The 230,686-nt window shown below is 50.9% G+C and carries 217 protein-coding genes, 1 tRNA gene, 1 other RNA gene, 1 pseudogene and 1 riboswitch (2 of these 221 only partly in view); of the genes and pseudogenes, 91 read left to right on the top strand and 129 right to left on the bottom strand.

Annotated elements, in window-relative coordinates; translation table 11 throughout:
• The 4 genes from ACJHYD_RS09015 to ghxQ form a co-directional block, all read left to right on the top strand.
• Positions 1-1,714: the 3' portion of a molybdopterin-dependent oxidoreductase Mo/Fe-S-binding subunit gene (locus ACJHYD_RS09015; protein ID WP_000583656.1), read on the top strand. 1,157 nt of this gene lie to the left of the window's left edge; only the last 1,714 of its 2,871 coding nucleotides appear in the window; its start codon lies off the left edge, out of view; its stop codon occupies positions 1,712-1,714.
• A gap of 164 nt (positions 1,715-1,878) precedes the next feature.
• A complete protein-coding gene (gene xanQ, locus ACJHYD_RS09020) occupies positions 1,879-3,279 on the top strand; it encodes a xanthine/proton symporter XanQ (protein ID WP_001280192.1) in 1,401 nt (466 codons plus the stop codon).
• 17 nt (positions 3,280-3,296) lie between these two features.
• A complete protein-coding gene (guaD, locus tag ACJHYD_RS09025) occupies positions 3,297-4,613 on the top strand; it encodes a guanine deaminase (RefSeq protein ID WP_001564001.1) in 1,317 nt (438 codons plus the stop codon).
• A 35-nt stretch (positions 4,614-4,648) separates the two neighbouring features.
• The gene (gene ghxQ, locus ACJHYD_RS09030; RefSeq protein WP_000012163.1) at positions 4,649-6,016 is read left to right on the top strand and encodes a guanine/hypoxanthine transporter GhxQ; all 1,368 of its coding nucleotides are present in this window, start codon (positions 4,649-4,651) and stop codon (positions 6,014-6,016) included.
• Between the two features lie 35 nt (positions 6,017-6,051).
• Here the strand turns inward: ghxQ and ACJHYD_RS09035 are convergent, their stop codons facing one another.
• Positions 6,052-6,540: a 4Fe-4S dicluster domain-containing protein gene (locus tag ACJHYD_RS09035; RefSeq protein ID WP_000838428.1), complete on the bottom strand. Its 489-nt coding sequence runs from the start codon at positions 6,538-6,540 to the stop codon at positions 6,052-6,054.
• Entirely contained in the window at positions 6,540-8,459 is a 1,920-nt protein-coding gene (gene ygfT, locus ACJHYD_RS09040; protein WP_001564003.1) for a formate-dependent uric acid utilization protein YgfT, read from the bottom strand. Before ygfT ends, ACJHYD_RS09035 begins: the two co-directional genes overlap by 1 nt.
• A 435-nt stretch (positions 8,460-8,894) precedes the next feature.
• On the opposite strand from ygfT, the gene uacT reads away from it, so the two are divergent.
• On the top strand, positions 8,895-10,343 hold the full coding sequence (uacT, locus tag ACJHYD_RS09045; RefSeq protein WP_001295374.1) for a urate/proton symporter UacT: 1,449 nt from the start codon (positions 8,895-8,897) through the stop codon (positions 10,341-10,343).
• Between the two features lies 1 nt (position 10,344).
• Entirely contained in the window at positions 10,345-10,470 is a 126-nt protein-coding gene (yqfG, locus tag ACJHYD_RS09050; RefSeq protein ID WP_001050745.1) for a protein YqfG, read from the top strand.
• On the opposite strand, the gene ACJHYD_RS09055 is transcribed toward yqfG, so the two are convergent.
• Complete coding sequence (locus tag ACJHYD_RS09055; RefSeq protein ID WP_120795390.1) at positions 10,467-10,538, bottom strand: protein YqfH; 72 nt, start codon at positions 10,536-10,538, stop codon at positions 10,467-10,469. The genes yqfG and ACJHYD_RS09055 overlap by 4 nt on opposite strands.
• A 54-nt stretch (positions 10,539-10,592) precedes the next feature.
• Between ACJHYD_RS09055 and idi the strand changes: the two genes are divergently transcribed.
• The gene (gene idi / locus ACJHYD_RS09060; RefSeq protein WP_001192788.1) at positions 10,593-11,141 is read left to right on the top strand and encodes an isopentenyl-diphosphate Delta-isomerase; all 549 of its coding nucleotides are present in this window, start codon (positions 10,593-10,595) and stop codon (positions 11,139-11,141) included.
• 42 nt (positions 11,142-11,183) lie between these two features.
• Here idi and lysS read toward each other — a convergent pair whose 3' ends face one another.
• The 5 genes from lysS to xerD form a co-directional block, all read right to left on the bottom strand.
• Positions 11,184-12,701, bottom strand: a complete 1,518-nt coding sequence (lysS, locus tag ACJHYD_RS09065; RefSeq protein ID WP_000003071.1) for a lysine--tRNA ligase — start codon at positions 12,699-12,701, stop codon at positions 11,184-11,186.
• Between the two features lie 9 nt (positions 12,702-12,710).
• Positions 12,711-13,809 (bottom strand): peptide chain release factor 2 gene (gene prfB, locus ACJHYD_RS09070; RefSeq protein WP_001701073.1). Its coding sequence is split into 2 segments (ribosomal slippage): positions 12,711-13,733 and positions 13,735-13,809, totalling 1,098 coding nucleotides; the frame shifts between segments, so codons are not numbered across the junction.
• A gap of 90 nt (positions 13,810-13,899) precedes the next feature.
• Positions 13,900-15,633 (bottom strand): single-stranded-DNA-specific exonuclease RecJ, encoded by a 1,734-nt coding sequence (recJ, locus tag ACJHYD_RS09075; RefSeq protein ID WP_000813188.1) that lies wholly within the window; start codon positions 15,631-15,633, stop codon positions 13,900-13,902.
• Between the two features lie 5 nt (positions 15,634-15,638).
• On the bottom strand, positions 15,639-16,349 hold the full coding sequence (gene dsbC / locus ACJHYD_RS09080; RefSeq protein ID WP_000715213.1) for a bifunctional protein-disulfide isomerase/oxidoreductase DsbC: 711 nt from the start codon (positions 16,347-16,349) through the stop codon (positions 15,639-15,641).
• Between the two features lie 24 nt (positions 16,350-16,373).
• Positions 16,374-17,270, bottom strand: coding sequence for a site-specific tyrosine recombinase XerD (gene xerD / locus ACJHYD_RS09085; protein ID WP_000806638.1), 897 nt, complete (start codon positions 17,268-17,270; stop codon positions 16,374-16,376).
• A 111-nt stretch (positions 17,271-17,381) separates the two neighbouring features.
• On the opposite strand from xerD, the gene fldB reads away from it, so the two are divergent.
• Positions 17,382-17,903, top strand: coding sequence for a flavodoxin FldB (gene fldB, locus ACJHYD_RS09090; RefSeq protein ID WP_001055874.1), 522 nt, complete (start codon positions 17,382-17,384; stop codon positions 17,901-17,903).
• 39 nt (positions 17,904-17,942) lie between these two features.
• Here the strand turns inward: fldB and ACJHYD_RS09095 are convergent, their stop codons facing one another.
• Entirely contained in the window at positions 17,943-18,350 is a 408-nt protein-coding gene (locus ACJHYD_RS09095; protein ID WP_000244781.1) for a protein YgfX, read from the bottom strand.
• Entirely contained in the window at positions 18,331-18,597 is a 267-nt protein-coding gene (sdhE, locus tag ACJHYD_RS09100; RefSeq protein ID WP_001564007.1) for an FAD assembly factor SdhE, read from the bottom strand. Before sdhE ends, ACJHYD_RS09095 begins: the two co-directional genes overlap by 20 nt.
• Before the next feature lie 242 nt (positions 18,598-18,839).
• On the opposite strand from sdhE, the gene ygfZ reads away from it, so the two are divergent.
• Positions 18,840-19,820, top strand: a complete 981-nt coding sequence (ygfZ, locus tag ACJHYD_RS09105) for a tRNA-modifying protein YgfZ (protein WP_001564008.1) — start codon at positions 18,840-18,842, stop codon at positions 19,818-19,820.
• Positions 19,821-19,896: 76 nt separating this feature from the next.
• Here the strand turns inward: ygfZ and trhA are convergent, their stop codons facing one another.
• Both trhA and yqfB read right to left on the bottom strand, forming a co-directional pair.
• Positions 19,897-20,556, bottom strand: a complete 660-nt coding sequence (gene trhA, locus ACJHYD_RS09110) for a PAQR family membrane homeostasis protein TrhA (protein WP_000250274.1) — start codon at positions 20,554-20,556, stop codon at positions 19,897-19,899.
• A gap of 163 nt (positions 20,557-20,719) precedes the next feature.
• Positions 20,720-21,031 (bottom strand): N(4)-acetylcytidine aminohydrolase, encoded by a 312-nt coding sequence (gene yqfB, locus ACJHYD_RS09115; protein ID WP_001182951.1) that lies wholly within the window; start codon positions 21,029-21,031, stop codon positions 20,720-20,722.
• Between the two features lie 44 nt (positions 21,032-21,075).
• Here yqfB and bglA point away from each other — a divergent pair, with 44 nt between their 5' ends.
• On the top strand, positions 21,076-22,509 hold the full coding sequence (bglA, locus tag ACJHYD_RS09120; protein WP_001513393.1) for a 6-phospho-beta-glucosidase BglA: 1,434 nt from the start codon (positions 21,076-21,078) through the stop codon (positions 22,507-22,509).
• A gap of 165 nt (positions 22,510-22,674) precedes the next feature.
• Here the strand turns inward: bglA and gcvP are convergent, their stop codons facing one another.
• The 3 genes from gcvP to gcvT form a co-directional block, all read right to left on the bottom strand.
• Positions 22,675-25,548 (bottom strand): aminomethyl-transferring glycine dehydrogenase, encoded by a 2,874-nt coding sequence (gene gcvP, locus ACJHYD_RS09125; RefSeq protein WP_000195042.1) that lies wholly within the window; start codon positions 25,546-25,548, stop codon positions 22,675-22,677.
• Between the two features lie 118 nt (positions 25,549-25,666).
• Positions 25,667-26,056 (bottom strand): glycine cleavage system protein GcvH, encoded by a 390-nt coding sequence (gcvH, locus tag ACJHYD_RS09130; protein WP_001295377.1) that lies wholly within the window; start codon positions 26,054-26,056, stop codon positions 25,667-25,669.
• Positions 26,057-26,079: 23 nt separating this feature from the next.
• The gene (gene gcvT / locus ACJHYD_RS09135) at positions 26,080-27,174 is read right to left on the bottom strand and encodes a glycine cleavage system aminomethyltransferase GcvT (RefSeq protein WP_001544906.1); all 1,095 of its coding nucleotides are present in this window, start codon (positions 27,172-27,174) and stop codon (positions 26,080-26,082) included.
• A 290-nt stretch (positions 27,175-27,464) separates the two neighbouring features.
• Here gcvT and ACJHYD_RS09140 point away from each other — a divergent pair, with 290 nt between their 5' ends.
• Complete coding sequence (locus tag ACJHYD_RS09140; RefSeq protein WP_122633141.1) at positions 27,465-27,548, top strand: hypothetical protein; 84 nt, start codon at positions 27,465-27,467, stop codon at positions 27,546-27,548.
• 73 nt (positions 27,549-27,621) lie between these two features.
• Here ACJHYD_RS09140 and ubiI read toward each other — a convergent pair whose 3' ends face one another.
• Genes ubiI through ygfB form a run of 4 tightly spaced genes read right to left on the bottom strand, consistent with a single transcriptional unit; the run spans position 27,622 to position 31,951 of the window.
• A complete protein-coding gene (ubiI, locus tag ACJHYD_RS09145; RefSeq protein WP_021561364.1) occupies positions 27,622-28,824 on the bottom strand; it encodes an FAD-dependent 2-octaprenylphenol hydroxylase in 1,203 nt (400 codons plus the stop codon).
• 22 nt (positions 28,825-28,846) lie between these two features.
• Positions 28,847-30,025 (bottom strand): 2-octaprenyl-6-methoxyphenyl hydroxylase, encoded by a 1,179-nt coding sequence (gene ubiH / locus ACJHYD_RS09150; protein ID WP_021561365.1) that lies wholly within the window; start codon positions 30,023-30,025, stop codon positions 28,847-28,849.
• Positions 30,022-31,347: a Xaa-Pro aminopeptidase gene (pepP, locus tag ACJHYD_RS09155; RefSeq protein ID WP_001290143.1), complete on the bottom strand. Its 1,326-nt coding sequence runs from the start codon at positions 31,345-31,347 to the stop codon at positions 30,022-30,024. Before pepP ends, ubiH begins: the two co-directional genes overlap by 4 nt.
• Before the next feature lie 25 nt (positions 31,348-31,372).
• Entirely contained in the window at positions 31,373-31,951 is a 579-nt protein-coding gene (ygfB, locus tag ACJHYD_RS09160; RefSeq protein WP_001295378.1) for a UPF0149 family protein YgfB, read from the bottom strand.
• 167 nt (positions 31,952-32,118) lie between these two features.
• Between ygfB and zapA the strand changes: the two genes are divergently transcribed.
• The 3 genes from zapA to ACJHYD_RS09175 all read left to right on the top strand — a co-directional run bounded on the left by zapA (position 32,119) and on the right by ACJHYD_RS09175 (position 33,296).
• The gene (gene zapA / locus ACJHYD_RS09165; protein WP_001276008.1) at positions 32,119-32,448 is read left to right on the top strand and encodes a cell division protein ZapA; all 330 of its coding nucleotides are present in this window, start codon (positions 32,119-32,121) and stop codon (positions 32,446-32,448) included.
• Positions 32,449-32,489: 41 nt separating this feature from the next.
• Positions 32,490-32,673, top strand: a non-coding RNA gene (gene ssrS / locus ACJHYD_RS09170) — 6S RNA.
• 20 nt (positions 32,674-32,693) lie between these two features.
• Positions 32,694-33,296: a 5-formyltetrahydrofolate cyclo-ligase gene (locus ACJHYD_RS09175; protein WP_001298273.1), complete on the top strand. Its 603-nt coding sequence runs from the start codon at positions 32,694-32,696 to the stop codon at positions 33,294-33,296.
• A gap of 100 nt (positions 33,297-33,396) precedes the next feature.
• Here the strand turns inward: ACJHYD_RS09175 and ACJHYD_RS09180 are convergent, their stop codons facing one another.
• From ACJHYD_RS09180 to ACJHYD_RS09195, 4 genes are all read right to left on the bottom strand, one after another.
• Entirely contained in the window at positions 33,397-33,456 is a 60-nt protein-coding gene (locus tag ACJHYD_RS09180; RefSeq protein ID WP_100635201.1) for a type I toxin-antitoxin system Ibs family toxin, read from the bottom strand.
• A gap of 229 nt (positions 33,457-33,685) precedes the next feature.
• Positions 33,686-34,918 carry a phosphoglycerate dehydrogenase gene (serA, locus tag ACJHYD_RS09185; RefSeq protein ID WP_001151604.1) on the bottom strand — a complete coding sequence of 411 codons (1,233 nt, stop codon included), beginning with the start codon at positions 34,916-34,918 and terminating at the stop codon, positions 33,686-33,688.
• 255 nt (positions 34,919-35,173) lie between these two features.
• Complete coding sequence (gene rpiA, locus ACJHYD_RS09190) at positions 35,174-35,833, bottom strand: ribose-5-phosphate isomerase RpiA (protein ID WP_000189743.1); 660 nt, start codon at positions 35,831-35,833, stop codon at positions 35,174-35,176.
• A gap of 55 nt (positions 35,834-35,888) precedes the next feature.
• Positions 35,889-36,119: a hypothetical protein gene (locus ACJHYD_RS09195; RefSeq protein WP_001328908.1), complete on the bottom strand. Its 231-nt coding sequence runs from the start codon at positions 36,117-36,119 to the stop codon at positions 35,889-35,891.
• 141 nt (positions 36,120-36,260) lie between these two features.
• Here ACJHYD_RS09195 and argP point away from each other — a divergent pair, with 141 nt between their 5' ends.
• The 5 genes from argP (at position 36,261) to scpC (ending at position 42,788) form a co-directional block, all read left to right on the top strand.
• Positions 36,261-37,154: a DNA-binding transcriptional regulator ArgP gene (argP, locus tag ACJHYD_RS09200; RefSeq protein ID WP_000828351.1), complete on the top strand. Its 894-nt coding sequence runs from the start codon at positions 36,261-36,263 to the stop codon at positions 37,152-37,154.
• Positions 37,155-37,357: 203 nt separating this feature from the next.
• Positions 37,358-39,502, top strand: coding sequence for a methylmalonyl-CoA mutase (gene scpA, locus ACJHYD_RS09205; protein ID WP_001598602.1), 2,145 nt, complete (start codon positions 37,358-37,360; stop codon positions 39,500-39,502).
• Positions 39,495-40,490, top strand: a complete 996-nt coding sequence (meaB, locus tag ACJHYD_RS09210) for a methylmalonyl Co-A mutase-associated GTPase MeaB (protein ID WP_001598603.1) — start codon at positions 39,495-39,497, stop codon at positions 40,488-40,490. Before scpA ends, meaB begins: the two co-directional genes overlap by 8 nt.
• A gap of 10 nt (positions 40,491-40,500) precedes the next feature.
• Complete coding sequence (gene scpB, locus ACJHYD_RS09215; RefSeq protein ID WP_000122080.1) at positions 40,501-41,286, top strand: methylmalonyl-CoA decarboxylase; 786 nt, start codon at positions 40,501-40,503, stop codon at positions 41,284-41,286.
• 23 nt (positions 41,287-41,309) lie between these two features.
• The gene (gene scpC / locus ACJHYD_RS09220; RefSeq protein WP_000449950.1) at positions 41,310-42,788 is read left to right on the top strand and encodes a propionyl-CoA:succinate CoA transferase; all 1,479 of its coding nucleotides are present in this window, start codon (positions 41,310-41,312) and stop codon (positions 42,786-42,788) included.
• On the opposite strand, the gene srsR is transcribed toward scpC, so the two are convergent.
• The 13 genes from srsR to cmtB all read right to left on the bottom strand — a co-directional run bounded on the left by srsR (position 42,785) and on the right by cmtB (position 55,672).
• Positions 42,785-43,681, bottom strand: a complete 897-nt coding sequence (gene srsR, locus ACJHYD_RS09225; RefSeq protein WP_000350807.1) for a LysR family transcriptional regulator SrsR — start codon at positions 43,679-43,681, stop codon at positions 42,785-42,787. The genes scpC and srsR overlap by 4 nt on opposite strands.
• Before the next feature lie 167 nt (positions 43,682-43,848).
• The gene (locus ACJHYD_RS09230) at positions 43,849-44,589 is read right to left on the bottom strand and encodes an oxidative stress defense protein (RefSeq protein WP_000669834.1); all 741 of its coding nucleotides are present in this window, start codon (positions 44,587-44,589) and stop codon (positions 43,849-43,851) included.
• Between the two features lie 92 nt (positions 44,590-44,681).
• Positions 44,682-45,317 carry an arginine exporter ArgO gene (gene argO, locus ACJHYD_RS09235; RefSeq protein ID WP_000493346.1) on the bottom strand — a complete coding sequence of 212 codons (636 nt, stop codon included), beginning with the start codon at positions 45,315-45,317 and terminating at the stop codon, positions 44,682-44,684.
• A 138-nt stretch (positions 45,318-45,455) separates the two neighbouring features.
• On the bottom strand, positions 45,456-46,316 hold the full coding sequence (mscS, locus tag ACJHYD_RS09240; protein ID WP_000389818.1) for a small-conductance mechanosensitive channel MscS: 861 nt from the start codon (positions 46,314-46,316) through the stop codon (positions 45,456-45,458).
• 190 nt (positions 46,317-46,506) lie between these two features.
• On the bottom strand, positions 46,507-47,586 hold the full coding sequence (fbaA, locus tag ACJHYD_RS09245; protein WP_000034372.1) for a class II fructose-bisphosphate aldolase: 1,080 nt from the start codon (positions 47,584-47,586) through the stop codon (positions 46,507-46,509).
• A gap of 214 nt (positions 47,587-47,800) precedes the next feature.
• Complete coding sequence (pgk, locus tag ACJHYD_RS09250; RefSeq protein ID WP_000111269.1) at positions 47,801-48,964, bottom strand: phosphoglycerate kinase; 1,164 nt, start codon at positions 48,962-48,964, stop codon at positions 47,801-47,803.
• A gap of 49 nt (positions 48,965-49,013) precedes the next feature.
• Positions 49,014-50,033 carry an erythrose-4-phosphate dehydrogenase gene (gene epd, locus ACJHYD_RS09255; protein WP_000218480.1) on the bottom strand — a complete coding sequence of 340 codons (1,020 nt, stop codon included), beginning with the start codon at positions 50,031-50,033 and terminating at the stop codon, positions 49,014-49,016.
• Positions 50,034-50,317: 284 nt separating this feature from the next.
• The gene (locus tag ACJHYD_RS09260) at positions 50,318-51,031 is read right to left on the bottom strand and encodes a nucleoside/nucleotide kinase family protein (RefSeq protein ID WP_000687733.1); all 714 of its coding nucleotides are present in this window, start codon (positions 51,029-51,031) and stop codon (positions 50,318-50,320) included.
• Positions 51,028-51,537, bottom strand: a complete 510-nt coding sequence (fumE, locus tag ACJHYD_RS09265; protein WP_000224125.1) for a fumarase E — start codon at positions 51,535-51,537, stop codon at positions 51,028-51,030. Before fumE ends, ACJHYD_RS09260 begins: the two co-directional genes overlap by 4 nt.
• A gap of 21 nt (positions 51,538-51,558) precedes the next feature.
• Positions 51,559-52,524: a class II fructose-bisphosphatase gene (glpX, locus tag ACJHYD_RS09270; RefSeq protein WP_000987287.1), complete on the bottom strand. Its 966-nt coding sequence runs from the start codon at positions 52,522-52,524 to the stop codon at positions 51,559-51,561.
• Positions 52,521-53,798, bottom strand: coding sequence for a zinc-binding dehydrogenase (locus ACJHYD_RS09275; RefSeq protein ID WP_001578953.1), 1,278 nt, complete (start codon positions 53,796-53,798; stop codon positions 52,521-52,523). Before ACJHYD_RS09275 ends, glpX begins: the two co-directional genes overlap by 4 nt.
• A 14-nt stretch (positions 53,799-53,812) precedes the next feature.
• Entirely contained in the window at positions 53,813-55,201 is a 1,389-nt protein-coding gene (gene cmtA, locus ACJHYD_RS09280) for a PTS mannitol transporter subunit IICB (protein ID WP_001598605.1), read from the bottom strand.
• A 27-nt stretch (positions 55,202-55,228) separates the two neighbouring features.
• Positions 55,229-55,672, bottom strand: coding sequence for a PTS mannitol transporter subunit IIA (cmtB, locus tag ACJHYD_RS09285; protein WP_001598606.1), 444 nt, complete (start codon positions 55,670-55,672; stop codon positions 55,229-55,231).
• Positions 55,673-56,048: 376 nt separating this feature from the next.
• Between cmtB and ACJHYD_RS09290 the strand changes: the two genes are divergently transcribed.
• Positions 56,049-56,957: a prohibitin family protein gene (locus ACJHYD_RS09290; protein ID WP_000646928.1), complete on the top strand. Its 909-nt coding sequence runs from the start codon at positions 56,049-56,051 to the stop codon at positions 56,955-56,957.
• A gap of 44 nt (positions 56,958-57,001) precedes the next feature.
• On the opposite strand, the gene tkt is transcribed toward ACJHYD_RS09290, so the two are convergent.
• Positions 57,002-58,993 (bottom strand): transketolase, encoded by a 1,992-nt coding sequence (gene tkt / locus ACJHYD_RS09295; protein WP_000098615.1) that lies wholly within the window; start codon positions 58,991-58,993, stop codon positions 57,002-57,004.
• A 277-nt stretch (positions 58,994-59,270) separates the two neighbouring features.
• On the opposite strand from tkt, the gene loiP reads away from it, so the two are divergent.
• The gene (loiP, locus tag ACJHYD_RS09300; RefSeq protein ID WP_001297457.1) at positions 59,271-60,029 is read left to right on the top strand and encodes a metalloprotease LoiP; all 759 of its coding nucleotides are present in this window, start codon (positions 59,271-59,273) and stop codon (positions 60,027-60,029) included.
• Positions 60,030-60,076: 47 nt separating this feature from the next.
• Here loiP and speB read toward each other — a convergent pair whose 3' ends face one another.
• The 6 genes from speB to yqgD form a co-directional block, all read right to left on the bottom strand.
• Positions 60,077-60,997, bottom strand: a complete 921-nt coding sequence (speB, locus tag ACJHYD_RS09305) for an agmatinase (protein ID WP_000105566.1) — start codon at positions 60,995-60,997, stop codon at positions 60,077-60,079.
• Between the two features lie 135 nt (positions 60,998-61,132).
• On the bottom strand, positions 61,133-61,864 hold the full coding sequence (locus ACJHYD_RS09310) for a hypothetical protein (RefSeq protein ID WP_000758884.1): 732 nt from the start codon (positions 61,862-61,864) through the stop codon (positions 61,133-61,135).
• A gap of 145 nt (positions 61,865-62,009) precedes the next feature.
• Positions 62,010-63,986: a biosynthetic arginine decarboxylase gene (speA, locus tag ACJHYD_RS09315; RefSeq protein ID WP_001295380.1), complete on the bottom strand. Its 1,977-nt coding sequence runs from the start codon at positions 63,984-63,986 to the stop codon at positions 62,010-62,012.
• Between the two features lie 8 nt (positions 63,987-63,994).
• A complete protein-coding gene (gene yqgB, locus ACJHYD_RS09320; protein ID WP_001297406.1) occupies positions 63,995-64,126 on the bottom strand; it encodes an acid stress response protein YqgB in 132 nt (43 codons plus the stop codon).
• Between the two features lie 93 nt (positions 64,127-64,219).
• A complete protein-coding gene (yqgG, locus tag ACJHYD_RS09325) occupies positions 64,220-64,363 on the bottom strand; it encodes a protein YqgG (RefSeq protein WP_001297404.1) in 144 nt (47 codons plus the stop codon).
• Positions 64,364-64,473: 110 nt separating this feature from the next.
• Positions 64,474-64,725, bottom strand: coding sequence for a protein YqgD (yqgD, locus tag ACJHYD_RS09330; protein ID WP_001303651.1), 252 nt, complete (start codon positions 64,723-64,725; stop codon positions 64,474-64,476).
• A 55-nt stretch (positions 64,726-64,780) separates the two neighbouring features.
• Here yqgD and metK point away from each other — a divergent pair, with 55 nt between their 5' ends.
• From metK to ruvX, 8 genes are all read left to right on the top strand, one after another.
• Entirely contained in the window at positions 64,781-65,935 is a 1,155-nt protein-coding gene (gene metK / locus ACJHYD_RS09335) for a methionine adenosyltransferase (RefSeq protein WP_001062128.1), read from the top strand.
• Positions 65,936-66,370: 435 nt separating this feature from the next.
• On the top strand, positions 66,371-67,765 hold the full coding sequence (gene galP / locus ACJHYD_RS09340) for a galactose/proton symporter (protein WP_001112301.1): 1,395 nt from the start codon (positions 66,371-66,373) through the stop codon (positions 67,763-67,765).
• A gap of 76 nt (positions 67,766-67,841) precedes the next feature.
• Positions 67,842-68,339, top strand: a complete 498-nt coding sequence (locus ACJHYD_RS09345) for a SprT family zinc-dependent metalloprotease (protein WP_001300769.1) — start codon at positions 67,842-67,844, stop codon at positions 68,337-68,339.
• Positions 68,340-68,433: 94 nt separating this feature from the next.
• Entirely contained in the window at positions 68,434-69,141 is a 708-nt protein-coding gene (endA, locus tag ACJHYD_RS09350) for a deoxyribonuclease I (RefSeq protein ID WP_000286497.1), read from the top strand.
• 79 nt (positions 69,142-69,220) lie between these two features.
• Positions 69,221-69,952: a 16S rRNA (uracil(1498)-N(3))-methyltransferase gene (gene rsmE / locus ACJHYD_RS09355; protein WP_001222509.1), complete on the top strand. Its 732-nt coding sequence runs from the start codon at positions 69,221-69,223 to the stop codon at positions 69,950-69,952.
• A 12-nt stretch (positions 69,953-69,964) separates the two neighbouring features.
• A complete protein-coding gene (gene gshB, locus ACJHYD_RS09360) occupies positions 69,965-70,915 on the top strand; it encodes a glutathione synthase (RefSeq protein WP_000593273.1) in 951 nt (316 codons plus the stop codon).
• Between the two features lie 108 nt (positions 70,916-71,023).
• Entirely contained in the window at positions 71,024-71,587 is a 564-nt protein-coding gene (locus ACJHYD_RS09365) for a YqgE/AlgH family protein (protein ID WP_001053178.1), read from the top strand.
• On the top strand, positions 71,587-72,003 hold the full coding sequence (ruvX, locus tag ACJHYD_RS09370) for a Holliday junction resolvase RuvX (RefSeq protein ID WP_000017111.1): 417 nt from the start codon (positions 71,587-71,589) through the stop codon (positions 72,001-72,003). The genes ACJHYD_RS09365 and ruvX overlap by 1 nt, the downstream gene beginning before the upstream one ends.
• Before the next feature lie 114 nt (positions 72,004-72,117).
• On the opposite strand, the gene ACJHYD_RS09375 is transcribed toward ruvX, so the two are convergent.
• A complete protein-coding gene (locus tag ACJHYD_RS09375; protein WP_001598608.1) occupies positions 72,118-73,098 on the bottom strand; it encodes a PilT/PilU family type 4a pilus ATPase in 981 nt (326 codons plus the stop codon).
• A 17-nt stretch (positions 73,099-73,115) separates the two neighbouring features.
• Between ACJHYD_RS09375 and yggS the strand changes: the two genes are divergently transcribed.
• The 8 genes from yggS (at position 73,116) to ACJHYD_RS09415 (ending at position 79,570) form a co-directional block, all read left to right on the top strand.
• Positions 73,116-73,820 carry a pyridoxal phosphate homeostasis protein gene (gene yggS, locus ACJHYD_RS09380; RefSeq protein WP_001598609.1) on the top strand — a complete coding sequence of 235 codons (705 nt, stop codon included), beginning with the start codon at positions 73,116-73,118 and terminating at the stop codon, positions 73,818-73,820.
• 17 nt (positions 73,821-73,837) lie between these two features.
• Positions 73,838-74,404, top strand: coding sequence for an osmotic shock tolerance protein YggT (gene yggT / locus ACJHYD_RS09385; RefSeq protein ID WP_001094831.1), 567 nt, complete (start codon positions 73,838-73,840; stop codon positions 74,402-74,404).
• A complete protein-coding gene (yggU, locus tag ACJHYD_RS09390) occupies positions 74,401-74,691 on the top strand; it encodes a DUF167 family protein YggU (protein ID WP_001277222.1) in 291 nt (96 codons plus the stop codon). The genes yggT and yggU overlap by 4 nt, the downstream gene beginning before the upstream one ends.
• 7 nt (positions 74,692-74,698) lie before the next feature.
• A complete protein-coding gene (locus ACJHYD_RS09395) occupies positions 74,699-75,292 on the top strand; it encodes an XTP/dITP diphosphatase (protein ID WP_001174747.1) in 594 nt (197 codons plus the stop codon).
• A complete protein-coding gene (gene hemW / locus ACJHYD_RS09400) occupies positions 75,285-76,421 on the top strand; it encodes a radical SAM family heme chaperone HemW (protein WP_001521257.1) in 1,137 nt (378 codons plus the stop codon). Before ACJHYD_RS09395 ends, hemW begins: the two co-directional genes overlap by 8 nt.
• Before the next feature lie 313 nt (positions 76,422-76,734).
• The gene (locus ACJHYD_RS09405; protein ID WP_000784004.1) at positions 76,735-77,721 is read left to right on the top strand and encodes a TRAP transporter substrate-binding protein; all 987 of its coding nucleotides are present in this window, start codon (positions 76,735-76,737) and stop codon (positions 77,719-77,721) included.
• Between the two features lie 44 nt (positions 77,722-77,765).
• Positions 77,766-78,269 carry a TRAP transporter small permease gene (locus ACJHYD_RS09410; protein WP_000577034.1) on the top strand — a complete coding sequence of 168 codons (504 nt, stop codon included), beginning with the start codon at positions 77,766-77,768 and terminating at the stop codon, positions 78,267-78,269.
• Positions 78,269-79,570: a TRAP transporter large permease gene (locus tag ACJHYD_RS09415; RefSeq protein WP_001598610.1), complete on the top strand. Its 1,302-nt coding sequence runs from the start codon at positions 78,269-78,271 to the stop codon at positions 79,568-79,570. The genes ACJHYD_RS09410 and ACJHYD_RS09415 overlap by 1 nt, the downstream gene beginning before the upstream one ends.
• 55 nt (positions 79,571-79,625) lie before the next feature.
• Here ACJHYD_RS09415 and ACJHYD_RS09420 read toward each other — a convergent pair whose 3' ends face one another.
• The 5 genes from ACJHYD_RS09420 to trmB all read right to left on the bottom strand — a co-directional run bounded on the left by ACJHYD_RS09420 (position 79,626) and on the right by trmB (position 83,920).
• Positions 79,626-80,633: a DUF1202 family protein gene (locus ACJHYD_RS09420; RefSeq protein ID WP_001598611.1), complete on the bottom strand. Its 1,008-nt coding sequence runs from the start codon at positions 80,631-80,633 to the stop codon at positions 79,626-79,628.
• Between the two features lie 116 nt (positions 80,634-80,749).
• Complete coding sequence (ansB, locus tag ACJHYD_RS09425; protein ID WP_001578959.1) at positions 80,750-81,796, bottom strand: L-asparaginase 2; 1,047 nt, start codon at positions 81,794-81,796, stop codon at positions 80,750-80,752.
• 175 nt (positions 81,797-81,971) lie between these two features.
• Positions 81,972-82,691 carry a DUF2884 domain-containing protein gene (locus tag ACJHYD_RS09430; protein WP_000984796.1) on the bottom strand — a complete coding sequence of 240 codons (720 nt, stop codon included), beginning with the start codon at positions 82,689-82,691 and terminating at the stop codon, positions 81,972-81,974.
• Positions 82,692-82,874: 183 nt separating this feature from the next.
• Positions 82,875-83,201, bottom strand: a complete 327-nt coding sequence (locus ACJHYD_RS09435; protein ID WP_021561366.1) for a YggL family protein — start codon at positions 83,199-83,201, stop codon at positions 82,875-82,877.
• On the bottom strand, positions 83,201-83,920 hold the full coding sequence (gene trmB / locus ACJHYD_RS09440) for a tRNA (guanosine(46)-N7)-methyltransferase TrmB (protein WP_000786911.1): 720 nt from the start codon (positions 83,918-83,920) through the stop codon (positions 83,201-83,203). Before trmB ends, ACJHYD_RS09435 begins: the two co-directional genes overlap by 1 nt.
• Before the next feature lie 160 nt (positions 83,921-84,080).
• On the opposite strand from trmB, the gene mutY reads away from it, so the two are divergent.
• From mutY to nupG, 4 genes are all read left to right on the top strand, one after another.
• A complete protein-coding gene (gene mutY / locus ACJHYD_RS09445; RefSeq protein WP_021561367.1) occupies positions 84,081-85,133 on the top strand; it encodes an A/G-specific adenine glycosylase in 1,053 nt (350 codons plus the stop codon).
• 27 nt (positions 85,134-85,160) lie between these two features.
• Positions 85,161-85,436 carry an oxidative damage protection protein gene (locus ACJHYD_RS09450; RefSeq protein ID WP_000091700.1) on the top strand — a complete coding sequence of 92 codons (276 nt, stop codon included), beginning with the start codon at positions 85,161-85,163 and terminating at the stop codon, positions 85,434-85,436.
• Positions 85,437-85,500: 64 nt separating this feature from the next.
• Positions 85,501-86,580 (top strand): membrane-bound lytic murein transglycosylase MltC, encoded by a 1,080-nt coding sequence (mltC, locus tag ACJHYD_RS09455; RefSeq protein WP_000760323.1) that lies wholly within the window; start codon positions 85,501-85,503, stop codon positions 86,578-86,580.
• Positions 86,581-86,781: 201 nt separating this feature from the next.
• The gene (gene nupG / locus ACJHYD_RS09460; protein ID WP_001049791.1) at positions 86,782-88,038 is read left to right on the top strand and encodes a nucleoside permease NupG; all 1,257 of its coding nucleotides are present in this window, start codon (positions 86,782-86,784) and stop codon (positions 88,036-88,038) included.
• 45 nt (positions 88,039-88,083) lie between these two features.
• On the opposite strand, the gene speC is transcribed toward nupG, so the two are convergent.
• Both speC and ACJHYD_RS09470 read right to left on the bottom strand, forming a co-directional pair.
• Positions 88,084-90,219 carry an ornithine decarboxylase gene (speC, locus tag ACJHYD_RS09465; RefSeq protein ID WP_021561368.1) on the bottom strand — a complete coding sequence of 712 codons (2,136 nt, stop codon included), beginning with the start codon at positions 90,217-90,219 and terminating at the stop codon, positions 88,084-88,086.
• 162 nt (positions 90,220-90,381) lie between these two features.
• The gene (locus tag ACJHYD_RS09470) at positions 90,382-90,465 is read right to left on the bottom strand and encodes a hypothetical protein (RefSeq protein ID WP_212734243.1); all 84 of its coding nucleotides are present in this window, start codon (positions 90,463-90,465) and stop codon (positions 90,382-90,384) included.
• Positions 90,466-90,617: 152 nt separating this feature from the next.
• Between ACJHYD_RS09470 and ACJHYD_RS09475 the strand changes: the two genes are divergently transcribed.
• The 9 genes and pseudogenes from ACJHYD_RS09475 to ACJHYD_RS09515 all read left to right on the top strand — a co-directional run bounded on the left by ACJHYD_RS09475 (position 90,618) and on the right by ACJHYD_RS09515 (position 100,648).
• Positions 90,618-91,325, top strand: coding sequence for a DUF554 domain-containing protein (locus ACJHYD_RS09475; RefSeq protein ID WP_000234527.1), 708 nt, complete (start codon positions 90,618-90,620; stop codon positions 91,323-91,325).
• A 105-nt stretch (positions 91,326-91,430) separates the two neighbouring features.
• Positions 91,431-91,506, top strand: a tRNA-Phe gene (locus ACJHYD_RS09480).
• Between the two features lie 198 nt (positions 91,507-91,704).
• A pseudogene (locus ACJHYD_RS09485) lies at positions 91,705-91,887 on the top strand (IS110 family transposase); the annotation flags it as partial.
• 810 nt (positions 91,888-92,697) lie between these two features.
• Positions 92,698-93,681 (top strand): SIS domain-containing protein, encoded by a 984-nt coding sequence (locus ACJHYD_RS09490; RefSeq protein WP_001298261.1) that lies wholly within the window; start codon positions 92,698-92,700, stop codon positions 93,679-93,681.
• A gap of 71 nt (positions 93,682-93,752) precedes the next feature.
• Positions 93,753-94,901: a capsule polysaccharide export inner-membrane protein KpsE gene (locus tag ACJHYD_RS09495; RefSeq protein WP_000905920.1), complete on the top strand. Its 1,149-nt coding sequence runs from the start codon at positions 93,753-93,755 to the stop codon at positions 94,899-94,901.
• A gap of 23 nt (positions 94,902-94,924) precedes the next feature.
• Positions 94,925-96,601, top strand: a complete 1,677-nt coding sequence (locus ACJHYD_RS09500) for a polysaccharide biosynthesis/export family protein (protein WP_001305965.1) — start codon at positions 94,925-94,927, stop codon at positions 96,599-96,601.
• 9 nt (positions 96,602-96,610) lie between these two features.
• Positions 96,611-97,351: a 3-deoxy-manno-octulosonate cytidylyltransferase gene (kdsB, locus tag ACJHYD_RS09505; protein WP_001554265.1), complete on the top strand. Its 741-nt coding sequence runs from the start codon at positions 96,611-96,613 to the stop codon at positions 97,349-97,351.
• Positions 97,348-99,375, top strand: coding sequence for a capsular polysaccharide biosynthesis protein (locus tag ACJHYD_RS09510; protein ID WP_021561376.1), 2,028 nt, complete (start codon positions 97,348-97,350; stop codon positions 99,373-99,375). The genes kdsB and ACJHYD_RS09510 overlap by 4 nt, the downstream gene beginning before the upstream one ends.
• Positions 99,376-99,409: 34 nt before the next feature.
• The gene (locus tag ACJHYD_RS09515; protein ID WP_021561377.1) at positions 99,410-100,648 is read left to right on the top strand and encodes a capsule biosynthesis protein; all 1,239 of its coding nucleotides are present in this window, start codon (positions 99,410-99,412) and stop codon (positions 100,646-100,648) included.
• Positions 100,649-100,768: 120 nt separating this feature from the next.
• On the opposite strand, the gene ACJHYD_RS09520 is transcribed toward ACJHYD_RS09515, so the two are convergent.
• The 24 genes from ACJHYD_RS09520 to glcD all read right to left on the bottom strand — a co-directional run bounded on the left by ACJHYD_RS09520 (position 100,769) and on the right by glcD (position 133,078).
• Positions 100,769-101,368: an acyltransferase gene (locus ACJHYD_RS09520; protein WP_021561378.1), complete on the bottom strand. Its 600-nt coding sequence runs from the start codon at positions 101,366-101,368 to the stop codon at positions 100,769-100,771.
• Between the two features lie 129 nt (positions 101,369-101,497).
• Entirely contained in the window at positions 101,498-104,950 is a 3,453-nt protein-coding gene (locus tag ACJHYD_RS09525) for an HAD family hydrolase (protein ID WP_021561379.1), read from the bottom strand.
• A gap of 247 nt (positions 104,951-105,197) precedes the next feature.
• On the bottom strand, positions 105,198-105,866 hold the full coding sequence (locus tag ACJHYD_RS09530) for an ABC transporter ATP-binding protein (protein WP_021561380.1): 669 nt from the start codon (positions 105,864-105,866) through the stop codon (positions 105,198-105,200).
• Positions 105,863-106,639, bottom strand: coding sequence for an ABC transporter permease (locus ACJHYD_RS09535; RefSeq protein WP_016238548.1), 777 nt, complete (start codon positions 106,637-106,639; stop codon positions 105,863-105,865). Before ACJHYD_RS09535 ends, ACJHYD_RS09530 begins: the two co-directional genes overlap by 4 nt.
• 1,055 nt (positions 106,640-107,694) lie before the next feature.
• On the bottom strand, positions 107,695-108,231 hold the full coding sequence (gene yghD, locus ACJHYD_RS09540) for a GspM family type II secretion system protein YghD (RefSeq protein WP_021561381.1): 537 nt from the start codon (positions 108,229-108,231) through the stop codon (positions 107,695-107,697).
• 1 nt (position 108,232) lies between these two features.
• Positions 108,233-109,411: a type II secretion system protein GspL gene (gene gspL / locus ACJHYD_RS09545; RefSeq protein WP_021561382.1), complete on the bottom strand. Its 1,179-nt coding sequence runs from the start codon at positions 109,409-109,411 to the stop codon at positions 108,233-108,235.
• The gene (gene gspK, locus ACJHYD_RS09550; RefSeq protein ID WP_021561383.1) at positions 109,408-110,385 is read right to left on the bottom strand and encodes a type II secretion system minor pseudopilin GspK; all 978 of its coding nucleotides are present in this window, start codon (positions 110,383-110,385) and stop codon (positions 109,408-109,410) included. Before gspK ends, gspL begins: the two co-directional genes overlap by 4 nt.
• Positions 110,382-110,987 (bottom strand): type II secretion system minor pseudopilin GspJ, encoded by a 606-nt coding sequence (gene gspJ / locus ACJHYD_RS09555; protein WP_021561384.1) that lies wholly within the window; start codon positions 110,985-110,987, stop codon positions 110,382-110,384. The genes gspK and gspJ overlap by 4 nt, the downstream gene beginning before the upstream one ends.
• Positions 110,984-111,355 carry a type II secretion system minor pseudopilin GspI gene (gspI, locus tag ACJHYD_RS09560; protein ID WP_021561385.1) on the bottom strand — a complete coding sequence of 124 codons (372 nt, stop codon included), beginning with the start codon at positions 111,353-111,355 and terminating at the stop codon, positions 110,984-110,986. Before gspI ends, gspJ begins: the two co-directional genes overlap by 4 nt.
• Complete coding sequence (gspH, locus tag ACJHYD_RS09565) at positions 111,352-111,915, bottom strand: type II secretion system minor pseudopilin GspH (RefSeq protein ID WP_109553696.1); 564 nt, start codon at positions 111,913-111,915, stop codon at positions 111,352-111,354. The genes gspI and gspH overlap by 4 nt, the downstream gene beginning before the upstream one ends.
• A 3-nt stretch (positions 111,916-111,918) precedes the next feature.
• A complete protein-coding gene (gene gspG / locus ACJHYD_RS09570; RefSeq protein ID WP_001087296.1) occupies positions 111,919-112,374 on the bottom strand; it encodes a type II secretion system major pseudopilin GspG in 456 nt (151 codons plus the stop codon).
• Positions 112,375-112,390: 16 nt separating this feature from the next.
• Positions 112,391-113,614, bottom strand: coding sequence for a type II secretion system inner membrane protein GspF (gene gspF / locus ACJHYD_RS09575; RefSeq protein ID WP_021561387.1), 1,224 nt, complete (start codon positions 113,612-113,614; stop codon positions 112,391-112,393).
• A complete protein-coding gene (gene gspE, locus ACJHYD_RS09580; RefSeq protein WP_021561388.1) occupies positions 113,614-115,107 on the bottom strand; it encodes a type II secretion system ATPase GspE in 1,494 nt (497 codons plus the stop codon). Before gspE ends, gspF begins: the two co-directional genes overlap by 1 nt.
• Positions 115,107-117,167, bottom strand: coding sequence for a type II secretion system secretin GspD (gspD, locus tag ACJHYD_RS09585; RefSeq protein ID WP_000498829.1), 2,061 nt, complete (start codon positions 117,165-117,167; stop codon positions 115,107-115,109). Before gspD ends, gspE begins: the two co-directional genes overlap by 1 nt.
• A 29-nt stretch (positions 117,168-117,196) precedes the next feature.
• Entirely contained in the window at positions 117,197-118,156 is a 960-nt protein-coding gene (gspC, locus tag ACJHYD_RS09590; RefSeq protein ID WP_024211239.1) for a type II secretion system protein GspC, read from the bottom strand.
• A gap of 17 nt (positions 118,157-118,173) precedes the next feature.
• Positions 118,174-118,584, bottom strand: coding sequence for a type II secretion system pilot lipoprotein GspS-beta (gspS2, locus tag ACJHYD_RS09595; RefSeq protein ID WP_001305972.1), 411 nt, complete (start codon positions 118,582-118,584; stop codon positions 118,174-118,176).
• 65 nt (positions 118,585-118,649) lie between these two features.
• Complete coding sequence (gene pppA, locus ACJHYD_RS09600; RefSeq protein WP_021561389.1) at positions 118,650-119,459, bottom strand: prepilin peptidase PppA; 810 nt, start codon at positions 119,457-119,459, stop codon at positions 118,650-118,652.
• Between the two features lie 155 nt (positions 119,460-119,614).
• Positions 119,615-124,168, bottom strand: coding sequence for a lipoprotein metalloprotease SslE (gene sslE / locus ACJHYD_RS09605; RefSeq protein ID WP_021561390.1), 4,554 nt, complete (start codon positions 124,166-124,168; stop codon positions 119,615-119,617).
• 485 nt (positions 124,169-124,653) lie between these two features.
• Positions 124,654-126,336 carry a glycolate permease GlcA gene (gene glcA, locus ACJHYD_RS09610; protein ID WP_000259302.1) on the bottom strand — a complete coding sequence of 561 codons (1,683 nt, stop codon included), beginning with the start codon at positions 126,334-126,336 and terminating at the stop codon, positions 124,654-124,656.
• Positions 126,337-126,690: 354 nt separating this feature from the next.
• Complete coding sequence (glcB, locus tag ACJHYD_RS09615) at positions 126,691-128,862, bottom strand: malate synthase G (protein WP_109553695.1); 2,172 nt, start codon at positions 128,860-128,862, stop codon at positions 126,691-126,693.
• Positions 128,863-128,883: 21 nt separating this feature from the next.
• Positions 128,884-129,288, bottom strand: a complete 405-nt coding sequence (locus tag ACJHYD_RS09620) for a GlcG family protein (protein WP_000853256.1) — start codon at positions 129,286-129,288, stop codon at positions 128,884-128,886.
• A gap of 4 nt (positions 129,289-129,292) precedes the next feature.
• Complete coding sequence (gene glcF / locus ACJHYD_RS09625) at positions 129,293-130,516, bottom strand: glycolate oxidase subunit GlcF (protein WP_021561391.1); 1,224 nt, start codon at positions 130,514-130,516, stop codon at positions 129,293-129,295.
• A 10-nt stretch (positions 130,517-130,526) separates the two neighbouring features.
• A complete protein-coding gene (glcE, locus tag ACJHYD_RS09630; protein ID WP_021561392.1) occupies positions 130,527-131,579 on the bottom strand; it encodes a glycolate oxidase subunit GlcE in 1,053 nt (350 codons plus the stop codon).
• Positions 131,579-133,078 (bottom strand): glycolate oxidase subunit GlcD, encoded by a 1,500-nt coding sequence (gene glcD / locus ACJHYD_RS09635; protein ID WP_021561393.1) that lies wholly within the window; start codon positions 133,076-133,078, stop codon positions 131,579-131,581. The genes glcE and glcD overlap by 1 nt, the downstream gene beginning before the upstream one ends.
• Positions 133,079-133,329: 251 nt before the next feature.
• On the opposite strand from glcD, the gene glcC reads away from it, so the two are divergent.
• Positions 133,330-134,094 carry a transcriptional regulator GlcC gene (glcC, locus tag ACJHYD_RS09640; RefSeq protein WP_001297764.1) on the top strand — a complete coding sequence of 255 codons (765 nt, stop codon included), beginning with the start codon at positions 133,330-133,332 and terminating at the stop codon, positions 134,092-134,094.
• A gap of 5 nt (positions 134,095-134,099) precedes the next feature.
• Here the strand turns inward: glcC and yghO are convergent, their stop codons facing one another.
• Positions 134,100-135,242 (bottom strand): protein YghO, encoded by a 1,143-nt coding sequence (gene yghO / locus ACJHYD_RS09645; RefSeq protein ID WP_001551643.1) that lies wholly within the window; start codon positions 135,240-135,242, stop codon positions 134,100-134,102.
• 370 nt (positions 135,243-135,612) lie between these two features.
• On the opposite strand from yghO, the gene ACJHYD_RS09650 reads away from it, so the two are divergent.
• From ACJHYD_RS09650 to spt, 4 genes are read left to right on the top strand one after another with little or no spacing between them, the layout of a single operon-like run.
• A complete protein-coding gene (locus ACJHYD_RS09650) occupies positions 135,613-137,334 on the top strand; it encodes a fatty acyl-AMP ligase (RefSeq protein ID WP_155104772.1) in 1,722 nt (573 codons plus the stop codon).
• A complete protein-coding gene (locus ACJHYD_RS09655; RefSeq protein ID WP_001551645.1) occupies positions 137,331-138,245 on the top strand; it encodes an NAD-dependent epimerase/dehydratase family protein in 915 nt (304 codons plus the stop codon). The genes ACJHYD_RS09650 and ACJHYD_RS09655 overlap by 4 nt, the downstream gene beginning before the upstream one ends.
• 31 nt (positions 138,246-138,276) lie before the next feature.
• A complete protein-coding gene (locus ACJHYD_RS09660) occupies positions 138,277-138,525 on the top strand; it encodes an acyl carrier protein (protein WP_000248097.1) in 249 nt (82 codons plus the stop codon).
• Positions 138,525-139,697 (top strand): serine palmitoyltransferase, encoded by a 1,173-nt coding sequence (gene spt / locus ACJHYD_RS09665; RefSeq protein WP_000524940.1) that lies wholly within the window; start codon positions 138,525-138,527, stop codon positions 139,695-139,697. Before ACJHYD_RS09660 ends, spt begins: the two co-directional genes overlap by 1 nt.
• A gap of 34 nt (positions 139,698-139,731) precedes the next feature.
• On the opposite strand, the gene lptG is transcribed toward spt, so the two are convergent.
• The 7 genes from lptG to ACJHYD_RS09700 are packed head-to-tail and all read right to left on the bottom strand — an operon-like array spanning position 139,732 to position 146,203.
• Complete coding sequence (lptG, locus tag ACJHYD_RS09670; RefSeq protein WP_001315007.1) at positions 139,732-140,811, bottom strand: LPS export ABC transporter permease LptG; 1,080 nt, start codon at positions 140,809-140,811, stop codon at positions 139,732-139,734.
• Positions 140,808-141,878 (bottom strand): LPS export ABC transporter permease LptF, encoded by a 1,071-nt coding sequence (gene lptF / locus ACJHYD_RS09675; RefSeq protein ID WP_000779651.1) that lies wholly within the window; start codon positions 141,876-141,878, stop codon positions 140,808-140,810. Before lptF ends, lptG begins: the two co-directional genes overlap by 4 nt.
• Positions 141,879-141,908: 30 nt before the next feature.
• Positions 141,909-142,469, bottom strand: coding sequence for a YtfJ family protein (locus tag ACJHYD_RS09680; protein WP_001596204.1), 561 nt, complete (start codon positions 142,467-142,469; stop codon positions 141,909-141,911).
• Between the two features lie 11 nt (positions 142,470-142,480).
• Positions 142,481-143,305 (bottom strand): hypothetical protein, encoded by an 825-nt coding sequence (locus ACJHYD_RS09685; protein ID WP_000984992.1) that lies wholly within the window; start codon positions 143,303-143,305, stop codon positions 142,481-142,483.
• Positions 143,305-144,654 carry a lipopolysaccharide biosynthesis protein gene (locus ACJHYD_RS09690; RefSeq protein WP_000896871.1) on the bottom strand — a complete coding sequence of 450 codons (1,350 nt, stop codon included), beginning with the start codon at positions 144,652-144,654 and terminating at the stop codon, positions 143,305-143,307. Before ACJHYD_RS09690 ends, ACJHYD_RS09685 begins: the two co-directional genes overlap by 1 nt.
• Before the next feature lie 45 nt (positions 144,655-144,699).
• Entirely contained in the window at positions 144,700-145,458 is a 759-nt protein-coding gene (locus ACJHYD_RS09695) for an ATP-binding protein YghR (protein WP_001590707.1), read from the bottom strand.
• 31 nt (positions 145,459-145,489) lie between these two features.
• A complete protein-coding gene (locus ACJHYD_RS09700; RefSeq protein ID WP_001076241.1) occupies positions 145,490-146,203 on the bottom strand; it encodes a dTMP kinase in 714 nt (237 codons plus the stop codon).
• Between the two features lie 173 nt (positions 146,204-146,376).
• Between ACJHYD_RS09700 and ACJHYD_RS09705 the strand changes: the two genes are divergently transcribed.
• Complete coding sequence (locus tag ACJHYD_RS09705; RefSeq protein WP_001190772.1) at positions 146,377-147,069, top strand: dTMP kinase; 693 nt, start codon at positions 146,377-146,379, stop codon at positions 147,067-147,069.
• A 48-nt stretch (positions 147,070-147,117) separates the two neighbouring features.
• Here the strand turns inward: ACJHYD_RS09705 and pitB are convergent, their stop codons facing one another.
• Together pitB and gss are read right to left on the bottom strand one after the other, a co-directional pair.
• Positions 147,118-148,617, bottom strand: coding sequence for an inorganic phosphate transporter PitB (pitB, locus tag ACJHYD_RS09710; RefSeq protein ID WP_001527679.1), 1,500 nt, complete (start codon positions 148,615-148,617; stop codon positions 147,118-147,120).
• 291 nt (positions 148,618-148,908) lie between these two features.
• Positions 148,909-150,768, bottom strand: coding sequence for a bifunctional glutathionylspermidine amidase/synthase (gss, locus tag ACJHYD_RS09715; RefSeq protein ID WP_001295514.1), 1,860 nt, complete (start codon positions 150,766-150,768; stop codon positions 148,909-148,911).
• Positions 150,769-150,972: 204 nt separating this feature from the next.
• On the opposite strand from gss, the gene yghU reads away from it, so the two are divergent.
• Positions 150,973-151,839, top strand: a complete 867-nt coding sequence (yghU, locus tag ACJHYD_RS09720) for a glutathione-dependent disulfide-bond oxidoreductase (RefSeq protein ID WP_001400742.1) — start codon at positions 150,973-150,975, stop codon at positions 151,837-151,839.
• Between the two features lie 69 nt (positions 151,840-151,908).
• Here yghU and hybG read toward each other — a convergent pair whose 3' ends face one another.
• The 10 genes from hybG to yghX all read right to left on the bottom strand — a co-directional run bounded on the left by hybG (position 151,909) and on the right by yghX (position 159,936).
• A complete protein-coding gene (hybG, locus tag ACJHYD_RS09725) occupies positions 151,909-152,157 on the bottom strand; it encodes a hydrogenase maturation factor HybG (protein ID WP_000334896.1) in 249 nt (82 codons plus the stop codon).
• A 12-nt stretch (positions 152,158-152,169) separates the two neighbouring features.
• The gene (gene hypA / locus ACJHYD_RS09730) at positions 152,170-152,511 is read right to left on the bottom strand and encodes a hydrogenase maturation nickel metallochaperone HypA (RefSeq protein ID WP_001551651.1); all 342 of its coding nucleotides are present in this window, start codon (positions 152,509-152,511) and stop codon (positions 152,170-152,172) included.
• Positions 152,504-152,992, bottom strand: coding sequence for a hydrogenase-2 assembly chaperone (gene hybE, locus ACJHYD_RS09735; RefSeq protein WP_000134014.1), 489 nt, complete (start codon positions 152,990-152,992; stop codon positions 152,504-152,506). Before hybE ends, hypA begins: the two co-directional genes overlap by 8 nt.
• Positions 152,985-153,479, bottom strand: a complete 495-nt coding sequence (locus ACJHYD_RS09740; RefSeq protein WP_001221954.1) for a HyaD/HybD family hydrogenase maturation endopeptidase — start codon at positions 153,477-153,479, stop codon at positions 152,985-152,987. Before ACJHYD_RS09740 ends, hybE begins: the two co-directional genes overlap by 8 nt.
• Positions 153,479-155,182 carry a hydrogenase 2 large subunit gene (gene hybC / locus ACJHYD_RS09745; protein ID WP_000083065.1) on the bottom strand — a complete coding sequence of 568 codons (1,704 nt, stop codon included), beginning with the start codon at positions 155,180-155,182 and terminating at the stop codon, positions 153,479-153,481. Before hybC ends, ACJHYD_RS09740 begins: the two co-directional genes overlap by 1 nt.
• Positions 155,179-156,357: a Ni/Fe-hydrogenase cytochrome b subunit gene (gene hybB / locus ACJHYD_RS09750; protein ID WP_000017694.1), complete on the bottom strand. Its 1,179-nt coding sequence runs from the start codon at positions 156,355-156,357 to the stop codon at positions 155,179-155,181. The genes hybC and hybB overlap by 4 nt, the downstream gene beginning before the upstream one ends.
• Positions 156,347-157,333 (bottom strand): hydrogenase 2 operon protein HybA, encoded by a 987-nt coding sequence (gene hybA / locus ACJHYD_RS09755; RefSeq protein ID WP_001081870.1) that lies wholly within the window; start codon positions 157,331-157,333, stop codon positions 156,347-156,349. Before hybA ends, hybB begins: the two co-directional genes overlap by 11 nt.
• Positions 157,334-157,335: 2 nt before the next feature.
• Positions 157,336-158,454: a hydrogenase 2 small subunit gene (gene hybO, locus ACJHYD_RS09760; protein WP_000145410.1), complete on the bottom strand. Its 1,119-nt coding sequence runs from the start codon at positions 158,452-158,454 to the stop codon at positions 157,336-157,338.
• A gap of 188 nt (positions 158,455-158,642) precedes the next feature.
• A complete protein-coding gene (gene yghW / locus ACJHYD_RS09765) occupies positions 158,643-158,930 on the bottom strand; it encodes a DUF2623 family protein YghW (protein ID WP_001059139.1) in 288 nt (95 codons plus the stop codon).
• A gap of 118 nt (positions 158,931-159,048) precedes the next feature.
• Positions 159,049-159,936 carry a YghX family hydrolase gene (gene yghX, locus ACJHYD_RS09770; RefSeq protein WP_001551652.1) on the bottom strand — a complete coding sequence of 296 codons (888 nt, stop codon included), beginning with the start codon at positions 159,934-159,936 and terminating at the stop codon, positions 159,049-159,051.
• Positions 159,937-160,092: 156 nt separating this feature from the next.
• Here yghX and gpr point away from each other — a divergent pair, with 156 nt between their 5' ends.
• The gene (gpr, locus tag ACJHYD_RS09775; RefSeq protein ID WP_000262171.1) at positions 160,093-161,133 is read left to right on the top strand and encodes an L-glyceraldehyde 3-phosphate reductase; all 1,041 of its coding nucleotides are present in this window, start codon (positions 160,093-160,095) and stop codon (positions 161,131-161,133) included.
• 39 nt (positions 161,134-161,172) lie between these two features.
• On the opposite strand, the gene ACJHYD_RS09780 is transcribed toward gpr, so the two are convergent.
• Positions 161,173-161,667, bottom strand: a complete 495-nt coding sequence (locus ACJHYD_RS09780; RefSeq protein ID WP_000439331.1) for a TIGR00645 family protein — start codon at positions 161,665-161,667, stop codon at positions 161,173-161,175.
• Positions 161,668-161,857: 190 nt separating this feature from the next.
• Between ACJHYD_RS09780 and yghA the strand changes: the two genes are divergently transcribed.
• Positions 161,858-162,742 carry an NADP(+)-dependent aldehyde reductase gene (gene yghA, locus ACJHYD_RS09785; RefSeq protein WP_109553694.1) on the top strand — a complete coding sequence of 295 codons (885 nt, stop codon included), beginning with the start codon at positions 161,858-161,860 and terminating at the stop codon, positions 162,740-162,742.
• 38 nt (positions 162,743-162,780) lie between these two features.
• On the opposite strand, the gene exbD is transcribed toward yghA, so the two are convergent.
• Together exbD and exbB are read right to left on the bottom strand one after the other, a co-directional pair.
• Positions 162,781-163,206 (bottom strand): TonB system transport protein ExbD, encoded by a 426-nt coding sequence (gene exbD / locus ACJHYD_RS09790; RefSeq protein WP_001240712.1) that lies wholly within the window; start codon positions 163,204-163,206, stop codon positions 162,781-162,783.
• Positions 163,207-163,212: 6 nt separating this feature from the next.
• Complete coding sequence (gene exbB / locus ACJHYD_RS09795) at positions 163,213-163,947, bottom strand: tol-pal system-associated acyl-CoA thioesterase (protein WP_000527844.1); 735 nt, start codon at positions 163,945-163,947, stop codon at positions 163,213-163,215.
• 251 nt (positions 163,948-164,198) lie between these two features.
• Here exbB and metC point away from each other — a divergent pair, with 251 nt between their 5' ends.
• Entirely contained in the window at positions 164,199-165,386 is a 1,188-nt protein-coding gene (gene metC, locus ACJHYD_RS09800; RefSeq protein WP_001551653.1) for a cystathionine beta-lyase, read from the top strand.
• A gap of 139 nt (positions 165,387-165,525) precedes the next feature.
• Complete coding sequence (gene yghB, locus ACJHYD_RS09805; protein ID WP_000268426.1) at positions 165,526-166,185, top strand: DedA family general envelope maintenance protein YghB; 660 nt, start codon at positions 165,526-165,528, stop codon at positions 166,183-166,185.
• Positions 166,186-166,224: 39 nt separating this feature from the next.
• Here yghB and yqhC read toward each other — a convergent pair whose 3' ends face one another.
• Entirely contained in the window at positions 166,225-167,124 is a 900-nt protein-coding gene (yqhC, locus tag ACJHYD_RS09810; RefSeq protein WP_001329635.1) for a DNA-binding transcriptional regulator YqhC, read from the bottom strand.
• 193 nt (positions 167,125-167,317) lie between these two features.
• On the opposite strand from yqhC, the gene yqhD reads away from it, so the two are divergent.
• The 4 genes from yqhD (at position 167,318) to yqhH (ending at position 170,847) form a co-directional block, all read left to right on the top strand.
• Positions 167,318-168,481 (top strand): alcohol dehydrogenase, encoded by a 1,164-nt coding sequence (gene yqhD, locus ACJHYD_RS09815; protein WP_001058802.1) that lies wholly within the window; start codon positions 167,318-167,320, stop codon positions 168,479-168,481.
• A 104-nt stretch (positions 168,482-168,585) separates the two neighbouring features.
• Positions 168,586-169,413 carry a 2,5-didehydrogluconate reductase DkgA gene (dkgA, locus tag ACJHYD_RS09820; RefSeq protein ID WP_109553693.1) on the top strand — a complete coding sequence of 276 codons (828 nt, stop codon included), beginning with the start codon at positions 168,586-168,588 and terminating at the stop codon, positions 169,411-169,413.
• Positions 169,414-169,612: 199 nt separating this feature from the next.
• Positions 169,613-170,539 carry a YbjP/YqhG family protein gene (locus ACJHYD_RS09825; protein ID WP_001551654.1) on the top strand — a complete coding sequence of 309 codons (927 nt, stop codon included), beginning with the start codon at positions 169,613-169,615 and terminating at the stop codon, positions 170,537-170,539.
• A 50-nt stretch (positions 170,540-170,589) separates the two neighbouring features.
• Complete coding sequence (yqhH, locus tag ACJHYD_RS09830) at positions 170,590-170,847, top strand: lipoprotein YqhH (RefSeq protein WP_000848523.1); 258 nt, start codon at positions 170,590-170,592, stop codon at positions 170,845-170,847.
• A 41-nt stretch (positions 170,848-170,888) separates the two neighbouring features.
• Here the strand turns inward: yqhH and ACJHYD_RS09835 are convergent, their stop codons facing one another.
• The 7 genes from ACJHYD_RS09835 to ygiW all read right to left on the bottom strand — a co-directional run bounded on the left by ACJHYD_RS09835 (position 170,889) and on the right by ygiW (position 180,716).
• Positions 170,889-173,108 carry a YgiQ family radical SAM protein gene (locus tag ACJHYD_RS09835; RefSeq protein WP_001551655.1) on the bottom strand — a complete coding sequence of 740 codons (2,220 nt, stop codon included), beginning with the start codon at positions 173,106-173,108 and terminating at the stop codon, positions 170,889-170,891.
• A gap of 110 nt (positions 173,109-173,218) precedes the next feature.
• Positions 173,219-174,631 carry a cell division protein FtsP gene (ftsP, locus tag ACJHYD_RS09840; RefSeq protein ID WP_000059395.1) on the bottom strand — a complete coding sequence of 471 codons (1,413 nt, stop codon included), beginning with the start codon at positions 174,629-174,631 and terminating at the stop codon, positions 173,219-173,221.
• 74 nt (positions 174,632-174,705) lie between these two features.
• Positions 174,706-175,443: a 1-acylglycerol-3-phosphate O-acyltransferase gene (plsC, locus tag ACJHYD_RS09845; protein ID WP_000965711.1), complete on the bottom strand. Its 738-nt coding sequence runs from the start codon at positions 175,441-175,443 to the stop codon at positions 174,706-174,708.
• A 233-nt stretch (positions 175,444-175,676) separates the two neighbouring features.
• Positions 175,677-177,935, bottom strand: coding sequence for a DNA topoisomerase IV subunit A (gene parC, locus ACJHYD_RS09850; protein ID WP_001551656.1), 2,259 nt, complete (start codon positions 177,933-177,935; stop codon positions 175,677-175,679).
• Positions 177,936-178,072: 137 nt separating this feature from the next.
• On the bottom strand, positions 178,073-179,680 hold the full coding sequence (locus ACJHYD_RS09855; RefSeq protein ID WP_001551657.1) for an ABC transporter substrate-binding protein: 1,608 nt from the start codon (positions 179,678-179,680) through the stop codon (positions 178,073-178,075).
• Positions 179,681-179,788: 108 nt separating this feature from the next.
• The gene (locus tag ACJHYD_RS09860) at positions 179,789-180,271 is read right to left on the bottom strand and encodes a GyrI-like domain-containing protein (RefSeq protein WP_000183492.1); all 483 of its coding nucleotides are present in this window, start codon (positions 180,269-180,271) and stop codon (positions 179,789-179,791) included.
• 52 nt (positions 180,272-180,323) lie between these two features.
• Positions 180,324-180,716: an OB fold stress tolerance protein YgiW gene (gene ygiW / locus ACJHYD_RS09865; protein ID WP_000712658.1), complete on the bottom strand. Its 393-nt coding sequence runs from the start codon at positions 180,714-180,716 to the stop codon at positions 180,324-180,326.
• Between the two features lie 151 nt (positions 180,717-180,867).
• On the opposite strand from ygiW, the gene qseB reads away from it, so the two are divergent.
• Complete coding sequence (qseB, locus tag ACJHYD_RS09870) at positions 180,868-181,527, top strand: quorum sensing response regulator transcription factor QseB (RefSeq protein WP_001221493.1); 660 nt, start codon at positions 180,868-180,870, stop codon at positions 181,525-181,527.
• Positions 181,524-182,873, top strand: a complete 1,350-nt coding sequence (gene qseC / locus ACJHYD_RS09875; protein ID WP_001551658.1) for a quorum sensing histidine kinase QseC — start codon at positions 181,524-181,526, stop codon at positions 182,871-182,873. Before qseB ends, qseC begins: the two co-directional genes overlap by 4 nt.
• Positions 182,874-182,921: 48 nt before the next feature.
• Here qseC and ACJHYD_RS09880 read toward each other — a convergent pair whose 3' ends face one another.
• Positions 182,922-183,251, bottom strand: coding sequence for a DUF2645 family protein (locus ACJHYD_RS09880; protein ID WP_109553692.1), 330 nt, complete (start codon positions 183,249-183,251; stop codon positions 182,922-182,924).
• Between the two features lie 357 nt (positions 183,252-183,608).
• Between ACJHYD_RS09880 and mdaB the strand changes: the two genes are divergently transcribed.
• The gene (gene mdaB / locus ACJHYD_RS09885) at positions 183,609-184,190 is read left to right on the top strand and encodes an NADPH:quinone oxidoreductase MdaB (protein WP_000065430.1); all 582 of its coding nucleotides are present in this window, start codon (positions 183,609-183,611) and stop codon (positions 184,188-184,190) included.
• A gap of 30 nt (positions 184,191-184,220) precedes the next feature.
• Positions 184,221-184,535, top strand: a complete 315-nt coding sequence (locus ACJHYD_RS09890; protein WP_000958598.1) for a putative quinol monooxygenase — start codon at positions 184,221-184,223, stop codon at positions 184,533-184,535.
• Positions 184,536-184,579: 44 nt separating this feature from the next.
• Here ACJHYD_RS09890 and ACJHYD_RS09895 read toward each other — a convergent pair whose 3' ends face one another.
• Genes ACJHYD_RS09895 through ACJHYD_RS09915 form a run of 5 tightly spaced genes read right to left on the bottom strand, consistent with a single transcriptional unit; the run spans position 184,580 to position 189,257 of the window.
• Positions 184,580-185,467, bottom strand: a complete 888-nt coding sequence (locus ACJHYD_RS09895; RefSeq protein ID WP_000614953.1) for a MurR/RpiR family transcriptional regulator — start codon at positions 185,465-185,467, stop codon at positions 184,580-184,582.
• A complete protein-coding gene (locus ACJHYD_RS09900) occupies positions 185,464-186,411 on the bottom strand; it encodes an iron-siderophore ABC transporter substrate-binding protein (RefSeq protein WP_001305988.1) in 948 nt (315 codons plus the stop codon). The genes ACJHYD_RS09895 and ACJHYD_RS09900 overlap by 4 nt, the downstream gene beginning before the upstream one ends.
• A 10-nt stretch (positions 186,412-186,421) precedes the next feature.
• Positions 186,422-187,459, bottom strand: a complete 1,038-nt coding sequence (locus ACJHYD_RS09905; RefSeq protein ID WP_001490512.1) for a FecCD family ABC transporter permease — start codon at positions 187,457-187,459, stop codon at positions 186,422-186,424.
• An 8-nt stretch (positions 187,460-187,467) separates the two neighbouring features.
• A complete protein-coding gene (locus ACJHYD_RS09910; protein WP_001551660.1) occupies positions 187,468-188,451 on the bottom strand; it encodes a FecCD family ABC transporter permease in 984 nt (327 codons plus the stop codon).
• A complete protein-coding gene (locus ACJHYD_RS09915; protein WP_000940876.1) occupies positions 188,448-189,257 on the bottom strand; it encodes an ABC transporter ATP-binding protein in 810 nt (269 codons plus the stop codon). Before ACJHYD_RS09915 ends, ACJHYD_RS09910 begins: the two co-directional genes overlap by 4 nt.
• Before the next feature lie 373 nt (positions 189,258-189,630).
• On the opposite strand from ACJHYD_RS09915, the gene ACJHYD_RS09920 reads away from it, so the two are divergent.
• Positions 189,631-191,772 (top strand): TonB-dependent siderophore receptor, encoded by a 2,142-nt coding sequence (locus ACJHYD_RS09920; RefSeq protein WP_001551661.1) that lies wholly within the window; start codon positions 189,631-189,633, stop codon positions 191,770-191,772.
• 63 nt (positions 191,773-191,835) lie between these two features.
• On the opposite strand, the gene parE is transcribed toward ACJHYD_RS09920, so the two are convergent.
• The 5 genes from parE to nudF are packed head-to-tail and all read right to left on the bottom strand — an operon-like array spanning position 191,836 to position 196,242.
• A complete protein-coding gene (parE, locus tag ACJHYD_RS09925; RefSeq protein WP_000195296.1) occupies positions 191,836-193,728 on the bottom strand; it encodes a DNA topoisomerase IV subunit B in 1,893 nt (630 codons plus the stop codon).
• A 28-nt stretch (positions 193,729-193,756) separates the two neighbouring features.
• Positions 193,757-194,338 (bottom strand): esterase YqiA, encoded by a 582-nt coding sequence (gene yqiA / locus ACJHYD_RS09930; RefSeq protein ID WP_001551663.1) that lies wholly within the window; start codon positions 194,336-194,338, stop codon positions 193,757-193,759.
• Entirely contained in the window at positions 194,338-195,165 is an 828-nt protein-coding gene (cpdA, locus tag ACJHYD_RS09935; RefSeq protein WP_000444747.1) for a 3',5'-cyclic-AMP phosphodiesterase, read from the bottom strand. Before cpdA ends, yqiA begins: the two co-directional genes overlap by 1 nt.
• A 24-nt stretch (positions 195,166-195,189) precedes the next feature.
• On the bottom strand, positions 195,190-195,612 hold the full coding sequence (locus ACJHYD_RS09940; RefSeq protein WP_000833393.1) for a DUF1249 family protein: 423 nt from the start codon (positions 195,610-195,612) through the stop codon (positions 195,190-195,192).
• Positions 195,613-196,242 (bottom strand): ADP-ribose diphosphatase, encoded by a 630-nt coding sequence (gene nudF / locus ACJHYD_RS09945; RefSeq protein WP_000917117.1) that lies wholly within the window; start codon positions 196,240-196,242, stop codon positions 195,613-195,615.
• A 204-nt stretch (positions 196,243-196,446) separates the two neighbouring features.
• On the opposite strand from nudF, the gene tolC reads away from it, so the two are divergent.
• The 6 genes from tolC (at position 196,447) to dsbI (ending at position 203,566) form a co-directional block, all read left to right on the top strand.
• Positions 196,447-197,928, top strand: coding sequence for an outer membrane channel protein TolC (gene tolC / locus ACJHYD_RS09950; RefSeq protein ID WP_000735278.1), 1,482 nt, complete (start codon positions 196,447-196,449; stop codon positions 197,926-197,928).
• Positions 197,929-198,075: 147 nt separating this feature from the next.
• On the top strand, positions 198,076-198,747 hold the full coding sequence (locus ACJHYD_RS09955; protein ID WP_000831543.1) for a DUF1190 family protein: 672 nt from the start codon (positions 198,076-198,078) through the stop codon (positions 198,745-198,747).
• 5 nt (positions 198,748-198,752) lie between these two features.
• Entirely contained in the window at positions 198,753-199,913 is a 1,161-nt protein-coding gene (locus ACJHYD_RS09960) for a glutathionylspermidine synthase family protein (RefSeq protein ID WP_000442860.1), read from the top strand.
• 484 nt (positions 199,914-200,397) lie between these two features.
• Positions 200,398-202,194 (top strand): aryl-sulfate sulfotransferase, encoded by a 1,797-nt coding sequence (locus ACJHYD_RS09965; RefSeq protein WP_001551664.1) that lies wholly within the window; start codon positions 200,398-200,400, stop codon positions 202,192-202,194.
• Positions 202,195-202,211: 17 nt separating this feature from the next.
• Positions 202,212-202,880: a thiol:disulfide interchange protein DsbA/DsbL gene (locus tag ACJHYD_RS09970; RefSeq protein ID WP_000040021.1), complete on the top strand. Its 669-nt coding sequence runs from the start codon at positions 202,212-202,214 to the stop codon at positions 202,878-202,880.
• Positions 202,881-202,894: 14 nt separating this feature from the next.
• A complete protein-coding gene (gene dsbI, locus ACJHYD_RS09975; RefSeq protein WP_000511501.1) occupies positions 202,895-203,566 on the top strand; it encodes a protein-disulfide oxidoreductase DsbI in 672 nt (223 codons plus the stop codon).
• A 45-nt stretch (positions 203,567-203,611) separates the two neighbouring features.
• Here the strand turns inward: dsbI and ygiD are convergent, their stop codons facing one another.
• A complete protein-coding gene (gene ygiD, locus ACJHYD_RS09980; RefSeq protein WP_001445835.1) occupies positions 203,612-204,400 on the bottom strand; it encodes a 4,5-DOPA dioxygenase extradiol in 789 nt (262 codons plus the stop codon).
• A 142-nt stretch (positions 204,401-204,542) separates the two neighbouring features.
• Here ygiD and zupT point away from each other — a divergent pair, with 142 nt between their 5' ends.
• On the top strand, positions 204,543-205,316 hold the full coding sequence (zupT, locus tag ACJHYD_RS09985) for a zinc transporter ZupT (protein ID WP_001295627.1): 774 nt from the start codon (positions 204,543-204,545) through the stop codon (positions 205,314-205,316).
• A 57-nt stretch (positions 205,317-205,373) separates the two neighbouring features.
• On the opposite strand, the gene yqiD is transcribed toward zupT, so the two are convergent.
• Both yqiD and ribB read right to left on the bottom strand, forming a co-directional pair.
• Complete coding sequence (gene yqiD, locus ACJHYD_RS09990) at positions 205,374-205,544, bottom strand: protein YqiD (RefSeq protein ID WP_000469266.1); 171 nt, start codon at positions 205,542-205,544, stop codon at positions 205,374-205,376.
• 261 nt (positions 205,545-205,805) lie between these two features.
• Positions 205,806-206,459 (bottom strand): 3,4-dihydroxy-2-butanone-4-phosphate synthase, encoded by a 654-nt coding sequence (ribB, locus tag ACJHYD_RS09995; protein WP_001551665.1) that lies wholly within the window; start codon positions 206,457-206,459, stop codon positions 205,806-205,808.
• A gap of 103 nt (positions 206,460-206,562) precedes the next feature.
• Positions 206,563-206,711: riboswitch (FMN riboswitch) on the bottom strand.
• Positions 206,712-206,832: 121 nt separating this feature from the next.
• On the opposite strand from ribB, the gene ubiK reads away from it, so the two are divergent.
• Complete coding sequence (gene ubiK / locus ACJHYD_RS10000) at positions 206,833-207,132, top strand: ubiquinone biosynthesis accessory factor UbiK (protein ID WP_001298379.1); 300 nt, start codon at positions 206,833-206,835, stop codon at positions 207,130-207,132.
• A 34-nt stretch (positions 207,133-207,166) separates the two neighbouring features.
• Here ubiK and glgS read toward each other — a convergent pair whose 3' ends face one another.
• Complete coding sequence (gene glgS, locus ACJHYD_RS10005; RefSeq protein ID WP_001296424.1) at positions 207,167-207,367, bottom strand: cell surface composition regulator GlgS; 201 nt, start codon at positions 207,365-207,367, stop codon at positions 207,167-207,169.
• Positions 207,368-207,636: 269 nt separating this feature from the next.
• Here glgS and ACJHYD_RS10010 point away from each other — a divergent pair, with 269 nt between their 5' ends.
• From ACJHYD_RS10010 to ibsE, 4 genes are all read left to right on the top strand, one after another.
• Complete coding sequence (locus ACJHYD_RS10010; protein ID WP_001551667.1) at positions 207,637-208,266, top strand: OB-fold-containig protein; 630 nt, start codon at positions 207,637-207,639, stop codon at positions 208,264-208,266.
• Positions 208,267-208,292: 26 nt separating this feature from the next.
• Positions 208,293-209,954 (top strand): flotillin family protein, encoded by a 1,662-nt coding sequence (locus tag ACJHYD_RS10015; RefSeq protein ID WP_001551668.1) that lies wholly within the window; start codon positions 208,293-208,295, stop codon positions 209,952-209,954.
• A 238-nt stretch (positions 209,955-210,192) separates the two neighbouring features.
• Positions 210,193-210,252 (top strand): type I toxin-antitoxin system Ibs family toxin, encoded by a 60-nt coding sequence (locus ACJHYD_RS10020; protein ID WP_100249717.1) that lies wholly within the window; start codon positions 210,193-210,195, stop codon positions 210,250-210,252.
• A gap of 316 nt (positions 210,253-210,568) precedes the next feature.
• A complete protein-coding gene (ibsE, locus tag ACJHYD_RS10025) occupies positions 210,569-210,628 on the top strand; it encodes a type I toxin-antitoxin system Ibs family toxin (protein ID WP_001387082.1) in 60 nt (19 codons plus the stop codon).
• Between the two features lie 119 nt (positions 210,629-210,747).
• Here ibsE and hldE read toward each other — a convergent pair whose 3' ends face one another.
• From hldE to ygiF, 3 genes are read right to left on the bottom strand one after another with little or no spacing between them, the layout of a single operon-like run.
• Positions 210,748-212,181: a bifunctional D-glycero-beta-D-manno-heptose-7-phosphate kinase/D-glycero-beta-D-manno-heptose 1-phosphate adenylyltransferase HldE gene (gene hldE / locus ACJHYD_RS10030; RefSeq protein WP_000869178.1), complete on the bottom strand. Its 1,434-nt coding sequence runs from the start codon at positions 212,179-212,181 to the stop codon at positions 210,748-210,750.
• A gap of 47 nt (positions 212,182-212,228) precedes the next feature.
• On the bottom strand, positions 212,229-215,069 hold the full coding sequence (glnE, locus tag ACJHYD_RS10035) for a bifunctional [glutamate--ammonia ligase]-adenylyl-L-tyrosine phosphorylase/[glutamate--ammonia-ligase] adenylyltransferase (protein ID WP_001551669.1): 2,841 nt from the start codon (positions 215,067-215,069) through the stop codon (positions 212,229-212,231).
• A 22-nt stretch (positions 215,070-215,091) separates the two neighbouring features.
• Complete coding sequence (gene ygiF / locus ACJHYD_RS10040; RefSeq protein WP_001551670.1) at positions 215,092-216,393, bottom strand: inorganic triphosphatase; 1,302 nt, start codon at positions 216,391-216,393, stop codon at positions 215,092-215,094.
• Between the two features lie 241 nt (positions 216,394-216,634).
• Here ygiF and ACJHYD_RS10045 point away from each other — a divergent pair, with 241 nt between their 5' ends.
• Positions 216,635-217,255 (top strand): TIGR04211 family SH3 domain-containing protein, encoded by a 621-nt coding sequence (locus ACJHYD_RS10045; RefSeq protein WP_001125331.1) that lies wholly within the window; start codon positions 216,635-216,637, stop codon positions 217,253-217,255.
• Positions 217,256-217,318: 63 nt separating this feature from the next.
• The gene (gene cca, locus ACJHYD_RS10050) at positions 217,319-218,557 is read left to right on the top strand and encodes a fused tRNA nucleotidyltransferase/2',3'-cyclic phosphodiesterase/2' nucleotidase/phosphatase Cca (RefSeq protein ID WP_001551671.1); all 1,239 of its coding nucleotides are present in this window, start codon (positions 217,319-217,321) and stop codon (positions 218,555-218,557) included.
• A gap of 80 nt (positions 218,558-218,637) precedes the next feature.
• On the opposite strand, the gene bacA is transcribed toward cca, so the two are convergent.
• A complete protein-coding gene (gene bacA / locus ACJHYD_RS10055) occupies positions 218,638-219,459 on the bottom strand; it encodes an undecaprenyl-diphosphate phosphatase (protein ID WP_001551672.1) in 822 nt (273 codons plus the stop codon).
• A gap of 90 nt (positions 219,460-219,549) precedes the next feature.
• A complete protein-coding gene (folB, locus tag ACJHYD_RS10060) occupies positions 219,550-219,918 on the bottom strand; it encodes a bifunctional dihydroneopterin aldolase/7,8-dihydroneopterin epimerase (RefSeq protein WP_001295541.1) in 369 nt (122 codons plus the stop codon).
• Between the two features lie 104 nt (positions 219,919-220,022).
• On the opposite strand from folB, the gene plsY reads away from it, so the two are divergent.
• Positions 220,023-220,640: a glycerol-3-phosphate 1-O-acyltransferase PlsY gene (plsY, locus tag ACJHYD_RS10065; RefSeq protein WP_001272796.1), complete on the top strand. Its 618-nt coding sequence runs from the start codon at positions 220,023-220,025 to the stop codon at positions 220,638-220,640.
• 12 nt (positions 220,641-220,652) lie between these two features.
• On the opposite strand, the gene ttdR is transcribed toward plsY, so the two are convergent.
• A complete protein-coding gene (gene ttdR / locus ACJHYD_RS10070; protein ID WP_000935209.1) occupies positions 220,653-221,585 on the bottom strand; it encodes an L-tartrate utilization transcriptional activator TtdR in 933 nt (310 codons plus the stop codon).
• Between the two features lie 206 nt (positions 221,586-221,791).
• On the opposite strand from ttdR, the gene ttdA reads away from it, so the two are divergent.
• Genes ttdA through ttdT form a run of 3 tightly spaced genes read left to right on the top strand, consistent with a single transcriptional unit; the run spans position 221,792 to position 224,817 of the window.
• Positions 221,792-222,703, top strand: a complete 912-nt coding sequence (gene ttdA, locus ACJHYD_RS10075) for a L(+)-tartrate dehydratase subunit alpha (RefSeq protein ID WP_001551674.1) — start codon at positions 221,792-221,794, stop codon at positions 222,701-222,703.
• Positions 222,700-223,305: a L(+)-tartrate dehydratase subunit beta gene (gene ttdB / locus ACJHYD_RS10080; protein WP_000722957.1), complete on the top strand. Its 606-nt coding sequence runs from the start codon at positions 222,700-222,702 to the stop codon at positions 223,303-223,305. Before ttdA ends, ttdB begins: the two co-directional genes overlap by 4 nt.
• 48 nt (positions 223,306-223,353) lie before the next feature.
• On the top strand, positions 223,354-224,817 hold the full coding sequence (gene ttdT, locus ACJHYD_RS10085; RefSeq protein WP_001521359.1) for an L-tartrate/succinate antiporter: 1,464 nt from the start codon (positions 223,354-223,356) through the stop codon (positions 224,815-224,817).
• Positions 224,818-224,859: 42 nt separating this feature from the next.
• Here the strand turns inward: ttdT and tsaD are convergent, their stop codons facing one another.
• Positions 224,860-225,873, bottom strand: coding sequence for a tRNA (adenosine(37)-N6)-threonylcarbamoyltransferase complex transferase subunit TsaD (tsaD, locus tag ACJHYD_RS10090; RefSeq protein WP_001264352.1), 1,014 nt, complete (start codon positions 225,871-225,873; stop codon positions 224,860-224,862).
• 237 nt (positions 225,874-226,110) lie between these two features.
• On the opposite strand from tsaD, the gene rpsU reads away from it, so the two are divergent.
• The 3 genes from rpsU to rpoD all read left to right on the top strand — a co-directional run bounded on the left by rpsU (position 226,111) and on the right by rpoD (position 230,218).
• Positions 226,111-226,326, top strand: coding sequence for a 30S ribosomal protein S21 (rpsU, locus tag ACJHYD_RS10095; protein ID WP_001144069.1), 216 nt, complete (start codon positions 226,111-226,113; stop codon positions 226,324-226,326).
• 110 nt (positions 226,327-226,436) lie between these two features.
• A complete protein-coding gene (dnaG, locus tag ACJHYD_RS10100; protein ID WP_000918827.1) occupies positions 226,437-228,182 on the top strand; it encodes a DNA primase in 1,746 nt (581 codons plus the stop codon).
• Between the two features lie 194 nt (positions 228,183-228,376).
• The gene (rpoD, locus tag ACJHYD_RS10105; RefSeq protein WP_000437371.1) at positions 228,377-230,218 is read left to right on the top strand and encodes an RNA polymerase sigma factor RpoD; all 1,842 of its coding nucleotides are present in this window, start codon (positions 228,377-228,379) and stop codon (positions 230,216-230,218) included.
• Between the two features lie 78 nt (positions 230,219-230,296).
• On the opposite strand, the gene mug is transcribed toward rpoD, so the two are convergent.
• On the bottom strand, positions 230,297-230,686 hold the 3' portion of the coding sequence (mug, locus tag ACJHYD_RS10110) for a G/U mismatch-specific DNA glycosylase (RefSeq protein WP_042003623.1). The gene runs 117 nt beyond the window's last position; 390 of the gene's 507 nt are visible here — the last part of the coding sequence; its start codon lies off the right edge, out of view; it ends in the stop codon at positions 230,297-230,299.

The raw sequence follows: 230,686 nt of genomic DNA on the forward strand, positions 1-230,686 counted from the left end.
GCAGGCGCAGCAGTGCCCGACTGAAACACATATCTGCTTTACCCGTATGGACGGCGATCGTCTGGTTATCCACGCCTCCACCCAGGTACCATGGCACTTACGCCGCCAGGTCGCGCGCCTCGTGGGCATGAAACAACATAAAGTTCATGTCATTAAAGAGCGAGTTGGCGGCGGTTTTGGGTCTAAACAGGACATCCTGCTGGAAGAAGTGTGCGCCTGGGCAACCTGCGTGACCGGGCGTCCGGTACTGTTCCGCTACACCCGTGAAGAAGAGTTTATTGCTAACACCTCTCGTCACGTCGCGAAAGTCACCGTCAAACTGGGAGCGAAAAAAGATGGTCGCCTGACGGCAGTGAAGATGGATTTCCGCGCCAACACTGGCCCTTACGGCAACCACTCACTCACCGTACCGTGTAACGGACCGGCGCTGTCGCTGCCGTTATATCCGTGCGATAACGTCGATTTCCAGGTCACCACCTACTACAGCAACATTTGCCCAAATGGTGCTTATCAGGGTTATGGCGCACCGAAAGGTAACTTCGCTATCACCATGGCATTAGCGGAACTGGCTGAACAGTTACAGATCGACCAACTGGAAATTATCGAACGTAACCGGGTACACGAAGGGCAAGAGCTGAAAATTCTCGGTGCAATCGGTGAAGGTAAAGCGCCGACCTCCGTTCCTTCCGCCGCCAGCTGCGCACTGGAAGAGATCCTGCGTCAGGGTCGCGAGATGATCCAATGGTCTTCACCGAAACCGCAAAATGGTGACTGGCACATCGGTCGCGGCGTCGCCATTATCATGCAGAAATCGGGTATCCCGGATATCGATCAGGCTAACTGTATGATCAAACTGGAATCGGACGGCACCTTTATCGTTCATTCTGGCGGTGCGGATATTGGTACTGGTCTGGATACTGTAGTGACGAAACTGGCAGCAGAAGTGCTGCACTGCCCTCCGCAGGACGTGCATGTTATCTCCGGTGATACCGATCATGCGTTGTTTGATAAAGGCGCATATGCCTCGTCCGGTACTTGCTTCTCGGGTAACGCGGCGCGTTTGGCAGCGGAAAATCTGCGGGAGAAAATTCTGTTCCACGGCGCGCAAATGTTGGGTGAGCCAGTGGCAGATGTCCAACTAGCAACGCCGGGCGTCGTACGCGGCAAGAAAGGCGAAGTTAGTTTCGGGGATATTGCCCATAAAGGCGAAACCGGCACAGGCTTTGGTTCACTGGTGGGAACTGGCAGTTATATCACGCCTGATTTCGCCTTCCCGTATGGCGCAAACTTTGCTGAAGTTGCCGTCAACACGCGTACGGGTGAAATCCGCCTGGATAAATTCTACGCCTTGCTGGATTGCGGTACACCGGTCAATCCAGAGTTAGCGTTGGGACAAATCTACGGTGCCACCCTTCGTGCAATCGGCCACAGTATGAGCGAAGAAATCATTTATGACGCCGAAGGTCACCCGTTAACGCGTGATTTACGCAGTTACGGCGCACCGAAAATAGGCGATATTCCGCGTGATTTCCGCGCTGTGCTGGTGCCGAGCGACGATAAAGTCGGCCCGTTCGGGGCGAAATCGATCTCGGAAATCGGTGTAAATGGCGCAGCTCCGGCGATTGCTACCGCAATTCACGATGCATGCGGCATCTGGTTACGCGAATGGCATTTCACACCGGAGAAAATACTCACCGCGCTGGAAAAAATATAAATAATAAATGGCCGCTTCGGCGGCCTGTTTCTCTGTTTGAACGACGACTAAATAGTGACTGCGAAAATGAGATAAGCCGTTCTCAAGGCGTCCTGCGCCCCAAATTCGTGGGAATTTATTTTACTAATTCAGATGATCAAATTTACTTTAAAAGGAGTGAAGGGATGTCTGATATAAACCATGCAGGTTCTGACCTTATATTTGAACTGGAGGATCGCCCTCCCTTTCATCAGGCTCTCGTTGGTGCCATTACCCATCTGTTGGCAATTTTCGTTCCGATGGTAACCCCCGCGTTAATCGTGGGTGCGGCCTTACAGCTTTCCGCTGAAACAACCGCTTATCTGGTTTCTATGGCGATGATCGCCTCTGGTATTGGTACCTGGTTACAAGTAAACCGCTACGGCATCGTCGGTTCTGGTCTTCTCTCAATTCAGTCAGTCAATTTTTCATTTGTTACGGTCATGATTGCGCTGGGCAGCAGCATGAAAAGCGACGGTTTTCACGAAGAGTTAATCATGTCGTCGCTCCTCGGCGTCTCCTTCGTTGGCGCATTTCTGGTTGTCGGCTCTTCTTTTATCCTGCCCTATTTACGTCGGGTTATTACGCCTACTGTCAGCGGTATTGTGGTACTGATGATCGGCTTAAGCCTGATTAAAGTCGGCATTATCGATTTTGGTGGAGGATTTGCAGCCAAAAGCAGCGGTACGTTCGGCAATTACGAACATCTCGGCGTTGGTTTATTGGTTTTGATTGTGGTGATCGGCTTTAACTGCTGTCGCAGTCCGTTGCTACGCATGGGAGGGATCGCCATTGGGCTATGCGTCGGTTATATCGCGTCGTTATGCCTGGGTATGGTGGATTTCAGCAGTATGCGCAATTTGCCGTTAATCACCATCCCGCATCCATTCAAATACGGGTTTAGTTTCAGCTTCCATCAGTTCCTGGTGGTTGGCACGATTTATTTGCTTAGCGTGCTGGAAGCTGTCGGCGATATCACCGCCACGGCAATGGTTTCCCGCCGACCCATTCAGGGAGAAGAGTATCAGTCCCGACTGAAAGGCGGCGTGCTGGCAGACGGTCTGGTTTCTGTTATCGCCTCCGCTGTCGGTTCATTACCCTTAACCACGTTTGCGCAAAATAATGGGGTTATTCAGATGACTGGCGTCGCTTCACGTTATGTCGGGCGAACCATCGCGGTAATGCTGGTTATCCTCGGTTTGTTTCCGATGATTGGCGGCTTCTTCACGACCATTCCCTCGGCAGTTCTGGGAGGCGCAATGACGTTGATGTTTTCCATGATTGCCATCGCTGGGATTCGCATCATCATCACCAATGGTTTAAAGCGCCGTGAAACACTTATTGTCGCCACTTCTTTAGGTTTAGGGCTTGGCGTCTCCTACGATCCCGAAATTTTTAAAATATTGCCAGCCTCTATTTATGTACTAGTTGAAAACCCTATTTGTGCTGGCGGGTTAACTGCGATTTTATTAAATATTATCCTCCCTGGTGGCTACCGACAGGAAAACGTTCTGCCTGGTATTACCTCAGCGGAAGAGATGGATTAACAGTAAAGGAGTCAATGATGTCAGGAGAACACACGTTAAAAGCGGTACGAGGCAGTTTTATTGATGTCACCCGTACGGTCGATAACCCGGAAGAGATTGCCTCTGCGCTGCGGTTTATTGAGGATGGTTTATTACTCATTAAACAGGGAAAAGTGGAATGGTTTGGTGAATGGGAAGACGGAAAGCATCAAATTCCTGACACTATTCGCGTGCGCGACTATCGCGGCAAACTGATAGTACCGGGCTTTGTCGATACACATATCCATTATCCGCAAAGTGAAATGGTGGGGGCCTATGGTGAACAATTGCTGGAGTGGTTGAATAAACACACCTTCCCTACTGAACGTCGTTATGAGGATTTAGAGTACGCCCGCGAAATGTCGGCGTTCTTCATCAAGCAGCTTTTACGTAACGGAACCACCACGGCTCTGGTGTTTGGCACTGTTCATCCGCAATCCGTTGATGCGCTGTTTGAAGCCGCCAGCCATATCAATATGCGTATGATTGCCGGTAAGGTGATGATGGACCGCAACGCACCGGATTATCTGCTCGACACTGCCGAAAGCAGCTATCACCAAAGCAAAGAACTGATCGAGCGCTGGCACAAAAATGGTCGTCTGTTGTATGCGATTACGCCACGCTTCGCCCCTACCTCATCTCCTGAACAGATGACGATGGCGAAACGCCTGAAAGAAGAATATCCGGATACGTGGGTACATACCCATCTCTGTGAAAACAAAGATGAAATTGTCTGGGTGAAAGAACTTTATCCTGAACATGATGGCTATCTGGATGTTTACCATCAGTACGGCCTGACCGGTAAAAACTGTGTCTTTGCTCACTGCGTCCATCTCGAAGAAAAAGAGTGGGATCGTCTCAGCGAAACCAAATCCAGCATTGCTTTCTGTCCGACCTCCAACCTTTACCTCGGCAGCGGCTTATTCAACTTGAAAAAAGCATGGCAGAAGAAAGTCAAAGTGGGCATGGGAACAGATATCGGTGCCGGAACAACTTTTAACATGCTGCAAACGCTGAACGAAGCCTACAAGGTATTGCAATTACAAGGCTATCGCCTCTCGGCATATGAAGCGTTTTACCTGGCCACGCTCGGCGGAGCGAAATCTCTGGGCCTTGACGATTTGATTGGCAACTTTTTACCTGGCAAAGAGGCTGATTTCGTGGTGATGGAACCCACCGCCACTCCGCTACAGCAGCTGCGCTATGACAACTCTGTTTCTTTAGTCGACAAATTATTCGTGATGATGACGTTGGGCGATGACCGTTCGATCTACCGCACCTACGTTGATGGTCGTCTGGTGTACGAACGCAACTAATAATAAAACTTTAACATCCTCGTGAGGACATCATTATGTCTGGAGACATCCTACAAACACCGGACGCACCAAAGCCACAGGGCGCGCTGGATAATTATTTTAAAATTACCGCTCGTGGCAGTACCGTTCGTCAGGAAGTACTGGCTGGCTTAACGACCTTTCTGGCCATGGTTTATTCCGTTATCGTCGTTCCGGGAATGCTGGGCAAAGCAGGTTTTCCTCCCGCAGCTGTGTTTGTTGCCACCTGTCTGGTCGCGGGCTTCGGCTCGTTGCTGATGGGATTATGGGCCAATTTGCCAATGGCGATTGGTTGCGCGATTTCCTTGACGGCGTTTACCGCATTCAGTCTGGTTCTCGGGCAACAAATTAGCGTTCCTGTCGCACTGGGCGCGGTCTTTCTGATGGGCGTCATCTTCACCGCCATTTCCGTAACCGGTGTGCGTACCTGGATCTTACGTAATTTACCGATGGGGATAGCTCACGGTACAGGTATCGGTATCGGCCTGTTTCTGCTGCTGATTGCTGCTAACGGTGTGGGAATGGTTATCAAAAACCCGATTGAAGGCTTGCCAGTGGCGCTCGGTGCGTTTACCTCCTTCCCGGTGATGATGAGCTTGCTGGGGCTGGCGGTCATCTTCGGTCTGGAGAAGTGTCGCGTACCCGGCGGGATCTTGTTGGTGATTATTGCAATTTCGATCATCGGCTTAATCTTTGATCCAGCGGTGAAGTACCACGGTCTGGTGGCGATGCCAAGCCTGACTGGCGAAGATGGTAAGTCTCTGATTTTCAGCCTCGATATTATGGGCGCACTCCAGCCAACTGTACTTCCGAGTGTACTGGCATTGGTGATGACCGCAGTGTTCGACGCCACTGGCACCATCCGTGCCGTCGCCGGTCAGGCGAATTTGTTGGATAAAGACAACCAGATCATCAACGGCGGCAAAGCCCTGACCAGTGACTCAGTAAGTTCAATATTCTCCGGCCTGGTGGGCGCAGCGCCCGCAGCGGTTTATATCGAATCAGCGGCAGGAACCGCCGCCGGGGGTAAAACAGGGTTGACCGCAACCGTAGTGGGGGCGTTATTCCTGCTGATTTTGTTCTTATCACCGCTGTCATTTTTGATCCCTGGTTACGCCACTGCACCCGCTCTGATGTACGTAGGTTTGCTGATGTTAAGTAACGTCTCGAAGCTGGATTTCAATGATTTTATTGACGCAATGGCTGGCCTGGTGTGTGCCGTGTTCATCGTTCTGACTTGTAATATCGTTACCGGTATTATGCTGGGCTTTGTGACACTGGTCGTAGGCCGCGTTTTTGCACGCGAATGGCAAAAGCTGAATATTGGTACGGTGATCATTACTGCCGCACTGGTCGCATTTTACGCGGGTGGTTGGGCAATCTAATAGATTCTCCGCGCCTTTCAGCGCGGAGATTTCTTTCAGAGAGGATTCTCACCGCTGGCAACAATACGCTGCTGGCGGACTCGCCTGAGTTCTCTTTCAGTAAGCAACTGCAGCGCCTGTGTCGGGCAAGATTCAACGCAGGCAGGCCCCTCTTCCCGCTGTTCACAGAGATCGCATTTCACAATTTGTTGCCGGGTATCCCCCGGCAACGACTGAATGGTTATCATCCCAAATGGGCACGCACTGACGCAACTCTGACAGCCAATACAACGGGCAGAATTGGTCTGCACCACCTGCTCGCCCATCGTCAGCGCCCCCACGGGGCAAGCGCCAACACAAGGGGCGTTTTCACACTGATGGCACATCACCGGCGCACTGATGCTGTCCAGTCGCTGTACCTTCAGCCGGGGTAAAAAGACATCGGCATTCAACTCCTGTTCTGAAGGGTGAGCGACCACACAGGCTACTTCACAAGTACGGCAGCCAATACAGTCAGCCGGATTAACGATAATTAACGATTTCATCACGATGCCTTCGTATCAAACAGAGTTAACATATCGCGCGCCGCCTGCCTTCCTGCGGCCATTGCAGTGACAACCAGATCCGCGCCATGAACTGCATCACCACCAGCAAAGACTTTTTTCAGATGCGTCTGGGTAGGTAAATACCCGACGTCACCGGTTTGAATCAGGCCCCATTTATCGAGTTTAATTCCGCTGCCCTGCAACCACGGCATGGCATGCGCCTGGAAACCAAAGGCCATAATGAGAACATCGGCGGGCAATTCAAACTCTGAACCCGCTACCGGACGAGGACGACGGCGACCATCCGGCCCCGGCTCACCCATGGCGGTACGAATCAGGCCCACCGCAGTTAAACGCCCATCTTCGTCACAAGCGATATATTGCGGCTGAACATTGAATTGAAACTCGACACCTTCCTCGCGCGCATTGACCACCTCTTTGCGCGAGCCCGGCATACTGACTTCATCACGACGATACGCGCAGGTCACGCTGGCGGCATTGAGGCGGATGGAAGTTCGCAAACAATCCATTGTCGTATCGCCACCGCCCAATACCACGACTCGCTTACCTTCCACATCCGTCAGCGGATACTCTTCAGACTCCGGCAATCCCATGAGCTGGCGGGTATGGGCAGTCAGGAACGGTAGAGCCTGAATGACACCGGGCGCATCTTCATGCGGCAGATCTGCTCGCATCATCCCGTAAGTCCCCACGCCGATGAAAACTGCATCATATTCAGAAGTTAAATCGCTAAAGGTAATATCGCGGCCAATTTCACAGTTAAGATGAAAGTCGATTCCCATTGCGGTGAATATCTCTCGCCGCTGGCTTAATACCGTTTTATCGAGTTTGAAAGGAGGTATGCCAAAAGTCAGCATACCGCCAATTTCTGGATGGCGATCAAAGACATCAACCTGAACTCCTGCGCGCGCCAGAATATCAGCACACCCTAACCCTGCAGGCCCAGCGCCAATCACCGCCACTTTTTCGCTACGGGGAACAACTTTGCTGACATCGGGACGCCAGCCCATCGCCAGCGCGGTATCGGTGATGTAGCGTTCCAGATTACCGATAGTGACTGCGCCAGAGTGATCTTTCAAAGTACATGCGCCTTCACAAAGACGGTCCTGTGGGCAAACTCTGCCGCAAATTTCTGGTAAGGAACTGGTCTGGTGGCAAAGTTCTGCCGCTTCAATAATCTTTCCTTCCTGCACCAGACGGATGTAATCCGGAATAGCGTTATGCAGCGGGCAATGCCAGTTGCAGTTAGCTTTTTCGGCACAATAAACACAGCGGTCACTCTCATAAGTCGCTTGTTGTGGATCCAACCCGCAATAGATTTCGCCAAAGTGGGTTTTCCGTTCACTCGCTGAAATTTTATCTGCGCCTTTACGCGAGTTAACGGGGAGCAACGCTGCACTGCGAGATGGCTGAGCATCTGATGACGCTTTTCCTGCTGCCGTTTTGCGCTGGCGGGCCACCTTTATCTGCTGCAACCCTTTATCGTCCATCAGCCGTAACGCCTGTGTTGGGCATACGTCAATACAGGCTTGCGTGCCGGAACTGCGCTGGTTACAAAGGTCGCATTTCTGCGCAATCGTATCGACCATCTCAACGACGCCAAAGGGGCAAGCGATTGCGCATCTTTTACAACCAATACATTTTTGCTCGTCCAGTTGTACGCTATCGGGCTGGAAAGTCAGAGCATTAACCGGACAAGCCGTAACGCAAGGGGCATTGTTGCAGTGATGGCAGGCCACCGGATTCGCAGCTTGGCCTTTCCCTACAACGTGGATACGTGGTCGAAAGTCACTGTGACTCAGCGGCCAGTTTTCTTGATTATGTGCCACCGCACAGGCAATTTCACAAGCATGACAGCCTATACATTCCGCAGCTTCAGCAGCGATAAACTTATTCATTTGCATCCCTTTCATTTAATGAGTTATGTCTTCTCAAATTTCGCGATGCAATAAACGGGCATATATTAGGTAGCATGACCGTTTTAATTATAATTTTGCGACTGAGTTCAAATTATTGCCCCTCAATCTGTGCCGCTTTCATTATTTCAACATTGCCGACCAAAAGAGCGCTATCCAGATAAAAACGATTAAATGCGAGAGTGCGACATGCCAGAATGATTAATGAAATATCAATATGAGAAAATTACAGATAATTCCATTGTCAGGTTCTCTTCTCATTTTCGTGGTTTAACCACGATTATGTGATTGCCTCCGCAATTCCTGTCTCTAACTCCCCTTCCTCGCAAAAACTGGCACTCCACGAGCATGTGTTTAGACAGTTTCATTAACGTAAACGGTTGCTTTTTACTCTGGCGGGCGAAAGGAGAAACACTGATGAGCGCCATAGATTCCCAACTTCCCTCATCTTCAGGGCAAGATCGCCCAACTGATGAGGTTGACCGCATATTATCACCAGGAAAGCTGATCATACTCGGTCTGCAACACGTCCTTGTCATGTACGCAGGTGCAGTCGCTGTTCCACTTATGATTGGAGACCGACTGGGCCTCTCAAAAGAAGCTATTGCGATGCTCATTAGCTCGGATCTCTTTTGCTGCGGGATCGTCACATTATTGCAATGTATCGGTATCGGCCGCTTTATGGGGATCCGCCTGCCGGTGATTATGTCGGTGACCTTTGCTGCTGTAACACCAATGATAGCCATTGGGATGAACCCGGATATCGGCCTGCTGGGGATATTTGGTGCCACTATCGCCGCGGGTTTTATCACCACATTATTAGCGCCACTTATCGGTCGCTTGATGCCTTTATTCCCGCCACTGGTTACCGGTGTGGTTATTACTTCTATCGGACTTAGCATCATTCAGGTGGGTATTGACTGGGCCGCCGGAGGTAAAGGGAATCCGCAATATGGTAATCCCGTTTATTTGGGGATCTCCTTTGCCGTCTTAATTTTTATCTTGCTCATTACTCGCTATGCGAAAGGATTTATGTCCAACGTCGCCGTATTACTGGGGATTGTATTTGGCTTTTTACTTTCGTGGATGATGAATGAAGTCAATTTATCCGGGCTACATGATGCCTCGTGGTTTGCGATTGTTACGCCGATGTCGTTTGGTATGCCGATTTTCGATCCCGTTTCCATTCTGACCATGACTGCCGTGTTAATCATCGTGTTTATCGAGTCGATGGGGATGTTCCTGGCACTAGGTGAAATAGTCGGTCGTAAACTCTCTTCACACGATATTATTCGCGGGCTGCGTGTCGATGGCGTAGGGACAATGATAGGCGGAACGTTTAACAGCTTCCCCCACACGTCATTTTCTCAAAACGTTGGCCTGGTTAGCGTGACGCGCGTTCATAGCCGCTGGGTGTGTATTTCTTCGGGAATTATATTAATCCTGTTTGGCATGGTGCCAAAAATGGCGGTGCTGGTCGCCTCCATTCCGCAATTTGTGCTGGGCGGTGCTGGGCTGGTGATGTTCGGCATGGTACTGGCGACAGGGATTCGAATTCTGTCGCGCTGTAACTACACCACCAACCGTTACAACCTCTATATTGTGGCGATCAGTCTCGGCGTTGGCATGACTCCGACGCTCTCTCACGATTTCTTTTCTAAGTTACCGGCCGTACTGCAACCGCTGCTGCATAGCGGCATTATGCTCGCAACCCTTAGCGCCGTTGTGCTGAACGTCTTCTTTAATGGCTATCAGCATCATGCTGATCTGGTGAAGGAATCCGTCTCTGATAAAGATTTAAAAGTCAGGACAGTACGTATGTGGCTTCTGATGCGCAAGCTGAAGAAAAATGAGCATGGAGAATAATATGAATCTTTTAATGCGCGCTATATTCAGTCTGTTGTTGCTTTTTACTCTCTCTATTCCTGTCATTTCTGACTGTGTTGCAATGGCCATTGAAAGTCGCTTCAAATATATGATGCTGCTTTTTTAAATGGTTTTTACCTGTCGGCATCCGCTCAAAACGGGCGGTTGTCGATAAACGCTCACTTGGTTAATCATTTCACTCTTCAATTATCTATAATGATGAGTGATTAGAATTACATGTGAGAAATTATGCAAACGGAACACGTCATTTTATTGAATGCACAGGGAGTTCCCACGGGTACGCTGGAAAAGTATGCCGCACACACGGCAGACACCCTCTTACATCTCGCGTTCTCCAGTTGGCTGTTTAATGCCAAGGGGCAATTATTAGTTACCCGCCGCGCCCTTAGCAAAAAAGCATGGCCGGGCGTGTGGACTAACTCGGTTTGTGGGCACCCACAACTGGGCGAAAGCAACGAAGACGCGGTGATCCGCCGTTGCCGCTTTGAGCTGGGTGTGGAAATAACAGCACCAGAACCGGTCTATCCTGACTTTCGCTACCGCGCCACCGATCCGAATGGCATTGTGGAAAATGAAGTGTGTCCGGTATTTGCCGCACGCACGACCAGTGCGTTACAGATCAACGATGATGAAGTGATGGATTATCAATGGTGTGATTTAGCAGATGTATTACACGGTATTGATGCCACACCGTGGGCGTTCAGTCCGTGGATGGTGATGCAGGCGACAAATCGCGAAGCCAGAAAACGATTATCTGCATTTACCCAGCTTAAATAAAAAACCCCGACATTTGCCGGGGTTGTGAGCATAACGTAATGCTTATTTCACCGGACGCATCGCCGGGAACAGAATAACGTCGCGGATGGTATGGCTGTTGGTGAACAGCATTACCATACGGTCGATACCAATTCCCAGACCTGCTGTCGGCGGTAAGCCGTGTTCCAGTGCGGTGACATAATCTTCGTCGTAGAACATCGCTTCGTCGTCGCCTGCGTCTTTCGCGGCAACCTGATCCAGGAAGCGCTGCGCCTGATCTTCCGCGTCATTCAGCTCGCTAAAGCCGTTACCGATTTCACGACCACCGATAAAGAACTCAAAGCGGTCTGTGATTTCTGGGTTAACGTCGTTACGACGCGCCAGCGGAGAAACTTCTGCCGGATATTCAGTAATGAAGGTCGGCTGGATCAGATGTGCTTCTGCCACTTCTTCGAAGATCTCGGTAACGATACGGCCCAGACCCCAGCTCTTTTCAACGTGGATGCCGATAGATTCAGCAATCGCTTTCGCAGAGTCGAAGTTGTCCAGATCCGCCATGTCGGTTTCCGGGCGATATTTCTTGATCGCTTCACGCATGGTCAGTTTTTCGAACGGTTTACCGAAGTCCAGCGTTACGTCGCCATAGGTCACTTCCGTCTTACCGAGAATATCCTGTGCCAGAGTACGGAACAGCGATTCGGTCAGCTCGATAAGATCTTTGTAATCTGCGTAAGCCATATAGAGTTCCATCATGGTGAACTCTGGGTTATGACGTACGGAAATACCTTCGTTACGGAAGTTACGGTTGATTTCGAATACACGCTCGAAGCCACCGACCACCAGACGCTTGAGGTACAGTTCCGGCGCGATACGCAGGTACATGTCGAGATCCAGCGCATTATGGTGGGTGATAAACGGACGCGCAGCGGCACCGCCTGGGATCACCTGCATCATCGGCGTTTCAACTTCCATAAAGCCGCGGTTCACCATGAACTGGCGAATACCAGAGAGGATCTGCGAGCGCACTTTAAAGGTGTTGCGGGATTCATCGTTAGAGATGAGATCCAGATAACGCTGACGATAGCGCGCTTCCTGATCCTGCAAGCCGTGGAATTTATCCGGCAGCGGACGCAGTGCTTTGGTCAGCAGACGCAGCTCGGTACAGTGGATAGACAGTTCGCCGGTTTTGGTTTTGAACAGTTTACCTTTCGCGCCGAGGATGTCGCCGAGGTCCCATTTTTTGAACTGCTCGTTGTAAACGCCTTCCGGCAGATCGTCACGGGCAACGTACAGCTGAATGCGGCCACCCACATCCTGCAGGGTAACGAAAGACGCTTTACCCATAATACGGCGGGTCATCATGCGGCCAGCAACGGCAACTTCGATGTTCAGCGCTTCCAGTTCTTCGTTCTCTTTACCGTCGAATTCTGCGTGCAATTGGTCAGAGGTATGATCGCGACGGAAATCGTTCGGGAAGGCAATCCCCTGCTCGCGCAGGTTCGCCAGCTTCTCACGACGCGTTTTCAGTTCATTGTTAAGATCGACTACCGCGTCAGCGCCCTGTGCGTGTTGTTCAGACATGTTGGTTCCTCATAACCCTGCTTTCAAACTTGCTTCGATAAATTGATCCAGGCTGCCGTCCAGCACGGCCTGCGTGTTACGGGTTTCTACCCCGGTACGCAGATCTTTAATGCGGGAGTCATCAAGGACATAAGAACGAATCTGGCTGCCCCAGCCGATGTCGGATTTATTGTCTTCCATCGCCTGTTTCTCGGCATTTTTCTTCTGCATCTCCAGTTCATAAAGCTTCGCTTTCATCTGCTTCATGGCCTGGTCTTTGTTCTTGTGCTGGGAACGGTCGTTCTGGCACTGGGTCACGATCCCAGTTGGGATGTGAGTAATACGCACCGCAGATTCGGTACGGTTAACGTGCTGACCGCCCGCGCCGGACGCGCGATAAACGTCGATGCGCAGATCCGCCGGATTGATTTCGATATCGATATCGTCATCAACTTCCGGGTAAACAAACGCGGAGCTGAACGACGTGTGGCGACGACCGCCGGAGTCAAACGGGCTCTTACGCACCAGGCGGTGAACGCCAGTTTCTGTACGCAGCCAGCCGTAAGCGTAATCGCCGGAGATTTTGATCGTCACGGATTTAATACCCGCCACTTCACCTTCCGACTCTTCGATGATTTCAGTTTTGAAACCACGCGATTCTGCCCAGCGCAGATACATACGCTCAAGCATGCTCGCCCAGTCCTGTGCTTCCGTACCGCCAGACCCCGCCTGAATATCGAGGTAGCAGTCGGCGCTGTCATATTCGCCAGAGAACATACGGCGGAACTCAAGCTGCGCCAGTTTTTCTTCCAGAGCGTCGAGTTCAGCAACGGCTTCGTTAAAGGTTTCTTCGTCGTCAGCTTCTACAGCCAGTTCCAGCAGACCAGAAACATCTTCCAGCCCCTGTTTCATTTGGTCGAGGGTATCGACAACGGCTTCGAGGGAGGAACGCTCTTTACCCAGCGCCTGTGCGCGTTCGGGTTCGTTCCAGACATCCGGCTGTTCCAGCTCGGCGTTTACTTCTTCCAGACGCTCTTTCTTGGCGTCATAGTCAAAGATACCCCCTAAGAACGTCGGAGCGTTCCGTGAGGTCCTGAATGCGATTATTTACCGGATTAATTTCAAACATGGTCTGATTTCTTTTCTTGAGCTAGTCAAAATGCGGTGATAAGAGCGGGATTGTACCCAATCCACACTCTTTTTTATAGAGAAGATGACGCTAAATTGGCCAGATATTGTCGATGATAATTTGCAGGCTGCGATTGCCGCGAAACTCGTTGATATCAAGCTTATAAGCCAGTTGCACTTCGCGCACGCCGTTATCCGGCCAAAGGGCGGTATCAACGTTAAAGGCAATGCCGTCCAGCAGCGGGCCGCCGCCGACCGGTTCAACCATGACCTTCAAATGGCGCTCGCCCACCAGTCGTTGTTGCAGAAGGCGGAAATGACCGTCAAACAGCGGTTCCGGGAACATCTGTCCCCACGGGCCAGCATCGCGCAGTAACTGCGCCACTTCCATGGTCATTTCGGCCGGGCTTAACGGACCGTCTGACACCACTTCGCCTTGCAATAGTGAAGGGTCCAGCCACTCAGTCACCAGTTCGCCAAAGCGTTGCTGAAAGAGTTCGAATTTATCCTCTTCCAGTGACAGCCCGGCCGCCATTGCATGGCCGCCAAACTTAAGCATCATACCGGGGTAGAGCGTGTCCAGCCGCTCCAGCGCATCGCGCATATGCAGCCCCTGAATGGAACGACCAGAACCTTTCAGCGTACCGTCGCCCGCAGGGGCAAAGGCGATAACCGGACGGTGAAAACGCTCTTTGATACGCGATGCCAGAATGCCAACAACGCCCTGATGCCATTCAGGGTGATACATTGCCAGCCCGCCGGGTAGCGTGTCACGGCTGCGCTCCAGTTTCTCGCACAGGGTCAGGGCTTCAACCTGCATTCCTTGTTCGATCTCTTTTCGCGTCTGGTTTAGCGCATCGAGTTCATTTGCCAGCACGCGCGCTTCGCCGATGTTGTCGCACAGCAACAGCGCCACACCAACGGACATATCATCCAGTCGCCCGGCAGCATTGAGACGTGGCCCCAGCGCAAAACCTAAATCGCTGGCGGCGAGTTTTTGTGCATCACGGTTTGCCACTTCAAGCAGCGCTTTAATCCCCGGACGGCACTTTCCGGCACGGATGCGACTCATCCCCTGCCACGTCAGAATGCGATTATTAGCGTCCAGCGGCACGACGTCCGCCACTGTTCCCAGCGCGACCAGATCCAGCAGTTCTGCCAGATTAGGAATTGCGATGCCGCGCTCATCAAACCAGCCCTGATCGCGCAAAAAGGTGCGCAGCGCCAGCATCAGATAAAACGCCACCCCCACGCCTGCCAGTGATTTCGACGGGAAATTGCAGTCGCGCAAGTTAGGGTTAATGATCGCTTCCGCCGCGGGTAATGTGTCGCCTGGCAAATGGTGATCGGTAACAATAACCGGAATGCCCAACGAACGAGCGTGTTCAACCCCCGCATGGGAGGAAATACCGTTATCCACCGTGACAATTAACTGCGCGCCACGGGCATGAGCCTGATCGACTACTTCCGGGCTTAAGCCGTAACCGTCTTCGAAACGGTTTGGTACCAGGTAGTCGATATTGCTGCAACCAAGCGAGCGCATCGCCAGCACGCTTAGAGCCGTGCTGGTCGCGCCGTCGGCGTCGAAATCACCGACCACAATAATCCGCGTTCCTTCGCGAAAAGCGTTGTAAAGGATCTCAACGGCCTTTTCGACGCCGCTCAGTTGCTGCCAGGGCAGCATGCCTTTAACACTGCGTTCCAGTTCCTGCGCGCTACGCACACCCCGGCTGGCATATAAACGGCGCAGCAAGGGAGGCAATTCAGCGGGCAAGTCGGCCGTTTCATCGACTTCACGGCGACGAAGTTGTATCTGTTGTTTCACGCGAATTATTTACCGCTGGTCATTTTTTGGTGTTCGTCGAGGAATTCTTTCATGTCTTTCGGCGGCTGGTAACCCGGAACAAGTGTGCCATTGCTCAGCACAACTGCTGGAGTACCGCTAACGCCAAGCTGGACGCCAAGTGCGTAATGGTCGGCAATATCCACGTCGCAGCTGGCTGGTGCGACGCTTTTACCGGCCATCACATCATCAAACGCTTTGTTTTTATCTTTCGCACACCAGATAGCTTTCATTTCTTTCTCTGCATCGCTATCCAGCCCCTGGCGCGGGAAAGCAAGATAACGCACGGTGATCCCCAGCGCGTTATAGTCTGCCATTTGCTCATGCAGTTTGTGGCAGTAACCACAGGTAATATCAGTAAACACGGTGATGACGTGTTTTTCCTGCGGCGCTTTATAAACGATCATCTCTTTTTCAAGCGCATTCAACTGCTTTAACAGCATCTTATTGGTGACATTGACCGGAGCCGTGCCACTAACGTCATACATTGGCCCCTGAATGATATGTTTACCATCATCGGTGATGTACAACACACCGCTGTTAGTCAGAACTGTCTTCATGCCCGCTACGGGCGCAGGCTGAATATCGCTGCTTTTGATGCCCATTTTGGCTAACGTTTGTTGAATTGCCGCGTCATCAGCCTGAGCAAAGCCTGAAAACGCCGCTAACAAAGTAAACAACATAAAACCTTTCTTCATAAATCTTCCCGTTCTTTTCAGACATCACGCCCGCGGGTGATGCTGTTGATGAAGTTGCCGCAGACGCTCGGTAGCGACATGCGTATAAATTTGCGTGGTGGAGAGATCGCTGTGGCCCAGTAGCATCTGCACCACGCGTAAATCCGCACCATGATTTAATAAATGAGTGGCAAAAGCGTGACGCAACACATGCGGTGACAGCTTTTCGCTGTCGATACCCGCCAGCACGGCATAATGTTTAATGCGGTGCCAGAAGGTCTGTCGCGTCATCTGCTGCGCACGCTGGCTGGGGAACAACACATCAATAGAGACACCGTTCAACAACCACGGTCGCCCATGCTCGAGATACGTTTCCAGCCAGTAAACCGCCTCTTCACCTAACGGTACCAGGCGCTCTTTGTTGCCTTTACCAATGACCCGCACTACGCCCTGACGCAGGCTGATATCACTCATTGTCAGCCCGACCAGTTCAGAGACACGCAGCCCTGTAGCATACAACACTTCAAGCATGGCTTTATCGCGTAGCTCCAGTGGCTGATCAATTAATGGTGCCTGCAATAAACGTTCGACCTGCGCTTCGCTTAAATCTTTTGGCAAACGCTGGGGCAATTTCGGTGAAGCGAGATGCGCACTGGGATCGTCTTCACGAAACTTTTCGCGATAAAGATACTGGAACAATCGACGCACTGCACTCAGCAAACGCGCTGAGCTGGTGGCTTTATACCCGCCCTCCAGCCTTTCTGCCAGTAATGCCTGCAAATCGTCACTTTGCGCCGTCGCCAGCGTCAACCCGCGGTGATGCAACCACTCCACCATCATTGACAGATCGCGACGGTATGCGTTCAACGTATTTTCAGCCAGATTTTTTTCCAGCCACAGAGCATCAAGAAACTGCTCGATGCGTGCCAGATCCTGTTTCACTTGCGCCCCTTATGGTCACTCATTTGATCCATTATGCCTTATTGTGCCGTGACTAAAGCGATTCTGATACACTAGCCGCAAAAGCCACAGCAGAATCGAGAAGCTTACGTTATGAATATGGGTCTTTTTTACGGTTCCAGCACCTGTTACACCGAAATGGCGGCAGAAAAAATCCGCGATATTATCGGCCCAGAACTGGTGACCTTACATAACCTCAAGGACGACTCCCCGAAATTAATGGAGCAGTACGATGTGCTCATTCTGGGTATCCCGACCTGGGATTTTGGTGAAATCCAGGAAGACTGGGAAGCCGTCTGGGATCAGCTCGACGACCTGAACCTTGAAGGTAAAATTGTTGCGCTGTATGGGCTTGGCGATCAACTGGGATACGGCGAGTGGTTCCTCGATGCGCTCGGTATGCTGCATGACAAACTCTCGACCAAAGGCGTGAAGTTCGTCGGCTACTGGCCAACGGAAGGGTATGAATTTACCAGCCCGAAACCGGTGATTGCTGACGGGCAACTGTTCGTGGGGCTGGCGCTGGACGAAACTAACCAGTATGACCTTAGCGACGAGCGTATTCAGAGCTGGTGTGAACAAATCCTCAACGAAATGGCAGAGCATTACGCCTGATGTCACTGACGGCTTAGCGCATATGCTTTGCCGTCATCTTTATCTTTGCGTCTCTTGTTGCAACAAAATCCGCCGTAAATCCCGCCATTCGGCTTCGTCCATGCTGTCGGCTGCCAGCCATAAATGTTGCCGTTTACCGCTGTCAGAACGTAAACGCAGCATCATGCCGCTCTTAATCATCCACGGCGCTTTGACGATGCTCCACTCCTGCCCTTGCCAGCGCAAACGCCCGTCCATCAACAGGCGAATTTCCCCCTGGCGAGCATTAATGCGCCGCTGGCTGCGAACGCAATCAAACACCACCAGCGAAAGTAACACCATCCATAACGGGGTGTAACTGAGCGGCCAGGGCATGAGTAAAATAACAGCGGCAACCAGCCCATGAATCAGCAAGGAAAGCCACTGTGCGCGCCAGGAGACGCGCAAATCAGATTGCCACAGGACCACGTTCCCGGTTCCGTGTCTGGATGAGTCGGACCATCATTTCCAGTTCTGCATCGGCCGGTTTACCGTGATTCATCATCCAGTTAAACAGGTCCGGATCGTCACATTCCAGCAGACGAATAAAGATGCGTTTTTCGTCATCGCTTAAGCTGTCGTACTCATGTTCGAAAAACGGCATGATTGAAATATCGAGTTCGCGCATACCACGGCGGCATGCCCAATGAATGCGGGCTTTGTTGTTAATGTCCATCTTCTTCCTGTCTCACGAAAATCCAGTACCCCGCTATTGTAACGTGTTTTTCGACTTCTTTTACGGGAATATCAGTAAACACCATCGCGATCGCGAAATTAATTCACAACAATTCAAGGGCTTCATTTTTTTGGAAGTCGCCTCGCAGAAGGCACAGATCGCGTAGTGAAAGCACTTGCATTGCCTCATAGCTCTTTTACCATTAGTGATTAATACGCCGTTAAGCAACTCAGGACTCTATTATGGCTTTTACACCTTTTCCTCCCCGTCAGCCTACGGCTTCTGCCCGTTTACCGCTGACGCTGATGACGCTTGATGACTGGGCGCTTGCCACCATTACTGGCGCGGACAGCGAAAAATATATGCAGGGTCAGGTGACAGCAGATGTCAGCCAGATGACAGAAGATCAGCACCTGCTCGCCGCCCATTGCGACGCCAAAGGTAAAATGTGGAGCAATTTACGTCTGTTCCGCGACGGCGATGGCTTTGCATGGATTGAACGGCGCAGCGTGCGTGAATCGCAGCTGACTGAACTGAAAAAATATGCGGTATTCTCTAAAGTGACCATCGCGCCAGACGACGAGCGTGTGCTGCTTGGTGTTGCCGGTTTTCAGGCGCGCGCCGCGCTGGCAAATATCTTTAGTGAACTGCCTTCGAAAGAAAAACAGGTAGTTAAAGAAGGCGCGACCACTTTGCTATGGTTTGAACACCCTGCAGAACGTTTCCTGACCGTAACCGATGAAGCCACTGCCAATATGCTGACCGATAAACTGCGCGGTGAAGCGGAACTGAACAATAGCCAACAGTGGCTGGCATTAAACATTGAAGCGGGTTTCCCGGTGATTGATGCCGCCAACAGCGGGCAGTTTATCCCACAGGCGACCAACCTCCAGGCGCTGGGCGGCATTAGCTTTAAAAAAGGCTGCTATACCGGACAAGAGATGGTGGCGCGAGCTAAATTCCGTGGTGCCAACAAACGCGCGCTCTGGTTGCTGACGGGTAGCGCCAGCCGACTGCCGGAAGCCGGTGAAGACTTAGAGCTGAAAATGGGCGAGAACTGGCGTCGTACCGGAACCGTGCTGGCTGCGGTAAAACTGGAAGATGGTCAGGTCGTGGTACAGGTCGTCATGAATAACGATATGGAACCGGACAGCATCTTCCGCGTGCGTGACGATGCGAATACATTGCATATCGAGCCGCTGCCGTATTCGCTCGAAGAGTAAATCTCTGTGTCGCATCAGGCATTTATCGCCTGATGCGACGCTGACGCGTCTTATCATGCCTACAAAGGCATACCCATTACGCCTGCCCAATATACAAATAGATCGCCAGAAAGTGGCACACACTACCGCCGAGCACAAAGCCGTGCCAGATGGCATGGTTGTATGGGATGCGCTTGCAGACGTAGAAAATCACCCCGAGCGAGTAGACCACGCCGCCTACTGCCAATAAGGTAACGCTGCCCGCCGCGAGCTTAACTGCCATTTCATAAATCACCACCAGCGACAGCCAGCCCATCGCCAGATAGGTCACCAGAGATAAAATTTTAAATCGGTGCGCGATGGTCAGTTTGAACAGAATCCCCAGCAGCGCCAGGCTCCAGATAACAATCATCAACCCGCGCGCTAACGGAGAATCTAACCCCACCAGCAAAAACGGTGTGTAGGTTCCGGCAATCAACAGGTAAATGGCGCAATGGTCAAATTTCTTCAGCCACATTTTTGCCCGTTGATGGGGAATGGCGTGATAGAGCGTCGAAGCGAGGAACAGCAGGATCATACTGCCGCCATAGAGGCTGTAACTGGTTATCGCTGTGGCGCTGGCATTGAGATCCACCGCCTGAACCAGTAGCAACACCAGCCCAACGATACCAAACACCAACCCAATGCCGTGACTGACGCTGTTGGCAATTTCCTCTGCCAGCGAATATCCCTGCTTAATGAGGGGCTTCTGAACCATAACTTACTCCGGAGAAACGTACACGCACATGTATACCTCTCCAGCGTAACTGAGAATAGTTCCAGTGAACACCTGTTAGCTAAAATAAATTCTGATTTGGGACTAATCTCCTAAAAATCATGAAATTAAATGCGAAATTTCAACTAACAGGCGTGAGTTCAATTTAAAGGCATTTAAATTCAATCACATAAAACTGTGTCTGGCCGGGATAGATGTCGGCAATGACCTTTTTCAGTTCTGGCAGGGTCATATTTTCCTGCTCTGCATGTTTTTCCGTCAGTGTATCCAGCGTTACGGTTGAGGTTGCGGTGACTTCAATCGTGCAAAAATAACCGTCATCCTCAAAACGTCCGACACGAAGCACATCACCCGTTTTGAAGTGCGATTCAGACTCGTCGCGGATGGTGATGGTTTTACGCCCAGCCAGAATGTCATCCTGGAAACGTTGAAAAAAAGTGATGTCGTTTGGCTGCATGGTACTATTTCCTGTAAGAATTGACTCATCTGGAGCCTATGATAGTGAAAAAACTCACCTTACCGAAAGATTTCTTATGGGGCGGCGCAGTTGCCGCTCATCAGGTCGAAGGCGGCTGGAACAAAGGCGGCAAAGGGCCGAGCATTTGTGACGTTCTGACCGGTGGCGCACACGGCGTGCCGCGCGAAATCACCAAAGAAGTGTTGCCAGGAAAATACTATCCGAACCATGAAGCCGTTGATTTTTATGGTCATTACAAGGAAGACATCAAGCTATTTGCCGAAATGGGCTTCAAATGTTTTCGTACATCCATCGCCTGGACGCGCATTTTTCCAAAAGGCGATGAAGCTCAGCCAAACGAAGAAGGGCTGAAGTTCTACGATGATATGTTCGATGAACTGCTGAAATACAACATCGAACCGGTGATCACCCTCTCCCACTTTGAAATGCCGCTGCATCTGGTGCAGCAATACGGTAGCTGGACCAACCGTAAAGTGGTTGATTTCTTTGTCCGTTTCGCAGAAGTGGTATTTGAACGCTATAAGCATAAAGTCAAATACTGGATGACCTTCAACGAAATTAACAACCAGCGTAACTGGCGTGCACCGCTGTTCGGTTACTGCTGCTCCGGCGTGGTGTATACCGAGCATGAAAACCCGGAAGAGACGATGTACCAGGTGCTGCATCACCAGTTTGTCGCCAGCGCCCTGGCGGTGAAAGCCGCGCGTCGCATTAACCCGGAAATGAAAGTCGGCTGTATGCTGGCGATGGTGCCGCTTTACCCTTACTCCTGTAATCCGGACGATGTGATGTTCGCCCAGGAGTCGATGCGCGAACGCTACGTCTTTACCGATGTGCAACTGCGTGGCTATTACCCGTCCTATGTGTTGCACGAGTGGGAGCGTCGCGGATTTAACATCAAAATGGAAGACGGCGATCTCGATGTGCTGCGCGAAGGCACCTGCGATTATCTCGGTTTCAGCTATTACATGACCAACGCGGTGAAGGCCGAAGGCGGCACCGGCGATGCGATCTCTGGTTTTGAAGGCAGCGTACCAAACCCGTATGTTAAAGCATCTGACTGGGGCTGGCAGATTGATCCGGTGGGTCTGCGTTACGCACTTTGCGAACTGTATGAGCGTTACCAGAAGCCGCTGTTTATTGTCGAAAACGGTTTTGGCGCTTACGACAAAGTGGAAGAAGATGGCAGCATCAACGACGACTACCGCATTGACTACCTGCGCGCCCATATTGAAGAGATGAAAAAAGCGGTGACTTACGATGGTGTCGACCTGATGGGCTACACACCATGGGGCTGCATCGACTGCGTGTCGTTCACCACCGGGCAGTACAGCAAGCGCTACGGCTTTATCTATGTGAATAAACATGACGACGGTACTGGCGATATGTCGCGTTCACGTAAGAAGAGCTTTGACTGGTACAAAGAGGTGATTGCCAGCAACGGCGAGAATCTGTAATTAGCCGATGTGCCTGATGCGCTACGCTCATCAGGCCTGGCACTCTTTTAATATATTGAGCTCGCAATATTTTATATTACGCCTCAGTCGAAACACACAAAGCGCACTTTATTAACAAGCTAAAAAGGCGCCGAAGCGCCTTTAGAAGATAGTCGAATCAGTGAATTACTGGTATTCGCTAATCGGTACGCAGGAGCAGAACAGGTTACGGTCGCCGTAAACATCATCCAGACGTTTCACTGTCGGCCAGTATTTGTCTGCCACGCCTGCCGGGAATACCGCAACTTCACGGCTGTACGGATGCGCCCACTCGGCGACCAGTTCGCTCTGAATGTGCGGCGCGTTCACCAGCGGGTTATCTTCCAGCGGCCAGACACCGGCTTTAACCTGGTCGATTTCTGCGCGGATAGCCAGCATCGCGTCGATAAAGCGATCCAGTTCCACTTTGCTTTCAGATTCAGTCGGTTCAACCATCAGCGTACCCGCCACCGGGAACGACATGGTCGGCGCGTGGAAACCGTAGTCGATCAGACGCTTGGCAATATCCAGTTCGCTGATGCCGGTTTCTTCTTTCAGTGGGCGAATATCGAGAATACATTCGTGCGCCACGCGACCGTCGCGACCGGTATACAGCACCGGGAAGGCATCCTGCAGGCGGCTGGCAATATAGTTGGCGTTGAGGATTGCCACCTGGCTTGCTTTTTTCAGCCCTTCTGCGCCCATCATGCGGATGTACATCCAGCTGATTGGCAGAATGGATGCGCTACCGAACGGTGCCGCAGAAACCGCGCCCTGACGGGTTAACATGCCTTCTATTTGTACCACGCTATGACCTGGCACAAACGGTGCCAGATGCGCTTTCACGCCGATCGGTCCCATACCTGGGCCGCCGCCACCGTGCGGAATGCAGAAAGTTTTATGCAGGTTAAGGTGCGAGACGTCCGCGCCAATAAAGCCCGGTGAGGTGATGCCGACCTGGGCGTTCATGTTCGCGCCATCAAGGTAAACCTGACCGCCGAACTGATGCACGACTTCACACACTTCACGGATCGTTTCTTCGTACACGCCGTGGGTGGAAGGATAAGTCACCATGATGCAGGAGAGATTATCGCCCGCCTGTTCCGCTTTCGCGCGCAGGTCAGTCAGATCGATGTTGCCATTTTTATCACATGCCACAACCACCACCTGCATTCCTGCCATATGTGCAGAAGCGGGGTTAGTTCCGTGCGCAGAAGCCGGGATCAGGCAGATATCGCGATGCCCTTCGTTGCGGCTTTCATGATAATGACGAATCGCCAGCAGGCCCGCATATTCGCCCTGTGCGCCAGAGTTCGGCTGCATACAAACGGCGTCGTAACCGGTCAGTTTCACCAGCCAGTCAGCCAACTGCGCAATCATCTGCTGATAACCTTCTGCCTGTTCCGGCGGGCAGAACGGGTGCAGTTCGGCAAATTCCGGCCAGGTGATGGGGATCATCTCGGCGGCGGCGTTCAGTTTCATGGTGCAGGAACCCAGCGGGATCATCGCCTGATTCAGCGCCAGATCTTTACGCTCCAGCGAGTGCATATAGCGCATCATTTCGGTTTCGCTGTGGTAGCGATTAAACACCGGATGGGTGAGGATTTCGTCGTCGCGCAGCATCGCAGGCTGAATAGAGCGACTGTCGTGAGCCACGTCTTTGTCCAGCGTGTCGATGTCCAGCCCGTGGTTATCGCCCAACAGCACGCTGAAAAGCTGCATCACGTTTTCACGCGTGGTGGTTTCATCAAGGGTGATCCCAACCGCGTTCAGAATATCGCTACGCAGGTTGATTTCAGCCGCTTCGGCACGCGCCAGCACGCCCGCTTTGTCAGCCACTTCCACACACAAAGTATCGAAATAGTGCGCATGGCGCAGCTTCAGACCTTTTTGTTGCAGGCCTGCCGCCAGGATATCGGTCAGACGGTGAATGCGGTTAGCGATACGTTTCAGGCCAACCGGGCCGTGATAAACGGCATACAGGCTGGCGATGTTTGCCAGCAGCACCTGGGAAGTACAAATGTTGGAGTTCGCTTTCTCACGACGAATATGTTGCTCGCGAGTCTGCATCGCCATGCGCAGAGCGGTGTTGCCAGCTGCATCTTTCGATACACCGATAATACGGCCCGGCATTGAGCGTTTGTATTCGTCTTTCGCCGCAAAGAATGCCGCGTGTGGGCCACCGTAACCCATCGGTACGCCAAAGCGTTGCGCCGAACCAAAAACAATATCCGCGCCCTGTTTACCCGGCGCAGTTAACAGCACCAGCGCCATAATATCGGCGGCGACACTGACCACAATTTTGCGTGATTTCAGTTCGCTAATAAGCGCGGTGTAGTCGTGAATTTCACCAGTAGTGCCGACCTGCTGTAACAGCACGCCGAAGACGTCCTGGTGGTCGAGCACTTTTTGCGCATCATCGACAATCACTTCAAAACCAAAGGTTTCAGCACGAGTACGGACCACATCGAGCGTTTGCGGATGGACGTCAGAAGCAACAAAGAAGCGGTTGGCATTTTTCAGTTTGCTGACGCGTTTAGCCATCGCCATTGCTTCGGCGGCAGCGGTGGCCTCGTCCAGAAGAGAAGCAGAGGCCATATCCAGCCCGGTCAAATCCAGCGTTACCTGCTGGAAGTTGAGCAGTGCTTCAAGGCGGCCCTGGGAGACTTCAGGTTGATACGGAGTATACGCGGTATACCAGCCCGGATTTTCCAGCATGTTACGCAGGATAACCGGCGGTAGCTGCACGGCGGTGTAACCCATGCCGATGTAAGACGTGAAGCGTTTATTGCGACTGGCAATAGCCTTGAGTTCCGCCAGCGCGGCGTATTCGGTCGCCGGTGCGCCAACCTGCGGCGGGGTCGCAAGCTGAATATCTTTCGGCACAATCTGGCCGGTCAGCGCGTTTAACGATTGTGCGCCAACGGCATTCAGCATTTCTTGCTGTTGCGCGGCATCCGGTCCGATATGGCGTTCAATAAAAGCGCCGCTGTTTTCAAGCTGGCTTAACGTCTGTGTCATGAGCGATGGTTCCTGAAACGTGCAGTGAATTGTGAACCTCTCTCCTTGCGAAGAGAGTGAGGGTGAGGCGTAAAAGTTCCTCACCCTGATCCTCTCCCGCAGAAGAGGAATAAAGCCGTTACTCGTCTTCTAACAATGCTTCGTATGCGGTCGCATCCAGCAGTGATTCCAGTTCGCTTTCATCGCTGGCTTTGATTTTAAAGATCCAGCCGCCTGCATACGGTTCGCTGTTCACCAGTTCCGGGGAATCGCTCAGTGCGTCGTTTACCGCCACGATTTCACCGCTTACTGGCGCATAAATGTCTGACGCCGCTTTTACTGATTCGGCAACCGCGCAGTCATCGCCCGCGCTAACCGTTGCGCCTACTTCCGGCAGGTCAACAAACACCATATCGCCTAACAGCTCCTGAGCGTGTTCGGTGATGCCAACGGTGTAAGTGCCGTCGGCTTCTTTACGCAGCCATTCGTGTTCTTTGCTGTATTTCAGTTCTGCTGGTACGTTGCTCATCAATCAATCTCCAAAAAAGTAAATCACGCGACGGCTTTGCCGTTACGCACAAAAACAGGTTTCGTCACTTTAACCGGCATTTCACGGTTGCGAATTTGCACAATCGCCGTTTCGCCAATACCTTCCGGCACGCGCGCCAGCGCAATGCTGTAACCCAGCGTCGGGGAGAAAGTACCGCTAGTGATAATGCCTTCATGCTGGTTGCCCTGCGCATCGGTAAAACGTACCGGCAGTTCATTACGCAGCACGCCTTTTTCGGTCATCACCAGACCAACCAGTTTTTCTGTGCCATGCTCACGCTGCACTTCCAGGGCTTCACGACCGATGAAGTCACGATCTGCCGGTTCCCAGGCGATAGTCCAGCCCATGTTGGCGGCTAAAGGAGAGATGGTTTCGTCCATCTCCTGACTATAAAGATTCATACCCGCTTCCAGACGCAGCGTGTCACGCGCGCCCAGGCCGCATGGCTTAACGCCCGCTTCCACCAGCGCACGCCATAAATCGGCCGCTTTTTCATTGGGCAGCGCAATTTCATAGCCCGCTTCACCGGTATAACCAGTGGTGGCAATAAACAGATCGCCCGCCTGCACGCCAAAGAACGGTTTCATCCCTTCCACCGCCTGACGCTGGGCGTCATTAAACAGTGTGGCAGCTTTTGCCTGCGCATTCGGCCCTTGTACGGCGATCATGGAAAGGTCATCACGAACGGTAATTTCGATGCCGAAAGGTTCAGCGTGTTGGGTAATCCAGGAGAGGTCTTTTTCGCGGGTGGCGGAGTTAACAACGAGGCGGAAGAAATCTTCAGTAAAGTAGTAGACGATGAGGTCATCTATCACACCGCCAGAGGCATTCAACATCCCCGAGTAAAGGGCTTTGCCGCTTTTGGTGAGTTTCGCCACATCGTTCGCCAGCAGATAACGCAAAAACTCCCGGGTGCGGCTGCCGCGAAGATCGACGATGGTCATATGTGACACATCAAACATTCCGGCATCGGTACGTACCGCATGATGTTCGTCGATTTGCGAACCGTAATGCAGCGGCATCATCCAGCCGTGGAAATCCACCATGCGAGCGCCGCAAAGCGTGTGTTGTTCGTACAAAGGAGTCTGTTGTGCCATCTTGTCCTCATTGAATAAGCGGGGCTGACAACTTTTCCATGGCGAAATTATCACCACGAAACCCAGCATCGGAGCCACTCCCGGTCCCCAACGCAATCGTTCTCTTTTGCCTGAACTTACCACCGAAACAGACTGTTAACCATAAGGTAAAATTGATCATCACATTAGCTTATGGTTAAAAAACGCCAAAATCGCAACAGAATAAAAAACCAAAAAATGAACAAATCTCTATATAAAGATAAACAGATGAGAAACTTAATTTGAATAAAGCAATATTAAGAACTGAAAAAATGTCAAAAAACACTAAATCAAAAATTCGTGACATTAGAAAATATAATGCGAAAACGGAGGTGAAATTAGTTTATTTCAAATGAGGAAAATCTCCCGGCGAAAAAACCGGGAGATGAAAGTGTGATGGGTATCAAATAAACAACAGAGGAGAAATTTTTAACGCAGCCATTCAGGCAAATCGTTTAATCCCATTGCCTGGCGGATAAGTTGTGGTTTAACGCCAGGAAGCGTGTCGGCCAGTTTCAGACCAATATCACGCAGCAGTTTTTTCGCCGGATTAGCCCCGGAAAACAGATCGCGGAATCCCTGCATACCAGCCAGCATCAGCGCCGCACTGTGCTTACGGCTACGCTCATAGCGACGCAGGTAAATGTACTGCCCGATGTCTTTACCCTGACGATGCAACCGTTTCAGTTCGGCAATCAGCTCTGCGGCATCCATAAAGCCGAGATTAACGCCCTGCCCCGCGAGCGGGTGAATAGTATGCGCGGCGTCGCCCACCAACGCCAGACGGTGCGCGGCAAATTGGCGCGCATAACGCCCCGTCAGTGGGAACACAAGGCGCTCACTCTCAACCTTACATAAGCCCAGGCGATTATCAAAAGCGATATTTAACGCGCGATTAAATTCGTCTTCACTTGCCTGCTGCATCCGCTGCGCTTCCTCTGGCGACAGTGACCAGACAATCGAGCAAAGATGCGGATCGCTAAGCGGTAAAAAGGCCAGAATGCCTTCGCCATGGAAAACCTGCCGCGCCACCGCATCATGCGGTTCTTCCGTGCGAATGGTCGCTACCAGCGCGTGATGCTGATAATCCCAGAAAGTCAGCGGAATATCGGCTTTGTTGCGCAACCAGGAATTAGCGCCGTCCGCGCCAATCACCAGACGCGCCGTTAACATGCTGCCATCTTTCAGCGTCAGGAAGGTTTCATTTTCTCCCCAGGCGACCTGCTGTAATTCTGCGGGGGCCAACAGAGTGATATCTGACGACTGCTGCGCTTTGTTCCACAGCGCGTAGTGAATCACTGAGTTTTCAACGATATGCCCAAGATGGCTATAGCCCATGCTTTGATCGTCAAACGAAATGTGACCAAAGCTGTCTTTGTCCCACACTTCCATACCGTGATAACAACTGGCCCTACGAGAGAGAATGTCCTGCCAGACGCCAAGACGGGTGAGTAATTTTTCGCTGGCGGCATTGATAGCCGAAACGCGCAGTTGTGGTGGTGCATTCGCCGCCAGAGGTTCCGGTACGCGCTGCTCCAGTACGGCAACGCGTAAGCCGCTCCCCTGTAAGCCGCAGGCAACCGCCAGCCCCACCATGCCGCCGCCAACAATGGCTACATCAACACTTTGCATTGTTTATTCCTTAAAACCGCCTTCAACGCGCCACCCAACCGAGGGTGCGCTGCGCCAGCACATCGCGTGCCGGGGTAAATAATTCCATCGTCATCAGCCCGATGTTGCGCCCGACAACCAGCGGGGTCCAACGGTTGGCAAAAAGATGTACAAGGCTGTCCGTGACGCCGATGGTTGCTTCGCGATCGCGCTGTCGACGCTGCTGATAACGGCACAATACGCCGTAATCACCCATGTCTTCTCCGCGCTCCTGCGCCTGAGTCAGAGTTTCCGCAAGGCTCATGACATCTCGCATACCGAGGTTGAACCCTTGCCCGGCAATCGGGTGCAGAGTTTGCGCCGCATTGCCCACCAGCACGGTACGATGGGTAATCGGTCTGGCGGCGCGGGTTAATACCAGCGGATAAGCACTGCGTTTACCGGCGTGGGTAATTTGCCCCAGTCGCCAGCCAAAGGCAGACTGGAGTTCACGGCAAAACGTCTCGTCGCTCCACGACAGCACCTCTTCGCGCCGTTCCAGTGGATGACACCAGACCAGCGAACAGCGTCCGTCAGACATCGGCAACATCGCCAGCGGGCCATGTTGCGTAAAGCGTTCAAAAGCGCGCCCTTCGTGCGCAACGGAAGTCGCAACGTTAGCAATCACAGCCAGTTGTTCGTAAGGCTCCTGCTGCCAGTCAACACCACAGGTAGTCGCTAACGCTGAATGGGTGCCATCAGCGGCTACCAGCACGCGGCCCGTCAGCATCTCGCCGCTCTCCAGCGTCACTTCAACGTGACTCTGAGCACGGGCAACGTTAGCCACGCGATCAGGGCAATGCAGCGTTACGCCAGGTGCTTTGCGCAGCAATGCAAACAGCCGTTGCCCGACATTATGCAATTCGACAACCTGCCCCAGCGCCGCCAGTTGGTAATCTTCTGCGGCGAGGGTGACGAATCCGGCATGACCACGATCGCTGACATGCACGCTGGTGATGGCGGTTGCGCAATCAGCCAGAGATTGCCAGACGCCGATGCGCGCCAGTTGCTGACAGGTACCCGCCGCCAGCGCTATCGCTCGTCCATCAAAGCCCGGATGAGCATGTGACTCTGGCGCAGTCGCTTCAATCAAATGTACCGGCAGCGCCCCGTGACTTAACCGGGAAATAGCCAGCGCCAGCGTCGCGCCCGCCATGCCGCCACCGACGATGATTACGCTCATTGCTTTCTCGCAGCAGCCATCAACGCTTCGATTTCTTCCGGCTTTTTCACCACGCTGGCGGTGAGGTTTTCGTTGCCGGTTTCGGTAATCACAATGTCGTCTTCAATACGAATGCCGATACCGCGATATTGTTCTGGCACATCCGCATCCGGCGCGATATACAGACCAGGCTCTACGGTCAGTACCATCCCCGGTTCCAGAATGCGCGAGCGATCCTGACCATAAACGCCAACGTCATGGACATCCAGTCCTAACCAGTGGCTAAGGCCATGCATAAAGAAAGGACGATGGGCGTTCTGAGCGATCAGTTCATCAACATCACCTTTCAGGATGCCGAGTTTTACCAGGCCGCTAACCATGATACGCACCACTTCACTGGTGACTTCCAGAATGGAGGTTCCCGGACGATACAGGCGCAGGCTGGTTTCAAGAGACTCCAGCACAATGTCGTAGATTTCACGCTGGGCCTGGGTGAATTTGCCGTTGACCGGGAAGGTACGGGTAATATCGCCCGCATAACCTTTGTATTCACAGCCCGCGTCAATCAACACCAGGTCACCGTCACGCAGTTCACACTCGTTTTCGGTGTAGTGCAGAATACAGCCGTTTTCACCGCTGCCGACAATGGTGTTGTAGGAAGGATAGCGCGCACCGTGGCGGTTAAATTCGTGGTGAATTTCGCCTTCCAGATGGTACTCGAACATTCCCGGACGGCATTTTTCCATCGCCCGGGTATGCGCCAGAGCGGTGATTTCCCCCGCGCGGCGAAGTACGGCAATCTCTTCTGGTGATTTGAACAGGCGCATTTCATGTACCATGGGACGCCAGTCGATCATCGTTGCCGGGGCGGTGAGATTCTGTCGCGAGCCTTTACGCAGCTTTTCCAGCGCGCTGTTCACGATTTCATCAGCATAGGTATATTCGCCCTGAGCGTGATAAACCACATCCAGACCATTAAGCAGTTGATAAAGTTGCTGATTGATTTCGCTGAATGCCAGTGCGCGGTCAACGCCCAGTTTCTCTGGCGCGGCATCCTGGCCTAAGCGACGACCAAACCAGATCTCTGCCGTCAGGTCGCGAACGCGGTTAAACAAAACGCTGTGGTTATGAGTGTCATCGCTTTTAATCAGCACCAGCACCGCTTCCGGTTCGTTAAAGCCGGTGAAGTACCAGAAGTCACTGTTCTGACGATAGGGGTATTCGCTGTCGGCGCTACGTGTTACTTCTGGTGCAGCAAAAATCAGCGCGGCGCTGCCGGGTTGCATTTGCTCCACCAGGGCCTGACGGCGACGCTGAAACTCTTGCCGGGATATCTCACTCATAACACTCTCCTTACGTTTTTTGTTTTTAGTGTAGAGTCGGTTTTTGTACTTCTGGCGCGGTCGGTTGCGGATGAGTAAAGGTGTCGTGGCATAACAGCGCGGCAACACGAACGTATTCGATGATCTCTTCAAGCGACATTTCAAGCTCTTCCTGATCTTCGTCTTCGTCGTAGCCCAGCTGCGCGATGTTACGCAGATCGTCGATGGCTTCACCGGTTTCTCCGGTCACTTTGTCCAGCTTCGGTTGCGTAACGCCAAGACCAAGCAGGAAGTGATTGACCCAACCTGCCAGTGCATCAGCCCGATCAAAAACGCTGACATCATCGCCATCAGGCAGATAAAGCTGAAAAAGGAAGCCGTCATCCTGCAGGGCATCGCTGGTGGCAGAGTGCATTTTACGCAGTGCCTGTGCCAGCTCATGACCGAAAGCCATGCCTTCGTTCGTCAGGTCGTGAAGTAGCGGCAGCCATGAGCTGTCATCGTTACCGCCACATATCATCCCGCTGATTAAACCATGCATCTCAGCAGGGGTCAGACCCGTCCCTTGTTGGTTCAGATACTGGTTCATTTCGTTGTAACCAGGCATTTCGTTCTGTATAGACATAAGCATTCGTCGTCAAAGGGAGGAATATTCATGATATGCTACCACTTTGGGCCCTGGTGGACCAGAAAAGGGCTTGTCTCTTCTCATCAGGGTAGCTATAGTGTCGCCCCTTCGCAGACCATGGGTCTAAAGACGAAGGCAGCGCAGTCAATCAGCAGGAAGGTGGCATGTCTGCACAACCCGTCGATATCCAAATTTTTGGCCGTTCACTGCGTGTGAACTGCCCGCCTGACCAAAGGGATGCGTTGAATCAGGCAGCGGACGATCTGAACCAACGGTTGCAAGATCTGAAAGAACGCACTAGAGTCACAAATACTGAACAGTTGGTCTTCATTGCCGCATTGAATATCAGCTATGAGTTAGCGCAAGAAAAAGCGAAGACTCGTGACTACGCGGCAAGTATGGAACAGCGTATTCGGATGCTGCAGCAGACCATAGAACAAGCGTTACTTGAACAAGGTCGCATCACCGAAAAAACTAACCAAAACTTTGAATGACACTTTTCGGTTTACTGTGGTAGAGTAACCGTGAAGACAAAATTTCTCTGAGATGTTCGCAAGCGGGCCAGTCCCCTGAGCCGATATTTCATACCACAAGAATGTGGCGCTCCGCGGTTGGTGAGCATGCTCGGTCCGTCCGAGAAGCCTTAAAACTGCGACGACACATTCACCTTGAACCAAGGGTTCAAGGGTTACAGCCTGCGGCGGCATCTCGGAGATTCCCTTCTTATCTGGCACCAGCCATGACGCAACTACCAGAACTCCCACTGACATTATCCCGACAAGAAATCCGCAAAATGATTCGGCAACGTCGTCGTGCGTTAACGCCGGAACAACAGCAGGAAATGGGTCAACAAGCTGCTACCCGGATGATGACTTATCCCCCAGTGGTGATGGCGCATACGGTCGCTGTATTCCTCTCTTTTGATGGCGAACTCGACACCCAGCCACTTATAGAACAACTCTGGCGCGCCGGTAAGCGCGTATATCTTCCAGTTTTGCATCCCTTTAGTGCCGGTAATTTGCTGTTCCTGAATTACCATCCGCAAAGCGAACTGGTGATGAACAGGTTGAAGATCCATGAGCCAAAACTGGATGTGCGTGACGTGCTCCCCCTTTCCCGATTAGACGTGTTGATCACACCGCTGGTCGCCTTTGATGAGTACGGCCAGCGCCTGGGAATGGGCGGTGGTTTTTATGATCGGACCTTACAAAACTGGCAGCACTATAAAATGCAACCGGTGGGTTATGCGCATGATTGTCAGTTGGTGGAAAAACTCCCCGTTGAAGAGTGGGATATCCCTCTTCCTGCGGTGGTTACACCGTCGAAAGTCTGGGAGTGGTGAGGGCGACACACCTGCATCGCCCTGATTGACATCGTTGATTCTTTAACCTAATTTAGTGAGTAAGGGTAAGGGAGGATTACTCCTCCCCTGTGACTGACTGTTAATAAGCTGGCAAACTTATGAGTAACAGTACAATCAGTATGATGACAAGTCGCATCATAACCCTTCTCCTTTAAGCCCTCGCTTCGGTGAGGGCTTTACCGTTACAGCCCCATGCTGTCCTGCCATCGTAAATCCCCATTAAATAAACACAACGCATTGATCTGACTTTGATTTATTTTCTGGAGCAGACTCGCAAAGTAGAATGCGCAACGCGGCAACGGTGTGGAGAAGGGATAAAAAAAACGGGCAAGTCAGTGACCTGCCCGTTGATTTTCAGAGAAGGGGAATTAGTACAGCAGGCGGGCGCGAATGGTACCCGGAATAGCTTTCATTGCCTGCAGCGCTTTTTCGGCAACGTCTTCGTCGGCTTCAATATCAATAACTACATAACCCATCTGGGCGGAAGTTTGCAGATATTGCGCGGCGATGTTGACGCCCTGCTCGGCGAAGATTTTGTTCAGCGCAGTTAGCACGCCCGGACGGTTTTCGTGGATGTGCATCAGACGACGCCCACCGTGCAGTGGCAGCGAGACTTCCGGGAAGTTCACCGCAGAGAGCGTTGAGCCATTGTCAGAATACTTGATCAATTTACCCGCAACTTCCAGGCCGATATTCTCCTGCGCTTCCTGAGTCGAACCGCCAATGTGTGGCGTCAGAAGGACATTGTCAAATTCACACAGCGGAGAGGTAAATGGATCGCTGTTGGTCGCCGGTTCCGTCGGGAATACGTCGATTGCCGCCCCCGCCAGATGTTTGCTCGCCAGCGCGTCACACAGCGCCGGAATATCCACCACAGTACCGCGCGAAGCATTAATCAGCAGCGAGCCGGGCTTCATTAGTGAAATCTCTTTCGCACCCATCATATTTTTGGTGGACGGATTCTCTGGCACATGTAGACTCACCACATCGCTCATATTCAGCAGGTCAGAAAGATGCTGTACCTGAGTGGCGTTGCCCAGCGGCAGTTTGTTTTCAATATCATAAAAGTAAACATACATTCCCAGCGATTCAGCCAGAATGCCCAATTGCGTACCAATATGACCGTAGCCGATGATACCCAGCTTTTTGCCGCGCGCTTCAAAAGAACCCGCCGCCAGTTTGTTCCACACGCCACGGTGCGCTTTAGCATTGGCTTCCGGCACGCCGCGCAATAGCAGCAGCAGTTCGCCAATCACCAGCTCCGCAACAGAGCGCGTATTTGAGAACGGTGCGTTAAATACCGGGATACCGCGTTTTGCCGCCGCATCCAGATCAACCTGGTTTGTTCCGATACAGAAACAGCCAATAGCGACCAGTTTTTCTGCGGCGTTGATCACGTCTTCAGTCAGATGGGTACGGGATCGCAGGCCGATGAAGTGGGCATCGCGGATGGATTCTTTTAATTGTTCATCATCCAGCGCGCCTTTGTGAAATTCGATGTTGGTGTAACCCGCTGCACGAAGGCTTTCCAGCGCCTTTTGGTGCACGCCTTCTACCAGCAGAAACTTAATCTTGTCTTTCTCCAGCGATACCTTTGCCATTTACCCAATCCTGTCTTTTGAAATGTTGTGTGCGGATTTGCATCCGCCTTTCAACATATCAAAAAATAATATTGCGGCAATATGAACGTTTGCGTCGCGATGTTGAGGAAATATCACGCAAAGGTATTTCTTGGATGAATATGCTGGTTTAGAGGGTTTATTTAGAGCAATCGACAATATCCAGGTAAAAACGTGACACATGTCACCAAATTTAATGAAGAGAATTTTTTTAACGGGGGAGGTTCCCCCGTCAGATCATTTCACAATGGTTTTGACACCGTCAGGTGTACCAATCAGCGCAACGTCCGCGCCACGGTTAGCAAACAAGCCAACAGTCACCACGCCAGGAATCGCATTTATGGCGTTTTCCATCGCTATCGGGTCAAGGATTTCCATGCCGTGGACGTCGAGGATCACGTTGCCATTATCGGTCACCACGCCCTGACGGTATTCCGGACGACCGCCCAGTTTCACCAGCTGGCGCGCCACTGCACTACGTGCCATCGGGATAACTTCTACTGGCAGCGGGAATTTGCCCAGAATATCAACCTGCTTGGAGGCGTCGGCAATACAAATAAATTTTTCCGCAACCGAAGCAATGATTTTTTCACGGGTCAGCGCCGCGCCGCCGCCTTTGATCATTTGCATGTGGCCGTTGATTTCATCTGCGCCATCAACGTAGATGCCAAGGCTGTCGACTTCGTTGAGATCAAAAACGTGAATGCCGAGGCTTTTCAGTTTTTCAGTGGAAGCATCTGAACTGGAAACGGCCCCTTCAATCTGGCCTTTCATTGTACCGAGCGCGTCAATAAAGTGTGCGGCGGTGGAACCTGTACCTACACCAACAATGGTGCCGGGCTGAACATACTGAAGTGCCGCCCATCCTACTGCTTTTTTCAATTCATCCTGCGTCATGATCGTTTCGCCTGTGGTATGAAATTTCACACGCATTATATACAAAAAAAGCGATTCAGACCCCGTTGGCAAGCCGCGTGGTTAACTCATCCATAAAATATCGCGCAATGGCAGGCATCCCCTTTCGCCCCGCAAATAAGGCATACAACAATCTGGGTATGCCGCTCCACGGTGCAAACAGGCGCACCAGTTCACCGTTCGCAAGCCCCTGTTTACAGGCAAATTGGGGCAATAACGCCACGCCATTCAACACAACCAGGGCGCGAACTCGCTGAGCGAAATGCATTAGCGCAAATCCCTGATCTTTTAAGCTGCGCGTTTAACCACGAATACAAATGTTACCCGCCGACGGCTTCGGTATATGCAACCTGACACAAAATTGTGTCATAGTGCAGGAAAAAGCATTTACCAGGAGCAGACAACAGCAATGAAACGCCCGGACTACAGAACATTACAGGCACTGGATGCGGTGATACGTGAACGAGGATTTGAGCGCGCGGCACAAAAGCTGTGCATTACACAATCAGCCGTCTCACAGCGCATTAAGCAACTGGAAAATATGTTCGGGCAGCCGCTGTTGGTGCGTACCGTACCGCCGCGCCCGACAGAACAAGGGCAAAAACTGCTGGCACTGCTACGCCAGGTGGAGTTGCTGGAAGAAGAGTGGCTGGGCGATGAACAAACCGGTTCGACTCCGCTGCTGCTTTCACTGGCGGTCAACGCCGACAGTCTGGCGACGTGGTTGCTTCCGGCGCTGGCTCCTGTGTTGGCTGATTCGCCTATCCGCCTCAACTTGCAGGTAGAAGATGAAACCCGCACTCAGGAACGTCTGCGCCGCGGCGAAGTGGTCGGCGCGGTGAGTATTCAACATCAGGCGCTGCCGAGTTGTCTTGTCGATAAGCTCGGTGCGCTTGACTATCTGTTCGTCAGCTCAAAACCGTTTGCCGAAAAATATTTCCCTAACGGCGTAACGCGTTCGGCATTATTGAAAGCACCTGTGGTCGCCTTTGACCATCTTGACGATATGCACCAGGCCTTTTTGCAGCAAAACTTCGATCTGCCCCCAGGCAGCGTACCCTGCCATATCGTTAATTCTTCAGAAGCGTTCGTGCAACTTGCTCGCCAGGGCACCACCTGCTGTATGATCCCGCACCTGCAAATCGAGAAAGAGCTGGCCAGCGGTGAACTGATTGACTTAACGCCTGGGCTATTTCAACGACGGATGCTCTACTGGCACCGCTTTGCTCCTGAAAGCCGCATGATGCGTAAAGTCACTGATGCGTTACTCGATTATGGTCACAAAGTCCTTCGTCAGGATTAATCCATCAAATAATGCCTGGTAGCACATATCAGGCGTTATCCGCACGTCTTTTTGCATTCCTTGAATCACATCACAAAATAGACAAATCTCAGGCGGCAAAAAACGACGTCTGAATGCATTTTTTTTGCTGGCGACAAACCCACGTAAAAAGCTCACCGTAGGCGCAAATACCCTCATTTTGATTGCGTTTTACGGAGCAAATAATGTCTAACGTGCAGGAGTGGCAACAGCTTGCCAACAAGGAATTGAGCCGTCGGGAGAAAACTGTCGACTCGCTGGTTCAGCAAACCGCGGAAGGGATCGCCATCAAGCCGCTGTATACCGAAGCCGATCTCGATAATCTGGAGGTGACAGGTACCCTTCCTGGTTTGCCCCCCTACGTTCGTGGCCCGCGTGCCACTATGTATACCGCCCAACCGTGGACCATCCGTCAGTATGCTGGTTTTTCAACAGCAAAAGAGTCCAACGCTTTTTATCGCCGTAACCTGGCCGCCGGGCAAAAAGGTCTTTCCGTTGCGTTTGACCTTGCCACCCACCGAGGCTACGACTCCGATAACCCGCGCGTGGCGGGCGACGTCGGCAAAGCGGGCGTTGCTATCGACACCGTGGAAGATATGAAAGTCCTGTTCGACCAGATCCCGCTGGATAAAATGTCGGTTTCGATGACCATGAATGGCGCAGTACTACCAGTACTGGCGTTTTATATCGTCGCCGCAGAAGAGCAAGGTGTTACACCCGATAAACTGACCGGCACCATTCAGAACGATATCCTCAAAGAGTATCTTTGCCGCAACACCTATATTTACCCGCCAAAACCGTCAATGCGTATTATCGCAGACATCATCGCCTGGTGTTCCGGCAACATGCCGCGATTTAATACCATCAGTATCAGCGGTTACCATATGGGTGAAGCGGGTGCCAACTGCGTGCAGCAGGTAGCATTTACGCTCGCTGATGGGATTGAGTACATCAAAGCAGCAATCTCCGCCGGGCTGAAAATTGATGACTTCGCTCCTCGCCTGTCGTTCTTCTTCGGCATTGGCATGGATCTGTTTATGAACGTCGCCATGTTGCGTGCGGCACGTTATTTATGGAGCGAAGCGGTCAGTGGATTTGGCGCACAGGATCCGAAATCACTGGCGCTGCGTACCCACTGCCAGACCTCAGGCTGGAGCCTGACTGAACAGGATCCGTATAACAACGTTATCCGCACCACCATTGAAGCACTGGCTGCAACGCTGGGCGGCACTCAGTCACTGCATACCAACGCCTTTGACGAAGCGCTTGGTTTGCCTACCGATTTCTCAGCACGCATTGCCCGCAACACCCAGATCATCATTCAGGAAGAATCAGAACTCTGCCGCACCGTCGATCCACTGGCCGGATCCTATTACGTTGAATCGCTGACCGATCAAATCGTCAAACAAGCCAGAGCCATTATCCAACAGATCGACGAAGCCGGCGGCATGGCGAAAGCGATCGAAGCAGGTCTGCCAAAACGAATGATCGAAGAGGCTTCCGCGCGCGAACAGTCGTTGATCGACCAGGGCAAGCGTGTCATCGTTGGTGTCAACAAGTACAAACTGGATCACGAAGACGAAACCGACGTCCTTGAGATCGACAACGTGATGGTGCGTAACGAGCAAATTGCTTCGCTGGAACGCATTCGCGCCACCCGTGATGATGCCGCCGTAACCGCCGCGTTGAACGCCCTGACTCACGCCGCACAGCATAACGAAAACCTGCTGGCTGCCGCTGTTAATGCCGCTCGCGTTCGCGCCACCCTGGGTGAAATTTCCGATGCGCTGGAAGCCGCTTTCGACCGTTATCTGGTGCCAAGCCAGTGTGTTACCGGCGTGATTGCGCAAAGCTATCATCAGTCTGAGAAATCGGCCTCCGAGTTCGATGCCATTGTTGCGCAAACGGAGCTGTTCCTTGCCGACAATGGTCGTCGCCCGCGCATTCTGATCGCTAAAATGGGTCAGGATGGGCACGATCGCGGCGCAAAAGTGATCGCCAGCGCCTATTCCGACCTCGGTTTCGACGTAGATTTAAGCCCGATGTTCTCTACACCTGAAGAGATCGCCCGCCTGGCAGTAGAAAATGACGTTCACGTAGTGGGCGCATCCTCACTGGCTGCCGGTCATAAAACGCTGATCCCGGAACTGGTCGAAGCGCTGAAAAAATGGGGACGCAAAGATATCTGCGTGGTCGCGGGTGGCGTCATTCCGCCGCAGGATTACGCCTTCCTGCAAGAGCGCGGCGTGGCGGCGATTTATGGTCCAGGTACACCTATGCTCGACAGCGTGCGCGACGTACTGAATCTGATAAGCCAGCATCATGATTAATGAAGCCACGCTGGCAGAAAGTATTCGCCGCTTACGTCAGGGTGAGCGTGCCACGCTCGCCCAGGCCATGACGTTGGTGGAAAGCCGTCACCCGCGTCATCAGGCGCTAAGTACTCAGCTGCTTGACGCCATTATGCCGTTCTGTGGTAACGCCCTGCGACTGGGCGTTACCGGCACACCCGGCGCGGGGAAAAGTACCTTTCTTGAAGCCTTTGGCATGTTGTTGATTCGTGAGGGATTAAAGGTTGCGGTTATTGCGGTCGATCCCAGCAGCCCGGTCACTGGCGGTAGCATTCTCGGGGATAAAACCCGCATGAATGACCTTGCGCGTGCCGAGGCGGCGTTTATTCGCCCGGTACCCTCCTCCGGTCATCTGGGCGGTGCCAGTCAGCGAGCGCGGGAATTAATGCTTTTATGCGAAGCGGCGGGTTATGACGTAGTGATTGTCGAAACGGTTGGCGTCGGGCAGTCAGAAACGGAAGTCGCCCGCATGGTGGACTGTTTTATCTCGTTGCAAATTGCCGGTGGTGGCGATGATCTGCAGGGCATTAAAAAGGGGCTGATGGAAGTGGCAGATCTGATCGTTATCAACAAAGACGATGGCGATAACCATACCAATGTCGCCATTGCCCGGCATATGTACGAGAGTGCCCTGCATATTCTGCGACGTAAATACGACGAATGGCAGCCACGGGTTCTGACTTGTAGCGCACTGGAAAAACGTGGAATCAATGAGATCTGGCACGCCATCATCGACTTCAAAACCGCGCTAACTGCCAGTGGTCGTTTGCAACAAGTGCGGCAACAACAATCGGTGGAATGGCTGCGTAAACAAACCGAAGAAGAAGTACTGAATCACCTGTTCGCGAATGAAGATTTCGATCGCTATTACCGCCAGACGCTTTTAGCGGTCAAAAACAATACGCTCTCACCGCGCACCGGCCTGCGGCAGCTCAGTGAATTTATCCAGACGCAATATTTTGATTAAAGGAATTTTTATGTCTTATCAGTATGTGAACGTTGTCACTATCAACAAAGTGGCGGTCATTGAGTTTAACTATGGCCGAAAACTTAATGCCTTAAGTAAAGTCTTTATTGATGATCTTATGCAGGCGTTAAGCGATCTCAACCGGCCGGAAATTCGCTGTATCATTTTGCGCGCGCCGAGTGGATCCAAAGTCTTCTCCGCAGGTCACGATATTCACGAACTGCCGTCTGGCGGTCGCGATCCGCTCTCCTATGATGATCCGTTGCGTCAAATCACCCGCATGATCCAAAAATTCCCGAAACCGATCATTTCGATGGTGGAAGGTAGTGTTTGGGGTGGCGCATTTGAAATGATCATGAGTTCCGATCTGATTATCGCCGCCAGTACCTCAACCTTCTCAATGACACCTGTAAACCTCGGTGTCCCGTATAACCTGGTCGGCATTCACAACCTGACCCGCGACGCGGGCTTCCACATTGTCAAAGAGCTGATTTTTACCGCTTCGCCAATCACCGCCCAGCGCGCGCTGGCTGTCGGCATCCTCAACCATGTTGTGGAAGTGGAAGAACTGGAAGATTTCACCTTACAAATGGCGCACCACATCTCTGAGAAAGCGCCGTTAGCCATTGCCGTTATCAAAGAAGAGCTGCGTGTACTGGGCGAAGCACACACCATGAACTCCGATGAATTTGAACGTATTCAGGGGATGCGCCGCGCGGTTTATGACAGCGAAGATTACCAGGAAGGGATGAACGCTTTCCTCGAAAAACGTAAACCTAATTTCGTTGGTCATTAATCCCTACGAACGAAGGAGTAAAAATGGAAACTCAGTGGACAAGGATGACCGCCGATGAAGCGGCAGAAATTATCCAGCATAACGACATGGTGGCATTTAGCGGCTTTACCCCGGCGGGTTCGCCGAAAGCCCTTCCCACCGCGATTGCCCGCAGAGCTAACGAACAGCATGAGGCCAAAAAGCCGTATCAAATCCGCCTGCTAACGGGGGCGTCAATCAGCGCCGCCGCTGACGATGTACTTTCTGACGCCGATGCTGTTTCCTGGCGTGCGCCATATCAAACATCGTCTGGTTTACGTAAAAAGATCAATCAGGGCGCTGTGAGTTTCGTTGACCTGCATTTGAGCGAAGTGGCGCAAATGGTCAATTACGGTTTCTTCGGCGAAATTGATGTTGCCGTCATTGAAGCATCGGCACTGGCACCGGATGGTCGAGTCTGGTTAACCAGCGGGATCGGTAATGCGCCGACCTGGCTGCTGCGAGCGAAGAAAGTAATCATTGAACTTAATCACTATCACGATCCGCGCGTTGCAGAACTGGCAGATATTGTGATTCCTGGCGCGCCACCGCGGCGCAATAGCGTGTCGATCTTCCATGCAATGGATCGCGTCGGTACCCGCTATGTGCAAATCGATCCGAAAAAGATTGTCGCCGTCGTAGAAACCAACTTGCCTGACGCCGGTAATATGCTGGATAAGCAAAATCCCATGTGCCAGCAGATTGCCGATAACGTGGTCACGTTCTTGTTGCAGGAAATGGCGCATGGGCGTATTCCGCCGGAATTTCTGCCGCTGCAAAGTGGCGTGGGCAATATCAATAATGCAGTCATGGCGCGACTAGGGGAAAACCCGGAAATTCCTCCGTTCATGATGTATTCGGAAGTGCTACAGGAATCGGTGGTGCATTTACTGGAAACGGGCAAAATCAGCGGGGCCAGCGCCTCCAGCCTGACTATCTCGGCCGATTCCCTGCGCAAGATTTACGACAATATGGATTACTTTGCCAGCCGCATTGTGTTGCGTCCGCAGGAGATTTCCAATAACCCGGAAATCATCCGTCGTCTGGGCGTCATCGCTCTGAACGTCGGCCTGGAGTTTGATATTTACGGGCATGCCAACTCAACGCACGTAGCCGGGGTCGATCTGATGAACGGCATCGGTGGCAGCGGTGATTTTGAACGCAACGCGTATCTGTCGATCTTTATGGCCCCGTCGATTGCTAAAGAAGGCAAGATCTCAACCGTCGTGCCAATGTGCAGCCATGTTGATCACAGCGAACACAGCGTCAAAGTGATCATCACCGAACAAGGGATCGCCGATCTGCGTGGTCTTTCCCCGCTTCAACGCGCCCGCACCATCATTGATAATTGTGCACATCCTATGTATCGGGATTATCTGCATCGCTATCTGGAAAATGCGCCCGGCGGACATATTCACCACGATCTTAGCCACGTCTTCGATTTACACCGTAATTTAATTGCAACCGGCTCGATGCTGGGTTAATGACTCGTCCCGTCACGATCTTCAGCAATATGCTGAAGCATCGTGGCGGTATAACGATGATTTCTGATTGAATAAAGATATTCCTGCATATACATCGGCCTGTGCGGCGCATCAAAATATTTCAGCGTTGCCGGATTCACCAGTCGCCAGGCAAAATGCGGGATCACCGTCAGAAAATGTCCGCGCTCCACGGCGCTGATTTTGGCCATAAAACTGTAGGGACGATAAATAATGGTTGGATTGATCCCACAAGGTCGCATATTCGCATCAATCATTGCTTCGAAGTTGGCCCGGTTCTGAAAGCGCATTTGCAGCCAGGGTAGCTCCTGAAGCAGCTCTTGCTCTTGTCGCTCTTCATAACGGCGAGAAACGAGAAAGCCCAATCGCAGCGGTGGTAGTTCACTGATAGTCAGGTTTTCCAGTTCCTGAACTCGTGCAGATACATGCTGTGGGGAGATAATAAAATCTAACTGACGGTCAAAAAGATTATCGATAACGCCGTTTTCGCTGAACTCAACTGGCTGGGCGGTCACGCCTTCATACTTATCTCCGAGACTAATCAACTGATCGAAAATAATTGTCGGATAAGTATTATCTATGCCAATCACAATTTCTCGTGAACGACGCCCTGAGTTATGGATTTCATTATCAATCGCAGAAAGCCGTTGATAAACCGGGAACAGTTTTTGATACAGTTCCTGTCCGGCTTTATTGAGGCTGATATTATTATCTTTGCGGGTAAATAGCGTATAGCCAATTTGTTCTTCCAGCGCGGCAATGCTTTTACCAAATGGCGAAGCCGTCATATGGATTTTTTCTGCCGCCCGGGCAATATTATTGGTTTGCGCTAATAAAATGAAATTGCGCATCTTTTTCGAAATAAAAATGTCCATCCCCGCTCCCCCGCATCCTTGTCCGCTTAACCGTTTCAGTCAGCCTATCCTTGATGAAACCGCGAGCAAAGATAGGTGATTACGTCATGGTTTTACAGAAAATTACAGAAAAAGGAGGCAATATCGGGTAAAGGCATTAGCCCGACGAATACGTCGGGCTATAAATATTATTGTGCTGCAGGTGTTTTAGCGGGTTGTTGATCCACAGGTTCTAACTGGAAGACCACATCGACCTGATCATCAAACTGAATAGCGGCCTGCTCGTAAGTTTCCTGGGCGGACACCGGCGCGGCATCGGCTTTCATCATCCGCACCATTGGGCTGGGCTGATAGTTGGAAACATGGTAGCGCACGCTATATACCGGCCCCAGTTTACGATGAAAGCCGTTCGCCAGTTCCTGCGCCTGATGAATCGCGTTATCAATCGCTGCCTTACGCGCTTTGTCTTTATAGGCATCCGGCTGCGCCACGCCCAGCGACACAGAACGAATTTCGTTAAGACCCGCCTTCAGCGCGCCATCCAGCAAGGAATTCAGTTTGTCTAACTGACGGAGCGTGACTTCCACCGTTCTCACAGCACGGTAGCCTTTCAGGATACTTTTACCATCCTGATAATCATAATCTGGCTGGGTGCGTAAGTTCGCTGAGCTGATATCTTTTTTCGCGATCTGATTGAGTTCAAGGAAGGAAATGTATTGTGCGACGCGCTCATCCGCCTGTTTCTTGGCAGTAGCGGCATCCTTCGCGGCCACGTTGACTTCAATCGCAAGAGTGGCAATGTCTGGCACCGCATCCACGCTTGCCGTACCGGAGGTGACAATATGCGGTCCATCCGGCAATTCGTTAGCCTGCGCTGCCATCCCGCTAATACCCATTAATGCCGCCAGGGCGATAACTTTGAACTTCACGTTAGTCTCTCCGTGTTAATTGACTTGCCTAAAATTCAGGACCTCTGGAGGCAAGCTTAGCGCCTCTGTTTTATTTTTCCATCAGATAGCGCCTAACTGAACAAGGCTTGTGCATGAGCAATACCGTCTCTCGCCAGCTGCAAGGCAATAAACCACATAACACATCCCACAACCAGATTGATAATGCGTTGTGATTTTGCCGTGCGCAGGCGCGGTGCCAGCCAGGCTGCGAGAATAGCCAGACCAAAGAACCACAGGAAAGAGGCGCTAATTGTCCCGAGCGCAAACCAACGTTTTGGTTCCACATCAAGTTGCCCGCCAAGGCTGCCCAGTACAACAAAAGTATCCAGGTAAACATGCGGATTCAGCCAGGTCACTGCCAGCATGGTGGCGATAATTTTCCATCTGCCTTGCTTCAGGACTTCGGCACTGGCTAACTCAATATTACTGCTCATCGCTGTTTTAAAAGCGCCAAAACCATACCACAGCAAGAAGGCTACGCCGCCCCAGGTGACCAGCGCCAGCAACCACGGCGACTGCATCAATAACGCGCTGCCACCAAAAATCCCCGCGCAAATCAGGACCAAATCGCTGATAGCGCAAAGTAAGGCAATCATAATGTGGTACTGACGACGAATGCCCTGATTCATCACAAAAGCATTTTGTGGGCCGAGCGGCAGAATCATAGCTGCCCCAAGAGCAAGACCTTGAAAGTAATAAGAAAACACGTTGGATATTCCGAATTAAGTATCTGATGCAGAGACTATATCGCGGGATTGTTATTAGCGGAAATTGATAATATTAATTGGCAATCAGAAAAACTAATAAGAGAGAGGCCAGAGAGTATTATCTGGCCTCAGCGTTGATTACGCAGCTTTGTCTTCTTTCACCCGCTTAAAGTTCACATCCATTTGCGGGTACGGGAAGCTGATACCGGCGGCATCAAATTCACGTTTAATACGCTCCAGCACATCCCAGTACACGTTTTGCAGATCGCCGCTGTTGCTCCAGACGCGGACCACGAAATTAATCGACGATGCGCCAAGTTCATTCAGGCGCACAGTCATTTCGCGATCTTTCAAAATGCGATCTTCAGACTGGATAATATTGGTCAGGATCTGCTTAACCTGATCGATATCGGAATCATACGCCACGCCAATAATAAATTCGTTACGGCGAACTGGCTCGCGAGAGAAGTTAATAATATTTCCGGCAATAATTTTACCGTTCGGAATAACGATAATTTTACCGTCTGCAGTACGCATGGTGGTGGAGAAAATCTGCACACTCAGCACAGTACCGGCTACGCCGCCGAGGTCAACATATTCTCCGGCACGGAACGGGCGGAACATGACAAGTAACACGCCAGCGGCCAGGTTAGAAAGTGACCCCTGCAAAGCCAGACCAACAGCTAAGCCTGCGGCACCGAGTACAGCAATGACGGACGCGGTTTGTACACCCACGCGCCCCAGTGCAGCGATTAGCGTAAAGGCGATAATACCGTAACGGACTAATGCAGAGAGAAAATCAGCAACAGTGGCATCGATTTTACGGGAGATCATCAGGCGATTCACCGCGTTGGAAATCATCCGCGCGATAATCAAACCAACGATGATGATCGCGAGTGCCGCCACGATGTTTACTGCATAACTTAGCAGCAGCGCCTGGTTAGCCACCAGCCAGCTTCCCGCGCCGTTTATGCTATCGACAACATTCAAATCTTCCATTCAATATTCCTTTTCAACTGACTCAAAATGGAGAAATACACTCCGCCGCCTTATGACGGGCAGTCTGACAAGGGTAAACAATAAAGCATAATTTTGCCAAATAGATCACAGATTTCTCATCTGTATCACCTTGCTTTTGGCGAAAAAAAGACCCGCAGAGCGGGCCTTGAGATAAGCAGAAAAGAATGACTTACAGAACGTCGATCGCGTTCAGTTCCTGGAATGCTTTTTCCAGACGAGCGATCATCGAAGTCTGACCGGCACGCAGCCATACGCGCGGATCGTAGTATTTCTTGTTCGGCTGATCTTCGCCTTTCGGGTTACCCAGCTGACCCTGCAGGTAAGCTTCGTTCGCTTTATAGTAGTTCAGAACGCCTTCCCAGGTTGCCCATTGGGTATCGGTATCGATGTTCATTTTCACTACGCCGTAGCTTACGGAGTCTTTGATTTCCTGAGCAGTAGAACCGGAACCACCGTGGAATACGAAGTTCAGGCTGTTGTGCGGCAGGTTGTGTTTCTTAGAAACATATTCCTGAGAATCACGCAGGATGGTCGGAGTCAGAACCACGTTACCCGGCTTGTAAACACCGTGTACGTTACCGAAGGACGCTGCGATGGTGAAACGTGGGCTGATTTTGCTCAGCTCGGTGTATGCGTAATCAACGTCTTCCGGCTGGGTGTACAGTGCAGAAGCGTCCATGTGGCTGTTGTCCACGCCGTCTTCTTCACCACCGGTGCAACCCAGTTCGATTTCCAGAGTCATGCCGATTTTGGACATGCGCTCCAGGTATTTAGAGCAGATTTCGATGTTCTCTTGCAGAGATTCTTCAGACAGGTCGATCATGTGAGAAGAGAACAGCGGCTTACCGGTAGCAGCGAAGTGTTTCTCACCCGCGTCCAGCAGACCGTCGATCCACGGCAGCAGTTTCTTCGCGCAGTGGTCGGTGTGCAGGATAACCGGAACACCATAATGTTCAGCCATCTGGTGAACGTGATGCGCACCAGAGATCGCGCCCAGGATAGCAGCGCCCTGCGGAACATCAGATTTCACGCCTTTACCAGCGATAAAGGAAGCACCACCGTTGGAGAACTGAACGATAACCGGCGCTTTAACTTTAGCAGCGGTTTCCAGTACGGCGTTGATGGAGTCAGTACCGACGCAGTTTACTGCTGGCAGTGCGAAGTTGTTTTCTTTTGCTACCTGGAAAACTTTCTGTACGTCATCACCAGTGATTACGCCAGGTTTTACGAAATCAAAAATCTTAGACATGTCTCTTGTCCTGTATCGTCGGGCCTTATACTCGTCATACTTCAAGTTGCATGTGCTGCGTCTGCGTTCGCTCACCCCAGTCACTTACTTATGTAAGCTCCTGGGGATTCACTCTCTTGTCGCCTTCCTGCAACTCGAATTATTTAGAGTATGAAAAAGTGCGTGCTTTAAAAGCGCGCTGAAACAAGGGCAGGTTTCCCTGCCCTGTGATTTTTTACTTCTTAGCGCGCTCTTCGAGCATCGCTACTGCAGGCAGTACTTTACCTTCCACGAATTCGAGGAATGCGCCGCCGCCAGTGGAGATGTAGGAGATTTTGTCAGCAATGCCGAACAGGTCGATTGCTGCCAGAGTGTCGCCGCCGCCAGCGATGGAGAACGCTTCGCTGTCTGCGATAGCGTTAGCCACGATTTCAGTACCTTTGCGGAAGTTCGGGAATTCGAACACGCCAACCGGACCGTTCCACAGAATGGTTTTCGCATTCTTCAGGATTTCAGCCAGTTCCTGAGCGGAAGCATCACCGATATCCAGGATCTGCTCGTCAGCTTTCACATCGTTAACAGATTTCAGGGTAGCCGGTGCAGTTTCAGAGAACTCAGTTGCTACGCGAACATCAGACGGAACCGGGATGTTGCAGGTGGTCAGCAGACGTTTTGCTTCGTCAACCAGATCAGCTTCGTACAGGGATTTACCCACATCGTGGCCTTGTGCCGCGATAAAGGTGTTAGCGATACCACCACCAACAATCAGCTGGTCAGCGATTTTAGACAGGGAATCCAGAACGGTCAGTTTGGTAGAAACTTTAGAACCACCAACGATAGCCACCATCGGGCGAGCAGGTTCTTTCAGTGCTTTACCCAGCGCGTCCAGTTCAGCTGCCAGCAGCGGACCTGCGCACGCAACGTCAGCGAATTTACCGATACCGTGAGTAGAAGCCTGCGCGCGGTGAGCAGTACCGAATGCGTCCATTACGAACACGTCACACAGTGCAGCGTATTTTTTGGACAGGGTTTCGTCGTCTTTCTTCTCGCCTTTGTTGAAGCGAACGTTTTCCAGAACAACCAGTTCACCTTCAGCAACGTCAACGCCGTCGAGGTAATCTTTAACCAGACGAACCGGGTTAGACAGTTTGTCTTTCAGGTAGTTAACAACCGGCAGCAGAGAGAATTCTTCGTTGTACTCGCCTTCGGTAGGACGACCCAGGTGGGAAGTTACCATCACTTTTGCGCCTTGTTTCAGGGCAAGTTCGATGGTCGGCAGAGAAGCACGGATACGCGCGTCGCTGGTTACTTTCCCGTCTTTTACTGGTACGTTCAGATCCGCACGGATAAATACACGTTTCCCAGCAAGATCCAGATCGGTCATCTTAATTACAGACATGGTGAATCCTCTCGTTGATTCTAAAAGTTTTGCAGACGCTGCTTGCGTCTTACCTGAAAGCAACAGTAGCCATAGCTAACGTCGTGTCGAGCATTCGGTTAGCAAAGCCCCATTCGTTATCGCACCAGACCAACGTTTTGATCAGGTGTGCGCCACTGACCCGGGTTTGGGTGCCATCGACAATGGCACTGTGCGGATCGTGGTTAAAATCTACAGAGACCAACGGCAATTCCGTATAGTCAACTATACCATGAAATGCACCTTGTGCTGCTTTTTGCAGCAACAGGTTGACTTCATTGGCTTTTACAGGTTTCTTCACCGTCACGCTTAAATCGATTGCCGTCACATTTATGGTTGGCACACGTACCGCAATCGCTTCAAAGCGATCGTTAAATTGCGGAAAAAATCGTGTGATACCGGCGGCCAGTTTAGTATCGACCGGAATGATCGACTGGCTGGCTGCCCGGGTGCGACGCAGGTCAGGATGGTATGCATCAATAACCTGTTGATCGTGCATGGCGGAGTGAATTGTGGTCACAGTGCCGGACTCAATACCGTACGCATCATCTAACAATTTGATGACGGGAATTATGCAATTCGTGGTACAGGAAGCGTTAGAAACGATGCGGTGTTCCGCACGAAGTTGATCCTGATTGACGCCGTAAACAACGGTCGCGTCGAGATCGTTACTGCCAGGATGTGAAAAGAGCACTTTTTTGGCCCCGGCGGCAATATGCGCTTCGCCATGCTCGCGGGAGCCATATACGCCGGTGCAGTCGAGGACTACATCAACGCCAAGTTCACGCCAGGGGAGCGATTGCAGTGAACGTTCATGCAATACGCGGATGGCGTCATCACCAACAAAAAGTTGATCGCGTTCCTGTCGTACTTCCCATGCAAAACGGCCATGGCTGGTGTCATATTTCAACAAATGCGCCATGCCCGCAGCATCCGCCAGTTCGTTGATTGCCACCACGGTAATTTCCGCCCGGCGTCCGGATTCATACAAGGCACGAACCACATTACGCCCGATGCGACCGAAGCCATTTATCGCTACGCGTACGGTCATAGATCTCCTGCAAGGTTTTCCCTGAGCAAATTTGCCAGACAGAGTAATCCAGCAAATCGTCCGGGGAAACCTTACCTGTCGCAAACTGCGACTGATTGGTTAATTGTCGAACATTTAATCGACTGAAACGCTTCAGCTAGGATAAGCGAAACGTGGAATAAAAGGAATGATTGTCCAGTCAAAGAAGACATTTATCTGACTTACATCACACTTTTATCCCCTTTTGTAGGGGGCTTTATTCCAGGCTGGCGTAATAATACCCCTGCAATAACTGGAATAAATTGTCAGCTTTTGAAGTGATATCTGCCTTCTTCGGTCATCTCTACTATCAGATTGGCCTGACAACTATTCATCAGCACACGCTCGACATTGGGGCCATCGGTTCGGGCATAAAAAGCTTCGGCTTCTTGCCGCGATAATCCTCCCGCAATTTTACGACTAATCAAGCGCTCCCGCAGAATTTGAGCAGGTGCATGAATAAAAATAGAAAAATCGCAGAAAGATGCCAACTCCTGCCACTTTTCATCATCCAGTAATAGCCAGTTTCCTTCGACGATGACGAGTGGTGCGGTAACGTGCAACGCATCTTCAACAGGATCATGCTTTTGTCGATCGTACTGCGGCCACGTACAATCCCCTTCCACGACCTGGCGCAGATTTTCCGCCAGTTTCGCAACGTCAAATGTCTCTGGTGCGCCTTTGAAGGGGCGCAATTGATGCGCATCCAGCCAGCTATTGTAATGATGAAAACCATCCATCGGCAGCGTCTGAATAGCGGGTAGTTCCGGGTCTTGTTGCGCGAGATATTCCAAGAAGGTGGTTAGGGTAGATTTACCCGTCCCCGGCGGAGCGCAAAGAAAAACTACCGTACGCCGCTGCGGATTTACCGTCTGTAAGGCCGCCAGCATACGCAGTAGCGGTTTATGAACATTTTCAATTTCATCATCAGAGTACTGCGCCTGTACCTTTAGTCCATTCACCGTCAGTTCGATTTTCACGGCGTTAATTCCTTTAAGGTGGTCGTTACTGCCAGCGTCAGCGCCGTTTTGACCATCCCGCTAAAACGCGCCTCTGACCAGACGGCGAAATCGGCGAATTTCATCGCTTTCAACGCGTCATAGAGACTCGCATTGCGGATTATGCTATTGACGTTGCTGATAAAATCCCAGGTTATATCATCGGCAAATCCGGGCGTTTCATCCTGTTCGTTCAGGTAATGCCAAAACTGGGAAAAATGCGTGATATCGGCGTACAACCATTTATCCATTTTCCCCAGCGCGTAAATCAAACGCAGTGCAACATCAATATCGTCAAGCGGGCCGCTTTGGGCGAGTAACGGCTTCACTGCATATTCGACGATCTCTTCATCATTATCGACAAACAGCGACGGCAGAAACTGGCGTATCCCCTGGAGCAAAATAGAATGCGCAGTTTTCATAAATGAAAATAAATTGTCCTGTGCATCCAGTTGCTCAAGCACATCATCTTCTGTCAGCGTCGCCATTGGTCTTCCGATAGATCACCATCAATGCAGGGAGTCTATTATATTACACGTTTGGTCCGCGCCGCCGATCAGTAATGTCTGCGTCCGCACCCCATTCGCCGTCTGTTGGATACCGTTCACTAGCTCGCCGCCCGTCACGCCCGTAGCGCTAAAGAGGATATCGTTCCCCCTCACCAGTTCATCGAGCGAGTACACACGGTTAACGTCAACGCCCATTTCCTTGCAACGCTTGCGCTCCTGCTCTGCAATCTGCCGATTTTCCGTGTAATCCCCTTTAGCCTGACAAAAGTCAATCAGCTCGGCCTGCATATCCCCGCCTAATGCTTTAACGGCACAGGCAGAAATCACGCCTTCTGGCGCACCGCCGATGGTGTACATCACATCGTAAGGATTATCCTGCCAGCAGGTCAGCACGCTGGCGGCGACATCGCCATCCGGCAGGGCAAAAACCTTCACGCCCAGCTGTGTTGCTTCCTCAATTGCGGCACTCAGGCGCGGTTTATCCAGCGTAACCATACGCAGCTTGTCCAGCGGTTTGCCTAACGCTTTCGCCACGTTGCGCAAGTTGTCCGCCAGAGGCATGGACAGATCAATCGCGCCCGCCGCCAGCCGATTAACAACCAGTTTTTTCATATACATATCGGGCGCGTGTAACAGGCTATCTCGAGGGGCGAAAGCCATGACCGCCAGCGCATTGCTCTGCCCCATCGCCACCATCCGCGTACCTTCAATCGGGTCAACCGCGATATCGACTTCTGGCCCATCGCCTTTGCCCACCTCTTCGCCAATCCACAGCATCGGCGCATGGTCAATCTCTCCCTCGCCGATAACCACTCGCCCACGAAAAGCGACGTCGTTTAATGCCTGGCGCATCGCGGTGACCGCCAGGCCATCAATTTTATTTTTGTCGCCACATCCGGTTTGCGGCCAGGCAGCCAACGCTGCCTGTTCCGTAACGCGAAATAATGGCCACGCCAGGGACATCATTGTGCGGCCTCCCCGATATCAACGCCAAATTGCGCCAGCAGATATTTCTCGGCCTGCTCATTCCAGATGCCGTGCGTTTCCTCAACCAGCCGCGCCAGCTCTTTAAACAGCGGATCGGTTTTGCCTTTTTCGGCAAAATCGGCAATGGCAGTCAGCGGCATGGTCACGCCGTTATAAATGAGTTTTTTACCGCCGGGGATATCCGGCAGATTGAGCACGGTATCAGGCACCGCATCCAGCCCACCGATATGGGTCACCATAAACGACGGCTGCAACTGCCCTGTGGCGCTAAGCGCAATCGCCTCTTTCATGTCGTCCGTTGAACCGCCGGACGTACCGACGACATGCGTGCTGTTGTAATGGACGTTGTAGAAATTAAACGGCACTTTGAAGTTTTTATCCGTCGGCCCGGCAAAGAAGTTCAGGCAGCCATCTTCCGCCAGTAATTCATCAGCCATCTCGACGACTGAAGGCACCGCTGCATAGACAAATACGTCATCAAATCCGGCATCATCCGTCAGCGCCCGCAGCGTCTGGACCGGATCGCTCATCCCTTTGGTATTCACATACACCAGCTCAATGCCTTTACTGGCCGCCAGTTCCACCGGCAGCAGCTTCTCTACCTGCGCCAGGCGTTTGTCGTCGATATCGACCACCACCACCCGCGACGGTTGTATGCCGCCGTTAATGGCGTAATCGATAGCGCCAATGCCCATCGGACCAGCACATGCCAGCAGCGCAATATTGCCGCCAGGTTTAACGCCCATGCGATGCTCATAAACATATTGCGTGGTGTGATAATTGGCATGATAAGCGCCAATAATGCAGCACATAGGCTCTGCCAGCGACGCCGCAGCAAAATAAGAGCCGTGATACGGTAATACGCAGCCCAAATTAATGGCGATTTCGGGAATAATCATATAGGTGGCGTTACCGCCAAAATATTCGTAGCTGTAGCCCGCTGAATATCCGCTTGGTAACCCCATCGCCGGTTGCAATACAAAACGCTGGCCTTTTTTATATTTGCCAGCGAGATTTTTACCCACTTCAACAATAACCCCGGCACATTCATGCCCGGTAATGACCGGATGATTTTCTAAATCGTCGGGTACGCGTTTATGTTCACTACCGAGTAACGCCGCTTTCCAGGTCGATAAACAGACGCTGTCAGAAATCACACTCACTAACAGTTCATTATCGGTAATTTCTGGCAGTTCAAATTCGCGCAGACGGACATCCCGCTTGCCATAAATAGCAGCAACTTTGGTTTTCATTTTTACCTCGGCAATCAGTTTTTATGTTCGGCGGTTAATTGATTAAATAAAGTGTCGAGTTTTGGATCGCCAATATAGTTATTAATCAGTATCAGCGGTTTATCCGTCACACGTTTCACGCGCCCTTCCAGACTGGCATGAGTAACAACGATATCCGCATCCGCAGGCACGTTTTCTATCGCGTAATGTTTTACTTCAATTGCCAGCCCCGCTTTTTCCAGACGTTTACGGAAGGTGGTTGCGCCCATCGCGCTGGAGCCCATCCCCGCATCGCAAACAAAGGCGATACGCTTAACCCGGCTTAACGAGAATGCACCCTCTTGTTTCATCGCCTTAACCGCATTGGCTGACTGAGCAAACTCATCTTCGTTCTCCGTTTCCACCGTTTTTTCCATCTTCAGTATCAGCGAAGTGATAGCAAAGGACACCAGGGTACCTACCGTAACACCAGCAATTGTCGCCAGGAATGAGCCTTTCGGCGTCAGCGCCAGGTAAGCAAAGATAGACCCCGGACTTGGGCCAGCCACCAGACCACCGTCCAGTAAGTTAAACATCCAGGTGCCAGACATACCGCCCGCAATCATGGCAATAATGGTCAGTGGCTTCATCAGCACATACGGGAAATACAGTTCGTGGATACCGCCGAGGAAGTGAATAATCATCGCACCAGGTGCGGAGCGCTTACTCATCCCTTTACCAAACAGAGTGAATGCCAGCAACAGTCCTAAGCCAGGCCCTGGATTGGATGCCACCATAAAGAAGATGGATTTGCCGTTAACTGATGCCTGTTGCATTCCCAGCGGATAATAGACGCCCTGATCGATCGCATTATTAAGGAAAAGCACTTTCGCCGGTTCATTGATGACTGACAGCAAAGGCAGATAACCCGCATGTACCAGCGCCTCAATACACTCTTTGACGAAAGTATTGGCAATTAACACCGCAGGGCCGATCACTTCAAAACCCAGCAGACAAAGGAGCATCCCCGCGATACCTAATGAGAAGTTATTGATAACCATCTCAAAACCAGCAGGTATGCGTTTTTCCAGCGACTTGTCGATATATTTAATCACCAGACCACCGAGCGGCCCCATAATCATCGAGCCAAGGAACATCGGGATTTCAGCGCCGACGATCACACCAATCGTACCAATTCCGCCCATGACCGCGCCGCGTTTACCGCCGACCAGATGACCACCGGTAGAACCAATCATCACTGGCAATAAATAGGTAATCATCGGACCGACAATTTTGGCGAAATGCTCATTCGGCAGCCAGCCGGTGGGAATAAATAACGCCGTTATAAAACCCCAGGCTATGAAAGCGCCGATATTGGGGATGACCATTGCAGTCAAAAAGCCCCCAAAAGCCTGGACCTTTGCACGAGCAGACTTGTTTTCCATAATATTATCCTGTAGATGAGAGAGTCATTATCCGCGGCTGATAATGTCCGCTAATTGTTTTTCTGATGATGCTGTTAAGAGTTGTTCGAGTATTTCTTCTTCGCACAGTAATTCACTTAACGCCTGAATAGCGCCAATGTGCGAATCGGCATCGGCAGCAGAAAGGCCGATGAGTAATTTTATCGGTTCGTCATTCCCCGGAAAATAAACACCTTGTTTAAGTAACGTTAAAGACATCCCGGTTTTAAGCGCCCCACATTCCGGTCGCGCATGAGGCATTGCCACACCTGGTGCGAGAGTATAATAAGGGCCATTGTTAATGGTGGAATCTTTAATTGCCTGAATGTAATTCTCGCTGATATAGTTTTTATCCAGCAATGATGCCATCGAGAAATCGATAGCTTCCTGCCAGTCTTTTGCTGAATGTATAACTGAGATTGATGATTTTGGAAAATAATCAATAAACCGCATAAATTATCCTTATTTTATTTTTAGGGTACCGTCCGGCGGTAAAAATAAAATACTCGTGCGGTTTAATGAAAGCAATTGGGTACGCGAGAAGAAAAACCCCATGAACAAAAATAATAAAACCTTAAATAACAACAAAATGAAATTGATATTTTTAAAGTCAACTTTGTATTTGTTATGTTTATCACAAAATCAACATTTTGATTGTTGTTGTATTTGTGATGCATATCGCCATTTATTTATTGAATGTCCGAAAACATACTTTTTTAATGCAATGTTTTTTCGCTATACCCCTTTATAGATTCTGAATTCTCACCTGTCGGCTATTTTCTCCTCACCTCATGTGACATATTCCCCACTTTACTCAAGGAAGATTCATATGAAAGCACCTGTTTCAATAACCTCATTTCGCCCACAAAAATCTATTGCTATCGTCATTGGCGTGCTTGCCGTGGTTGTGCTGCCATTTCTCTCGTATTACACCGTTAATGAAGGTGAACGCGGCATTTTGCTGCGCTACGGAAAAATCGTAAAAGTTGCCGAGCCGGGTCTGGGTTTTAAGATCCCTTTTATGGAAAGCGTGGAGAAAATTTCCACGCGTAATCAGGCTGTGGTTTATCAGGGATTACAGGCCTACAGCCGCGACCAGCAACCGGCACAAATGACAGTATCAGTCAGCTTCCACATTAAACCTTCAGAAGCTGGCGCAGTTTATACAACCTACAACACCATTGAATCTTTAAAAGAGCGTCTGATCGTCCGCCAGCTGCCAACCCAACTGGAGAACGTTTTCGGGCAATATACAGCCATCAGCGCGGTACAGGATCGTACAAAACTGGTTCAGGATCTGCAAAATGCAATGCGTAAAGCCGTTGTTGGCCCGGTGGTGATTGATGGTGTTCAGATTGAAAATATTGATTTTTCTGACGCTTATGAAAAATCGATTGAAGATCGAATGAAAGCAGAAGTCGCCATTGCCACACGTAAGCAAAATCTGGAAACAGAGAAAATCCAGGCGCAAATAGCGGTAACTCAGGCCCAGGCAGAAGCAGACAGTAAACTGGCGGCAGCCAAAGCAGAAGCTGAGACTATTCGCGTAAGAGGCGCGGCAGAGGCTGAAACTATTCGTTTAAAAAGTGCGGCTGAAGCAGAAGCGATCCGCCTGCGCGGTGAAGCTCTGCGGGATAATCCCGGACTTGTTGCCCTCACCACTGCTGAGCGTTGGGACGGTAAGCTACCCGATACCATGATCCCCGGCAGTACAGTTCCGTTTATCTCCACCAAGTAAAAAAGGGCCGCTTTCGCGGCCCTTCTCACAAAGCATCTTACCGATTACAGCAGCGCTTTCGCTTTCGCAACAACGTTGTCAACGGTGAAACCGAACTCTTCAAACAGTTGCTCTGCAGGAGCAGATTCACCGAAGGTGGTCATGCCGACGATAGCACCGTTCAGGCCAACATACTTGTACCAGTAGTCAGCAATGCCAGCTTCCACCGCAACACGAGCGGTAACCGCTTTCGGCAGTACGGATTCACGGTAAGCCGCATCCTGCTTGTCGAATGCATCGGTAGACGGCATGGAAACCACGCGCGCTTTCACGCCTTCGGCAGTCAGTTTTTCGTAGGCAGCAACCGCCAGTTCAACTTCAGAACCGGTCGCGATGAAGATCAGTTCCGGCTGACCGGCACAGTCTTTCAGCACATAACCACCGCGCGCGATGTTTGCCAGCTGCTCTTCAGTACGTTCCTGCTGCGCCAGGTTCTGACGGGAGAGGATAAGCGCAGTCGGGCCGTCCTGACGCTCAACGCCGTATTTCCACGCGACCGCGGATTCAACCTGGTCACATGGACGCCATGTGGACATGTTCGGGGTCACGCGCAGTGAAGCGACCTGCTCTACCGGCTGGTGAGTCGGGCCATCTTCGCCCAGACCGATGGAGTCGTGGGTGTAAACCATCACCTGACGCTGTTTCATCAGCGCAGCCATACGTACGGCGTTACGTGCGTATTCCACGAACATCAGGAAGGTGGAGGTGTACGGCAGGAAACCACCGTGCAGGGAGATACCGTTAGCAATCGCGGTCATACCGAACTCGCGAACACCGTAGTGGATGTAGTTACCCGCAGCATCTTCGTTGATTGCTTTAGAACCAGACCACAGGGTCAGGTTAGACGGTGCCAGGTCAGCAGAGCCGCCGAGGAATTCCGGCAACAGCGGACCGAACGCTTCAATCGCATTCTGAGACGCTTTACGGCTGGCGATTTTCGCCGGATTAGCCTGCAGTTTAGCGATGAACTCTTTCGCTTTGGCGTCGAAGTCAGACGGCATTTCGCCTTTCATACGGCGGGTAAATTCAGCGGCTTCCTGCGGATAAGCTTTCGCGTAAGCAGCGAATTTCTCGTTCCATGCGGATTCTTTCGCCTGGCCTGCTTCTTTCGCATCCCACTGAGCATAGATTTCAGACGGGATTTCGAACGGTGCATATTTCCAGCCCAGCTGTTCGCGGGTCAGGGCGATTTCAGCATCGCCCAGCGGCGCACCGTGGGAGTCGTGCGTACCGGCTTTGTTCGGGGAACCGAAACCGATGATGGTTTTGCACATCAGCAGGGACGGTTTGTCAGTCACTGCGCGCGCTTCTTCTACTGCGCGTTTGATGGATGCCGCGTCATGACCGTCGATGTCGCGAATAACGTGCCAGCCGTAAGCTTCGAAACGCATTGCGGTGTCGTCGGTGAACCAGCCTTCAACGTGACCATCGATAGAGATACCGTTGTCATCGTAGAACGCAATCAGTTTACCCAGCTTCAGCGTACCCGCCAGAGAACAAACTTCGTGGGAGATGCCTTCCATCATGCAGCCGTCGCCCATGAAGGCGTAGGTGTAGTGGTCGACGATGTCGTGGCCCGGACGGTTAAACTGCGCCGCCAGCGTTTTTTCTGCAATCGCCATACCGACTGCGTTGGCAATACCCTGACCCAGCGGACCTGTAGTGGTTTCCACACCAGCGGTGTAACCCACTTCCGGGTGGCCCGGAGTTTTAGAGTGCAGCTGACGGAAGTTTTTCAGTTCTTCCATCGGCAGATCGTAACCGGTGAGGTGCAGCAGGCTGTAGATCAGCATGGAGCCGTGGCCGTTGGACAGCACGAAGCGGTCACGGTCAGCCCAGGACGGATTCTGCGGGTTGTGTTTCAGGAAATCACGCCACAGGACTTCGGCAATGTCAGCCATACCCATAGGGGCACCCGGGTGACCGGATTTGGCTTTCTGTACTGCGTCCATGCTCAGCGCACGAATAGCATTGGCAAGCTCTTTACGTGAGGACATTTTGACTCCAGATCGGATGATGAAGGGCACGCCCTTAACGACTTGACGACAGCGCGTTTTGGGCTACGCCGGAAAATTTGCCAACAATTTACCGCAAGCCGCGCGTCATGTACATGGAACATCCTTTTGCCGCTTCAGAAATCTCTGGATCATGCTCGCATGTTGCGCAATCTACTCGCCCGTCCGCTGCGCTTTTCCTTATACTGAGACTAAGCGTCGATTCACCTGCAAACGGCGCATTTTTAGAATAATCCTGACCTTGTGCGGAAGAGAAAACATGAAAATTCGCGCCTTATTGGTAGCAATGAGCGTGGCAACGGTACTGACCGGTTGCCAGAATATGGACTCCAACGGACTGCTCTCATCAGGAGCGGAAGCTTTTCAGGCTTACAGTTTGAGTGATGCGCAGGTGAAAACCCTGAGCGATCAGGCATGTCAGGAGATGGACAGCAAGGCGACGATTGCGCCAGCCAATAGCGAATACGCTAAACGTCTGACAACTATTGCCAATGCGCTAGGCAACAATATCAACGGTCAGCCGGTGAATTACAAAGTGTATATGGCGAAGGATGTGAACGCCTTTGCAATGGCTAACGGTTGTATCCGCGTCTATAGCGGGCTGATGGATATGATGACGGATAACGAAGTCGAAGCGGTGATCGGTCACGAGATGGGGCACGTGGCGTTAGGCCATGTGAAGAAAGGGATGCAGGTGGCACTTGGTACAAATGCCGTGCGAGTAGCTGCGGCCTCTGCGGGCGGGATTGTCGGCAGTTTATCTCAATCACAACTCGGTGATCTGGGCGAGAAATTAGTTAATTCGCAATTCTCCCAGCGCCAGGAAGCAGAAGCCGATGATTATTCTTACGATCTTCTGCGCCAACGCGGCATCAGCCCGGCAGGTCTTGCCACCAGCTTTGAAAAACTGGCGAAGCTGGAAGAAGGCCGTCAAAGCTCAATGTTTGACGACCATCCAGCATCCGCCGAACGCGCCCAGCATATTCGCGATCGTATGAGCGCGGATGGAGTTAAGTAAGCATTTTATTACGCCGGATTTGACGCATAACGCATCTTATCCGGCGCTTACTCGCCCTTTTTCGCTGCCTGAATATACAGCATCTCCAGCGCCAGCGTCGCCGCAGCCAGAGCGGTGATTTCCGACTGATCGTATGCCGGAGCCACTTCCACTACGTCCATCCCAACAATGTTGAGATCTTTCAGGCCGCGTACCAGTTTAATGGCGCGATCAGAGGTCAGGCCGCCAATCACCGGCGTACCAGTTCCCGGCGCGAAAGCAGGATCCAGACAGTCGATATCAAAAGTCAGGTAAACCGGCATATCACCTACAATCTGTTTCACCTGAGCGATAACGTCATCCACGCTGCGATCGTTCACCTGGCAGGCGTCCAGCACGGTAAAGCCGTTGTCTTTATCGAACTCAGTACGAATACCAATCTGCACGGAATGATTCGGGTCGATCAGACCTTCTTTCGGCGCGGTATAGAACATGGTCCCGTGGTCAAATTCACAACCGTTCGCATAGGTGTCGGTGTGGGCGTCAAAGTGTACCAGCGCCATTTTGCCGAAATGCTTCGCATGAGCACGCAGCAGCGGCAGCGTAACAAAGTGGTCACCACCGAAGGAGAGCATACGCTTACCGGCAGCCAGCAGCTTCTCGGCGTGCGCCTGCAGCTTCTCGCTCATCTCACGGGCATCTCCGAAGGCATATACCAGATCGCCGCAGTCCACGACGTTCAGGCGCTCACGCATGTCGAAATTCCACGGGAAGCGATTGTGTTCCCAGGCCAGATTCGTCGAAACCTGACGGATCGCTGCCGGACCGTGGCGTCCCCCCGCACGACCAGAAGTGGCCATATCGAACGGCACGCCAGTAATCACCCAGTCAGCATCGCTGTCATATGGCTGGAAGTTCATCGGCAGGCGTAAAAAACCAAAGGCGTTGGAAACCAGTGAGTTATCGTATTGATGACCTAAGGTGCTCATGGATGGACTCCTATTACAAAGTCGATATAAAAAAACCCTTCCGCGTCGTTAGGCCCGACGAGGAAGGGTTGGATTTGCGAAACACAAGTTTGCGCTAATTATCGCCTTAAATGGACGAGGCATCAAGCGAGGTTGCTATTTCCGACACGGTGGCGGCGCATAGCCATTGTTATCTGCCGGAAAGGCTTGTCCAGAGCACGGTGGCATCGCGTTTTGCGCCGGGCCTTGTAATTCAAAGGCGGCAAAGCCGATTACCCCGGTATTACGCACATCGCCTTGCGCCGAATTGGCTGCGTAGGAATCAGCAACGTTGGCGAACTGAAAAGCCGCTTCGGTATGTTTATCTTTGCGGAATCCTTTAATCGCTAACGAATCTCCGGCATTCACAATATAGCCTTTGTTATTCAGCGAACCTTGCTTGCCGTTCAGCACATCCAGGCCATCAACCGTAGCAACGATCTCGTAGTTGGTGTTACGACTGTAATTGCGGACATATAATTGATAATTCATTCCGACTCTGGCATGGACAATATAGCGTGGTTCATTATTTGACGAATCATAAACCCGCGTAATAGGTAGAGAATTAAAATTACCATCGCGAATAGCATATTCAAGTTCGTTAATACGAATGCTATAAACGCGGTCGTAGCCCGAAGGAACAGTAGTCGAATAACTAATAACGATCATCTCTGCCGGATCGCGCCAGACTCGTTCAGCAGATACGCCCTGAACCGATGAGTGTACATCCCCACCCCAGGCGGTGCCGACATTGCCTGATGCACTGCTATTATACTGCGCATTACTGGAACAACCGGCCAGCAGCACGGCTAATGCTATCAACGCGCTACGTACTTTCCATTTTTTCATAACCGTTCCCTCTGCATTTAATTAATGCAGCGATTGTAGGGAGATTATTTAATAAGAAAAGCAGCTAAATTATTTTTAAGAATATATAAAAAGAAAGCGGGCCGATTTACGTAAATAAATCGACCCGCCAGCGGAATAATCTTAATTATTCATCTTCAAGATAAGTATAACCGTACAAACCTGCCTCGAACTCTTCAAGGAACTGTTGTTGCAGTTCAGCATCAAGATCGGTTTTCTTCACTTGATCGCGGAACTGGGTTAACAGCGTTTTCGGATCGAGCTGTACATATTGCAGCATGTCCGCCACGGTATCGCCTTCGTCAGACAGTTCTACTTCTACGCTACCGTCAGGGAACACGAACACGTCAACCGCTTCGGTATCACCGAACAGGTTGTGCATATTGCCGAGGATCTCCTGATATGCGCCGACCATAAAGAAACCGAGCATCGGCGGATTCTCTGGATCGTACTCCGGCATTGGCATTGTCGTGGCAATACCATCACCATCAATATAGTGGTCGATAGCACCGTCAGAGTCACAGGTAATATCCAGCAGCACAGCGCGACGTTCCGGCACTTGATCCAACCCTTCCAGCGGCAGAACCGGGAACAACTGGTCGATCCCCCACGCATCCGGCATCGACTGGAACAGCGAGAAGTTTACGTACATTTTGTCAGCCATACGTTCCTGCAATTCATCGATAATCGGACGATGCGCACGGTTTTGCGGATCCAGTTGCTTCTGCACTTCATGGCACATGCTCAGATAGAGTTGTTCTGCCCATGCACGTTCTTGCAGGCTAAAGGTGCCGGAAGAGTAGCCGATATGAATATCGTGCAGATCCATCTGGCTGTCGTGTAACCATTCACGCAGAGAACGGCGAGTTCCCGGTTCGTGCATCTCCTGCCAGGTTTCCCACATGCTTTGCAGGGCGCGCGGTGCGTCTTCTGCAGGTGCGGTCGGCACCGTGTATTCGTTACGTTCCACGCCGATGATATTTGACACCAGCACGGTGTGATGCGCAGTCACCGCACGACCCGACTCGGTGATTACCGTCGGATGCGGCAGACCATTTTCTTCACACGCATCACCAATCGCCCAGATGATGTTGTTAGCGTATTCATTGAGGCCGTAGTTCACCGAACAGTCGGACTGCGAACGGGTGCCTTCATAGTCCACGCCCAGACCGCCGCCGACGTCGAAGCACTGAATATTGACGCCCAGCTTGTGCAGCTCAACATAGAAACGCGCGGATTCACGAACGCCTGTCGCGATATCGCGAATATTCGCCATCTGCGAACCGAGGTGGAAGTGCAGCAGTTGCAGGCTGTCGAGACGCCCGGCTTCACGCAGGGTTTCAACCAGTTGCAGTACCTGAGTCGCCGCCAGGCCGAACTTCGATTTTTCCCCGCCGGAGGACTGCCATTTACCGGAGCCCTGCGAAGCCAGACGTGCACGCACGCCCAGACGAGGAACGACATTCAGACGTTCTGCTTCATCCAGCACAATGGCAATTTCTGACATCTTCTCAATGACCAGATAGACCTTGTGGCCCATCTTCTCGCCAATTAATGCCAGGCGGATATATTCGCGGTCCTTATAACCGTTGCAGACGATGACGCTACGGGTCATGCCAGCATGTGCCAGCACCGCCATCAACTCCGCTTTGGAACCGGCTTCCAGGCCCAGCGGTTCGCCCGAATGAATCAGGGACTCAATCACGCGGCGGTGCTGGTTAACTTTGATCGGATAAACGAGGAAGTAATCGCCGTTATAGCCGTAGGATTCCCGCGCACGTTTGAACGCGGCGTTAATAGAACGCAAACGGTGCTGCAGGATCTGTGGGAAACAGAACAGTGCAGGCAGACGCTGGCCCTGTGCTTCACGAGTTTTCACTAACTGCGCGAGATCGACGCGAGCTTCCGGGACGTCCGGGTCCGGGCACACGCTAATGTGGCCCAGCTCGTTAACGTCATAGTAGTTATTGCCCCACCAGGCAATATTGTAAGTACGCAGCATCTTGCTGGCTTCCTGGGAGCTCATTGCAACCTCCTGCATGGAGCGTAGTACACCGTGTTCGCCCGCTGACGAAGGCAAACCCATAGACATGTCGTCAGACATAGCGAACCTCAAATTATTTTATTAAGTGTAAAACAGTTAACGACTATCGCAGCCTGGAACTGCGATAACAACCCATAAGCACATGGATTTTCCAGCAGTGAATGCTGACGCTCCAACTGCGCAACCGGTTTCTTTTTCATAACATTATTAAGCACATAACCGAACGTAAGTGTGACAGTTCGGCGAAACCACGAGAAAACTCTTGTTTTTACAAGAGCGCCCTTGTTCAGTCCTCAGTAACTGTAACCAGCTCTTGAATCCTGAGAAGCGCCGAGATGGGTATAACATCGGCAGGTATGCAAAGCAGAGATGCAGAGTGCGGGGAACGAATCTTCACCAGAACGGTGAGACAGGTTAAGCAGCAGACAACGGTTCATTATTTCGTATCACCTCCACGGCCGCCTGTTAAGACGAACCCACAAGCCAAAACTCTGATTTCAACCCGGCTGGAAGTGGCAACACGAAAGAAACGTCGTGTGCTTTTTATTTAAGCCGCGCGCCGCGTTTTATACCCCACAATGGCAGAAAATTGCAAAAGATAAATACGCAGAATGCCAGCATTGTCAGGAAAAATTTCCAGCCACGTTTTTAACAGAATGAGACACGATTCAAAAAAAAGTGGAAATCGGGTGAAGAATTGACCTAAAATAGCCATCCAGATGTTAATCCATCCATACCGATTAACACTCAGACTGCCAGTGTTTTTAACCTGCAGAGTCGTGGTAGGATCCGCTACCACAGAAAATCCACACAACAGTTTGAGCTAACCAAATTCTCTTTAGGTGATATTAAATATGGCAAAACACCTTTTTACGTCCGAGTCCGTCTCTGAAGGGCATCCTGACAAAATTGCTGACCAAATCTCTGATGCCGTTTTAGACGCGATCCTCGAACAGGATCCGAAAGCACGCGTTGCTTGCGAAACCTACGTAAAAACCGGCATGGTTTTAGTTGGCGGCGAAATCACCACCAGCGCCTGGGTAGACATCGAAGAGATCACCCGTAACACCGTTCGCGAAATTGGCTATGTGCATTCCGACATGGGCTTTGACGCTAATTCCTGTGCGGTTCTGAGCGCTATCGGCAAACAGTCTCCTGACATCAACCAGGGCGTTGACCGTGCCGATCCGCTGGAACAGGGCGCGGGTGACCAGGGTCTGATGTTTGGCTACGCAACCAATGAAACCGACGTGCTGATGCCAGCACCTATCACCTATGCACACCGTCTGGTACAGCGTCAGGCTGAAGTGCGTAAAAACGGCACTCTGCCGTGGCTGCGCCCGGACGCGAAAAGCCAGGTGACTTTCCAGTATGACGACGGCAAAATCGTTGGCATTGATGCTGTCGTGCTTTCCACTCAGCACTCTGAAGAGATCGACCAGAAATCGCTGCAAGAAGCGGTAATGGAAGAGATCATCAAGCCGATTCTGCCCGCTGAATGGCTGACTTCTGCCACCAAATTCTTCATCAACCCGACCGGTCGTTTCGTTATCGGTGGCCCGATGGGTGACTGCGGTCTGACTGGTCGTAAAATTATCGTTGATACCTACGGCGGCATGGCGCGTCACGGTGGCGGTGCATTCTCTGGTAAAGATCCATCAAAAGTGGACCGTTCCGCAGCCTACGCTGCACGTTATGTCGCGAAAAACATCGTTGCTGCTGGCCTGGCCGATCGTTGTGAAATTCAGGTTTCCTACGCAATCGGCGTGGCTGAACCGACCTCTATCATGGTGGAAACTTTCGGTACTGAGAAAGTGCCTTCTGAACAACTGACTCTGCTGGTACGTGAGTTCTTCGACCTGCGCCCATACGGTCTGATTCAGATGCTGGATCTGCTGCACCCGATCTACAAAGAAACCGCAGCATACGGTCACTTTGGTCGTGAACATTTCCCGTGGGAAAAAACCGACAAAGCGCAGCTGCTGCGCGATGCTGCCGGTCTGAAGTAATTTTTCTTCACCTGCTTTCAAAGGCCAGCCTCGCGCTGGCCTTTTTCTTTTACCTCACCGCGGTGGATAGGCGTTCACGCCGCATCCGGCAAAAAGCTGCCCGCACAATAACATCATTCTTCCTGAACACGTTTTACCGCAAATTATCATCGCTACTGAAACCGATTACACCAACCACGCCAGACAAAGATTTGTAATATTTTCATATTATTATTCGGATTTCATAGTTGTTACATTTCTTTTCAGTAAAGTCTTAATTGCAGATAACAGCGTTTAATCTATGATGATATAACTCAATTATTTTCATGCACTTAAATCATAACCAAGATAAATGTTAGTGTAAGCGATTACACTGATGTGATTTGCTTCACATCTTTTTACGTCGTACTCACCTATCTTAATTCACAATAAAAAATAACCATATTGGAGGGCATCATGCCTGACGCTAAAAAACAGGGGCGGTCAAACAAGGCAATGACGTTTTTCGTCTGCTTCCTTGCCGCTCTGGCGGGATTACTCTTTGGCCTGGATATCGGTGTAATTGCTGGCGCACTGCCGTTTATTGCAGATGAATTCCAGATTACTTCGCACACGCAAGAATGGGTCGTAAGCTCCATGATGTTCGGTGCGGCAGTCGGTGCGGTGGGCAGCGGCTGGCTCTCCTTTAAACTCGGGCGCAAAAAGAGCCTGATGATCGGCGCAATCTTGTTTGTTGCCGGTTCACTGTTCTCTGCGGCTGCGCCAAACGTTGAAGTACTGATTCTTTCCCGCGTTCTGCTGGGGCTGGCGGTGGGTGTGGCCTCTTATACCGCACCGCTGTACCTCTCTGAAATTGCGCCGGAAAAAATTCGCGGCAGTATGATCTCGATGTATCAGTTGATGATCACTATCGGGATCCTCGGCGCTTATCTTTCTGATACCGCCTTCAGCTACACCGGTGCATGGCGCTGGATGCTGGGTGTGATTATCATCCCGGCAATTTTGCTGCTGATTGGTGTCTTCTTCCTGCCAGACAGCCCACGTTGGTTTGCCGCCAAACGCCGTTTTGTTGATGCCGAACGCGTGCTGCTACGCCTGCGTGACACCAGCGCGGAAGCGAAACGCGAACTGGATGAAATCCGTGAAAGTTTGCAGGTTAAACAGAGTGGCTGGGCGCTGTTTAAAGAGAATAGCAACTTCCGCCGCGCGGTGTTCCTTGGCGTACTATTGCAGGTAATGCAGCAATTCACCGGGATGAACGTCATCATGTATTACGCGCCGAAAATCTTCGAACTGGCGGGTTATACCAACACTACCGAGCAAATGTGGGGGACGGTGATTGTCGGCCTGACCAACGTACTTGCCACCTTTATCGCAATCGGCCTTGTTGACCGCTGGGGACGCAAACCAACGCTAACGCTGGGCTTCCTGGTGATGGCTGCTGGCATGGGCGTACTCGGTACAATGATGCATATCGGTATCCACTCTCCGTCGGCGCAGTATTTCGCTATCGCCATGCTGCTGATGTTTATTGTTGGCTTTGCCATGAGTGCCGGTCCGCTGATTTGGGTACTGTGCTCCGAAATTCAGCCGCTGAAAGGCCGCGATTTTGGCATCACCTGCTCCACCGCCACCAACTGGATTGCCAACATGATCGTTGGCGCAACGTTCCTGACCATGCTCAACACGCTGGGTAACGCCAACACCTTCTGGGTGTATGCGGCTCTGAACGTACTGTTTATCCTGCTGACATTGTGGCTGGTGCCGGAAACCAAACACGTTTCGCTGGAACATATTGAACGTAATCTGATGAAAGGTCGTAAACTGCGCGAAATCGGCGCTCACGATTAATCTCCTCAGGCTTCCTCCCGTCGCGGAGGAAGCCACCTCTTGCAGTCATCTTTTCTTCGCTCTATCCTCTGCCGCTATGAAAACATCCCGTCTCCCTATCGCCATCCAACAGGCCGTTATGCGTCGCCTGCGGGAAAAACTCGCCCAGGCCAACCTGAAGCTAGGGCGTAACTACCCGGAGCCAAAACTCTCTTACACCCAGCGCGGCACCTCCGCCGGAACAGCCTGGCTGGAAAGCTATGAAATCCGCCTCAATCCCGTTTTGCTGTTGGAAAACAGTGAAGCCTTTATTGAAGAAGTGGTGCCGCACGAACTGGCACATTTGCTGGTATGGAAACATTTCGGCCGCGTAGCGCCACATGGCAAAGAGTGGAAGTGGATGATGGAAAACGTGCTGGGCGTTCCCGCCCGTCGTACGCATCAATTTGAACTGCAATCCGTGCGTCGCAACACCTTCCCCTACCGCTGCAAGTGCCAGGAGCATCAGCTTACCGTACGCCGCCATAATCGCGTAGTTCGTGGCGAAGCCGTCTATCGCTGTGTTCACTGCGGCGAACAACTGGTCGCAAAATAACCATCTGAACTATCAGGAACTTTCCTGATCTGGCTGATTGCATACCAAAACAACTTTCGCTACGTTGCTGGCTCGTTTTAACACGGAGTAAGTGATGTACCGTTATTTGTCTATTGCTGCGGTGGTACTGAGCGCAGCATTTTCCGGCCCGGCGTTGGCCGAAGGTATCAATAGTTTTTCTCAGGCGAAAGCCGCGGCGGTAAAAGTCCACGCTGACGCGCCCGGTACGTTTTATTGCGGATGTAAAATTAACTGGCAGGGCAAAAAAGGCGTTGTTGATCTGCAATCGTGCGGCTATCAGGTGCGCAAAAATGAAAACCGCGCCAGCCGCGTAGAGTGGGAACACGTCGTTCCCGCCTGGCAATTCGGTCACCAGCGCCAGTGCTGGCAGGACGGTGGACGTAAAAACTGCGCCAAAGATCCGGTCTATCGCAAGATGGAAAGCGATATGCATAACCTGCAACCGTCAGTCGGCGAGGTGAATGGCGATCGCGGCAACTTTATGTACAGCCAGTGGAATGGCGGCGAAGGCCAGTACGGTCAATGCGCCATGAAGGTCGATTTCAAAGAAAAAGCCGCCGAACCACCAGCGCGTGCACGCGGTGCCATTGCGCGCACCTACTTCTATATGCGTGACCAATACAACCTGACACTCTCTCGCCAGCAAACGCAACTGTTCAACGCATGGGACAAGATGTATCCGGTTACCGACTGGGAGTGCGAGCGCGATGAACGCATCGCGAAGGTGCAGGGCAATCATAACCCGTATGTGCAACGCGCTTGCCAGGCGCGAAAGAGCTAACCTACACTAGCGGGATTCTTTTTGTTAACCCCTACCCCACGCGTACAACCGCGTGGGGAGACGACGCGGATTTTTAACTATGCGTATCCCCCGCATTTATCATCCTGAACCACTGACCAGCCATTCTCACATCGCGCTTTGCGAAGATGCCGCCAACCATATCGGGCGCGTACTGCGTATGGGGCCGGGACAGGCGTTGCAATTGTTTGACGGTAGCAACCAGGTCTTTGACGCCGAAATTACCAGCGCCAGCAAAAAAAGCGTGGAAGTGAAGGTGCTGGAAGGCCAGATCGACGATCGCGAATCTCCGCTGCATATTCACCTCGGTCAGGTGATGTCGCGTGGTGAAAAAATGGAATTTACGATCCAGAAATCGATCGAACTCGGTGTAAGCCTCATTACGCCACTTTTTTCTGAGCGCTGCGGCGTTAAACTGGATAGTGAACGTCTGAACAAGAAGCTCCAGCAGTGGCAGAAGATTGCAATTGCTGCCTGTGAGCAGTGTGGTCGTAACCGGGTGCCGGAAATCCGTCCAGCGATGGATCTGGAAGCCTGGTGTGCAGAGCAGGATGAAGGACTGAAACTGAATCTTCACCCGCGCGCCAGTAACAGCATCAATACGTTGCCGTTACCGGTTGAACGCGTCCGCCTGCTGATTGGCCCGGAAGGCGGTTTATCGGCAGATGAAATTGCCATGACTGCCCGCTATCAATTTACTGATATCCTGTTGGGACCTCGCGTTTTGCGTACAGAGACAACTGCGCTCACCGCCATTACCGCGCTACAAGTACGATTTGGCGATTTGGGCTAACGGAGAAGAATAATGATCAAGCTCGGCATCGTGATGGACCCCATCGCAAACATCAACATCAAGAAAGATTCCAGTTTCGCTATGTTGCTGGAAGCACAGCGTCGTGGTTACGAACTTCACTATATGGAGATGGGCGATCTGTATCTGATCAATGGCGAAGCCCGCGCCCATACCCGCACGCTGAACGTGAAGCAGAACTACGAAGAGTGGTTTTCGTTCGTCGGTGAACAGGATCTGCCGCTGGCCGATCTCGACGTGATCCTGATGCGTAAAGACCCGCCGTTTGATACCGAGTTTATCTACGCGACCTATATTCTGGAACGTGCCGAAGAGAAAGGGACGCTGATCGTTAACAAGCCTCAGAGCCTGCGCGACTGTAACGAGAAACTGTTTACCGCCTGGTTCTCTGACTTAACGCCAGAAACGCTGGTTACGCGCAATAAAGCACAGCTGAAAGCGTTCTGGGAGAAACACAGCGACATCATTCTTAAGCCGCTTGACGGTATGGGCGGCGCGTCGATTTTCCGCGTGAAAGAAGGCGATCCAAACCTCGGCGTGATTGCCGAAACCCTGACTGAGCATGGCACTCGCTACTGCATGGCGCAAAATTACCTGCCAGCCATTAAAGATGGCGACAAACGCGTGTTGGTGGTGGATGGCGAGCCGGTGCCGTACTGCCTGGCGCGTATTCCGCAGGGGGGCGAAACCCGTGGCAATCTGGCTGCCGGTGGTCGCGGTGAACCTCGTCCGCTGACGGAAAGTGACTGGAAAATCGCCCGTCAGATCGGGCCGACACTGAAAGAAAAAGGGCTGATTTTTGTTGGTCTGGATATCATTGGCGACCGTCTGACTGAAATTAACGTCACCAGCCCAACCTGTATTCGTGAGATTGAAGCAGAGTTTCCGGTGTCGATCACCGGAATGTTAATGGATGCCATCGAAGCACGTTTACAGCAGCAGTAACCCACCTTAGCGAGAAGGATCTCGTTGAGACTCTGAGTGACAGCGCCCTTCTTTCCACGCATACTGGGCGCTGTTGCTTTTTTGAACCAGGAAACAGAACCTCTGACAATGAATTTACAGCATCACTTTCTTATTGCCATGCCTGCTCTCCAGGATCCGATTTTCCGTCGTTCCGTGGTCTACATTTGCGAACATAATACCAATGGTGCAATGGGGATCATCGTCAACAAGCCGCTGGAAAATCTCAAAATTGAAGGGATTCTGGAAAAGCTGAAGATCACGCCGGAGCCGCGTGATGAATCAATCCGTCTGGATAAACCGGTTATGCTCGGCGGTCCGCTGGCTGAAGATCGCGGGTTTATTTTGCATACTCCGCCCTCCAATTTTGCTTCCAGCATTCGCATTTCAGACAACACGGTGATGACCACTTCCCGCGATGTGCTGGAAACGCTCGGCACCGATAAACAACCGTCTGACGTGTTGGTGGCTCTGGGCTATGCCTCCTGGGAGAAAGGTCAACTGGAACAAGAAATTCTCGATAACGCGTGGCTAACGGCCCCGGCGGATCTGAATATTCTGTTCAAAACACCGATTGCCGACCGCTGGCGCGAGGCGGCAAAACTGATTGGTGTGGATATTCTCACCATGCCTGGTGTGGCAGGGCACGCCTGATGAGTGGAACCTTACTCGCCTTCGACTTCGGCACCAAAAGCATTGGCGTAGCGGTCGGCCAACGCATTACCGGCACCGCTCGCCCTTTGCCTGCAATTAAAGCGCAGGACGGTACGCCGGACTGGAACCTCATCGAACGTTTACTGAAAGAGTGGCAGCCTGACGAAATCATCGTCGGTTTGCCGCTGAATATGGACGGCACCGAACAGCCGTTAACCGCCAGAGCGCGCAAATTTGCCAACCGTATTCATGGTCGTTTCGGTGTTGAAGTAAAGCTCCATGACGAGCGTCTTAGCACTGTGGAAGCCCGTTCCGGTCTGTTTGAACAGGGCGGCTATCGGGCGCTCAACAAAGGCAAAGTTGACTCTGCCTCTGCGGTTATCATTCTCGAAAGTTATTTCGAGCAGGGATATTAAGGCGATTTACGTCATCGCTCCTTATTGCCGGATGCGGCGTGAATGACTACATTTGTAAGCCTGATAAGCGTAGCGCATCAGGCATATTTACGAAGCTAATCAATCACTTTAGCCTCACAAACGTCCTTCCCCCACCCGCTGCTGATAACTCTGCTGAAACGTTAACATCCCCACCTGCTGCCCGGTTTGAATAACATGCGGTAACTGGTGGGTTTTCCCTTCGCGAATCAAATTCCCCACCGCGGGTGTGTTAACCAGCAATTCAAACAGCGCCACGCGTCCTTCCTGTTTATCCACTTCCAGCTTTTGTGACAACACCGCCCGTAAACTACCTGCCAGTTGATTACGCACGGGATCTTTTTCCTGCGCCGGAAATGAATCCACCAACCGCTCAACTGCCTGCGCCGCACCACGCGTATGTAAAGTTGCCAGCACCAGGTGTCCGGTTTCTGCTGCCGTCAGCGCCAGACGGATTGTCTCGCTGTCACGCAGCTCTCCGAGCAAAATCACATCGGGATCTTCCCGCAATGCGGCCCGCAATCCCGATGCGAACGTCATACAGTGCAAACCAATTTCCCGCTGCTGGATCAAACATCGCTGGCTGGCATAGAGATATTCAACAGGATCTTCCAGCGTCAGAATATGCGCATCGGCATGTTGATTGAGATAGCCAACCATCGCCGCCAGCGTGGTAGATTTGCCGCTCCCCGTCGCTCCCGTCACCAGAATCAGGCCATTCTCGCTCTTGAGTAATTCCGGCAATACCGGTGGCGCACCAAGCTGTTCGAGCTGTGGACAGTGCGAAGGTAACAACCGTAATGCCAGAGAAATACCTTGCCGTTGCGCGAACGCACTGCCACGCAACCGCTGGTTTTCCGCCAGCGACACAGCAAAATCCAGCTGACCATTCTCCAGCAATATTGCCCGCTGATCGTCATCCAGCCACTCCCGCAGTAGCTCTTCGACGTCCGGCGCATCAAACGGCGCAGCTTCCATTCGCCCGCGAATACGCCATCGTGCGGGCCAGGCGCTGCACAGGTGTAGATCCGAGACGTTATGCTTTACACTAAGGGCCACAATTTCTTCCATATTCATACTAAGATCCTCGGAAAATGAACGATATTGCGCATAACCTGGCACAGGTCCGGGACAAAATCTCAGCGGCTGCAACGCGTTGCGGCCGTTCTCCAGAAGAAATTACGCTGCTTGCAGTCAGTAAAACAAAACCTGCGAGCGCCATCGCAGAAGCCATTGATGCCGGGCAGCGTCAATTTGGTGAAAACTACGTTCAGGAAGGGGTAGATAAAATTCGCCACTTTCAGGAACTGGGCGTAACAGGATTAGAATGGCATTTTATTGGCCCGTTGCAGTCTAATAAAAGCCGCCTGGTGGCAGAGCATTTCGACTGGTGTCATACCATCGACCGTTTGCGCATCGCTACCCGCCTGAACGACCAGCGCCCGGCAGAACTTCCCCCTCTTAACGTACTGATTCAAATTAACATTAGTGATGAAAACAGTAAGTCCGGGATTCAACTGGCAGAACTGGACGAGCTGGCAGCTGCGGTCGCTGAACTACCGAGTTTACGTCTGCGCGGGCTGATGGCAATCCCTGCGCCTGAGTCAGAATATGTAAGGCAGTTTGAAGTTGCACGCCAAATGGCTGTAGCATTTGCCGGACTGAAAACGCGCTACCCGCATATCGACACGCTCTCTCTGGGAATGTCGGACGATATGGAAGCCGCCATTGCGGCAGGTAGCACGATGGTTCGTATCGGCACTGCAATTTTTGGTGCGCGTGATTACTCTAAAAAATAAGGAATTAAAGGAACGCCATGAATACGTTGACTTTCCTGCTTTCAACGGTCATTGAGCTGTATACCATGGTGCTGTTATTACGCATCTGGATGCAGTGGGCTCATTGTGATTTTTACAACCCCTTCTCACAGTTTGTAGTGAAGGTAACGCAGCCAATTATCGGGCCACTGCGCCGCGTTATTCCGGCAATGGGGCCAATTGACAGCGCCTCACTGCTGGTTGCGTACATTCTCAGTTTCATCAAAGCCATCGTGCTGTTTAAAGTGGTGACCTTTCTGCCAATCATTTGGATTGCCGGTTTACTGATTCTGCTGAAAACCATCGGCCTGCTGATTTTCTGGGTCCTGCTGGTGATGGCGATTATGAGCTGGGTAAGCCAGGGGCGTAGCCCGATTGAATACGTGCTGATTCAGCTGGCCGATCCGCTGCTGCGCCCGATTCGCCGCCTGCTACCGGCAATGGGTGGGATTGATTTCTCGCCGATGATCCTCGTTCTGTTGCTGTATGTCATCAATATGGGTGTCGCAGAAGTATTACAGGCAACCGGAAACATGCTGCTGCCGGGGCTGTGGATGGCGTTATGAGTGCCGTAACAGTTAATGATGACGGTCTGGTTTTACGGCTCTATATTCAGCCGAAAGCCAGCCGTGATTCTATTGTCGGTTTACATGGCGACGAAGTTAAAGTCGCCATTACCGCGCCGCCGGTTGACGGCCAGGCCAACAGCCATCTGGTGAAGTTTCTCGGTAAGCAATTCCGGGTAGCCAAAAGCCAGGTGGTAATTGAAAAAGGCGAACTTGGCCGCCACAAACAAATTAAAATCATTAATCCGCAACAAATCCCGCCAGAAATCGCGGCGTTAATTAATTAGGTATCCTATGCAAAAAGTTGTCCTCGCAACCGGCAATGCCGGTAAAGTGCGTGAGCTGGCGTCGCTGCTTAGCGACTTCGGTCTTGATATCGTGGCCCAAACAGATCTCGGCGTAGATTCCGCTGAAGAAACTGGCCTGACCTTTATCGAAAACGCGATTCTGAAAGCGCGCCATGCGGCAAAAGTGACCGGTTTACCGGCAATTGCCGACGACTCTGGTCTGGCGGTAGATGTGCTGGGTGGTGCGCCGGGCATTTACTCCGCGCGTTATTCCGGGGAAGACGCGACCGATCAAAAGAATCTGCAAAAATTGCTGGAAACACTGAAAGACGTACCGGACGACCAACGTCAGGCGCGTTTCCACTGCGTGCTGGTATATCTGCGTCACGCGGAAGATCCCACTCCGCTGGTGTGCCACGGCAGCTGGCCGGGTGTGATTACTCGTGAACCAGCGGGCACTGGTGGCTTTGGTTATGATCCAATTTTCTTCGTTCCTTCCGAAGGGAAAACCGCTGCCGAACTGACCCGCGAAGAAAAGAGCGCCATTTCCCACCGTGGTCAGGCATTGAAACTGCTGCTGGACGCTTTACGTAATGGTTAAATTACCGCCGCTGAGTCTCTACATTCACATCCCGTGGTGCGTGCAGAAATGCCCGTACTGCGATTTCAACTCTCACGCGTTGAAAGGAGAAGTGCCGCACGACGATTATGTTCAGCATCTGCTTAACGATCTGGACAACGATGTGGCTTACGCTCAGGGCCGTGAAGTGCAGACAATCTTTATTGGCGGTGGTACGCCGAGCCTGCTTTCCGGCCCGGCGATGCAAACGCTGCTGGACGGCGTGCGTGCGCGTTTGCCGCTGGCAGCGGATGCAGAAATTACTATGGAAGCGAACCCTGGTACGGTAGAAGCCAATCGCTTTGTTGATTATCAGCGTGCTGGTGTGAACCGCATCTCTATTGGTGTGCAGAGTTTTAGCGAAGAAAAGCTGAAACGACTTGGGCGCATTCATGGCCCGCAAGAAGCGAAACGAGCGGCAAAACTTGCAAGCGGGCTGGGGCTGCGTAGTTTTAACCTTGATTTGATGCATGGGCTGCCGGATCAATCACTGGAAGAGGCGCTTGGCGATCTGCGCCAGGCTATTGAACTGAATCCGCCGCATCTTTCCTGGTATCAACTGACCATCGAACCTAATACGCTGTTTGGCTCTCGCCCGCCGGTACTGCCGGACGACGATGCGTTGTGGGATATATTCGAACAGGGGCATCAGTTATTAACCGCAGCGGGCTATCAGCAGTATGAAACATCCGCTTACGCCAAACCAGGTTATCAGTGCCAGCACAATCTCAACTACTGGCGATTTGGCGACTACATTGGTATTGGCTGCGGCGCGCACGGCAAAGTCACCTTCCCGGATGGTCGCATTCTGCGTACCACCAAAACGCGTCATCCGCGTGGTTTTATGCAGGGAAGATATCTGGAAAGCCAGCGTGATGTCGAAGCTGCAGATAAACCGTTTGAGTTCTTTATGAATCGCTTCCGTCTGCTTGAGGCCGCGCCGCGCGTGGAGTTTAGCCAATATACTGGCCTTTCTGAAGAAGTTATTCGCTCTCAGTTAGACGAGGCTATCGCTCAAGGTTATCTCACAGAATGTGCGGATTACTGGCAGATAACCGAGCATGGTAAATTATTCTTAAACTCACTTCTTGAATTATTCCTCGCTGAGTAATCATTAATGCGCCTGCGGGCGCATTAATCACTTCTCATAACCCCCCGTTAATTAACTTCGGAAAAAATATATTTCTTACTGAATAAATATCGACGATATTTATTATATATATTTAGTGAATATTTACTCATCATTTATTGATTATAAACATGTACAACCTGGCGCACAAAATTAATATTTAATTTCTGACTTTATTTCAAGTTGTGATAAACATAGACAAGTTGTCAGACAGGTTAACCAATTTGTCGCACAAAGCACTGATAAGCACAATTAGATATCAACCAATTTCCATTCTTCAACAGGGAGTTTTTTTATGAAAATGAGGTCATTTACCCGCTCATTAGTCTGCGCATCCTTGCTGGCTCTGGTTAGCACTGGCGTAAACGCCGCAGAAAAAGTGACGTTAAAGTTAGCACACAACCTGGAAAGAAGTCATGTTGTACATCAGAGTTTTGAAGAGCTGGCGAAAGAAGTAAAACAGCTGTCAAAAGGTAATATGGTGATCCGTATTTACCCCAGCAGCCAGATGGGTAATGCGCGAGAAACTATGGAGTTGTTGCAAAATGGTGCACTGGATATGACCAAAGGTTCCGCCAGTGATCTGGAGTCTTTTGATAATATTTATGCTATCTATAATTTGCCGTTCTTATTTAAAGATCAGGCGCACTTCAACAAAGTGGTTTTTGGTGAAGTTGGTAAAGAAATTATGGATTCAACAAAAGATAAAGGCTTTTTTGCTTTATCAGCTTATGTAGCGGGTACACGCAGTTTCTATGCGAAAAAACCGATTACTAAGCCAGAAGATCTTAAAGGGCTGAAAATTCGTGTTCAGCCAAGCCCGACCACCATCAAAATGATTGAACTGATGGGTGGCTCACCCACTCCAATTTCATTTGGCGAAGTTTATACTGCGATGCAGCAAGGTGTAGTAGATGGCGCAGAAAATAACGTGCCTTCCTGGGTGCAGACTCGACATATCGAAATTGCCAAAGTCTTTTCTGAAGATGAACATGCCTCAATTCCTGACTTTTTGGTTATCTCCACCAAAACATGGAATAAATTAACCCCAGAACAGCAACAAATCCTCGAAACAGCGGCGAAGAAATCCGAAGCTTATCAACAAAAATTGTGGGAAAAAATTGACGCTGACACACGTGCTCAGGCGAAAGCTATGGGTGGTGAAATCGTTAAGGTTGATAAAGCCCCATTCCGTGCCGCAGTTCAACCTCTGTTTGACGACTTCAAAAAAGATCCAAAACAAGCTGCTTTGTTAGAGAAATTCGACAACGCTGCTCAATAATATTTCGGGCCAGTCTCTGGCCCTGATTTTCCAGGATGCTTACAATGATATTTAACCGCCTGAAACTTGCGGTAGACCGCGTCATTGCCGCGTTTTCTGTCGCCGTAATGCTTGCTCTGGTTGTATGCGTAGTCTGGCAAGTATTTAGCCGCTACGTACTTAACCAGCCAAGTACATTAACCGATGAGCTGGCACGCTTTTTGATGATCTGGGTAGGATTATTAGGTGCTGCATATACCGTCGGCGCGCAGAGACATCTCTCTATCGATTTATTTGCTCTCGCCCTGAATAAGCGCAAGCAATTACTTCTTAGTATAGTCATTAACGTTCTTATTTTAGGTTTTGCCGGTTCGGTCATTGTGACTGGTGGCCTGAAATTAATTGATAAAACACTGGCAACATCACAGGTATCTGCCGCGATGCAAATACCGATGGGATACGTATATATCATTCTGCCATTAAGTGGATTGGTGATGATGTTTTATGCCTTGTGTTTTATTAATCAAAGCATTCAACAACTGAAACAACCTGCGCAGGAGGCCAGTTAATGGATAGTTATATCGCGATTACACTGTTTGGCTGTTTTTTTGTGCTGGTCTTTATTGGTGTGCCCATTTCGTTCTCAATCGGTATTGCCACTGTAGCTTCAATGCTTTTGATGTTTCCCTGGGATATCGCGGCAATCACTGTTTCGCAACGACTGGCTAATGGACTGGATAACTTTGCCCTGTTGGCAATCCCCTTTTTCATCTTTGCCGGAACGCTGATGAACAGCGGCGGTATTGCGATACGTTTGATTAACCTCGCCCAGGTAATGGTTGGCCGCGTTCCTGGTTCGCTTGGTCATGTGAACGTCCTGGCGAATATGATGTTTGGTTCCATTTCTGGTTCAGCCGTTGCGGCAGCTGCTGCCGTTGGTGGCACACTGAATCCCATTCAGACCAAAGAAGGTTATGATCCGGCATTTTCTACCGCTGTAAACGTCTCATCCTGTATTACTGGATTACTGATACCGCCCTCAAACGTGTTAATTGTGTTTTCCCTGACAGCTGGTGGCGTTTCTGTAGCATCGTTATTTATGGCGGGATATTTGCCAGGGATCTTAATGGGTCTTGCGGTAATGATAGTCTGCGGCATTATTGCTAAACGCCGTGGCTACCCACTTTCAGAAAGAGCAACCTTTGCTCAGGCATGTAAAGCGTTTCTGGATGCCTTACCAAGTTTGCTTCTGGTGTTCATTGTAATGGGCGGCATTCTGGGCGGCATTTTTACCGCAACTGAAGCGTCAGCAATTGCCGTTGTCTACACATTTATTCTCTCGGTGCTGATTTACCGGGAAGTAAAATGGCGCGATTTACCCAAACTGATTCTGGAATCGGTTGTTACCACTTCGATTGTATTACTGTTGATCGGTTTTTCCGTGGGCATGTCCTGGGCAATGACCAATGCTGATATTCCTTATATGATCAGCGACGCATTGATGGGGATTTCTGATAACCCACTGATCATATTGCTGCTGATTAATATCGTCTTATTAATTGTCGGCATCTTTATGGACATGACACCGGCTGTACTAATCTTCACACCAATCTTCTTGCCGATTGCACAAGAGCTGGGAATGGATCCGGTACATTTCGGTATTATGATGGTGGCCAACCTTTGTATTGGGCTGTTAACACCGCCGGTGGGTAGTGCGCTATTTGTTGGTTGTTCTATTTCAGGTGTGAAGATTCAACATTTGATCAAACCATTGCTGCCATTTTATGCCGTATTGTTAATCACGTTGATGATGATCACTTACATCCCGCAAATATCCTTGTTCATTCCACAGCTACTAGGGCTAATGTAAAAAATAATTTGCCGGATAACTTTTTATATTATCCGGCAAAGGTACTTAACATGAGTTACTTAATCACTCCATTGCGCCGCAATTGTTCGGTATCTTTTTTCCAGCGTTCATTAGCCTGATTGATATCGTCAATTTTCATCAAAATCGCGACTTTTTTACTGTTTATTTCTGAAACTTTCATCGTTAACGGATATTGCCCTTTCTCGAGCGTTATCCAGTCATCCTGCAATTTACGGCTAAGTTTTTGTGATTGCAGAAAAGTCTGTCGCCGTTGTTCGTTGATATCGAAATCTCGCTTCTGCTGAATCGACACTTCATAACACTCTTCACTCTGTTTATGACATGCCGCAATCGCCGGTTGATAAACCTCTTTGTCATATTTAACCGCGAACGCCTCGCTATCATTCTGTTTATTAAACTCATCACGCTGTTGGTGAATTTTTTTAAAGGCGTCTTCGCGGGTCATTTGCTTACCGTTTGCATCTTTTCCCCAATATGCATCCGCTGCTTTCTGCGCCGCCACCATTTGCTTATCAAGCGCTTTCACTTCCTTTTCCAGCGCAGGAATCGAGTTCTTCTGGTTATTCAACGCAGACTCAAGCTGACTAAAGCGATAATTGAAATCTTCGCTATTCACGATCAGATATTTATTATTCGTTTTGATATCGTCGACCACCCGCCCACGATCGCTGGCTGCCGCCTGAAAAGAGTAAAAGTTCACCGACCAGCCAGACGCGGGCGTTCCTTTACTGGTTAACATCGCCGAGAATTTTACCGGTTTATCTTTCGTCCAGGTCTGTTCGAGCAGTTCGTAATCTGCCAACTGACCGACCCAGGTATAGAGATCGTCACTGGAAGAGACATCGCCTTCCGCTGACCAGGTGGCCTGATTACCCTTAGCATCAAGATTTTTTAAGCTGATAGCATCAAGCTTGAGAATGCCGTGATACTGCTTTTTGAATTGATCTTTTAAGATATTTTCAGTTGGCGGTTCGCCATCTGCCCAGACATTACCAGTCATCAACATAAGCAGCGCCGTGCCAACAATCCATTGCTTTTTCACCCGAAAACCCTCGCGCGGAATAATTTATTCTGGTGATTATCATTAGGGTGATGAAAATTGGCAATGGACGTAAGTCTGAAGTGAAAAAGCCCCGGCACGTTACCGGGGCGAGGTGATTAGTACTGATTGAAGATCTGCTGGATCTGCTGCGGATCTTTGGTTTGCGTCAGAGCCAGCTGCAGCAGGACGCGCGCTTTTTGCGGGTTCAGCGTGCCAGAGGCGACGAAGCCGTATTTCGCATCATCCACTTCGGCATCCTGAGTGGTAGCGCCCGTCGGTACGCGGGAAGAACGCACTACTGCAGTGCCGTTTTTCGCGGCGGTTGCAAGGGTGTCGAACACGGATTTATACAGGTTACCATTACCCACACCAGCGCTAACGATGCCATCATAGCCCGCATCTACCAGTGCTTTAGCCGGAAGATCGGATGCGTTAGCGTAGTTATAAACGATGCCGACTTTCGGCAGCTCATTCAGCTTAGAGATATCGAACGGCGTATCGCTGGTGTGCTTACGTGCCGGGGTACGTTGGTAGTCAATCTTACCGTTGTGAATGTATCCCAGAGGACCGTAGTTAACAGACTTGAAGGTCGCTACGTCGGTGGTATTGGTTTTGGTGACATCGCGACCGTCCAGTACGGTGTCGTTCATTACCACCAGCACGCCACGATTAGCGGAGGCTTTATCAGCTGCGGTCACTACCGCGTTATACAGGTTGAATGGACCGTCTGCGCTCATGGACGTGGACGGGCGCATTGCGCCGACCATCACCACCGGTTTGTCGCATTTCACCGTCAGGTCGAGGAAGTAAGCGGTTTCTTCCATCGTGTCGGTACCGTGGGTAATGACGAAGCCGTCGGTTTTATCGCAGTCGGTGTTAATTTTTTTCGCCAGTGTCAGCCAGACATTATCGTTCATGTCCTGGGAGCCGATATTCACTACCTGCTCGCCTTTAACGTTCGCAATGTCCTTCAGTTGCGGCACCGCATTAACCAGATTTTCTACGCCAACTTTACCCGCTGTGTAGTTAGATTTGGTTGCGGAGTCACCACCACCGGCAATGGTCCCGCCGGTTGCTAAAATGGTGATATTGGGTAATGCCAATGCTGCACCACTAAAACCCATAACCAGTGCGGCAAGTGCCGTCTTTTTGAAAAACTCCATTTCATTCCTCCAGTTACGTGAACGCTACGCATTATCCCTTAGCTTTGTATGGGAAATTTGACGTTAAACAATTTACAACGTGAATATATTTTGGAGATCTACAAAGTTAGAGGCAGGTAACAAAACGAAGAATTAAACGGCATAAAAAAGTATTATGCCGTCTTAAAATAGAGGATTATTTTAAATTCCCGACCAGGGCTTTGCGACTATCTTCCAGAGTCACAACGCGGCTACAAACATCTTTGCCAAACTGCTGGAAATCTTTTTCCTGCTTTTTCCATTCGGTTTGGATTGAGGATTGCAGACCGCCCAGGCTTCCCAGCACATTCTGTAATGGGTTACCGCCGCTTTTCAGCACCGCTTTCGCGCCCATTTCATTAATGCTGTCCTGTAAAATTCCGCCCATTGCCTGATTCACTAATTGCTGGCCTTCGGCGCGAACCTGATCAATGGCTTTATAGTGGAACGTCAGGCCATCGCTGCGCGTTTCGATAATGCGGTTCATCTGCTCTTTCAGCTGCGCATCAAGTTTGGTCAGACGGCTGCGCATTTTGCTGCTTTCGCCCATCTCCTGAACGATAATTTTATCCAGCGCAATACGGGCTTTTTCGACGCGGCTTTTCGCGCCTTCATCAATCCACGGCAGCGTGCTACGTAGTTCAGCCTGATAATCCTTCGCCTGCTCGCGCTGGGCGGCGTTCAGGGAATATTGCTTACCGTTATACATCACGTTGCCGTCTGGCGTGATCACCAGATTGCCGTTTTCGCCCTTCACCTGCACGGTTTGCGGGCTGACAATCACATCGTCACGCGGCGTGACGCTGCACTGGTAGTCGGCGTGAGCGGTCATTGCCGTCACTGAAAGTGCTGCCGCCAGCAGCATTTTGCGCATCATAGTCTTCCCTCAAGAACAAATCAGGCCAGCATTTGCTGGCCCCAGATTGATAACAAAGTACATGTCATCCATGCCGGATGCGGCGTAAACGCCTTATCCGGCCTACTCGATTGTGCATCTTTCCAGGCCTGATAAGCGTAGCGCATCAGACAGTTTTGCATTTGTCATCGCCCGTATGTTTTCTTAGTCCCACCAAACGTCGAAAAGTTCGCTGGTGCGTACCTCGCCCAGTTTGCGCTCTTCCAGCCACTTACGCACAATCGCCTGATGTTCTTCGGTGCATTTGCCGATATCCTGCATGCAGATCAGACCTTCCCAGGCCAGATAACCGCTGCCGTCAAAGGCCAGTTTGTTCGGTTCGATAACCTCGTTAATAAAGTCATCAACGGTTTTATCAATCTGTTCTTCCGATGTACCTTCCGGGAATCGCCATGCCACCGAAAATCCTAATTCCTGGAATTCGTCGATGTGCATTTTTTTACGCAGACGACGGCTACGGTTCTTTGCCATTATTTCACCCTCTCGAACATTAAGTCCCATACTCCGTGACCAAGACGATGACCACGTTGTTCAAATTTCGTCACCGGACGTGATGCCGGACGCGGTACGTAATCATTGCTCTCTGACAGGTTTTTATAACCGTCAATAGAAGACATCACTTCAAGCATATGTTCCGCATAAGGTTCCCAGTCGGTCGCCATATGGAATACGCCCCCCAGTTGTAGTTTGCTTTTTACCAGTTCGGCAAACGGCACCTGAACGATACGGCGTTTATTATGGCGCGCTTTGTGCCACGGGTCAGGGAAAAAGAGCTGCACCATGCGCAATGAATTGTCAGGAATCATTTTATGCAGCACTTCAACCGCATCGTGACACATCACGCGCAGGTTGCTTAAGCCCTCTTCATGCGCAGAAGCCAGGCACGCACCAACGCCCGGTGAATGCACTTCAATGCCGAGGAAGTCCTGCTCGGGGCGATCTTTAGCCATTGCCACCAGCGACGCCCCCATGCCGAAACCAATCTCAAGCGTCACCGGCGCTTCACGGCCAAAAAGCGCAGGGAAATCCAGCATATCTTCGCTGAACTCAACGCCCATCACCGGCCAGTAGTTTTCCAGCGCATGTTCCTGGCCTTTGGTCAGTCGCCCCTGGCGGCGCACAAAACTACGGATACGGCGCAGTGGGCGGCCGTTTTCATCAAATTCCGGTGAGATGACGTCGTTTTTCATAAAGATTTAGTCGCTTGTGAAAGTGTTCTGAAAACGGGCATTATCCAAAGTTAGTTGCCGGATGCAAGCATGATAAGGCCGTGGCTGCGGAAAGTTCCGGTTTACACCCTGCCGTCGCTGTGCTGCAATCTTGCCCCCAACAACAGTGAATTCGGTGACCATGCAAGCGTCGCAATTTTCAGCCCAGGTTCTGGACTGGTACGATAAATACGGGCGGAAAACGCTGCCCTGGCAAATTGACAAGACGCCCTACAAAGTATGGCTCTCAGAAGTGATGTTGCAACAAACTCAGGTTGCGACCGTTATCCCCTATTTTGAACGCTTTATGGCGCGCTTCCCGACGGTGACCGATCTCGCCAATGCACCGCTGGATGAAGTTCTCCACTTGTGGACCGGGCTTGGCTATTACGCCCGCGCGCGCAATCTGCATAAAGCGGCACAGCAAGTGGCCACCTTACACAGCGGTAAATTCCCGGAAACCTTTGAAGAAGTCGCGGCGTTACCGGGCGTCGGGCGTTCCACCGCCGGCGCGATTCTCTCGCTTTCTCTGGGTAAGCACTTTCCGATTCTCGACGGTAACGTCAAACGGGTGCTGGCGCGCTGCTATGCTGTAAGCGGCTGGCCTGGGAAAAAAGAGGTCGAGAATAAACTGTGGAGTTTGAGCGAGCAGGTGACGCCCGCGGTCGGCGTGGATCGGTTTAATCAGGCGATGATGGATTTGGGCGCGATGATTTGCACGCGCTCGAAGCCGAAATGTTCGCTCTGTCCGCTACAAAACGGGTGTATTGCCGCCGCCAACAATAGCTGGTCGCTTTATCCGGGCAAAAAACCAAAGCAGACGCTACCGGAGCGCACGGGTTACTTTTTACTGTTACAGCATGATGATGAGGTATTGCTGGCGCAGCGCCCGCCGAGTGGATTGTGGGGCGGTTTATACTGTTTCCCGCAGTTTGCCGATGAAGAAAGTTTGCGACTATGGCTGGCGCAACGGCAGATTGCTGCCGATAACCTGACGCAGCTGACCGCGTTTCGGCATACCTTCAGCCATTTCCACTTAGATATTGTGCCTATGTGGCTTCCCGTGTCGTCATTCACCGGCTGCATGGATGAAGGCAATGCGCTCTGGTATAACTTAGCGCAACCGCCGTCAGTTGGCCTGGCGGCTCCCGTGGAGCGTTTGTTACAGCAGTTACGCACTGGCGCGCCGGTTTAGCGCGTGAGTCGATAAAGAGGATGATTTATGAGCAGAACGATTTTTTGTACTTTCCTGCAACGTGAAGCAGAAGGTCAGGATTTTCAGCTGTACCCCGGCGAGCTGGGAAAACGCATCTATAACGAGATCTCCAAAGAAGCCTGGGCGCAGTGGCAGCACAAACAAACCATGCTGATTAATGAAAAGAAACTCAACATGATGAATGCCGAGCACCGCAAGCTGCTGGAGCAGGAGATGGTCAACTTCCTGTTCGAGGGTAAAGAGGTGCATATCGAGGGCTATACGCCGGAAGATAAAAAATAAAAACAGTGCCGGAGCACGCCTCCGGCAACTTGCATAAAAACAAACACAACACGCACCCGGAATGATGAAAAAATATCTCGCGCTGGCTTTGATTGCGCCGTTGCTCATCTCCTGTTCGACGACCAAAAAAGGCGATACCTATAACGAAGCCTGGGTCAAAGATACCAACGGTTTTGATATTCTGATGGGGCAATTTGCCCACAATATTGAGAACATCTGGGGCTTCAAAGAGGTGGTGATCGCCGGTCCTAAGGACTACGTGAAATACACCGATCAATATCAGACCCGCAGCCACATCAACTTCGATGACGGTACGATCACTATCGAAACCATCGCCGGGACAGAACCTGCCGCGCATCTGCGTCGGGCAATTATCAAAACGTTGCTGATGGGCGACGATCCGAGTTCGGTCGATCTCTATTCCGACGTTGATGATATTACGATTTCGAAAGAACCTTTCCTTTACGGTCAGGTGGTGGACAACACCGGGCAGCCGATTCGCTGGGAAGGTCGCGCAAGCAACTTCGCGGATTATCTGCTGAAAAACCGTCTGAAGAGCCGCAGCAACGGGCTGCGTATCATCTACAGCGTCACCATTAACATGGTGCCGAACCACCTTGATAAACGTGCGCACAAATATCTCGGCATGGTCCGCCAGGCGTCACGGAAATATGGCGTTGATGAGTCGCTGATACTGGCAATTATGCAGACTGAATCTTCCTTTAACCCGTATGCGGTCAGCCGTTCCGATGCGCTGGGGTTAATGCAGGTGGTACAACATACTGCCGGGAAAGATGTGTTCCGTTCGCAGGGGAAATCCGGCACGCCGAGCCGCAGTTTCTTGTTTGATCCTGCCAGCAATATTGACACCGGCACCGCGTATCTGGCGATGCTGAACAACGTTTATCTCGGCGGAATTGATAACCCAACATCGCGGCGTTATGCCGTCATCACCGCCTATAACGGCGGCGCAGGCAGCGTGCTGCGAGTCTTTTCGAATGACAAGATTCAGGCTGCCAATATTATTAACACCATGACGCCGGGCGATGTTTATCAGACGCTGACGACCCGCCATCCTTCTGCGGAATCTCGCCGTTATCTTTATAAAGTGAATACCGCGCAAAAATCCTACCGCCGCCGATAATTCCACTAACCGCCCCTGACGATGCTCAGGGGTAAAAATGTTATCCACATCACAATTTCGTTTTGCAAATTGGGAATGTTTGCAATTATTTGCCACAGGTAACAAAAAACCAGTCCGCGAAGTTGATAGAATCCCATCATCTCGCACGGTCAAATGTGCTTTTTCAAACACTCATCCGCATCACGATGTGAGGAAATTAACATGAATCTTAAGCTGCAGCTGAAAATCCTCTCTTTTCTGCAGTTCTGTCTGTGGGGAAGTTGGCTGACGACCCTCGGCTCCTATATGTTTGTTACCCTGAAGTTTGACGGTGCTTCTATCGGCGCAGTTTATAGCTCACTGGGTATCGCCGCGGTATTTATGCCTGCGCTGCTGGGGATTGTGGCCGACAAATGGTTAAGTGCGAAATGGGTATATGCCATTTGCCACACCATTGGCGCTATCACGCTGTTCATGGCGGCACAGGTCACGACGCCGGAAGCGATGTTCCTTGTGATATTGATTAACTCGTTTGCTTATATGCCAACGCTTGGGTTAATCAACACCATCTCTTACTATCGCCTGCAAAATGCCGGGATGGATATCGTTACTGACTTCCCGCCAATCCGTATCTGGGGCACCATCGGCTTTATCATGGCAATGTGGGTGGTGAGCCTGTCTGGCTTCGAATTAAGCCACATGCAGCTGTATATTGGCGCAGCACTTTCCGCCATTCTGGTTCTGTTTACCCTGACTCTGCCGCATATTCCGGTTGCTAAACAGCAAGCGAATCAGAGCTGGACAACCCTGCTGGGCCTCGATGCATTCGCGCTGTTTAAAAACAAGCGTATGGCAATCTTCTTCATCTTCTCAATGCTGCTGGGCGCGGAACTGCAGATTACCAACATGTTCGGTAACACCTTCCTGCACAGCTTCGACAAAGATCCGATGTTTGCCAGCAGCTTTATTGTGCAGCATGCGTCAATCATCATGTCGATTTCGCAGATCTCTGAAACCCTGTTCATTCTGACCATCCCGTTCTTCTTAAGCCGCTACGGCATTAAGAACGTAATGATGATCAGTATCGTGGCGTGGATCCTGCGTTTTGCGCTGTTTGCTTACGGTGACCCGACTCCGTTCGGCACCGTACTGCTGGTTCTGTCGATGATTGTTTACGGCTGCGCATTCGACTTCTTCAACATCTCTGGTTCGGTGTTTGTCGAAAAAGAAGTTAGCCCGGCAATTCGCGCCAGTGCGCAGGGGATGTTCCTGATGATGACTAACGGCTTCGGCTGTATCCTCGGCGGCATCGTGAGCGGTAAAGTGGTTGAGATGTACACCCAAAACGGCATTACCGACTGGCAGACCGTATGGCTGATTTTCGCAGGTTACTCCGTGGTTCTGGCCTTCGCGTTCATGGCGATGTTCAAATATAAACACGTTCGTGTCCCGACAGGCACACAGACGGTGAGCCACTAATTACGCAAAGAAAAACGGGTCGCCAGAAGGTGACCCGTTTTTTTCTTACTTCAACACATAACCGTACAATCGTTTCATGCCATCTGCATCGGTTTCGCTATAGACACCTTGCAGCTCCGGCGAAAATCCCGGCAACAAATTCACCCCTTCTTCCAGCGCAAGGAAATAACGTTGAACCGCCCCACCCCAGACTTCTCCGGGTACCACGCAAAGCACGCCTGGTGGATAAGGCAACGCCCCTTCTGCCGCAATTCGCCCTTCGGCATCACGAATCCGCACCAACTCCACTTCACCGCGAATATAAGCACTATGTGCATCCTGGGGGTTCATCACCACTGACGGGAAACTCTGCTGGCGGAACATCGCTTTTTGTAGGTCTTTGACGTCGAAACTGACATACAGATCGTGCATCTCCTGACACAACTGGCGCAGGGTGTAGTCGCGATAGCGCACCGGATATTTGTTATAAACGCTCGGCAACACCTCAGCCAGCGGTGAGTCATCCTCAATATGCTGTTCAAACTGCGCCAGCATCGCCACCAGTTGCGCCAGCTTCTCGTGGCTTTCCGCCGGAGTTAATAAGAACAGAATGGAGTTGAGATCGCACTTCTCCGGCACAATGCCGTTCTCACGCAGATAGTGCGCCAGAATCGTCGCCGGAACGCCAAAGTCGCTATATTCGCCAGTTTCGGCATTAATACCTGGTGTAGTGAGTAACAGCTTGCACGGATCAACAAAATACTGATCCGCGGCATATCCTTCAAAGCCGTGCCACTTCGCCCCCGGCTCAAAACTGAAAAAACGACGGTCACTGGCTAACACTGATGTCGGATAACCCTGCCACAATTTGCCATCAACAACGGGCGGGATAAACGGGCGGAACAGCTTACAGTGCGCAAGAATAGCCTTGCGCGCTTCAATCCCTATCTCAACACACTCAGCCCACAGCCGACGCCCACTCTCTCCTTCATGAATTTTGGCGTTAACGTCCAGCGCGGCAAACAGCGGATAGAACGGGCTGGTAGAAGCATGGAGCATAAAGGCATTATTCAACCGCTTATGCGGGCAAAAACGCGCCTGTCCGCGGATATGGTTATCTTTTTTATGGATCTGCGACGTCTGTGAGAATCCCGCCTGCTGTTTGTGCACTGACTGGGTCACAAAGATCCCCGGATCGTTTTCGTTAAGTTCTAACAGCAGCGGCGAGCTATCCGCCATCATCGGGATAAACTGTTCGTAACCGACCCACGCGGAATCAAACAGAATGTAATCACACAGATGCCCAACGGTATCGATCACCTGGCGGGCGTTATAGACAGTGCCGTCATAGGTTCCCAGCTGAATAATCGCCAGGCGAAACGGGCGCGGCAACTCAGCTTTTTCTGGCGCAACGTCGCGAATTTGCTGGCGCAGATACTCTTCATTAAAACAGTGCGCATCAATACCGCCAATGAAACCAAACGGGTTACGTGAAGCTTCCAGATAGACCGGCGTCGCCCCCGCCTGAATCAGCGCGCCGTGATGATTCGACTTATGGTTGTTACGGTCGAAGAGCACCAGATCGCCACGCGTTAACAGCGCATTCGTCACCACTTTATTCGCTGCCGATGTGCCGTTCAGGACAAAATAGGTTTTATCGGCATGAAAGACTTTGGCTGCGAATTTCTGCGCATCTTTCGCCGATCCTTCATGAATAAGCAGATCGCCCAATTTTACGTCAGCGTTACACATATCGGCGCGAAAGATGTTCTCACCAAAGAAATCGTAAAAATGGCGTCCGGCAGGATGCTTTTTAAAGAACGCACCATGTTGATGTCCAGGGCAAGCAAAAGTGCTGTTGCCCATCTCAACGTACTGCGTCAGCGTGTCATAAAACGGTGGCAGCAAATTCTCTTCATACTGACAGGCTGCGGATTCCAGCTCCAGCCACTGCTGCTCGTTGCCGTTGATTACCGCCGTAACGCCCGCAGGTAATTCAACAACATGTTCGGAATACAAAAACACCGGTAGATGAAAACCGGTGCGCTTAAGCAACGCAAGAATGCCACTGCGGCTATCCGCAGCGGTAATGACGACTGCCGCGACGTCCGTAAAATCAGTATCTCCCAACGCCACCACGCGGCGATGAGTAGAAAGTCGGGATACCAGTTCACAACTGGCGGCAATATTCATTGATTTCATAAGCGCAAAACCCGTTTCGGGGAAGTAAGAATACCGGACAAGGTGAAAAACCCTGCCCCACGAGATATGGGTCAAACTGGTCACCAGCTCCGACCGCCAGACATCAGTAAAAGCAGAAACGCTCTGATTTTACTGTTGTCCTGCAGTGAGCGTGCGTTAACTTCACCGCATGAGCAGTAGCATGAAAAGAGAAGAGTTTCGCGCGAAACGGCGATAAGCGAGAGAATGTAAGGAGGTGGCGTGCATCGGGCAAACTCCGTACAGAGAGGAGAAAATTCGCGCAATCATGGCACCTTTCACCAGAACGTGCAAGCCAGGACTTTGCGAACAAACAAGCCATCGAAGGTGCCAAACGGTCATAATAAGAAAATCAGACAATGCAGCTAACAGGAACTCTTGTGGTCATCGGTCCTTTTATCAACGCAAGTGCAGTATTACTGGGTGGCGTTCTCGGTGCACTCCTTAGCCAACGCTTACCGGAACGTATCCGCGTCTCCATGACATCAATTTTTGGTCTGGCATCGCTGGGGATTGGTATTTTACTGGTGGTGAAATGCGCCAACCTTCCGGCGATGGTTTTAGCAACCTTACTCGGTGCATTAATCGGCGAAATTTGTCTGCTGGAAAAAGGCGTCAATACCGCGGTCACCAAAGCACAAAATCTGTTTCGCCACTCACGTAAGAAGCCAGCGCATGAATCTTTTATTCAGAATTATGTCGCGATTATTGTCCTGTTTTGCGCCAGCGGCACCGGGATCTTCGGGGCGATGAACGAAGGGATGACCGGCGATCCGAGTATTTTAATCGCCAAGTCATTTCTTGATTTCTTTACGGCGATGATCTTCGCCTGCTCGCTGGGTATTGCGGTGTCGGTAATTAGTATCCCATTACTGATCATCCAGCTAACGCTGGCGTGGGCTGCCGCGCTGATATTACCGCTGACCACACCGTCGATGATGGCAGACTTCAGCGCCGTAGGCGGTTTATTGCTGCTGGCAACCGGATTACGCATCTGTGGCATTAAAATGTTCCCGGTGGTCAACATGCTTCCAGCACTCCTTCTGGCAATGCCGCTTTCCGCCGCCTGGACCACCTGGTTTGCCTGACAATGCGTGCATTAGCGGCAAAGTGATGATAGATTGTGCAGTCTGCAGTAAATTGAAGAAATTTGATTGACGAGACGAGGCGAATCAGGTTTAATGCGCCCCGTTGCCCGGATAGCTCAGTCGGTAGAGCAGGGGATTGAAAATCCCCGTGTCCTTGGTTCGATTCCGAGTCCGGGCACCACTAATTCTTAAGAACCCGCCCACAAGGCGGGTTTTTGCTTTTGGATCTTTATATAAAATAAACTTGGGAGCATAACGCCATCAGGTCTTAAACACTCCCGAATCATCAATAAACATCCCCCGCTAACAAAACACAGTTCAGTTCACATAACATCCCTGTTATCCCACACATATCTGCTGGCCGAACGACGCCAGTGCGCGTACGGAGGCAAGAGCAGCCCTGCACATGGCAGCGCTTGTGGTAACCTGGTTTAATCCGGTGAAAGAGGCGTTTTACATGCATCTGCCAGCAGCCGGAAAAACCAAAAAAGTGGCGCTGGTTGACTGTATGCGTAAATTGCTGACCATCCTGAACGCAATGCTCAGAAAGAACGAAGAGTGAAATGAATCGTAGCATCATGTTGCTCCATAATTTTTACGTTCAAGACAGTTGATTATCGGCGCATATGACTCAAAAAGAGCCTGATGATTGCCTCTTTTCCATAGGCTCTTTCTCTGAAGTGAAGGAAGGCCCGGAAGAAAGCACTCGCTGGCATACGTGACTCCAGCTCAACCGGAGATAATCACCATTGTTATTTTTCTATTTAATAATAATCTCCTGAAAAATAGATATAGCAAAAATACAATCCGGCCAGATTTAATTCCGCATTCATTACCAGAAATAATCAACACCACAACTATCATATCATTCAATAGTCACCGCTAAAATTTTATTATTTTTCTCTTCTTTACATAGAAATTGTCAACCTGTTTATTATGCCGAACTTAAATAGTTAATCACAAAACAACATCACCATTATTTGCGTGTTTTATTTATTAATAACATAGTCATACGTTCTTTTTTTACAAGGAAATAATCAATTGATAAATTGTTTTTGGTCTTAATAGTCAAGTAGGAAACATTTTAATAAATGATAAAAATCCTAAATTCCTTGTTCATAATGTAGGGGTGTGTTAAATAGGTGGGCAAAATTTGGTTCCCCTTCTCGCCTGTAATATTGCAGCATCTTCGCACCTCCATGAGACATTGCGACTTAATAAGAAGGTGATAAGTCCTGCATATAAGCATGGACTGACCATGGTTTTATATTCATTAAAAATTTTGTTACAACCCATTGATTTAGCATAAATAAATTATAGTGGGTTCGGGTTTGTTGTGACTGTGGCATTATTTCCGTGCAAAGGAGCTGATATGTCTGAAAGACATTTACCTGATGACCAGAGCAGTACTATCGATCCATATCTAATTACCTCTGTTCGCCAGACTCTGGCAGAACAAGGCGCAGCATTACAAAACTTGTCTAAACAACTGGATTCCGGGCAGTACCAGCGTGTCCTTAATTTGATAATGAACTGTAAAGGTCACGTTATTCTTTCGGGAATGGGTAAATCAGGGCATGTCGGTCGTAAAATGTCAGCGACGCTGGCCTCTACGGGTACGCCTAGTTTCTTTATTCATCCTGCAGAAGCTTTCCATGGCGATCTGGGCATGATTACGCCTTACGATCTTCTGATCCTTATTTCTGCCAGCGGTGAAACGGATGAAATCCTCAAGCTAGTTCCTTCACTGAAAAATTTCGGCAACCGAATTATCGCCATTACCAATAATGGAAATTCCACGCTGGCGAAAAATGCTGATGCCGTGCTGGAACTCCACATGGCGAATGAAACCTGCCCGAATAATCTTGCACCAACAACGTCTACCACGCTGACGATGGCGATCGGCGATGCGCTGGCGATTGCCATGATCCACCAACGCAAATTTATGCCGAATGATTTTGCGCGCTATCACCCGGGCGGTTCATTAGGTCGTCGCCTGCTGACCCGCGTTGCTGATGTCATGCAGCATGATGTTCCTGCGGTACAGCTGGATGCGTCATTTAAAACCGTGATTCAACGTATCACCAGCGGATGCCAGGGAATGGTGATGGTAGAAGACGCAGAAGGTGGGCTAGCGGGCATTATCACCGACGGTGACCTGCGTCGCTTTATGGAAAAAGAGGATTCTCTGACATCCGCCACGGCTGCGCAGATGATGACACGTGAACCGCTGACGCTACCGGAAGACACCATGATCATTGAAGCGGAAGAAAAAATGCAAAAGCACCGCGTCTCAACGTTATTGGTGACCAACAAGGCAAATAAAGTCACTGGCCTTGTGCGCATTTTCGACTAATTAAGCAACGGGGTGCGAGAGGTTAGTCTCTCATTGAGTTTGCGCCCCACTGAAACTTTGATAATCGTTACATGTTGATAAAAGTGAAGTCTGCCGTATCCTGGATGCGTGCTCGTCTGTCTGCCATCTCACTGGCAGATATCCAAAAACACCTGGCGAAAATCATCATTCTGGCACCGATGGCGGTGCTGCTGATCTATCTGGCTATCTTCAGCCAGCCTCGCTATATGAGCGAGTCGAAAGTCGCCATTAAACGCTCGGATGATTTAAACAGCGGCAGCCTGAATTTTGGTCTGCTTCTGGGTGCCTCTAACCCCAGTTCCGCAGAAGATGCGTTGTATCTGAAAGAGTACATCAACTCGCCGGATATGCTGGCGGCGCTGGATAAGCAACTAAATTTTCGTGAAGCGTTTAGCCACAGCGGGCTCGATTTTCTTAATCATCTTAGCAAGGATGAAACCGCAGAAGGCTTCCTGAAGTACTACAAGGACCGTATCAACGTCTCGTATGACGATAAAACCGGATTACTGAATATTCAGACGCAGGGCTTTAGCCCGGAATTTGCGCTTAAGTTTAACCAAACCGTGCTGAAAGAGTCAGAGCGCTTTATCAATGAGATGTCACATCGCATCGCGCGTGACCAGCTTGCCTTTGCAGAAACGGAGATGGAAAAGGCACGCCAGCGTCTGGACGCCAGCAAAGCGGAATTGCTCTCTTATCAAGACAACAACAACGTTCTGGATCCACAGGCACAGGCACAGGCGGCGAGCACGTTAGTGAATACGCTGATGGGCCAGAAGATCCAGATGGAAGCGGACCTGCGGAACTTGCTGACGTATCTGCGTGAGGACGCCCCGCAAGTTGTGAGTGCGCGTAATGCGATTCAGTCATTGCAGGCACAAATTGACGAAGAAAAAAGCAAAATCACAGCGCCGCAGGGTGACAAGCTAAACCGTATGGCGGTGGATTTTGAAGAAATCAAATCAAAAGTAGAGTTCAACACCGAGCTGTACAAACTGACCCTGACCTCCATTGAAAAGACCCGTGTAGAAGCGGCTCGTAAGCTCAAGGTGCTGTCAGTGATCAGTTCGCCACAGTTGCCGCAGGAATCGTCTTTTCCAAATATCCCTTATTTGATCGCCTGCTGGTTACTGGTGTGCTGCCTGCTGTTCGGCACCCTGAAACTGTTGCTGGCTGTTATTGAAGATCACCGAGACTAACGCTGTCGCTGAATGAGTTTGTGATGAAATTATTTAAATCAATTTTACTGATTGCCGCCTGTCACGCGGCGCAGGCCAGCGCGGCCATTGATATTAACGCTGACCCAAACCTGACAGGAGCCGCGCCGCTTACCGGTATTCTGAACGGGCAACAGTCGGATACGCAAAACATGAGCGGCTTCGACAATACTCCACCCCCCGCACCGCCGGTGGTAATGAGCCGTATGTTTGGTGCTCAACTTTTCAACGGCACCAGCGCGGATAGCGGTGCGACGGTAGGATTCAACCCTGACTATATTCTGAATCCGGGTGATAGCATTCAGGTTCGCTTGTGGGGTGCGTTCACCTTTGATGGTGCATTACAGATTGATCCCAAAGGTAATATTTTTCTGCCAAACGTTGGTCCGGTGAAAGTTGCCGGGGTTAGCAATAGTCAGTTGAACACTCTGGTTACATCAAAAGTGAAGGAAGTGTACCAGTCCAACGTCAACGTCTACGCCTCCTTATTACAGGCGCAGCCAGTAAAAGTGTACGTGACCGGATTTGTGCGTAATCCTGGTCTGTATGGCGGTGTGACGTCTGATTCGTTACTCAATTATCTGATCAAGGCTGGCGGCGTTGATCCAGAGCGCGGAAGTTACGTTGATATTGTGGTCAAGCGCGGTAACCGCGTGCGCTCCAACGTCAACCTGTACGACTTCCTGCTGAACGGCAAACTGGGGCTTTCGCAGTTCGCCGATGGTGACACCATCATCGTCGGGCCGCGTCAGCATACTTTCAGCGTTCAGGGCGATGTCTTTAACAGCTACGACTTTGAGTTCCGCGAAAGCAGCATTCCCGTAACGGAAGCGTTGAGCTGGGCGCGCCCTAAGCCTGGCGCGACTCACATTACGATTATGCGTAAACAGGGGCTGCAAAAACGCAGCGAATACTATCCGATCAGTTCTGCACCAGGCCGTATGTTGCAAAATGGCGATACCTTAATCGTGAGCACTGACCGCTATGCCGGCACCATTCAGGTGCGGGTTGAAGGCGCGCACTCCGGTGAACATGCCATGGTACTGCCTTATGGTTCCACTATGCGTGCGGTTCTGGAAAAAGTCCGCCCGAACAGCATGTCGCAGATGAACGCGGTTCAGCTTTATCGCCCATCAGTAGCTCAGCGTCAGAAAGAGATGCTGAATCTCTCGCTGCAAAAACTGGAGGAAGCCTCACTTTCTGCCCAGTCATCCACCAAAGAAGAAGCCAGCCTGCGAATGCAGGAAGCACAACTGATCAGCCGCTTTGTGGCGAAAGCACGCACCGTGGTTCCGAAAGGTGAAGTGATCCTCAACGAATCCAATATTGATTCTGTTCTGCTTGAAGATGGCGACGTCATCAATATTCCGGAGAAAACATCGCTGGTTATGGTTCATGGCGAAGTGCTGTTCCCGAACGCGGTGAGCTGGCAGAAGGGTATGACCACCGAGGATTACATCGAGAAATGTGGTGGCCTGACGCAGAAATCGGGTAACGCCAGAATTATCGTCATTCGTCAGAACGGTGCAGCCGTCAACGCAGAAGATGTGGATTCACTCAAACCGGGCGATGAGATTATGGTTCTGCCGAAATATGAATCGAAAAACATTGAAGTTACCCGTGGTATTTCCACCATCCTCTATCAGCTGGCGGTGGGTGCAAAAGTGATTCTGTCTTTGTAAGGAGTTGAAATGAGCAAAGCTGTTATTGTCATCCCGGCTCGTTATGGCTCATCGCGTCTGCCGGGTAAGCCACTGCTCGATATTGTTGGTAAACCGATGATCCAGCATGTTTACGAGCGTGCGTTACAGGTGGCGGGCGTTGCGGAAGTTTGGGTGGCAACAGACGATCCGCGTGTTGAACAGGCCGTGCAGGCATTTGGCGGGAAAGCCATCATGACGCGCAACGATCATGAATCCGGCACCGATCGGCTGGTCGAGGTGATGCATAAAGTCGAGGCAGATATCTACATTAACCTGCAGGGCGACGAACCAATGATTCGCCCGCGGGATGTAGAAACGCTGTTACAAGGAATGCGTGATGACCCCGCGTTGCCAGTGGCAACGCTATGCCACGCGATTTCTGCCGAAGAAGCGACCGAGCCAAGCACGGTAAAAGTGGTGGTAAATACCCGCCAGGATGCGCTTTATTTCAGCCGTTCGCCTATTCCGTATCCGCGTAATGCTGAAAAAGCGCGCTACCTGAAACACGTTGGTATTTACGCTTATCGTCGCGATGTGCTGCAAAACTACAGCCAGTTACCGGAGTCCATGCAGGAGCAGGCAGAATCACTGGAGCAGCTGCGGTTGATGAGCGCGGGGATCAACATCCGCACATTTGAGGTTGCCGCAACCGGTCCGGGCGTCGACACCCCAGCATGCCTGGAAAAAGTGCGCGCCCTGATGGCACAGGAACTGGCTGAAAACGCATGATTGGCATTTTCTCGTCCGGTATCTGGCGTATTCCGCATCTGGAGAAATTTCTGGCGCAACCGTGCCAGAAACTTTCTCTGCTGCGCCCTGTTCCGCAAGAAGTTGATGCTATCGCCGTGTGGGGACATCGTCCCAGCGCGGCGAAACCAGTCGCCATCGCCAAAGCAGTGGGAAAACCCGTCATTCGTCTGGAAGATGGATTTGTGCGTTCGCTGGATCTTGGCGTCAATGGCGAGCCGCCGCTTTCTCTGGTGGTGGATGATTGTGGCATTTACTACGATGCCAGCAAGCCTTCAGCACTGGAGAAACTGGTACAGGATAAAGCCGGAAATACAGCTCTGATAAGCCTGGCCAGAGAAGCGATGCACACCATCGTGACCGGGGATTTGTCGAAATATAACCTAGCACCTGCGTTTGTGGCTGATGAGTCAGAACGTTCAGACATCGTTCTGGTTGTCGATCAGACATTTAATGATATGTCAGTGACGTATGGCAATGCTGGCCCGCATGAGTTTGCTGCCATGCTGGAAGCCGCGATGGCGGAAAATCCTCAAGCCGAAATTTGGGTGAAGGTGCATCCGGATGTCCTGGAAGGAAAGAAAACAGGTTATTTCGCTGATCTGCGCGCCACGCAACGAGTACGTTTGATTGCCGAGAATGTCAGCCCGCAGTCGCTGTTGCGACACGTTTCCCGGGTTTACGTCGTGACATCCCAATACGGCTTTGAAGCCTTGCTGGCAGGAAAACCAGTAACATGTTTCGGCCAGCCCTGGTATGCAGGCTGGGGCTTAACCGACGATCGCCATCCGCAGTCCGCTTTGTTATCTGCCCGACGCGGTTCTGCCACGCTGGAAGAACTTTTTGCCGCTGCATACCTGCGTTACTGTCGCTATATCGACCCGCTCACGGGGGCCGCAAGCGATCTATTTACCGTGCTGCAATGGCTGCAATTACAGCGCAACCATCAGCAACAGCGTAATGGCTATTTATGGTCGCCAGGCTTAACGCTGTGGAAGTCGGCAATCCTGAAACCTTTCTTGCGTACCGCAACAAACAGACTGAGTTATTCACGCCGTTGTACTGCGGCGACGGCTTGCGTGGTATGGGGTGTAAAGGGAGAACAGCAATGGCTAGCCGAAGCGCAACAAAAATCACTGCCGTTATGGCGAATGGAAGATGGTTTTCTGCGTTCATCCGGACTTGGCTCTGACCTGCTGCCGCCGCTATCGTTGGTACTGGATAAACGCGGGATCTACTATGACGCCACGCGCCCCAGCGACCTGGAAGTCCTGCTTAATCACAGCCAGTTAACGCTGGCGCAGCAGATGCGAGCTGAAAAATTACGCCAGCGACTGGTTGAAAGCAAACTGAGTAAGTACAACCTGGGAGCCGATTTCTCTCTACCAGCCGAAGCCAAAGATAAAAAAGTTATCCTGGTGCCGGGTCAGGTAGAGGACGATGCCTCTATTAAAACAGGCACTGTCTCGATTAAGAGCAACCTTGAGTTATTACGCACAGTACGCGAGCGTAATCCGCACGCCTACATTGTTTATAAACCGCACCCGGATGTACTGGTGGGGAATCGCAAGGGCGATATTCCGGCAGAACTAATTGCTGAACTCGCTGATTATCAGGCACTGGACGCAGATATTATTCAATGCATTCAGCGCGCAGATGAAGTGCACACCATGACATCATTGTCCGGGTTTGAAGCGTTATTACATGGCAAGCAAGTTCATTGTTACGGCCTGCCCTTCTATGCCGGTTGGGGTTTAACCGTTGATGAACATCACTGCCCGCGCCGCGAGCAAAAATTAACGTTAGCAGATTTGATCTATCAGGCGTTGATTGTTTATCCAACCTATATCCACCCAACACGGCTACAACCTATTACGGTAGAAGAAGCTGCGGAATATTTAATCAAGACGCCGCGCAAGCCGATGTTTATTACCCGAAAAAAAGCGGGGCGGGTAATACGCTATTACCGCAAATTAATTATGTTCTGCAAGGTCAGATTTGGCTAAACAATTTCATAGTTGACTATTACGCAAATTATTTATGCAAGGTAATGCACTAACCGTTTTATTATCCGGTAAAAAATATCTGCTATTGCAGGGGCCGATGGGACCTTTTTTCAATGACGTCGCCGAATGGTTAGAGTCATTAGGACGTAACGCTGTGAATGTTGTATTCAACGGTGGGGATCGTTTTTACTGCCGCCATCGACAATACCTGGCTTACTACCAAACGCCGAAAGAGTTCCCCGGATGGTTACGGGATCTCCACCGGCAATATGACTTTGATACCATCCTCTGCTTTGGTGACTGCCGCCCATTGCACAAAGAAGCAAAACGTTGGGCAAAGTCGAAAGGGATCCGCTTTCTGGCATTTGAAGAAGGATATTTACGTCCGCAGTTTATTACTGTTGAAGAAGGCGGAGTGAACGCATATTCATCGCTACCGCGCGATCCGGATTTTTATCGTAAGTTACCAGATATGCCTGCGCCGCACGTTGAGAACTTAAAACCTTCAACGATGAAACGTATAGGTCATGCGATGTGGTATTACCTGATGGGTTGGCATTACCGTCATGAGTTCCCTCGCTACCGCCACCACAAATCGTTTTCCCCCTGGTATGAGGCTCGTTGCTGGGTTCGTGCATACTGGCGCAAGCAACTTTACAAGGTAACACAGCGTAAGGTATTGCCGAGGTTAATGAATGAGCTGGATCAGCGTTATTATCTTGCCGTTTTGCAGGTGTATAACGATAGCCAGATTCGTAACCACAGCAATTATAACGATGTGCGTGACTATATTAATGAAGTCATGTACTCATTTTCACGTAAAGCGCCGAAAGAAAGTTATTTGGTGATCAAACATCATCCGATGGATCGTGGTCACAGACTCTATCGACCATTAATTAAACGGTTGAGTAAGGAATATGGCTTAGGTGAGCGCGTCATTTATGTGCACGATCTCCCGATGCCGGAATTGTTACGCCACGCAAAAGCGGTGGTGACAATTAACAGTACGGCGGGGATATCTGCGCTGATTCACAACAAACCACTCAAAGTGATGGGCAATGCCCTGTACGACATCAAAGGCTTGACGTATCAAGGGCATTTGCACCAGTTCTGGCAGGCCGATTTTAAACCGGATATGAAACTGTTTAAGAAGTTTCGGGGGTATTTATTGGTGAAGACGCAGGTTAATGCGGTTTATTATGGGGAGTGGATGTTTGAACATGAAATTAAGGTAGATACGGAAACCAATGTTATCTCAAGTTCGCGCCTATGATGACCTGAATTTAATTATGTTTTTATCAACCATATTTTTATAAAATGATCCCTCAACAGTGATTTTACATATTTTTTTATTATAATTGTAGACAAATTAATTGTTTTTGTTCAGTTTTCATTATTTAAAAGTCCTGTCCCACTTTATATTCTCTCTTATTAACTGGGCCGGGACACCAGAATAAATTGAGTTTTTCCTTTTTAGTTCTTTTGAAACAAATGATTTTGCTCCAATTACACATCCATCTGGAATGATGCTGCCTTTATTAACAGTAACACCTTCACATAACCAAACGTTATTACCAATGAATACTGGTTTTGCATGATTTATTCGCTCATTACTTTCAAGATCATAAATAGGATGCTCATCAGAGTTTCGTATATACACAGAACTAGATAACATGCAATTTGAACCAATATTAATCTCTGAGCCTTCCATTGAAAATATATTAGCAGACACAGATGTGGTATAAGAATCAATGATAATGACCGAGTTGTTCTGCCTCAAATGAATAGCCCCACGTATACTACAGTTATTCTTTATAATCAACTTACAATTATTACCCAATATATTTATGTTTAATCGCCTCAATATAACCGAGTCACCTACATCGATAACATTATCAGTACCAATTATATTTACATTAACATCAGATGATATTTTTGCATTAGAATGAATAATAATATTATTGTTATATTTAAAACTATCAAATTTATTCACGATTAAAATCCTCACAAGCTCCTGCACATATAAAAAACGCATGTATTTTTATTAAAAAATAACAAAAGCACACCACTGTCATTCACGAAGAGTTTAATACCCCTTCGTGAATGAATATTCAACGCATTTTTATTTCCAGGAGGCCATTTTTTTTATGATTTTGTATTTTGAGTCTTTAAAAAAACCATCCCTATTATTTTTATACTTAAGGAATTTCTTTTGAGATACGAGTGACTTTATTATTTTAGCCTCAACAGCCCTTTTCCAGTTATATTTTATAGTTTCCTTGGAAGTAATATTAGTCGGCGTTTTAACAGACTCTTTCAATTGTGGAGATGGTTTTGAAGACTTGTTCGCCACTGCTTTTTTTGAATATAAAACAGCAGCCCCCTGACGCCATACAGAGTCTTTTGAAAAATCTTTATCCGTAGGTGAAATTATATATTTCCGTTTCACACCAGCAAGAGCATCTTCAAATGTGTGTCCGATAAATAACTGTGCATCTGTAAAATCAGGTGTTTGTAAAAAAGAGCTAAGCGTACGTTCAGCAAGGAAGGGATCAATCCAGATTTGATCAATAGAATCCCTAAAATTATTCATCATGTCAGTTGCAAATTGAATTGCCCCCTGATGAACTAACTCTAACAAAATACGTCGATGGCCAATACTACTTTCTGGACGGAAGATTGGTTTAAAACCATCATCATCAGATATTGTGATCAGGCTAGGTTCTGTATGACATATTAAATATTCTATTAGAGGCCTATTTTGGACAACATAGCTTGGATGATTAGCAGATAGTAAATCCCCCATAAAACCATTGCATTTCAGCCCCTTGTCAAACCAAATCTCTGTTCCTTGTAAGGTTGCATAATAATAACCATCTAATGGTTTATTTATTAGAGATGAAAGAGCACCTTGCATATTAGCTCGCCACCCTATATCAACAATTGCTGGTTTTTTTTCTGTGCTAAGACCAGTGCTATTGACATAATTAAGATAGCTTTTTCTTTCATTTTTTGCATGAGTTAGTATTATATCACTAATAATAGTGCATAAATTTAATAACTTTTTACGCTCTACAATGTCAGTAGTTAATTTATCTTCAGGACCTATAAAACCAGCCTCTTCCCATTGTTCCTGCGTTATCTTCGTTACATTAATACCAAACCTGTCTTCTAAAAGAGTACCAACGGTAATATTGCCTTGGTATGGATGGCTGGATAAAGATATTACATCACTAAGTGTTCTCAAACTAGCAACACGAGTTGCTCTTCTTGAAGCATACAAATATGTTGTCGATGGTACATCTTTATCATCTTTATGTATAACATCATAAACTTGTTTTAAAAGCCACCCTTCACGTGACAAGAAATATAAGTGAGAAATATTATCTTGTTTAGCTTTGCGTCCTAGCCATAACATGAAAGCAGAGACGAAAGGACCAATCCCTGCATATCCTAAATTAACAGGATCACCATAGAAATGGCTCTTTTTAGCACCCGGATCAATTTCGCTATCAAAAATCTTTTGTGCTGTTAATCCGGCTAATAAAGAGCGAGACAATTCATTATTACCTATTTTTTCTGGATATATTTTTGAGTAGACCTCACTACTACGCAAACGGTCGATAGAACGTATAAGTCTATATGTTTTAATACCTCTAGCCTTAGGCTCTTTATTATCAGAGATATTATTATCACCAATATGCAAAATATTATTAGGAGATACTCCGGACTCATTAATAACAAGATCAAAAAGCCCCCCTTCTTTTTTACTGACACCGTATTCATTTGAAATATATACTTTCTCAAAGCCATCATATCCATTAATTTTAAGGATGTTAAGAATAGCATCCTTAGGTAAATACATATCAGATATGATGTAAATAGGTTTACCTGTTTTTTTTGCTATATCCCACAGCTTTTTACCAGCAGGGCGAGGTTTAATTATTTTTGTTTCATACTCAACCTCCGCCCATTTCATGTTATTAATTGTTTCTCTATCCAGCTTGTAAAACTCTTTTATCTTATCGTAAATTTCATCTAATGTTACCTCTTTTGAGTCTTTCTCATTCCTAGCTTCGACCTCTGAGACGTGTCTAATTCGAGAAAAGTTTTCTGCCACCCCATTACTAATGTGTAGCATTTTTGTTTCTAAGAACTTAAAAACATCAATTGGCACTTCTGTTGGGCGATAAACTAATGTATCAAAAATATCAAAGGAAATTATTTTAATAGCTGAGTCATTTACAAATTTACTAAATCGTTTTAATTCATTTATTTTATTACTAATTGGTTTATTTATTTGACTTAGGTCTTTGATTACTCGTTCTGTTCGGAATGAGTTGAATAGCTTGTCTTCATATTTTTCATCAATAGATAAAAATGAAGGTAAGTCATATATATTATTTATACCACTACGCTTGACATTTAATAAATCTTTAAGAAGTCTGGACAAAAACTTCCCATCTTTGGTGACAGAGTGTGCAAGAGGTTGGTTTCTTGTTAATATAAATGACAGAATGTTTAGCGATTCTTTCCTCAAAGTCTGGTAATGTAATGGAGAACTGTTATTGGAATAAGGAGTTAGATATGTATTTCCATAAACTTTAAGTTGTCGTCCCCAAGAAATCCCTTGTAACCCAAGAGATGACGAACATGTTACAACCTCATCTACTAATGGTAATAAAAATTGAGATATGCTGCTAATTTTATCGAAACTTGGATGGTATATGAGATTTGGCCACTTAGCTTTAAGACTGCTAACCACATCATTAGTTAATATTGTATCCGCAACTCTAGGTGTTATATATTGAGTAACTACAATACCTGTTTTTTCATCGGAATCCTTAAGGACATCAAGTAAAAACTCCATCTGATTAGAGTATGGTGTATCCGATTGAAAAGAGTAATGAGCACTAACTTGTAAGGGAAGAAGAATTAACTTCTCATACTTTTCTGTAGGATCAAGGTCTTTTCTTTTAAATGGTGTAAGTGTGTTTATCTCATATTTTGATCTATCTATAAATAAGTTAGCTAAACTTATTTCATTCTCTTGAAAATTACATTTTTTAATATCTTCGCTATAAATTGAAAGAGTGCTACTCTTATAAAGCCCATTAATATCGAATGTTATAAAATGTGGATATGGAGGTCTACTGAATACTCCAGGCATTTGATTTACTATCAATGCATCAGGGAACATTTTTTCTAAAAATGGAACTGGCGTCTCCCAAAGTAAAATAACATCATAATGATCATCCAAATAGTTTGATAGGGTACTAGAAATATTTTCAATTTTCTTTTTAACATTATCCTTTTGCTTGTAAAGCTCAATCGACAAATCATTGAGCGAACCAAAGCAATTTATTTGATCATTTATATTAAAGTTTATTATCTTTATATTTTTACATGCAAAAGAGCGCAGAATATCAAGATTCGAAGGAAGAAATAATGTGACATCCCAACCTTCTTCAGAAAGAATATTACCTTGTGGGATTAGATGATTTTGAACAGCATTTTTATAAAAATTCAAATCACCATGTGCGGACCAAGGCGGAACCCAAAGTAATAATTTCATATCTACCTCTAACTTAATCTATAAATTTTTACTTACTGCTACTTAGCATATTTTCACAATATAAATGGCATATAGTAGATGGTACAAAATATTTAATCACTCGTAGTATTCAGCTTTACCAAATTAAACATGCCCTTTGCAATTATTTTTATCGATACAATAAACAATTTACTTTTCGATATATTCTAATTATATAAACTATTAAAATTTAGTTATTGTTAAATAATGTCACGTAGAATCCAGATATCTAACTTGTGAGCAATAAATTCCGATACTCATCAACCCCCTCCTGAACATCCTCATGAAAACTAACCGCATTATCATCCTTAAACACAATCGCCACATCACAAAACTCTTTCAATGAATTCAAACTATGTGAAACCATTAAAAAGCTAGATTCTTTATGCCTTTCTTTAAACAATTGAGCGCATTTTTCTTTAAACCTGGCATCACCGACTGCGGTTACTTCATCGACGATATAATAATCAAACTTAAATGCCATGCTTAAACCAAAGCCTAAACGCGATCGCATACCAGATGAGTAAGTTTTAATCGGCATATCGAAGTACTTACCGAGTTCGGCAAATTCTTCAACAAACTCAATTTTCTCTTTCAGCTCTTCTTGCTTCGCGTATAACCGCGCAACAAATTTTACGTTTTCGCGTCCGGTTAAACTTCCCTGAAATCCACCTGCAAGGCCGACTGGCCATGATATTGTTTTATTAGTGATGATCTTTCCACTGTCGGGGCGGTCAATGCCGCCAATCATTCTCAGTAACGTTGATTTACCCGCTCCGTTGCGACCAATAAAGGCGACACTTTTTCCTGAAGGGATTTCGATGTTTAAATCCTTAAAGACATAATGTCGACCCGTTGGCGTGCGATAGGACTTCGTCAAATTCTCAATCTTAATCATGATGTCAGCATTGCCTCTTCACGCGTTCGGTATAACGCCAGACTGATGAACAGGGTGACCAGAGTAAACATTGCCAGGTAGTTCAGACTCACGCCTTCGCTGATATAGCCAGGCATAACTGCCTCGCGGCTTAACTCTACGACATGCACTAATGGATTCCAGAGTAGATATGACCAGTATTGCTTCGGAATCGAGTGTAGAGGGAACATGATGCAGGAGATGAAATACAGCGGCTTAAGCAGTATCGGCAGGACCTTTTGCATTTCAGGGAAGGTTTTACCAACGACCATGAATATTAAGCCAACGCCACATGAAAGAATGATTAACAAACTCCAGGTAAGCACAAGTTGTAAAAAGTTTGTTATTTCGAAATATTCGCCTGCCATCCAGACGATAAGCATAAGCAATATATAAACAGCAACGTAAATCAGTGTCTCAAGCAGTGCGCGTGCAATGATCGTATCGATGGGTTTTACTGGTCGATAATTAAACAGCCCCTGATTCGCTTCAATAGCACCTACAGAACGATTGCTGATACTGCTAAAGATAAAAAAGGGAATCAGGCCATTAAGTAAAAACACCGGGAATGAGATGTCTGGCATCGTGCGGTGCATAATGTAACCAAAAATGCCCAACAGTATCAGCAAATGCGCAGAGGGTTCGAGAATCGCCCACAAATATCCCAGACGGAACTTACCAAAGCGTGTTCGTATTTCTCGTAGAAATAATGCCTCTACGGTGACTTTCTGGACTTCAAATCCACTTCTTGCCATTTGATGATGTGATCCTAATCTCTTCAGGTACGCTACCGCCCCTGGCTTAACAGCTACCAATACACTGGAGGTAATGCTTATTTGTAACTGGATAAAATTTACTCAGACGGTTTGACCTTTTTAATAGCCGCAAAAAATTTCAGCAGAAATCATTTCCGCAGGGATAAATAGATCTATTTCCGTCTCGTTTCTTCTAATCCATTCTTCAGGCATGAATGTATTCGGTCTTCTGGTAATTTCAGAAAACTGGCCGTTTTAGAATGTAGAGTTAATTTCCCAGGAAATTATTTTTTGTTATTACTGTTAACTACTTGATTATAATACCCCCATGGATTTTATGCGTAACAATACCTGCAATCTGTTTCAAACCAGAACGCACGCGATTGATTACCAATAAATTGTTCACCGAGAAACTATTTCCCTATTTAAAATTCACTCGTGTACTTCTTATTTATATCTACAGCCCCCTCTTTACAGCCATATTTGTGATTCATATCACATTTAAATGGTGTTATTTAAGTCGCATCAATAATCCCGAAGGTAATTATTTTCGTCGATTAAAATATACATCTTGATTATTATGTGTGTTTATTTTAACCAGTGTTACAACCAACACCATCCCTCAGTAGATATACCTGAGCAGACATTTCTTAAAATCAATGAATAGTTTCACTGGAAATTATTATGCTTATTTGAAATTCCCTTTCTGATTATCTCCAGGAATTTTACTAATTTCCAGGCTACACAAAATACAGATCACACAAGAATTATCCTATATGTTTTGGCCTATCAATTGTTACTCAATGATTTATTGCAACTATTAATAATCATAATGTGTCAAAACACTTAAGCAACTTTACAGTCTGAGAAAGGTGTCGATTAACGAAGGCTACATGGTGAAAAACAGGTTCCTTCAGTGTTACCGAATATTCCGTGGTGGTCTGGAGGGAGATAATTCTTGCTACATCGAAACTCAGCCCGGTAAGCGGGTTTGACAGTTCCGCACTCACCATTGGGCTAAGGGTTATCAGGTGGGGTTAAGGAAATGGCAATACCTACCCCCGTCCAAATTCCAGTCGCTGCACATTCACCATCCCAGGCTTCTCACCCGCACTGACATCAATTTGTGTCACCCGCAGCGCATATTTTTCATCCAGTGCTTTTAACCAGTTCAGCAGGTCATTAAACACCACCGGATCTATCCAGACTTGAATATTCTCCCCACGCTCGGCAATCCGTTTGATGACCACAGAGTGCACGGAAGCACTATCGCTGATGACCCGCGATACCTGCGCAGGCGTTGTTGTGGCAGATTTTCGCGCTGCAATAATATCCGGCGCGGCGTTCTTCAGTCGGGTGTTCATCGCCACCAACTGCTGCAACATCGTCTCCTGTTGTTCTATCCGTTCGCTCAACGGCTGCCAGAAGAGAACGTAATATCCGGCGCTAAACAGGAACACCACCGCTGCCAGTAACATGCCCTTTTCACGCGGAGAACGCCCCGCCAGGTGTTGTGTCAGCCAGTGTTCGCCACGGCTTAACTGGCGTTCACGCCATTGCTGAAAATAGTGAATAAATTTATCGCGTAACATGTTATTTCCTCCGCAACGTTACGCCGCCGGAAACCGCATCACCCTCTTTCTGTAACGCGTCCTGTTGCACAACATAATCTGCCGCCAGTGCGCTACGCAGTTTGTCGAAGCTGGCAAAGTTCGCAGCCCGTAGCTGGAGGTGAAGCGTCTGGCGTTTTTGATCAAAGGTGAAACCACGCATTTCGATGTCGGTAAGTGACGCTGATTTCAGGGTACTGGCGATCGCTGACAATTCTGCGAGCAACCGGGTATCGTCGGCCTGTGGGCGATATTTTTTCAGCGCCATCGTCACCTGAGAGCGTAAATTCACAATCCGCTTCTGCTCCGGGAACAACGTTAAGAACTTTTTTTCCGCCTGGGTGCGGCTTTGCGCCACCTGTTCGCTGACGCTCCATAACGTCACGCCCCGTTCCACTGCCAGCGCAACCAGAATCAGCAATATCGGCAGAATCATCACCCGCCAGCGCGCCCACTGTTTTCGGTAGCTGACGCGAGGCTGCCACGGCCCTGTTAGCAGGTTCCCTTCCGATTCGCCATAAGTGGTAATGGCGGGCAGAGCCGTCACTGTCAGGCGTTCGGCGTCTGCACCAGCCCATGCAGACAGTTCTTCCGGTGCAATGCCGACCACGGTTAGTGAAAGCGGTAAATCCTGCTCATTGAGCTGTGCGCGGAACATGACCGGAGCCAGCGCCCGCCCGGCGCTCCATCCCCGGCATTCATCGATGCGGCAGATAACCCGTTGCGCATCGCCAGCCATAAACCCACAAGGAATGGACATCCAGTCTGGCGCGACGGTAGCGCGGGTGATGCCGTTTGCCTGCAACCACTGCGCAATGTTGCGCATATGCTGCTGGTGAATCACAGCTACGGTTGCCAGTTGCTGGTCGATTTTCAACGGGGCGAAATGCAGTTCATCGATATCCTGGTTCAGCTCTTCTTCCAGCAAGGCGGGCAGAATCGTCGGTATCTGCTTGCGAGGCACATCAGGCAGTTCAACCTGCCAGACGCTGATCCATTCGCCGGGAATGTAGAGTCGAATCGCATCGGTTTGCAGCCATTGCTGGAGACGTTCGTCAGCAACGTCAGGCCAGATACCGTGTTCCACATCGGGTGTACGGCGCTGCCAGCGGATGGTGTCGGAGGCGCAAAGCGGGAAAAAAATCTCAAGTATGGAACTCACTCACTTTCTCCTGTCTGATGCCAGAGAACCGAAAAGTGTTGTGGGCCCATGCGGACAATTAACGAGTTCATCGTCAGTTCAATCTCATTCACGGTGATATCTGAACGCAGCCAGAAGTAATTGCTGTCCACGCTCAGGACGGTTTTTAGCTGTTTTTTAGTACGCTCATCGACGTCAGCAAGTAGCGGCTGCGCAAGAAACTGATCGACATCTTCCCAGCCCTTCGCCGGACGTTGTTGTAATAACGCCCGCGCCTGAACAGGGCTTAACCACGGGTCAAACAGCGCCTCAAGAATCACACTTTGCGCGACGTCCAGGGTATTGATGTTGATTTGCTGGCGGGTCATCGGCAGCGCACAGACCAGCGGTTTCAGTTTTTGATAAAGCCCGGCGTCCATTCCCTGTACCACGCGCATCTCACTGATATCGGCCAGCGGTTGATTGGCGGCGTAGAACGGCACCGAGCGGGCGAGATACTCGCTGTCTTCACGCCCCAGACGCGTCTGCACGCTGCGGTCCTCGTCAATAAACTCCCACAGGCTTTCGGCTATCAGTTCGGCCCGATAAGCAGGCACATCCAGGCGCGAGATCAGGGCAATCAGTTGTTGTACCGCGATAGGACGCGACGCCGTCGTCGGCTGAGCGAGGGCATTCAGGTTAAAGCAGGCCTGTGCGTCACGCAGAGTGACGGCAATTTGCCCCTGCGGCAGTGGGAAAAAACGAGGGCCAGAAGCCCACGGCTGTGCCAGATGCACACGCTTTTCATTTTTCAGGCTCAGACTGAGTGCGCTCAACGCCAGGCTTTCTGCACTGGCGCTGTACCACAGCGCCTGCTGGTACTCCTGCTGGCTGCGCGTTCGCCCAAGTTGTTGCTGCATCCGCCCGGAAAGCGTGATGGTCACCAGCATCATAACCGCCAGCAATACCAGCACCACGACCAGTGCCATTCCGCGTTTTGGTGGTAAGGTGATCATGATAATTGCGGCCCGCGTAACAACCAGATGCGTTCAATTTCGCCCCATTGCGGCGAATGCAGGGTTATGCGTACTGCCACAGGAATCGCCTGCACTGATGACCAGCTCTCCTGCCAGCGGGTGCCGTCGTAGAACTGCAAACGGAGCGAATCCGCCGGGATTAATTTTTGCGTTGTTGGCTTCACGCTGCCTGCCGCATCGGTCAGTGGCCAGGCTAACCGTTCGAGATAGCCGTCATGAATGCGGTAACCAACGGTGAGCAGATTGCTGCGTGGCAGACGCATCAACGGGTTAACCACACCGCCGCGCACAAAACGCATTCCTCCACTCTCAGACGCCAGCACGCCAGGGCCAGCCAGTAACGCAGGTTCACGCTGGCCCTGATCGCCTCTTACCGGACGCGGCATCATTTGTGTCAGATCGTGGGTCAGAAAACTCATCGTTTGCTGCATGAGGTTTAGTTTTTGATCGTGTCCGGCGACGGCGCTATTCACGCGTGTGACGCCGTTAGTCACCTGCTGCGCCATCAGTGCCAGCGAGGCAAAAATGGCAATTGCCACCAGCATTTCCAGTAACGTGAAACCAGCGCAAGTCCTTCTCACTGTTGGCCTCCCACGGCGCTAAACCAGGCGCGTCGTGACTGAATAACCGGCGAAAAATCTTCGTGACGGCTGACTTCAATATCCACCGCCTGAAGTAGCGCGTTACCTGTATTCAGCGGTGTGGTTCGCCAGTACCAGCGGCTTCCTGCCATATCGCTCTCGCCCTGGTGGCTGACCGCCCGCTGCTCGCGGGTCATCAGGTAGAGCAGCGCAGTCTGGTTTTCAGCCACCCAGCACGCTACCGTTTTTTCCTCAAGAACGTGCTGATTACTCAGCGCACCGCTGGCAATCTGTAACACCGCCGTGGCAGCCAGCGCAAAAATCGCCAGCGCGAGCATCACTTCCAGCAAGGTAAATCCGCGCTTCATCGCATCCTCTCATCACATTGATTGAGGGATAACGCGCCATCGTGTGCCAGTTTTACCGCCCAACATGCGTTTTGCGCCGCCGAGTAGAAGCGCAGCGTAAACGGCGTGGCGGGTTCAAAAGGCGAAAAACGGATCTGCGGCGTCTTCTTTTTCGCCTCTTTTTGCAGCTCCAGTTCAATATCGTGCAGCGTCAGGCGACGACGCTGCAGCTCCAGCGCATACTCCTTCTGCCAGATATCACTTCCGGGTTGTAACAGCATCTGCACCTGTTTCTGCACCGTAACCTGTGCCGATAACCGGGTCGCAGAAACAGGCAACCACTGCCCCTGACGACGCTGCATAAACTGGTATCCCGGCGGGTCGATTAGTACACCGAGTGTCTGCCCTTCGATCACTGCCCTGTCTTTAAACTGCGCAAAGCGAGTCAGAAAATCCTGCGCCGCTTTTTTCGCGGGCGATTCAGAATCGGTCGCAAAAGTCTGCACCACGCCCGCACTGGCAAGGCCGATAAGGAAAATCACCAGCATGATTTCCAGAAGAGTGAATCCGCGTCCAGGCACTGATTACTGAAACTCCTGCAAATTCCAGTTACCGATATCTGCGCCAGCGCCTTCCCCGTTTTCCTGACCATCTGCCCCCAGGGTATAAACATCAAACAGTCCTTTTTCACCCGGGCTGAGATACTGATAATCATTGCCCCACGGATCTTTTGGCAGTCGTTTAATGTATCCACCGGTACGGTAGTTGCGGGAGTCCGCCATATTGGCCGGTTGCTGGATCAGTGCCTCAAGCCCCTGTTCTGTGGTCGGATAACGCCCGTTATCCAGTCGGTACATATCCAGCGCATTCTCCAGCGCCACGATATCGCTGATGGCTTTTTGCCGATCCGCTTTCTCTTTATTGCCCAACAGGTTAGGCACCACCAGACTTGCCAGGACGCCAAGAATAACAATCACCACCATCACTTCCAGCAGGGTAAAACCTGCCCGTGGTTTTTGTGTGCGGGATAACGAATTCATGTGATAACTCCGTAAATTACATTCCAACCATATTGTTCAGTTGCAGCATCGGTTCGAGGATGGCGATGACGATAAACAGCACCACGCCCGCCATCATCACCACCAGCGCCGGTTCAAACAGCCCTAACGCCAGCCCCACCTGGGTATCAAATTCCCGTTCCTGGTTGACTGCGGCCTGCTCAAGCATGGTTTCCAGTTCGCCGCTCTGTTCGCCGGAGGCGATCATGTACAGCATCATCGGCGGGAACAGGCGCAACTCCGCCAGCGCAGCGCGCAGACTGCTTCCTTCGCGGACGCGATCTGCCGCCAGCAGCAGTTGTTGTTCGACATAGCGATTTGCCGACACGGCGGCAGCGGTCTGAATGCCTTCCAGTAGCGGAACACTGCTGGCGGTGAGGATGCTTAACGTGCGGGAAAAACGCGCCGTATTCAGCCCGCGCGCAACACGCCCCGTCACGGGCAAACGCAGCAAGGTTTTATCCCAGCGCAGGCGCATAGCAGGATTTTTAAGTAGCCGTTGCCCCAGCACCAGAAGCGCCAGCAAACCCGCCAGCCAGTAAACGCCGCTGGTCTGTAACGTGTCGCTCATGGCGATGAGCATTCGGGTGGAGGCAGGCAGCGCGTGTCCGAGATGATCAAACTGTTCGATAATTTTCGGCACTACTGCCGTCAGCAAAATAGTGACCACGCCCGTTGCCACCACCAGCAGTACCAGCGGGTAGAGCATGGCCTGCAGCAGGCGTGATTTCAGACGCTGCCGCTGTTCGGTGTAATCCGCCAGGCGATTAAGCACCACGTCGAGATGTCCGGATTTTTCTCCGGCAGCGACCATCGAGCAAAACAGGGAGTCAAAGACGCGGGGATGTTCACGCAGGCTGTCCGACAGGGTATAACCTTCCTGAATCCGGCTGCGCAGTGCCATTCCGAGGCTTTTTACATGCAGTTTTTCACTTTGCTCACTGACCGCCTGTAAGCAGGTTTCCAGCGGCATTGCTGCCTGCACCAGCGTTGCCAGTTGGCGGGTGAACAGCGCCAGATCTGCCGCCGCCACGCGACGATGTGCGTGCCGCCGACGCTGCAACATTCCCCCTGCCGATGCATTCATCCGTGCTTCAATGTGCACGGGAATGAGATCTTTACCTCGCAACAACTGGCGGGCATGACGCGCGGAATCCGCCTCAATCATACCTTTGGTTTTGCGACCATTACGCTCCAGCGCCTGATAGTAAAACAGTGCCATTACGCCTCCATGGTTACCCGCAGAACTTCATCGAGAGAGGTTTCTCCGGCGAGCACTTTCTCAATGCCGTTGCTGCGGATACCCGCAGAGTGTTGCCGGACATAACGTTCCAGCTCCAGTTCCCCGGCCTGACGGTGGATCAAATCACGCAATGTGGCGTCCACCACAATCAGTTCATGGATAGCGGTACGTCCGCGAAAACCTTTGTGATTACAGGCGGGGCAGCCCTGCGGATGGTACAGCGTGACGGTACGCGCATCGGTAATCCCCAGCAGGCGTTTTTCTTCGTCAGTGGCAGGCGCGGACTGGCGGCAATCGGGACACAGCGTGCGAACCAGTCGCTGCGCCATCACGCCCGTCAGACTGGAAGAGAGCAGGAAAGGCTCCACGCCCATATCCTGCAAACGCGTGATCGCCCCCACCGCTGTGTTGGTATGCAGCGTGGAAAGTACCAGGTGTCCGGTCAGTGAAGCCTGAACAGCGATTTCTGCGGTTTCGGTATCGCGGATTTCACCGACCATCACCACATCCGGGTCCTGACGCAAAATCGCGCGCAGGCCACGGGCAAAGGTCATGCCGACGCGGGTGTTAACCTGTGTCTGACCGATCCCTTCAATCATGTATTCGATGGGGTCTTCAACCGTGAGAATGTTACGCGAATGGTTGTTCAGCTCCTGCAATCCGGCGTACAGCGTGGTGCTTTTGCCGGAACCCGTCGGCCCCGTCACCAGAAAGATGCCGTGCGGTTTGTGTAACAGCTGGCGTAACTGCGCGGTCAGTTCATGGTTCAGCCCCAGACGCTCCAGCGTCAGGCGGGCCTGGTTTTTGTCCAGCAGTCGCAGCACCACGCGCTCGCCCCAGGCGGAGGGCATGGTGGAGACACGCACGTCAATCGCCCGACCGCCCAGCAGCAGCGCAATGCGTCCATCCTGCGGTACGCGCTTTTCGGCAATATCCAGCCGCGCCATCACCTTGATACGCGATACCAGCAGCGAGGCCAGTTTGCGCCCCGGGCGCAGCATTTCATGTAATGTGCCGTCAACGCGAAAACGGATCACCAGACTCTTTTCAAATGTCTCAATGTGGATATCCGAAGCGCCTTCTTTAATCGCCTCTGCCAGCATAGCGTTGATCAGTTTGATGATTGGCGCGTCGTCGTCGCTTTCCAGCAGATCTTCCGTTTCCGGCAGTTCTTCAGCGAGAGTAAAAAAGTCCTCAGCAGAACCGAGATCTTCCATCAGCTGGCGGGCCTCGGAAGAGTCACGCTGCCAGACCGCATTCAGCCGCTGTTCAAATTCGGCTTCGTCGATTTGCCGCAGCGTAAAGGGCGCGTTCAGCCCCCGCTGCAGCTCCTGCAAAACAGAGAGCGACAACGGATGAACGTGGAGGATCTCCAACGATGCTTCGCACCATGCCACCAGGCTAAACCGACGGCTGAAACTGTAGGGCAGACGCACGGTGTTAGCAGTGGTTTCCTGTGCTACAGGCACCATTAACGCGTTCTCCCGGCATTAAGGAACGCACGTACTTCCGGCGGTAAGGCCTGGTTTTGCGCTGGCAGTACCGGCTGCGCGGTGTGCGGCATCAGGCTTAAGCCTTGCTCATCACGATAGATCTGTTCGGCGCGCATGTAGTTATATTTGCGCTGCGACACGCCGTCTGCCGCCATACCGTCACGCAGAATGGTCGGGCGGATAAACACCATCAGGTTACGTTTTTCTTTTTTATCCGCCGTCGATTTAAACAGGTTACCAATCAATGGGATATCGCCCAGCAGCGGCACTTTCGCCACGCTTTCTCCCGCCTGATCGTCCATCAGACCGCCAAGCACAATTAGCTCACCATCGTTAGCCAACACGGTGGTTTTCAGTTTGCGCTCACCAAACACCACGTCGAGGCTGGTCTGTCCTTCCACCTTCGACACTTCCTGCTCAATCACCATCTGTACCGCGTTTCCTTCGTTAATCTGCGGCGTGACTTTCAGCATGATGCCGACTTTTTTCCTCTCTACTGTATTGAAAGGATTGCTGTTATTGGAGCCAACGGTAGAGCCGGTTAATACCGGAACATCCTGGCCCACCATGAAGAAGGCTTCCTGGTTGTCCAGCGTGGTGATGCTCGGCGTGGAGAGCACGTTCGAGCTGGAGTCGTTTTTGACCGCCTGTACCAGCGCCATCCAGTCACCTTTCACCACGCCAACCGCCGTACCGCTAAAGCCGGAAAGTAGCTGAGCAAGCGTGGAGAGATCGCCGTTAGTATCCGGATTTATGGTGGTAGCGCCGTTTTCACTGATTACCGTCGAGCCTTTCTGCGGTTTCGCCTGAGAAATCGCTGCGCCCAGCGTACCGATAGGGATCTGCGTACCGTTAGCAAACTGCATTAATCCGGCATCTTTCGACGCCCACTGCACGCCGAAGTTGATATTGCTGCCTTCAGCAACTTCCACGATCAACGCCTCGACATGCACCTGAGCACGGCGAATATCCAGTTGTTCAATCACGCTTTGCAGCGACTGCATGATGTCCTGCGGCGCGGTAACAATCAGGGCATTACTGTGTTTGCTGGCGGCGATGGAGACAACCTCACGCCCGCTACCGACGGTGCCTTCCGCCTCTTCTTTAGCCGCCGTGAGCGTGCCGCTGACCTGCTTCAGCACATCGACCAGATCTTCCGCTTTGCTGTATTTGAGATAGAAAACCTGGCTGTTGCCGCTGCGCTCCATTTCTGAGTCCAGCCGACGGATCAGGCGGCGCATTTTGTCCCGCGTGGCCGGGTCACCACTGACAATCACACTGTTGGTGCGTTCGTCGGCGACAATCTGTGATTTCAGCGTCGCAGGCTGGTTCTCGCCGCTGTTTTTCGTCAGGCTTTCCAGCACGCGGGCGATTTCCGAAGCCGAGGCGTTATCCAGCGGGATCACCTCTTCAGTGCGATTACCCGCGTGATCCACACGCTGGATCACTTCCGTCAGGCGCTCCACAACGGAGGCGCGTCCGGTGAGCATAATCACGTTGGAGGGATCGTAATTAACAACGTTGCCTGAGCCTGCGCTGTCGATCATCTGGCGCAGAATCGGTGCCAATTCGCGGACCGACACATTACGTACCGGCACTACTTTGGTGACCATTTCATCGCCCGCGTAGTTGTCGCTGCCTTCACCGACCAGCGGCAGTGGCTCGACTTTCGCGGCGCTGGATTTCACCACCTTCAGCACGTCGTTTTCCATCGGTACGACGGCATACCCCTGTGCTTCCAGCAGGTTAAGGAATAGCTGGTAATACTGGCGTTCATTGAGCGGAGTCATGGTACGAATACTCACTTTCCCCTGTACGCCCGGCCCCATAATGATGGTTTTATTAAGGTTAGCGCCGACGGTTTCGATGAACGATTTCAGGTCGGTATCTTTAAAATTGGCGGTGAAAGTGGCTTCTTCCGCCCAGACCGGTGAACTGCATAATGCCGCTGCCAACACCAGCGGCAGTAAACGCTTTTTTGTTTTGAGGCCAGTTGTCTTCTTACGCCAGACCGACAACGTAATATCACGCCAAAACACGATGAATGATTCTCCTGGATTAAATGCGGTTAGCGCAGCGCGATGGAAATGTCGTGGCGCGCACCCTTGCGTAAAACCGTAAGTTGAATGGAATCCATTGAAGGTAACTGCCGCATCAGAGCAATCATTGCTCGTGGATCAGTGAAATCCTGCTGATTTAGCGCAATGGCGATATCGCCTTCCTTAAAACCGCTGGCATCGAACAGAGAACGATCTGCCCCCGGCTTCACTGCATAACCGACAATCCCCTCCTTACGCACAGGCGTAAGCTGGATATAGTTAAAAATTTTCTGCGGATCTTTCGCCAGTGCCTGACGCACGGCTGCCGGGATCTCAACTGGCGCACTGGCAGCAGGCTCAGCAACAGCTTGCTTTGCTTCGTCACTGATGGCTTTTTTGTTGGTCACGGCTACGGTGGAACGCTCCTCTTCTGCCAGGCTCAGGCGCTCTATTTTTCCCTGATAGCGCAGCATCACATGGTCGCGGTTGATTTCCTCAATCACCGCGTTGTGAGAACCAAGCCGTTCCCCCTGCAAATAGACCTGCTGTTTGCCACCTTCTTCAATAACCGCGCCAGGTCTGGCACCAAAGGCGATCCCGCGCAGCACCACATTAAGACGAGTTTCTGCCACAGGCACAGGTTCAGGTTGTTTTACCGGTGCGGCGACGGGCTGATATTTGCCAAACCAGTTTTGCTGGCTGATTAATTGCACGTCATTTTTATCGAACGTTTTTGCATCTGCACGGGGCGGTTTATTCGCCGATGGGGAAACCGCCGTATATTCCGCAGAAAAGGAGAAATAGCGCCAGAGTGAATGCGCCACTTTTGCAGAAATAATAAGCAGCATGAGCCAGAACATCCCGCGTGCAATTTTTCGCAGATGCTCTTTGTCTGTATTAAGAGATTGTCTCTGGTTAAGAGTGTGACGAATTTTTGTCAGCCATTGAATGAGATAAATTCGTGCGTCACGAAAAACAACCCGCGCCAATTTATATCTACCCGACGTTATGCTTTGACTATTCCACAGGTGGTACGATCCAGTTTCCGCTGATACTGGTTACCTGTACGTGTATCATTAATCATTATGCTGTAATTAATTCCCTCGGTTATCATTAATTTCACCGTCGGGTCAGCGCACATTTGTCGTTGATAGCTGGTTAAAAAGGCATCAGGCGTCTGCGTGGTCTGAGCACCCGCTTCGCTGATAATGGTCATTTTTACCGTCGTGCCGCTACTTTGCGCCAGCACTAAGGTATATCCCGCAGATTTAATCGGCAGGTTTTGGCTGATATTTTGCGCCTGTTTTTTCGCCAGTAAACTGGCATTTTCATTATGGCTGGCACAGCCACTTAATAATCCTGTAACGCTCAACAATAGCGATATTAATACCCTCCCTGGCATTTGTTTTATCGACATGGTAAATAATCTCTAAGGTTATTAATAAGAGTTAAAATGTCACTTTGATAATGACGTTGTTATCATTAAAACAATGCCTGTAGATAAAGTGTTGCTATACCGCCCAGACTTAAACACGGTCCAAAAGGCAGTGTGGTTGATCCTCTTTTTGTAATAACGGCATATATCAGGCCGCAGCATGAGGCGATTAAAGCAACGTTGGGCAGTGATAACGCCCCCACCCAGCCACCTAAAGCGGCGAAGAGTAATACATCGCCCATGCCTAATGCTTCTTTACGCAGAACTATTCCGGCTATCCAGCGCAGGGAGTAAAAAGTGATAAATCCCACCAGTACGCCGGTGACTGCATCTTGTAGTGTTAACGGACTCTGTTGCGCCCATGCCGCAATCAGCCCGGTCCACAATACGCCCTGAGTAAAAACATCGGGCAGCCATTGGTTGTCGAGGTCAATGATGCTCGCGGCAATCAGCCAGGCGGATAATATCATCACCGCCAGCCCCCATCCACTTTCTGGCCACACCAGACTCGCCAGCAAAAAAGCGAGTGCCGTCAATAACTCCACCAGCGGATAACGCTTGCTGATTTTCGCCTGACAGTCGCGGCAGCGCCCTTTGAGCATCAGCCAGGAGAGCAGCGGTATATTGTCACGTATCCGGATGGTCTGCTGACAATGTGGGCAGTGCGAACGCGGTAGCGCAAGGCTTATTTTTGACTGCGTACTCGGCATTTCACCGTGAAACTCCGCCATTTGTTGGCGCAGCATGATAGGGTAACGCCAAATCACCACATTCAAAAAACTGCCGATAATCAATCCTCCGACGGTAGCCAGGACGGGCATCGCCGCGGGGTATTGCTGAAAAACATCAAAAAGCATGGTTAAAGGTTGTTTGTTGTAATTTGCCGGATGCGGGCCTGCGGGTGTATGCCATATGGCTTTCCTCCAGGCCCGATAAGCTGGCGCATCGGGCATATGTGTTGACCCGATGCGCCTTATTTCATGCCGGATGCGGCGCGAGCGCCTTATCCGGGTTATTCAGCAGGCATCGAATATTCGGTAACCTTATTAATGGTTTCCGGCCCTTGCTTCGGTTTCGGCAGATCGAGTGACGCGAGCGTGTTGTAAGCCGACTGGCTCACACCGCCTTCGAAGCTCATCTCCGTCGCTCCCGGCAACTGGTAAGCATTCGCGCCCGGATTCCATTTCTTAAAGAACTCCGAAAGATCCGTCTGGGCGACCCAGGAGGCACACAGCATCAGCGTGTCGGCAGCGTTACCGTTAGATTCAGCACAGTAGTTCTTACTGCCGAACTTGTTATTGCCAACCTCATCGCCGCGCGCTTTACGGTGCATCAACTGGAACAGGTTCCAGCCTTTCATCCCTTCACGCTCGCTGTAGAACTCTGGCAGAGAGCCTTCTGGATACCACTGTTTGATATCAAAGTTTTTCTCTGCCCACTCCTTCAGCTGCGCGTACATCAGCAGACGGTCGCCCGCACCGCCGCGCGCCCATGCCTGACCGTTGCTCTCGTCCAGATATTCCGGCGCGACAGTAATATCGTCAGCGACACGGTTCATCTTGCCGAGATAGCGATCCTGCATGTACAGCGCCAGCACGTTGTTCGCTACTTCAGTTGCGCCAGGAACAGTCAGCGGCGTTTCGGCGGCGTTGTGACCAACTTCGTGCCAGATCAGCCAGTCGTTCAGCGGCGTCGTCGGCAGCGTGGTGCTGTTCGTCGAGAAGCTGCTGTTCATTACCGGATAACCAGAGTGCGCATCACCGATGGAGATCTGCACATCGTTGGTGAAACGATGCTTGTGGCCCGTCAATGCTTTATAGGTAAACATCCGGTGCTTACCGTCTTCATCATTACGACCGTAGAAGTCATTCATCGAGCTGGCAAAGGTATCCAGATCGTTAGCGAATTGCTCCAGTCCGCCCGTGTAATTGCTGGCATTCAGGTTCTTCTTCGGTGTGGTATAGACGAAAGCGTCTGATTCCAGCTCACCCAGCGGAGCCGGTGAGTTCAGATCGTTTTTCCATGCGCCGTCTTTATAGAACGGTGCTTTTACCACGCCAGTAAAGGTGAAACTGGCTGATTCATTGGTAGAGCTATTGCCCTTGATATAAATCAGGCCACCGTAAGGCACCTTGAACTTCACCGTACCGCTAGCGTCCAGAGAGTACGTTTTAGTCACTCTTGGCGGACGGTTCAGCGCAACTTCATGCTTCTCACGTCCGGTCAGGTCGTCAGCCAGCGCCACGGTGACGGTCACAGGAACGTTCGCATTGGACTTAATGGTGACCTCTTTCTGAGCCGGTGCCCACAGGCCAGTTGACTGCATGTTACCTGCAAACCATTTGGTCGGATTCGAGTACAGGCTGATGGTTTCAGTAACCTCTTCTCCCCCCACAGATACCGCTCCAGGGTACTTCTCCACATCAACCTTAATGTTCAGATCCCACCAGGAACGGCCCAGCATCAGGCGCGTCAGCGGTTTTTCCATATAGTTGAGTGGATAGCTCGGGTTCATCATGCCCGCTTTGCTGCTACCGTCACCGTAGATCATGTTGTTATCGACCAGCGATTTTTTCAGATCTGCGGAGCACTGTGTGCCATCGGTATAGGCATCGTTGGTATAGCAGTTCAGGAACTCGGTGAACGTTTTAAAGCCCAGCTCGTCATTTTTGCCTTCTTCATAACGATAGCTCGTATCGTTCCACAGCCAGACCGACATGTTCTGGTACAGACGTTCCAGATCGACGCTGCTCAGACGCTCACCTTTGCGACCATTGGTCCGGAAGTAGAGCTCATGCTGATACAGACGCTGAATGTTGGTGCCTAAATCCGCAGCCTGCACCATCGCTTTTGCCGTGTCGGCGTTAAGGCTTAGTTGCGTATACTGTGGAACATACATGCCACCAGTAACCGGAACCCCCGTGCCAGGACGGTATTCCAGACAGTTGACCTCGTAGTGATATGCCTGATTAGTACACTCTTTCAGCCCCGGGAACGCGGCGAAAATTTTCTCCTTCGCAGCCTTCAGAGAATCCTCTGTTTTATGATCGGCCTCATCAATAAAGGCATAACGCGTTTCCTGTTTGCCATCTACATCTTCCAGCCAGCTGGCAACTTCCAGCTTCGGTTTGTCATCAGGTTTGTTTTCTACCTGATATTTCCACTTAACTTCCCCTGTCTTACTATCGATGGTGTACGGCAGCGCACCGTCTACGGCAGGATAACGTTCATAGACCCAAATGCCCGTTGCGCGCTGCTGACGAACGCGGTTCGGATACCCTTGAGGATCGTTATTCACCACCGACTTGTTCAGTGCCATTGACAGACCTGCAGCATCCAACAGACGCACAAAACCAGACGCGCTCTCTTCCTTAAGATTGCTCATCACGTTTTCCATGATCAGCACCGATCCACCTTTGTTCAGATAGGCGATCAGATCGGTCACATCCTGCTGAGTCAGCTTCGGTTTGCTGGTATCTGCACGCAGCGGGATTGCATAAGGATCGTTACCAACCTGAGTCACATACTCAAAGCCGTTGAGGATCAGCAGCGGCATTTCCTGCGGGTCGAGATCGCCATAGCTACTTAAATGCTCAACAGAGATACCCGCAAAATCCGGATGAAAGCCGAACTCAGCGCTGTTTCCTGTAACCTGACCATGACGTTTGAAATAGACAGTATCCAGGTTGGTGCCTACGGTCATGCTGGCTTTCGCGTCCGGCGTCCATTTATCGTCGGACAGATAGCGCAGTACGTTCTGCATGAAGTGCTTCATGTCATCTGAATCACCGCTGAGCGTACACTGCCCGTCTTTATTAACGCCCCCGTTCCAGCTGTAACCGTTCGGACAACGCAAAATGCTGTTGTAGTGCGGGTTACCGATAACCATCAGTTTGCCCTCACCGACTTGCCCCAGCGAAATAAACGGCAGGTTAAAGGTGGCGGTATCGCGCGTAACGTTTTCCGGCTCAACAAGAGAAGGCGCTTCCGTAATGTACGCCAGCTCGTTTTTATCCCAGGCGCGTTTCTCGCCGAAGGCCAGCCAGTAGTTTTTATCATTACGCGCCATCAGAATCGGGAAGGCCGCGTTAGAGATATTCACCACCGCCTGACCGCGCGCATTACCGGTGCTGCCATAGAAGTTGGTGGAGTCATGGAATACATGGAACTTGCTGACAGATTTGTAACTTGTATCCACACCCCACAGCTTGTTAATAACGCCCTGAATCTGGCCGTCATTAACATTGCGCGTCGTCAGCGAGAACCAGCGAGCCTCGTTACAACCGTCGGTTTTCGCACAAATCGCGGTATCGATCTCTTTGGCTTGACCCGTCTTAAACTGCTCAATAAATTCGTTTGGCAGATTAACAACTTGCTCACCTTCCCCCAGCGTCGCACCGTTGGATAACGAGAGATTGATAATCTCGTTGATCACGTTGGGATATTCGGCAAAGACCTTGCGTACATCGTCCGGAACAACACGGGTATTATTTTGCCCGGTCGTCGAATAGCGATGAATAAGCTGATCAATATTCGCCCCGCGAACTTCATCACCCAGTTCAGTCAGCGCAATGGTCGACTTATTGCCGCGCACTGAACCCAGTTCAAAGGTATCGATACCAAAGGAGATGGTTTCGCCCCAGCTAAAGGAAAATTCACCATTTTCCCCTGTCACGCCACGGCCTGAATTGGTGTAGTAGTTGACGCCAGCAACACCATATCCCTGGCTATCGACCAGTCGGCCTTCGGAGAGAATGATTTCCGAAGGTTGATACTGATAAAACTGTTCCGCGTTAGCCGACACGAAGGAAGCGTTCAGATCCGGTTTTGTTCCCGGCGTGGTGACAGGCACGACCGGTGAGGTATGAGTGGATGGCGCTTTATCGGTCGCAGCATTGTTTTCCACCTCTTCATTGACCAGCTTTTTGAACTCTTCCGGTGCCAGATCGATTTGCTTATACAGCGAGTCGAAGCGTTTACTCTCGATCACTGAGGAGAACTCCAGGCACACCTGTTCTGTATCCGCCGGGCAACTGTTCATGGAGGTGACTAGCGAGAGCGCATTGCTTTTCTTGTTGTCGGAAGCCGCCAGTTCTTGCGCGTCCTCAAGACTAAACGACACTTTTTCAACCGCACGCAGGCTACGCGCAGCTTCTGACTGGGTGTCGAAGGTAGCAATTGTCGTGTTACCCGCCACGCAAGTAACGTCCTCACCAGGTGTAAATGTAAAGCCATCGCTGGATTCACCATTACAGGTAGCACCAGTTACCCGCTGGCTTCCGCCCAGGGTCAGATAACCCGTTTTCGTAGGAACAGGTTCTGGCTCCGGTTCTGGCTCTGGATCAGGTGTCGGTTCCGGCGTAGGTTCTGGGTCCGGCGTTGGCTCAGGCGTCGGCTCCGGGTTTGGTGTTGGATCAGGTTTCACTTCCGGCAAAGACCCTGTTCCAGAATCTACAGGCGGCGTATCGGAGGAAGATCCGGAGCCACCGCCATCACAACCGGCTAACAGGGTTGCACTCAAAATAGCCGCTAAAAGCGATTTCTTATATTTAAATTTCTTATTCATTAATAACGCAAGTGACAAAACAATGTTAAAAAATTCGTAACTGGGAGAAATAGTTTTATGTTTTATCTTCTCTAATAACTTCCTCCATTCTTAAGAAAACGGCATCACTGATAGAAAAACAGGTGAAATTTATAAGAATAACCCCTATTTGATGTCTGTCTGGTTATTTTTACGGAATTTCAATAAACAAAAAATTAACAATCTTTCACAACGTAACTATATAAATTTGTTGGTAGTTTTAACGATTAAGATTGCAAAAGCAACAGATAGAACGGTGTTTGCTCATCAAGCGAACATAATTAATACAGGCTTGTTTTGCGTGATAAAAAAACAGATGTTCTCACGCTCTTAATTATTTAGCAGGTTATCTGAACGCAAAACATTATTGCCGCATGGATAATAAAGCGAGAAATAATTTTTAATTAATAAGACAGAATAATGTAAATGTAGCCGGATGATATTAACGATCATCCGGCATTATTGACTTACGAAACTAACATCCCGGTAAACACATACGCCTGCAACAGCGTGATAATGCCGATAACGCTGGCAAAAATCAGACTGTGCTTCACGGTGTAGCGGAACAGTTCAGATTCTCGGCCCACCATGCCCGTCGCGGCGCAGGCCACGGCGATAGATTGCGGGGAGATCATCTTGCCAGTTACGCCGCCGCTGGTATTTGCTGCCACCAGCAGGGTGTCAGAGACGTTGATTTGCTGCGCCGTGGTCGATTGCAGTGAACCAAACAGGGCGTTAGAGGAGGTGTCCGAGCCGGTAAGGAATACGCCCAGCCAGCCGAGAAACGGTGAGAAAAACGGGAACATTACGCCTGTACCTGCCAGTACCAGCGCCAGCGTGGTGGACATGCCGGAATAGTTGGTGACGAAGGCGAACGCCAGCACCATGCCAATCGACAATATCGGCCACTTCAGACTAATTAGCGTTTCGGCAAAGACGCCAATCCCTTTCTTGATGCCCACGCCGAGGATGAAGATAGAGATAATCGCCGCAATAAAAATAGCGGTGCCGCCAGCTGAGAGAGGGTCGAATTTAAACACCGCATCCATTGGCGTTGGTTGGGCGACAATGGGTGCCGCTTTCAACACTTGTTGATGCAAATGAGGGATCTGGAAATTAATCACCAGTGAATAAAACGCGCCGCCCGGAGCAAATAACGCTTTAAACGGCTTCATGGTCCAGATGGTGACCAGCACCGTTAAGATTAAAAACGGTGACCACGCACGAATGATTTGCCCCAGACTATATTCTGAAGGCACGGGACCGCCAGAAGATGGTTTATTCACCACCATCGCACCTGCGGATTGTCCCATGCTGATTGCCGTTTCGGTATTTTTCGGCCGCCAGACTTTAAGGAATAAAGCGAGTGAGACGATACTCACCAGCGCCGAAGTAATATCGGGCAGTTCGGGACCAATATAGTTAGAGGTAAAGAACTGAGTGACAGCGAAGCTTCCCCCAGCAACCAGCGCCGCTGGCCACGTCTCTTTCACCCCTTTCCAGCCGTCCATCATTGCTACCAGCCAGAACGGCACAAGAACCGACAGGAACGGTAACTGACGTCCCGCCATTGCGCCAATGTGGAACGGATCGATTCCCGTTACCTGACCGGCGACCAGAATCGGCACGCCCAACGCACCAAACGCCACCGGCGCAGTATTGGCAATCAGACACAGCCCCGCCGCGTATAACGGTTTGAAGCCCAGGCCCACCAGCAGCGCACCGGTAATCGCCACCGGCGCACCAAAGCCAGCCGCTCCTTCCAGCAACGCACCAAAGGAGAAACCAATCAGTAACACCTGCAAACGCTGATCGTCGGTGATGGAGATAACCGAGCTGCGGATAATATCGAACTGCCCGCTGGCAACGGTTAATTTATACAGGAACACCGCCGCGACAATAATCCACGCAATTGGCCATAATCCATAAATAAAGCCATAGCCCGCAGCAGCAAATGCCATATCAATCGGCATTTTAAAGGCGAATATTGCAATCAGGATAGATAATATAAGGGTTATTGCTCCAGCGACATGTCCTTTCAGACGTAATACCGCGAGTGCAACGAAGAAGAATATTATCGGGATCAGGGCGACCAGAGCGGATAGCCCCAGTCCTCCCATCGGCATATACATTTGGGTCCAGGTAACCATATTGTTCAGTCTCTTATTATCTTTATATGCTTGATATACTTAAGGTTGTAATAAGCAAAAGAGGACTGAACTGTAAAATATAGGCGTTATACTTTACAGCAACAGTACGCTGCTAACGCAATTGCTACCTCTGGCATAACAAGTATATCGGGTAAGTGTTTCTGTTCCGCACACGCAGGCGCAGAATATCGTTAAGATGTCCATATTGTTGTTTTAGGCCCGCTAGTAATGCGCTACGGGTATTTAATATTGTTAAACCCTGATAATCGCTCCGGTTATTTCCGGGATAAATGTACTACCGCAGTTACTATCATAGCCCCGACAATAAAACTTGCCGGGGCTTTTTTGACGCTATTAATGACTTTCTTTTTCGCGTAAACGCCAGGCGTGTAATAACGGTTCGGTATAGCCGTTTGGCTGTTTCACGCCGAGGAAGATTAAATCGCTGGCAGCTTTAAAAGCACACGAGTTAGCGAAATTCCCCGCCATCGGACGATAAGCCGGATCGCCAGCGTTTTGCTGATCAACCACTTTCGCCATATTCTCCAGCGACGCCTGCACCTGTTCTTTGGTCAGAATACCGTGACGTAACCAGTTGGCGATATGCTGGCTGGAGATACGCAGCGTTGCGCGGTCTTCCATCAGCGCCACGTTATGAATATCCGGCACTTTTGAACAACCAATCCCCTGCTCCACCCAACGCACCACGTACCCCAGAATCCCCTGCACGTTGTTATCCAGCTCTTGTTGGATCTCTTCCACCGACCAGTTAGCGTTTTCAGCCACCGGAATAGTCAGCAGATCGTCCAGCAACGGTTCAAATTCAGCATTGAACTCGCTCTGGGCAATGTTGGCCTGCACGCTCTGTACGTTGGTTTGGTGGTAGTGCAGCGCATGGAGCGTAGCAGCGGTTGGTGACGGAACCCAGGCTGTGTTTGCCCCGGCACGCAGTTGGTCGCCCTTCTGGCTGTACATGTCTGCCATCAGGTCCGGCATTGCCCACATGCCTTTACCAATTTGCGCTTTACCGCGCAGCCCACAGAACAGACCGGAAAGCACGTTATTACGCTCGTAGGCTTTGATCCACGGCGTCGATTTCATCTGGTTTTTACGCAGCATCGGGCCAGCTTCCATCACCGAATGCATCTCATCGCCGGTACGGTCGAGGAAACCGGTATTGATGAACGCCACGCGGTTGCGCGCCTGAGCAATACAGCTACGCAAGTTCAGCGAGGTTCGGCGTTCTTCATCCATAATGCCCATTTTCAGGGTATTCGGTGCCATACCGAGCATTGTCTCAATGCGGGTAAACAGTTTGTTGGCGAACGCCACTTCCTGCGGACCGTGCATTTTCGGTTTCACAATATAGACGCTGCCAGTGCGCGAGTTTTTCTGCACTTTTAAATCATAGAGGGCAATCGCGCCAGTCATGACGCCATCAAGAATGCCTTCCGGGATTTCATTGCCTTCGCTGTCCCAAATCACAGGAATGGTCATCAAATGACCCACGTTGCGGATAAACAGCAGCGAGCGTCCGTGCAGAGAAATTTCAGAGCCATCGGCGGCGGTGTAATGACGATCGTCATTCAGTTTACGCACGATTTGCCGACCGTTTTTTTCCATTTTCTCTTGCAGAGTCCCCTGCATCAGGCCCAGCAGGTTGCGGTACAGCAGGATTTTATCTTCCGCATCAACCGCCGCGACCGAATCTTCGCAGTCGAGAATGGTACTGATGGCCGCTTCGACGATAACATCGTTGATATGCGCCGGATCGTCTTTGCCAATCCGCCCGTTGGCATCGATTTGCAGCTCAATATGCAGGCCGTTATTTTTCAGCAAAATGCAGGACGGCGCAGCGGCATTGCCACGGTAACCGACAAACTGCGCCGGGGTGCGTAACGTGGTTTCTTTACCATTTTTCAACTGGATGTGTAATTGTTTATCAACCACCTTAAACGCCACCACATCCTGATAGCTGCCGTTTTCCAGCGGTAGTGATTCATCGAGGAAACGCCGAACCCAGGCGATAACCTGCTCACCGCGCTGCGGATCGTAGCCGCTGACCATCGCCCCTTCCTGCGGGATGATGTCGCTGCCGTATAACGCATCGTACAGTGAGCCCCAGCGAGCGTTCGCCGCGTTCAGCGCGTAGCGGGCGTTCATTGCCGGAACCACCAGCTGTGGCCCCGCCTGGCTGGTGATTTCGCTGTCAATGCCCGTGGTTTCCACCGTCACGCGCTCCGGTTGTGGCACCAGGTAGCCCAGTTCACGCAGGAAAGATTTATAGGCCGTTTTATCTTTAACCGGCCCCGGATTGCTGCGATGCCACTCATCAAGCGCCGCCTGAATGCGATCGCGTTCTGCCAGCAACTGACGATTTTCTGGTGCCAGATCGTGAACGATCTCATCAACATTGCGCCAGAACACCGCAGCATCCAGTTCTACGCCCGGCAAAACTTCTTCATCCACAAAACGTTTAAAGTCGGCGTCAATGCGTAAACGGCCCTGGGTTATGGTTTCACTCATTATTTATCTCCTCGTTTTCGCTTATTTCGCCAACACCGCTGCTGCCGCTTTCGCGACCTGCGCATCCTGTGCTCCGGTTAAACCAGAAACGCCCACGGCACCAATAATTTGCCCATCCACAACAACCGGTACGCCGCCTTCCAGCGACGTCAGTAACGGCGCAGTCACGAACGCGGTACGTCCGTTGTTCACCATCTCTTCATAGCCCTTAGTTTCACGACGTCCCAGTGCGGCGGTACGCGCTTTCTCCTGGGAGATGTAAGCCGCAATTGGCGCGCAATCATCCATGCGACTTAACGCCAGCAGATGACCGCCGTCATCGGCAACAGCAATGGAAACTGACCAGTTGTTTTTCTGAGCCTCTTCCTGACCTGCGGCAATAATTGCACTCGCCATTTGCTGGCTAAGAATGACTTTAGTTTTCATTTTGTTATTCCTTTTCAAGGGCTTGTTCTACAATTTCAATCCAGTGACGCACAGAGGTACGACCGGCGCTCGCCAGATGCGTCTGGCAACCAATGTTGGCGGTGACGATCATTTCCGGTTTGCCGCTTTCCAGCGCATTCATTTTGTTATCCCGCAGCTGGCGCGCCAGATCGGGATGCGTTAACGCATATGTTCCCGCTGAACCGCAGCACAGATGGCTGTCGGGAACGTCCGTTAAGGTAAATCCAAGACGAAGTAACACTTTTTCCACTTCGCCGTTCAGCTTTTGCGCATGTTGCAGGGTACACGGGCAGTGGAAGGCCAGTTTTTTATCGCCGCGAATTGCCAGTTTTTCCAGCGGTTCCTCGCGCAGAAGTTCGACTAAATCGACCGCCAGCTCACTGACCTGACGCGCTTTATCGGCATACAACGCATCGTTTTTCAGCATCTGCCCATACTCTTTGACAAACGCGCCGCAGCCGCTGGCAGTCTGCAAAATAGCCTCGGCACCTGCTTCAATCGCGGGCCACCAGGCATCAATATTATTGCGCACCCGCGCTAACCCTTTCTCTTGCGCATTAAGATGATAGTCCACCGCGCCACAACAGCCTGCTTCGTTAGCTGGCGTCACGCTGATCCCCAGACGATCCAGCACTCGCGCAGTTGCCGCGTTGGTGTTGGGCGAAAGCGTAGGCTGGGCGCAGCCTTCCAGCATTAAAACCCGACGCTTATGGCGCAGCGGCGGACGCGGTTTAGCTTTCACCGTTTCGGCAGGCAATTTTGCTCTGACCTGCTCCGGTAAAAACGGTCGCAGCACCAGCCCTACCTGCGTCAGCGCACGAAACACCGCCGGACGCGGCACTACCTGGCGCAATCCTTCGCGCAGCATTCGCTCCGGCAGTGGGCGTTTCACTTTCTGCTCGACAATATCACGCCCGATATCCAGCAAATTGTGATAGCGCACACCAGAAGGACAGGTGGTTTCACAATTGCGGCAAGTGAGGCAGCGATCGAGATGCTCCTGTGTTTTAAGCGTGACTTCGTTGCCTTCCAGCACCTGTTTAATCAGATAGATGCGCCCGCGCGGCCCGTCCAGTTCATCGCCCAGAAGCTGATAGGTTGGGCAGGTTGCGGTACAAAATCCGCAGTGAACACAGGCGCGCAGGATGCTGTCGGCTTCCAGCGCCCGCGCGTTCTGCCGCATCTCTTCGGTTAATTGGGTTTGCATAGCCTGCTCCTCAAAGTTCCGCGTACATGCGACCGGGGTTAAACACGCCGCAAGGGTCGAGCTGCTGTTTAAGCTGCTGGTGATAGCGGAATAAAGGAGCCGGTAGCGGGGCAAAGCCACCATCTCCGGCACTAAAGCGGGTCGCATGACCGCCAGCGTTGCGGGCGATGCGATGGATTTGATTGTCCTCGGCTGTCGATTTCAGCCAGCGTAACGCCCCGCCCCAGTCGATCAGTTGCTCGCCGGGTAAATCCATCATCGGCGCATCGCAGGGTAAGGAAATGCGCCATAAGGTACCTGGTAACGAGAAGAACGGCAGTTGTTGTTCACGCAATTTCTGCCAGAACTGACCCGCAACCTCTTCGCCCCCCAGCAGTTCACGCGCTGCTTTTACCGATCCTTCGCCGCCCTCAAGGCGGATCCACAACGCATTGTCGAAGTAACATAAGCCACTAATGGGTAATGGCTGGAGTTGCCACTGGGCGATTTCGTTCATAGCTTCTTGCAGGCTGATTTCCCGACGCAGGCTCAGGGTGGCGCGTGGTCGCGGTAACACTTTCATCGAGATTTCAGTGAGCACACCCAGACAACCGTAGCTTCCGGCCATTAACCGTGAGAGATCGTATCCGGCAACGTTTTTCATCACTTCGCCACCAAAACGCAGATGTTTTCCAGTGCCGGTAATGATGCGCGTGCCGAGGACAAAATCGCGGACCGAACCGCTCCACGGGCGACGCGGCCCCGCCAGCCCGCAGGCGACCATCCCGCCCCAGGTGGCTTCTTCACCATAATGCGGCGGCTCGCAGGGAAGCATTTGCCCGGCGCTCTCCAGCGCCGCTTCAATCGCCACCAGCGGCGTTCCGGCACGAGCGGTTATCACCAGCTCGGTCGGGTCGTAATTAACAATGCCGCGATGACAACGCACATCCAGCGTTTGCCCGGTGACAGGGCGACCTAAAAAGGCTTTGCTATTGCTGCCCTGAATCACCAGCGGCGTTTTATCGCTAATTGCCTGATTCACCTGCTCCAGCAGCGCCTGACTGTAATCACACTCGCGTAGCATCAGAAACGCTCCAGTTCAGGAAAAGGTAAATGACCGTGATGCACATGCATGGCACCAAATTCAGCACAGCGGTGTAGCGTGGGAATGTTTTTCCCAGGGTTCAGCAAACCATCGGGGTCAAACGCCGCCTTGACCGCATGGAAGGTCGTGATTTCACCGCTGTTGAACTGGGCGCACATTTGATTGATTTTTTCTCGCCCGATGCCATGTTCCCCACTGATGCTGCCGCCAACTTCAACGCAGAGTTCGAGGATCTTCCCGCCCAGCTCTTCCGCGCGGGCAAATTCACCGGGTTCGTTGGCATCGAAAAGGATTAACGGGTGCATGTTGCCATCTCCGGCATGAAAGACGTTGGCAACACGTAAATCATATTGCTGCGATAAACGGGCAATGCCTTCCAGTACGCCAGGCAGGGCGCGACGCGGGATGGTGCCATCCATGCAGTAGTAATCCGGGGAGATACGTCCTACCGCCGGGAACGCATTTTTGCGACCGGCCCAGAAACGTACGCGCTCTGCTTCGTCCTGTGCCAGACGGACGTCAGTCGCGCCCGCTTTCAACAAGATGTCGTTGACCCGCTCGCAGTCTTCCTGTACGTCAGACTCCACGCCGTCCAGCTCGCATAACAAAATCGCTTCGGCGTCGACGGGATAACCGGCATGAATAAAATCTTCCGCCGCGCGGATCGACAGGTTATCCATCATCTCCAGCCCGCCGGGGATAATGCCATTGGCGATGATGTCACCAACTGCAAGTCCGGCTTTTTCTACCGAGTCAAAGCTGGCTAACAGAACCCGCGCCACGGGCGGCTTCGGCAACAGCTTCACCGTTACTTCGGTGGTCACGCCGAGCATACCTTCCGATCCGGTGAACAGCGCCAGCAGGTCAAAACCAGGCGAATCCAGCGCATCCGATCCCAGCGTCAGTGCCTCGCCATCCAGCGTTTGCACTTCAATTTTCAGCAGGTTATGTACGGTCAGACCATATTTCAGGCAGTGGACGCCGCCGGCATTTTCTGCCACGTTGCCGCCAATGGAACAGGCGATTTGTGAGGAAGGGTCCGGTGCGTAGTAGAGATTATGCGGTGCAACGGCCTGGGAGATCGCCAGGTTACGCACGCCTGGCTGCACGCGCGCGCGGCGACCAACGGGGTTAATGTCGAGGATCTCTTTAAAGCGCGCCATCACCAACAACACACCTTTTTCCAGCGGCAGCGCGCCACCAGAAAGCCCGGTGCCTGCACCACGGGTCACCACCGGTACACGCAGGCGGTGGCAGACAGCCAGAATCGCTGTCACCTGTTCCATCTGCTTAGGCAGAACAACCAGTAATGGACGCGTGCGATACGCGCTCAACCCGTCACACTCGTAAGGAATGATCTCCTCATCGGTATGCAGGATCTCAAGTCCAGGGACATGCTCACGCAGTGCCATCAGTACCGATGTGCGGTCGACATCGGGTAAAGCGCCATCAAGACGCTCTTCGTACAAGATGCTCATGAGTAGGCTTCGCTTTGTTATGTTGTGTGGCAGCTGATTTTTGCGCGCTGCTTCTGTGAACAGTTATTAAGCGGGCTTTTCGTTTTCGTCTATCTCTTTAGCTACCGGTCAGACCATTTTTTTTTCCAGCTCTGTGACCTTGTCTTGGTTAACTCAATGTTAAATTGATGTAACATAATCACTTACGTGATGTGCGTGTTTTGCGAGTCAAGAACAGAAAAATTGGTCCTACCTGTGCACGAGGTCCGGGAATGAAAGATGAACGTCGCCCTATTTGCGAAGTGGTTGCAGAGAGTATCGAACGGTTAATTATCGACGGCGTACTGAAGGTCGGTCAGCCGCTTCCCTCGGAACGTCGACTGTGTGAAAAGCTCGGCTTCTCACGCTCCGCACTGCGTGAAGGGCTGACCGTGCTGCGCGGGCGCGGGATTATTGAAACGGCGCAGGGTCGCGATTCTCGTGTCGCACGGCTTAATCGGGTGCAGGACACCAGCCCGCTGATCCATCTGTTCAGTACGCAGCCGCGAACGCTGTACGATCTGCTCGACGTTCGCGCATTGCTGGAGGGCGAATCGGCAAGGCTGGCGGCAACGCTGGGAACGCAGGCTGATTTTGTTGTGATAACCCGCTGTTATGAAAAAATGCTCGCCGCCAGTGAGAACAACAAAGAGATTTCGCTGATCGAACATGCGCAGTTGGATCACGCTTTCCATCTCGCCATTTGTCAGGCTTCTCACAATCAGGTGCTGGTGTTTACGCTGCAATCATTGACCGACCTGATGTTTAATTCAGTGTTTGCCAGCGTAAATAATCTCTACCATCGACCACAGCAAAAAAAGCAGATCGATCGCCAGCATGCGCGGATCTACAACGCGGTGTTGCAGCGGCTGCCGCACGTCGCCCAGCGCGCAGCACGCGATCATGTGCGGACCGTGAAAAAGAATCTCCACGATATCGAGCTGGAAGGCCACCATTTGATTCGCTCGGCGGTGCCGCTGGAGATGAACCTGAGTTAGCTGTATTAAATCTGCTTTTCATACAATCGGTAACGCTTGTACGGCTCCGCCCCAATGCGTTCCAGCATGTTATTCATGCCTGTATTGGTTTCGAGGATCCATGACATCTCCAGCGCATCGATCTTCCGGCGGGCAAACGGATCGCGTAAGGCTTCAATCAATAACAGCGCAATCACCGGGCCGATGCGGCTGAACTGATACTCGTCCCGCACGCCCATCAGCGGCACTCGCGCAGTTCGCACACCGCTGACTTTCAAACGCCACAGCAATTTTGCCCAGCCGAAGGGAAAGAGCGATCCGTTCAGATCGGCAATCGCCTCGTTGATGTTCGGCAAGCCGACAATAAACGCGCAGGGTGCAGAATCAATCTCAGCGATGTAGATCATATCGTCCGGCACCAGATATTTAAGTTGGTCGCCCATGGTCGCGAATTCATGTTCGGTAAACGGCACAAATCCCCAGTTGTGCTGCCAGCCAGAGTTGAAAATCTCACGCAGGATCTGCATCTCTTCGGCAAACCGCTGGCGATTGATGCAGCGAATGGTCACCTTTTTGCGCACCTGATCCATCAGTTTTTTTAGCGCCGGAGAGAAAGTGAGATCGGTTCGCTGCATCCACCACGCCAGTAAATCAATGCCTTTGTGATAACCCAATTGTTCAATATGCGCGGCATACCACGGTTTACCGTGCGGCATCATCGCACAGGGTGGTGTATCGAAACCTTCAATCAGTAATCCGCTTTCCTGATTGATATTCAGGCTGAAAGGACCGCTGATCTTACTTGCACCTTGTGACTTCAACCACGCTTCCGCTGCGCCAAACAACGCGGCAAAAACCTGCGGATCATCAATGGCGTCAATCATGCCGAAATGACCGGTATCTTTGCCGTAACGCTCGCGGTGCAAGGTATCTATTTGCGCGGTAATACGCCCAACTATCTGCCCCGCTTTTTTTGCCACCCACGCCTGCCAGATGATATGGTCCGTCCCCGGATTTTTCGCAGACAAATGCTCGTTGCGTTCAATGAATAAAGGGGGTATCCAGTTTGGATCGTCGGGATAAAGTAATGACGGAAAAGCGATAAATGCCTTAAGGTCATTTTTATTAATTACTTTTTCAATTTTAATCATCAGCAGATCGCATTCCATAGTTCTGTGGGTAACAAATAATTAACGGTGACAAACAGGTTGCAACAGCAACGAATGGCACCTTAATAATCAACCCAATGAATACAAACGACGAATAAATAGTATTTATTAATGATTACGATAAGGTCAAAGACTACACAGAAGCGCCACAATGCCTTTTGTCGATTTAAGGCGACCGGACAAGGCTTCTTCTTAATATATTCATAAATTAAATATCATTCACAATAAAAACAAAAAACTCAAACTCATTATTTAAATCAATGTTCATTTTCACACTGATGAAAATACTATCTCATTTATCTTTTATGCCTATATAATCCACCGCATTATTGTCATTTTATTTTGGATATCCAATTTTTTCGTGGTGTATATGTCTAATAAAATCTTTACGCATTCCCTACCTATGCGCTATGCCGATTTTCCAACGCTGGTTGATGCTTTGGACTACGCCGCTCTGAGTAGCGCTGGAATGAATTTTTATGACAGACGTTGCCAACTTGAAGATCAACTGGAATATCAGACGTTAAAAGCGCGTGCCGAAGCTGGTGCGAAGCGGTTGTTATCGCTAAACCTGAAAAAAGGCGATCGCGTGGCGCTGATTGCCGAAACCAGTAGCGGGTTCGTAGAGGCTTTTTTTTCCTGCCAGTATGCCGGCTTAGTCGCCGTCCCGTTGGCGATTCCAATGGGCGTCGGTCAGCGGGATTCCTGGAGCGCCAAACTGCAGGGTTTACTGGCAAGTTGCCAGCCCGCTGCCATTATCACTGGTGATGAGTGGTTGCCGCTGGTCAATGCCGCCACGCATAACAACCCCGAATTGCATGTATTAAGCCACGCCTGGTATAAGGCATTACCGGAAGCTGATGTTGTGCTCCAGCGCCCAGTTCCGAACGATATCGCCTACCTCCAGTACACCTCCGGCAGCACCCGTTTTCCCCGTGGCGTCATTATCACCCATCGCGAAGTGATGGCTAATCTACGTGCTATAAGCCACGATGGCATTAAATTACGCCCTGGCGACCGCTGCGTCTCCTGGCTGCCTTTCTACCATGATATGGGACTGGTCGGCTTTCTCCTGACCCCCGTCGCCACGCAGCTCTCAGTAGATTATTTGCGCACTCAGGATTTTGCCATGCGTCCTCTGCAATGGCTTAAATTGATCAGTAAAAATCGCGGCACCGTTTCCGTTGCGCCGCCGTTTGGCTATGAATTGTGCCAGCGCCGCGTGAATGAAAAAGATCTCGCTGAACTGGATCTTTCCTGCTGGCGCGTCGCTGGTATTGGCGCAGAACCGATCTCCGCAGAACAACTCCATCAATTCGCTGAATGTTTTCGTCAGGTTAACTTTGACGATAAAACGTTCATGCCGTGCTACGGACTGGCAGAAAATGCGCTGGCTGTCAGCTTCTCTGATGAAGCTTCCGGGGTTGTGGTTAACGAAGTGGATCGCGACATCCTCGAATATCAGGGCAAAGCCGTCGCGCCGGATGCTGAAACACGCGCCGTATCGACTTTCGTCAACTGCGGTAAAGCGTTGCCGGAACATGGCATTGAAATCCGCAATGAAGCAGGTATACCTGTCGCGGAACGTGTGGTAGGCCATATTTGCATCTCCGGCCCTAGCCTGATGAGCGGTTACTTTGGCGACCAGATTTCACAAGACGAGATTGCCGCGACGGGCTGGTTAGACACCGGCGACCTCGGTTATCTGCTGGACGGTTATCTGTATGTCACCGGACGCATTAAAGATCTGATTATTATTCGTGGCCGCAATATCTGGCCGCAGGATATTGAATATATTGCGGAACAGGAACCGGAAATTCATTCTGGCGATGCGATTGCTTTTGTTACCGCCCAGGAAAAAATCATTTTGCAGATCCAGTGTCGGATCAGCGATGAAGAACGTCGCGGGCAGCTTATCCACGCGCTGGCAGCACGGATCCAAAGCGAATTTGGCGTGACCGCGGCTATCGATCTGTTGCCGCCCCACAGTATTCCCCGAACGTCCTCCGGCAAGCCTGCCCGTGCGGAAGCGAAAAAACGTTATCAGAAGGCTTATGCTGCAAGCCTTCATGTGCAGGAATCCCTGGCATGAATCAAACTGTCGCGGTGACGGGCGCTACCGGGTTTATCGGTAAATATATTATCGATAACCTGCTCGCCCGCGGCTTTCACGTTCGCGCATTGACGCGTACTGCCCGCGCTCACGTCAATGATAATCTCATCTGGGTGCGCGGTTCGCTGGAAGATACACATTCGCTTAGCGAACTGGTTGCCGGAGCCAGCGCGGTGGTCCATTGCGCCGGACAAGTGCGCGGACACAAAGAAGAGATTTTTACCCGCTGTAACGTTGACGGCAGCCTGCGCCTGATGCAAGCGGCAAAAGAGAGCGGCTTTTGCCAACGTTTTCTGTTTATCTCTTCGCTGGCGGCGCGTCATCCCGAACTCTCCTGGTATGCAAACTCCAAACACGTCGCCGAACAACGACTGACCGCAATGGCTGACGAAATTACGCTGGGCATTTTTCGCCCGACAGCCGTGTATGGTCCCGGCGATAAAGAGTTAAAACCGCTGTTTGACTGGATGCTGCGCGGCCTGCTGCCACGACTTGGTGCGCCAGATACACAGCTCTCTTTCCTGCACGTCACCGATTTCGCGCAAGCCGTGGGGCAGTGGTTAAGCGCCGAAACTGTACAGACGCAAACCTATGAATTATGCGATGGCGTCGCCGGCGGCTATGACTGGCAACGCGTAAGACAGCTTGCCGCCGACGCCCGTTGTGGTTCCGTTCGAATGGTTGGTATTCCTCTGTCGGTACTCACCTGCCTTGCGGATATCAGTACCACGTTGAGTCGCCTGGCAGGTAAAGAACCTATGCTGACCCGCTCGAAAATCCGTGAATTAACCCACGCCGACTGGTCAGCAAGTAATAACCGTATTTCTGAAGATATTAATTGGTTTCCCGGGATTAGCCTGGAACACGCATTACGCAACGGGCTATTTTGATTGTCTTGTTTAAAGGTGTGTTAACGTTTCTATGGTAAATCGTGAAATAGTAATGGATTACATCCTTTCCTGTTTACAGGATTTGGTCGAAAACGGTGTGGAAATTAAGCCCGACAGCGATCTCGTCAACGATCTTGGCCTGGAGTCGATCAAAGTGATGGATCTCTTAATGATGCTGGAAGACAGATTCGATATTTCCATTCCTATTAATATTCTGCTGGATGTCAAAACCCCTGCGCAATTAATGGAAACACTACTTCCATGGCTGGAGAATAAATAATGGGGCTATACGATAAATATGCGCGTCTTGCTGGCGAGCGACTGCAATTTAGTGACAACGGGTTAACGCCGTTTGGTACCTGTATTGATGAAGTGTATTCCGCCACCGAAGGCCGGATCGGCAATAAAAAAGTGATTCTGGCCGGGACCAATAATTATCTCGGATTAACCTTCAATCATGATGCCATCGCCGAAGGTCAGGCAGCGTTAGCGGCCCAAGGCACCGGCACCACCGGTTCTCGTATGGCAAACGGCAGTTATGCGCCGCATCTGGCGTTAGAGAAAGAGATCGCCGAGTTTTTTAATCGCCCTACCGCTATCGTTTTTTCAACCGGTTATACCGCTAATTTAGGCGTCATCAGCGCACTTGCCGACCATAACGCCGTGGTGTTACTGGATGCCGACAGCCACGCCAGTATTTATGACGCCTGTTCTCTCGGTGGCGCGGAAATTATTCGTTTCCGCCATAACGATGCTAAAGATCTGGAACGGCGCATGGTTCGCCTCGGTGAACGGGCAAAAGAGGCGATTATCATCGTTGAAGGCATCTACAGTATGCTCGGTGACGTTGCGCCGCTGGCGGAAATTGTTGATATCAAACGTCGTCTCGGTGGTTATTTGATTGTCGATGAAGCGCATTCGTTTGGCGTGTTAGGCGCAACGGGGCGCGGACTGGCTGAAGCCGTTGGCGTTGAAGATGATGTGGATATTATCGTTGGTACTTTCAGTAAAAGTCTGGCCTCGATTGGCGGTTTTGCTGTCGGTTCGGAAGCGATGGAAGTGCTGCGCTACGGCAGCCGCCCGTATATTTTTACCGCCTCTCCTTCTCCGTCCTGCATTGCGACCGTGCGCTCGTCGTTAAGAACCATTGCTACACAACCAGAGTTGCGGCAAAAGCTGATGGATAATGCCAACCATCTGTATGACGGTCTGCAAAAACTGGGTTACGAGTTAAGTTCACATATTAGCCCGGTAGTGCCAGTAATAATCGGTTCGAAAGAGGACGGTTTACGCATCTGGCGCGAGCTTATTTCGCTGGGCGTTTATGTGAATCTTATCCTGCCACCTGCCGCGCCTGCAGGCATCACGCTGCTGCGCTGTAGCGTAAACGCTGCCCACAGTCGTGAGCAAATTGATGCCATCATTCAAGCGTTCGCTACTCTGAAGCAGTAATGTGAGCCCGCTGTGGCGCTGCGCCACGGCGGGTTTAATGTTGTCTGTCATACCAATACACCAGGCTCAACGCCACCAGCACAAACGCTACCGGTAAACCGAGCGCGGTAACAGGTGCGCTCAACGCAAATAGCAACCCCAGATTGACCATGATTTGATAGCTGATCCAGGTGAGTAAGCCAACGATGACGCCTACAGCGAGACGGCTACCCATCCCTGGCGAACGCGGGGCACTAAAGGTAAACGGCACAGCCAGCAAAATCATCGCCAGGGTCAGGATGGGTTGTCCCAGTTTTTCCCACAGTGCAAGGCGGTATTCGCTGCTGGGTTGCCCAGTTTCCTGCAAATAATGGATGTAATGATTAAGTTGACGGACAGAAAAAGTATTTCCCGGCATCGATAACTCTTCAAGATTCATACTGGTGAAGGCCGATTGCCAGGCAAGATTATCTGATGTTTCCAGCGTTTCTTTGCCATTCAACCATTTTTTATGATTCACACCATGCAGGATCCATGTTTTGTCGTCTTCAATGGAGGCACTGCGTGCAAAAATGTAGGATTCGAGCGAGAGATCGTCGCGATAATGAAATATCTCCACGCCCACAGGCTGGCCCTGCTCGTTCAGCGATTTCACCGTCACAAATTCATTACCGCGCCTGGCCCAAAGCATATTGCCGGTAATGTCATCGTCCTCCCCCAACGCGGTGGCAGTCGATTTGATTTGCAGCGCCTGTTGCTGCAATGGCGACGCCACCCACTCATCTATCGCGCCTAACGAAACAGTCCACAATATCCCGGCAACCAGCGCCACCAGTGCAATACGGAAGATAGAAAACCCAGTGCTGCGAATGGCGGTAAGCTCACTGTTTTTCGATAACTGCCCCAGGCCAACAATCCCTCCCAATAAGGCGATAAACGGCGAAAGTTCGACCAGTGTACGCGGTAAGGTCATCAGCACCACCAGCACCGCCTGAGTCCAGCGATAACCGCCCGGGCTGACATCATCCAGTTCGTTAATCAGGTTGAAGGTAGTAAAAAGCGGCAGCAATAGCCCTGCGGCGGCGGCAAAACCGAGAAAGAGATGACGGATTAAATAGCGACTGAAAACATTCATCGGGAAAATTTCTGCAGCAAAGAGAAGTCGCGTGCGACCAGCATCAGCAGGCCCATTAGCATGAGTCCGGGTACTAACCACAAACCAGGAATGAGGGGAATCGCGCCGTTAGCCACCAGCGTACGGCAGACGTCGCCGCCATAAAAAATGGCAACAAACAGCAACGTCAGTGGCAATAACGTTGAAAATCGCCCTTGCCGCGGTTTTACCCGACTTAATGAAATGGCCAGCAGCGCCATCAACAACGCTGTCAGGCCACGGCTTTGTCGCCATTGCAGTTCGGCATGATCGGCTGGAAAGACGGAGCGCGCCAGCTCCGTGACCGATTTTGCTTTGCGTTTGACGTTAGGGCTTTGATCCAGCGGATTCAGATGTAATTGCAGATTACGGTAGATCTGTTCGTTGTCGTCACGCCCCTGATGATCGAGAAGATAGGCGGTCCCGTTATGCAACATAACGGTCGGTTTCTCAGGTGATGGGTCAACCACATCAACCGAACGGGCGCGGAAAATGCGGGTTCGATTGGCAGTAGAAGTATAAATCAGCGCGTCAGTCAGGCGATTATTATCCTGATCAACCGTCTGCGAAAGGATCATTCGTCCGTTATCGTTAGTGTTAAATTTCTTTGCCCGCAACTGGCGAACATCCAGCTCCGACTGTGACTGTTGCTCCAGTTGATAAATCTGCGCATAAGCCCACGGACGACCATACATCGACAGAAGGGTGACAAAAATACTTAGCGGTATCGCCAGATAAAGAACGGCTTTGTACAAGCGTCCCGGACTGCCCCCCGCCGCAGAGATAGCGGTAATTTCCGAGTCGGTATACATCTGCCCTAGCGTCACGCCAACTGACACATACAGTCCAACAGGTAACAACATCTCCAGTGCAATCAGCACCTTGTAGAAAACGATATCCAGCACAACATCAAGAGCTAATGTCCCATTTGCCGCTTCGGTCAGATAACGCTGTGCGGAGTAGCTGGCGAAAATAAAGATCAGAAAACCGACGATAATCAGCACCAGACGGCGCGTACCACGCATGATGTAGTGTTCAACCAGCTTCATCTCACTAACGCCCTCAATCCTTTGAATTTTTTATTCATTGATCAGTTTCTGCGCCAGCGCAATGACATGATCTACCTCTTCCGGCGTCAGACTGCCGTCCTTTGCCCACTGAATTTGCCCGGTTTTATTCAGCACCAGAATGGTTGAACTCTGCTCCTGCAAGTGCCAGGCAACGCGTCCCTGTCCATTGCCGTCAATAACGAATTGCGCCCATGGATAGCGGCGTTTATTTTTTTCGATTTTGCCAACGACAAAATAGTCGGTACCAAAGATGGCATCATCAGTGTTCACAATGGTGGTGGGCTGAAAACGATCCTGCGGAAAGTTTGCCGCTTCAACCGCTTTAATTAACAGTGAGTTCTTTTTCTTCGCCGACTTACGCCCGGCGATATACTGAATAATGCGGACTTTTCCCGCCAGCTGTGTGCTGTTCCACTTTTGGTAGTGAATTTCGTCTTCGCTATTCAGAAGCAGCTCGCCGCCTTCCTGGATATAAACAGGGGTAACCGTTTTACCAGTGACGAAATTGTGCGCCTGCACACCCGGGGCTAAGAGCATGATAACCAGCGCAATAATCAAACGAGATGACATCATTGCTCCGGTTATAGCGGAAAACGCGAAATCAGCAGTTCTAAGCGCTGACGAATATCGCTATCCAGCGCCATCGGTGCATCATACGACTGGCGGTTTTCCATATCATCCGCCACCATGTCGTCGTGTTTATCCCCCATCAGGCCATTAATGGCGGCGAGGAAGCGGGAAATCTGTAACGCCTCTTTATTTTCAGGATCAAGCGATCTTAGGGTGTCGTAATAAGAAACCTGCTGGCTGATGATTTTTCGCACATCATGAAATTCCCTGCCAGTTAGTCGCGATTTGGCAATTATCTCTTTCAGGGTATGCATTTGCTTTTGCCGATAGGCAATAAAACCGCTTACGCTTTCTAACTGGCTATGGCGTAATGAATAGTTCACCAACGACCAGACCGGAGAGCTTAAATAAACCCGTAACAGGTTGCCGTAATACGACACAATATTTTTCTTACCGTTACGAAAGCCGTCCTGAAAACGCCCCAAAAAAACGGTCGTTTTGCCGAATAAAAATCCGGCCTGATGCTTTTTTAAATACAGCCGTTGCGCAAAACGCAGGTGCTTGTAGCGCGCTCGCATGTATTTAAATTGTTTGCGCTCATCAGCAGTCAGCTCATCGCCTTTGGCCTGTTTGCATATTAAACGCAGTAACTCCTGGCGATTGACGCCATTGAGCCAGAATTGCAGGCATAACGCGTAATTATCATGGATGATTTCGGTGGTACAACTTAGTGCGATAGTCGGCGGCAAACTGACCTGTGCATCAACAACATCATCTTCTTCAATCGCAACAAATAGACGCTCGCTCGCCTCAAGCGGGAAATATTTTCTCATCATCAGGATTTCTCTCCGGCTGAGTTATAAAGCAAGGAATGGCGCTGAAAAAATGCCTTTAAGGTCGGAATTAGCGAGAACACCACATCCAGACATTGCCCACCGAAGTAAGCAAATGCAGCCCCCAGCACGCCAAACAGATGACAGAACATGAACAGCAATACGATGTAGCCGATTGAGGCGATGGTTTGCGCCACGAGAAAAGCGCGCTGTTTTCCCGCCATCAATAGCAATGACTCCTGAGGGAAGCCCAGCATCGAGATCACAATTGCGCCCAGCATCACCTGAATCAGGTCATACGCTTCGAGATACTTAACGCCAAACACCAGCGAAATGAGCGGCTTGCCGACGATCAACACCGCGAGCGCCACCAGAATACCGATTCCGCCCGCCAGTAAACCGGACTTCACGCCTAACAACCACGGTCTGGTGGTGCGCGGATCTAAACGCATCACCTCTGGGTAAAAACTTTTACCCAGTAAACCCGCTGGCGTTCCGGCGGCGTCGAAGAATGTCATGGCGATTTTAAATAACCCGGCGGCAGCGGGTCCTAACACGATCCCCACCAACACTGTGCTGCACGAATTACGCGCCGACCAGATGGAATGGGCAATGTTGGTTGACCAGACAAAACTCCACGCGCCTTTGATGTGTCGGGCAGACTCAAACAGATTCAATTTGAACGCGTTATGGATATTTCTGCGGCGTAATTCACGTGCGGCAAACCACCAGTACATGGTGCCGCCAACAAGATTCGAGGCGTACCAGGCAATAACAAAACCCGCAAAACCAAAGTCAAAATACCAGGCAACGACGCTCCCCGCTGCGCGCAGAAAAGGTTTCGTCGCCTGCTGTACAGCAATTAAGTCGAAGCGATCTACCGCACGCAGAATGCCGGTCGGCGTGGAGGAAGCCATTGAAGGAATGAGCGTGCAATACAGCGCTGCCAGCCAAAAGCTTTGGTCATCCAGACCTAATGAATGGGAAAGAAAAGGGAGTAAGGCAATGCCGCCGACAATCGCCACCGCGCCGCTGACGATATCCAACGAGAAGGAAAATGAGACGACATTGCGAAATTGCTGCGGATTATTGTTGGTCAAGGCTGGCGTTCCGTACTGCACCACCAACTGCCATGTCTGAAACTTAATAAAATCGCTGATCGACTTGGCGTACGATTGCACAATCACCAGTACGCCAAACATGGCGGGCGTCATCCCTTTACCGGCACACGAGAGCGCCAACAGACCCAGCAAAGCGCTCACGACATTACTGGAGCCTAACCAGGCGCTATTGCGAATAATGGTGCGAAACGCGCCATCTGCAAACCAATGTTTGATGTTAAAACCCGCCAATTCAGCCTGACCTTATCGTTGATAGTAAAAAGTATCCCGCCAGCCTTAAGTTAAACTTCGGCGGTCAGAAACGATGGCAACCAGAGAAACCGCCTTCTGTGCCTGTTCCAGCACTTCGCTGTAGGGCGCTCTGGAATCAATCTCAAGAATTTTTGAGCCGTTATAGCCAATCGTCGACATGACGCCGATTTTGTCCTGCAGCTCGGCATAGTCATGGTCAGGCTTGCGGGAGATGGCAGTATCAATATCAATCCCCAAACGAATGATTAATTCAGGACGATACTGCGCCATTTGTTGGTATAACTGTCGCTCGCGCTGCGCCAGAAATTGGTTGATTTTCCCGGTCGCGCGCTCGACGCCAATCCCCGGTCCGTCATAATAAAAGCCCGAAATTTCAGCCTGCGGGAAGCGATCGCTGACCACCAGAACGCCACTTTGCGCCAGTCGCTGAACCTTGCGTAGATTCGCCATTCTTCGCAGCGAGAAGCAGTACATAATCACCGCCGCCCATAGCGCTGGAGATTTGGTTTTCATGCTTTGGGTTTTCGAGGATTTGGCCGCCAGTCGCCGTTCCAGCCAGACGCCAACCAACGGCAATCGTTTGATTTTGTCGCCGTCTTCGCCGGAGAGCAGCCCCAAATAGCGGCGCTCGGTTTGCCAGTGTTGTTGCAGCGATTTCACCAGGTCGGTGGTCAGCGTGGATTTACCGGTGCCATCACACCCGACCACCGCAATCAGCCCCGGAATGTAGTTGGGCTGCGGCGCGGTTGTACTATTAACAGTTTGTGTTTGTAGTGCATCCATTCGTTAAATCATCCCCTATCCATTTTGGTGATCAGGAAAGCGCGGCGTGAATTGCGCGTAGTGACGCTTGCATAATTTCATCGGCTGGTTGCCGACCATCCAGTTCAAGGATCTTTGCGCCATTGAATGTCAGTTGCGGCGTAACGGCGATTTTTTCCTGTAACGCCGCCAGTTGATGGTCAGGTTTACGCGAAAACGCGGTTTGTTCATCAATGCCAAGACGAATCAACAATACGGGCAAATAAGACGCCATCCATTGGTACAGCTTCAGCTCGCGCTGCCTTAACATTTTTATCCAGCCGTTACCGCCCGTGGTTTTTGCCAATTGCGGGCCATCAAAGCGAAAACCCGGCACTTCAACCTGCGGGTAGCGGTCGGTGATGAGCAGATAGCCTTGCTGGCTTTTACACAACATTTTGCGAAACTTGTACGCCCGCCAGCAGGAAAGCAGATAGATAACCAGCGCAGTAATATTGCCAGGCGGTGTTAAGGGCTTTTCGTGCACATGTGCCGCTTTACTTCGCAAATAACGCCCAAAAGGTGCGCCAATAACAGGGAGCTGTGAAATCCATTCGCCAATTCGCCCGGACGATTGCCCGAGATAAATGTGTTCTGTTGGCATTCTTGCTGCCAGTTCATTTACCAGGCTTGCCGTGAGGGTCGATTTACCTGAACCATCACATCCTACAATGGCAATAACACGCACTGGCGTGGAATTAATTATTGACATATTACGTTGATTCACGAAAAACCCGGCAGCAAATAATGTATTGAATATTACGTGGTCCGTGCTCAGAATATCCGTTCAACCTTATTGTGACAATGGTTAATTGTGACATTGACCTGAATTACGCTTTCATAAAAACATATTAACCAAATAAATATTTTTAATGGATATTTAAATTAAAGGATATATTCATGCAGTCAATAACACCTCCATTAATTGCCGTTATTGGTAGCGATGGTTCAGGCAAGTCAACGGTGTGTGAACATCTCATTACCGTTGTCGAAAAATATGGTGCAGCCGAAAGAGTTCATTTAGGAAAACAGGCCGGAAATGTCGGTCGTGCAGTGACAAAATTACCGTTGATGGGAAAATCCTTACATAAAACAATTGAACGAAATCAGGTGAAAACAGCAAAAAAATTGCCTGGCCCTGTTCCGGCGCTGGTAATTACAGCGTTTGTCGCCCGTCGCTTACTGCGCTTTCGTCATATGCTTGCCTGTCGTCGTCGCGGGTTAATTGTTCTAACCGACCGTTATCCTCAGGACCAAATTCCTGGCGCTTACGATGGTACAGTGTTCCCACCTAACGTTGAAGGCGGTCGTTTTGTCTCATGGCTGGCAAGCCAGGAACGTAAAGCGTTTCACTGGATGGCGAGCCATAAACCTGATCTGGTCATCAAACTCAATGTCGATCTAGATGTGGCCTGCGCGCGTAAGCCTGACCACAAAAGGGAATCGCTGGCAAGAAAGATAGCCATAACGCCACAGTTAACCTTTGGTGGTGCACAACTGGTTGATATCGACGCCAATCAGCCACTGGAAAAGGTACTGGTTGATGCAGAAAAAGCGATTACGGATTTTATGACCGCGCGTGGTTATCACTAGTCAAAAATGGAAATGCCCGATCGCCAGGACCGGGCATTTTCAGGAAGATTAAATCAACTGCAATGCTATCCAGTACAACCCACCAGAAAGAAAAATCGCCGCCGGTAAAGTAAACACCCACGCCATCAGGATGCTGGTTACCGTTTTACGCTGTAACCCACCGCCGTCCACCACCATCGTCCCTGCTACCGCAGACGAGAGGACGTGTGTTGTGGAGACGGGCATCCCAATATAACTGGCAAGGCCGATAGATACCGCCGCCGTCATCTGCGCCGCCATCCCTTGCGCATACGTCATGCCGCGCTTACCAATCTTCTCACCGATGGTCATCGCTACACGACGCCAGCCAATCATGGTACCAATGCCGAGCGCCAGTGCTACCGCCATGATGATCCACACCGGAGCGTACTCAATGGTGCTTAACATATCGCTGCGCAATTTTTTCAGCAGGTTCTGATCTTCTTTACTGACACCTGGCAGTTTCGCCAGCTTCGCAGAGGTATCAGAGATGCACAGCATAATGCGGCGCAGCTGGCTGCGCTGACTCACGCTTAACGGCTCGTAGCTTTCCATATTGCCTGGCAGCATCGTTTTAACGCGCGCAATCGCATCAAAGGTATTTGCCGGATGACAGTGAAACTCTGTTACTTGCGTGCCATCAGTCGATGTCGCAGGCAATGGAGGTTCCATCGTAATCAACTTCTGCGGCAGTTCAGGATGCTGTTGCAGGTAGTGTTCGAAGTTGGTGACGGCATCGCGGGTACGGGTAATTTCATAGCCGGACGCGTTCATATTGACGACGAAGCCAGCAGGGGCAATCCCCACCAGTACCAGCATCACCAGGCCGATCCCTTTCTGCCCGTCGTTAGCACCGTGCGAAAACGCCACGCCCGCAGCGGAAACAATCAGCGCAATACGCGTCCAGAATGGTGGCTTACGTTTGCCTTTTTTCTTTTTGCGATCTTCCGGAATGCGGTGAATACGGTCACGCTTTTTCGTCCCGCTCCAGTAGCGGCGCAGCAGGAATATCAGGCCTCCCGCAATGACCAGGCCGACGATAGGGGAAACAATCAGCGAGGAGAAAATTTTGGTCACTTCACGCAGGTTTAACGCATCCATCACCGATGAGCCGGTTAACAGCGCGTTGGTTAAACCGATGCCGATAATCGCACCAATCAAGGTATGCGAACTGGAGGCCGGTAAACCAAAGAACCACGTTCCCAGGTTCCAGATAATCGCCGCCAGCAGCATGGAAAAGACCATCGCCAGGCCGTGAGTTGACCCCATATTCAGCAACAAATCGGTTGGCAACATATGGACAATGGCATAGGCAACGCTAAGTCCGCCTAGCAATACGCCAAAAAAGTTAAAAAATGCCGCCATCACCACAGCAAGTTGTGGTTGCATGGCACGAGTATAAATAACGGTTGCCACCGCATTCGCCGTATCATGAAAACCATTGATTGCTTCGTAGAACAACACAAATGCCAGAGCAAGTAATAACAAAAGCCCCGTGTATATATCAAGGCCAACAAATAAATTTAGCATATATTAGATTACGCCATTTTGAATTTACGAACGGACGCATTATCAGTGACTTTAACGGCGTGGGCAAAGTGAAATATCATTTTTTAACGATAAAAAGAGTGTTATTTCTTGTGTATCAGATAATAAGCATTCATTCAAAACCTTTAGAAATAATCAAAACACAGGTATTCCACTGGTTAATATATTCATATATTAAATAAATAAATATTGGAATATATAAATGTTGAATGTTTTGATTAATCCCCGTACTGATTATTCTTCATAATCAGTACGGGGTTGCTACAACATGTATTACTCTTTCACCACAATTAGCGGTTCAATATCACTCTCTTTTTTGATGACCAGTGATTCATCACCGCGCAAACACGTCCCACCGTAGTTGCCGCCAACGGTGAAGGTACATACCTGAATGTATTTACCGTCCACTTTCGGCAAACACCACAGTTGCTGATAGATGTTTTTCTGCTCGGCAAATTTACCGCTGGTTTTGTCCAGCACCTCTTCATGATGGCTGACGAGGTCGATGTTACTGCCACAGCGACCGGCGATCGGTTTCACTGCGTAACCTGTTTTTACCAGTTCATCATTAACAGTGAAATCGGTATCCAGTAGGTAACGATGGTGCGGGAACAGCGACCAGAGGATCGGCAGAATCGCTTTGTTGCCGGGGATCACTGTCCACAGAGGTTCAAAGACCAGCACTTCCGGGCGCAGCAATACGTCGATAAGACGCACTTCATTTTGCGGATGACCGGTACGGATCGGCACCGCAGCAAACTCACGGTCGCTAACTTCACGAATCTGATCAAACGCGGTTTCCCACGCCCAGGTTTTCCACACGCAGTTAACCAGTCGCCCTTCCCCATCAATCAGTTGCCCGGCAGCATCCCAGCCCAGTTCATCCAGCCCGCGCAAGATACGCGTTTCAAAGCCCGCCTGGTGCAGCGCCTGCTCCATAAACTGCGCGTGATAGTTTTCCTCGATATCTTTGTCTTGCATGATATGGACAAACGGACGTGCACGACTGTGTTTCCAGGCACCGGCCAGTTCGTTAATCAGCCCTTCCGCCGGATTGAAGCCGTTGCCTTTATAGCCCTGCTCCGCCCAACGTTCGAGGATCAAGCCCGCTTCGGTATGACAGGAGGCGGAATCGGCGTTGTATTCGTAGACCTTCAGGCCACGTTCGTCCATACAGAAATCCATACGACCGGTGATCATATGGTGACGGCGACGCTGCCAGGAGAGACGCAAACGTGGCCAGAGGATTTTTGGGATGTCGAACAGCGCCAGCAGGTTGTCATCTTTCAGCACCTTGTCGGTGGCGTGAAGATACATCAGGTGCAGCTCGTTGGTGGCTTTAATCAGCTCCTGCTCGGCACTCTCGGTAATGGTGTAGTAATGATACGGATCCTGATTGATCACCTGACCGTTGGCCTGCACATAGGCGTTTTGTAGCGGATCTTTTTCATCCAGCCATTTACCGTCAAACTGGCCTTTGTTTTCCAGGCGCGCTCCGCTGATTTTCAGCAACTCGCCTGCAATTTCCGGCTGCGGTAAGCTGTATTCAGTATCTTCCGTCTGGATCATCCAGCCGAGAATGGTGGTGTCATCAAACGTGTCTTTAAGGGTATAGCAGCCGTTTTCAACCACCATCTCCAGCTCGCGCGTCCACTGTTGCCCTTGCGGTAACGGGGAATGAATCACGTTCTGTTCCGCAATACGGACTTTGTTGCCATGCAATTGGGTAATGATGGCGACATGGCCAGTGTCTTTAAATTCACCGCCTTTATCCCAGATAAGAAGCGCGCCCGCGACCGGTGCACGCGGCGAGCCATTAGGAAATGCCTGCAATGGCAGGATGTTGTCATTAACCACTTCACGCAGGAAGCGCAGCGAGAAAATCTCCCACGCCATACCCACGTCAGTAAAGACCACACCGTAATTCAGAAAGAGAAAACGGCGAGCAAATTCAACGCATTGCCATTTGTGGCCCATATATTCGTCGTCGATATAGCTACGGAATACGGCGTCATCTTCGTATTCCTGCGGATCGAGAGAACTGTAATCTGAAGAGTAGATTGCTACACCACCTGGGGCGTAGCCCAATAATGTCCCGAACGGGGCATCCTGGCTGGTCGTTCCTTTGCTCATCACTTTACCTTTAACAATACAACCTAAGCAGTTGGCGTAATTGTTGTGCTCTGATTACCTGCTCAGCGACATTAACCGGACAGAGGTCAGACTAATCATACACCTCATCGCAGCGGCTGGCGCAAAGGGTTAAAAAATTCACATTCTGTACAGCAAGTGACCTGCTACACTGCTTCAACACTACCACTCAGAAGGCAACTCACTATGACAGACAATACTTATCAGCCCGCGAAAGTCTGGACGTGGGATAAATCCGCTGGCGGCGCGTTCGCCAATATCAATCGCCCGGTTTCTGGTCCGACGCATGAAAAAACGCTGCCCGTTGGCAAACATCCATTGCAACTTTATTCACTGGGAACGCCGAACGGTCAGAAAGTAACGATTATGCTTGAGGAGCTGCTGGCGCTGGGCGTTACGGGTGCAGAGTACGACGCCTGGCTGATACGCATAGGCGATGGCGATCAATTCTCCAGCGGTTTTGTCGAAGTAAACCCAAACTCGAAGATCCCGGCGCTGCGCGATCATACGCATAATCCGCCGATCCGCGTGTTTGAGTCTGGATCGATTCTGCTTTATCTGGCGGAGAAATTTGGCTACTTCCTGCCGCAGGATCTGGCAAAGCGTACTGAAGCAATGAACTGGTTGTTCTGGTTACAGGGTGCTGCGCCGTTTCTCGGCGGTGGTTTTGGTCACTTTTACCATTACGCGCCGGTGAAAATTGAGTACGCCATCAATCGCTTTACCATGGAAGCCAAGCGCCTGCTCGACGTGCTGGATAAGCAACTGGCGCAGCATAAGTTTGTTGCGGGCGATGAGTACACCATTGCGGATATGGCGATTTGGCCGTGGTTTGGCAACGTGGTGTTAGGCGGCGTGTATGATGCCGCAGAGTTTCTTGATGCAGGTAGTTATAAACACGTACAACGCTGGGCGAAAGAAGTGGGCGAACGTCCGGCGGTGAAGCGTGGGCGTATTGTTAACCGCACCAACGGACCGCTGAACGAGCAGTTGCATGAACGCCATGACGCCAGTGATTTCGAGACGAATACGGAAGATAAGCGTCAGGGGTAAGTCGCAACATTGGCAGGCTTATCGCTATGTAGCCGGATAAAGCATTTACGCCGCATCCGGCTTTAATCATCACGCGCTGGTAATGTCGTAATCCATTTGGCGCAGCGCGTCTAATGTGGCTTTGGCTTCATCTTCGTCGATGATGCTCATGGCAAATCCGACGTGTACCAGCACCCACTGGCCCAGCAGATCGGCAGGGTTACCTTCACAAATCAGGGCGATATTCACGTCGCGCTTGATACCACATACTTCAACCTGCGCAAGCTGGTGAATATCCTCACCGACAGCCAGCACCTGGCCTGGAACGCCAATACACATTGTTAACTCCGGTTATTCAACTTCAATACTTTTGACGATCAGCGAATCGCCGGTATCGACACGCAACCGCTCGCCATGACAGAGCGGACACTGCGCATCGTGCTGATGAATCTCCACCACCTGGCTGCAATCCCAGCACCAGGCCTGGGCGGGTTTATAGACGATATGTAAATCGCACCCTTGCGCCACCGTTCCGTGGCAGACAATTTCAAAACTAAAACGGACGGCGTTCTCCTCAACGCAGGAGAGCGCGCCAATTTCCAGCCACACGGCGGTGACGCGCTTAACATCGTGCTGCTCCGCCTGCCGTTGGATAATTTCAACGGCGCTCTGGCAAAGCGACAACTCATGCATTTTCGCCACTCCTGCGGCCAAACAGCAGGGCGCGACGCCCTGCGTGTGGTACATCCGGATTCGTGACTGGCAGCGAAAGGATCATTCGTGCGCAGTCATCCGTCAGGCGTTGGCCCTCTTCAATCGACATGCTGTGCGAAAGCGGCGACATCAGCGAGCAGGAGAGGTATTGCGAAACACCGTCCAGTTCGCCAACGGTAAAGGTCATGGTGCCATACGGCAGTTGCAGACCAATTTTTTCACTCACTTTGCGCAGCGGCCAGAGTTGATCCGGGCCGGGGAAGATAACTGCACTCAGCATCCACGGGGTGATCACACACCCCGTCCACTGACCTTCGAACAGCGTAAAGTCAGAAACATACACCGGCATTGAAGGATGCAGAAAAGAGAGATCATGCATCGAACGCCGGGCAATTTCTTCAAAAGCTGCCTGTACTTGCGCCTTCGGGGAGGTCTGGAAACCTGCTATCTCTTCAGTCATGAGTCGCCTCCCGTGGGATGGCTTCCACGCCTGATTCGCGCAGCGCAGCCAGAACCTGCTCAAGCGCAGGTTCAATCATTGCTTCAACCGTCGGCGTTAAGCCGATGTGTGGCTCCAGCGATTCCGGGATCACGCCGACCAGGGTCAGCTTTTTCGGAAACTCACCGGTGAAGCGCAGGGCCGACAATACGTCGGCCAGGCCAAGCTGATGCGGAGAGATTTTGTTGGTAAACAACGCCGGAACTTCTTCATCCCGCAGGATCATCATCGTTCCCGGCGCGCTCTTCTTCGACACAATGGCATCCGCAATGATCAGATGATCGCGATTTGCCATGTCGCCAAGCAGCTCCATTCCCGCCGTGCCGCCATCGAGGATCTCAACATAATCCGGCAGAATGTATCGTTGCTCTAACGCTTCGACAATCCGCACACCGATGGCTTCATCGGTCAGCAAAATATTGCCAACCCCTAAGACTAAAATACGCATTACAGAACCTTCACTGAAACCACTTCGTTGCCGTCGGCATCCACTACGTGTACCGCACAGGCCATGCACGGGTCGAAGGAGTGAATGGTACGCACCACTTCCAGCGGTTTATTCGGATCGGCAACCGGTGTACCCACCAGCGACTGCTCGTAAGGACCGACGTCATCATTGAAGTTACGTGGGCCAGAGTTCCAGGTTGATGGAACAACTGCCTGGTAGTTGCTGATGATACCGTCTTTAATAACCATCCAGTGAGAGAGCATACCGCGCGGTGCTTCGAGGAAGCCAACACCTTTGAACTCACCCGTTGCCGGAATGTTCGGCTTCACAAAGGTGGTGTGATCGCCTTTGCCGATATTGGTGATCAGTGCACTGTATTGATTTTGCAGGATATCCTGCAATTCGCAGCAGTGAACGGTACGACCAATAATACGGCCCAGCGTGGAGTGCAGCTGCGCCACTTCCAGCGTGTTGCCAGTCAGTTTCTGATAAATCGCAACGATTTCATTCAGTTTATTCTGGGTAGATTCGCGACCTGCCGCCAGTTTCACCAGCATATTAGCCAGCGGACCCACTTCTACCGTTTTGCCGTAGAAAGTCGGTGATTTCACCCAGGAATATTTCCCGTCGTCAGACCAACCATCATAAGCCGGAATGGTGGTGCCTTCCCACGGTGCCTGCGGCGCTTCGTCTTTATACCAGGAGTGCTTCGCGCTTTCCTGAATGCCTTTGATCAGGTATTCATCGGAATGAGAAGTGATCGGACGATACGAGGACAGATCCGCATTCTCAATGTAGCCGCCCGGGAACAGGAAGCTGCCGTTTTTACTGTCGGTCGGGAATTCCGGCACGCTCAGGTAGTTCACCGCACCTTTACCGCGCGTCAGCCATTCCGGATAGAACGCGGCGATAACCGCGGTATCAACCTTATAAACCTGCTCAACAAAGTCGCTCAGCTTGTCGATGAAGGACTTGATGTACATCAGACGCTCAAGATTCAGCACGCCCAGACCGTCGAGGTTGATCGGGTTAGCGACCCCACCTACTGCCAGGTTCTGAATGTGCGGCGTTTTACCGCCCAGCAGCGCCACGACGCGGTTAGCGTCACGCTGGCACTCCAGCGCCTGCAGGTAGTGCGCTACCGCAATCAGGTTCACTTCCGGCGGCAGTTTCATCGCCGGGTGACCCCAGTAGCCATTGGCGAAAATACCCAACTGACCGCTGGCAACCAGATCTTTGATCTTGTTCTGAACTTTAGTGAACTCTTCCGGACTGTTCAGATGCCAGGTCGAAACGCCTTTCAGCATTTCGGAGGCTTTGGTTGGGTCAGCTTGCAGTGCAGAAGTGATATCCACCCAGTCCAGCGCCGAAAGTTGATAGAAATGAACGATATGGTCATGCGTGGTGTGCGCAGCCAGAATGATGTTACGGATGTATTGCGCGTTAACCGGAACGTCGATATTCAGCGCACTCTCTGCCGCACGAACGGAAGACAGCGCGTGAGTGGTAGTACATACGCCACAGATACGTTGCACAATCATCCATGCATCGCGCGGATCGCGGTTTTTCACGATCTCTTCCATGCCGCGCCACATGGTACCGGAAGCCCATGCTTTCGAAACGACACCATTTTCGATTTCGCAATCGATGCGTAAATGCCCCTCAATACGGGTTACCGGATCAATAGTAATTCTCTGGCTCATGCTTTGCTCGCCTCATGACGATTATGATCGTTTTGTTTTAAAGGAGGAAGTATCGGCAGTAGACGAATGAGTACGATGTAAGCGCAAATCTCAATAGCCACAAAACCAATAGAAATCAACAGTTCTTCCCAGGTCGGGAAGTAGGCGTAACCGCCGCCCGGGTTGAATGCCACCAGCGAATAGGTCAGACGCCAGGTTGCACAACCTAACAGTGCGCTCAGTGCTGACAGGAACAGCATGCGGGAATCATTACGCAGCTTCGCCACACGCAGAACGACCAGCGGGAAGAGCATCAGCAGGACTTCAATCCAGAACATCACGGAGTAGAAGTCACCGGCAAACGCTAACGACAGCTTGTCGCGATAGATAAGCTCGCCAAAGCGCAGCACGATGAAAATCGCCAGCAACACACTGATGGTGTTGGTCAGCTTAACGAACAGACTCTTTTCATCCGGACCGTTGCCACGCAGACCCGCCTGCACCAGCGAACCTTCAAAGATGACAATCGAGAAGCCCATGATGAACGCCGTCAGCAGTGAGAACAGCGGCAACATTTCATAGCTCTGCCACAGCGGATGCACTTTGTAGCCCGCCGAGATCATCAGCGACCCCATTGAAGACTGGTGCATAGTTGGCAGCAGCGCACCGAGCGCGATGATGAAGAACATCACCTTGTTCAGCCGTTTGAGCGACACTTTCCAGCCCAGACGTTCAAACAGTGCCGGAGCAAACTCCAGTGCCATCACGCCGATGTAGATGGTCATACAGACCGCCGTCTCGAACAGTACCGAGTTCACGTTGAAGTGACCCGGAATGTAGAAGTACGGCAGGTTCCAGTAGCGACCGACGTCGATAGTGATCGACAAGCCACCCAGTGAGTAACCGAACAGACTCGCCAACAGCGCCGGACGCACTAGCGGATGGTATTGTCCACGGTTAAAGACGTATACCGCCCACGCCAGCGCCCAGCCGCCACAGGCGAAGCCGGTGCCGATCAGCAGGTCAAACGCGATCCATACGCCCCACGGGAAACCGCCGTTCAGGTCAGAGACAGAGCCCAGACCGAACACCAGACGCTTCACAATCAGGAGCATACAGATGACGATTAACGGTCCAAAAATCATGACCGGTTTACTGATGATTTTGCCGCCCAGCGGTTGTGGATCATGACTCATGATCGTCTCCTCCGTCGTGATGGTCGTTTTTGGTGTTGCGACGAACCAGCACGGTTAAGCCCGCCAGCACGGCCAGTGGTAGCATCATGCCTTTATACAGGGTGTGTTGAATATTTTCGGAACGCGCACCGGTAGAAAGATCGTCCAGCTTCGGCAGGTCGAGATTTTCATAAGGCACACCCGTCAGTACCAGAACCTGAGTACCGCCGCCCTCTTTCTCGCCGTACAGATGCGGATAATATTTCGGCACCGTGTGCAGGTAAGTGTCGCCAGATTTCAGCGTCTGACGCGGATAGTGGTATTCGCTGCCAGGCTTCAGCGCCAGGCGTTTTTTCGCCTCCGCCATCAGCTCTTCACGCGTACCAAAAATCACCGCGCCCGCCGGGCACACTTCTACGCAGCCAGGCAGACCGCCTTTATCAAGACGTTCCACACCTTTCTGGTTGCACAGTTCACACTTATGCAGCGCACCAAATGGGTTGTTGTAGTCGTACTTCGGCACGTTGTATGGGCAGGCGACCATGCAGTAACGGCAGCCAGTGCACACATCTTTGTCGTAATGGACAATGCCGGTTTTCGGATCTTTTTTCAGCGCAGAGACCGGACACACGGAGACACAGTTCGGATCGACGCAGTGCATACACTGTTTCTTAATGTACGCGTAGCCGTTCTCTTCCTGGTCTTTGTTGACACCCGTGCCACTGGTCCACACCTGAATGATGTTATTGGTATACGGCGACAGTTTGTCGTTGTTCGACCAGGTCTGTTCCCCTTGCGGGTTACGTTCAGGGAAGTTGATATCCTGACACTTGGTGACGCAAGCCTGGCAGCCTACGCACAAGGTCGAGTCATACAACATCCCCAGCGATCCCGGAATTGGCGGGCGGTTTTCAGCAGCCGCATGACTGACAGACGGCAACGCGCCCGTCAGCAATGCCCCGCAGGAGGCTGCTTTAATAAAATTACGTCTGTTCACGGTTATTCTCCCCGTGAGTCAGCGTTATCTTTCTTTTGCTGACGCCCCAGTTCACGCACCGCCATCACGCTGACACCGGCAACCAGCCCAACCACGCCGCCGAGCAAACCAATAGCGCCCGCAGAGACGTTGCCGCCTTCTTTAGCGTTGACGTCCGGTTTTTGTGAACGCGGCGTCTGGTTTTCGACGTTGGCAAGCTGATGGATGCCTTTATGGAAGCCGATACCTTCTTCGTTACAGCCATAGCATGGGTGACCAATTGCCACCGGCCACACACCGCCAACGTCGCAGAATTGCAGCGTTGAGCAGTTGCCGTAAGTTTCTGGCCCTTTACAGCCGAGGTGGTACAGGCACCAACCTTCGCGGTGGCCTTCATCGCCGAACTCTTTGGCAAAACGACCAGCATCGAAGTGCGGACGACGTTCACAGTGTTCGTGAATCAGACGACCATAGGCGAAGGTCGGACGGTTTTTATCATCCAGCTTCGGCGGTTTGCCGTAAGTGATGATGTGCGCAACGGTCGCGAGGAAGTTGTGCGGGTTTGGCGGGCAGCCTGGAATGTTAATAACGGTTTTGCCTGGCAGAACTTCTTGCAGGCTGACCGCGCCGGTAGGGTTAACCCCAGCCGCGGCAACACCGCCCCACGCAGAGCAGGAACCGATAGCGATAATGGCTGCTGCGCCTTCCGCCGCTTTGCGGATGTGATCCACAATCGGCTCACCGGCAACCATGCAATAAATACCATTATCTTTTAATGGGATGGAACCATCCACCACTAACACATACTGCCCTTTGTACTTCTCGAGAGCGTTATGTTTGTTCTCTTCGACCTGATGACCGAAGGCGGCGGAAAGCACTTCGTGATACTCCAGAGAGATAGTCTCCAGCACGAGGTTTTCTACCGTTGGATGCGTTGCACGAAGCAGAGATTCCGTACAACCGGTACACTCCTGCGCGCCAATCCAGATAACTGGCGGACGCTGCGGGTTAGTAACCGATTCGGCCATCTCTGCAGCGGCTTTGCTACTTAACCCCATGGTGGCGGCTAATGCTGCACAAAGCTTCATGAAATCACGACGGTTAATGCCGTGAGAATGGATGAGGGTGTTATCTCCAGTCATTTATAGTTATTCCGTTGCGAAGACCTGGCATATATTTTGCCTCAATCGCAAAATCAATAATGCGATCGATGCGCCATTTACCACACATTTATTATGGTTATCGATATCATGATACTGCGGCGGGGCGCTAAAACGAAGGGAAGAAGCATTAGTGTAATTAATTAAAGCAAGATAATACGTATGTTTGATCAATTTTCGAGGCGATAACCGGCCATAAAAAAGCGCAACGTAGAACAGGAATTATTCTCACGAAAGAAATCCATTACCATCTCTTTATCCAGTCCATAGCGGCGCGTCAGAATACCCGCTTCCCAGGCGCTAAGCTGGCGATCTCCGGTCTTTTCGTACATCCGGTGTGAGTAGCCTAATACAAAACCGCGTTTATAATCGGCACAGTATTTTGTCACATTAACCGCACTGTCGGCATGCGTTGCTTTTAATCCCGCCATTAAGCCTTTACCAAAATGGTTATTCATCGTTCACCTCATTCGCTATATATTGCCATATATAGCGATATTTTAGGCAAAGAACGACTTTTGCGCACGCTATTTTTTCATGCTTGTTTAAGACGTAATCCCGTAAGAGATAAACCTATCAGGAGAGATATTTATCGAACCATTTCAGCGTCCTTTGCCAGGCAAGATCGGCGGCAGATTTGTCATAACGGGGCGTGGAATCATTATGGAATCCGTGATTAACCCCCGGATAGATATACGCCTCATAGACCTTATTATTGGCTTTCAACGCCGCCTCGTAAGCAGGCCAGCCCTCGTTGATTCGGGTGTCCAGTTCCGCGTAGTGGAGTAGTAAAGGCGCTTCAATCTTCGCCACATCGGCGGTGGGTGCCTGTCGACCATAAAACGGCACCGCGCAGGCCAGTTCCGGATACGCGACAGCCGCCGCGTTCGATACGCCACCGCCATAGCAAAATCCGGTAATACCCACTTTGCCTGTCGCTTGCGGATAGCGTTGCATAAACTCAATTGCGGCAAAGAAATCATTCATCAGTTTGGTTGGATCAACCTGCTGTTGCAGCTCACGACCTTTATCATCATTTCCCGGATAACCTCCAACGGAACTTAAGCCGTCAGGTGCCAGGGCGATATACCCCGCCTTCGCCACTCGCCGTGCCACATCTTCGATATACGGATTCAGTCCACGATTCTCATGCACCACCACCACGGCTGGCGTTTTGCCGCTCATCTTTGCGGGCTTCACCAGATAACCCCGTACCTCGCCGTGACCATTTGGTGAAGGATACGTGATGTACTCAGCAACAATTTCCGGGTCGGTAAACTCTACCTGAGTCGCCAGCGCATAATTTGGCTTGAGCAAATCAAACAACGCTAATGCCGTCATCCCGCCTACCGCATACTTCGCCGCAAGGTTGAGGAACTCACGTTTCGAGATTTTCCCGTGAGCGTAATAGTCATAGTAATCCAGCAACTCTTGTAGGAAATCTTTGGCGGTTAAACGCGGCATCATTGCACTCCTCAGTTGGTGTTTTTTTAAGCAAAGCATAAGCACGTGTTTTTGCCCAGTTTTTCGTCACTCTGTGAGCCAGACTACGGGATACGCGCTGATGAATCGCTAAACTAGAAACATTGTTTCGAAATTGAATGGTGGAAAGGAGAGGTCATGGTCTGGTTAGCGAATCCCGAGCGTTACGGGCAGATGCAGTACCGTTATTGCGGAAAAAGCGGTTTACGCCTGCCCGCGTTATCGCTCGGTTTATGGCACAATTTCGGTCACGTTAACGCGCTGGAATCACAGCGTGCGATCCTGCGTAAAGCGTTTGATTTAGGCATTACGCACTTTGATTTAGCCAACAATTACGGGCCGCCTCCAGGAAGCGCAGAAGAGAACTTTGGTCGCCTGCTGCGGGAGGATTTTGCCGCTTATCGCGATGAACTGATTATCTCTACCAAGGCTGGATACGATATGTGGCCCGGCCCTTACGGCTCTGGCGGTTCACGTAAATATCTGCTCGCCAGCCTCGACCAAAGCCTGAAGCGTATGGGGCTTGAGTATGTCGATATCTTTTACTCTCATCGCGTCGATGAAAATACGCCGATGGAAGAAACCGCCTCTGCGCTGGCTCATGCGGTACAAAGCGGTAAGGCGCTGTATGTCGGGATCTCCTCTTACTCGCCAGAGCGGACGCAAAAAATGGTCGAGTTACTGCGCGAGTGGAAAATTCCGCTGTTAATTCATCAACCTTCGTACAATTTACTGAACCGCTGGGTGGATAAAAGCGGCCTGCTGGATACCCTGCAAAATAACGGCGTGGGCTGCATTGCCTTTACTCCTCTGGCTCAGGGATTGCTGACCGGAAAATATCTCAACGGCATTCCGCAAGATTCACGGATGCATCGTGAAGGGAATAAAGTTCGTGGTCTGACGCCGAAAATGCTCACCGAAGCCAACCTCAACAGCCTGCGGTTATTGAATGAAATGGCACAGCAGCGTGGACAATCAATGGCGCAAATGGCGTTAAGCTGGTTGCTGAAAGATGATCGCGTGACGTCGGTATTGATTGGTGCCAGCCGCGCGGAGCAACTTGAGGAGAACGTGCAGGCGCTGAATAATCTGACATTTAGCACCGAGGAGCTGGCGCAGATTGATCAGCATATCGCCGATGGCGAGCTGAATCTGTGGCAGGCGTCTTCCGATAAATGACCTGTTAATAACGGGCGCGAGAACCGCGCCCGAATCAGATCAGTGATTATGACGAGTCAGTCGGTCAAGATAGCCCATCACAAATGCAGAGAGCACAAACGTCAGATGGATAATGACGTACCACATCAGTTTGTTATCAGGGACATTTTTCGCATCCATAAAGACGCGCAGTAAGTGAATGGAAGAAATTGCCACAATCGACGCTGCTACTTTGTTTTTCAGCGACGTTGCGTCCATTTTCCCCAGCCAGTTCAGCTTCTCTTTGTTCTCGGAGATATCCAGTTGTGAGACGAAATTCTCATAACCGGAAAACATCACCATCACCAGCAAACCGCCAACCAGCGTCATATCCACCAGCGACAGCAACACGAGGATCAAATCTGATTCCGCCATCGAGAAGATATTCGGCAGTACGTGAATAATCTCCTGGAAGAACTTCAGCGCCAGGGCAACTAACGCCAGCGAAAGGCCAAAGTACACGGGGGCAAGCAGCCAGCGAGAAGCATACATTGCATTTTCAAGAAAACGTTCCATACATTCCTGTCGTGTAGTTAAAACGGGCAACAGTATATCGCAATTGAGTAAACAGCGCGCAACAGCAAATCAACATATCCGTTAAACCTTTGTCGCATAAATCCGAGGTTTAGGGATCTTCCTGGTTCCCTTATCAACGCATCGAGAGCGTCTACCCTTAAAGGACGTTGAACCTGAAGGGAGAAAAACGATGTCTCATTTAAAAGACCCGACCACGCAGTATTACACTGGTGAATATCCCAAACAGAAACAACCGACGCCAGGCATCCAGGTGAAAATGACACCGGTGCCGGATTGCGGCGAGAAAACCTATGTTGGTAGCGGTCGCCTGAAAGATCGTAAAGCACTGGTGACAGGGGGCGATTCCGGAATCGGTCGCGCTGCCGCCATTGCTTACGCGCGTGAAGGGGCTGACGTGGCGATCAGTTATCTTCCCGTAGAAGAACAAGACGCTCAGGATGTGAAAAAGATCATTGAAGAATGCGGACGCAAAGCCGTCCTGCTGCCAGGCGATTTAAGCGATGAGAAATTCGCCCGTTCGCTGGTTCACGAAGCGCATAAGGCGTTAGGCGGGCTGGATATTATGGCGCTGGTCGCCGGGAAACAGGTTGCCATTCCTGATATTGCAGACCTCACCAGCGAACAGTTTCAAAAGACCTTTGCCATTAACGTTTTCGCGCTGTTCTGGCTAACCCAGGAAGCGATCCCCCTGCTACCGAAAGGTGCCAGTATCATCACCACTTCGTCAATCCAGGCATACCAGCCAAGCCCGCATTTACTGGACTATGCGGCTACGAAGGCGGCGATTCTGAACTACAGCCGTGGCCTGGCAACACAGGTCGCAGAGAAAGGTATTCGGGTGAATATTGTTGCGCCAGGCCCGATCTGGACAGCACTGCAAATTTCCGGCGGGCAAACGCAGGATAAGCTCCCGCAGTTTGGTCAGCAAACGCCGATGAAACGTGCGGGGCAACCGGCGGAACTGGCCCCTGTATATGTTTATCTGGCAAGTCAGGAGTCGAGCTACGTCACCGCAGAAGTGCACGGCGTGTGCGGCGGCGAGCATTTAGGTTAAAAAAATGCCCGGTTGTGAAAAGCAACCGGGCATCATTTTTATTTCGCTTTGGCGGTTTCTTCGCCGACCAGACCTATCTTCAGATAACCCGCCTGATGCAGCGTATCCATTACCTTCATCAACGTCTCGTAATCGACGGTTTTGTCCGCTCGGAAGAAGATGGTGGTGTCTTTCTTGCCTTCGGTTAACGCATTCAACGCCGTAATCATTGTTTCATCGGTGACCGGATCGTTACCGATAAACATCGAGTTGTCTGCCTTCACCGACAGATAAACCGGTTTTTCCGGGCGCGGCTGCGGCGTGCTGGTAGAAGCAGGCAAGTTCACCTTCACATCTACCGTCGCTAACGGTGCCGCCACCATAAAGATAATCAGCAGAACCAACATCACGTCGATAAACGGCGTCACGTTGATATCATGCATTTCGCCGTTATCGTCGAGGTTTTCGTTAAGATGCATTGCCATCGGACATTATCCTGCGCGTAATTTTTGTGCGACACGAACCGGATGCGCAGCGGCGCTGGCTTCCAGATCCAGGTCACGGCTTTGCAGCAACAATACCTGCGCTGCGACATCACCCAGCATCGCTTTAAAGCCGCCAATCTGACGTGCAAATACGTTATAGATAACGACCGCCGGAATCGCTGCCACGAGGCCGATTGCCGTTGCTAACAGAGCTTCTGCAATACCCGGCGCAACGACTGCCAGGTTAGTGGTCTGCGTTTGCGCGATACCAATAAAGCTGTTCATGATGCCCCAGACCGTACCAAACAGACCAACGAACGGCGAAATCGCGCCGATGGTTGCCAGATAGCCGTTACCGCGGCCCATTTGACGACCTACTGCGGCGACCCGACGCTCCAGACGGAAGCTGGTACGTTCTTTAATACCTTCGTTATCGTCGCTGCCTTCTGACAGTTCCAGCTCATTCTGCGCTTCATTGAGCAAATGCAGGCTTAAGCTTTTGCTACCAAAATCAGCGGCAATATCGTTGGCCTGGTTTAAGGAACGCGCTTCAGCCAGCAGTTGCTGCTCGCGCTTAAGGCGACGCTTCTGATTGAAGAACTCTACGCTCTTACTGAAGAAGATTGCCCAGGTGACTACGGAGGCCAAAATAAGCCCAATCATCACGCACTTAACGACAATATCGGCGTGCTGATACATACCCCAGACGGAAAGGTCCGTCTGCATTAAATTATTACCCACTGTGTATCTCCAGGACGCAAGTCACAAAATCTGCGCATAATAATATCAAAACGACGTCGAATTGATAGTCGTTCTCATTACTATTTGCATACTGCCGTACCTTTGCTTTCTTTTCCTTGCGTTTACGCAGTAAAAAAGTCACCAGCACGCCATTTGCGAAAATTTTCTGCTTTATGCCAATTCTTCAGGATGCGCCCGCGAATATTCATGCTAGTTTAGACATCCAGACGTATAAAAACAGGAATCCCGAGATGGCGGACAAAAAGCTTGATACTCAACTGGTGAATGCAGGACGCAGCAAAAAATACACTCTCGGCGCGGTAAATAGCGTGATTCAGCGCGCTTCTTCGCTGGTCTTTGACAGTGTGGAAGCCAAAAAACACGCAACGCGCAATCGCGCCAATGGCGAGTTGTTCTATGGACGGCGCGGAACGTTAACCCATTTCTCCTTACAAGAAGCGATGTGCGAACTGGAAGGTGGCGCAGGCTGCGTGCTATTTCCCTGCGGGGCGGCGGCGGTTGCTAATTCCATTCTTGCTTTTGTCGAACAGGGCGATCATGTGTTGATGACCAACACCGCCTATGAACCGAGTCAGGATTTCTGTAGCAAAATCCTCAGCAAACTGGGCGTAACGACATCGTGGTTTGATCCGCTGATTGGCGCAGATATCGTTAAACATCTGCAGCCAAACACTAAAATCGTATTTCTGGAATCGCCGGGTTCCATCACCATGGAAGTCCACGACGTTCCGGCGATTGTTGCCGCAGTGCGCAGTGTGGTGCCGGATGCCATCATTATGGTCGATAACACCTGGGCGGCCGGTGTGCTGTTTAAGGCGCTGGATTTTGGCATTGATGTTTCCATTCAGGCCGCTACCAAATATCTGGTGGGGCATTCAGATGCGATGATTGGTACTGCCGTATGCAATGCCCGTTGCTGGGAGCAGCTGCGGGAGAATGCCTATCTGATGGGCCAGATGGTCGATGCCGATACCGCCTATATAACCAGCCGTGGCCTGCGCACTTTGGGTGTTCGCCTGCGTCAACATCATGAAAGCAGTCTGAAAGTGGCTGAATGGCTGGCAGAACATCCGCAAGTAGCGCGAGTTAACCACCCTGCTCTGCCTGGCAGTAAAGGCCACGAATTCTGGAAACGAGACTTTACAGGTAGCAGCGGGCTATTTTCCTTTGTGCTTAAGAAAAAGCTCAATGATGAAGAGCTGGCGAACTATCTGGATAACTTCAGTTTATTCAGCATGGCCTACTCGTGGGGCGGTTATGAGTCGTTGATCCTGGCAAATCAACCAGAACATATCGCCGCCATTCGCCCGCAAGGCGAGATCGATTTTAGCGGGACCTTGATTCGCCTGCATATTGGTCTGGAAGATGTCAACGATCTGATTGCCGATCTGGATGCCGGTTTTGCGCGAATTGTATAACATTGCCACTTTTGGACAATTTTGCAGACATTTTATTGTGAAAAGTCTTAAATTGTTGCGTCCGGGATCAAGGCGTCCCGGACGAATCAGGAGTACAATAGGCAGATAAAGGCTTAAACGCTGTTCCACAGGAAAGTCCATGGCTGTTATTCAAGATATCATCGCTGCGCTCTGGCAACACGACTTTGCCGCGCTGGCGGATCCTCATATTGTTAGCGTTGTTTACTTTGTCATGTTTGCCACGCTGTTTTTAGAAAACGGCCTGCTGCCCGCCTCATTTTTGCCAGGCGACAGCTTGTTGATATTGGCTGGCGCATTGATTGCCCAGGGGGTTATGGATTTTCTGCCTACGATTGCGATTCTGACCGCCGCAGCAAGTCTGGGCTGCTGGTTAAGTTATATTCAGGGGCGCTGGTTAGGGAATACCAAAACGGTGAAAGGCTGGCTGGCACAGCTTCCTGCTAAATATCACCAGCGCGCCACCTGCATGTTTGACCGCCACGGTCTGCTGGCGCTGCTGGCTGGACGTTTTCTTGCATTTGTCCGTACGCTGCTGCCAACCATGGCAGGAATTTCCGGTTTGCCAAACCGCCGTTTCCAGTTTTTCAACTGGTTAAGCGGATTGCTGTGGGTCAGCGTGGTAACCAGTTTCGGCTATGCCTTAAGTATGATTCCGTTCGTTAAACGCCATGAAGATCAGGTAATGACGATCCTGATGATCCTGCCAATTGCCTTGTTAACCGCTGGCTTGTTAGGCACGCTGTTTGTGGTGATTAAAAAAAAATACTGTAACGCCTGACGATTTTCCCCGTTCCCGGTTGCTGTACCGGGAACGTATTTAATTCCCCTGCATCGCCCGCATTCTTGCCGCATCTTCCCCCGGCGTCACACCGAAGTAACGTTTAAACTCACGGCTAAATTGCGATGCGCTTTCATAGCCGACGCGCATCGCCGCCGCGCTGGCTTTCATGCCGTCGTGGATGATCATCATCCGCGCCTTATGCAGACGGTAATTCTTCAAATACTGCAACGGCGAGGTGCTAGTGACAGACTTAAAATTATGGTGGAACGCCGATACGCTCATGTTGGCTTCTGCCGCCAGTTGCTCGACGCTCAGGTTTTCGGTGTATTTATTCTCAATCCGTTTCAGCACGCGGCTAATCAGGCTGAAGTGAGTCTGGCGACTGACCAGCGCCAGTAACGCACCGCCGCAAGGTCCGGTCAGCACGTAGTACAGAATTTCGCGGATGATCTGTTTGCCGAGAATACGCGCATCCAGCGGTCGCTCCATCACGTCGAGTAACCGCTCCGCCGCGCATAAAATCTCTTCTGATAACGTGGCAGAGTTAATCCCGCTGGCTGCCATCGACGGCTGGAAATGCTCATCTTCGCCAATGTCCATCAACAGTTCCTGTAACTGCAAAATATCGACATTGAGACGCAACCCTGCCAGCGGCACCTCTGACGTGGCATAGGTTTCGCACTCAAACGGCAACGGCACCGTCAGCAGCAGGTATTCATTGGCATCATAACGAAACACGCGTTCATTGATATAACCGATTTTATGCCCGGAAAAGAGAATTATGATGCCAGGCTCGTACATTACCGGTGTACGTGCGAAAGGCGTCTCGCCATACAACAAACGCACATCGGGCAACAGCTCTGACAAACCATTTTCTTTATTTTTCAGTTTATTAACTTTATCCGCCAGCAAGCGGCAAATCTCTTCACGTTTCATATCGCGTAATTTCTTAGGAATAATGCGGCAATTTGATTGTGCGCAATTTTGTAGCATTTCTCCAGCACTCTGGAGAAATAGGCAAGACATTGGCAGAAATGAGCATTGAGAGGTACAGCGCTGGCGACCACAATGAAAAACATCAGGCAGATCGTTCTCTGCCCTCATATTGACCCAGCAAAGGGAGCAAGTAATGAACAACTTTAATCTGCACACCCCAACCCGCATTCTGTTTGGTAAAGGCGCAATCGCTGGTTTACGCGAACAAATTCCTCACGATGCTCGCGTATTGATTACCTACGGCGGCGGCAGCGTGAAAAAAACCGGCGTTCTCGATCAAGTTCTGGATGCCCTGAAAGGCATGGACGTGCTGGAATTTGGCGGTATTGAGCCAAACCCGGCTTATGAAACGCTGATGAACGCCGTGAAACTGGTTCGCGAACAAAAAGTGACTTTCCTGCTGGCGGTTGGCGGCGGTTCTGTACTGGACGGCACCAAATTTATCGCCGCAGCGGCTAACTATCCGGAAAATATCGATCCGTGGCACATTCTACAAACGGGCGGTAAAGAGATTAAAAGCGCCATCCCGATGGGCTGTGTGCTGACGCTGCCAGCAACCGGTTCAGAATCCAACGCAGGCGCGGTGATCTCCCGTAAAACCACAGGCGACAAGCAGGCATTCCATTCTGCCCATGTTCAACCCGTATTTGCCGTGCTCGATCCGGTTTATACCTACACCCTGCCGCCGCGTCAGGTGGCTAACGGTGTAGTGGACGCTTTTGTACACACCGTGGAACAGTATGTTACTAAACCGGTTGATGCCAAAATTCAGGACCGTTTCGCAGAAGGCATTTTGTTGACGCTGATCGAAGATGGTCCGAAAGCCCTGAAAGAGCCAGAAAACTACGATGTGCGCGCCAACGTTATGTGGGCGGCGACTCAGGCGCTGAACGGTTTGATCGGCGCTGGCGTACCGCAGGACTGGGCAACGCATATGCTAGGCCACGAACTGACTGCGATGCACGGTCTGGATCACGCGCAAACACTGGCTATCGTCCTGCCTGCACTGTGGAATGAAAAACGCGATACTAAGCGCGCTAAGCTGCTGCAATATGCTGAACGCGTCTGGAACATCACAGAAGGTTCCGACGATGAGCGTATTGACGCCGCGATTGCCGCAACCCGCAATTTCTTTGAGCAATTAGGCGTGCCTACCCACCTCTCCGACTACGGTCTGGACGGCAGCTCCATCCCGGCTTTGCTGAAAAAACTGGAAGAGCACGGCATGACCCAACTGGGCGAAAATCATGACATTACGCTGGATGTCAGCCGCCGTATATACGAAGCCGCCCGCTAAGCTTTTTACGCCTCAAACTTTCGTTTTCGGGCATTTCGTCCAGACTTAAGTTCACAACACCTCACCGGAGCCTGCTCCGGTGAGTTCATATAAAGGAGGAACGTATGGCTAATCCAACCGTTATTAAGCTACAGGATGGCAATGTCATGCCCCAGTTGGGACTGGGCGTCTGGCAAGCAAGTAATGAGGAAGTAATCACCGCCATTCAAAAAGCGTTAGAAGTGGGTTATCGCTCGATTGATACCGCCGCGGCCTATAAGAACGAAGAAGGTGTCGGCAAAGCCCTGAAAAATGCCTCAGTCAACAGAGAAGAACTGTTCATCACCACTAAGCTGTGGAACGACGACCACAAGCGCCCCCGCGAAGCCCTGCTCGACAGCCTGAAAAAACTCCAGCTTGATTATATCGACCTCTACTTAATGCACTGGCCCGTTCCCGCTATCGACCATTATGTCGAAGCATGGAAAGGCATGATCGAATTGCAAAAAGAGGGATTAATCAAAAGCATCGGCGCGTGCAACTTCCAGATCCATCACCTGCAACGCCTGATTGATGAAACTGGCGTGACGCCTGTTATTAATCAGATCGAACTTCACCCGCTGATGCAACAACGCCAGCTACATGCCTGGAACGCGACACACAAAATCCAGACCGAATCCTGGAGCCCATTAGCGCAAGGAGGGAAAGGCGTTTTCGATCAGAAAGTCATTCGCGATCTGGCAGATAAATACGGCAAAACCCCGGCGCAGATTGTTATCCGCTGGCATCTGGATAGCGGCCTGGTGGTGATCCCGAAATCGGTCACACCTTCACGTATTGCCGAAAACTTTGATGTCTGGGATTTCCGTCTCGACAAAGACGAACTCGGCGAAATTGCAAAACTCGATCAGGGCAAGCGTCTCGGTCCCGATCCTGACCAGTTTGGCGGCTAACGAGCAAATTCTCCCGGTGGCGGTAATGTTCCGCTACCGGACTTTTCAGAAATCATTTATTCCCCTCGCGTCCTGCCCATTGTTACTCTTCCTTGTTCAGGAATGCCAAATATAAGGACATCATCATGCAGAGCCGGAAGCTCTTAAAGGAACAACTCATCTACACCCGGGATAAACGCAACGGAGAGGTGAAAAACAGATGAAAATAATACTTCTGTTTTTAGCAGCCCTGGCAAGTTTTACCGTACACGCGCAGCCTCCTTCACAGACCGTAGAACAAACAGTCCGGCAGATTTATCAGAACTATAAATCAGATGCCAGTACGCCTTATTTCGGTGAAACCGGAGAGCGGGCGATAACTTCAGCGCGTATTCAACAGGCGCTTACCCTGAACGACAATCTTACACTACCGGGCAATATTGGCTGGCTGGATTATGATCCGGTTTGTGATTGTCAGGATTTTGGCGATCTGGTGTTAGAAAGCGTAGCGATAACCCAACCTGACGCCGATCATGCCGATGCCGTTGTGCGCTTTCGTATCTTTAAAGACGATAAAGAAAAGACCATGCAGACACTGAAAATGGTGGCGGAAAATGGTCGTTGGGTCATTGACGATATTGTCAGCAATCATGGCAGCGTCTTACAAGCAGTTAATAGCGAGAATGAAAAAACGCTGGCCGCTATAGCTTCGTTGCAAAAAGAACAGCCGGAAGCCTTTGTTGCCGAACTCTTTGAACATATTGCTGATTATAGCTGGCCGTGGACGTGGGTGGTTTCCGACTCTTACCGCCAGGCGGTCAATGCCTTCTATAAAACCACCTTCATGACTGCCAACAATCCCGATGAAGATATGCAAATAGAACGGCAATTTATTTACGACAATCCGATCTGTTTTGGCGAAGAGTCGTTATTTTCCCGCGTTGATGAAATTCGAGTCCTGGAGAAAACCACCGATTCCGCCCGCATTCATGTTCGTTTTACGCTGACCAATGGCAACAACGAAGAGCAAGAACTGATTTTACAGCGGCGCGAAGGTAAGTGGGAAATCGCTGATTTTATCCGCCCGAACAGCGGCAGCCTACTTAAGCAGATTGAGGCAAAAACCGCCGCCAGATTAAAACAATGAGCTGAATTAAATAACAATTAGCCGGAACAATAAATAAAAGGGAACACTATATGAAAACGATTTTCACCGTGGGAGCTGTTGTTCTGGCAACCTGCTTGCTCAGTGGCTGCGTCAATGAGCAAAAGGTCAATCAGCTGGCGAGCAATGTGCAAACATTAAATGCCAAAATCGCCCGGCTTGAGCAGGATATGAAAGCATTACGCCCACAAATCTATGCTGCCAAATCCGACGCTAACAGAGCCAATACGCGTCTTGATGCACAGGACTATTTTGATTGCCTGCGCTGCTTGCGTATGTACGCAGAATGATAAAAAAATTCCCGGCAGCATTCTGTTACCGGGGATATTTTTTAACGTCCAACCGCCGCTTTAGGGCGTTTCTTCGCACCAGCATTCACCGGACGAGATTGCGTAGACGACGCTTTTTTTGCCGTAGCAGGCGTCTGACGCTGGGTCGCCATCGGCGTATGTTTAGTCAACGCCGGACGGGTATTGCGGTTCTGGCGACGAGCCTCACGCATCTCTTCAATGGTTGGCGCAGGCACTAAGCAATCGCGACGGCTGCCAATCAGATGCTTTTTGCCCATCGCTTCCAGCGCCTGACGGATTAACGGCCAGTTTGCCGGATCGTGGTAACGCAACAACGCTTTATGCAAACGACGCTGCTTGTCGCCCTTCGGTACGAAGACGTCTTCGCTCTTATAACCAATCTTCGCCAGCGGGTTTTTGCCGGTGTAATACATGGTGGTTGAGTTCGCCAGCGGCGACGGATAGAAGTTCTGCACCTGGTCGAGGCGGAAGCGGTGCTTTTTCAGCCACAGCGCCAGATTCACCATATCTTCATCACGCGTACCGGGGTGCGCGGAGATGAAATACGGGATCAGATACTGCTCTTTACCTGCCTGTTTCGAGTAGGTATCGAACAACTCTTTAAAGCGGTCATAGCTGCCCATGCCCGGCTTCATCATCTTCGACAACGGCCCTTCTTCGGTATGTTCCGGGGCAATCTTCAGATAACCGCCGACGTGATGGGTCGCCAGCTCTTTGATATAGCGCGGATCTTCCACGGCGATGTCATAACGTACGCCGGAAGCGATCAGGATCTTTTTAATGCCTTTCAGATCACGCGCACGGCGATAGAGGTTGATCGTCGGTTCGTGGTTAGTGTCCATATGCGGACAAATATCCGGGTAAACACACGACAAGCGGCGGCAGGTCTGTTCAGCGCGTGGCGATTTGCAGCGCAACATATACATGTTGGCAGTTGGCCCACCGAGATCGGAAATTACGCCCGTAAAACCTGGAACGGTGTCGCGGATCGCTTCGATCTCATTGATGATCGACTCTTCCGAACGGCTCTGAATAATGCGCCCTTCATGCTCGGTAATAGAACAGAAAGAACAGCCACCAAAGCAGCCACGCATAATGTTGACCGAGAAACGGATCATTTCGTAAGCCGGAATACGAGCATTGCCATAGGCCGGATGCGGCACGCGCTTGTACGGCAGCGCAAAAACGCTGTCCATCTCTTCGGTAGAGAGCGGAATAGCAGGCGGGTTGATCCACACATAGCGGTCGCCATGTTTTTGCATCAATGCGCGGGCGCAGCCTGGGTTAGTTTCGTGGTGCAGAATACGCGAAGCATGGGCGTACAGCACTTTATCGCCCTTCACTTTCTCGAAAGAAGGCAGCAATACGTAGGTTTTTTCCCACGGTTTCGGGCGCGGCGGCTGCACGGTTACGGCTTTCGCTTCCTGCTTTTTCGGCGCAACAGGTTTGTTATCCGCGCACGGCAGATCTTCGCCATACGGATGCGGGATCGGGTCGATTTTCCCTGGGGTATCGAGACGGGTGGAATCCACGCCGCTCCAGCCTGGCAACGCCTCTTTTACGATAATCGCAGTATTACGCACATCGCGGATTTCACTAATCGGCTCGCCCATCGCCAGACGGTGCGCCACCTCCACCAACGGACGCTCACCGTTACCGAACATCAGCATGTCGGCTTTGGAATCCACCAGCACGGAACGGCGCACGGTATCCGACCAGTAATCATAGTGCGCGGTACGGCGCAGACTAGCCTCAATACCGCCGAGGATCACCGGCACATCTTTCCACGCCTCTTTACAACGCTGGGTATAAACCAGTGTGGCGCGATCCGGTCGCTTACCCGCGACGTTATCCGGCGTGTAGGCATCGTCATGACGTAAACGGCGATCGGCGGTATAGCGGTTGATCATCGAGTCCATGTTGCCAGCAGTAACACCGAAAAATAGATTCGGTTTACCCAGACGCATAAAGTCGTCTTTGCTGCTCCAGTCCGGCTGGGCGATGATCCCGACGCGAAAGCCCTGCGCTTCCAGCATACGACCGCAAATCGCCATCCCGAAGCTTGGGTGATCGACATACGCGTCGCCAGTAACCAAAATGATGTCGCAGCTATCCCAGCCAAGTTGATCCATCTCTTCACGAGACATCGGCAAAAACGGTGCCGGTCCAAAACAGGCGGCCCAGTACTGCGGCCAGGAGAACAGGTCGCGATCCGGTTGGATCAGGGAGATAGAGCTCATTTTGCTTCCAGAAATGATAAAAAAATAATCAAAGGCCGGGGATTATAAGCCGGAACGAAAGAGAAATCGAAAGGTATTCCATACTCGCCCTCCTCGGGCGAGTATGAAGATTACGGTACCGGGTTGACTAACAGTTGCCCAATCGAGCCACGGTCCGCCATTTCCAGCGTCTGACTGTTGAAGTAGAACGGGAAGTGCGCCCAGGAAGGCTGACCGAAATAAACAAGCAGCTCCACTTGTCCGTCAACCCAAACGGTATCTTTCCAGCCTCTGTCTTCCGGGAACGGCATCGCGCCATTCACGTTACGGATCTGGAACATCACGCCTTCAATATGGAACGCTTGCGGCTCGTCCGCGCGTACCGTCCAGCGTTCCCACGTTCCTTGCTGCGCGGTGACATCAATACGGTTGACGTCCCACAGCTGCCCATTAATACCCGGGTCATCACCCAGACTGATATCGCGACTGCGAATCGGCGAACCGGCCATGATTTCAGTTGGCAGCAAGCGCATCGGAAGACTGTCTGTGACCAGCGGCAGAAGGCCGGTTGGGCGCAGCGTTAGCACCAGGGTAGAAACCAGAATGCTGGATGGCTCAAAGAAGCCACGAATACGATCAACAATGCTCGCCGCTTCGCCACAGGTGATCGACACTTCATCACCGTTGCTCATATCCACCAGAATCTCACGACGCTCGCCCGGTGCCAGCGAAAGTTGCTTCACCGATACAGGAGCGGGCAGGAATCCCTGATCGCCAGAAATCACATGTAACGGGCGACCATCGCTCATCTGTAGTTGATAGCGACGAGAGTTCGACGCGTTCAACAGACGCAAGCGCACCCAGCCACGCGAGACTTCAACGTACGGGCTTTGTACACCGTTAACCAGCAGCGTATCACCAACAAAGCCGCCGCTTCCCGGTTCGTTGTATTCTGGCGTACCAAAGTTGTCCAGCCGTTTATCCTGGATAATGACCGGAAAATCATCCACACCATAATGGTTGGGGATAGGCAGCGACTTGCTGACTTCATCTTCCACCAGCCACATTCCGGCAAGGCCGTTATAGACCTGCTGAGCCGTGCGGTTGGGAGTATTGGCGTGATACCACAGAGTAGCTGCGTTCTGGCGAATAGGCAGTACGGGTGCCCAGTCAGCGTTTGGCGACATCATCCGTGCCGGACCGCCCATCAGCGGGCCAGGTACCTGTAGCCCGGCCACCGTCATTGAGACATTTTCTGTCAGGCGGTTGCTGTAAATAAGCTTAACATCGTCGCCCTTCCAGACGCGGATAGTCGGCCCCAGGTAACGACCATTGATTCCCCAAACCGACGCGCGTGTCCCTGGCGTAAATGACCAGTGCGCACGTTGTACAGTCATAAACAGCGGTTGCCCACGGCGAGATTCAAGCAGCGGCGGAACGGGTAGCGGTTGCTGTTGCCCGGCTGCGCTGGCCTTCAGGGGAACAGCGCCTGCACAAAGTGCAATCCCCGATGCCTGAATGAACTGACGCCGACTGAGTGACATATTTGCTCCATGTAAAACTGGCTAAAGTAATACCGTGCAGGAAAGTGTTCCCCGCAAAAATACAGATTGCCGACTTAAACTTTTCCGGCGGCTTCGCGCTCTGCGACTTCTTTATCGAGATCAGCGATTTTTTGTTCCATTATCGAACGACAATGGGCAGCCAACTCGCGAACCTGATCTTTGCCATACTGACTGACGTCAATTGGCGGCAGCATTTCGACAATCACCAGACCGTTGTGTAGCCGATTAAGATTAATCTTATTCGAAGTTGTAGAGACGCACACGGGAATAATCGGGACGCCCGCCGCAATTGCCGCGTGAAATGCCCCGGTCTTGAACGGTAGCAGGCCGCGACCACGGCTGCGGGTTCCTTCCGGGAACATCCAGATGGAAATACGGCGTTTTTTGAAGTGATTCACGACTTCCGCAATAGTGCCGTGAGCTTTAGTGCGATTGTTTCTGTCGATCAATAGGTTGCCGGTTAACCAGTACAACTGCCCGAAGAAGGGGATCCACAGCAAGCTCTTTTTACCTACCGTCACCGTCGGCGGTTGCACAATGTTCGATGCTGTCACCATGTCATAGTTGTTCTGGTGGTTAGCGATATAGATAGCATTGCCGTAGCTTTCAGCATCTGCAGGTTTGCGGCACTCAACTTTCAGGCCGAACAGCGGCGCAAGACGACCAAACATATGCCCAAAGGTGGCCACATGTTTCGGGTTACGCGGGCTGAAAAGGCAGTAAATGGAGCCGAATACACAGACTAAGATGCTGTAAATCACGGTAATAATAAGACGAAAGATATATAGCATAACACCCTCTGAAGGTCTGAGAGACTGGCATTGTACGTCACCTGAAATCAGGTTAGGGCATTGTTAAAAGCCGCTCTCTGGAAAAGCGTATTGTTAATCGCAACGCATGAATAAACAACGGTTTCAAGGGAATTTTTATCGTTTCCGGGGGTTGAATACGCTGCCGGATGACGACTTAACGTTTCATCCGGCGTTCCTTGCAAGCGGGAGGAAACAGCGCCCTCCCCGGCATATTACTCTTCGCTATCACCGCTGCTGGCACGGCGAGGAGAGTCGATCTCAACACGATCGATACGCTGCAAACCGCGCATCAACGTACCGCGGCGTCCACGTTCGCCAGTGACTTTCTGTAGCTCTTCCGGACGCAGTTTAATTTTGCGTTTCCCAACATGAATGGTCAGCGTGCTTAGCGGCGGCAGAACGTACAGTTGCGCCAGACCATCTTCTCCACGCGCGGCTTCTGCCGATGGAATGTTGATAATCTTGTTGCCTTTGCCCTTCGACAGCTGCGGCAGATCGCTTACCGGGAACATCAACATACGGCCTGCCTGAGTGATTGCCAGCAGCATATCAGAAGCATCTTCAATCACCACCGGCGGCATAACATGGGCATTTTCCGGTAAGGTGATCAAAGCTTTACCTGCACGGTTACGCGCCACCAGATCGTTAAAAGTGCAGACGAAACCGTAACCCGCATCGGAAGCCATCAGCAGTTTCTGATCGTCGCTTTCCATCAGCATATGGTCAACGGTCGCTCCAGGCGGCAACGTTAATTTGCCGGTGAGCGGCTCGCCCTGACCACGCGCCGACGGCAGCGTAATCGGGTCGATGGCATAGCTACGACCGGTGGAATCAACAAACACTACCGGTTGGTTGCTCTTACCTTTCACCGCCGCTTTGAAGCTATCGCCCGCTTTATAATTCAGGCCCGGCGCGTCGATATCATGGCCTTTAGCGCTGCGTACCCAGCCCATCTGCGACAGCACAATGGTGACAGGTTCAGACGGCAGCATGTCGTGCTCGCTCATCGCTTTCGCTTCTTCGCGTTCCTGCAACGGCGAACGACGTTCGTCACCGTAGGCTTGCGCGTCTGCCTGCAGTTCTTTCTTCAGCAGGTTATTCATTTTACGCTCGGAAGCCAAAATGCCCTGCAACTGGTCGCGCTCTTTTTCCAGCTCACTCTGCTCACCGCGAATCTTCATCTCTTCCAGTTTGGCAAGATGACGCAGTTTCAGTTCGAGGATCGCTTCCGCCTGGGTTTCCGTAAGGCCAAACCGCGACATCAGCGCCGGTTTCGGTTCATCTTCATTACGAATGATCTCAATCACTTCGTCGATATTGAGAAACGCCACCAGCAAACCTTCGAGGATATGCAGGCGCTTGAGGACTTTCTCCAGACGATAGTTCAGTCGGCGGCGCACGGTATCGCGGCGGAACACCAGCCATTCGGAGAGAATTTCCAGCAGGTTTTTCACCGCCGGACGACCATCCAGACCGATCATATTGAGGTTAATACGATAGCTCTTTTCCAGATCGGTGGTTGCGAAGAGGTGGTTCATCACCTGATCCATATCCACGCGGTTGGAACGCGGCACAATCACCAGACGAGTCGGGTTCTCGTGGTCAGATTCATCGCGCAGATCGTCAACCATCGGCAGCTTTTTGTTGCGCATTTGCGCAGCAATTTGCTCCAGTACGCGCGCACCTGAAACCTGATGCGGCAATGCGCTGATAACCACCGCGCCATCTTCTTTCTTCCACACCGCGCGCATACGCACTGAACCACGTCCGTTCTCGTAGATTTTACGGATCTCGGCGCGCGAAGTGATAATTTCCGCTTCAGTCGGATAATCCGGCCCCTGCACGATATCCAGCAGCTGGTCGAGCGTGGTTTTCGGCTGGTCGATTAATGCGATTGCCGCCTGAGCCACTTCACGCAGGTTATGCGGTGGAATATCGGTCGCCATGCCGACGGCAATACCGGTGGTGCCGTTAAGCAAAATGTTTGGCAGACGGGCAGGTAGCATTTTCGGCTCCTGCAAAGTGCCGTCGAAGTTTGGTACCCAGTCAGCCGTCCCCTGCCCCAGCTCGCTCAATAGCAGCTCGGAATATTTCGACAACCGGGATTCGGTGTAACGCATTGCCGCGAACGATTTCGGATCGTCCGGCGCGCCCCAGTTCCCCTGACCATCAACCAGCGGATAACGGTAAGAGAACGGCTGCGCCATCAGGACCATCGCTTCATAACAGGCGCTATCGCCGTGCGGATGGTATTTACCCAGTACGTCACCGACGGTACGGGCCGATTTTTTAAATTTGGCGCTGGCATTCAGGCCCAGCTCAGACATCGCATACACAATGCGGCGCTGAACAGGTTTCAGACCATCACCAATAAACGGCAACGCGCGGTCCATGATCACGTACATGGAGTAGTTTAAATAGGCGTTTTCCGTAAATTCATGTAGCGCAAGGCGCTCTGCCATATCGCTCATTAATTCTGATTCCTCAACTTATTCGCCAGCCTTCAAAGGGGCAATATTGCCGGAGATACTACATTATCTGCCGCGTCGAGTCACAGGAGATCAGCGTGAATAGCGCCGCCGGACGTGCTCCGACGGCGATAAAGGAATCAATGTGCCTTGATATACAACTCTTTGCTGTAGACATAATCCTGGGGATTATGCAGCGGAAAACCGCCAACGTAGGGTTTAAGCAGTTTGATTAACGGCTGATAGTAGATAGGAATCAGCGGTGCCTGTTGGTTGATGATCACTTCTGCCTGCTGATACAACGCATTACGCTTTGTCGCATCAGTGATCTGCGTGGCCTGGTTTAGTAAGGCGTCATACTGCGCATTTTTCCAGTGACCGACGTTTTCTTCACTATCGCTTTTGAGCGTGTTCAGGAAGCTGGAAGCATCATTGTACGTCGCATCCCACGACTGCCGCGACAACATGAAATCACCGGCTCGTCGGGCATCAAGATAAGTTTTCCACTCCATTGTGCGCAGCGTCACCTGTGCACCCAGCCATTTTTTCCATTCGGAAGACAACGCTATCGCGGTTTTTTCATGCAGATCGTACTTGTTGTAGAACAGCTCAAAGCGTAGCGGATGAGAGGCGTCGTATCCCGCCTGTTTCAGCAAGGCTTTTGCCATCGCGACACGCTCACTCATTGGCTTTTGCAGTTCATCGAACGTCGTCGCGCTAAAGCCTTTTACCTCTGGCGGCGTCAGCGTGGTTGCGGGCGTTCTCAACCCCAGTACCTTTTGCGCAATAAGCTGTCGATCAACCGTAAGATATAGCGCCCGACGCACCCGCACATCGTTAAATGGCGGTTTCTCAAGGTTAAAGTTGTAATATTCGCTGTTCAGCCGCGGGATAATTCGTAGCTCGCCAGGCAGTGATTTTTCAATGGCGGGAATTTGCTGCGCCGGAACCCAGGTGAGATCGACCTCTCCCGCGCGATAGCGGTTATAGCCGGTGACCGAATTACCCAGCGCCAGATACTCAACCTGTTGCAATACTGTATGTTGCGCATCGCGGTACTTTGGATTTTTGCGTGCAGTAATCTTTTCGTTAACTACCCACTGATCGAGCACAAAGGCACCGTTGTAAACCATGTTCTCTGGCTTACTCCAGCTATCGCCATGTTTAGCGATGACATGATGAGGAACCGGGAACAGCGTCGGCCAGGCGAGCATCGTCGTGAACCAAGGAACCGGCTGCTCAAGCGTAACTTCAAGAGTACGATCATCCATCGCTTTGACACCCAGCGATGTAACATCTGCTTTACCCGCAACAATAGCTGCGGCATTGTTAATGTGCGCCTGTGCCAGATAGCCAGCAAAAGGGCTTGCCGTTTTCGGGTCAACCGCGCGCTGCCAGCCGAGGACAAAATCCTCTGCCGTCAGAGGCTGACCGTCTGACCACTGCAAACCGCTACGCAGATGGAAAATATAGCGCTTGCCGCCGTCCAGTATCTCCCAGCGTTCAGCCTGAGCGGGCTGCACCTGACCTTCACCGTCCATCCATACCAGACCTTCAAACAGATCCAGCACAATCTGCGCGGCAGTATTCTCCTCTACCTTTTGCGGGTCGAGCGTGCCTGGGTCGCTATGATTGTTGTAACGAAAAACTTGTTGCGGGGCGAGCGGTGTGTTGGCGGGAACGTCAGCAGCGTAGAGAGGAGCCGCACTTACCAGGCTGACCAGCCATAATAAATTTCGCGTATACATGGTATTCCTTACCGGAGAAATTATAAGCCCAACAACAATACGCCTGTGGCATTGTTCGCTCAAACTTATCGCGAGTGATTTGGCTCACACTCCGGTAAAGATTCTTCATCACGCCAACGGCACATAAACATCTGTTTCCAGTCGCTGCTCTGTCATCCCTTCGGCAAGATTGGTGTAGTGAAACAGAATCGGTGCTTTACGCATTTTCTCGCCGCTTGCAGGTAGCCAGTGGCGAATGATGCCCCATATCGTGTGTGAAATATCGTCCAGCTCGCCAACATGGCGGGCCACAGCATAACGTCCACCGGTAAGTTCACCATTACTCACACCATAACGATTATCGGGGATCGGTTCGCTAACGCTGCCGCAGATATCAAAGCGAAACGCTTCCGGTGCGGTGGTGGCAGGGTCATCCCAGGCGACGCCAAAAGTCTGGCTTTGGTTAACAGGAGAAAGCCCCGTCTCTTTACGCCACATGATAAATTTCGCCACGCTGTAGTTGAGCAACTCAGGGCTACAGCGGTGCGGCAACATCGCCACAGGGATTGATGGGAAATCGATAATATTTACATCCAGTGTCAGGTTTGTCATTTTGCCTCCCTGCGAAATTATTCCCGGGAATGTGTCCCGGGAGCGGTAACAATTACGGATTTACTTTGCGGATCTGTTTGACGTCAATTTCAACAGAATTCCAGTCTTTATCGACTTCACCCTGAATCTCAACCGTATCTTTCGGCGTCACCGTCACGCCGTTCCAGCGTTTGTGGTCGATATCAACATTGATAGTACCGCTGGCATCTTTGAACACGTAGAGATCGTCAGAGATGCGTTCAACGATATTGCCGCGCAGGGTTACCCAGGTGTCGTCACGCAGGGATTTTGCGCTTTCTACGGTCGTTACGCTGCCGTTCGGCCCCTGGAATCCTCCGGCCTGACTTTGCGTTGCCGATGGGCCAGAAAAACCGCCCTGCTCTGCTGCCATCACCGGTGCGCTGCACAGGGCCATTACTGCGATTACTGCTGCGAATTTTTTCATGTTTATTACTCCCTTTAATGTCTGTTTCCGAGCATTTAACAAGATAGTCCTTAACAACTTCTTAAGGGAAAAAAATAAAATTTAATGCTGTACAGAGCGCGTTACAACACGGTTTACTGGCAGCAAATACGGTTATCGCAGGGATGAAAAAATGCGAATTTTACTGATAGAAGATGACATGCTGATTGGCGACGGCATCAAAACGGGCCTTAGTAAAATGGGTTTTAGCGTCGACTGGTTTACACAAGGTCGTCAGGGAAAAGAGGCGCTATATAGTGCGCCTTATGATGCGGTGATCCTGGATTTAACCTTACCAGGCATGGATGGTCGCGATATTTTGCGCGAATGGCGAGAAAAAGGTCAGCGTGAGCCGGTACTGATCCTGACCGCGCGCGATGCGTTAGCGGAACGTGTAGAGGGGCTGCGTCTGGGAGCTGACGATTATCTGTGTAAACCTTTTGCGTTGATAGAAGTCGCCGCCAGGCTGGAAGCTCTGATGCGCCGAACCAACGGCCAGGCCAGCAACGAACTGCGCCACGGTAACGTCATGCTCGACCCCGGCAAACGTATCGCCACGCTGGCTGGCGAACCCTTAACTCTGAAACCAAAAGAATTTGCCCTGCTGGAATTACTGATGCGTAACGCTGGTCGGGTACTGCCGCGCAAACTGATTGAAGAGAAACTGTATACCTGGGACGAAGAGGTCACCAGTAATGCCGTTGAAGTGCATGTGCATCATCTGCGACGCAAACTCGGCAGTGATTTTATTCGTACCGTTCATGGTATTGGCTACACATTAGGTGAGAAATGAAATTTACCCAACGTCTTAGTCTGCGAGTCAGGCTGACGCTAATCTTTTTAATTCTGGCCTCAGTGACCTGGCTGCTTTCCAGCTTTGTCGCCTGGAAACAAACAACGGATAACGTCGATGAGTTGTTCGACACCCAACTGATGCTGTTTGCCAAGCGGTTAAGTACGCTCGATCTCAACGAAATCAACGCGGCAGATCGCATGGCACAGACGCCAAATAAATTAAAACACGGTCATGTTGATGACGATGCGCTAACCTTTGCCATCTTTACCCACGACGGCAGAATGGTCCTTAACGATGGCGATAACGGAGAAGATATTCCCTATAGCTATCAACGGGAAGGTTTTGCTGACGGGCAACTGGTCGGTGAAGACGATCCCTGGCGTTTTGTCTGGATGACCTCACCTGATGGCAAATATCGCATCGTTGTTGGTCAGGAATGGGAATACCGCGAAGACATGGCGCTGGCGATTGTTGCAGGGCAATTGATCCCGTGGCTTGTCGCACTGCCGATTATGTTAATCATCATGATGGTACTACTGGGTCGTGAACTCGCGCCGCTGAACAAACTGGCGCTGGCACTACGTATGCGTGACCCTGACTCGGAAAAACCACTAAACGCGACGGGCGTACCCAGCGAAGTGCGTCCACTGGTTGAGTCGTTGAATCAACTGTTCGCCCGCACACATGCGATGATGGTTCGAGAACGACGCTTTACCTCCGACGCAGCTCACGAACTTCGTAGCCCGTTAACGGCGCTGAAAGTGCAAACCGAAGTTGCGCAGCTCTCTGACGATGATCCGCAGGCGCGGAAAAAAGCGCTGCTTCAATTACATTCCGGAATCGATCGTGCTACTCGTCTGGTTGATCAACTGCTCACGCTATCGCGGCTGGACTCACTGGATAACCTTCAGGACGTCGCGGAGATCCCGCTTGAAGATCTCCTGCAATCATCGGTGATGGATATTTACCACACGGCGCAGCAGGCGAAAATTGACGTGCGACTGACACTCAATGCCCACGGCATCAAACGCACCGGACAACCGCTGTTGCTAAGTTTGTTGGTACGAAACCTTCTGGATAACGCCGTGCGCTACAGTCCACAGGGCTGCGTGGTGGACGTCACGCTGAATGCCGATAGTTTCATCGTGAGGGATAACGGCCCCGGTGTGACGCCAGAGGCACTGGCGAGAATTGGCGAACGCTTCTATCGCCCACCCGGACAAACCGCTACCGGCAGTGGACTTGGGCTATCGATTGTCCAGCGAATCGCCAAATTGCATGGCATGAATGTTGAGTTTGGGAATGCGGAACAAGGTGGATTTGAGGCGAAGGTGAGCTGGTAACTTCTCTGTCTATGAGAGCCGTTAAAACGACTCTCATAGATTTTACTATTAGCAAAATATAAACCGTCCCCAAAAAAGCCACCAACCACAAACCAAACAAATAACGAGCGTGAATACATGTAGCCAAAACTCGAACATTTCCCGCATAAAGAGTTTTCTTAAGATAAGAATAATAAGTGGCGTCAGAAGAAAAAATGCTGCAATCATTGCTTGCAATATACGATCTTCGCCTGAAACGGAAGGTATACTGCAAATATTGTCTCCCGACTCAAGCATCCAGTCATACTTATTGAAAGCAAAAAAAGCATCTATTAACCAATAAGTAAGCATTATATATAACAGAGCTTCAAATATTGTTTGAATTTTATGCTTTAACATATGTTAGCACTCTCTAAAAAAGTCCAGTCGGAGATCTGGTTTTCGATACCCTCCAGTAAATCTATTTAAAATAATCTGCGTAACACGCTGATATTTTCATTTTTAGTTATTCAACACCACAATTATCAACTCGCAGAAAGTCCACACCAACGTTGTAAATTAACCCTGTGCTAGTTGGAATGATGAGAAATTGCTATCAGTATTGTCATTTTCAGAAAATATTTATCCTGCATCGGTGAGTCAGAGCAAGATCAGACTTTTGCTAAATTAGCAAAAGACTTTGCACATTTTGCTAATTTCACCGTACCGCTCTGTGACGTACTATAGTCGACAAACGTCTCACCTTGAGGTTAAAAAATGAGCAACATCCTGATTATCAACGGCGCGAAAAAATTCGCCCACTCCAATGGTCAACTGAACGACACCCTGACCGAAGTCGCGGATGGCACACTGCGCGACCTCGGGCATGATGTCCGCATCGTTCGCGCCGACAGCGACTACGATGTCAAAGCGGAAGTACAAAACTTTCTCTGGGCTGATGTGGTGATTTGGCAGATGCCAGGCTGGTGGATGGGCGCGCCGTGGACAGTGAAAAAATACATTGATGATGTATTCACCGAAGGTCACGGGACGCTGTATGCCAGCGATGGTCGTACCCGCAAAGATCCGTCGAAAAAATACGGTTCCGGCGGCCTGGTACAGGGCAAAAAATATATGCTTTCTCTGACCTGGAACGCACCAATGGAAGCCTTCACCGAAAAAGATCAGTTCTTCCACGGCGTTGGCGTTGACGGTGTGTATCTGCCGTTCCATAAAGCAAACCAATTCCTTGGCATGGAACCGCTGCCGACATTTATCGCTAATGACGTGATAAAAATGCCTGATGTTCCCCGCTATACTGAAGAATATCGCAAGCATCTTGTGGAAATTTTTGGTTAACTAGAGCTCAGGCTTTAGAAGGAGTTAACCATGCTTACCGTAATCGCAGAAATCCGTACTCGTCCTGGTCAACATCACCGTCAGGCGGTATTGGATCAGTTTGCTAAAATCGTTCCAACCGTACTGAAAGAAGAAGGTTGCCACGGCTATGCGCCAATGGTGGATTGCGCTGCTGGCGTGAGTTTCCAGTCTATGGCACCGGATTCTATCGTGATGATTGAGCAGTGGGAAAGCATCGCGCATCTTGAAGCGCATCTGCAAACCCCGCACATGAAGGCGTACAGCGAAGCCGTAAAAGGCGACGTGCTGGAGATGAATATCCGTATTCTGCAACCGGGGATTTAACATTCCTGAAAAGAGGCCGGTGTTGCTACCGGCCTCAGGTCAGATTAGCCATTCTTTCTTCCCGTTTTCAAACCCCGATGGAAATCGTTAATTCGCTTAATGGTTTTAACCGCACGCTGCGGCATCGCGGAAGCCACCGACCAAACAATCATTTCCAGGCACAACAATACCGTACCATGTAGTGGCGTTTTCCCCTTTTCATCCCCGCGCGGAACATGAATCACGATACTGGCGTCTTTGCTAAAACGTGAATCCAGCGCGTTTGTCAGCAAAATAACAGGGATCCCCAGCCGCCTCGCCTCACGAAGCGTTGTCAGCCCTTCCCGGTGCGCAGATTTTTGCGCCATCATGATCAGAACATCGCCACGTTGAAGCGCGATCAGTTGCTCGGCAAGGCCAATACCCGTACGGTTTAGTGCCGTGGCAGGCAAACCTATGCGGTTGAATAGTCGTGCGGTATAGTCCGCCAGGATACCCGAAGCGCCAATGCCAAAAATAGCGACTTGCCGTGCCTGCACCAACAACGCTACAGCTTGCGCAAGCGCGTGGCGGTTTTCAGGCTCTGACAGGACATTACAAGTATACAAATGCCCTTCAAGAACAAAGTCGATTGCGGTGTTAACATCGCTCGTCAAGTTACTCACCGTCGTAGACATCTTTTCGCTGGAACTAAGGGCTGGACCAAGCCACTGTTCCAGAGTGCGTTTCAGATCACGCAGCCCGGCAAACCCCAGAGCCTGTATAGCCCTGATAACTGTGGCATCGGAAGTGTTCAACGTGGCCGCAATTTCCATCGCCGTTTGCTCGAGTACCACTTCACGATGCTCATTAATGTAGCTTGCGACAGCTCTTAACCCAGGCGTTAACTGACTCGCGCGAGTGCGAAAACGCTCACCATAAATATCAACCCGCGTTTTGTCTTTCTGGATCATTTAGCCTCCGGTAGAGGTCGTCCCGCAATTTGTGATTGTATCTGCGCAGCCATCAGCCCCAGAGATGCAAAGGAGTTAGAAATCGCCTCTTCACGAGAAATCAGCACATAGCGCCCGGAACGACAGGCCGTCAAAAACTGACACCATCCCGGCATGACTTTTTCCATTGCTGCCAGCTCATCCTGAGGTTTACCACCGGTGTCACCGCGCCAGGTTGCAAAAACAAAATCGGCATCCAGTTCAGGTAAACGCTCTGCGCTCACATCCATTCGCCCACCTTCAGGAATGCTCTCAATCAGCGGCGGAAAGCGAAAACCAGCATCGCGTAATACCCGCCCCAGCGAATGATAGCTATGCATCACATTAATTTTTCCCTGATTTGCCTGAATCACCGATACCGTTATTTTTTGGCTGTCCAGCGTCGCCTTCAGCGCATTGATTTGTGCCTGATAGCGGCGTTCAAGTATCGCCAGCTGCGACTGCGTTCCTGTAAGTTCTGCCAGCTTGCGGTAGATTTCTGGCGCGCCGCCTTTGAGATGATCAATGCTCACCGTGGGCGCAATTTTTTCCAGTTGTTCAATGGGCGTATTACGGGTCGGTTCTGTGATGATCAGGTCAGGCTTTGCCGCCACAATCGCTTCAATATCAATATCAGCGGTGCCAATAAAAGCGATCGATGAATTATCAAAGTCGACACCTGTCAATAACGCGCCTGATCGAATGAAATGGCTACCGTCAGGCCGGGTTCGCCCGTGGCTGGCGACAGGAGGTACACCGAGCTCAATCAGAGGAATAGTGATATCAAGATCGTGTAAAGAGACAATTCTCTTTGGATGAGCAGGAACAGTGACTTTGCGCCCTAAATCATCAGTAAAGACCTGAACAGGTTCTGTCGCGCGGGCAAAGAATGACAACAGTATCAGCAGAGAAAAAAATAAACGCATATAACTCCCGTTAAAAACTGTTCCTGCGCTGCCAGAGCAGTAGCAAAAAGAATGGTCCACCAATCAATGAAATAATGATTCCGGCAGGCAGTTGCAAAGGCAAAAAAGCCAAACGACCAATGCTATCCGCCAGGATGACTAACAACGCCCCCGATACGGCGCTCCCCAGCAGTAATGTCGTCTGCCCGCCACGTAGAATAAAACGTGATATATGGGGTGCTATCAATCCGACAAAACCGATGTTACCAACACACGAAACGCAGACGGCTGTCAGGATTATGGGTGCGGCGACACGTAACAACGCCAGACGAGAACTATTCACCCCTAACCCGGTTGCAACCTGATGACCAAGCAGAGCGATATCCGCCGTCCTGGCGGTGAACAGCAATAAAAGAGCGGCTGGCAACATCCAACAGGCTGAAATACCGACTAACATCCAGTTAGCTGCATGCAGGCTTCCCGATAACCACATCAATGCAGTTTGTACATCTCGAACATCTGCAGTGGTCATAAATACACCGATACCGGCGGCGAAAAACCAGGAAACACCAATACCAATCAGAACAAATCGCGGGCGGGAAATATCGCGTGCACAAAAAATCACGATTAAAGCCACCAACAAGCCACCAGCAAGACCAGCCACTGGACGCCAGAACATTCCCAGCATTGGAAACTGGAAAATCAGCCACAGCACCGCCACGCTACATCCTTCTTTGACGCCGATTAAACCAGGATCGGCAAGGCCGTTACGCGCAATGGATTGCATCGCGGCCCCCGCCATACCTAACATGGCTCCGCATAGCAATGCCATGATGACTCTCGGCAAGCGAATATCCTGCACAATATAACGTGCGTCTGTGCTTACGTTTTCTGGAGCAAACAACGCTCGTCCTACTTCCGATGCTGGGACAGAAAAAGAACCATGCATCAGACCGAATATCAGTATTCCAACCGCAAACAGAAACAGCCCACCAAGCAACACCAGATTTTTAGGGCGTACCAGTGTCGAAAACTTACCAACACGTAGTGGACGTAGCCCGACGTTCATTATCCGACTCATTTGAACATCCTCGTCGCCATAATGACAAAAACGGGCGCACCAACTAACGCCGTCATGACACCGGTCGCCAGCTCATGGGGCGTGAAAAGCGTCCGGGCAATAATATCTGCCAGTAATAGCAGTAAGGCACCGACACAAGCTGAAAGAGGGAGCAGAACGCGCAGATCCGCAGATACCAGACGCCTGACAATCTGCGGTACTAGCAGACCGACAAAACCAATGGGGCCAGCAATCGATACGGCTGCGCCACAGAGCAACGCGATCGCAAGCAGGGTGAATGTTCGCGTGCGGAGTACCGAGACGCCCAGCCCCTGCGCTATGCGATCACCCAGTGCCAACATGTTAAGAGAGGGCGCAAGGTAAATGGCTAACACAAATCCCCCCAGAGAAAACCAGGCGGACGTACCCAGCGTCACCCAATCCTGCCCCGCTAAATCACCTGCTAGCCATGTCCGCATCGCCAGCAGTGTTTGTTCGTCAAGAATCAGGATTGCAGCCGTTATTGAGGACACGAACGCCGATAGCGCCACGCCGCATAAAGTAACTTTCATTGGCGTTAACCCTGAACGCCCTGCGGAGGAAAGCAGCAATATCAACAGGAACAATAACGCGCCGCCCGTAGATGCCAGCAGTGGCCGTCCAACCGGAAAGGCCAGCCCAAGCGCAGTGGCAGCAACGACAGCAAGAGCGGCTCCGGCATTTAAGCCTAAAATATGTGGCTCCCCCAATGGGTTACGAATGACAGCCTGCAACAAAGCACCAGCAACTCCAAGAGAAGCACCGGTAAGCAATGCTGCCGCTAAACGCGGCAAACGGAGTCTTACAATTACGTTGTGATCGAAGTTTTGCGGTTCAAAATGAAGAAATGCCTGCAACACCGTTTGTGGTGCAATAAATCGGGCACCAATCCCTGGATATACCACGCATCCCACCAGCAGTAAGGCGAGGAAAATTAAAGTAACCAGCCCTGTGCGCATCATACTTTTTCTACACCACGAAACGGCATGAAGAACGGCTTTCCCGTCAGAGAATTTATTGATGCGTGAACATCAACGTCAAAGACAGCTTTTACCAGCTCAGGCGTGCAATGCTCCCCCTCATTCAACACACGCACCACTTTCCCCTGGCGTAAAAATATCAACGTATCACCATAATTGACGGCAAAATTCAGATCATGCAACACCACGACGACTGTACGCCCGTGATGACGCGTTAAATCATGTAATAACTCAAGAATTTCAACCTGATAACGTAAATCAAGCCAGGTTGTGGGTTCATCCAGCAGGATATAAGGCGTCTTTTGCGCCAACACCATCGCAATCCAGCAACGCTGGCGCTGCCCACCAGAAAGTTTTTCAACAGGTAGATGTGCAAACTCCTGCGTACCGGTTAATTTCAGGGCCTCTTCTACCGCCTGCTCGTCGGCGTCGCTCCATTGACGAATGAAATTCTGCCAGGGAAAACGCCCACGCGACACCAGTTCATAAACGGTTAAGCCCTCCGGCAATAATGGCGACTGCGGCAAGATCCCAAGTCTACGGGATAACGCTTTCGTTGGTTGCTCGTGAATCGCTTTACCATCCAGCAATATCGAGCCGCCCATAGGTTGCAAGATACGTGCAATGGTGCTGAGCAACGTCGACTTTCCACAGCCGTTTGCCCCAACCAGAACGGTCATTTTTTCTGTGGGAACGGAGAAAGAAACACCATCAACAATGATTTTCTTGTGATACCCGGCAGAAACATTGTCGAGGATCAGCCCCTGCCCTTTTGCGTTATGTGCCACGTGTACGCCAACTTAATCAAAGACAAACAAAAATAAAACTCATTCTCCTTTGAGAGTTTGACGCCACAAAATGTAGTAGTCAAGAAGTTAAAAGCCATACAAAAACAAGGTAAATAACAGGTGAAATATTTTTAAAGATAAAAATAAAACCATTAAATATTAATAAATTATCATCAATTGAATTGCATTAACCTCTCATAAAAACACATGTAGCAATTTTTTGTTATTTCTCATTTACTACTACATCACCGCATGGTTGAATGATTCTCAATTACATATCCGATGGTGAAATAACAAACGGATAGTGCTTAGTGAGCAACAAGAAACAATTTTCACTCACGACAATCCGTGAGTTTTTGGGATAACAGACTAAATGGCTAAGTTCACACCTTCATTCTCAGGAATCAAAGGTCGGGCGCTCTTTTCACTGCTCTTTGCAGCACCAATGATTCATGCAACCGACACTGCAACGACCAAAGATGGCGAAACAATCACTGTTACAGCGGATGCAAATACCGCAACTGAGGCGACCGATGGTTATCAACCTCTGAGCACTTCCACGGCGACATTAACCGATATGCCGATGCTGGATATCCCGCAGGTGGTCAATACGGTTAGCGATCAGGTTCTGGAAAATCAGAATGCGACGACGCTGGATGAAGCGCTTTATAACGTCAGTAACGTGGTACAGACCAATACATTAGGCGGAACTCAGGACGCCTTTGTACGTCGTGGGTTTGGTGCTAACCGGGATGGCTCCATCATGACCAACGGCCTGCGAACTGTACTTCCTCGCAGTTTCAACGCCGCCACAGAACGTGTGGAAGTGCTAAAAGGTCCGGCCTCCACGCTGTATGGCATTCTCGATCCTGGTGGATTGATTAACGTCGTGACCAAGCGCCCGGAAAAAACATTCCATGGTTCTGTCTCAGCCACGTCCTCCAGTTTTGGCGGAGGCACTGGGCAACTTGATATCACAGGTCCCATTGAAGGCACTCAGCTGGCATACCGCCTGACGGGGGAAGTGCAGGATGAAGATTACTGGCGAAACTTCGGTAAAGAGCGCAGTACATTTATTGCCCCGTCACTCACCTGGTTTAGTGATAATGCAACAGTAACCATGCTCTATTCCCATCGGGACTATAAAACTCCGTTCGATCGTGGAACGATTTTCGACCTTACGACGAAACAGCCCGTAAACGTTGATCGAAAAATACGTTTTGACGAACCGTTTAATATTACAGATGGTCAGTCCGATCTGGCGCAACTCAACGCAGAATATCATCTCAATAGCCAGTGGACAGCGCGCTTTGATTACAGCTACAGCCAGGATAAATACGGCGATAATCAGGCTCGTGTTACCGCGTATGATGCAACGACAGGAACGCTGACACGGCGTGTTGATGCAACTCAGGGATCTACCCAGCGTATGCATTCTACTCGTGCGGATCTGCAAGGGAATGTTGATATTGCTGGGTTCTATAATGAGATTCTGGGTGGGGTGTCATATGAATATTATGATCTTCTGCGCACAGATATGATTCGCTGTAAAAAAGCTAAAGATTTCAATATCTACAACCCTGTTTATGGTAATACCAGCAAATGTACAACGGTTTCGGCGTCGGACAGTGATCAGACGATCAAACAGGAGAGCTACTCAGCGTATGCACAGGACGCGCTCTATCTGACCGATAACTGGATTGCCGTCGCCGGGATCCGCTATCAGTATTACACGCAGTATGCGGGTAAAGGCCGTCCTTTTAATGTCAATACTGACAGCCGCGATGAACAATGGACTCCCAAACTGGGGTTGGTCTACAAACTGACGCCATCGGTATCCTTATTTGCTAATTATTCGCAAACATTTATGCCGCAATCGTCAATTGCCAGCTACATTGGCGATCTTCCACCGGAATCATCTAATGCTTACGAAGTCGGGGCAAAATTCGAGCTGTTCGATGGTATAACCGCAGATATTGCGCTGTTTGATATCCATAAACGTAACGTGTTGTATACCGAAAGTATTGGTGATGAAACCATCGCCAAAACGGCAGGCCGCGTTCGTTCAAGAGGGGTAGAAGTCGACCTTGCGGGAGCATTAACTGAAAACATTAATATCATTGCCAGCTACGGCTATACCGATGCTAAGGTTCTGGAAGATCCTGATTATGCAGGGAAACCATTGCCGAATGTTCCTCGTCATACCGGTTCGCTATTCCTGACCTATGACATTCATAACATGCCAGGCAATAACACACTGACGTTTGGCGGTGGTGGACATGGCGTAAGCCGTCGTTCGGCAACCAATGGGGCTGACTATTATCTGCCAGGCTATTTCGTTGCCGATGCCTTCGCCGCATACAAAATGAAATTGCAGTATCCGGTCACACTGCAATTAAACGTCAAAAACCTGTTTGATAAAACGTATTACACCTCTTCCATCGCCACAAATAATCTGGGGAATCAGATTGGCGATCCGCGTGAAGTGCAATTCACGGTGAAAATGGAATTTTGATCAAAAAAGCCCGGTATACACTTGTATACCGGGCTATGTTTTATTCTTCTGGCGGGAGGATTATTAGACCTCAATCTCCGCCATGTCGCCTTTCTCTTGCAACCAGTTGCGGCGATCTTCCGAGCGTTTCTTCGCCAGCAGCATATCCATCATCGCGTCAGTACGCTGATCGTCTTCATCATCGATAGTCAACTGCACCAGACGGCGAGTGTTCGGATCAAGCGTGGTTTCACGCAATTGCATCGGGTTCATTTCCCCCAGACCTTTAAAACGCTGGACGTTCGGCTTGCCTTTCTTGCGTTTTAATTGCTCAAGTACGCCCTCTTTCTCTTCTTCCGTCAGCGCGTAATAAACCTCTTTCCCGAGATCAATACGGTAGAGCGGTGGCAGTGCGACGTAAACGTGACCGTGTTTCACCAACGCGCGGAAGTGTTTTACGAACAAAGCGCAGAGCAGCGTGGCAATGTGCAGACCATCAGAGTCCGCATCCGCGAGGATACAGATTTTGCCGTAACGAAGCTGGCTCAGATCGTCGCTGTCAGGATCGATACCGATCGCTACCGAAATATCGTGCACTTCCTGCGAAGCCAGCACTTCGTCGGAGGAGACTTCCCAGGTGTTAAGGATCTTACCTTTCAGTGGCATGATAGCCTGATATTCGCGATCGCGCGCCTGCTTGGCAGATCCGCCTGCGGAGTCACCTTCCACAAGGAACAGCTCGGTACGGTTAAGGTCCTGCGCGGTACAATCAGCCAGTTTGCCAGGCAACGCCGGGCCGCTGGTTAGCTTTTTACGCACCACTTTTTTAGCCGCACGCATACGACGCTGGGCGCTGGAAATCGCCATCTCTGCCAACAGCTCCGCCGCCTGAACGTTCTGGTTCAGCCACAGGATGAAGGCATCTTTCACCACGCCAGAAACGAATGCCGCACACTGACGCGAAGAGAGACGTTCTTTGGTCTGCCCGGCAAACTGCGGATCCTGCATTTTTACTGACAGCACATAGGCGCAGCGATCCCAGATATCTTCCGCCGACAGCTTCACGCCGCGCGGCAGAATGTTGCGATATTCACAGAACTCGCGCATCGCATCCAGCAGGCCCTGACGCAGGCCATTAACGTGCGTACCACCCTGCATCGTTGGGATCAGGTTGACGTAGCTTTCGGTCAGCAGTTCACCGCCTTCCGGCAGCCACAGTAGCGCCCAGTCCACCGCTTCAGTATCGCCAGCGAAATTACCGATAAACGGTTTTTCTGGCAGCGTCGGTAAACCGTTTACCGCTTCCGCCAGGTAATCATTCAGACCGTCCTGATAGCACCAGCGCTGTTCGGTGTTGTTGATCTCATCTTTAAAGGTGATCTCAACACCAGGGCACAGTACCGCTTTGGCTTTCAGCACATGTGTCAGGCGTGAAACAGAAAAACGCGGGCTGTCAAAGAAGGTTTCATCCGGCCAGAAGTGCACGCTGGTACCGGTATTGCGCTTACCGCAAGTGCCGACAACCTGTAAATCCTGCACCTTTTCGCCATTTTCAAAGGCGATGTTATAAACCTGACCATCGCGGCGTACGTTAACTTCTACGCGCTTCGACAGGGCGTTAACTACCGAAATCCCCACGCCATGCAGGCCGCCAGAGAACTGGTAGTTTTTGTTAGAGAATTTACCGCCTGCATGCAGACGGCAAAGAATCAGTTCAACCGCCGGTACACCCTCTTCCGGGTGAATATCCACCGGCATCCCGCGCCCATCGTCAATCACTTCTAACGACTGGTCAGCATGTAAGATTACATCCACGCGTTTTGCGTGACCCGCCAGTGCTTCATCGACACTGTTATCAATAACTTCTTGCCCCAAATGGTTAGGGCGAGTGGTATCGGTATACATCCCCGGACGGCGGCGAACCGGCTCAAGCCCGGTGAGTACCTCAATGGCATCAGCGTTATAAGTTTGCGTCATGGTTTAAGTTAGCAATTCGAGTTGATCGTCAGAGATGGTGCAGACCAAGAAAATCGACGATCGGGTTGAAATAATCTTCGAAGCCCGTGAATGCGTGGTTGCCGCCTTCTATGACAGTCTGGCGGCAGGAAGCGTAGTACGCCACCGCCTGGCGGTAATCCAGCACTTCATCTCCCGTCTGTTGCAGCAGCCAGATCAAATCCGGCGCTTCCAGCGGGTCAATCTGCATGACTTTGAGATCGTAAATATGGCGTGACTCTAGCACATATTGCTGCCCGGTGTAGGGGTTCTCGTTCTGACCGAGATAGTCCGTCAGCAGTTCAAACGGGCGCACCGCCGGGTTTACCACCACTGCGGGCAGCATAAAACATTGCGACAACCAGGTGGCGTAATATCCCCCCAGTGACGAACCGACAATACCCAGCGAATCGCCGCCATGTTCCAGGACAATGGATTCCAGCAGTTCTGCCGCGTCGGAAGGATACGGCGGCAACTGCGGAATGATCATCTCAACGTCAGGGTGATGTTCCGCCAGCCAGTTTTTTAACAAGCTCGCTTTTGCAGAGCGCGGCGAGCTGTTGAAACCGTGTAAATAAAGAAGCATAGACATCAGTAGCCTTCTGAAGCGGTATCAGGTTGGAAACGTGTGTCCGCCAGGCGATGCACCTCGGTGGTCAGCGTGCCATCAGCATGTAACTCGAGAGTACGCCAGCCGGGCGCGATGGTATCCAGCGTAAAGTTGGAACAGTGCGGCTTAAACTGCACACAGGTCGATGGCGTTGCCAACAGGCGGCGACCGTTCCAGTCGAGATCCAGCTCCTGATGAATATGACCGCACAGCAAGTATTTGACGTGCGGAAACTTCGCCAGCACGGTATCCAGTTCGCCCGCGTTACGCAGGCTGTGTTGGTCAAGCCAACTACAACCCGCAGGTAGCGGATGATGATGCAGCAGCAGCAACGTATGGCGTTCTGGCGCATCGGCCAGTTTACGTTCCAGCCACTCAAGCTGAAACTCGCTCAGCTCACCGTGCGGCACGCCAAACACCTGGCTATCCAGCAACAGGATTTGCCATTGCTCACCAATAAACACCCGCTTCGCCGGGGAGATACCCGCATCCTGTAACGCGCTGTACATCGCGGGCTGGAAATCGTGGTTGCCCGGCAGCCAGACGCAGGGCGCACGAAAACTTGCAATGCCTTCAGCGAAATGCTGATAGGCCGCAGAGGATTGATCCTGCGCTAAATCACCTGTCGCGACAATCAGGTCGAATTCGTGCTGGTGTGGCCGAATCGCCTCCAGCACCGCCTGGTAGCTTTCCCAGGTGTTTACCCCCAACAGGGCTTCGTGCTTTTGCGCAAACAGGTGAGTGTCGGTAATTTGTAAAATCCTGACTCTGGCCTCACCAGCCAGAGGAAGGGTTAACAGGCTTTCCAAATGGTGTCCTTAGGTTTCACGACGCTAATAAACCGGAATCGCCATCGCTCCATGTGCTAAACAGTATCGCAACCAGTCCGCTAAAAACTGATTAATTTGATGCTTTTCGTCGCGTTGATGCAACTTTTTATTAGGATAATCATACCGCGCTTTGAAGCGAAAAATCTGCTGGCTTGAACACACTTCAGCCACCATCGCGTCATGATACAGACGCACCGTCATTGACGGAAGGCTCCAGTAACTGATCGCGGGCGCAGTCTGTTCTATTGTCACCAGGGTAGTGTATCGGGTCGATTCCACAATCGTCAGCCGATATTGTGCGTTTGCCACCTGATAGCTTACAGTTTCGCCGGGTGCGTCATTGCGCGGTAACAAACGGCGCAATTGTGAAAAGTTCATCTCGCACAGGCGCATCATTTCAGGAAAGTCAGGTGTGTAACGCTTCATTTATGCCCACTCATTTTTTAACGCTTGATGATGCAGCTGCAGCCATTGCAAAGCGATGACCGACGCTGCGTTGTCGATTTTCCCCTCTTCTACCCACTGGTATGCCTGTTCCCGGCTTACCACATGAACGCGAATATCTTCGTTTTCATCAGCCAGACCGTGAATACCGCTTGCGGTCGTGGCGTCCACTTCGCCCACCATAATTGACGAACGCTCACTGGTGCCCCCCGGGCTTGCCAGGAAACTTAACACCGGTTTGGTCCGTTTGACTATCAGTCCCGCCTCTTCAATCGCTTCGCGACGGGCAACATCTTCCACACTTTCACCCTCTTCAATCATCCCGGCAACCATCTCCAGTAGCCAGGGGGTTTCGCTGGTGTCGTACGCGGCAATCCGAATCTGCTCAATCAGCACAACTTCATCACGCACTGGGTCAAAGGGTAGCAAGACTGCGGCGTGACCGCGCTCAAAAATTTCCCGCCGTACCTCATGACTCATTTGCCCGTTGAATAGACGATGACGAAATCTATAAAGATCTAATGAAAAAAAGCCGCGATAAAGTGTTTCTCGTGCAATAATTTCTACATCGTTTTTGCCAAATGTAACGGGCAGGTTGTCTGGCTTAAGCATTGTTAATGTCCTGGCACTAATAGTGAATTAAATGTGAATTTCAGCGACGTTTGACTGCCGTTTGAGCAGTCATGTGTTAAATTGAGGCACATTAACGCCCTATGGCACGTAACGCCAACCTTTTGCGGTAGCGGCTTCTGCTAGAATCCGCAATAATTTTACAGTTTGATCGCGCTAAATACTGCTTCACCACAAGGAATGCAAATGAAGAAATTGCTCCCCATTCTTATCGGCCTGAGCCTCTCTGGGTTCAGTTCGTTGAGCCAGGCCGAGAACCTGATGCAAGTTTATCAGCAAGCACGCCTTAGTAACCCGGAATTGCGTAAGTCTGCCGCCGATCGTGATGCTGCCTTTGAAAAAATTAATGAAGCGCGCAGTCCATTACTGCCACAGCTAGGTTTAGGTGCAGATTACACCTATAGCAACGGCTACCGCGACGCGAACGGCATCAACTCTAACGCGACCAGTGCGTCCCTGCAGTTAACTCAATCCATTTTTGATATGTCGAAATGGCGTGCGTTAACGCTGCAGGAAAAAGCAGCTGGGATTCAGGACGTCACGTATCAGACCGATCAACAAACCTTGATCCTCAACACCGCGACCGCTTATTTCAACGTGTTGAATGCTATTGACGTTCTTTCCTATACACAGGCGCAAAAAGAAGCGATCTACCGTCAATTAGATCAAACCACCCAACGTTTTAACGTGGGCCTGGTAGCGATCACTGACGTGCAGAACGCCCGCGCACAGTACGATACCGTGCTGGCGAACGAAGTGACCGCACGTAATAACCTTGATAACGCGGTAGAGCAGCTGCGCCAGATCACCGGTAACTACTATCCGGAACTGGCGGCGCTGAATGTCGAAAACTTTAAAACCGACAAACCACAGCCGGTTAACGCGCTGCTGAAAGAAGCCGAAAAACGCAACCTGTCGCTGTTACAGGCACGCTTGAGCCAGGACCTGGCGCGCGAGCAAATTCGCCAGGCGCAGGATGGTCACTTACCGACTCTGGATTTAACGGCTTCTACCGGGATTTCTGACACCTCATATAGCGGTTCGAAAACCCGAGGTGCCGCTGGTACCCAGTATGACGATAGCAATATGGGCCAGAACAAAGTTGGCCTGAGCTTCTCGCTGCCGATTTATCAGGGCGGAATGGTTAACTCGCAGGTGAAACAGGCCCAGTACAACTTTGTTGGTGCCAGTGAGCAACTGGAAAGCGCCCATCGTAGCGTCGTGCAAACCGTACGTTCCTCCTTCAACAACATTAATGCTTCTATCAGTAGCATTAACGCCTACAAACAAGCCGTAGTTTCCGCTCAAAGCTCATTAGATGCGATGGAAGCGGGCTATTCGGTCGGTACGCGTACCATTGTTGATGTGTTGGATGCGACCACCACGCTGTACAACGCCAAGCAAGAGCTGGCGAATGCGCGTTATAACTACCTGATTAATCAGCTGAATATTAAGTCAGCCCTGGGTACGTTGAACGAGCAGGATCTGCTGGCACTGAACAATGCGCTGAGCAAACCGGTTTCCACTAATCCGGAAAACGTTGCCCCGCAAACGCCGGAACAGAATGCTATTGCTGATGGTTATGCGCCTGATAGCCCGGCACCCGTCGTTCAGCAAACATCCGCACGCACTACCACCAGTAACGGTCATAACCCTTTCCGTAACTGACGACGACGACGGGGCTTCGGCCCCGTCTGAACGTAAGGCAACGTAAAGATACGGGTTATCTGCCGCATTCTTCCCCCTTCTCGCTTCAATTTCGACCAGCCATCCTCTATTCTGATGGGTATTTACCACTGGTCCCGGAAGACAAAAATGAAACGGACAAAATCCATACGCCACGCATCGTTCCGCAAAAACTGGAGCGCACGCCATCTGACACCAGTCGCTCTCGCGGTTGCCACTGTTTTTATGCTGGCTGGCTGTGAAAAGAGTGATGAAACAGTGTCTCTCTATCAAAATGCTGACGACTGTTCAGCTGCAAACCCAGGCAAAAGCGCCGAATGTACCACCGCGTACAACAATGCGCTGAAAGAAGCCGAACGTACTGCGCCGAAATACGCCACCCGTGAAGACTGTGTTGCTGAATTTGGTGAAGGTCAGTGCCAGCAGGCACCAGCCCAGGCTGGCATGGCACCAGAAAACCAGGCGCAGGCCCAGCAATCCAGCGGGAGTTTCTGGATGCCGCTGATGGCCGGTTACATGATGGGTCGTCTGATGGGCGGCGGCGCGGGATTTGCACAGCAGCCGCTGTTCTCCTCGAAAAACCCGGCCAGCCCGGCTTACGGTAAATATACCGACGCGACCGGTAAAAACTATGGCGCAGCCCAGCCAGGCCGCACCATGACCGTACCGAAGACGGCAATGGCACCAAAACCGGCGACCACTACTACTGTTACCCGTGGCGGTTTTGGTGAATCTGTTGCCAAACAAAGCACTATGCAGCGTAGCGCAACCGGCACCTCTTCTCGTTCAATGGGTGGCTGATACCGATGGAAAGAGTCAGTATTACCGAGCGCCCGGACTGGCGCGAAAAAGCCCACGAATACGGTTTCAATTTTCACACCATGTACGGCGAACCGTACTGGTGTGAAGATGCTTACTACAAGTTGACCCTCGCCCAGGTTGAAAAGCTGGAAGAAGTCACCGCCGAACTGCACCAGATGTGCCTGAAAGTGGTTGAAAAAGTGATCGCCAGCGATGAGCTGATGACCAAATTCCGCATTCCAAAACACACCTGGAGTTTTGTGCGCCAGTCATGGCTGACTCACCAGCCATCGCTTTATTCGCGTCTTGATCTGGCGTGGGATGGTACTGGCGAGCCTAAACTTCTGGAAAATAACGCCGATACGCCAACGTCACTGTATGAAGCCGCATTCTTTCAGTGGATCTGGCTGGAAGATCAGCTTAACGCCGGTAACCTGCCGGAAGGCAGCGACCAGTTTAACAGTCTGCAAGAGAAGCTGATCGATCGCTTTGTCGAGCTGCGTGAACAGTATGGCTTCCAGTTGCTGCATCTCACCTGCTGTCGCGACACGGTGGAAGATCGCGGAACCATTCAGTATTTGCAGGACTGCGCGACAGAAGCTGAAATCGCTACTGAATTCCTCTACATCGACGATATCGGTTTAGGCGAAAAAGGTCAGTTCACGGATTTACAGGATCAGGTGATTTCTAACCTGTTCAAGCTGTATCCGTGGGAATTTATGCTGCGTGAGATGTTCTCCACCAAGCTGGAGGATGCAGGCGTACGCTGGCTGGAACCGGCGTGGAAGAGCATTATCTCCAACAAAGCGCTTCTGCCGCTACTGTGGGAGATGTTCCCGAATCACCCGAACCTGCTGCCTGCTTATTTTGCGGAAGATGATCATCCGCAAATGGAAAAATATGTGGTTAAACCGATCTTCTCCCGTGAAGGCGCAAACGTGTCGATCATTGAGAACGGCAAAACCATTGAAGCAGCGGAAGGTCCGTATGGCGAAGAAGGGATGATTGTTCAGCAATTCCACCCGTTACCGAAATTCGGCGACAGCTATATGCTGATTGGTAGCTGGCTGGTGAACGATCAACCTGCCGGAATTGGCATTCGTGAAGACCGTGCATTGATCACCCAGGATATGTCTCGGTTTTATCCGCATATTTTTGTTGAGTAATACTGTTCAATATTGCCCCGTTTACCGGGGCAATTTATTATACTTCGCAAATCATCACCCCCATCTATATATAATCAATCACATCCATCACTTTTATTTAACATTAATTCCTAATTTAATATTAAATCGTCATATGTAAGCGATACTGTAATTAAATTAATCAATAAAATCACTTGGTAACCTATTGTTTTATAAGTTTATTTATATCCAACACCGCATCAGAAATAGATTTAATAATTAAAAAACAATGTCGCTGGGATCACACTACACAATATTGAATATTGTTATTGATATATTGCCCACCTAGTATCGACCAAAAGAAAATATTTGTTACAGAGAAATACAAAAAATCTAAAACCAGTAAAAAATATTCATAACGATTATTATTAATACATTTTAATTCACAAAACAAATTTATTAGCACCACCTCAACAGTCGATATTCATCATTATTATATATTTGCGTTATATAAGGAGATATATCCATGTTTGATAAATATAGAAAAACTCTGGTAGCCGGAGCTGTGGCGATAACTCTGGGTTTGTCAGCACCGGGGGTGATGGCAGCAGGTTTTAAACCCGCACCACCTGCCGGGCAACTGGGTGCGGTCATTGTCGATCCCTACGGCAATGCACCACTGACCGCTTTGGTTGACTTAGATAGCCATGTCATTTCTGATGTCAAAGTTACCGTCCATGGGAAGGGCGAAAAAGGCGTAGAAATCAGCTATCCCGTGGGTCAGGAATCACTAAAAACTTATGATGGTGTACCGATTTTTGGTCTTTATCAGAAATTTGCTAACAAAGTGACCGTTGAGTGGAAAGAAAACGGCAAGGTCATGAAAGATGATTATGTGGTGCACACTTCGGCCATCGTCAATAATTACATGGATAACCGCTCTATCTCCGATTTACAACAGACCAAAGTTATTAAAGTCGCACCGGGTTTTGAAGATCGCCTCTATCTGGTTAATACCCACACCTTTACCGCCCAAGGTTCCGATCTCCACTGGCATGGTGAGAAAGATAAAAATGCCGGTATCCTTGATGCGGGTCCGGCAACCGGCGCACTACCTTTTGATATCGCGCCCTTTACTTTCATCGTCGATACCAAAGGTGAATACCGCTGGTGGCTGGATCAAGACACTTTCTACGATGGTCGTGACCGCGATATCAACAAGCGTGGTTATCTGATGGGTATCCGCGAAACGCCACGCGGCACCTTTACCGCTGTACAAGGTCAGCACTGGTACGAGTTCGACATGATGGGGCAGGTGCTCGAAGATCACAAACTACCGCGCGGATTTGCTGACGCCACTCATGAGTCCATTGAGACGCCTAATGGCACAGTATTGTTGCGCGTAGGTAAGAGCAATTACCGTCGCGATGACGGCGTACACGTCACCACCATTCGTGACCATATTCTCGAAGTCGATAAATCTGGTCGCGTTGTCGATGTATGGGATCTGACCAAGATCCTCGATCCGAAACGCGATGCACTGCTCGGCGCGCTGGATGCAGGTGCAGTTTGCGTTAACGTTGACCTTGCCCATGCAGGACAACAGGCAAAACTGGAACCAGATACACCGTTCGGCGACGCGCTGGGTGTAGGGCCAGGTCGTAACTGGGCGCACGTTAACTCAATCGCCTATGACGCAAAAGATGACTCAATCATCCTCTCCTCTCGCCACCAGGGTGTTGTGAAAATTGGTCGTGATAAGCAAGTGAAATGGATCCTTGCGCCCTCTAAAGGTTGGGAAAAACCGCTGGCCAGCAAGCTGCTGAAACCGGTTGATGCTAACGGTAAGCCAATTACCTGTAACGAAAATGGCCTGTGCGAAAACTCAGACTTCGACTTTACCTACACCCAGCATACCGCCTGGATTTCCAGCAAAGGAACGCTCACGATTTTTGATAATGGCGATGGGCGTCATCTGGAACAACCTGCCTTACCAACCATGAAATACTCCCGCTTTGTGGAATATAAGATTGATGAGAAGAAAGGCACCGTTCAGCAAGTGTGGGAATACGGTAAAGAACGTGGCTACGATTTCTATAGCCCGATTACCTCCATCATTGAATATCAAGCCGACCGTAACACCATGTTTGGCTTCGGTGGTTCTATTCATTTGTTCGATGTCGGGCAGCCAACCGTCGGTAAGTTGAACGAAATCGATTACAAAACCAAAGAAGTGAAAGTGGAAATCGACGTGCTGTCAGATAAACCCAATCAGACTCACTATCGTGCACTGTTAGTCCGTCCACAACAGATGTTCAAATAATTAAGAAGGGAATAAAAATGTCGAAATTAGGGATCTCATCACTATTTAAAACCATACTGCTTACCGCAGCTTTGGCTGTTTCATTTACCGCTTCTGCATTTACCGAAGGCACGGATTACATGGTTCTGGAAAAACCTATTCCGAATGCCGACAAAACGCTGATTAAGGTATTTAGCTACGCCTGCCCGTTCTGTTACAAGTACGACAAAGCGGTTACCGGTCCGGTATCGGAAAAAGTGAAAGATATCGTTGCTTTTACTCCATTCCATCTGGAAACAAAAGGTGAATACGGCAAACAAGCAAGCGAAGTCTTTGCGGTCTTGATCAATAAAGATAAAGCAGCAGGTATTTCATTATTTGATGCTAACTCTCAGTTTAAGAAAGCCAAGTTTGCTTATTACGCGGCTTATCATGACAAAAAAGAACGCTGGTCTGATGGTAAAGATCCGGCTGCCTTTATCAAAACCGGACTGGACGCCGCAGGTATGAGTCAGGCCGATTTTGAAGCCGCGCTGAAAGAGCCTGCAGTTCAGGAAACGCTGGAAAAATGGAAAGCCTCTTATGAAGTTGCAAAAATCCAGGGCGTTCCGGCGTATGTCGTCAATGGTAAATACCTGATCTACACCAAGAGTATTAAATCTATTGACTCAATGGCAGACCTTATCCGCGAGTTAGCAAGCAAATAACAGGGAAACAGGCTATGGGTATTAAGGGAATGTGGAAAGACCTTCGCACTTCACCGGTGGACACGCTGGTAAGATGGCAAGAACAACGTTTTTTGTGGTTGTTAATGGCCATTGCGATGGGCGCGTTAATTATCCTGGCGCACTCTTTCTTCCAGATCTATCTCTACATGGCACCCTGTGAGCAATGTGTATACATTCGCTACGCCATGTTTGTGATGGTTATTGGAGGATTGGTTGCAGCGATCAACCCAAAGAACATCATCCTAAAGCTAATTGGCTGCGTGATGGCATTTTACGGCAGCATTTTGGGACTGAAGTTTTCGCTCAAACTGAACGATATCCACCATGCAGTACATAATCCGGATCCCGATTCACTGTTTGGCGTACAGGGTTGCTCTACCGATCCAACTTTTCCCTTTAACCTGCCGCTGGCACAGTGGGCACCAAATTGGTTCAAGCCTACCGGGGATTGTGGCTATGACGCACCAATCGTTCCTGATGGCGTCACACTGAGCAGCACGCAACAGTGGTTTGTGGAAATGTATCAGCAATCTGAAGGCTGGTATCTGCTACCACCATGGCATTTTATGAATATGGCTCAGGCTTGTATGCTGGCTTTTGGTATGTGTCTGGTGCTGCTGGTCATTATGAGTGGCGCATGGGCGCTTAAAATCATCAGAGGCTAACTCAGCAACACCCGAAGCCAGTCGTTCTGGCTTCGGGTTCTTTTATTAACCTATCTGCACCGACAGCATACTTAAACTGCCCATTTCTATACCATCGACAGGAATGGTAATTGGCTCCTGCCCATCCCACGCCCCTAAGACATACAACAACGGCAGATAGTGCTCTGGCGTTGGGTTCGATAACGCGCCACCTTCATGGTCGAGATAATTCACCAGAGGATGTTGTTCCACTGGCCCTTGCCACGTCAGATTCGCTTTCACATACTCATTAAACGACGTCGCCCACGGATACGGTGAACTATCACCGTGCCACTTCACTGTACGCAGGTTATGCACCACGTTGCCACTGGCGACCAACATTATCCCTTCATCACGCAGCGCCGCGAGTTTGCGCCCCATTTCGAAATGCCAGGCGGCAGGTTTGCTACTGTCGATACTCAACTGCACCATCGGGATATCGGCGTCAGGGTACATCTTAATCAGCACTCCCCAGGAACCGTGGTCAAAGCCCCAGGCTTCTTTATCCAGCTCCACCGGGACCGGCGCTAACAGCTCAACCAGATGCTGTGCCAGCGCAGGCGAACCCGGAGCAGGATAATGCGTGTCGTACAGCGCCTGCGGGAAGCCACCAAAGTCATGAATCGTGGGCGGCGTCTCCATCGCGGTCACTCCTGTTCCACGGGTAAACCAGTGAGCCGAAACCACCACAATCGCTTGCGGGCGTGGCAATGTCATCCCCAACTTCTGCCAGCTGCGGGTATACAAATTATCTTCCAGCACGTTCATCGGACTACCGTGACCTAAAAACAATGCTGGCATACGTGTTGAAGACATGATGATATCCTTAACTAAAGGTGTCATTTTGATATCCTCACAATACGCTTGTTCGGCGGAGTAAGAACCCGGATAACAATGATGATGATCATCAGTTATTTTGACGATCTGCCTGAAGGTGAAGATTTATAAGGAGTTGTCGATGTCAGTACCTCTCATTCTGACCATACTGGCGGGGGCAGCCACGTTTATTGGCGCGTTTCTCGGCGTTCTCGGGCAAAAACCCTCGAACCGCTTACTGGCGTTTTCGCTAGGATTTGCGGCGGGGATCATGTTGCTCATCTCATTAATGGAAATGCTTCCTGCCGCACTAGCAGCTGAAGGAATGTCGCCTGTGTTGGGTTATGGAATGTTTATCTTCGGTCTGCTTGGCTATTTTGGCCTGGACCGCATGTTGCCACATGCGCATCCGCAGGATTTAATGCAAAAATCGGTGCAGCCGTTGCCAAAATCGATCAAGCGCACAGCCATTCTGCTCACTCTCGGTATCAGTCTGCATAACTTCCCGGAAGGGATTGCCACCTTTGTTACAGCAAGCAGCAACCTGGAGCTGGGCTTTGGCATCGCACTGGCCGTTGCGTTACACAATATTCCTGAAGGTCTGGCGGTTGCAGGCCCGGTTTACGCGGCAACGGGGTCTAAACGCACCGCGATTCTTTGGGCGGGGATTTCTGGACTGGCAGAAATTCTTGGTGGTGTGCTGGCGTGGTTAATCCTCGGTAGCATGATTTCCCCGGTGGTCATGGCGGCAATCATGGCGGCGGTTGCAGGAATTATGGTGGCGCTCTCGGTTGATGAATTAATGCCGCTCGCCAAAGAGATTGACCCTAATAATAACCCCAGCTATGGCGTACTATGTGGAATGTCAGTGATGGGATTCAGTTTAGTGCTGCTACAAACGGCGGGAATTGGTTAAAAACAACATCAGAAGTTGTCCAGCGCATGGACAACTTCTGCCAGCTTCACGAAAGCCTTATTCTACCTTTTCGGCTGTCTCTTCTCTCGTACTGTTTAAGTATTTGTTCCGCGCTTCAAGCAGTGCGTCTCTGTCCTGGCGAAACGCCCGACAATAACGTTTCAAATGCAGGAAATAACCCACCACAACCAGAGCAATCAATACAATCCAGTACCAGGCGATAAACATCCTTTTACCCTTAATATTTAACAATACTAAACATTTAGCGCATAAATTTCACATATCCTTTTTCGGATATATTCATATGGTCGCATAATAACGGAACAATTATATGATTTTGATCATAATGAAAAAGAATGCCTGATATTAATGAAATTTTCTCATAGAAAGAGAAGCGGAATTAACATCTTGCATAGCAGGGAAAAATAAAAACCGAAGCCTGCTACAACTTCGGTTTCTTGATTAAGGCAGTAAATTAAGCAGCGGTTTTCAGCTGGCTTTACGCTCATGTGCCTGACGATAAGCCACCAGGTCTTCAATAGTCACGAGCGCCATATTGTGTTTATTGGCAAACTCAATGCACTCTGGTGCACGCGCCATCGTGCCATCGTCATTAGTCAGCTCACACAGCACACCAGCCGGTTTAAAGCCTGCCAGCGTCATCAGATCAATAGTCGCTTCAGTATGGCCGCCACGCGTCAGTACACCACCAGCCTGAGCGCGAAGTGGGAAAACGTGGCCCGGGCGATTCAGATCAGAAGGTTTTGCGTCATCGGCAATCGCTGCGCGAACGGTCATAATACGGTCAGCGGCAGAAACACCGGTAGTCACACCTTCAGCCGCTTCAATGGTCACGGTAAAACCGGTGCCATAGGCGCTGGTGTTATTTTCTACCATCATTGGCAGATCAAGTTGTTTACGGCGATCTTCAGTAATGCACAGGCAAACAATACCGCTACCGTGGCGAATGGTCAGCGCCATCTGCTCAACGGTCATGGTTTCTGCCGGGAAGATCATATCGCCTTCGTTTTCACGGTCTTCATCATCAAGCACCATTACACCGCGTCCTTCACGCAGCGCAGCCAGTGCATTTTCAACACGTTCGAAAGGCGTACCAAAAGAGGAAAGTAGCGTCTGATTCATGGTAAAAAAACCTCACTAAAATTATGGTTACCAGAATCAGGGCAGTCTTAGGAGTGGCGGCATATAGCCAAAATAACGTGAGCGGGTCCATGCCCGACAGAATCGTTACTCTCTCCCATCCGGACTCTAACCGTCGGCCCCGGAATTACACCGGATCTGCTGTCCTTTGAGTTCGCACCCAAAGCGCTCGCGGGCTTTCAACTGAGTTGATTTACCGCCGGTGGGGAATTTCGCCCCGCCCTGAGAATAAGCGGATTCACTATAACGCTAATGATTAGCGGCAGCAACGCATAGCTTCACATAATTCTGGTTTATGACTTACCCTTATCGCACTACAATGGCACTCAACACCTATCAGTACAGGGAAACTACAATGATTGACCCGAAAAAAATTGAGCAAATCGCTCGCCAGGTTCACGAATCAATGCCTAAAGGAATCAGGGAGTTCGGGGAAGATGTGGAGAAAAAAATCCGCCAAACCCTACAAGCGCAGCTGACGCGTCTCGATCTGGTAAGCCGCGAAGAATTCGACGTTCAGACGCAAGTCCTGTTACGGACTCGTGAAAAACTGGCGTTACTGGAGCAGCGCATCAGTGAACTGGAAGCGCGCAATAATTCGGTAGCAGATCTTCAATCTCCTCCGGCTATCCCGCCTATTGATAAAGCAGAATAAAGCAACACAAAAACGGGCCAGACGGCCCGTAATATCAGTGTTCTAATTCAAGTTCTCTGGTTTGCATCATCTGTTGGCAATACCAGGCATAACGTGCGCAAAACCAGGTTCTATGTTCTTCATCCATGTTACCAGTAACGGCCAGAATATCGACCGGGCGACCTTCTGCGTGCATTCTGGCAAAACTACGCGCCAGGAAATCGAAATTATTTAAAGAATTAAGACTATGATCCATAAGCACATCCTCCGGTTATCGCATACCTTTTAAGGCCATATGCTTTTTCTGATTTCAGTATTCCCCAATCAGTGTAGTGCCTTTAAACATAACGTGCGTAAATATATTGTCCCCGATCACACTTTTTAGTGAAAAAATAAAAAACCATATTAAAAGACTTTCTCTTCCAGAACTTATCTAACATGTGTTATTATTAACAAAGATAAATGTAAGCAAGGAAACTATCCCAAAGTAAATATTGCGTCACTAAATGGACATTGGAGTGACATATGATTTTATTCGCCGACTATAACACCCCTTATCTTTTCGCTATTTCCTTTGTACTGTTGATCGGCCTTTTAGAAATTTTTGCGCTTATCTGCGGTCACATGATCTCCGGTGCACTTGATGCACATCTTGACCATTATGATTCCATAACCACAGGTCATATTAGCCAGGCACTTCATTATCTCAATATCGGAAGATTGCCAGCTCTCGTCGTTCTTTGCTTACTGGCTGGTTTTTTTGGTCTTATTGGCATCCTGTTGCAGCATGCCTGCCTCATGGTCTGGCAATCACCACTTTCGAACCTGTTCGTGGTTCCTGTCAGTTTACTGTTTACGATTATTGCGGTGCATTATACCGGTAAAATAGTTGCGCCCTGGATTCCACGCGACCATAGTTCAGCTATTACAGAAGAAGAATATATTGGTAGCATGGCGTTAATTACCGGTCATCAGGCCACTTCAGGTAATCCCTGCGAAGGAAAACTCACCGATCAATTTGGCCAAATACATTATTTACTACTAGAGCCTGAAGAAGGAAAAAGTTTCACTAAAGGAGACAAAGTGTTAATTATTTGCCGACTTTCTGCAACGCGATATTTGGCGGAAAACAATCCCTGGCCCCAAATATTGTAATTTATTAATCAAAAGGAAATTTAATAATGGATGATATTGTTAATTCTGTGCCCTCCTGGATGTTTACCGCGATTATTTCCGTATGCATTCTGTTTATTATTGGAATTATTTTCGCCAGGCTCTATCGTCGCGCTTCGGCAGAGCAAGCTTTTGTTCGTACTGGTTTAGGTGGGCAAAAAGTGGTAATGAGCGGTGGCGCAATCGTGATGCCGATCTTTCATGAAATAATCCCCATCAATATGAATACTCTGAAGCTGGAAGTCAGCCGCTCAACCATTGATAGCCTGATTACGAAAGATCGTATGCGCGTCGATGTCGTTGTCGCTTTCTTTGTGCGGGTAAAACCTTCAGTAGAAGGTATTGCCACCGCCGCCCAGACGCTGGGGCAACGCACCCTGTCGCCTGAAGACTTACGTATGTTGGTTGAAGATAAATTTGTCGATGCCCTCCGTGCAACAGCTGCACAAATGACCATGCATGAGTTACAGGATACCCGCGAGAACTTCGTGCAGGGCGTACAAAATACCGTTGCTGAAGATCTGTCGAAAAACGGCCTGGAACTGGAAAGCGTTTCACTTACCAACTTTAACCAGACGTCGAAAGAACATTTCAATCCTAACAACGCCTTTGACGCCGAAGGTTTAACCAAGCTGACGCAGGAGACGGAGCGCCGTCGTCGCGAACGTAACGAAGTTGAACAGGATGTAGAAGTTGCGGTGCGTGAGAAAAACCGTGATGCACTTTCGCGGAAGCTGGAGATTGAACAACAAGAAGCGTTTATGACGCTTGAGCAGGAGCAGCAGGTTAAAACCCGTACCGCTGAGCAGAATGCGAAAATTGCGGCTTTTGAGGCCGAGCGTCGTCGGGAAGCAGAGCAGACGCGAATTCTGGCTGAACGACAGATTCAGGAAACGGAAATCGACCGCGAACAGGCCGTCCGTTCCAGAAAAGTTGAAGCTGAACGTGAAGTTCGCATTAAAGAGATCGAACAACAGCAGGTCACCGAAATCGCCAACCAGACGAAATCGATCGCTATTGCCGCCAAATCGGAACAGCAGTCACAAGCGGAAGCGCGTGCCAACCTTGCACTTGCAGAAGCGGTAAGCGCCCAGCAAAACGTAGAAACAACTCGCCAGACCGCAGAAGCCGATCGTGCTAAACAAGTTGCCCTAATCGCTGCCGCGCAGGATGCAGAAACCAAAGCGGTTGAACTGACCGTGCGGGCGAAAGCAGAGAAAGAAGCCGCAGAGATGCAGGCGGCGGCAATCGTTGAGTTAGCCGAAGCTACGCGTAAAAAGGGTCTGGCGGAAGCAGAAGCGCAACGTGCGCTGAACGACGCTATCAACGTACTTTCTGATGAACAAACCAGCCTTAAATTCAAACTGGCGCTATTACAGTCGTTACCTGCAGTAATAGAGAAATCCGTTGAGCCGATGAAGTCTATCGACGGCATCAAGATTATTCAGGTCGATGGATTAAACCGAGGTGGTGCTGCGGGGAATGCGGCATCAGGCAGCGTTAGTGGCGGAAACCTGGCAGAACAGGCATTATCAGCCGCACTCTCTTACCGCACACAGGCACCACTGATTGACTCCTTGCTCAATGAAATTGGCGTTTCAGGCGGCTCACTGGCGGCATTGACTTCACCCTTAACCTCAACAACTCCCGTCGCAGAAAACGTAGAATAAATTTTCAACTATGAACATCCCTGGCCCAAAAGGCCGGGGATTTTTTATATCTGCGTTCCGCAAAAAACTGCAAATGCTCAGGTCGTTGCAGCCTTTTGCGTGACCGCTCGGGGAAGGCAAAACTGCCTCTGGGAAAGCATTGCGCGGGGTCTGACGCTCATCAACAATCGGGAAGTCAGCAAAGGGCTGAAACGGGAAAGCCCCTCCCGAGGAAGGGGCCTTACAGAAGGAAAGGGTTATGATGAAGCTCGTCATCATACTGATTGTGTTGTTACTTGTAAGTTTCGCCACTTATTAACAGCCAATCAGAGGGGGGAGAAATCCTCCCTCACCCTTGTTCCTTTACTTTAGGTTGAAAAAAAATCAGCGTCAAGAAGGTTTCATTAACACATATCCCTGGCCCAAAAAGCCGGGGATTTTTTATATCTGCGTTCCGCTAAAAGGTGCAAATGATCAGGCTGTTGCAGCGTTTTGCGTGACCACTCGGGGAAGGCAAAACTGCCTCAGGGAAAGCGTTGCGCGGGGTCCGGCGCTCATCAACAATCGGGGAGTCAGCAAGGGGCTGAAACGGGAAAGCCCCTCCCGAAGAAGGGGCCTTACAGAAGGAAAGGGTTATGATGAAGTTCGTCATCATACTGGTTGTGTTGTTACTGTTAAGTTTCCCGACTTACTAACAACTCATCAGAGGGGGGAGAAATCCTCCCTTACCCTTGTTCCTTTACTCTAGGTTGAAAAAACAACAGCGTCAATAGGCCTGCCAGGTACGAAGCGAGATCTGTGAAACGCTTTCCGGTTAGCCTTTTTTATCCTGTTGGATCTTCTTGATGATGTTGGTCGTCGAGCAACCGTCTTCAAAGTTGAGCACCAGCACTTCGCCGCCGTTGGCCCAGACTTCTTTACTCCCGGCAATCTCTTCTGGTTTATAGTCGCCGCCTTTCACCAGCAGGTCTGGCAAGATCCCGGCGATCAAGCGCTGCGGCGTGTCTTCTTCAAACGACACCACCCAGTCGACCGCTTCCAGTGCACCCAGCACAATCATACGCTGTTCGAGAGGGTTAACGGGGCGGGAATCCCCTTTCAGCCGTTTGGTGGAGGCATCGCTGTTCACAGCGACAATCAGGCGGTCACCCAGTTTGCGGGCATTTGCCAGATAGGAGACGTGCCCGGCATGGAGAATGTCGAAGACGCCGTTGGTCATCACCACTTTTTCACCGCGTTTACGCGCTGCCGCTACAGCAAGCTTCAGTTCCTCTTCGGTCATCACGCCAAAGCCGGTATCTGCACGTCCACGTACTGCGTTTTCCAGCTCGATCGGCGAAACCGTGGATGTCCCCAGTTTGCCGACCACCACACCAGCCGCCGCATTGGCAAAGAAGCAGGCTTCTTCCAGCGAATTACCCGCTGCCAGCGTTGCCGCCAGGACACCAATCACCGTGTCGCCCGCACCGGTAACGTCATACACTTCCTGCGCCTGGGTTGGCATATGCAGCGGCGCTTTACCCGGTTGCAGCAGCGACATACCCTGTTCGGAACGGGTCACTAACAGAGCCGAGAGTTCGTAATCGGCAATCAGTTTCATGCCGCGCTCAACAATCTCTTCTTCGGTCTTACATTTACCGACAACAGCTTCAAATTCCGAGAGATTCGGCGTTAACAGCGTAGCGCCGCGGTAGCGCTCAAAATCGGTACCTTTTGGATCAATCAGCACCGGAACACCCGCTTTACGCGCCAGTTGGATCATCTGCTGTACGCTTGCCAGCGCACCTTTGGCGTAGTCAGAAAGCACCAGCGCGCCAATCGAACTCAGCGCCTGATTAATCCGTTCGTGCAGCGGTTGCGGATCAACACCTTCGAAACCTTCTTCAAAATCCAGACGGATCAGCTGTTGGTTGCGGGAAAGTACCCGTAATTTGGTGATGGTCGGATGCGTCGGTACAGAAACGAAGTCGCATTTGACGTTGACGTCGGCCAGAGATTTACTCAGCGCGCGCGCTGCATCGTCAATGCCCGTCAACCCGACCAGGCGTGCATTAGCACCGAGAGAAGCGATATTCATCGCCACGTTAGCCGCGCCGCCCGGACGTTCTTCGATGGTATTTACTTTAACCACGGGCACCGGCGCTTCCGGCGAGATACGGCTGGTGGGACCGTACCAGTAACGATCCAGCATCACATCACCAACCACCATCACTCCTGCACGTTCAAACTCTGGCAGCGTTACTTTCATTCCTGTCTCCTGAGAGATTCAAAATTTGCGCGCGATAATACCATACTTCATTCTTCCACCAGCCACTTCTGCCAGCTTGCCCGCACCAGTTCACGCTCTGCGGTGAAGCAATCCTCCGACACATGGCCCGGCAATTCCTGTAATGCCAGATGATGAAGTTCATCGCGCAGCGTCGTGTAAGCACGGGTCAGCGCCATCGCTTCCTGCTCTTCCATAATGTCGTTTTGCGCCAGTAGTTCCAGAATGCGCACGTTGTCTGACCAGCGCGTTAACTTCGGTTTTTCATGAGCGTAGCGCAACACCAGATATTGAGTAATAAATTCGATATCGGTAATTCCGCCTTCATCGGCTTTGATATCAAAGCGATCGCGATGTTTATTGCCGAGATGGGCACGCATTTTCTCGCGCATTTCCCGCACTTCTGTTTGCAGGGTTTTGCCTTCGCGCGGCAGCGTCATAATCTCCCGGCGTACTGCGTCAAAGTGCGCGGTGAGCTGCGGATCGCCGTACACTACACGCGCACGCACCAGCGCCTGATGTTCCCACGTCCAGGCCTCGTTTTTCTGATAATCGGCAAACGCTTCTGCGGATGTCACCAGCATTCCCGCCGCCCCGGACGGACGCAACCGTGCATCCACCTCATACAAAATGCCGGAAGAGGTTCGCGTACTGAACAGATGCATAATGCGTTGCGCCAGACGCAGATAAAACTGTCGCCCGTCGATTTCCCGCTCGCCGTCAGTCATCGCATCCATCGGGCAATCATGGAGGAAGATCAGGTCAAGATCGGAACTGTAGCCTAACTCCCAGCCGCCCAGCTTGCCGTAGCCGACCACCGCAAAACCACGCCCTTCGCGTTCGTTTAGGTGATTTGGCTTACCGTAGCGGGCAACCATTTGAACCCACGCCTGCTGAACGACGGCATCTATCATAGCCTCCGCCAGCCAGGTTAAGTGATCGCTCACTTTCATTACCGGTAGCGTACCGGCGATATCCGCTGCCGCAATACGTAACAGTTGCGCCTGTTTGAACTGACGCAGCGCCTCAAGCTGTTGTTCTTCGTCATCTTCCGGCACGCGCAGCAAATACTGGCGCAGTTCATCACGGTAGGCATCCATCGCCGTCGGCTGGTAGAGAGTGTTTGGATCGAGCAGTTCGTCCAGCAATAATGGATAACGCGCTAGCTGGCTGGCAATCATCGGCGATGCGGCACACAGAGAAATCAAATGTTTAAGCGCCGCGGGGAATTCACTGAGCAATTCTAAATAGGTAGTGCGGGTAACAATTCCCACCAGCAAGGCGGTAATGCGCGACAGCGTGACAGCAGCGTCTTCACGCGCACAGACATCACTTAGCAGATGCGGCATCAGATGGTCGAGCACCTGACGCCCGCGCGGCCCGATGGTACGCTTATCCAGCTCTTTGCGAAAATCGGCAATCAGCGTCAGCACCTGTTTGCAATCATCTTCGCTAAGATGCGCCAGCACTGGCGTAGTGTCATCTTCCTGCAACGCATCCTGCCACAGCTCACGCCACTGTTCCGACAGCGACTCTTCCTGAGTTTCGCTTTCGTCGTCGCCAATCAATTCATTAAACACCCGGCGCACATTGGTCATATGTGCGGTCAGCGCCCCAGTCAGTTGCTGCCAGTCAGCAAAGTCCATCGCCCACGCCAGCCGCGCACGGTTAAGCTCATCAGAAGGAAGCGTCTGGGTTTGTTCGTCGTTAATGCTTTGCAGCAGGTTTTCCAGACGCCGCAGGAACAGATACGCCACTCGCAATTGTTCAGCATCGTTTTCAGAAAGCAGATGCAGCGCGGCAATGACGCTGAGCGTTGGCAGTAAAGAGCGCGACTGCAGCGACGGTTCGCGCCCACCGCGAATGAGCTGGAACACCTGAACGATAAATTCAATTTCGCGAATGCCGCCTGCGCCGAGTTTGATATTGTCGGTCAAACCACGTCGACGCACTTCACGGGCAATCATCCCTTTCATGTTGCGCAGCGACTGAATCACGCTGAAATCGATGTAACGACGGAAAACAAACGGGCGCAGCATCGCACGCAACTCGTTAGCATAGACGCCTTCGCTATCGCCCATAATCCGCGCCTTGACCATCGCGTAACGCTCCCAGTCGCGCCCCTGCTCCTGGTAATAATCCTCCAACGCGGCAAAGCTCAGCACCAGCGGGCCACTTTCGCCAAACGGACGCAGCCGCATATCCACGCGATAGACGAAGCCATCCTGCGTTGGTTGATCCAACACTTTAATCAGCCGCTGCCCCATGCGGGTAAAAAACTGCGCGTTATCCAGTTCCCGGCGTCCGCCCTGCGTACAACCATGTTCCGGCCAGGCAAAAATCAGATCGATATCTGAGGAGAAATTCAGTTCCCCACCGCCCAGCTTACCCATGCCTAAAATCAGCAGCGGTTGCGCTTCGCCCTGCGCATTGCACGGCGTTCCCCACTCGCGGCAGCAAGCGTCATACAGCCAGTCACGCGCGGCGACAATCAGCGTCTCCGCCAGATGGCTGAGCTGCTGCAATATGCTCTCTTCAGTAACCAAAGCCAGCGTTTGCGCCCAGGCGATGCGCACCATAATGCGCCGCCGGAATAGCCGCAGCTCGCGCATTAACCCGGCTTCGTCACTCACATTGCTGAGCGCCTCCTGCAACCATGCCGCGTAATGCTGCCATTCGTCGGCCTGCGGCGATTGGCTTTCCAGTTCCGTCAGCCACTCTGGATGCGCAATCACGCTGTCCTGCACAAAATCACTGAAAGTAAGTACTGACTTCGCCTGTGCGCTAAGTGATTTCTCGGCTAAAGGCTCTGGCAGCCGCTCAACAACGGTCTGCCAGTACTGCTGTAACGGTGAAGAGAGCGGCTTCATAAGCGATTTTATCCTTGCCTGATTAACGTTTTCCGCTGTGCAACCAGAACGGTTCCTGATTGTTTGCCTCATTACGGAAATGTTCAATTTCAATGCGTTGCCCGGTCGCAATAGCGTGACGCAGCCCCTGCCAGTTCTCCAGCCAGGCTTGCGCGACGACAGGATCATAGTAACCCGCCAGCAACAGTATTGAGTTAATATCACGCGTCAGACGTGGCAACTGGTCACGGTAGCGATCGCCCAACGGCTGGCAGAAAACGCTTTTCAGTTCAGCGGCATGGCGGGAAAGATGGATATCGGCAAAGCGTTTGAAGGAATCGCTCATTTTACTCTGCGCTTTGGCATCTAAAAACGGCTGCCAGGCTTTGCTTACCAGCCATTCGGTCAACGCCAGCTTCGCCATTGCCGTTTTGGTAGAGTAGACCGCCGTCACGGCAGAAACCGCAGAAGCGATGGTCGCTTCGCATTGAGTCAGCAAATCACGTAAGTGAGTGCTCGCTTTGCGCGGCACAATACCACCGAACAGCATCAGTGTATGACGGACCAGACCAATGGCTGCCAGCACCTGTTCTTTCGCCGCATCGTTGCCGCGTACCCACAGTTCTTCATGATACTGCCATTGCGCTAACGCCAGCTCGAGCGCCGCTTCCAGCCCCTGTTCCACATCGGCTTTTGCCGCAACATGCAAAATGGTGGTCGGTTTGATTTCACGCGCCGGATTGCCCTGCGCCAGATGATAGCCACGCGCCGCTTTGCTCAGGCTGCCCTGGCGTAATCCGGTTTGCGATACCAGTTGGTTCGCCAGTTTCAGCACCGCGCGCGTGTCGCCGCTAAGCAGTTCCAGTTCCAGCTCACAGATAGGTTCAGCAAATTCCCCCGCTTTCACCTCCCCCTGATCGAGAGCGATTTCAATTCGGCTGTCATCGACCGCCACCAGCCATTTTTCGCGATAAAAATCGGTGCTGAACAGCGGTTGTACGCGGGAAGCGAGATCGGCGGGCAATTCGCCGTTCGGCCAGACTTCCGTCGGTAACTGCGCCAGGTCGAGCGTCGGTTCGCTCAACGCCACGTTATATTCCGGGCGCTGGTGTAAGCCGCCTGTCACTCTTCCTGCAACTTTCATGGTCATCTCATAGCGACCGTTTTCGCCACGAATACGTAAGCCCATATCGTGCCCACGCAGCCAGTTATCCGGCGTTTCGTAGTAAATATTCAGCAACTGCACGGGGTCATGGTGCTCGCCGCCCAGCGTATTGAGATGGTCACGCAACGCCTCAACGGCACTGTGATTAACAATAAACTTTAATTCGATTTCCTGAGCCATGGCCTTTACTTATCGGTTATGTCACATAAGTGACGATGAACGGCGAACTTAATGCGATCTTTTTTGTCAGTAGATAGTATTTTGCGCCAAATTGCCATGCAACGGGCAATTTGACGGGCGTAAAAGTTTGAAGCAGTGGCAAGACCTGACACAGAGGATTCCGATTGATGTCGAATGCTTTGCGTAGCGACACTGATGCCACTACTATCGTTCCACTTTCCATGACAATAACGACAGCCTGATGCCAAAATTACGCCTGATCGGATTAACTTTACTCGCACTTAGCGCCACTGCCGTCTCACACGCTGAAGAAACGCGCTATGTTTCTGATGAACTGAATACCTGGGTCCGTAGCGGTCCGGGAGATCATTATCGCCTCGTGGGCACGGTTAACGCCGGCGAGGAAGTGACCTTATTACAAACTGACGCCAACACCAATTATGCCCAGGTGAAAGACAGCTCTGGCCGTACCGCCTGGATCCCGTTGAAACAACTTAGCACTGAGCCAAGTCTGCGCTCCCGTGTGCCAGATCTGGAAAATCAGGTCAAAACCCTGACCGATAAACTCACCAATATCGATAACACCTGGAATCAGCGCACCGCAGAAATGCAGCAAAAAGTGGCGCAGAGCGACAGCGTGATCAACGGGTTAAAAGAAGAAAATCAGAAACTGAAAAACGAGCTGATTGTCGCGCAGAAAAAGGTCGATGCCGCCAGCGTACAGCTGGATGACAAACAGCGCACCATCATCATGCAATGGTTTATGTATGGCGGCGGCGTGCTGGGGCTTGGCTTGCTGCTCGGTCTGGTACTGCCGCACCTGATCCCAAGCCGCAAACGTAAAGATCGCTGGATGAACTAAATCGCCTTCTTCGTTGCACTGTCTTATTATTAGGAATTGTGTATTTGACGAAGGGATGATGGCGTGAAGATTTATCTGGTCGGTGGTGCTGTTCGGGATGCATTGTTAGGGCTACCGGTCAAAGACAGAGATTGGGTGGTGGTCGGCAGTACGCCACAGGAGATGCTCGACGCGGGCTACCAGCAGGTAGGCCGCGATTTTCCTGTTTTTCTGCATCCGCAAACGCATGAAGAGTATGCGCTGGCACGTACTGAACGGAAATCCGGTTCCGGTTACACCGGTTTTACCTGCTATGCCGCACCGGATGTCACGCTGGAAGATGATCTTAAGCGTCGCGATCTGACCATTAATGCGCTGGCCCAGGACGATAACGGCGAGATTATCGACCCGTACAACGGTCTGGGCGATCTGCAAAATCGTCTGTTGCGCCATGTTTCCCCCGCTTTTGGCGAAGATCCGTTACGCGTACTGCGCGTGGCGCGTTTTGCTGCGCGTTATGCCCACCTCGGTTTTCGTATTGCCGATGAAACTCTGGCACTGATGCGCGAGATGACCCATGCGGGTGAACTGGAACACCTGACGCCTGAACGGGTATGGAAAGAGACGGAAAGCGCCCTCACCACCCGCAATCCCCAAGTGTTCTTCCAGGTACTGCGCGATTGCGGCGCACTGCGCGTTTTATTCCCGGAAATTGACGCCCTGTTCGGCGTTCCGGCCCCTGCCAAATGGCATCCGGAAATCGACACGGGTATTCATACCTTAATGACGCTCTCAATGGCGGCGATGCTGAGTCCGCAGGTCGATGTCCGTTTCGCAACTTTATGCCACGATCTCGGTAAAGGACTGACGCCGCCAGAACTCTGGCCGCGTCATCATGGTCATGGCCCGGCGGGTGTTAAGTTAGTGGAACAACTATGCCAGCGTCTGCGCGTGCCAAATGAAATTCGCGATTTAGCCAGACTGGTGGCTGAGTTTCACGATCTCATCCACACCTTCCCAATGCTGAACCCAAAAACCATCGTCAAATTGTTTGATTCCATTGACGCCTGGCGTAAACCGCAGCGTGTCGAGCAACTGGCGCTGACCAGCGAGGCTGACGTGCGCGGCAGAACCGGTTTTGAATCGGCGGACTACCCGCAAGGCCGCTGGTTGCGCGAAGCCTGGGAAGTGGCACAGTCAGTACCAACAAAAGCCGTCGTTGAAGCGGGATTTAAAGGTGTGGAGATTCGCGAGGAGCTGACCCGACGGCGGATTGCGGCGGTAGCCAGTTGGAAGGAACAACGTTGCCCAAAGCCTGATTAAGCACTTAAATTTCAATATATTGCAAACACCGTCCAGGTCGGATAAGACGCACATGCGTCATATCCGACACTATCCCTCAATCAAAAGAACACGACGTACACCGCAGCCGCCAAAATAAAGCGATAAATGGCGAATGGGATAAACGAAATCCGCTTAATCAATTGCAGGAAGGTTTTAATCGCTATCAGCGCCACTACGAAGGCAGTGATAAACCCAACGGCAAACATCGGGATATCGCCGGTTGTCAGGAAGCCCCAGCTTTTGTAGAGATCAAGCGCCGTTGCGCCCATCATCATCGGCACCGCCAGCAGGAACGAGAACTCGGAAGCAGCGTAACGGCTCACGCCCATCAGCATCCCACCTGAAATGGTCGCCCCGGAGCGAGAGAAACCCGGCCACAGCGCCAGACACTGGAAGCAACCAATCATAAACGCCTGACGATAGGTCATATCATCGAGACCCGGCGCACGCGGTTCTTTTGGTTTCAGGCATTCGGCGGCAATCAGCAACAGACCGCCAACGACCAGCGCATACATCACATTTATCGGGTTAAACAACGACTTAATCGTGTCGTGGAACAACAGCCCCAGTACCACCGCCGGAATCATCCCCAGCAAAATGTGGATCAGCGTTAAACGGCCTTTGCTTTCTCCTTCGTGCTGCAACGGGCGACCAAAGTGAATACCAATAAGGCCAAACAGACGCCGCCAGAACATCACTACTACCGCCAGAATTGATCCTAACTGGATCACGACTTCAAAGGTTTTCGCCGTGTCGCCCTCAAACCCCAACAAGTGACCGACAATAATCATATGGCCCGTGCTGGATACCGGCAGAAATTCTGTCAATCCTTCGACCACACCCAATATTGCCGCTATCAGCAGCGAGTGCATATCGCTCATCAATAAACCCCTAAATTATAAAAATGTAACGCTTGTCCGAACTACTGCAGTATGACCAGGTTATAACCGTTTGGTTTAACAGCTGTAAAATTAATTATTTTCTTTCAGATTATTGCCACGCTCAATGATGACGCCAACATTCGCCGCCCGCGCCACTGCGCCTGGCTTGCTGAGTTTGATACGCACCCACGGCGAGTTGAAGCGTGCTAACAGCAGCTCCGCCACCTCTTCCGCCACACGTTCCACCAGCGCAAAACGCGCCCCCTCGACGTGGCTGACTACCGTTTCTGCAATGTCAGCGTAACTGAGGCAATCCGCCACATCATCACTTTTCGCCGCTTTACGGTTATCCCACGCCATTTCGATATCGAACACTAACTTCTGTTCGATGGTCTGTTCCCAGTCGTAAACACCAATAGTGGTGATTACCGAAAGTTGCTCTATAAATACAATATCCATCACGTCCTGCCTGCTTTTTGGCTAACCGGATACCACTTCCGGCGAAATGTGCGTATTATCCACAGATTCATCGTTGAACACGAATTTTCAAAACGGAACAGCTTATGAGTGCAATCGCGCCTGGAATGATCCTCATCGCGTACCTCTGCGGCTCCATTTCCAGTGCCATTCTGGTTTGCCGCTTGTGTGGGCTGCCCGATCCGCGAACCAGCGGCTCCGGCAATCCTGGCGCAACCAATGTGTTACGTATCGGTGGCAAGGGAGCAGCCGTAGCAGTACTGATTTTCGACGTTCTGAAAGGAATGTTGCCTGTCTGGGGGGCATATGAATTAGGTGTCAGCCCCTTCTGGCTAGGCTTAATTGCCATCGCCGCCTGTCTTGGACACATCTGGCCCGTTTTCTTCGGTTTTAAAGGAGGAAAAGGCGTTGCTACCGCTTTTGGTGCCATCGCACCAATTGGCTGGGATCTTACTGGAGTAATGGCGGGAACCTGGTTACTGACCGTGCTATTGAGCGGATATTCGTCGCTGGGAGCGATTGTCAGTGCACTGATTGCTCCGTTTTATGTCTGGTGGTTTAAGCCACAATTCACCTTCCCGGTTTCGATGCTCTCTTGCCTGATCCTGCTGCGTCATCATGACAACATCCAGCGTCTGTGGCGTCGTCAAGAGACAAAAATCTGGACGAAATTCAAAAGAAAGCGCGAAAAGGATCCTGAGTGATTTTTCGCGAGTCTACATAACCTGATAGCCTTCGTCGGGCTTGCCCAGCCGTTGCTGGCACCATGCCGCCAGAAATTCCACGCAGACACGTAATTTCATGCTGCGATAGAGCGGCTCCCGGTAAACAGCCCAGATATTGGCGCTTTGTGCATACTCCGGCAATACTCGCACCAGTTTGCCACTCTCCAGAAACGGCAACACATCCCACTCGGAACGCAACATAATCCCTTTGCCCTCCAGCGCCCATTGCAACACTATCTCGCCGCTATTGGAGGAAAGATGCCCGCTTACCTTCACCGATTTTTTCTCCTGACCGTTCCCCAACTCCCATATTCCGTGGGTCATATCGCGCTCTTTGGTCACCAGACAATCATGACGACTTAATTCCTGTAAGGATTGTGGCTGCGGATATTTTTGCAGATACTCAGGTGCTGCGCATAATATTCTTTTATTTTTCGTTAACAGATGCGCAATATAATAATCAGGAATTTCGTCATTAATACGAATATCCAGATCAATATTATCCTGCACTAAATCAATTTGCCGATCGAACAATTCAAAATGCACCTGTAACTCAGGATAATTGCGCATCAGTTCGGTAATGGCTGGCGCAATATGGCTGCGCCCAAAACCAAAACTGCAACCAATACGAATCATCCCCTCCGGGCGCGTTTTGATTTGCGTGACGTCATCGACCAGTCGCTGATATTGGGTGAGGATTTCCAGCGCATGCTCGTAACAACGTTGGCCACTTTCAGTCAGCGCCACGCCGCGAGCGGAGCGGTTCAGCAGCGTTGTTGCCAGCGTATTTTCAAGGATTTGGATCCGCTTGGTGACAAATGCAGGCGTCTGCCCAAGCGTCGCCGCTGCGGCGCTAAAACTCCCGCTGTGGACGATTTCTACCAGTACCTGCAAATCTTTGGCTAAAGGCCAGCTATTCAGCATCGTTAATTATCCGCAGTTGTGATAAGCGCAGTGTATTTCGCAAAACATTGCCATTCCCTGCTCTGGCGCAATATTCATTCTTATTTTCGCGTTGATTCACGAACTGTTAATTACATATTCACGCTGGCAAAAAATATAAAACCACATTTTTAGTGGTAGTTTGTTGTGGTGAATTTTTCCAGACAAATAAAGAAACTGGAGTTGCCATGATGAGCGAAAGTAATAAGCAACAGGCAGTGAATAAGTTGACGGAGATTGTCGCTAACTTTACCGCAATGATTTCTACCCGAATGCCTGATGACGTGGTGGATAAACTAAAACAGCTAAAGGATGCCGAAACGTCGTCGATGGGGAAAATTATCTACCATACGATGTTCGACAACATGCAAAAAGCGATTGACCTGAATCGTCCTGCCTGTCAGGACACCGGCGAAATCATGTTTTTTGTTAAGGTCGGTTCCCGTTTCCCACTGCTTGGCGAGCTGCAAAGCATACTCAAACAAGCCGTGGAAGAGGCAACCGTCAAAGCGCCACTGCGTCACAATGCGGTAGAAATTTTTGACGAAGTAAATACCGGCAAAAATACCGGTAGCGGCGTACCGTGGGTCACCTGGGACATCATCCACGACAATGACGATGCGGAAATCGAAGTTTACATGGCAGGCGGCGGCTGCACGCTACCAGGCCGCTCGAAAGTGTTAATGCCGTCAGAAGGCTACGAAGGCGTAGTGAAATTCGTCTTCGAAAATATCTCCACCCTCGCCGTAAACGCCTGTCCACCGGTACTGGTGGGCGTGGGCATCGCCACCTCGGTGGAAACCGCCGCCGTGCTCTCGCGAAAAGCCATTTTGCGCCCGATTGGCAGCCGCCATCCAAATCCAAAAGCGGCAGAGCTGGAAGTACGCCTGGAAGAAGGACTCAACCGTCTGGGGATTGGTCCACAAGGGCTGACTGGCAACAGTTCAGTGATGGGCGTGCATATCGAATCTGCCGCCCGCCATCCGTCAACCATCGGCGTTGCTGTTTCTACAGGCTGCTGGGCGCATCGTCGCGGCACACTGCTGGTTCATGCCGATCTCTCCTTTGAAAATCTGTCTCACACCCGGAGCGCGTTATGAAAAAGATCCTGACAACCCCGATCAAAGCTGAAGATCTGCAAGATATTCGCGTCGGCGATGTGATCTACCTGACCGGTACGCTGGTGACCTGCCGTGACGTTTGTCACCGCCGCTTGATCGAACTGAAACGTCCGATCCCTTACGATCTCAACGGCAAAGCGATTTTCCACGCTGGCCCCATCGTGCGCAAAAACGGCGACAAATGGGAGATGGTTTCCGTCGGTCCGACAACCAGTATGCGTATGGAAAGTTTTGAACGTGAATTTATCGAACAGACCGGCGTGAAACTGGTGGTCGGCAAAGGCGGAATGGGGCCGCTGACCGAAGAAGGCTGCCAGAAATTCAAGGCGCTGCATGTGATTTTCCCGGCAGGCTGCGCAGTACTGGCGGCAACCCAGGTGGAAGAGATTGAAGAGGTGCACTGGACAGAACTCGGGATGCCGGAGTCGCTGTGGGTCTGCCGGGTCAAAGAGTTCGGTCCGCTGATTGTCTCTATTGATACCCACGGCAACAACCTGATAGCCGAAAACAAAAAGCTGTTCGCCGAACGCCGCGATCCCATCGTGGAAGAGATTTGCGAGCACGTCCACTACATCAAATAACCCTCCCGGAGAGGCTCACCCCCTCTCCTTTTTCGCAGGCATAACACGATGAAACCTTCCACTGAATGGTGGCGATACCTTGCGCCGCTGGCGGTCATCGCCATTATTGCTCTAATTCCGGTTCCCGCAGGGCTGGAGAGTCATACCTGGCTCTACTTTGCCGTTTTTACTGGCGTGATCGTTGGACTGATCCTCGAACCCGTGCCGGGTGCCGTGGTGGCGATGGTGGGTATCTCCATTATCGCCATTCTCTCGCCGTGGCTGCTGTTTAGCCCGGAGCAGCTCGCCCAGCCAGGTTTTAAGTTCACCGCCAAATCCCTCTCCTGGGCGGTTTCTGGTTTTTCTAATTCGGTTATCTGGCTGATTTTCGCCGCCTTTATGTTTGGCACAGGCTATGAAAAAACCGGGCTGGGGCGACGTATCGCGCTGATTCTGGTGAAAAAGATGGGGCATCGTACGCTGTTTCTCGGCTATGCGGTGATGTTCTCCGAGCTGATCCTGGCACCTGTAACACCGTCCAACTCGGCGCGCGGTGCGGGGATTATCTATCCCATCATCCGTAACCTGCCACCGCTCTATCAATCACAACCAAACGACAGCAGTTCGCGCAGCATTGGCTCGTACATCATGTGGATGGGGATTGTTGCCGACTGCGTGACCAGCGCCATTTTCCTGACGGCGATGGCACCTAACTTGCTGTTAATTGGCCTGATGAAAAGCGCATCTCACGCCACACTGAGTTGGGGCGACTGGTTCCTCGGGATGTTGCCGCTCAGTATTTTACTGGTTCTGCTGGTTCCCTGGCTGGCTTACGTGCTGTACCCGCCGGTACTGAAGTCTGGTGATCAGGTGCCGCGCTGGGCAGAGACGGAACTGCAGGCAATGGGCCCGCTCTGTTCTCGTGAAAAACGGATGCTGGGGCTGATGGTAGGCGCACTGGTGCTGTGGATTTTCGGCGGTGATTATATCGATGCCGCGATGGTCGGTTACAGCGTGGTGGCACTGATGCTGCTTCTGCGCATTATCAGTTGGGACGACATTGTCAGTAATAAAGCGGCGTGGAACGTTTTCTTCTGGCTGGCCTCGCTTATCACCCTCGCTACCGGACTCAACAACACCGGTTTTATTAGCTGGTTTGGCAAACTGTTAGCAGGCAGCTTAAACGGTTATTCGCCAACGATGGTGATGGTGGCGTTGATTGTGGTGTTTTATCTGCTGCGCTACTTCTTTGCCAGCGCCACGGCGTATACCTCCGCCCTCGCACCGATGATGATTGCCGCTGCGCTGGCGATGCCGGAAATCCCGCTTCCCGTGTTCTGCCTGATGGTTGGCGCGGCAATTGGTCTGGGGAGCATTCTTACGCCATACGCCACCGGACCCAGTCCGATTTACTACGGTAGTGGTTATCTGCCAACGGTGGATTACTGGCGACTGGGGGCAATTTTTGGGCTGATATTCCTCGTGTTGCTGGTGATTACCGGCTTACTGTGGATGCCCATGGTGTTGCTTTAAGTGAGGACGGTGCCGGAAGTGACTCTCCGGCACCCGAGAGTTTTACGCAGCCGGTAACTCAGCCAGCGGCCAGCGCGGACGCACGCTAACGCCGAGATCCGCCGTCGCGCCTGCTTTAAACCGCACCATTCCGGCATAGGCGATCATCGCGCCGTTATCAGTACAAAATTCCGGACGCGCGTAGAACACTTCGCCACGGCGTTTTTTCATCATTTCAGCCAGCTTCGCCCGTAACGTACGGTTAGCACTCACGCCGCCCGCCATGACCAGTCGCTTAAAGCCCGTCTGATCCAGCGCCCGCTTGCACTTAATCATCAGCGTATCGACCACCGCATCTTCAAAGGCGCGGGCGATATCAGCACGCGTCTGGTCGTCGGTGCCGTTGTCACGAATGGTATTTGCCGCGAAGGTTTTCAGGCCGGAGAAGCTGAAATCCAGCCCCGGACGGTCGGTCATCGGGCGCGGGAAGACAAAGCGCCCGGCTGTACCCTGAGCCGCCATTTTCGACAGTAATGGCCCGCCAGGATAATCCAGCCCCAGCAGCTTCGCGGTTTTATCAAACGCTTCACCAGCCGCATCATCGATAGACTCGCCGAGCAGCTCGTACTGACCAATGCCAGTCACGCTGATTAACTGCGTATGACCGCCGGAAACCAGCAGCGCGACAAACGGAAATTCCGGTGGGTTATCTTCCAGCATCGGCGCTAACAGATGCCCTTCCATATGGTGTACCGGGATCGCCGGAACGTCCCAGGCAAACGCCAGAGAACGCCCCACGGTCGCGCCAACCAGCAGCGCGCCGACTAATCCAGGGCCTGCGGTATAGGCCACAGCATCAATGTCTTTTGCCGTTAAACCAGACTCCTTTAGCGCCGCCTGGATCAACGGTACGGTTTTACGCACATGATCGCGGGAGGCCAGTTCAGGCACGACGCCGCCGTAGTCAGCGTGCAATTTCACCTGACTATACAATTGGTTGGCTAACAAACCTTTTTCATCGTCGTAAATGGCGATGCCGGTTTCATCGCAGGAAGTTTCAATACCCAGTACACGCATGACTTGTTTTACCTCGCTTTATTACCGCGCAGTGTAGGACCAATGCGGGTTGATGTAAAACTTTGTTCGCCCCTGGAGAAAGCCTCGTGTATACTCCTCACCCTTATAAAAGTCCCTTTCAAAAAAGGCCGCGGTGCTTTACAAAGCAGCAGCAATTGCAGTAAAATTCCGCACCATTTTGAAATAAGCTGGCGTTGATGCCAGCGGCAAACCGAATTAATCAAAGGTGAGAGGCACATGCCGGTAATTAAAGTACGTGAAAACGAGCCGTTCGACGTAGCTCTGCGTCGCTTCAAGCGTTCCTGCGAAAAAGCAGGTGTTCTGGCGGAAGTTCGTCGTCGTGAGTTCTATGAAAAACCGACTACCGAACGTAAGCGCGCTAAAGCTTCTGCAGTGAAACGTCACGCGAAGAAACTGGCTCGCGAAAACGCACGCCGCACTCGTCTGTACTAATTCCCCGAGAGCGTTGCTCTCCGATCAGACCGAGTTGTAGTTGTAAGGCCGTGCTTCCGAAAGGAATGCGCGGCTTATTTTCGTTTATGAATTGCTAAAAATCGGGGCCTATGGCTGGACGAATCCCACGCGTATTCATTAATGATCTGCTGGCACGCACTGACATCGTCGATCTGATCGATGCCCGTGTGAAGCTGAAAAAGCAGGGCAAGAATTTCCACGCGTGTTGTCCATTCCACAACGAGAAAACCCCATCATTCACCGTTAACGGTGAGAAACAGTTTTACCACTGCTTTGGATGTGGCGCGCACGGCAACGCGATCGACTTCTTGATGAACTACGACAAGCTTGAGTTCGTCGAAACGGTCGAAGAGCTGGCAGCAATGCACAATCTTGAAGTGCCATTTGAAGCAGGCAGCGGCCCCAGCCAGATCGAGCGCCATCAACGGCAAACGCTTTATCAGTTGATGGACGGTCTGAATACGTTTTACCAACAATCTTTACAGCAACCTGTTGCCACGTCTGCGCGCCAGTATCTGGAAAAACGCGGATTAAGCCACGAGGTTATCGCCCGCTTTGCGATTGGTTTTGCTCCCCCCGGCTGGGACAACGTCCTGAAGCGGTTTGGCGGCAATCCAGAAAATCGCCAGTCATTGATTGATGCGGGCATGTTGGTCACTAACGATCAGGGTCGCAGTTACGATCGTTTCCGCGAGCGGGTGATGTTCCCCATTCGTGATAAACGCGGTCGGGTGATTGGTTTTGGCGGACGCGTGCTGGGCAACGATACCCCCAAATACCTGAACTCGCCGGAAACGGACATTTTCCATAAAGGCCGCCAGCTTTACGGTCTTTATGAAGCGCAGCAGGATAACGCTGAACCCAATCGTCTGCTTGTGGTCGAAGGCTATATGGACGTGGTGGCGCTGGCGCAATACGGCATTAATTACGCCGTTGCGTCGTTAGGTACGTCAACCACCGCCGATCACATACAACTGTTGTTCCGCGCGACCAACAATGTCATTTGCTGTTATGACGGCGACCGTGCAGGCCGCGATGCCGCCTGGCGAGCGCTGGAAACGGCGCTGCCTTACATGACAGACGGTCGTCAGCTACGCTTTATGTTTTTGCCTGATGGCGAAGACCCTGACACGCTGGTACGAAAAGAAGGTAAAGAAGCGTTTGAAGCGCGGATGGAGCAGGCGATGCCACTCTCCGCATTTCTGTTTAACAGTCTGATGCCGCAAGTTGATCTGAGTACCCCTGACGGGCGCGCACGTTTGAGTACGCTGGCACTGCCACTGATATCGCAAGTGCCGGGCGAAACGCTGCGAATATATCTTCGTCAGGAATTAGGCAACAAATTAGGCATACTTGATGACAGCCAGCTTGAACGATTAATGCCAAAAGCGGCAGAGAGCGGCGTTTCTCGCCCTGTTCCGCAGCTAAAACGCACGACCATGCGTATACTTATAGGGTTGCTGGTGCAAAATCCAGAATTAGCGACGTTGGTCCCGCCGCTTGAGAATCTGGATGAAAATAAGCTCCCTGGACTTGGCTTATTCAGAGAACTGGTCAACACTTGTCTCTCTCAGCCAGGTCTGACCACCGGGCAACTTTTAGAGCACTATCGTGGTACAAATAATGCTGCCACCCTTGAAAAACTGTCGATGTGGGACGATATAGCAGATAAGAATATTGCTGAGCAAACCTTCACCGACTCACTCAACCATATGTTTGATTCGCTGCTTGAACTGCGCCAGGAAGAGTTAATCGCTCGTGAGCGCACGCATGGTTTAAGCAACGAAGAACGCCTGGAGCTCTGGACATTAAACCAGGAGCTGGCGAAAAAGTGATTTAACGGCTTAAGTGCCGAAGAGCGATCGGGAAGCCCCCGACAGCCGCACTGAGAGGCAGCGGCAAATATATAAGTACGCCCTCGTAATTATCGTTGGCGGTAAACAACCGTTGGATTTCAGCGTTAACGGCTGAAGGACATCGGGTCAATCGCCCAACACCAACCTCATGAAATAAGTGTGGATACCGTCTTATGGAGCAAAACCCGCAGTCACAGCTGAAACTTCTTGTCACCCGTGGTAAGGAGCAAGGCTATCTGACCTATGCCGAGGTCAATGACCATCTGCCGGAAGATATCGTCGATTCAGATCAGATCGAAGACATCATCCAAATGATCAACGACATGGGCATTCAGGTGATGGAAGAAGCACCGGATGCCGATGATCTGATGCTGGCTGAAAACACCGCGGACGAAGATGCTGCCGAAGCCGCCGCGCAGGTGCTTTCCAGCGTGGAATCTGAAATCGGGCGCACGACTGACCCGGTACGCATGTACATGCGTGAAATGGGCACCGTTGAACTGTTGACCCGCGAAGGCGAAATTGACATCGCTAAGCGTATTGAAGACGGGATCAACCAGGTTCAATGCTCCGTTGCTGAATATCCGGAAGCGATCACCTATCTGCTGGAACAGTACGATCGTGTTGAAGCAGAAGAAGCGCGTCTGTCCGATCTGATCACCGGCTTTGTTGACCCGAACGCAGAAGAAGATCTGGCACCTACCGCCACTCACGTCGGTTCTGAGCTTTCCCAGGAAGATCTGGACGATGACGAAGATGAAGACGAAGAAGATGGCGATGACGACAGCGCCGATGATGACAACAGCATCGACCCGGAACTGGCTCGTGAAAAATTTGCGGAACTGCGCGCTCAGTACGTTGTAACGCGTGACACCATCAAAGCGAAAGGTCGCAGTCACGCTGCCGCTCAGGAAGAGATCCTGAAACTGTCTGAAGTATTCAAACAGTTCCGCCTGGTGCCGAAGCAGTTTGACTACCTGGTCAACAGCATGCGCGTCATGATGGACCGCGTTCGTACGCAAGAACGTCTGATCATGAAGCTCTGTGTTGAGCAGTGCAAAATGCCGAAGAAAAACTTCATTACCCTGTTTACCGGCAACGAAACCAGCGATACCTGGTTCAACGCGGCAATTGCGATGAACAAGCCGTGGTCGGAAAAACTGCACGATGTCTCTGAAGAAGTGCATCGCGCCCTGCAGAAACTGCAGCAGATTGAAGAAGAAACCGGCCTGACCATCGAGCAGGTTAAAGATATCAACCGTCGTATGTCCATCGGTGAAGCGAAAGCCCGCCGTGCGAAGAAAGAGATGGTTGAAGCGAACTTACGTCTGGTTATTTCTATCGCCAAGAAATACACCAACCGTGGCTTGCAGTTCCTTGACCTGATTCAGGAAGGTAACATCGGCCTGATGAAAGCGGTTGATAAATTCGAATACCGCCGTGGTTACAAGTTCTCCACCTACGCAACCTGGTGGATCCGTCAGGCGATCACCCGTTCTATCGCGGATCAGGCGCGCACCATCCGTATTCCGGTGCATATGATTGAGACTATCAACAAACTCAACCGTATTTCTCGCCAGATGCTGCAAGAGATGGGCCGTGAACCGACGCCGGAAGAACTGGCTGAACGTATGCTGATGCCGGAAGACAAGATCCGCAAAGTGCTGAAGATCGCCAAAGAGCCAATCTCCATGGAAACGCCGATCGGTGATGATGAAGATTCGCATCTGGGGGATTTCATCGAGGATACCACCCTCGAGCTGCCGCTGGATTCTGCGACCACCGAAAGCCTGCGTGCGGCAACGCACGACGTGCTGGCTGGCCTGACCGCGCGTGAAGCGAAAGTTCTGCGTATGCGCTTCGGTATCGATATGAACACCGACCACACGCTGGAAGAAGTGGGTAAACAGTTCGACGTTACCCGCGAACGTATCCGTCAGATCGAAGCGAAGGCGCTGCGCAAACTGCGTCACCCGAGCCGTTCTGAAGTGCTGCGTAGCTTCCTGGACGATTAATCGGTAGGCCGGATCAGGTGTTACGCCGTACCCGGCACTAGTCCCTCCGCACAAACGCCACCTTTTCGGTGGCGTTTTTTATCGCCCACGCACTACCAGCGCCTGGTCCAGCTCGCGATACGCTTCAACCAGTTTCTCCAGTGAAACGCGACTTAAACCACTGGGATTTGGCAGCACCCAAATCTGCGTCGAACCAATGGTGAGCGTTTGTTTCCCCCACTGTGCACCGCGCTGGCTGAATCCCTGTTCATATGCTTGTTTGCCCAGAATCGCCAACGCCTGCGGCTGATAATTTTCAATTTTTTCAATCAGCTTACGCCCGCCTGCGTGTAGCTCCTGCTTTGAAACTTCATTGGCTTGCACCGTTGGACGGTCTACCAGTTTGGTGACGCCACAACGATAATCCAGCAGATGCTGTGCCTCCTGCGGCTTCAACTGACGGTCGGTAAACCCGGCCTGATATATCAC

It is taken from the genome of Escherichia sp. WS1368 (genome assembly GCF_046487485.1).
GTDB lineage: Bacteria > Pseudomonadota > Gammaproteobacteria > Enterobacterales > Enterobacteriaceae > Escherichia > Escherichia coli.

What these genes read in the sequence shown, in the direction of transcription:
- xanQ (WP_001280192.1), top strand. Translation starts at nt 1,879, where the DNA reads ATGTCTGATATAAACCATGCAGGTTCTGACCTTATATTTGAACTGGAG.
- guaD (WP_001564001.1), top strand. Translation starts at nt 3,297, where the DNA reads ATGTCAGGAGAACACACGTTAAAAGCGGTACGAGGCAGTTTTATTGAT.
- ghxQ (WP_000012163.1), top strand. Translation starts at nt 4,649, where the DNA reads ATGTCTGGAGACATCCTACAAACACCGGACGCACCAAAGCCACAGGGC.
- ACJHYD_RS09035 (WP_000838428.1), bottom strand. Translation starts at nt 6,540, where the DNA reads ATGAAATCGTTAATTATCGTTAATCCGGCTGACTGTATTGGCTGCCGT.
- ygfT (WP_001564003.1), bottom strand. Translation starts at nt 8,459, where the DNA reads ATGAATAAGTTTATCGCTGCTGAAGCTGCGGAATGTATAGGCTGTCAT.
- uacT (WP_001295374.1), top strand. Translation starts at nt 8,895, where the DNA reads ATGAGCGCCATAGATTCCCAACTTCCCTCATCTTCAGGGCAAGATCGC.
- yqfG (WP_001050745.1), top strand. Translation starts at nt 10,345, where the DNA reads ATGAATCTTTTAATGCGCGCTATATTCAGTCTGTTGTTGCTTTTTACT.
- idi (WP_001192788.1), top strand. Translation starts at nt 10,593, where the DNA reads ATGCAAACGGAACACGTCATTTTATTGAATGCACAGGGAGTTCCCACG.
- lysS (WP_000003071.1), bottom strand. Translation starts at nt 12,701, where the DNA reads ATGTCTGAACAACACGCACAGGGCGCTGACGCGGTAGTCGATCTTAAC.
- dsbC (WP_000715213.1), bottom strand. Translation starts at nt 16,349, where the DNA reads ATGAAGAAAGGTTTTATGTTGTTTACTTTGTTAGCGGCGTTTTCAGGC.
- fldB (WP_001055874.1), top strand. Translation starts at nt 17,382, where the DNA reads ATGAATATGGGTCTTTTTTACGGTTCCAGCACCTGTTACACCGAAATG.
- sdhE (WP_001564007.1), bottom strand. Translation starts at nt 18,597, where the DNA reads ATGGACATTAACAACAAAGCCCGCATTCATTGGGCATGCCGCCGTGGT.
- ygfZ (WP_001564008.1), top strand. Translation starts at nt 18,840, where the DNA reads ATGGCTTTTACACCTTTTCCTCCCCGTCAGCCTACGGCTTCTGCCCGT.
- trhA (WP_000250274.1), bottom strand. Translation starts at nt 20,556, where the DNA reads ATGGTTCAGAAGCCCCTCATTAAGCAGGGATATTCGCTGGCAGAGGAA.
- yqfB (WP_001182951.1), bottom strand. Translation starts at nt 21,031, where the DNA reads ATGCAGCCAAACGACATCACTTTTTTTCAACGTTTCCAGGATGACATT.
- gcvP (WP_000195042.1), bottom strand. Translation starts at nt 25,548, where the DNA reads ATGACACAGACGTTAAGCCAGCTTGAAAACAGCGGCGCTTTTATTGAA.
- gcvH (WP_001295377.1), bottom strand. Translation starts at nt 26,056, where the DNA reads ATGAGCAACGTACCAGCAGAACTGAAATACAGCAAAGAACACGAATGG.
- gcvT (WP_001544906.1), bottom strand. Translation starts at nt 27,174, where the DNA reads ATGGCACAACAGACTCCTTTGTACGAACAACACACGCTTTGCGGCGCT.
- ACJHYD_RS09140 (WP_122633141.1), top strand. Translation starts at nt 27,465, where the DNA reads ATGTCAAAAAACACTAAATCAAAAATTCGTGACATTAGAAAATATAAT.
- ubiI (WP_021561364.1), bottom strand. Translation starts at nt 28,824, where the DNA reads ATGCAAAGTGTTGATGTAGCCATTGTTGGCGGCGGCATGGTGGGGCTG.
- ubiH (WP_021561365.1), bottom strand. Translation starts at nt 30,025, where the DNA reads ATGAGCGTAATCATCGTCGGTGGCGGCATGGCGGGCGCGACGCTGGCG.
- pepP (WP_001290143.1), bottom strand. Translation starts at nt 31,347, where the DNA reads ATGAGTGAGATATCCCGGCAAGAGTTTCAGCGTCGCCGTCAGGCCCTG.
- ygfB (WP_001295378.1), bottom strand. Translation starts at nt 31,951, where the DNA reads ATGTCTATACAGAACGAAATGCCTGGTTACAACGAAATGAACCAGTAT.
- zapA (WP_001276008.1), top strand. Translation starts at nt 32,119, where the DNA reads ATGTCTGCACAACCCGTCGATATCCAAATTTTTGGCCGTTCACTGCGT.
- ACJHYD_RS09175 (WP_001298273.1), top strand. Translation starts at nt 32,694, where the DNA reads ATGACGCAACTACCAGAACTCCCACTGACATTATCCCGACAAGAAATC.
- serA (WP_001151604.1), bottom strand. Translation starts at nt 34,918, where the DNA reads ATGGCAAAGGTATCGCTGGAGAAAGACAAGATTAAGTTTCTGCTGGTA.
- rpiA (WP_000189743.1), bottom strand. Translation starts at nt 35,833, where the DNA reads ATGACGCAGGATGAATTGAAAAAAGCAGTAGGATGGGCGGCACTTCAG.
- ACJHYD_RS09195 (WP_001328908.1), bottom strand. Translation starts at nt 36,119, where the DNA reads ATGCATTTCGCTCAGCGAGTTCGCGCCCTGGTTGTGTTGAATGGCGTG.
- argP (WP_000828351.1), top strand. Translation starts at nt 36,261, where the DNA reads ATGAAACGCCCGGACTACAGAACATTACAGGCACTGGATGCGGTGATA.
- scpA (WP_001598602.1), top strand. Translation starts at nt 37,358, where the DNA reads ATGTCTAACGTGCAGGAGTGGCAACAGCTTGCCAACAAGGAATTGAGC.
- meaB (WP_001598603.1), top strand. Translation starts at nt 39,495, where the DNA reads ATGATTAATGAAGCCACGCTGGCAGAAAGTATTCGCCGCTTACGTCAG.
- scpB (WP_000122080.1), top strand. Translation starts at nt 40,501, where the DNA reads ATGTCTTATCAGTATGTGAACGTTGTCACTATCAACAAAGTGGCGGTC.
- scpC (WP_000449950.1), top strand. Translation starts at nt 41,310, where the DNA reads ATGGAAACTCAGTGGACAAGGATGACCGCCGATGAAGCGGCAGAAATT.
- srsR (WP_000350807.1), bottom strand. Translation starts at nt 43,681, where the DNA reads ATGGACATTTTTATTTCGAAAAAGATGCGCAATTTCATTTTATTAGCG.
- mscS (WP_000389818.1), bottom strand. Translation starts at nt 46,316, where the DNA reads ATGGAAGATTTGAATGTTGTCGATAGCATAAACGGCGCGGGAAGCTGG.
- fbaA (WP_000034372.1), bottom strand. Translation starts at nt 47,586, where the DNA reads ATGTCTAAGATTTTTGATTTCGTAAAACCTGGCGTAATCACTGGTGAT.
- pgk (WP_000111269.1), bottom strand. Translation starts at nt 48,964, where the DNA reads ATGTCTGTAATTAAGATGACCGATCTGGATCTTGCTGGGAAACGTGTA.
- epd (WP_000218480.1), bottom strand. Translation starts at nt 50,033, where the DNA reads ATGACCGTACGCGTAGCGATAAATGGCTTCGGTCGCATCGGGCGTAAT.
- fumE (WP_000224125.1), bottom strand. Translation starts at nt 51,537, where the DNA reads ATGGCGACGCTGACAGAAGATGATGTGCTTGAGCAACTGGATGCACAG.
- glpX (WP_000987287.1), bottom strand. Translation starts at nt 52,524, where the DNA reads ATGATGTCCCTGGCGTGGCCATTATTTCGCGTTACGGAACAGGCAGCG.
- ACJHYD_RS09275 (WP_001578953.1), bottom strand. Translation starts at nt 53,798, where the DNA reads ATGAAAACCAAAGTTGCTGCTATTTATGGCAAGCGGGATGTCCGTCTG.
- cmtA (WP_001598605.1), bottom strand. Translation starts at nt 55,201, where the DNA reads ATGGAAAACAAGTCTGCTCGTGCAAAGGTCCAGGCTTTTGGGGGCTTT.
- cmtB (WP_001598606.1), bottom strand. Translation starts at nt 55,672, where the DNA reads ATGCGGTTTATTGATTATTTTCCAAAATCATCAATCTCAGTTATACAT.
- ACJHYD_RS09290 (WP_000646928.1), top strand. Translation starts at nt 56,049, where the DNA reads ATGAAAGCACCTGTTTCAATAACCTCATTTCGCCCACAAAAATCTATT.
- tkt (WP_000098615.1), bottom strand. Translation starts at nt 58,993, where the DNA reads ATGTCCTCACGTAAAGAGCTTGCCAATGCTATTCGTGCGCTGAGCATG.
- loiP (WP_001297457.1), top strand. Translation starts at nt 59,271, where the DNA reads ATGAAAATTCGCGCCTTATTGGTAGCAATGAGCGTGGCAACGGTACTG.
- speB (WP_000105566.1), bottom strand. Translation starts at nt 60,997, where the DNA reads ATGAGCACCTTAGGTCATCAATACGATAACTCACTGGTTTCCAACGCC.
- ACJHYD_RS09310 (WP_000758884.1), bottom strand. Translation starts at nt 61,864, where the DNA reads ATGAAAAAATGGAAAGTACGTAGCGCGTTGATAGCATTAGCCGTGCTG.
- speA (WP_001295380.1), bottom strand. Translation starts at nt 63,986, where the DNA reads ATGTCTGACGACATGTCTATGGGTTTGCCTTCGTCAGCGGGCGAACAC.
- yqgB (WP_001297406.1), bottom strand. Translation starts at nt 64,126, where the DNA reads ATGAAAAAGAAACCGGTTGCGCAGTTGGAGCGTCAGCATTCACTGCTG.
- yqgG (WP_001297404.1), bottom strand. Translation starts at nt 64,363, where the DNA reads ATGAACCGTTGTCTGCTGCTTAACCTGTCTCACCGTTCTGGTGAAGAT.
- metK (WP_001062128.1), top strand. Translation starts at nt 64,781, where the DNA reads ATGGCAAAACACCTTTTTACGTCCGAGTCCGTCTCTGAAGGGCATCCT.
- galP (WP_001112301.1), top strand. Translation starts at nt 66,371, where the DNA reads ATGCCTGACGCTAAAAAACAGGGGCGGTCAAACAAGGCAATGACGTTT.
- ACJHYD_RS09345 (WP_001300769.1), top strand. Translation starts at nt 67,842, where the DNA reads ATGAAAACATCCCGTCTCCCTATCGCCATCCAACAGGCCGTTATGCGT.
- endA (WP_000286497.1), top strand. Translation starts at nt 68,434, where the DNA reads ATGTACCGTTATTTGTCTATTGCTGCGGTGGTACTGAGCGCAGCATTT.
- rsmE (WP_001222509.1), top strand. Translation starts at nt 69,221, where the DNA reads ATGCGTATCCCCCGCATTTATCATCCTGAACCACTGACCAGCCATTCT.
- gshB (WP_000593273.1), top strand. Translation starts at nt 69,965, where the DNA reads ATGATCAAGCTCGGCATCGTGATGGACCCCATCGCAAACATCAACATC.
- ACJHYD_RS09365 (WP_001053178.1), top strand. Translation starts at nt 71,024, where the DNA reads ATGAATTTACAGCATCACTTTCTTATTGCCATGCCTGCTCTCCAGGAT.
- ruvX (WP_000017111.1), top strand. Translation starts at nt 71,587, where the DNA reads ATGAGTGGAACCTTACTCGCCTTCGACTTCGGCACCAAAAGCATTGGC.
- ACJHYD_RS09375 (WP_001598608.1), bottom strand. Translation starts at nt 73,098, where the DNA reads ATGAATATGGAAGAAATTGTGGCCCTTAGTGTAAAGCATAACGTCTCG.
- yggS (WP_001598609.1), top strand. Translation starts at nt 73,116, where the DNA reads ATGAACGATATTGCGCATAACCTGGCACAGGTCCGGGACAAAATCTCA.
- yggT (WP_001094831.1), top strand. Translation starts at nt 73,838, where the DNA reads ATGAATACGTTGACTTTCCTGCTTTCAACGGTCATTGAGCTGTATACC.
- yggU (WP_001277222.1), top strand. Translation starts at nt 74,401, where the DNA reads ATGAGTGCCGTAACAGTTAATGATGACGGTCTGGTTTTACGGCTCTAT.
- ACJHYD_RS09395 (WP_001174747.1), top strand. Translation starts at nt 74,699, where the DNA reads ATGCAAAAAGTTGTCCTCGCAACCGGCAATGCCGGTAAAGTGCGTGAG.
- hemW (WP_001521257.1), top strand. Translation starts at nt 75,285, where the DNA reads ATGGTTAAATTACCGCCGCTGAGTCTCTACATTCACATCCCGTGGTGC.
- ACJHYD_RS09405 (WP_000784004.1), top strand. Translation starts at nt 76,735, where the DNA reads ATGAAAATGAGGTCATTTACCCGCTCATTAGTCTGCGCATCCTTGCTG.
- ACJHYD_RS09410 (WP_000577034.1), top strand. Translation starts at nt 77,766, where the DNA reads ATGATATTTAACCGCCTGAAACTTGCGGTAGACCGCGTCATTGCCGCG.
- ACJHYD_RS09415 (WP_001598610.1), top strand. Translation starts at nt 78,269, where the DNA reads ATGGATAGTTATATCGCGATTACACTGTTTGGCTGTTTTTTTGTGCTG.
- ansB (WP_001578959.1), bottom strand. Translation starts at nt 81,796, where the DNA reads ATGGAGTTTTTCAAAAAGACGGCACTTGCCGCACTGGTTATGGGTTTT.
- ACJHYD_RS09430 (WP_000984796.1), bottom strand. Translation starts at nt 82,691, where the DNA reads ATGATGCGCAAAATGCTGCTGGCGGCAGCACTTTCAGTGACGGCAATG.
- ACJHYD_RS09435 (WP_021561366.1), bottom strand. Translation starts at nt 83,201, where the DNA reads ATGGCAAAGAACCGTAGCCGTCGTCTGCGTAAAAAAATGCACATCGAC.
- trmB (WP_000786911.1), bottom strand. Translation starts at nt 83,920, where the DNA reads ATGAAAAACGACGTCATCTCACCGGAATTTGATGAAAACGGCCGCCCA.
- mutY (WP_021561367.1), top strand. Translation starts at nt 84,081, where the DNA reads ATGCAAGCGTCGCAATTTTCAGCCCAGGTTCTGGACTGGTACGATAAA.
- ACJHYD_RS09450 (WP_000091700.1), top strand. Translation starts at nt 85,161, where the DNA reads ATGAGCAGAACGATTTTTTGTACTTTCCTGCAACGTGAAGCAGAAGGT.
- mltC (WP_000760323.1), top strand. Translation starts at nt 85,501, where the DNA reads ATGAAAAAATATCTCGCGCTGGCTTTGATTGCGCCGTTGCTCATCTCC.
- nupG (WP_001049791.1), top strand. Translation starts at nt 86,782, where the DNA reads ATGAATCTTAAGCTGCAGCTGAAAATCCTCTCTTTTCTGCAGTTCTGT.
- speC (WP_021561368.1), bottom strand. Translation starts at nt 90,219, where the DNA reads ATGAAATCAATGAATATTGCCGCCAGTTGTGAACTGGTATCCCGACTT.
- ACJHYD_RS09470 (WP_212734243.1), bottom strand. Translation starts at nt 90,465, where the DNA reads ATGCACGCCACCTCCTTACATTCTCTCGCTTATCGCCGTTTCGCGCGA.
- ACJHYD_RS09490 (WP_001298261.1), top strand. Translation starts at nt 92,698, where the DNA reads ATGTCTGAAAGACATTTACCTGATGACCAGAGCAGTACTATCGATCCA.
- ACJHYD_RS09495 (WP_000905920.1), top strand. Translation starts at nt 93,753, where the DNA reads ATGTTGATAAAAGTGAAGTCTGCCGTATCCTGGATGCGTGCTCGTCTG.
- ACJHYD_RS09500 (WP_001305965.1), top strand. Translation starts at nt 94,925, where the DNA reads ATGAAATTATTTAAATCAATTTTACTGATTGCCGCCTGTCACGCGGCG.
- kdsB (WP_001554265.1), top strand. Translation starts at nt 96,611, where the DNA reads ATGAGCAAAGCTGTTATTGTCATCCCGGCTCGTTATGGCTCATCGCGT.
- ACJHYD_RS09510 (WP_021561376.1), top strand. Translation starts at nt 97,348, where the DNA reads ATGATTGGCATTTTCTCGTCCGGTATCTGGCGTATTCCGCATCTGGAG.
- ACJHYD_RS09515 (WP_021561377.1), top strand. Translation starts at nt 99,410, where the DNA reads ATGCAAGGTAATGCACTAACCGTTTTATTATCCGGTAAAAAATATCTG.
- ACJHYD_RS09525 (WP_021561379.1), bottom strand. Translation starts at nt 104,950, where the DNA reads ATGAAATTATTACTTTGGGTTCCGCCTTGGTCCGCACATGGTGATTTG.
- ACJHYD_RS09530 (WP_021561380.1), bottom strand. Translation starts at nt 105,866, where the DNA reads ATGATTAAGATTGAGAATTTGACGAAGTCCTATCGCACGCCAACGGGT.
- ACJHYD_RS09535 (WP_016238548.1), bottom strand. Translation starts at nt 106,639, where the DNA reads ATGGCAAGAAGTGGATTTGAAGTCCAGAAAGTCACCGTAGAGGCATTA.
- yghD (WP_021561381.1), bottom strand. Translation starts at nt 108,231, where the DNA reads ATGTTACGCGATAAATTTATTCACTATTTTCAGCAATGGCGTGAACGC.
- gspK (WP_021561383.1), bottom strand. Translation starts at nt 110,385, where the DNA reads ATGATCACCTTACCACCAAAACGCGGAATGGCACTGGTCGTGGTGCTG.
- gspI (WP_021561385.1), bottom strand. Translation starts at nt 111,355, where the DNA reads ATGAAGCGCGGATTTACCTTGCTGGAAGTGATGCTCGCGCTGGCGATT.
- gspG (WP_001087296.1), bottom strand. Translation starts at nt 112,374, where the DNA reads ATGAATTCGTTATCCCGCACACAAAAACCACGGGCAGGTTTTACCCTG.
- gspF (WP_021561387.1), bottom strand. Translation starts at nt 113,614, where the DNA reads ATGGCACTGTTTTACTATCAGGCGCTGGAGCGTAATGGTCGCAAAACC.
- gspE (WP_021561388.1), bottom strand. Translation starts at nt 115,107, where the DNA reads ATGGTGCCTGTAGCACAGGAAACCACTGCTAACACCGTGCGTCTGCCC.
- gspS2 (WP_001305972.1), bottom strand. Translation starts at nt 118,584, where the DNA reads ATGTCGATAAAACAAATGCCAGGGAGGGTATTAATATCGCTATTGTTG.
- pppA (WP_021561389.1), bottom strand. Translation starts at nt 119,459, where the DNA reads ATGCTTTTTGATGTTTTTCAGCAATACCCCGCGGCGATGCCCGTCCTG.
- sslE (WP_021561390.1), bottom strand. Translation starts at nt 124,168, where the DNA reads ATGAATAAGAAATTTAAATATAAGAAATCGCTTTTAGCGGCTATTTTG.
- glcA (WP_000259302.1), bottom strand. Translation starts at nt 126,336, where the DNA reads ATGGTTACCTGGACCCAAATGTATATGCCGATGGGAGGACTGGGGCTA.
- glcB (WP_109553695.1), bottom strand. Translation starts at nt 128,862, where the DNA reads ATGAGTGAAACCATAACCCAGGGCCGTTTACGCATTGACGCCGACTTT.
- ACJHYD_RS09620 (WP_000853256.1), bottom strand. Translation starts at nt 129,288, where the DNA reads ATGAAAACTAAAGTCATTCTTAGCCAGCAAATGGCGAGTGCAATTATT.
- glcF (WP_021561391.1), bottom strand. Translation starts at nt 130,516, where the DNA reads ATGCAAACCCAATTAACCGAAGAGATGCGGCAGAACGCGCGGGCGCTG.
- glcE (WP_021561392.1), bottom strand. Translation starts at nt 131,579, where the DNA reads ATGCTACGCGAGTGTGATTACAGTCAGGCGCTGCTGGAGCAGGTGAAT.
- glcD (WP_021561393.1), bottom strand. Translation starts at nt 133,078, where the DNA reads ATGAGCATCTTGTACGAAGAGCGTCTTGATGGCGCTTTACCCGATGTC.
- glcC (WP_001297764.1), top strand. Translation starts at nt 133,330, where the DNA reads ATGAAAGATGAACGTCGCCCTATTTGCGAAGTGGTTGCAGAGAGTATC.
- yghO (WP_001551643.1), bottom strand. Translation starts at nt 135,242, where the DNA reads ATGGAATGCGATCTGCTGATGATTAAAATTGAAAAAGTAATTAATAAA.
- ACJHYD_RS09650 (WP_155104772.1), top strand. Translation starts at nt 135,613, where the DNA reads ATGTCTAATAAAATCTTTACGCATTCCCTACCTATGCGCTATGCCGAT.
- ACJHYD_RS09655 (WP_001551645.1), top strand. Translation starts at nt 137,331, where the DNA reads ATGAATCAAACTGTCGCGGTGACGGGCGCTACCGGGTTTATCGGTAAA.
- ACJHYD_RS09660 (WP_000248097.1), top strand. Translation starts at nt 138,277, where the DNA reads ATGGTAAATCGTGAAATAGTAATGGATTACATCCTTTCCTGTTTACAG.
- spt (WP_000524940.1), top strand. Translation starts at nt 138,525, where the DNA reads ATGGGGCTATACGATAAATATGCGCGTCTTGCTGGCGAGCGACTGCAA.
- lptG (WP_001315007.1), bottom strand. Translation starts at nt 140,811, where the DNA reads ATGAATGTTTTCAGTCGCTATTTAATCCGTCATCTCTTTCTCGGTTTT.
- lptF (WP_000779651.1), bottom strand. Translation starts at nt 141,878, where the DNA reads ATGAAGCTGGTTGAACACTACATCATGCGTGGTACGCGCCGTCTGGTG.
- ACJHYD_RS09680 (WP_001596204.1), bottom strand. Translation starts at nt 142,469, where the DNA reads ATGTCATCTCGTTTGATTATTGCGCTGGTTATCATGCTCTTAGCCCCG.
- ACJHYD_RS09685 (WP_000984992.1), bottom strand. Translation starts at nt 143,305, where the DNA reads ATGATGAGAAAATATTTCCCGCTTGAGGCGAGCGAGCGTCTATTTGTT.
- ACJHYD_RS09695 (WP_001590707.1), bottom strand. Translation starts at nt 145,458, where the DNA reads ATGGATGCACTACAAACACAAACTGTTAATAGTACAACCGCGCCGCAG.
- ACJHYD_RS09705 (WP_001190772.1), top strand. Translation starts at nt 146,377, where the DNA reads ATGCAGTCAATAACACCTCCATTAATTGCCGTTATTGGTAGCGATGGT.
- pitB (WP_001527679.1), bottom strand. Translation starts at nt 148,617, where the DNA reads ATGCTAAATTTATTTGTTGGCCTTGATATATACACGGGGCTTTTGTTA.
- gss (WP_001295514.1), bottom strand. Translation starts at nt 150,768, where the DNA reads ATGAGCAAAGGAACGACCAGCCAGGATGCCCCGTTCGGGACATTATTG.
- yghU (WP_001400742.1), top strand. Translation starts at nt 150,973, where the DNA reads ATGACAGACAATACTTATCAGCCCGCGAAAGTCTGGACGTGGGATAAA.
- hybG (WP_000334896.1), bottom strand. Translation starts at nt 152,157, where the DNA reads ATGTGTATTGGCGTTCCAGGCCAGGTGCTGGCTGTCGGTGAGGATATT.
- hypA (WP_001551651.1), bottom strand. Translation starts at nt 152,511, where the DNA reads ATGCATGAGTTGTCGCTTTGCCAGAGCGCCGTTGAAATTATCCAACGG.
- hybE (WP_000134014.1), bottom strand. Translation starts at nt 152,992, where the DNA reads ATGACTGAAGAGATAGCAGGTTTCCAGACCTCCCCGAAGGCGCAAGTA.
- ACJHYD_RS09740 (WP_001221954.1), bottom strand. Translation starts at nt 153,479, where the DNA reads ATGCGTATTTTAGTCTTAGGGGTTGGCAATATTTTGCTGACCGATGAA.
- hybC (WP_000083065.1), bottom strand. Translation starts at nt 155,182, where the DNA reads ATGAGCCAGAGAATTACTATTGATCCGGTAACCCGTATTGAGGGGCAT.
- hybB (WP_000017694.1), bottom strand. Translation starts at nt 156,357, where the DNA reads ATGAGTCATGATCCACAACCGCTGGGCGGCAAAATCATCAGTAAACCG.
- hybO (WP_000145410.1), bottom strand. Translation starts at nt 158,454, where the DNA reads ATGACTGGAGATAACACCCTCATCCATTCTCACGGCATTAACCGTCGT.
- yghW (WP_001059139.1), bottom strand. Translation starts at nt 158,930, where the DNA reads ATGAATAACCATTTTGGTAAAGGCTTAATGGCGGGATTAAAAGCAACG.
- yghX (WP_001551652.1), bottom strand. Translation starts at nt 159,936, where the DNA reads ATGCCGCGTTTAACCGCCAAAGATTTCCTACAAGAGTTGCTGGATTAC.
- gpr (WP_000262171.1), top strand. Translation starts at nt 160,093, where the DNA reads ATGGTCTGGTTAGCGAATCCCGAGCGTTACGGGCAGATGCAGTACCGT.
- ACJHYD_RS09780 (WP_000439331.1), bottom strand. Translation starts at nt 161,667, where the DNA reads ATGGAACGTTTTCTTGAAAATGCAATGTATGCTTCTCGCTGGCTGCTT.
- yghA (WP_109553694.1), top strand. Translation starts at nt 161,858, where the DNA reads ATGTCTCATTTAAAAGACCCGACCACGCAGTATTACACTGGTGAATAT.
- exbD (WP_001240712.1), bottom strand. Translation starts at nt 163,206, where the DNA reads ATGGCAATGCATCTTAACGAAAACCTCGACGATAACGGCGAAATGCAT.
- metC (WP_001551653.1), top strand. Translation starts at nt 164,199, where the DNA reads ATGGCGGACAAAAAGCTTGATACTCAACTGGTGAATGCAGGACGCAGC.
- yghB (WP_000268426.1), top strand. Translation starts at nt 165,526, where the DNA reads ATGGCTGTTATTCAAGATATCATCGCTGCGCTCTGGCAACACGACTTT.
- yqhC (WP_001329635.1), bottom strand. Translation starts at nt 167,124, where the DNA reads ATGAAACGTGAAGAGATTTGCCGCTTGCTGGCGGATAAAGTTAATAAA.
- yqhD (WP_001058802.1), top strand. Translation starts at nt 167,318, where the DNA reads ATGAACAACTTTAATCTGCACACCCCAACCCGCATTCTGTTTGGTAAA.
- dkgA (WP_109553693.1), top strand. Translation starts at nt 168,586, where the DNA reads ATGGCTAATCCAACCGTTATTAAGCTACAGGATGGCAATGTCATGCCC.
- ACJHYD_RS09825 (WP_001551654.1), top strand. Translation starts at nt 169,613, where the DNA reads ATGAAAATAATACTTCTGTTTTTAGCAGCCCTGGCAAGTTTTACCGTA.
- yqhH (WP_000848523.1), top strand. Translation starts at nt 170,590, where the DNA reads ATGAAAACGATTTTCACCGTGGGAGCTGTTGTTCTGGCAACCTGCTTG.
- ACJHYD_RS09835 (WP_001551655.1), bottom strand. Translation starts at nt 173,108, where the DNA reads ATGAGCTCTATCTCCCTGATCCAACCGGATCGCGACCTGTTCTCCTGG.
- ftsP (WP_000059395.1), bottom strand. Translation starts at nt 174,631, where the DNA reads ATGTCACTCAGTCGGCGTCAGTTCATTCAGGCATCGGGGATTGCACTT.
- plsC (WP_000965711.1), bottom strand. Translation starts at nt 175,443, where the DNA reads ATGCTATATATCTTTCGTCTTATTATTACCGTGATTTACAGCATCTTA.
- parC (WP_001551656.1), bottom strand. Translation starts at nt 177,935, where the DNA reads ATGAGCGATATGGCAGAGCGCCTTGCGCTACATGAATTTACGGAAAAC.
- ACJHYD_RS09855 (WP_001551657.1), bottom strand. Translation starts at nt 179,680, where the DNA reads ATGTATACGCGAAATTTATTATGGCTGGTCAGCCTGGTAAGTGCGGCT.
- ACJHYD_RS09860 (WP_000183492.1), bottom strand. Translation starts at nt 180,271, where the DNA reads ATGACAAACCTGACACTGGATGTAAATATTATCGATTTCCCATCAATC.
- ygiW (WP_000712658.1), bottom strand. Translation starts at nt 180,716, where the DNA reads ATGAAAAAATTCGCAGCAGTAATCGCAGTAATGGCCCTGTGCAGCGCA.
- qseB (WP_001221493.1), top strand. Translation starts at nt 180,868, where the DNA reads ATGCGAATTTTACTGATAGAAGATGACATGCTGATTGGCGACGGCATC.
- qseC (WP_001551658.1), top strand. Translation starts at nt 181,524, where the DNA reads ATGAAATTTACCCAACGTCTTAGTCTGCGAGTCAGGCTGACGCTAATC.
- ACJHYD_RS09880 (WP_109553692.1), bottom strand. Translation starts at nt 183,251, where the DNA reads ATGTTAAAGCATAAAATTCAAACAATATTTGAAGCTCTGTTATATATA.
- mdaB (WP_000065430.1), top strand. Translation starts at nt 183,609, where the DNA reads ATGAGCAACATCCTGATTATCAACGGCGCGAAAAAATTCGCCCACTCC.
- ACJHYD_RS09890 (WP_000958598.1), top strand. Translation starts at nt 184,221, where the DNA reads ATGCTTACCGTAATCGCAGAAATCCGTACTCGTCCTGGTCAACATCAC.
- ACJHYD_RS09895 (WP_000614953.1), bottom strand. Translation starts at nt 185,467, where the DNA reads ATGATCCAGAAAGACAAAACGCGGGTTGATATTTATGGTGAGCGTTTT.
- ACJHYD_RS09900 (WP_001305988.1), bottom strand. Translation starts at nt 186,411, where the DNA reads ATGCGTTTATTTTTTTCTCTGCTGATACTGTTGTCATTCTTTGCCCGC.
- ACJHYD_RS09905 (WP_001490512.1), bottom strand. Translation starts at nt 187,459, where the DNA reads ATGAACGTCGGGCTACGTCCACTACGTGTTGGTAAGTTTTCGACACTG.
- ACJHYD_RS09910 (WP_001551660.1), bottom strand. Translation starts at nt 188,451, where the DNA reads ATGATGCGCACAGGGCTGGTTACTTTAATTTTCCTCGCCTTACTGCTG.
- ACJHYD_RS09920 (WP_001551661.1), top strand. Translation starts at nt 189,631, where the DNA reads ATGGCTAAGTTCACACCTTCATTCTCAGGAATCAAAGGTCGGGCGCTC.
- parE (WP_000195296.1), bottom strand. Translation starts at nt 193,728, where the DNA reads ATGACGCAAACTTATAACGCTGATGCCATTGAGGTACTCACCGGGCTT.
- yqiA (WP_001551663.1), bottom strand. Translation starts at nt 194,338, where the DNA reads ATGTCTATGCTTCTTTATTTACACGGTTTCAACAGCTCGCCGCGCTCT.
- ACJHYD_RS09940 (WP_000833393.1), bottom strand. Translation starts at nt 195,612, where the DNA reads ATGAAGCGTTACACACCTGACTTTCCTGAAATGATGCGCCTGTGCGAG.
- nudF (WP_000917117.1), bottom strand. Translation starts at nt 196,242, where the DNA reads ATGCTTAAGCCAGACAACCTGCCCGTTACATTTGGCAAAAACGATGTA.
- tolC (WP_000735278.1), top strand. Translation starts at nt 196,447, where the DNA reads ATGAAGAAATTGCTCCCCATTCTTATCGGCCTGAGCCTCTCTGGGTTC.
- ACJHYD_RS09955 (WP_000831543.1), top strand. Translation starts at nt 198,076, where the DNA reads ATGAAACGGACAAAATCCATACGCCACGCATCGTTCCGCAAAAACTGG.
- ACJHYD_RS09960 (WP_000442860.1), top strand. Translation starts at nt 198,753, where the DNA reads ATGGAAAGAGTCAGTATTACCGAGCGCCCGGACTGGCGCGAAAAAGCC.
- ACJHYD_RS09965 (WP_001551664.1), top strand. Translation starts at nt 200,398, where the DNA reads ATGTTTGATAAATATAGAAAAACTCTGGTAGCCGGAGCTGTGGCGATA.
- ACJHYD_RS09970 (WP_000040021.1), top strand. Translation starts at nt 202,212, where the DNA reads ATGTCGAAATTAGGGATCTCATCACTATTTAAAACCATACTGCTTACC.
- dsbI (WP_000511501.1), top strand. Translation starts at nt 202,895, where the DNA reads ATGGGTATTAAGGGAATGTGGAAAGACCTTCGCACTTCACCGGTGGAC.
- ygiD (WP_001445835.1), bottom strand. Translation starts at nt 204,400, where the DNA reads ATGTCTTCAACACGTATGCCAGCATTGTTTTTAGGTCACGGTAGTCCG.
- zupT (WP_001295627.1), top strand. Translation starts at nt 204,543, where the DNA reads ATGTCAGTACCTCTCATTCTGACCATACTGGCGGGGGCAGCCACGTTT.
- yqiD (WP_000469266.1), bottom strand. Translation starts at nt 205,544, where the DNA reads ATGTTTATCGCCTGGTACTGGATTGTATTGATTGCTCTGGTTGTGGTG.
- ribB (WP_001551665.1), bottom strand. Translation starts at nt 206,459, where the DNA reads ATGAATCAGACGCTACTTTCCTCTTTTGGTACGCCTTTCGAACGTGTT.
- ubiK (WP_001298379.1), top strand. Translation starts at nt 206,833, where the DNA reads ATGATTGACCCGAAAAAAATTGAGCAAATCGCTCGCCAGGTTCACGAA.
- glgS (WP_001296424.1), bottom strand. Translation starts at nt 207,367, where the DNA reads ATGGATCATAGTCTTAATTCTTTAAATAATTTCGATTTCCTGGCGCGT.
- ACJHYD_RS10010 (WP_001551667.1), top strand. Translation starts at nt 207,637, where the DNA reads ATGATTTTATTCGCCGACTATAACACCCCTTATCTTTTCGCTATTTCC.
- ACJHYD_RS10015 (WP_001551668.1), top strand. Translation starts at nt 208,293, where the DNA reads ATGGATGATATTGTTAATTCTGTGCCCTCCTGGATGTTTACCGCGATT.
- hldE (WP_000869178.1), bottom strand. Translation starts at nt 212,181, where the DNA reads ATGAAAGTAACGCTGCCAGAGTTTGAACGTGCAGGAGTGATGGTGGTT.
- glnE (WP_001551669.1), bottom strand. Translation starts at nt 215,069, where the DNA reads ATGAAGCCGCTCTCTTCACCGTTACAGCAGTACTGGCAGACCGTTGTT.
- ygiF (WP_001551670.1), bottom strand. Translation starts at nt 216,393, where the DNA reads ATGGCTCAGGAAATCGAATTAAAGTTTATTGTTAATCACAGTGCCGTT.
- ACJHYD_RS10045 (WP_001125331.1), top strand. Translation starts at nt 216,635, where the DNA reads ATGCCAAAATTACGCCTGATCGGATTAACTTTACTCGCACTTAGCGCC.
- bacA (WP_001551672.1), bottom strand. Translation starts at nt 219,459, where the DNA reads ATGAGCGATATGCACTCGCTGCTGATAGCGGCAATATTGGGTGTGGTC.
- folB (WP_001295541.1), bottom strand. Translation starts at nt 219,918, where the DNA reads ATGGATATTGTATTTATAGAGCAACTTTCGGTAATCACCACTATTGGT.
- plsY (WP_001272796.1), top strand. Translation starts at nt 220,023, where the DNA reads ATGAGTGCAATCGCGCCTGGAATGATCCTCATCGCGTACCTCTGCGGC.
- ttdR (WP_000935209.1), bottom strand. Translation starts at nt 221,585, where the DNA reads ATGCTGAATAGCTGGCCTTTAGCCAAAGATTTGCAGGTACTGGTAGAA.
- ttdA (WP_001551674.1), top strand. Translation starts at nt 221,792, where the DNA reads ATGATGAGCGAAAGTAATAAGCAACAGGCAGTGAATAAGTTGACGGAG.
- ttdB (WP_000722957.1), top strand. Translation starts at nt 222,700, where the DNA reads ATGAAAAAGATCCTGACAACCCCGATCAAAGCTGAAGATCTGCAAGAT.
- ttdT (WP_001521359.1), top strand. Translation starts at nt 223,354, where the DNA reads ATGAAACCTTCCACTGAATGGTGGCGATACCTTGCGCCGCTGGCGGTC.
- tsaD (WP_001264352.1), bottom strand. Translation starts at nt 225,873, where the DNA reads ATGCGTGTACTGGGTATTGAAACTTCCTGCGATGAAACCGGCATCGCC.
- rpsU (WP_001144069.1), top strand. Translation starts at nt 226,111, where the DNA reads ATGCCGGTAATTAAAGTACGTGAAAACGAGCCGTTCGACGTAGCTCTG.
- dnaG (WP_000918827.1), top strand. Translation starts at nt 226,437, where the DNA reads ATGGCTGGACGAATCCCACGCGTATTCATTAATGATCTGCTGGCACGC.
- rpoD (WP_000437371.1), top strand. Translation starts at nt 228,377, where the DNA reads ATGGAGCAAAACCCGCAGTCACAGCTGAAACTTCTTGTCACCCGTGGT.